This is a genomic window from Aquirufa sp. 5-AUSEE-100C1 (assembly GCF_054558655.1).
In genome coordinates this window covers 695,991-859,814 of the sequence record NZ_JBPXKO010000001.1, presented here as the reverse complement: position 1 = coordinate 859,814, position 163,824 = coordinate 695,991, and the positions used below count along the sequence as shown (strand labels likewise).

Genomic DNA, 163,824 nt, shown 5'->3' with positions numbered 1-163,824 from the left:
GATTTGAACTGTAGAGACGCGATACATCGCGTCTTTTTTATTTGAATTAGACGCAAGGTATTGCGTCTCTACAAATTGTAGGTTTTCAAATTCGTTGGTAGAAAGGTGGATTTGAACTGTAGAGACGCGATACATCGCGTCTTTTTTATTTGAATTAGACGCAAGGTATTGCGTCTCTACAAATTGTAGGTTTTCAAATTCGTTGGTAGAAAGGTGGATTTGAACTGTAGAGACGAGAAACATCGCGTCTTTTTGTTTGAGTTAGACGCAAGGTATTGCGTCTCTACAAATTGTAGGTTTTCAAATTCGTTGGTAGAAAGGTGGATTTGAACTGTAGAGACGCGATACTTCGCGTCTTTTTAATTTGAATTAGACGAAAGGTATTGCGTCTCTACAACATACTTAATCAAAAAATCGCCTATTTTAACATATTGGAACGACTAGTGACTAGCGACTTACAGCTCCGTGTCATGTGGCCCCGCCGGGAATCGAACCCGGATCTAGCGTTTAGGAAACGCCTATTCTATCCGTTGAACTACAGCGCCAAAATATGTTTGTAAAGATACAAAACCCCAAGAACTTATTTGTCGGATTATTTTTTAGGAAAAGTTGTGATTTTACAACTTATGCGAATATGCATTCTAATAAATTTGCCATTGAATTCAATGTCAAATTGGATTTAGAACACGGAGTCAGAAAAAGCCTTGAATTCTTAATTCGAGGTTTTTTTGTTTTTAAGCAGTTTCGAAAGGTAGGTTGTTTCGATGTTTAGAAAAGAGGCTAGGTATTTATTCTTGACTCTGGTCAATAAATAAGGGTATTTTTTTTCAATATACTCAATACGTTCGCAAGCTGTCAAAGTCCTCAAAAATTCACACTGATTCTCAAATTCACACAGATTATGGAATAATTCATGAACGGAGAAGAGCGCAAAACTTGTTGATTTTTCAATCAAAAAATTATATGTTTTTCGATCAGTTCCATACACTACGCAATCTTCCAAGGCCTCAAAATTTTCACGGGATGGGTTACCGTAATGAAAGCTATTCGCATTGCTTAAAAAATCACCTTCTTTAGCAAACCATGTCGTAATTTCCTTATTTTCTATTGTCCTGAAAATTCGAATCAGCCCTTTTTCAACATAGTATAATTTATCACATTGTTCCCCTTCTTGTAGTAGAAATTCCCCTTTCTTGATTTTTTTCGAAAAAGATAATTCGATGATCCAGTCGATAAATTGATTTGATTTTCCCAGTTTGAAATATTCACTGGATAAAAATTTTTCTCCAACTTTCATGATGGGTATATAGATGCTTTTTATTCCTAGCAGCAAAACCAGGATTTGGTTAACAATGACCAAATATATTATTTTTCTGGGTCATACCCATCATTGTAACCCATTAAGTGATTGGTATCCAACCAATTTGGGAAAATTTGAAAGTGTTTTTCCTTAATGATTTCCATCACCATCTCCCGTAATTCAGCCAAATTTGATCGTTGTTCAGCTGATATAAAAACGGTTTTAGGCGTATTAGTTTGCCAGTGCGATTGCTTCAGGAATCGAGTCACGCGCTCCATTTTGGTTAGTTCGGGCTCACCATTCTCATCCACGGCAGCGCCTTCGAAGAATACATCTTCTACCTTGTATAAATCAATCTTATTAAATACGAGGATTGTGGGTTTATCGCCCGCACCCATCTCATTCAAAATACCCTGAACCACTTCGATTTGCTCCTCAAAATTGGGGTGTGAGATATCCACTACGTGCAATAAGACATCCGCCTCGCGCACCTCATCCAACGTCGATTTAAATGATTCGATCAGTAGGGTAGGTAGCTTACGAATAAATCCTACCGTATCCGTTAATAAGAAGGGAATTCCATCCCAAACGACTTTTCTAACCGTAGAATCGACCGTGGCAAACAATTTGTTTTCAGCAAATACATCCGCTTTAGCCAGTTTGGTCATCAAGGTCGATTTACCTACGTTGGTATATCCCACTAAAGAAACACGCACCATACGATCCCGGTGTTTTCGCTGCGTGTACGATTGCTTATCAATCGCCGCCAATTTATCCTTTAAGAAGGCAATTCGGTCATTGGCAATACGTCGGTCGGTCTCCAATTCCTTTTCACCTGGACCACGCATCCCCACACCCCCACGTTGCTTGGAAAGGTGAGACCACATACGGGTCAAACGGGGTAGCATATATTGATATTGCGCCAGTTCCACTTGCGTACGAGCCTGAACCGTCTGTGCTCTTTGCGCGAAAATGTTCAGGATTAATAAACTGCGGTCCAATACCTTGATTTCTTTTCCTAGGAGGGAAATCGTTAATTCAATGTTTCGAACTTGTGAAGGACTTAAATCATCATCAAATATCATGATGTCCACATCTTTGGCAATCACATAGGCGATGATATCATCCAATTTTCCCTTACCCACATAGGTACGGTTATCAGGTTTGGCTAAGTTTTGGGTAAAGCTCGCCAAAGTCACCACCCCAGATGTGGATGCTAAAAACGCTAACTCTGCCAAATATTCCGCGGTTTGCGTCGCATTTTGCTTCTGCGATGTCACAGCCACGAGTACCGCGGTTTCCTGTTCTACTCCTGTACTAAATCCGTTTTCCTCCTTCATATTTGATGCTAAAAAAAGCCTTCCTGTTAAGAAAGGCTTTTTTGGCGAATATAGTTCCAATTATAAACTTTGAATCAATTTTTGGTTCAAGGTTACGTAATCTTCATTCTTTCCTTCTTTCGCTAAAGCCATCGATTTTTCAGCACTTGCTTTCGCGCTTGCCTTATCGCCACTCTTTGCTTGAATCTTTGCCTGCAAGTGTAAAATCCAATAGGCATTTGGATTAGCCTCAACTGCCTTTCCAACCCACTCCAAGGCTTTCTTCAAATCACGACCTGTCTCGAAGTAGTACGATGCTGCCTCGAAATAAGGACGAGAATCTACTGTCATCGCTTTCTCAATCGAAGCCGCAATCTTCGCATCAATTTCCGTTTCTACCGGAATAGATACCGATGCCTTTTCCCAAGATAAAACCATATCCATCTTGTTGGCAATTACATTCGCGAAGTGAATCGTGAATGACTCGACCGACTGTGGTAATGCTGTCGCAGCTAATTTAACTTTTAACACATCTTCCTCCGGCTTGTAGTTAAACACTCCATTGGTTCCCTTGTTGAAGAGAATCTCCCAGGAGAATTGTGAGGGGATAGTCAATAGCTGGTAAGTACCCGCTTTCAACGCTTGACCTGCAATCTTTACGTCTTCACCAAATGTTATGGTCGTTGGAGAATTAGCTCCTGTACGCCAAACTTTTCCGAAAGGAACCACATCTCCAAAGATCTTACGGCCTTTGATAACCGGACGCGAATATTTTACCTCAACGAATGACAATGAAAAGTCCTGTTTGATGCTTTGTGCAGGACTAGGTGCAGGTGTTTTAATGCCTTGGGCGAAAGCACCTGTCGAAATAACCCATAAAACGATCAACAATACTTTTTTCATGATTAAGCGGATAATGCTTCTGCTCCTCCTACGATCTCAAGGATCTCCTTCGTAATAGCAGCTTGGCGTGAACGGTTATACTCTAATTTCAATGCCTTGATTAACTCACCCGCATTATCTGTCGCCTTATCCATCGCCGTCATACGTGCACCATGCTCAGAGGCATTGGATTCTAATAAGGCACGGAAAACAGATAATTTCACTGACTTTGGAATCAATTCATTAATGATTTGCTCCTCAGATGGTTCAAAGATGTAATCTACATTGGATGCATTCGCAGCCGAATCAGTACTTTCCTGTAAAGGAAGCAATTGCTCCGTGCGAATGATTTGCGTCGCCACGTTTTTAAACTCGTTGAAAATCAATTCCACCACATCGTATTTACCAGCTGCGAAATCAGCTAAGATTTCATCACCCACCACACGAACTTTGTTGAAATTCAAACCCGCGAAGATTTCTGTATGCGCTGTATTCAATTTGTACCCACGACGACCTAAGTATTCAGCTCCTTTTTTGCCAAGAGTTAACACTTCAACCTTACCAGCTGCATGCAGATCGGCATATTTTTCTTGAATCAATGCTATGGTTGCTTTACCAATGTTCGCATTGAATGCACCACAAAGACCACGATCTGAAGTGACCACCAAGATTAACACATTGTTCACCGGACGAACCTGGGTGAAAACGTTCTCTTGACCCGCTTCTGTTTTGGCAGAAACCGTTGCAATCATCTCAGCGAGTTTCTTCGCATAAGGACGCATTTGTGTGATGGCGTCCGTGGCACGACGCAATTTTGCCGCCGAAACCATTTTCATGGCCTTGGTGATTTGCTGCGTCGAGTTTACGGATACAATTCTATTTCTTACTTCTTTTAAGGAAGCCATACAAATCTAATTTTTATACTGCGTATTTAGCTGCTACTTCATTACCCACACGCTTCAATGTCGCTGTTAGGGTATCATCAAATTTACCTTGACCCAAAGCGTCTAATGTCGCTTTTTCTGTCGCACGTAATACCTGAATGAAATCTTGCTCGAACTCACGAACCTTGTCAACGGGTACTTTATCCAAGTTACCTGTCGTTGCCAAATAAATCATCGCTACTTGATCTTCCACACGTTGCGGAGCAAACTGAGGTTGCTTCAACATCTCCAAGTTACGACGACCACGTTCAATCGTTAATTTCGTCGAGGCATCTAAATCAGAACCAAACTTCGCGAAAGCTTCTAACTCACGGAATTGTGCTTGATCCAATTTCAATGTACCAGCTACTTTCTTCATCGACTTGATTTGCGCGTTACCACCCACACGTGATACCGAAATACCTACGTTGATCGCTGGACGAATACCCGCATTGAATAAGTTGGTCTCCAAGAAGATCTGACCATCCGTAATCGAAATTACGTTGGTTGGAATATACGCCGAAACGTCACCCGCTTGTGTTTCAATAATTGGAAGGGCCGTTAAGCTACCGCCACCTTTCACGATGCCTTTGATTGACTCTGGCAAGTCGTTCATGTTACGCGCGATTTCGTCCGAGTTGTTGATCTTCGCCGCACGCTCCAATAAACGGGAGTGTAAGTAGAATACGTCACCTGGGTACGCCTCACGTCCTGGTGGACGACGTAACAACAAGGAAACTTCACGGTAAGCTACCGCTTGTTTTGATAAGTCATCATACACAACTAAGGCTGGACGACCTGTATCACGGAAGAATTCACCGATCGCAGCACCTGTAAACGGAGCGTAGAATTGCATTGGAGCAGGATCTGCAGCCGTCGCCGAAACGATTACCGTGTAATCCATCGCACCTGCTTTGCGTAATGTTTGCTCAACTTGCTTCACGGTCGAAGCTTTTTGACCAATCGCTACATAAATACAGAATACAGGCTCTCCCTTATCGTAGAATTCTTTTTGATTAATGATTGTATCGATACAAACTGCTGTTTTACCAGTTTGACGGTCACCGATTACCAACTCACGTTGGCCACGACCTACCGGAATCATCGCATCAATCGCCTTGATACCTGATTGCAAAGGTTCGGTTACCGGTTGACGGAAAATTACTCCCGGAGCCTTACGCTCCAATGGCATTTCGTACAAAGTACCAGCAATAGGGCCATTTCCATCGATTGGCTCACCAAGCGTGTTTACCACACGACCTAAAATTCCATCACCCACTTTAACCGAGGCAATTAAATTGGTACGCTTAACGGTATCACCTTCTTTGATTTGGCTAGAGTCACCTAAAAGTACAGCTCCTACGTTGTCTTCCTCCAAGTTCAATGCCAAGGCTTTTAAACCGTTTTCGAAAACGATCAACTCACCTGCTTGTACATTGGATAATCCATAAATACGAGCCACACCATCACCCACTTGGAGTACAGTGCCTATTTCTTCTAATTCTGCTTGAGTTTTCGCTTGAGATAATTGTTCTCTCAAAATTGCCGAAACCTCATCTGGTCTTACTGATGCCATACTAAAGTTTTATGAAGAGTTTAATTTTTTACTAGATAATTTCGGGTGCAAAATTAGTCATGAAATTTGAATATTCCCATAACTTTATCAAAAAATGACCTTAATCATAAGACTTTTTTTAGATTCTTATTTGTTGGGATAATTTCACTCTGTTAAATGCCGTTAAAATTGTTGAGTGAGCCGACATTTTCGTGTATCTTCGAAACTTTATTAGTATTAAAACGACAACTATGCAATTGACTTTCTTTCGTGCTGCGCTCTTAGCCAGTCTATCATTTATGTCTTTGGTGACTTATGCTCAAACAAATTCAAAGGCTAAGCCCAAAACCAAACCTAAGTTGACTATTTCGGTTACGAAAGTCCCTGTCAAGGAATTTAATTCAACCATTGATTCTGTTTCCTATGCAGTTGGTGTTTTGGTTGCCCAAAATTTCAAATCGCAAAAGGTAAGCCTTAATCCAGAAATGGTCGCGAAAGGATTCGCATCCGTGACTTCGGGAGGTACTTTGTTGATCAATGAGCAAGAATGCCAAAGCGTTATGAATAATTTCATGATGAAAAACCAACAAGCTCAAATGGCTGAGCAGGCTAAACAATATGAACCGAATCGAATTGCCGGAGAAAAGTTCTTAGCAGACAATAAAAAGAAAGATTCCGTGATTACCACCGCTTCCGGCTTGCAGTACAAAGTAATCAAGATGGGAGATGGTCCTAAGCCAACAGCGGCTGATAAAGTTAAAACGCATTACCATGGAACTTTAATCGATGGAACCATCTTCGATTCGTCAGTACAACGTGGCGAACCTGTTTCATTTCCCGTATCAGGCGTAATTCCTGGTTGGGTTGAGGCGCTTCAATTAATGCCTGTAGGGTCGAAATTTAAATTATTCATTCCTCAAGAACTTGCATACGGAATTCGCGGGGGTGGTCAAACAATCAAGCCATATTCAGCGTTGATTTTTGAAGTTGAATTGTTAGCTATCGAAAAAGAATAAATATGAAAAGGATACTTCCGATCTTAATTCCACTTTCACTTTTGGTCGCGGTTTTTCTTCATGGAAAAACACAAGGGAAACTTGAGGTGGCTACGTACCAACAAGGTGAATTACAGCCATCTGAGACACAAAAGAAAGTGGAGCGTTTGGTGTTTGGTATCTTAAGCAATTACCATTATCGGAAAGTGCCTGTCAATGATTCCTTGTCTTCAAAAATTTTTGATGCCTATCTGAAAGATTTGGATCCCAATAAAGTGTATTTTTTGGCTTCAGACATTGAGGAAATTGAGAAATATCGATTTACGATTGATGAGCAATTGAATCTGGGGGACTTGACATCCGCATTTCAGATCTACAATTTATATCAAAAACGATTGATGGAACGCTTTGCCTATGTGGAGAAAATCATCAAGCAGCCGATGGATTTCAGCATCGATGAAAGCTATCAACCGGATCGTGAAAAAGCGCCTTGGGCTAAATCGACCGCAGAACTCGATGACTATTGGCGCAAGGATGTGAAACGTCAATTGTTGGACTGGAAGATCGGGGGTAAAGCAGATACGACCGCAACGCGTGAGTTAAGCGATCGTTACAAGCGTTCCGCAAAATACATGGCTCGTACCCGAGCAGAAGATGTTTTTCAATTGTTCATGAATGCCTACACGGAAAGTATTGACCCACATACGTCTTACATGATTCCGAAAACCGCTCAGGAATTCAACAAGGACATGGCGCAGAGTTTTGAGGGGATTGGTGCTACGCTTCGTTTGGAGGGTGATTATGTGACGATTCAAGATTTGGTTCCTGGCGGTCCTGCCTTCCGTTCCAAACAAATTAACCCGAAAGATCGAATTGTCGGCGTAGCGCAAGGGGATGATGGAGCCTTCGTCGATGTAATCGGTTGGTTTACGGATGATGCGGTTAAGTTGATCCGTGGCCCGAAAGGCACCGTGGTTCGCTTAAAGATTTTAGCAGGTTCGGGTGTGACGGGTTCGCCAACATCCGAAGTACGCATCGTTCGGGAGAAAATCAAACTGGAAGAGCAAACAGCCAAAAAAGAAGTATTGCAATTCAAACAAGGTCCTAACACCTTTAAGCTTGGGTTAATTACCATCCCGATGTTCTATCGTGATTTCGAAGGGGCTCGCAAGCGTGAGGCTGATTTCAAGTCAACTTCGGCCGATGTACGTAAGTTTTTGAATGAGTTTAAGCAGGAGGGAATCGATGGTCTCGTGATTGATCTTCGCAATAACGGAGGCGGTTCACTAACTGAAGCAGTCGAACTAACGGGTTTATTCATTCCGAAAGGTCCCGTGGTACAACGGAAACAATCAGATGGTAAGATTTCCCAGGAAGTAGACCGTGACCCAGTTCAAGTCTATGACGGTCCCATGGCCATCATGATTAACCGTTTCTCTGCATCGGCTTCCGAGATTTTTGCCGCTGCGATTCAAGACTATAAACGTGGAATTATCGTTGGAGAACAGTCTTATGGAAAAGGAACGGTACAGTCTGTGATTGATTTAGATAATTACATGGATGAGAAAGATCCCGCAGGCCAGTTGAAAATTACCTTGGAGAAATTCTACCGTGTGAATGGTTCATCGACACAGCATAAGGGCGTGAGTCCAGATTTTGCCTTACCATCTGCCTTCTCTGCTGAAGAGTATGGCGAAAGTTCTCAGCCATCGGCTTTGCCTTGGGATATGATTCCGACGACTTCATTTACCCCGACAAACAATATTGTAGGGCCAACGATGAGTCAATTGAAGTCGGCATTTCAAACTCGATTAAAAACCAAGCCAGATTTGATTAAACTGAAGCAGGATTTTGAGCGATGGAAAAAAATCAAGGAGCAAAATTCCATTTCCTTGAATATGGAGAAGCGCAAGAAGGAATTAGATGATCAAAAGAAAAAACCGGATGAATCGCAAGCGGTCATGGATGCTTTAGGAGCTAGCGAAGAATCAGAAACGGATAAGGCAAAGAAGGAAAAATCGGGCGATAAGCATGCGAAAGATGCCTATCTAAAAGAAACCCAACAAATTTTGTCGGATTGGATTTCAGCAGGTGCGCGCAAAATTGCCAAGGTTCAATGATCGATTTGTCTCAAATCCTCGAAAATGCCAAGCCCCTCGTTCGCGAGACAGGGCAGTGGATTCAATCCATGGTCAATACCATTGGGGAGTCGGATATACAGTACAAGGGGACCAATGATCTGGTGTCTTTTGTAGACCAACAAGCGGAATCCCGTTTAAAGGAAGGCCTTTCTCGTATTTTTCCAGAAGCCGGTTTTGTGGCGGAAGAGAGTGCCTCGGATTACAGTGAGGTAGGAGATGGCTATTATTGGGTAATAGATCCCTTGGATGGAACAACCAATTTCTTGCATCGTTTGCCTATTTATGCTGTTTCGGTCGGTTTGATTTATAAGAAACAAGCCATTTTAGGCTTGATTTATGAACCCAACCGGGATGAGTTATTTTATGCGGCAAAAGGGAAGGGGGCTTATTTGAATGAGCGTCGGATACAGGTTTCTCAACAAGCCTCAATGAGTAAGAGTTTATTAGCGACAGGTTTTCCTTATTATGATTTTTCTTACCAAGACCGATACTTGGCTTTATTGAAGGAATTAATGCGGACCTCCCATGGCTTACGTCGGATGGGTGCTGCGGCGATTGACTTAGCTTACACGGCCTGTGGGCGATTTGAGGGATTTTTTGAGGCAAATTTAAAGCCTTGGGATGTAGCTGCTGGAAAGATCATCATCGAGGAAGCTGGTGGTCGGGTTACCAATTTCAAAGGTGGAGAAGATGTCATCTTTGAAGGAGAAATTATCGGGGCAGGTCCAATTTTTGATGAATTTTTAGGAACTTTACAAGCCCAATGGTTTGTTGACTAGACATGGAACAAATAATCATCTTCTTGGTGTTTGCTGCGGCGATCTTTTACCTAGGTCGTTTAGTTTATCGTCAATTCTGGGGCAGTTCAGCTGGTCAATGCGCCAAGGGCTGCGGAACCTGTGCGGCAAGTTCACTCGATAAAATCGAATCCATTGAAAGATAAGGAAAGCGGTAAAATCATTGATTTACAGATTATTCGACGGATTTATGGCTTCATTAAGCCTTATCAAATTCGCTTTTGGTTTCTCGTTTTTTTGATTCTATGCATGGCGAGCGTTTCGCCCATTATTCCCTTATTAATTCGTTTTACTCTAGATAATTATGTGAATGTGGATCAGATTCAGGATTTGCTTCGCATGTTCTTTATTATGATTGCCGTACTGTTAACCCAAACAGGTTTGCAATTTTCAACGAGTTACATGGCGGGTTATTTGGGTCAAACTGTCATCCGAGATATTCGTGTTCAACTCTACACCAAGATTGTTGATTTGAAATTAGCCTTTTTTGATGCGACGCCGATTGGGCGTTTGGTGACGCGAACAGTTTCAGATATCGAAACCTTGAACGACGTCTTTTCGGAGGGTTTGGCGTCTATTGCAGGTGATTTATTGCAACTGTTTTTGATTATTGGGGTCATGTTTTACACCGACTGGCGTTTAAGTTTGGTGATTATTGCCACGGTTCCTTTCATGGTTTTTTCTACCTATGTGTTTAAGGAATACATCAAAAAATCATTTAATGAGGTACGTCTTGCGGTGGCGAATTTGAATTCATTTGTGCAAGAGCATATTTCGGGTATGATGATTGTTCAATTGTTTCATGCCGAAAAGCGTGAGTTGGCCAAGTTCAATCAGATTAACCAAGAACATCGGGATGCCAATATTCGGGGTATTCTGGCCTATTCAGTTTATTTTCCCGTGGCGGATGTGATTTCAGCCGTGGCATCCGGTTTGGTAGTTTGGATGGCATCGACGTACATTTTGAAAGAGGAAATTACGGTGGGTACATTGACGGCCTTTGTGATGTTTATTAATTTATTCTTTCGCCCTATCCGTATGTTGGCCGATCGATTTAATACCCTTCAGATGGGTATCGTGTCTACCGAGCGAATTTTGACCTTACTGGATTCAACGGATTACATTCAAAATAATGGAACGCTTTTGGCGGATGAACTCCAAGGGGACATCGAGTTTGATCAAGTTAGTTTTGCCTATAACGAGCCCGAATGGGTGGTCAAGCAGGTGAAGTTTAAGGTAGCAGCAGGGAAGACTTTGGCTATCGTAGGTGCCACGGGCGCTGGGAAATCTTCCATTATCGGGCTGTTAAGCCGTATGTATGATTGCCAAAAAGGGGAGATTCGAATCGATGGAATCGCCTTGCCAGATTATGAGATTCATAGCCTGCGTAAGCATATCGGAGTTGTTTTGCAGGATGTATTTCTGTTTAGCGCCTCCATTGCTTATAATATACATTTGGGAGATAGCTCCATTTCTCAAGATAAAATCGAGGAGGCAGCTAAAGCGGTGGGTGTGCACGACTTTATCATGTCTTTGCCGGGTGGCTATGATTATGAAGTAATGGAGCGCGGGGCAACATTGAGTGTGGGCCAGCGGCAATTGATTTCATTTGTTCGTGCCATGGTACACGACCCCAAAATCATTATTTTGGATGAAGCAACTTCTTCGGTCGACTCGGAATCAGAGGCCATGATTCAGCAGGCTATCGCAACCTTAATGAAGGGTAGGACGGCGGTTGTGATTGCCCACCGTTTATCAACTATTCGAAATGCACATCAAATTTTGGTGATGGATAAAGGGGAAATAAAGGAACGAGGCACGCATGGGGCTTTGTTGAAGAAGGATGGCTTGTATGCTCAATTGTATCATTTACAATTTAGTCGCAATTAATCCGTATATTTGGGGCTTATGAAATTGAAAAATTATTTATTAGTTGGTTTTATTGCTCTACTCGGATTGAGTTCGTGCGGTAAGTTTGAGAAGTTCCGTAAGAGTGCGAGTTTGCCTATGAAATACAAGGCAGCTGTTGATTATTACAAAAAGAAGGATTTTGATAAGGCGGGTATCTTGTTTGATGAGATTTTACCTTTAATGAAGGGCGATTCTACGCAAGAAATGGCCACCTATTATCAAGCCTATTGTGATTTTAATCTGGGTAATTATACCTTGGCCAATGCTCATTTTAAGAAGTTTTACGAGGTTTTTTCTCGGAGTGAATATGCAGAGGAGGCGATATACATGTCGGCCTTCTCCCTTTACAAAGACTCCCCCAATTTCAATTTAGATCAGACGGGAACCTTAACGGCTATCAATGAATTACAGAGTTATCTGAATAATTATCCGGATACGAAGTTCAAGGAAGAATGTTCAAACATGATTAAGGAGCTTCGTCGTAAATTGGAGCGCAAGGCCTACGAGAAAGCTAAATTGTATCACAAAACATCGCCATTTAATATTGCTTCATTGAAATCTTCGGTGATTGAGATTACCAATTTTCAGCGCGATTTCCCGGATTCGGATTACAATGAAGAAATGGCCTATCTAAAGGTTTTGGCTCAATTCGATTTGGCGAATAGTACGATTGAATCGAAACAAAAAGAACGTTTTTCGGATGCATCTAAATTTTATTTGGAGCTTGTCGATAAATATCCGAACAGTTCCTACTTGAAGGATGCGGAGAAAATGTACGAAAAGAGTAACAAAGAAGTGGAACGTATCGCCAAACTGGAGGCAGAGCAAAAAGCCTTACTCGAGAAAGAGAAGTCGAATACGGGTAAATTGACCACGAGTCCTCAGTAGTATATTTCAGAAAATTAACTTACTTTTGCAATCTTAATTTAAAAATCAAAGAGATGTCTAAGATCCAAACCAATCCATCGATCATTACGCGTGATGTAGATAAAATTGCTGCCAAGACAGGTAATACATATGAGTCTATTTCCATTATTGGACAACGTGCTCGTCAGATTTCAAGCAAGATGAAAGAGGAATTATCAGGTAAATTATCTGAGTTTGCTTCTTCTGTAGATAATTTAGAGGAGATTTTCGAAAACCGTGAGCAGATCGAAATTTCTAAGTATTACGAGCGTATGCCAAAGCCAAGTGCAATTGCTATTGATGAATTTTTGGCTGATAAAGTTGATTTCAGATCTCGTACAGAGGGAACAGACGAAAACTAAACTTTTTTCGTTTGATTTCATATGAAATCTCTTCGCATCGTATTATTCGCGATTTTATGTCTCAGTTCTTGGGTGCTAAAAGCCCAAGAACTACAGGCAACCGTCACCATCAATACCGAGCAATTGCAGCTCGATCAGCAGCGAGGTAGCTCGCAAATTTACACCGAACTTCAGCGTACACTTCAAGATTTTTTGTCCAACCGCCGTTGGTCGAATGATAATTTCGCACCTGAAGAAAAAATCAAAGTCAACATCAATCTATTGCTTACTAAAGCAAGCTCCCAAGGCGATTTTGAGGCGAATGCGCGCGTTCAGGTTTTACGTCCCGTTTTTGGGACATCCTATGAAACGATTATCCTCAACATGGTCGATAAAAGTTTCAATTTTAAATACCAATTAGGAAATCCGATTACCTATAATGACAATAGTTTCATTGATAATATTAGCTCATTAATGGCCTATTACGCCTATTTGAGCTTGGCCTATCATTATGATTCGATGGGATTACGGGGCGGAGAACTTTTTGTGCAACGATTAAGTAATCTCACCAATTTAGCACAAAATTCAGGTAGTGGCTGGGGGACTGTCAACGATATTCGCTCTCGATTTGCGATTGCGGAAAACTTGATGAACCAACAGCTTCAAGCGATGCGCGATGTGACCTATAATTACCATCGATTGTACCTAGATACCTTTAAGGATAAACCCGATGAGGCACGTAAAGGTATTTTGGACTTATTAACTCAGATTCGACAAATCAATCAGATTCGTCCAGGGGCTGCTTGTATTCGCGTTTTCTTTGACGCGAAAGGGGATGAGATTTTTACGATCTTGGATGAGGCGGAGGCGTCTGATCGCCAACAAGCCTTTGCCTACTTAAGTTTGCTTGATCCGATTCGTACGGAGACCTATCGAAAGCTAATTCGGTAAATTATCAGTTTTTTGGGGGACTAATCCCATAGAACCCTTTACCTTTGGCAATCCTCCCCGGTTTGCCAAAGGTAGGTTAGGACTTCGGCTTTAATTCAAAAATCATCACCGTTTCCGTTTTATCCGATACCTTGAATCGGTTATCGATGCGATGGCCTACTATCCAAGCAACGGAACCTTTGCTCAACATCAATAAGGTAGATTTTTTAAGATTCAATGCCACTTTCTTATCGGTTAAAAAATCCGAAATTAATTTTTTGGAATTCATTCCCAAGGGGCAAAACCAGTCGCCTTCCTGTGTTTTACGAATTTCTAATGGAAACGTAAGACTATCCGCATCCAGACAGGCGATGCTAGCGTCCGTGGGAACTTTAAAATCTTCTGTCTTTTCCTCTACATAGATATTCAATTCCTGATTTCCCAAATCGATTAGCTCATCTTCTTCCTGTACGAGTATCGGCTTGTATTCCGATTGATCCTTGGGGCTGATGACCCACTGCTGGCGATCAATATTCAGCGTAAAAAGTGGCGATTCATAAATTTTCCCGACTTTATCATTCGGAAGATTTATAATTTGGGTGATTTGATCTCCATTGAATGCAAGACTTTGGAGCCAACGCTGCTGCATGACTTTTTCTTTGGCGCTCGAAGGGTTTAGCTGTACGAACAGATTATTCGCGGTATCATTTGTGATATTTGCCTCCTGCCACATCCCATATTCTTCCTGAATCCATGCCTCGATATCACGAATTCGTTCACTCGTTTGGGCTAAGGTATCCTCGAAAGCGGCATTCATTTCCTGGAACTTGGGTACGATTTCATGACGAATGAAATTGCGCTGGTATTTCGTTGATTCGTTGGAGGAATCTTCCCGCCAAGCCAAATGTTTCTCTACAACAAAATCGAATATTTGTTCTTGATTGGCAAATAACATCGGACGAATCAGATGCCCATTCTTCAAGGGAATGCCATGGAATCCCGCTAATCCGCTTCCTCGTGTCATATTAATCAAGACCGTTTCGGCGCTATCCATTTGATGGTGTGCGGTAGCGACATACTGATAGTCGAATTCCTGTCGAATCTCTTCGAACCAATTGTAACGTAGTAAACGTGCCGCCATTTGCGTAGAAATTTTCTCTTTTTCCGCAAAGGCTTTCGTATCAAATACGATGCTGTGGTAGGGAGCTTTTAATGTTTTGGCTAGTTTTTTGACGAATACTTCATCCGCCAAAGATTCCTCTCCGCGCAAACTGAAATTGACATGAGCTACCCCAAAGTTGAATTTGGCCAAGGAGAAAAGTTTTGCCAAAACCACCGAGTCTATACCACCGCTTACCGCGATGAGGATTTTATCTTCCGCTTGAAATAAATTCTCTTTTTGGACAAATTGGATGAAATCTTCCAGCATAAAATTGGTAAATTGCGCGTTCAATTGAAGATGCGAAATTAACGATTCGCAATGAACATGCGGCAAAAATACGGATTATTCCTTTTTTTCTTTTTCCTGCTTCCCAGCTGTTTGCTCGCGCAAAGCCAGTTGGAGGTCATCCGTGCCGATAGCCTTAATGGAATCCAGCAAGAGTTAATCATGCGTAAAACCTTAATGGGGCATGTCTTTTTGCGCCAGGGAACCACAACCCTTGCTTGTGATCAGGCGGTTTTAAACAGCACGACGAATAACGTGGAAGCCTATGGACATGTGAAAATCATTCAGGCAGACACGGTAACGATCACGGGTGATACTGCGATCTATATGGGGGATAGTCGGAAGGCTTATATTTCCGGCAAAGTCAAATTAGATGATCATACCATTGTTTTGTCGACGAGCAAATTGGATTACGATTTGAATTCGAGAATGGCTATTTATCATTCAGGGGCCAAGATTGTCGATAAGAAATCGACGTTGTCAAGTAAAGAAGGTTTTTACAATACGGTTACTAAAAACTTTTTATTCAAGGAAAAAGTGCGTGTACTGGATAAAGAGGGGGGGCGCTTGCAAGCGGATTCGCTCAAGTATAATACAGCCTCTAAAGAGGCATTTTTCATCTGTCCCACGGAAATTATTACGAAAAAAGACACGGTGCTTACCTCGGCAGGTTTTTACAATACACAAACGAAGGTGTCTAATTTTACGGGTCGGTCAACGGCCAAAACGGACGAGTATATTCTTTCTGCAGATACGCTATTTTATGACAGTCCCACGCAAATTGGCGTTGCTCGCGGACGTGTCGAATTTTTGAGTCAAAAGCAAAAGGTCATTTTAAGCGGAGATCATGGTCGCTATGCCGGAAAGACGGGAATTACGCGTGTCTATGGGCATGCCCTCATGCGGAATATCGGAGAAAAGGATACGCTGTATTTAACGGCAGATACCTTGGTTTCCGTGCAAAATAAAGTGGACTCAACACGAAAGCTCTTTGCCTATCACAAGGTGTTGATTTACAAATCCGACTTTTCGGGGAAATGCGATTCCTTGGGCTATGATACCCGCGATTCGGTCATTCATTTTTATCAAAAGCCAATTCTTTGGACGAATGAGTCTCAGTTGCAAGCAGATTCGATTTCGATGTATATGACGAATCAAAAGATGCGCGAAATGCGCTTGAGGGGACATTCTTTTGTGATTTCGAAGGATTCTGTTGAGCATTATAATCAAATTAAAGGCCGGAAAATGTGGGTCTTTTTTGCCGATGATTCTCGATTAAAAAAGGTTCAAGTGGATGGAAACGGGGAAAGTGTCTATTATGTCGTCGATGATAAAAAAGTAACCACCGGATTGAATCGCGTGGAATGCAGTCGGATGAATATTTTCTTCCTAGAAAATAAAGTCAATAAAATTTCGTTTATCACGAAACCGGAAGCCAAATTTGTTCCGCCCAAGGAATGGAAGGAAGAACTTGAGTTTCTCGATGGATTTAACTGGAGGACCAAAGAAAAAATAATCTTACCCATGCTTATGGAAAGAGTTAATGTCGCTCCCACTGTTAAAAAACCTTAAAATTGGCCTTTTTGTCACGAATTTAGGCCGTTTTGCCGATTGCCCAATACCATCTTTGCGCAAAAGAATTACCTTTGGGTATTCGACAAAATTATGATTCGATTTGTATCTCATTTATTGTTTATAGTGCTCTTGGGAGGAATTATTTTTCCAAGTTATCTATTGGCACAAACCGAATCGAAGTCGAAATCCCGCATCCTTGTTCAAAAGACTCCTCAGAAAGCGAACCTACCTATTCTTTTATCCAAACGTGTTTTTCGGGTAGATCCGTCCTTACATGCGAACCTTGACTTAAAGCAAAATTCCTATTTAAGTCAATGGATGAAATCGAATTATGCGAAGACAGCGAGCACATCAACGACAGCACCTTCTGTTGAGCGTAGATTGCTTGAGGAAAATACCAATTCCGACAAGTACCTTTTTTATAACGATCGCATTCAAGTATCTCATTTTTATCCTAACCCAGCTACTGATTTTGTAGATATCGATTATCAGGTTTCTGGAAATCAGGACCTTCGGATCGTTTTCTACAATGTGCTCGGAGAGCAAGTGAAAGAGATATCCTTAGATCGTGACCAACGAAGCATTCGGGTTTCCATGCGCGATTTTTCGAATGGAATGTATTTGTATCAATTACTGATCGATGGCCGTTCTGTTTCTACTAAAAAATTAATCGTTCGTAAAGGGGTATAAAAAAACCTGGATGTTTGGCACCCAGGTTTAATGATTATTCGAACCCAATCGTTCTTTTGTAGAGACGCGATACTTCGCGTCTATTTTATTTTTTGAGACGCGAGGTGTCGCGTCTCTATATTTTTGGTTAAGACGCGAGGTGTCGCGTCTCTATATTTTTGGTTAAGACGCGAGGTGTCGCGTCTCTATATTTTTGGTTAAGACGCGAGGTGTCGCGTCTCTACATTTTTTTTTAAGACGCGAGGTGTTGCGCCAGTACATTATTGATTCGCAATCGTGCGTTTGATGAACGCGGTCAAATCCGCACCGGTCAATAAATTCTGAGACAACAATGCCAAATCCGAAATTTGCTTCGCTAAGGCTTTTTGTTCCTCTTCTGATGTCAAACTTGCGAGTTTATTGATTAGGGGATGGTTCGCATTGACGGTGATGTTATAGGTCGTCGGCATCGAGCCAAACATGCCCATTCCTCCACCATTCTTCGCCATCTCACTCATGCGGCGCATAAATTCATTCTGCGTCACGATTGCCGGTAATTCATCGGGTGACATGGCCTCTACGGCTACGACCTTTTGTTTGTCATTCAAGGTTTCCTCGAAAACCTTTTTGACACTTTCTTTTTGTTCATCACTCAAGACCGCTTCTAAATTAATCCCTGTATCAATTAATTTATCGATGCGATCCGCATCCACGCGCTTCCATTGGGTTTTTTCCAATTTCGCTTCCATCGCTTGGATGAAGTGACTGTCAATTAATGAATCCAGTCGCAAGACTGAATATCCTTTTTGTTGGGCGGATTGAATAAAGGCATCTTGTTGCTGCTCATCGGTGGTATACAAATAAACTTTGTTGCCATCTTTATCCGTTTGAGCGGCTTGAACCTCTTCAGCATATTCATCTAACGTGAAATACTTTCCGTTGGTATCTTGTACCAAACAAAAATCTTTGGCACGTTCCATGAATTTCTCATCGGAGATCATTCCATATTTGATGAACAAACCGATATTCGCAAATTTCTCTTCAAAGGCCGGACGATCTGCTTTGTATAATTCAGCGAGTTTATCAGCCACTTTTTTCGTGATGTAGCTGTTGATCTTTTTGACATTCGAATCTGCCTGAAGGAAAGAACGAGACACATTCAATGGAATATCTGGCGAATCGATGACACCATGTAAAAGCATCAAGAATTCGGGTACAATGTCTTTGACTTCGTCGGTGATGAATACCTGCCGACTGTACAACTGAATTTTTTCACGTTGCAACTGCATTTCGTTCTTGACTTTCGGGAAGTATAAAATACCGGTTAAGTTGAACGGGTAGTCCACATTCAAGTGAATCCAGAACAAGGGCTTTTCTTGCATGGGATACAATTCGTCGTAGAATTGTAGGTAATCATCATCGGTTAAATCCGATGGGGATTTCGTCCAAATCGGATTGGGGTTGTTGATGATTTTTTCCTGGAATTCAATAGGCATGGGCAAGAATTTGCCATATTTCTCCAAGATGGATTTCAAACGGTATTCCTCCAAGAATTCTTCTGAATCTTCCGCGATGTGTAGAATGATGTCGGTTCCACGCGTTTCTTTTTCCGCAGAACTGATCGAATATTCCGTCGATCCGTCACAAATCCAGCGGGCTGCTTCCGCACCCTCTTGGTAGGATTTAGAGATGATTTCTACTTCTTTGGAAACCATAAAAGCAGAATAAAATCCCAAGCCAAAATGACCGATAATGCCTTTGTCTTCGCCCTGATCTTTGTATTTCTCAACGAACTCAGTGGCTCCCGAGAACGCGATTTGGTTGATGTATTTTTTAATTTCTTCGGCCGTCATACCAATTCCATTATCCGAAATGGTGATGGTCTTTTTGTCTTTGTCGAAACTTACTTGCACTTTCAATTCACCCAATTCGCCATTGAATTCGCCAATCGAACTCAAGCGTTTAATTTTTTGGGTGGCGTCTACCGCATTGGATACCAACTCACGAAGGAAAATCTCGTGGTCCGAATAGAGAAATTTTTTGATAATCGGAAAAATGTTCTCAGTGTGAATGGAGATGTTACCTGTTTCTTTCATGTTTAATTGAGATTAAAAATCATAAATTTGGAATCCGATCATTCAAATATTAGTCCAAAACCGTCCGGAATGTCATATTGTCAGTTTATCACATGCGAAAAATAATCCTTTTTCTACTTTGGAGTCTTCCCATTCTTGCGCAGCAGGAATCGCTTCGCATGATGTATCCATTTTTGCCGATGGGTATTAATCCGGCATTGGCAGGGCAGAAAGGGGTGGCTTCCATCACAGGGATTTACCGGAAGAAGCCGCTGTTTCAGCCAGGTTTGAGTACGACGGCCTCATCGCAGCAATACTTTAGTTTTGATATGCCCGTTTCTCAGGAAAAAGGAGGGATTGGTTTTTTGGCTTATAACACGGATCAATCCTATGCCTTGCCGACGGGAGGAATTTCGGCCAATTTGGGAATAGCAGCCGTAGGCGCTAAAGCCTTTGAATGGGGAAGGGGTCATCGATTGAGGCTGGGAGCTCAAGTGGGTCTAAGTCAGTACCCCATCATCGGTAAAAGTGGAAGCAGTGTTTTTGGGATACATTATGGGTATGGTTTTATCTATGAAAAAGGAGATTTTTACGTGGGTCTCAGTGCTCCTGCTAATTCCTTTGAGTCGAGTTATGGATCTTTGAAGCCTCCTAAATACCTCCTGCTAAACTATTTATTTCACATTGATCAAAATGCATTGAAGCTCGGAACTGTGATTCGCCAAATTGACAAGGACGTGGCAATTGATTATTCTGCTGTATTCTGGTTAAAGGAAAAAGTAGGTGTAGGTGTCTGGTATCAAGCAACCGGTTCTGAGCTGGGATCGAAAGCACTGATTGGAAGTGTCGAGGCCGCTTTAGGTAAGAATTTCCGTGTCGGTTACGGCTATGACCTATTAGGTGAATCGACAAGCTATTATCCCAGCGGTTTTGGGTCGACGAGCACGACGGAGCGTGCGGGTTTTCATCAATTATTCATACGTTATGAAGTTGATTTGGGGAATGGGAAGATCGCGCAATTTCGACCTTAGGTAATTCCTGTATTTTTTTGATTTTGAAGGGATATAATTGGAATAAATAAAGATTTTTTTGTGCGCTGAATAAATAGGATTTTTTCCAAAGAAATTTGTGCTCTTATATGGTATAAAATCCGCCAAATTGTTGGGTTTTATTGCTGAGAGTGTATTAAATTGCGAGGATTTTTTTTGCAAGTAGTATTATTACCTAAACCAAAACAATAACGTTTGAAACTTTTCTAGTTGATCGCTAGAATTTTACATTATGGATCCATTTTCCTACGTTGCCAATGCAGATACACAAGTCATCGCCGACTTGTATGAAGCGTACAAACAAGACCCCAATTCCGTAGATAGCTCTTGGAGAGATTTCTTCAAGGGATTTGATTTTTCACAAACCTGGTTAGAGGGTGCTCCCGTGGGTGCCGGTTCAGCTGATTCCTCCCATGTTCAGAAGGAAATGGCTGTGATTTCATTAATCAAAGCATTTCGTTCTCGTGGACATTTGTTGTCGAAAACTAACCCAGTTCGTGAGCGCAAAGATCGTCAGCCTCGTTTAGGCTTAACAGATTATGCCTTATCGGATGCCGATTTAGGTACGGTATTCCAAGCTGGAGTTTTCTTGGGTATTGGACCAGCAACTTTACGTCAAATTCAGGATGCCTTGCATAAAATCTATGCCGGAACAATTGGATTTGAGTATTCGTATATTCGGGAGGTTACGACCAAAGAATGGTTGCGTAATAAAATTGAAAAAGAAGCTTTGGCATTCAATCCTTCGATTGAAAAGAAAAAGCATATCCTTCAGAAATTAAACGAGGCAGTTGTTTTCGAGAATTTCTTAGGGACAAAATATTTAGGTCAAAAGCGTTTCGGTCTTGAAGGTGGTGAGTCGACCATCGCGGGATTGGATGCGATTATTAACACATCAGCTGATTTAGGTGTGAAGGAAGCCATGATTGGTATGGCACACCGGGGTCGTTTGAATGTATTGGCCAACATCATGCACAAGTCTTACGAAGCAATCTTCGATGGTTTCGAAGGAAATGTGCCGGATGAAATACATGGGGATGGTGACGTGAAATATCACTTAGGCTATTCTTCGAAACACGTTTCACCGAACGGAAGTGAAATTTCCTTGAAATTAGCTCCCAATCCATCGCACTTAGAGGCGGTAAATCCGTTGGTGGAAGGTTTTTGTCGGGCAACCGCAGATGCGCACTACGCAGGTGATTCCTCGAAGGTATTGCCTATTTTAATTCATGGAGATGCCGCTGTCGCAGGACAAGGTATCGTTTATGAAGTTACGCAAATGGCGAAGTTAAAGGGTTACTCGACCGGAGGAACGATCCACTTTGTCATTAATAACCAAGTTGGTTTTACGACCGATTTCGAGGATGCGCGTTCGGCGATTTATTGTACTGATGTTGCAAAGATTATCGATGCGCCCGTATTCCACGTGAATGGAGATGATCCAGAAGCGGTAGTATTCGTATCTCGTATCGCGGCAGAGTTCCGCCAGGAATTTGGTCGGGATGTGTTTGTTGATATGGTTTGCTACCGTCGGAATGGCCACAACGAGTCGGATGAGCCACGTTTTACGCAGCCGACACTTTATGCAAACATTACCAATCACCCCAACCCGCGCGAAATCTACACGCAAAAGTTAATCAAGCAGGGAGAAATCGAAGCGAAATTGGCCGAGCAAATGGATGCGGAATTCAAGGCGGAATTGCAAGCTCGTTTGGATTTGGTGAAGCAAAAAGTTCGTCCTCCGTATATCCCATTGAAATTGGATAATGCGTGGTCGGAGCTTCGTTATTCCAACGAGAAAGATTTCGACAAGTCGCCAAAGACTGCTATTTCTCAGGCAGTAGTAGACCAAGTAGCGAAAGCGATTACGACACTTCCAAAAGGTTTCGTGGCCTTGAAGCAAATTGAAAAGGTGATTGCTGACCGTAAGGTATATTTTGAAAAAGGCGAATTAAACTGGGCTACCGCTGAGTTATTGGCTTATGGTTCCTTATTAGTGGAAGGCAAAGCCGTTCGTTTATCGGGACAGGACGTGCAACGTGGTACGTTCTCACACCGTCATGCGGTATTGCACGAAGCAAATACAAACGAAAATTACAGTTCATTAAATCATATTTCAGATAAGCAGGAGCAAGCTCAGATTTACAATTCCTTGTTGTCGGAATACGGCGTTTTGGGTTATGAATTTGGTTATGCCTTAGCGAATCCGAATGCCTTAGTGATTTGGGAAGCACAATTTGGTGATTTTGCCAATGGTGCACAGACCATGATCGACCAGTTTGTTTCATCACACGAATCGAAGTGGGGGACACAAAATGGCTTGGTGATGTTATTGCCACACGGTTATGAGGGACAAGGTCCGGAGCACTCGAATGCGCGTCCGGAGCGTTTCTTGCAGTTGGCCGCGGAGAATAATATGGTGATTGCCAACTTGACAACACCTGCTAATATTTTCCATGCATTGCGTCGTCAGTTGACTTGGGAATTCCGTAAGCCACTCGTTGTGATGTCACCGAAGTCGATCTTCCGTCACCCCAAAGTGGTTTCGAAATTAGACGCCTTTACAAAGGGTTCATTTCAGGAGGTTATTGGGGATGATTATGCGGATAAGGCGAAAGTGAAACGCGTATTGATTTGTTCAGGGAAAGTATATTTTGATTTGTTGGATCGTCAGGAGAAGGATAAGCGCAAGGACGTGGCGATTATTCGTTTGGAGCAATTGCATCCATTCCCAACCAAACAGGTGGAAGCTGAATTGGCGAAATACAAATCAGCCGAGATTTTCTACGTGCAAGAAGAGCCGGAAAACATGGGCTATTGGTCATATGTGATTCGTGAGTTCGGATGGGCACGTTTCAGTAAATTAGTAGCACGTAAGAAATCGGCTTCACCGGCGACAGGATTCTTAAAGGTGCATGGCGAGGAGCAGGCAGCATTGATAAACAGAGCATTTGAATAATCGAATATTATGGCTATAGAAATGAAAGTGCCCGCGGTGGGCGAGTCGATCACGGAAGTAACGGTTGCTACTTGGAACAAGAAAGAAGGCGATCACGTGAAATTGGATGAGGTTTTATGCGAACTCGAGTCGGATAAAGCAACATTTGAATTGCCAGCTGAGGCTGAAGGTATTTTGCACATTGTGGCAAAAGAAGGTGATGTCTTGCCGATTGGTGCAGTCATTTGCACGATTGACGCGGGCGGTGCGTCGGCATCCGTTACCGTGGCAGATGCCGCTCCGGCAGCTACTCCAGCAACAGCAGCAGCTCCGGCACCGGCAGCTGGACCAACGTCCGTATTGGAGGTTAAGGTTCCTGCGGTAGGTGAGTCTATCTCGGAAGTGACGGTATCTGTTTGGAATAAGAAAACAGGAGATGTTGTTTCCTTGGATGAGGTTCTTTGTGAATTAGAATCCGATAAAGCAACGTTTGAATTGCCTGCCGAATCTGCAGGTGTCTTGGAAGTGATTGCGCAACCAGGTTCTGTTGTGCCGATTGGAGGTTTGTTGGCCAAAATCACCGTAGGTGGTTCGGTGGCGGCAGTGCCTGCGGCAGCTCCTGCACCGACAGCGGCTCCAACAGCAGCACCAGCAGCGGATGCTAATTATGCGGCGGGTCATCCTTCTCCAGCGGCAGCAAAAATATTAGATGAAAAAGGAATCGCGGCAGCCTCGGTTGCGGGTTCAGGCGTAGGTGGCCGTATCACGAAGGAAGATGCGTTGGCTGCTTCGAAACCAGCTGCAGCACCTGCGGCATCAGCTCCGGCGGCCGCTCCAGCAGCCGCACAAGGAGGTACACGTCGTGAGAAGATGAGTTCATTGCGTAAGACAGTGGCACGTCGTTTAGTGGCGGTGAAAAATGAGACTGCGATGTTGACGACCTTTAATGAGGTTGACATGAAGCCGGTGATGGATTTACGTGGTAAGTACAAAGATAAGTTTAAGGAGAAGCATGGCGTGGGCTTAGGCTTTATGTCCTTCTTTACGAAAGCGGTTTGTGTTGCTTTGAAAGAATTCCCGTCGGTGAATGCAAAGATTGATGGAGACGAAATCGTATTCCATGATTATTGCGATATTTCGATTGCGGTTTCTGCACCAAAAGGCTTGGTGGTACCTGTGATTCGCTCAGCTGAGAATTTATCATTGGCCGGAATTGAATCGGAAGTAGTTCGTTTAGCAGGAAGAGCTCGTGAGAATAAATTGAGTTTGGAAGAGATGAGTGGCGGAACATTTACGATCACCAACGGTGGGGTATTTGGTTCAATGCTTTCAACACCGATTATCAATGCACCTCAGGTTGCGATTCTAGGTATGCACAATATCGTAGAGCGTCCTGTGGTTGTGGATGGTCAAATTGTTGTACGTCCAATCATGTATTTGGCCTTATCGTATGATCACCGCATCATTGATGGCCGTGAGTCGGTAAGTTTCTTAGTTCGCATCAAGCAGCTATTAGAGGATCCAGCTCGTTTATTATTAGACATTTAATTAACAGAATAGGCCTTGCGGGGCCTATTCGCTTTCAATCGCCTTATGCAAGAATTTGATGTTGTCGTAATTGGTTCGGGTCCTGGAGGATATGTTTCGGCTATCCGTTCGGCTCAATTGGGTTTCAAAGTAGCCATCGTGGAGAAATATGCCGTGATGGGTGGAACATGTTTGAATGTGGGATGTATTCCTTCCAAAGCGTTGTTGGACTCTTCGGAGCATTTTCACAATGCGGTGCATAGTTTCCAAGAACATGGTATTGATATCGCTAAGCCCAAAGTAAATTTGGAACAAATGATCAAGCGTAAAGCGGGGGTTGTTTCAAATTTAAATGCGGGAATCGCGTATTTGATGAAGAAAAACAAGATCACGACCTTTCATGGTTTAGGTTCGTTTGATTCTGCCAAAACGGTGAAGATTACGAAGGAAGATGGTTCTTCGGAGGTGATTTCAGGTAAGAATATTGTCATCGCGACGGGATCTAAACCGACAGTTCTTCCGTTCATTCCTGTCGATAAAGAGCGTATCATTACCTCGACGGAGGCCTTGAAGATGAAGGAAGTTCCGAAGCATTTGATCGTGATTGGTGCGGGGGTAATCGGAGCAGAATTGGGATCGGTGTATGCGCGTCTAGGTTCGAAAGTATCGTTTGTGGAATTTGCGGATAGCATGATCCCAACGATGGATAAGACGATGGGCAAGGAATTGCAAAAGTGCATTGCCAAATTAGGCGCTGATTTTTACTTGTCACACAAGGTGACGGGTGCATCTGTGAAAGGCAAAGAAGTGACAGTTAAAGCACAGGATGCCTCAGGTAAAGACGTTGAGATTAAAGGCGATTATTGCTTGGTGTGTATTGGTCGTCGACCATACACCGATGGCTTGAACTTGGCCGCAGCTGGTCTGACTGCCGATGAACGCGGTCGGATCGCAGTTGATGAGCATACGCTACAAACGTCAGTTCCGGGCATTTATGCGATTGGTGACGTGGTTCGTGGAGCGATGTTGGCACACAAAGCGGAAGAAGAAGGAACATTAGTGGCTGAAGTAATTGCGGGTCAAAAGCCGCATATCAATTATAATTTGATTCCGGGTGTTGTTTATACCTGGCCAGAGGTTGCTTCGGTAGGTAAGACGGAGCAAGAATTGAAGGCTGCCGGTATTGCTTACAAGGAAGGTTCATTCCCGTTCAAGGCCTTGGGTCGTGCGATTGCATCGACCGATGTGGATGGAGTGGCGAAGGTTTTAGCCGATGCGACGACGGATGAGATTTTGGGAGTTCATATCATCGGTGCCCGTGCGGCGGATATGATTGCGGAAGCAGTCGTGGCGATGGAATACCGTGCGTCTGCCGAAGATGTGGCGCGTATGTCACATGCGCACCCGACGTACACAGAAGCGATGAAAGAGGCTTGTTTGGCGGCGACGGCGAAACGGTCGATACACAGTTAAAAACTAAGAACGAAGAGTTAACGTTTAAGAAGTATTTTGAATATAGATAGTGCTCGCTGATGCGGGCACTATTTTTTGTTTTGTAGAGACGCGATACTTCGCGTCTTTTTTGTAAGGGGGGGGGAAGACGCGAGGTATCGCGTCTCTACAGAGTTCCTTGACCACTTAACTCTTAACTCTTAGCTCTTAATTCTATTCTACCTTTAACGCCTCCAAATCAATCGTCTTCGCCCGTGTATAGAATCGCCACGAAAGAAGTATCGATGAACAAACCAAACTGGCTGTTAATCCCATCCAGATTCCGATGGCACCTAAGTTTAAGTTGAATCCGAGGAAATAAGATACCGGAATTCCAACGCCCCAATAGGAGATGACCGTTATGGCTGTCGGAAGTTTATAATCTTGTAATCCACGCAATAGCCCCAAGGAAACGGCTTGAATCCCATCAAATAACTGGAATATCGCGCCCCAAACCACCAGGGTCACGGCTATTGCGATAACGGGTACTTCTTGCGTGTATCCACGAACTAAATATTCCCGACCAAAGAAAAAGACCAATGCGCAAATTCCCATGAATAGAATAGACAAGAGAAGCGCCGCATGCCCGGAACGAACAATCTCATGTCGATTACGTTCACCGATCGCCGTTCCCACATTGATTCCTCCAGCTACCGCAATGCCCGTCGCCATCATGTAGGTGATGGATGCCATGTTAATCGCTACGATATGTGCCGCCTGTGCCGTCACTGAAATCCAGCCCATCATCACCACGGCCATGCCAAAGGTCGCAATCTCAAAGAATCCCTGCATACCCGAAGGAATTCCGATGCGCAAAATGTTTTTCTCCAAGACATTCTTTTCAACATGGACATGTCCTTTTTGTAAATAAGGCTTAAACTCATCCCGGGTAAAGACATAGATGGCTAACGTCCCCGCCATAAATAACCTCGACAAGAGCGTCGAAATTCCTGAGCCAAATAAACCTAAAGCAGGGAAACCCCATAAGCCATTGATTAAGATATGGTTACCGCATACATTCAACAATAGGGCAATGATGGTGATGGTCATACCCACCGTGGTCCGCTGGAGCCCATCCATGAAACTTTTCAAGGCGATAAACCAGAATATGGGCAAAACCGAAAGGGAAATCAAACTTAAGAAGGGAAGGGTCAAAGCCTTATTGGCCTGGGTTTGTCCGAATAAATCATAATTCAAGCCGACAATCCCCGTGATCAGAATCGTCACGACTCCTAATAGCGTAGCCACACGCAAATTGGCTCGCAAAAGGTTTCCACATTCCGTCTTGTCGCCTTCCGCGACGGCCTTGGAAATCATGGGTGATACAATTTGAATGCAGATAATGCCTACGATTGCGATGGTAAAAAAGATGGAACCCGCCATGCCCGAAGCACCGAGGCTTTCCGCGGCGCCGGTCGACATTTGGCCTACCTGAATCGTATCGGCTAACCCCATCAACATAACGCCCAATTCGCCCACCACGATGGGTAAGGCCAATTGGACCGTCTGTTTAATCTTGGAAAATAATGACATCTTAAATACGTACGATTTCGGCACCGATCGCGTTTAAGCGCGTATCGATGTTTTGGTATCCACGGTCGATCTGCTCAATGTTGTCGATGATGGATGTACCATTCGCCGACATCGCCGCGATCAACAAGGAAACTCCCGCACGAATATCGGGTGAGGACATGCGAATGCCTTTCAAGGTTTGCTTACGATCAAAACCAACCACCGTGGCACGGTGTGGATCACATAAAATGATTTGTGCACCCATTTCGATCAAACGATCTACGAAGAATAAACGGGATTCAAACATTTTTTGGTGAATCAATACCGTTCCTTTTGCTTGAATAGCCGTCACCAAGATGATCGATAACAAGTCAGGCGTAAATCCTGGCCATGGATGATCTGAAATGGTCAACATCGAGCCATCGATGAAGTTTTCCAATTCATAATGCTCTTGTGACGGAATGTAAATATCATCTCCACGGAATTCCATTTGAATACCCAATTTCTTGAATACATCCGGAATAATTCCTAACTGAGGGATTTGGCAGTTTTTAATCGTGATTTCCGACTGCGTCATCACGGCCATGCCAATGAATGAACCAATCTCAATCATATCAGGTAGCATTGTATGCTCCGTTCCGTGCAGTACTTCTACACCTTCAATAACAAGTAAGTTGGACCCAATGCCTGAGATTTTCGCTCCCATGCGGTTCAACATCTTACTCAATTGCTGCAAATAAGGTTCACAAGCCGCATTGTAAATGGTTGTTGTCCCTTTTGCCAAAACCGCTGCCATCAAGATATTAGCCGTTCCCGTTACAGATGCCTCATCCAATAACATGTAGGCACCTTGCAATTGCGAAGCATCTACCTCATAAATTCCACCATCTTCCGCAGAGTAATTGAATTTGGCACCTAACTTCATAAACCCAAAGAAGTGGGTATCTAAACGACGACGACCAATCTTGTCACCTCCCGGTGAAGGAATACGCCCCTTCTTAAAACGAGCCAAGGTTGGTCCTAATAACATCACTGAACCGCGAAGTGCAGCTGCTTTTTTCTTATAGGTTTCAGATTCCAAGTAATCGATGTTTACTTGAGAGGCATCAAACTCAATACTCGTCTCGGATAAACGACGCATGCTTACGCCCATATCGCCCAACAAATCGATGAGTTGGTTGACATCACGGATATTCGGAATGTTGTGAATCGTGACAGGTTCAGCTGTCAGAACCACCGCACACAAAATTTGTAATGCTTCGTTTTTTGCTCCTTGTGGAGTAATTTCTCCTTTCATCCGGCGGCCACCGGTAACCTTAAATGATGCCATAAATCTTACTTATTTTTACGGTAATTGTTATTACGATTGTTGTTGTTATTTCTGAAGTTTTTCCGGTAATTATTGTTCCGGTTATTGTTGTTATTGTTCGGGTATTCCGGAGCATTGTATGCGTTTCTTGCATTATTCGCCACTTTGGCATGACCTAAAGTCTCTTGCGATAACTCGTCTACGATGCTGCCTAATAGGTTCTCCGACATATCCTTAATGTTCTGCCAAATCACCGAATCATCCACCGAATCCTTGTTCCAGGTTACGTAAAATCCTTTCATCAAGCGGGCGATGTAGGCCACCAAGATTTTCTTATCCTCCACCTTTTCTTCCGCGATGGCACGAAGAATTAATAGCTCTACGTTCCGTCCATAATGCTTGAATTTCAAGTGATGCTGGTTGTAGGCCACTTTGCGGGGTGCTTTACCCACCGACTCCGGAGAGGGAGGCGGGTAGGGACCTTGTACGTCTAATTCGAAATTTGACATAATGTACAAGTCATCCCAAAGCTTTTTGGAATAATCTTGTGTATTGTCTTTCATGTTGGGATGAATTTGTTTCATCAAATCCACCATGATAAAGGCATATTTAGTCCGTTGTTCGCGGTCGGCGATGGTCATAATGTAATTGACCAATTTTTGTACACTCGATCCGTATTCTTTCATATTAATTGGATAATGTTAACCAAACCCAAAGGTGTGGCAAGGCAATCAGGCAGAAAACAAATACTGCCCAAATTGACATAATTAACACAGCTCCTGCTGCATAATCTTTCACTTGTTTCGCTAATGGGTGATGTTCCGGCGATACCAAATCGGTTAAGCGTTCCATCCCTGAATTGATCAACTCCGCCACCCAAACACAGGCAACGGCCAAGCTGATCCATATCCATTCCTCCGTGACAAAATCTAATTTCAAACCCACATAAATCACGAGGGCTGTTGCCGCTAGGTGTATTTTGGCATTGCGTTCCGACTTGATGAGATGAAAAATCCCGTCAATGGCATGCCCAATACTTTGATTTAGTTGTTTGAAAATCATTAAAATTCCGCTGATTTAGGGGTTCTTGGGAAAGGAATCACATCACGGATGTTACTCATACCCGTAACGAACAAGACTAAACGCTCAAATCCTAATCCAAAGCCTGCATGTGGCGCAGAACCGAATTTTCTTGTTTCTAAATACCACCAAATGGACTCTTCCTCGATGCCTACTTCTTTGGTACGCTGCAATAATTTTTCATAATCATCCTCACGCTGAGATCCGCCAATAATCTCTCCAATGCCCGGGAATAAAACATCCATCGCACGAACGGTCTTGCCATCCTCGTCAAGTTTCATATAGAAAGCCTTGATGTCTTTCGGGTAATTGGTCAAGATAACCGGCTTTTTGAAGTGCTTCTCTACTAACCAACGCTCGTGTTCCGATTGCAAGTCGATGCCCCACTCAACCGGATATTGGAATTTACCTTGTTTGTGGGTCTTGGATTGCAAAAGGATGTTGATTGCCTCTGTATACGTGATGCGCTCGAAATTATTTTCCGTGACAAAACGTAGTTTTTCGGTCAAGGTCAATTCCGATTGCTCTTCTTTTTTCTTGTTTTTCTCCTCGTCCAATAAACGCTTTTCCAAGAAGGCAATATCGTCTGCACAATGCTCTAAGGCATATTTAATGCAGTATTTGGTAAAGTCTTCCGCCAAATTCATGTTATCCTCTAATTCGTAGAAGGCAACCTCTGGTTCAATCATCCAGAACTCCGCCAAGTGACGTGTCGTGTTTGAATTCTCCGCACGGAAAGTAGGTCCAAATGTATACACCTTCGATAAGGCCATCGCACCCAATTCACCTTCCAGTTGGCCCGAAACCGTCAAATTCGTTTCCTTGCCAAAGAAATCTTCTTTGTAATCTACCTTGCCCTCGTCGGTCATGGGTGGATTTGTAGCCGGTAAAGTTGTTACACGGAACATCTCACCCGCACCTTCCGCATCAGAACCTGTGATGATCGGGGTGTGTAAATAGAAGAATTGGTTAGTATTGAAATAGGAGTGAACCGCAAATGCCAAGGCATGACGTACACGTAAAATAGCCGAGAATGTATTCGTCCGTGGACGTAAATGCGCGATTTCACGCAAGAACTCCAAGGAGTGTTTTTTCGGCTGTAATGGATATTTTTCCGGATCTGCGACCCCGTAAACTTCAATTGATTCAACTTGTAATTCCACGGATTGACCTTGTCCCTGAGAAGGAATCAAGGTTCCTTTCATGGCGATACAAGCTCCTGTGGTAACTAATTTTAATGTTTCCTCGGAAACAGCCCCATCGGATACGACACCTTGGATGTTGTGAATGGTTGAACCATCGTTCAAGGCAATGAAAGCGACATTGGCAGAAACACGTTTGGTGCGAACCCAACCTTTGATGACAAGGTTTTGATTAGACGGAGATAAGGAAAGGATTTCTTTAATTTGCATAAATGATTCTCAAAAGCCCTGAAATACGGGCAATAACCCTCAAAATTACCACAAAAAAACCGAATTTTTTCAATTATTTTTGTAATTAAATTTCCAAGCAAGATGCAGGGTTTATCCATCAAATTATCGCAACAGCAACGGCTTTCTCCGCAGCAAATTCAGCTGATTAAGTTGTTACAAATTCCGACTGCGGAATTGGCTGCGCGCATCGAAGCGGAGTTGGAAGAAAATCCGGCCTTGGAGGAGGGAATCTCCGAAGAGCGTTTGGAGGAGATGGGGGATCGTGAGACGGTAGATGATTTAGCGAATGATGAATTGGCGATCGACGATTATTTGCAGGATGATTATGCCGGGTATAAGATGGCGGGGGATTCTTACGATCCGAATGAGGAAATGCGGGATCGTCCGATGCCCACTGTCCCAAGTGCGGAGGAATTTCTATTGATGCAGATTGGGTTTGTGATTAGCAACGAGCGGGAACGCATCATCGCGGAGCAACTGATTGGTTCCTTGGAGGATGATGGGTATTTACGACGGAATATTGAGAGTATCGTCAATGACTTAGCCTTTACGGTGGGATTTGAAACGGATTACCAGGAAGTGGAATCGGTCTTACTAAAAGTGCAGCAATTGGACCCTGCGGGTATTGGTGCACGGGATTTACAGGAATGTTTGTCTTTGCAATTACATCGCAAACATTTGGTCGATGATGAGATTCTACAAATTGCGATTCGATTGATCGATCAATATTTTGATGAATTCTCCAAGAAGCATTATGCTGCCTTGCAGCAGAAACTCGGTGTGGATGAGACCCAATTAAAACAAGCCATCAAGGTGATTACCCATCTCAATCCCAAACCCGGTGGTTCGGATGCGGGGGAGGTGGCTCCCTTTCTTCAGCCCGATTTTATTGTTTCGCAAACAGAGGGCAAATTAGATATCAAACTTAATGGAAAGAATGCACCCGAATTGCGAGTGAGTAAATCTTTCCAAGAGATGTTGCAGACCTATTCGAAAGGGGATAAGCAGCAAAAAGATGTGAAGGAGGCTGTAACCTTTATTAAGCATAAATTGGATTCGGCGTCTTGGTTTATTCAGGCGATCCAACAGCGTCAGGGGACCTTGATGAAAACGATGGAATGCATTGTGGCCAAGCAAATGGATTTTTTCTTGACCGGGGATGACGCCAAATTACGCCCCCTTCGGATGAAGGAAATTGCCGATGTCATTGAAATGGATATTTCAACCGTTTCCCGTGTCGTTTCGGCTAAATCCGTCCAAACGGATTTTGGAATGTACCCCTTGAAGTATTTCTTCACGGAGGGAATTACGCATGAGTCGGGCGAGGATTTCTCTACCCGCGAGGTGAAAAATATCTTACGCGAGTTAATCGAAAATGAACCCGCAGCACATGCTTATTCGGATGAGGAATTGGAGGGTTTATTAGCTGAAAAAGGATTTGTTGTGAAGCGTCGGACGGTGGCTAAATACCGGGAGCAATTGGGGATTCCGGTCGCCCGACTTCGCCGGAAAATGGAATAATCCGTTTAGCCCCGTGTAGCATTTTTGTGATTTAATGTTACCTTGGAATCCCTTAACCTATTTACCATGAAAAAATTATTGATGCTAGGCATGTTCTTGCCGAGTTTTGCTTTTGCACAGGAAATCAAAGTACCTGCCGGTTTTCAAGTTTCTGAAATCGCCAAAGAATTGGGTGCGACACGACATTTAACGGTATCCAAGCAGGGGCATGTGTATGCCAAATTATCCAAATTAAAGGATGGGAATGGTATCGTTCAATTGAAAGATGCGAACCAAGACGGCGTGTTTGAAGACCAAAAATGGTTTGGGAATTATCCGGGAACGGGAATTATGATTGACCAAAACTTTTTCTACGCCGCTTCGAACAAAGGCGTTTTCCGCTATGCCTTGGATGCGAACGGAGAAATTGCGGATATCAATAAACCCGAAACCATCGTGGATGGTTTGCCGGATCACGGTCGGGATAATGCCAAACCCTTCGTGTTTGATCGGGATAAGAAACATATCTACGTGACCATCGGTTCATGGAATGATCCTTGTCGGGTCCCCGGAACCGGCCAAGGCATGAATCCATGCGCCATTTTGGATTCAGCTGGGGGTGTGTGGCAATTTGATGCGAATAAATTGAATCAGCGTTTTCAAGATGGTTTGCGTTATGCGACGGGTTTGAAGAATGCAGTGGGGATTACGTGGAACCAACAAACCAATAGTCTATTCGCGATGGCGCATGGACGTGGGCAATTCCATGATTTCTATCCGCAGTATTACACACCTCAGCAGTCGCAGGAGCTACCAGCTGAGGCGATGTATGAATTCAAAAAGGCTGGCGATGATGCCGGTTGGCCTTATATTTACTACGACCACAAGCAAAACAAAAAGATTGTCGCACCGGAATATGGAGGGGATGGCAAGAAAACAGGTGGGGAGAAAGCTTTAGATCCAGTGGTTGCTTTCCCGGCGCACATGGGACCGAATGATATCCTTTTTTATAGCGGGAATCAATTTCCAGCGAAATACAAGCATGGTGCGTTTATTGCCTTTCATGGCCAGTCGGCGGAATTAAAGAAAGGTTACTTGGTTGCATTTGTTCCCTTTAAGAATGGGAAACCGAGCGGCAAGTGGGAGATCTTTGCGGATAATTTTGCGGGAACGGATTTGGCGAAGCCGACCGGTCCGATCCAACATCGCCCGTGTGGATTAGCGGAAGGACCCGATGGTTCCTTGTATGTGAGCGATGATTTGGGAGGAAGTATCTACCGAATTCAGTATAAAAAATAAAAGCAAGTGCTTGTTTTCGATGGCTTTAGCGCAACGAAAGGCCTTTGTGGGATATTTTTTTTCAACGGAAAGTTTCCATTTTTAAAAAGTATTTCTACCTTTGCAATCCCGAAAGGGCAATGGTTGCGTAGCTCAACTGGATAGAGCATCTCACTACGGATGAGAAGGTTTGGGGTTCGAATCCCTACGCGACCACTGAAACAAAAGCATTTATCAGTCTCTGGTAAATGCTTTTTTTATTTCTTCTGCTCACAGTAAAAACGAAAAATCGATTTGAAAAGATTTACATTATATTTGATTGGACTTTAGTCTTGATTTTTAAGCGGCTGAGATTTTAATTTATAGGTGTATGAAATTTTGGAATAAATCCATTTTTCGGTGGCAATTAATAGCTTTTTTGGGAATTAGCGCCTTCGTTGGTTTTTCGTTACATACACATTTAGACGAGTTTATCCTTTTTGTCGATTTGGCTTATCGGAATCCCAACTATTTTCTCAATCAATTTCCGAATGGTTATCAGGCCTTTGTCAAACATTTTCCGCTGGGATTGGAGGCAAATTTGCCTTACGCATATTTGGGTAATGTGCAGCGCTTTCTTTTTTTACCATTTTATCTCCTCTTACCACTTGAATTAGCGAAACTCCTTTATTCGTTCACTTCGTTATTGGTTATCTATTATTTGATGATTGATACCTTCAAATTAAAAGGGTATCAGATTTGGATGCTGATTTTGTTTTTGCCGATGTATGTTACTGTCTTGCATGATAGTGGACCTGTGAATGTGGGGATCATTAGCTTTTTTCTTTCCAAACGTTTCGTAGAACGAATTTTTTCAGATATCAGCAAATGGGAAAGATTAATGTTCGGAGCTTTATTGGCCCTGCTTTGGTCTATTTCGTTTTTTGACAAGCAGTTTTATTTGTACCTGTTCCCGGGAGTCATTTTGTTTTCGCTAGCAAATATTCGTTGGGCCAATTTATTGAATTACCGAGTATGGGGTTTCATTTTGCCGGTCTTTGTTTTTTTGGTTTTTGTCGTCTTTTATTTGAAGGGTGAAACTCAAATAAAAGAGTATGAAGCGGGTCATCTTGTCTCGCGTATTGTCCCCACAAAATCTTTGTTGGGCGGCTCACCGGACGTAATTCTTTTACTTAAATTTATTCGGCATTTTCCCGATACGGTGCATTTATGGCCTAGTTTAGATGCGCTATTCCAAGAGCGTTTAATGACTTTTGCGACCTACCTGAATAGTTTCGACTTCAGTTTCTATTTAATTAGAAATTTGAATGTAAAGGAGTTTAAATTTATTACGCTTGGTTCGAATTTTTCAATAAGTACTTGGTTGTTTTTCTTAGCGCTAATTTCACTGTTTTGTAGTTATGTACTGAAAGTGATAAAGCGAGGAATAAAGCAGATAGAATTTAAAACCATCTTCTTTTTTCTTTCTTTTCTAACGCTATCATTTACGTTTATAATCCTAGGTAAAGTAAGGTCTCCTCATCATTTTATTTATTTGTGGATTCCATTATTTGGCTTTGTTTTTGATAATGGATATCGATTAGACCGAAGCTTACTTTTTTTAGTCTATTATTCATTCAATGTGATTTTAGGAGCCTATAATTTGGTTTTTAGTGGTCCTGAAGAACATATCGTGGATGATTATCAGTCGATCGTTTCTTATACGCGAAGGGACGATCCCTCCTTTCAGATCATCAATTTCGATAGTTGGAGTCATTCGTTTACGCGTGTATTAGATAATCCCAATAACCATTTAGTCACTTGGATTGATCTTCGAGATGAGCGTCAGTTAAACCAATTAATTCACCTTTCGGATTCGCTTCACCGACCGATCATTGAAGTCTCCCATCGATTGGATTGGGGGTATAAGGATAAACCTTTGTCGGTAAATGAGCGAATGAATTTTTTCAAACAAAAGGGATTTAAGGTGAAGCAAATAAATCGATCAACGAATATCCCTATTTTCATCATTCAACGCTAAACTAAATATCCTTTACTAATTTTATCTGAAAGGATATATGCTTCCTTTCTTGTGAATCCACGGTCTAATGGTAAATTTGTTTAAATTATAGATGCATGACTTCGATTACGGCCGTTATTTTAACGTTTAATGAAGAAAAACACATCGCTCGTTGCTTAGAAAGCTTAGGGGGTGTTTGTGATCGCATCTGTATTATTGACTCCAATTCGACGGATCGAACAGTTGAAATCGCGCAAGCGATGGGAGCAGAGATCTTTGTCCATGCTTGGGAAAATAATTATGCCAAGCAATTAAATTGGGGAATTCAGGCAGCGAATATTCAATCGCCCTGGACTCTTCGCATGGATGCGGATGAATATTTAAGTACGGAATTACAGGCGGAGATCAAACAATCCCTAGCCGCTATTTCACCAAAGATTTCAGGTATTGAATTTACTCGCAAAGTCTATTTTAAGGAGAAATGGATTCGTTTTGGAGGTTTTTACCCCATCCATTTGCTGCGTTTGTGGCGAAGTGGGATGGGCGAGTGCGAGCAAAGACTTATGGATGAGCACATCGTCTTACGTGAAGGAGCTACGATTCGATTTAAGGGGGATTTGATCGATGAAAATTTAAATTCTATCCATTGGTGGGTGTTAAAGCATAATAATTATGCCCGTCGCGAGGCTGCAGATGCTTTAAATCAAAAATATCAATTTGCCTTTACGACCGACCTGAGTGCCACAGGTTCCGGACAGGCTCACATCAAACGAATTGCCAAAAATAGCTTTTATAATCGTATGCCCTTGGGAATTCGTGCGATTTTGTATTTTATCTTTCGATTTGTTTTTCAGTTAGGCTTCTTAGATCATCCCAAAGTTTGGATTTTTCATTTTATGCAAGGGCTTTGGTATCGATTATTGGTCGATATCAATATTTATGAAGCTGAAAAAGAGGCTGCTCATGACCCTGAGCGATTAAAATCCATGATCGTGGAGAAATGGAAGATTGAATTATAGGATGAGACAGAAAGAACATTTATTGCATGTTTGTTCCTATTCCTATGAATCAGGTGGCCCCGCGAGTGTTATTTTAAATCATTCACAATTTCAAGTTGCCTCAGGTCTAGATGTTTCCATAGCAAGTTCAATGGAAGTGCATCATCACCCATACCCAACGGCGCCAGGCGTTCATCTGCATGTTTTCCGACCAAGTTTTTGGTCTCGGTTCTTGTCCGAATTTTCTTGGTCCTTGTTCTTTTGGTTTATTAAAAACCGAAACAAATACGATTACATTCACATTCATGGACTTTGGTATTTTGGCTCGATTCTTCCTTTTTTAGTTCCGAGTAGGGCGAAAAAAATCGTTACAGTACACGGTTTTCTTGACACCTATGCCTTCCAACGTTCCGCTTGGAAAAAGAGATTGTTGTGGAATTTAATCCAAAAACGTTATTTGCGCTCGGCGGATATGATTCATGTGATTAGTCGGGAAGAGGAACATATTCTCCTCCAATTATTTCCTGACCTTCGTTCAAAAATTGTTTTTATCCCCAATGGAATTTTGGATCCCATGGCGAGTGCAATCGAAGAACCAAGTGCAGAATTTGTGAATCGCATCCAAGGGATTCAACGTAATGGTTCGTTCGTATATTTGTTTTTGAGTCGGATCAATCGAAAAAAAGGCATCGATATCTTAGTGGATGCGTTCGAGCAATTAAGTAAGAAGCATGGAGAAAAGGTTCAATTAATTATTGCGGGACCGGTAGATGATTATTCCATTGCGCTACAGGAGCGCATGGCGAAGTATCCCTTAACGAATATTCATCTATTTGATGTCGTGACTGGGGCCAATAAGGCCTTTTTGCTCAATGAAGTTGATGCGTTTGTATTGCCCAGTTACTCCGAGGGATTTTCGATTGCGGCCTTGGAAGCATTGGCTTATTCCAAGCCTGCCATACTTAGTACGCGTGTTGGATTTGCAACCGAATTAATCTCAGCAAATGCGGCGTTGATTTGCGAGCCAGAATTGAATTCGTTGTATGCTGGATTGTCTCGAATATATTTAGAGGAGGATTATCGAAATCAATTAGGTTCGAATGCGCGCCGATTATTTTTGGATCACTACCAAATCAAACAGGTAGCTCAAGACTTTTTGATTGCGATGAAGCAAATTTAATTTAGTATCATTGCGTAATTCAATTCTCAACATGCGCATAATCAAGTACTTAATTCCTTTTTTGTTGTTTGCTGGGGCATTAATTTCCTATCAATCAAGTGGTTTATCTTGTTGGCTAAGCATCCTCTTTAGTTTCGCCTTTGTTCCCTTGGCTGAACTACTGCTTCCGGCCAATCAAGAAAATTTATCGGAAGATGATGAATTGAAGGCAAAGCAAAATAAGGCCTATGATGTAGTCTTGTATGTTGCGTTTGTATTGCAGTTGGTATGCTTGTATGTTTTTCTGGATAACATTGCGGATCCGACGATTTCAACGATTGATCGCGTGGGTCGGATATTGACTTGCGGGCTATTAGCAGGAATTTTTGGAATCAATTTAGCGCATGAGTTGGGGCACCGTGTGAAGGTTTACGAGCAAAATATGGCCAAGTTGTTGCTTTCTACCAGTCTTTACATGCATTTTTTCATTGAGCACAATAAGGGTCATCATACGCATGTAAGTACGCCAGAGGATCCGAGCACGGCAAAATACCAACAATCGCTTTATGCTTTTTTCTTGCAGACCATCCCAGGTACATATCGGAGTGCTTGGAAAATCATGCTTCAAGAATTGAAGAAGCAGGGGAAAGGGTTTTGGAGTCTTTCGAATGAAATGTTGCTCTACACCCTTTTTCAAATAGGTCTTTTGGTAGCGATCTATTTATATTTTGGTTCGGATACTTGCCTTTATTTTGTTCTGACTGCTATGATTGGCATGTTGTTGTTGGAAGCCGTCAATTACATTGAACATTATGGTTTAATGCGTGAACATAAAGAAACCGGTCGATTTGGCCGCGTTATGCCTGTGCATTCATGGAATAGCAACCACCTGTTGGGACGAATTTTACTGTTTGAATTAAGTCGGCACAGTGACCATCATTATTCCGCCTCACGTAAATATCAAATCTTACGTCATCATGAGGGAGCTCCTCAAATGCCGACTGGTTATCCGGGAATGTTAATTTTGGCACTGATTCCCCCACTGTTTTTTTCGGTAATGGATCGCCAAATGAGATTTTATGGGGTTTTGCCTAAAAAGAACGAACCGCTTTTACAAAGCATTTAAAATCCTTGAAATAGGATGCTTGTAGGCCAGTTTGGAGGTTGTGAGTCCACGCATTTTGCTTATCTATTTCCGTGGACGTCCAATACCACGAGGATTGAAAAATACTTCCCCCGCCAACTTTCTTGAGGTTTAACTTGGGGTGAATTAATTCAAATTCCTCCCGCGTAGGTAGGCGCCAATCTGAAAATCCCTCGACTTGAAGTGAATCGCAGGCTTTGATCGCTTCGTTGTAATCTAATTTTCCGAGATTTTGTATCGATGCGATAAGGCCGTGTCCATTTTTTTCATAAATCACATATCCTCCCATTTTAATGGGAGGTAGCTTCTTGCTTGGATTTTGTGCCAATGATTGAAATGCACAAAAACAAAGAAGGCTGAATATGAATAAGTTACGAATAGTCATAGGAGCTTACATCTTTACTAATAAATTCAAAATTAGGTAAAATAAATATCAGAGGAAATTTATTTGCACTTTTATCGTTTAAAATGCGGGATAATTTTGAAATAAAATTTGTATTATTGTAATAACCCTACAAGTACACTTTGTGTAGATGAAAAAACGATTCTTTTTATTTAGTTATTTAGTTGTTGCCGTGTTCTTTGTTAAGCCTTTCATTATTCATGGGCAGCAAACGACTAAAATTACTGACCCTTACGAGCATTTCCGTCGAGCAAAATCTTTTTTTGATGCGAATAACTTTACTGCGGCACAGGAGGAATTTCGTTTTTACTTGAAACATTTACAATCGCAGCCAGAATTACTGATCTCAGAGCGCACCACAGTGGAATACTACATCGCAATCTGTTCGATTTTTTCCATGCGTCCAGAGGCGGAAGTACAGGCTGTTAAATTTATTGCAGATCATCCGGAAAGCCCCTACACAGCTAAGTTAGTGACTGAAATTGGCGTGTTTTATTATGAGACGGGTGACTGGGCGAGGGCGATTAAATATCTGAGTAATTCTTCGCAAACTAATTTAGAGCACAAATATTACCTAGCCGTCTCTTACTACAAATCGAATCAGTACAAAGAGGCCTTGAATTTGTTTAATCTATTAAAGTTAGAATCTGAAGAAGAGTTTGCCCTTCCTGCTGCTTATTACTCTGGGGTGATGCATTTTCGGGAAGGTAAATATGAGACTGCGATTGAGGATTTTAAAATAGCTGTCGCAGATCCCAAGTATGCTACTGAAGCACCTGTTTGGATTAGTTCTGCCTACATGAAAATGAATCGTTACGCTGATTTAGTGACCTATGTAGAGCCTATATTACGCGATTCGACATACAAGCAATCTTCTGGAAACTTGGCTTCGATTATAGCAGAACTGCAATTTCAAAAGCAGGATTATGGAAGTGCTGCGAAAAGTTATGCGGTTGTATTTGAAAAGTCAGCGTCCCTGATGAATCGAGAACGCACCTATAAATATGCTTTCTCGCTGTACAAATCAAAGCAATATGAGGAAGCGCTTAAGTTCCTAGCCAAACCCAGTCGGCTGAAAGATTCGCTCGATCAAGAAATTGCGAAAACGCGCGCCTTAATTCTTATCGATCAAGCACAATGGGATTCGGCACTCCAAGCTTTGAAAGAGGTAGCTGCCATGCCATTTAATCCTGAACTTGCCGAGGAAGCGGTTCTTATGTCATTTAACCTATTACAACGGAATCAAAAATGGTCTGAACTTTTAAAGGAAATTAAAGACTACCAAAAGCGTAACCCTCAAAATAAGCATGCAGAGGTCCTTGTTTCTTATGCCCTCGAGGCATTGAATAAACAGAATAGCTTAAGTTCGATCGAGGATTTTATGCTCAATTTTCCGGTAGGAAAAGTGAAGTTTCAAGAGCTTTATCAAAGAACCTGTTACGCAATCGCGACATTGGCTTTCGATAAACATGATGACCGAAAGGCGATTACTTATTTTAAAAAATCGCTTGACTTTCCGGTGAATCGTGAAATGGCCTGGTATGCGCGTTATGCTCAAGCAGAAATGTTTGCCCGTAATAATCGTAATTCGGATGCCATCAAATTGTATATTCCTTTGTTGGCAGAAACCTCACTTCCAACCGGTTCGAAAGAACTAAGTCAGCGTATTCGTTTAAGTTTGACATATTCCTTCGCCTACATTACTTACTATGATCGTTCTTTGCAATATTTTGAAGAATATGTGGCGAATAAGCCTAGCGGGCAGCGTAGTGTCGATGATTTGCGTAATTTGGCAGAGATCTCCATTGCCAATGGGAATTTAGAAGGAGGGATGAAATTGTTTGATGAAGCAATCGCTCAGAACTCTCCCCAAACCAGCACAATAATTGATCGAAAAGCGGCGATCTATTACAATCTTCGCAAATTCAAGGAAGCCGCTGAAGTTTATCAAGCCTACCTAGCTAAATTTCCCAGTGATATCCAGTCGGATGCCGTATTTTACCGCTTGAATGAGGCAAAAAACCGCCAACAAAGTGAAGAACAATATGCGCAGGTAATAAAAAATACGGTTCAATTTTTGCAACAGAAGTCCCCGACAAATCCCTATTTTGCGCCGGTGCTACTTCTACGTGCCCAAGCCTACGAAAACACGAATCAATGGTTTTTAGCCATGGATGATTATGTTACGATTGTTCGCAAGTACACGACCGATTCATCGGCCAAAGAGGCCATTATCGGGGCAAATGAACTCTTAAAAAAGGCAGGCCGCTACGCTGAAGTACTTGAATTACAGCGTATTTATGCGACCCAGCATGGGGATGACCCAACCTTAGCAGATCAATGGTATGATATCTGCGCAGAAATGTTCCGTCAAGGTAAATACAAATTACTGGTTCCTGAATTGGTTCGATTCACGCAAGAATATCCAAGCTATCAGCAATCGGATGAATTGAATTACATGCTAGGTGTTTCCACCTACCATACGAAAGATTTAAACAATGCGGTGATTTATTTAAAACGGAGCCAACAAGGCGTATCCTTTGCAAATCGATCACAATATATGTTGGCGCTCGTTTACGAAGAACAAAAACATCTCGATTTAGCTGTTAATCAATTAGTTGACCTGAAAGCTAATATCAACTATCAAGATACCTTAACACGTGAAGTTCAAGATAAACTAAAACAAATTTATAGGCAGCAGGGTAAATTTGAAGCTTTGGCCAAACTTTGGGCTGATGTGGATGAAGCCGATTCAACTCGAAAGAGTCAATGGGCGTTTGATATTGGTCAATATGCCCTGGATGCTCAAGAATTTACCATAGCTAATCAATGGTTTGAAAAGGCTATCGCCCTCAATCTGGACGAAGTAGGCGGTCGGGCATCTCTTGCCATTGCGAAAATAAAAGCTTTGCAGAAAGATTGGAAAGCATCCAATGCATGGATTGTGGGGCAGTTTGTGCAAGCGGAATCGCGCTATTATCATTTGCCGGATTCGATTGTAGGGCTGGCTTATCTGCAAATGGCAGACAATTTTGTGCAATTAAAAAATCTGGTGCAGGCCAAAGCGATATTGCAGAGTGTGTTAAACAGCTCATCCGATGATGCGGTGAAGGTGTTAGCCAAGAAAAAAATGGACGAAATTCAATAAATGAAGCAACGAATTATTCTTTTTCTGGGTCTTGTAAGCTTGCCAGCAATGTTATTTGCGCAAGAATCTCGAATCGAACGTTCCGTCATCACGATTCCTAATACGACCCGTGCGGTAATGAATTTGAAGGTCACCGATCGTGCCTATTTACCCATGAAGTCATTTGGAAATTCGTTGGTTAATGTGCCCGACATTAAATTACGCGAATCAAATTGGCCCTTGGATTCGCTCCCTAAAATTCAGCCTCCTGCCGCGCAAGATATGCGCGCCAATGAAACCAACAAAACGGCCTATGGCGACAAATATTCAAATGCCGTAGAATTTGGTCTAGGTAACTACGGGCATACGTTATTTAATTTTGATGTTGGTCAAAGTAAGAAAGAAAATAAGTTTTTTGGTATGCATGTTCATCATGATGCCAATCAATTTGGGCCCGTAAAATCTGAATATTCCGCTCGAAGCGAAAATCAAATACGATTCGAAAATCGTTCCTTAGGAAAGGTTAATTATTGGGAAAGTACGTTGGGCTACCAACAACAGACGAATAACTTTTATGGTCTTTCTGAAATACCTACATTTCTTAAACAGTCCGATATCGAAGTAACCTATCGCCGATTTAATGCAGAAGGTAAAGTAAGTAGTGCCAAACAAGGGGGGAATACGGAATATTTGTTTCTTGTATCAGGAGACCAACTGCGGAACTCGTCTGATTTGTCAGAAACTGTGATCAGGGCGAAGGCCATATATGGATACAAGTTATCCGAGCATCTAAGATTTAAATTGGTTGGAGATTATATTTTTTCAGAATATAAGCCCAATTCGACTTTGCAAAAGTGGAATAGAAACTTACAACGGATAAATCCGCATTTGGCTTATAAAAGCTCTCGAGTAAGTTTAAATGCAGGTTTTCTCTATGCAACCGAATTTGATAATCCCTTGGTTGAAAAGACGAGTGTATTCCCTATGTTGCAAATGGATTTTGGGGCGTCAGACTACATCCATTTATTTGGTGGAATCGGTGGAGATGTACAATTTAATTCTTTGCAGTCTTTTCTTAATCAAAATCCATGGATGCGTATTCCAAGCCAACTGAAAAATACCAATCAAGTGGGCCATGTTTACGGTGGAATTAAAGGAATCGGCGAAAATAAAAAGATTGATTTTGAGGTGAAATATGATTACGCGGAATATTCTGATTTACCTTTCTTGATTAATGCGGTCGGGGCAAACAATAAATTTGATGTTCAATACCGAGGTGGATTAGAAAAAATCCAAGTAAGCAATTTTACGGGGAATTTGAATTTGAATTTCTCCTCGCAGTTTACGTCGAGCTTTAAATTCAATCACGTGATTCACCAGCAGTTAGGTGTCCAATTCCATGCCCCTCACGTTCCTTCGACGACCTTGTCGTGGACTAATTCCTGGCGCCTTTCTCCCAAAATCGTCATTTCACCGGATGTCTATTGGATGAAATCTTTATTTGCCCTAGAACCTGTCAAAAATCAGTTAATTCAGTTGGACGATATTTTGGATGTGAATTTTAAAATAAATTATTTTATCAAACGAAATATGAATCTGGGTTTATCAGGAAATAACCTGTTGGGAAAAAACTACCAACGCTATTACCAATACCAAGTTCAAGGATTAAACGCAACCCTTTCTTTTGCTTATTCTTTCTAACATGAAATACTTTTCAGTTCTTTTATTTGCTTGCCTATTGTGGTCTTGTGGATCTTCCGAAAAATCTGTAGATGTGTCACCTACGCAAATTCTAGATGAAGTATTAGCCTGTGGAGATTTGAAAGGTTTAACAGCTAAATATGGCCCAAGCAACGTAGTGGTAGACACGAATTGGGTCATGGGCGATGATACCCTGCAAGGTTCAATCATATTCCCTAATTCGACGAAACAAGTTTACGTATATTACCGAGAGGGACAAATTGTCGATGTGACGATTCATGGAGAAGCATCGGAATGGAAAACCAATTCAGGTTTGTACCTCGGCCTTCCCTTAAAGGAGGTTCAGAAACTAAATGGTAAGAATTTTACCTTATCGGGATTTAATTGGGCCCATGGGGGTGAAGTTGTTTCTTGGGAGGGTGGGAAATTAGCCAATGTGCATTTAGCGACATTTAGTAATTCGAAGAATCAACACGAAAGACTTTCGGATGCAGAATACGCGCAGATTTCAGGCCAAACGGAATTTGATGTACGTCATGAGGCAATTCAGAAACTCAATCCGGCCTTGGATATGATTTCCTTGATTAAGCCTTTCATTCCGAATAAAGAGGAAGGGAAATCAATTAGCAAGCGTATCTCTGCGAGTCAAATTCCGCCGACGAAATAATTGTCAGGACTTTAGTTTTGGATTGTTTTGGTGACGCTCCGCATCACGGATTGATTTCTTTTCCAGATTTTTATTCAGTGCTTCGGTCAGATTCACGCCTGTTTGATTCGCCAAACAGATCAACACGAAAAGTACATCCGCCATCTCATCGCCTAAATCCTTTTGTTTGTCGGATTCCTTTTCGGATTGTTCCCCATACCGACGGGCTATGATGCGTGCCACTTCACCTACTTCTTCAGTCAACATGGCCATGTTGGTGAGTTCGCTGAAATAACGAACGCCTACTGTCTTAATCCATTGATCTACTTGTGCTTGCGCCTCGTCTAATGTCATATTTAAGGATTTTTAGAATCGATGATAATGGTGACTGGACCGTCATTGCATAAACTTACCTGCATGTCCGCCCCAAAGACCCCCGTTTGAATCGGAGCTCCCAACACATTAGAAAGCTTTTGAATCATTTGCTCATACAAAGGGATGGCTTGCTCAGGTCGAGCTGCCGACATATAACTGGGTCGGTTTCCTTTGCGGGTATCGGCGTGTAGCGTAAATTGACTCACTAGTAAAATTTGTCCACCCACTTGCTCAAGCGAATAATTCATTTTCCCTTCTTCATCCGAAAAGATGCGTAAGCCATGAATTTTGCCTACTAAATAATCAACATCCGTAACGGTATCGTCTACACGTATCCCCAAAAGGACCACAAATCCTCGTTCTATAGCGGCATGCAATTGACCATCAATATGCAATTGGGCCGACGAAGTGCGTTGGATGACTGCAATCATTTCTTACAGCAAGAAATAAACAATTAGGAAATAGACTCCATAGCCCAAGATATCATTTGTTGTGGTGATGAAAGGCCCGGAAGCCACAGCTGGATTGATTTTTAACTGATTCAGCACCAGTGGCGTAACGGTACCCATCAGGGAGGCCAACATAACCACGGCAAATAAAGAAAGGGATACGGTGAATGAAAGCATGGTTTCCCCACTCGCTACGAGCATCGAGCAACCAAATGCAAAAATTGCTGCGATCAAAGCATTGATCAATGCCACAACAAATACCTTTTGAAGACGCTTCCATAATGTAGTGTCCAAGCCACTCTTATCTGCCAAAGATTGCACGATCAATGAAGATGATTGGATTCCCACGTTTCCTCCAGTTGATCCAATCAAAGGAATAAACGCTGAAATGGCGGGTAAAATAGCGATCGTATCGTCGAAACGATCGATGATTTTAGCAGCTAAAAAACTGCCGACCATCCCACCGATCAACCAAGGTAAACGCGAACGCACCAAGAGCCAAACGGAGTCATCTTCTTCTACATCCTCTGAGATACCGGCCATCACCTGAATATCTTCTTGGGCAGACTCTGTGATGAAATCGACCACGTCGTCAATCGTAATACGACCCAATAAACGTCCTTGAATATTCACGACTGGAATAGCTTCCAAATCGTATTTCTGCATCAAATCGGCTACTTCCTCTCCCGAACGATACGTTTGAACCGATACAATCTCATCGGCCTCATAAACGTCCTGAATCTTGGATCCTCGTTTCGCCAAAATGATTTTTTTCAAGGAAACCGTACCTAATAAAATGCCATCATCATCAACCACATACACGGAATAAACCTTCTCCACATCTTCGGCTTGTCGGCGAATCTCCTCCACACATTCCGTCACCGTCTGACTTACATTGATTTTAATCAACTCCTTCTGCATCAAACCTCCCGCACAATCCTCATCATAATGCATTAAGTCGATGATGAAGCGAGCCTGCTCACGGTCTTTGAGGAGTGCGATCACTTCCTCGCGTATACGAACGGGTTGTTCGTTCAAGATATCCACCGCATCATCGGAATCGACAATGTTGATGTATTCAGAAATCTCTTTGGAGGTAAAATTCTTTAAGAATTTTTTGCGGTCGTCACTATCTAATGTTGAAATAATTTCCGCCGCAATTTTTGTGTCAAGAAGTTGGACTAAATACTTTGCTTCCTCCCCATTCAATTCGTACAAGATGGAGGTGATATCTGCAGGGAATAGATCTTCGATTTTGGCAATAATCTCATCCTTCGCCTGATCCGTGATCAGCTGGCGAATTTCCTCAAGGAACTCCTTTGTGAGCTCAAACGGAAGGTGCTGTACGTTGATTTCTTCCATGGATGAGTGAATTAGATTGATTCGCAATTACGGAAATTTTGCCCAAAAAGTGGTCAAGCCCGTATTAAATTCTTATGCGCCTTGGTAACCATTGGCCTCCCAAAGCAAGGTCAATTCCGTGAATTCCGCCACGCCCAATTGTTCGGCACGTTTTGTCAACAGCGGATGATCGGGCAATTGCATCGCACGAAGCGCGTTTCGCAAGGTTTTTCTTCGTTGGTTGAAGGCCATTTTGACCAACATCTTAAAATGCTTCGGGTCACAGGCTAATTTCTTATCGAAATTTCGGACCAAACGAATTACCCCGGAATTCACTTTGGGTGGCGGGGTAAACACTTCCGGCCCTAAACTGAATAGATACTCAATATCATAAAAGGCCTGAAGCAAGACGCTCAAAATCCCATAATCTTTATTGCCGGGTTTAGCCGCCAAGCGAACAGCTACTTCCTTCTGTAACATTCCCACGACTTCGACACATTGGTCTTTGTATTCCAAAATCCGAAAAAAGATCTGTGTGGAAATGAAATAGGGGAAGTTTCCCACGATGGCGAATTTCTCCTCACCAAAAATATTTTCTAATGGATACCGCAAAAAGTCCCCATCGATCAATCGTGGACCCGTAAACTCCAAATAGTGTTTGCGCAAATAGGCCACTGATTCCTGATCGATTTCAATCAAATAGGTCTCGTATTCCTTTTTCTTGACCAGAAATTGTGTCAGTACCCCCATGCCTGGACCAATTTCCAATACTTTTTGGTAGTTGGCATGATCCTGCAAACCATCCACGATGCGTTGAGCCGCGTCTAAATCGTTCAAAAAATGTTGGCCTAAATTCTTCTTTGCTCTTACTTGCACGGCTTCTTGGGGCTTATGAGTACGCAAAATTACGCCCTTTTTTGTACATTTAAGCAAAATTCGCGAATTAAGCCATGGCTGTTTGGGCAAACAAGACAAAGGATGATCTCATCAAGGAAATTCAAGAGCTGAAAAAGCAATTGGATGTCCTTGAAATCAATGATGATATCGCCTCCGAAGCAACGTCCAAAGAGAACTTAATCAAAACCCTTTCCGGGCTGAAGTTATTCGGCATCATCATGGCGCTCGATGGAACCATCGTTTTTGCTAATTCCTTTACACACCAATTACTCGATTATCAAAACGGGGAGTTAAACGGGAAAGATTTCTTCAGTACTCTATTGCCCGAAGGAGAAACGGATGACCGTCGGGATTCCTTCCAAAAGGCCATCGCCGCCGGCGGACTTTTCGAAGACCGCGAACGTAATTACATCACAAAGTCCGGTTCCATGAAATGGGTAGAGGTCGCCTCGACCATCGTGCAAGAATCTGATCAAACCCGATATTTAAGTATCATTGGGGAAGATATCACGGAGCGCAAGAAGGTTTCGGAAGCTTTAAGTCGGTCCAATGCCCAATTGCAGGATTTGATTAATAATACGACCGACCTGATTCAAATCACGGGCGTGTCGGGCCGTTTCCTATTTGTGAATAAAGCTTGGCTGGAAACGATGGGTTACACCGAAGAGGAAGCCCGTGATCTGAAAATTCAAGACGTTCTGCACCCCGAATTCGCGCATCAAACCCAAGAACAGTTTGATAAATTAAGTAAGGGGGAGGAGCTGCCGGAATTTACTGCTGTCTTTCGGCGGAAAGATGGCCGTCGACTCTATGTTTCGGGCTCTGCGACATGTCGCTTTGAACGAGGTGCACCTACCGCTTATCGCTGTATTTTACATAACTCGACCGCAAAAGTGCGTGCTGAGCGTGCCAATAAATTATTCTCTTCCATTGCGCAGGTGGCCATTAATTCCACCAATTTGGATGATTTGTATATCAATATCCACAAGCAACTCGGCGAGGTTATCGATGTGAAGAATTTCTTCATAGCCCAGTATGACCCCGGAAAGAGCTACTTGTATTTTCCGTATTACATCGATGAATACTTCGACTCCCGCGTTCATTTCACCAAGCGTAAACTCGGAAATGGCCTTACGGAATATGCGATTATGGCGAATAAGCCTCTAATCCTTCATGATGACGATATTCATCAATTGGCCCAAGAAAGGAAAATCTACCTCTATGGTGTTGTACCCAAAGTTATGCTTTGCGTGCCCTTGCGTATAGGTGATCGCGTTACAGGTATCATTGGGGTGAAGTCTTATGAGCGTGCCAACAAATATGAAAATCGAGATTTGGAATTGCTCGACTTTATCTCGAGCCAAGTCGCTGTCGCCATTGCGCGCAAGCAGGCTGAAGAGGCATTGGCCCATGAAACCGCTCGATTAAATGCTATTTTCGAAGGAAGTTCCCACTTAATGTGGTCGGTGAATAAGCGATTGATGCTCACGAGTTTCAATCACGAATATGCGGATTTATTGGAGCAGCAATTGCGAATCAAACCCCAATTGAATTTCAGTACGGAGAGTATGGGTTTCCAACTGGTCGCGCCCAATGAGCGTAGACCCTTGGAAGAGAAATATAAACTTGCCTTCCGTGGCCAAAAACAACATTTTGAACTTGAGCTCGCCACGAAACAAGGCGAACAAAAATGGTTGGAGATTTATTTGAATCCCATCCAATCCAATGGCATGATTGCGGAGGTTTCGGGTATCGCCCGAGACATCACGGATTTAAAGAAATACCAAGCCGAATTGGTAGAGGCACGGGAACAGGCCGAACATTCTCTAAAGGTGAAGGAGCAGTTTTTGGCAAATATGTCCCATGAGATTCGTACACCCATGAACGGGGTAATCGGAATGGTGGATTTGCTATGTGATTCGCCATTGAATGAGGACCAACAAGATTATTTGCAAACCATACGGAAATCATCCGAGACCCTCTTACATATCCTAAATGACATTTTGGATCTCGCCAAAATCGAGGCAGGTAAGATGGTCTTGCATCCGGCCGACATTGTCTTTGAGGATTTATTGGATCGATTGATGGCTTTATTTACTCCAATTGCCCATCAAAAGGGGAATAAGGTGAGTTACCATCTTGATGCCAAGGTGCCTAAAGTTGTGGTAGCCGATGAGACCCGTTTGCTCCAAATCCTATCGAATTTAACCTCAAACGCCCTGAAGTTTACGGAAAATGGTTCCGTGAGCATCTCGGTTGCTCCGGTTAAAATAGCTGATCATAAGGTTGAGCTGATGGTTCGGGTGACCGATACAGGAATTGGTATCAGTCCGGAGAATTTGAAGAAATTATTTAATGCCTTCCAGCAATTGGACAACTCTACCTCGAAGAATTACGGCGGTACGGGATTAGGTCTCGCGATTTCTCGTGAGTTTACTAAGATGATGGATGGGGAAATAGGAGTAGAATCTGAGGAAGGCAAAGGAAGTACGTTTTGGTTTACGGTACATTTAGCGATCGGGGATGAATCCAAAGCGTCCAGCATCAAACGTGCGGATAATTTTGATATCGCCGGGACTTTGAAAGAAGTGCATGCACGTATTTTATTGGTGGATGATAACATGACCAACCGTAAAGTAGCCTCTCAAATACTCCTTAAAGCAGGTTGTGTTGTAGAAACGGCTACCAGTGGTCAGGAAGCCATCGATCGTTTGAATCAGGATACGAATTTTGATTTGGTCTTAATGGACATCCAAATGCCTGAAATGGATGGGATGGAAACTACGCGCCGACTAAAAAAATCGATTTCGAATTTGCCACCTATTGTTGCCATGACGGCCTATGCCATGAAGGAGGATCGGGAGCGATTCCTCGCGGTGGGTATGGATGATTATTTAGCCAAACCGATTCGAGCCCAGCAGCTTATTCAAATGGTGGGCAAATGGGTTCATGAAGGTCATGCTCCAGATGGTGTCATAATTGATCAATCTTTTGAGGTGGTCGACGAAGAAGTTCTTAAATCCTTATCGGATGCCGTCGGTGGGGATCCTGTGTTTGTGGAGGGAATGCTAACCGAGTTCATCGCTGAAGCCGAAGAACAGATCGAAGCCGCTGAAAAGGCATATGCACAAAACGATTGCAAGGGTATACAATCCGAGTTACACACCTTAAAGGGAAATTCAGGCACCTTGGGAGCTGCCCAGGTACATCGTATCTGTCAGCTTATAGAAGCCAAGGCCAAGCTATGTGAGTTCAGTCAATTCCCTAAAGAAATCATCGAGCTAAAATCCGCACTCGCGGAATTTAAGCGCGCAATTCAAGACAGATTCGCCTAATACGTGCCATATTGGCCGATTTTTTTGAAAATCTTCAAGCATCTTCGTGCCATTTTTTCCGTAATCCATGGGTGGTCGGGCATTTGATAGAAGCATGCCCAAATATCAACCACATGAATCCAAATAATTACACAGCACAGGCGGGCAATATCATCCAACAAGCCATGGGGATTGCGCAGGAGCGGGGCCAACAAGCTATCGAAACGGGGCATTTATTGTTGGCGATTCTTAAAGATGAAACGCAGACTTCTGCATATTTATTGAAGAAATTAGGGGTGTCGGCGAGTCAGATACAAAATGCTTTGACGCCCATTTTAAACACCTATCCAAAGGTATCCGGAGATCAAGCATACGCGAGCAATACCTTGCAGCAGGCTTTTACGCGTGCCGACAAATGGAAGGCGGAATTAGGGGACTCCTATGTGAGCGTGGAGGTATTATTCTTGTCTTTATTGGATGGGAACGATGCCGTTTCCGATGCCTTGAAAAAGCTCGGATTAACAACGAAAAATTTTAAGCAAGCTATCATTGAACTTAGAGGAAACAGAAAAGTGAACGATCCACATGCAGAAGGTACTTACCAGTCTTTGGAAAAATACGGTAAGAATTTAAATGAATTAGCGAAGGCGGGAAAAATTGATCCCGTGATTGGACGTGACGAAGAAATTCGTCGGGTCTTACAGATTTTGTCCCGTCGGACCAAAAACAACCCAATTCTCTTAGGGGAGCCAGGTGTGGGTAAAACCGCAATCGTAGAAGGTTTAGCCCAACGAATCGTGTCGGGCGACGTGCCGGAAAACCTGAAGTCCAAAATCGTAATGTCCTTGGACATGGGTCTTTTGGTGGCGGGTGCCAAATACAAAGGGGAATTCGAGGAGCGTTTGAAGGCAGTCATCAAAGAGGTGACGGATTCCGATGGAGAGATTGTGTTGTTCATCGATGAGATTCATACCTTGATCGGTGCAGGAGGTGGTGGAGAGGGAGCTATGGATGCTGCCAATTTACTGAAGCCGGCTTTGGCGCGTGGTGAATTGCATGCGATTGGAGCCACCACGTTAAAAGAGTATCAAAAATACATCGAGAAGGATAAAGCTTTGGAGCGTCGTTTCCAGTCGGTCATCGTCGATGAACCCGATGTGGCGGATGCGATTTCCATCTTACGAGGTATCAAGGATAAATATGAATTACATCATGGAGTGCGGATTCAAGACGATGCCGTGATTGCGGCCGTGGAGTTGTCGAATCGCTACATTTCAGATCGTTTCTTGCCGGATAAGGCCATCGACTTGATGGACGAGGCAGCGGCTAAAATGCGTTTGGAAATAGATTCGGTGCCTGAGGCGATTGATGATATCCAACGGAAGATTATGTCCTTGGAGATTGAGCGTGAAGCGATTCGTCGGGAAAATAACAAGGAGAAGGAATCCATCTTAAACCGGGAACTGGCAGATTTGTCGGAGAAACGCGATGCCTTAAAAGGACAATGGCAAGCGGAGAAGAGTGTTCTTGATAACATTCGTGCGGAAAAAGAGAAGATTGATAAGTTGAAGTTGGAAGCCGATCAAGCGGAGCGTCAAGGGGACTACGGCAAAGTAGCAGAAATTCGTTACGGTCGTTTGGTCGAATCCGAGCAGAAATTAAAGGACTTACAGGCGAATTCGCAGGGGGCAAATGGCATGTTGCAGGAGGAGGTGACTGCCGAAAATGTGGCTGAGGTTGTAGCGAAATGGACGGGCATTCCAGTGAGCAAAATGTTGCAGACGGAGATTGATAAGTTGTTGCACTTGGAAGATGAGTTGCACAAGCGCGTGGCTGGACAGGATCAGGCGATTGAATTGGTTTCGGATGCGGTTCGCCGTTCTCGTGCAGGATTGCAGGATCCCCGTCGGCCGATTGGTTCATTCATTTTCTTAGGAACAACCGGGGTAGGAAAAACGGAATTAGCGAAGTCGTTGGCCGCGTATTTATTCAATGATGAAAATGCGATTGTTCGCATTGATATGTCGGAGTACCAAGAACGTCACGCCGTCTCACGATTGGTAGGAGCGCCTCCGGGCTATGTGGGTTATGATGAGGGAGGTCAATTGACGGAAGCGGTTCGCCGGAAGCCTTATTCAGTGGTGTTGTTGGATGAGATTGAAAAGGCTCATCCGGACGTTTGGAATATCTTGTTGCAGGTACTGGATGAGGGGCGTTTGACTGACAATAAGGGAAGGACGGCGAACTTCAAGAATACGATTATCATCATGACTTCGAATATCGGATCACATTTGATTCAGGAGAAGTTAGGCCAAATGGAGGGATGGAATAATGCCATTCTCTTGGAGGAGGCGAAGGAAGAAGTTTTAGCCTTGTTGAAGCAGCAAGTTCGGCCTGAGTTTTTGAACCGTGTGGATGAGCTTGTCTTATTTGAGCCATTGACTGAGGAACATGCGCGGAAGATTTTGGGTATTCAGTTTAAGGAGATCCAACATCGTTTGGCGGAACAGCATATTACGATTGAGGCCACTGAGGAGGCATTAGCCAAACTTGCCAAGGATGGTTTTGATCCCCTATATGGCGGTCGGCCGATGAAACGTGTTCTCCAACGGTTCGTATTAAACGAATTATCGAAGTCCATTTTATCCGGCAAGATACAGAAGGAATCTGCGGTGCTGATGGATGTGGATAAGGAGGGTAATCTGACCTTTGAGAATGTGGAGGTAGAGATTTAGGATAGACCCCAGGCTGAAGCCTGGGGTTTTTACTTTTTGTAGAGACGCGATACTTCGCGTCTACTTTTTTGTAGAGACGCGATACTTCGCGTCTAATTTTATATAGAGACGCGATACTTCGCGTCTAATTTTATATAGAGACGCGATACTTCGCGTCTACATGATATAATCAAGGCGTTTCTGTTTTTAAAAAAGACGCGAAGTATCGCGTCTCTACATTAATTGAAATTCTGCCAACAAACCGGACGGGTGAATCGATAAATCGCTTCCGTCCCGACGGAGGTGCTTCGTGCATCCGACGTAGCCGGGAAGGGACCGCCATGTACCATGGCTGGAGAAACCTCGACACCCGTAGGGAACCCATTTAATAGAATACGTCCAACCTTCTGCGAAACCTCATCGATTAATTCAGCTAATTCAGCGAGTTCGCTAGATTCCGCTTGAATGGTTGCCGTTAATTGTCCGGGCAACTGTTCCGTGAAGGAAATCATATCATTTAAATCCTTGCAAACGACGGCGAGTGTACTCGGGCCAAATACTTCTTCTAAAACTTCGGGATGCGCCAGAGCCTCTTTGGAGCTAGTTTGAAATAGACTCGGTGAAGGCTGGTCGGCAGATGTTAGTTTATTAACCGCAGGATGGTGATTCAGCGCATTCCAACCGTGATCAAAGGCTTGTTTGATGCCTGCTGTCAGGAAGGTGCCCAAGGGCATCGCGTCCAATTTTTGTGCTAAGCCGTTTAGAAATGCTTGGTCTTTTTCTAACAAGATTAGGAGGCCGGGGTTTGTACAAAATTGACCAACCCCTAAACAGATGGATTGGCTGAAAGCATCTGCGAGAGCATCGCCTTGCGCTTGAATTCGTTGGCTGAATAGATAGACGGGGTTAATGGAACCCATTTCCGCATAAACGGGGATGGGTACTTCTCGGCGTACAGCTAAATCGTAAATTGCTTTACCACCACGATACGAACCTGTGAAGGCCACGGCTTTTGTTAAAGGGTGAGTGACTAAATATCCACCAATTTCATGGCTTTGTGCATGCAATAGCGAAAATACGCCATCGGGCATCCCCGTTTTTTGGGCGGCTTTTTGAATGGCTTGACCTACTAAATCACAGGTGTTTGGATGAGCGGGATGGGCTTTGAAGACCACGGGACATCCGGCAGCCAAAGCAGATAGGGTATCTCCACCGGCCACGGAAAAGGCTAGCGGGAAGTTACTTGCCCCAAAAACAACGGATGCGCCTAAGGGAATTTGCTGTTGGACCAATCGTGGCTTAGGTAGCGGTTGGCGCTCCGGCATCGCCTCATCGATGATTTCGCGCTTCCAAGCAGGATTGGAGATCAAATTAGCGAAGGCTTGAATTTGTCCGATGGTGCGTCCCCGTTCTCCGGTGATGCGCGCTTCAGGTAGGCCAGACTCGGCACATGCGGTTTGAATGAGCAGATCGCCAATGGCTAAAATCTCCTCTGCGATGGCGTTTAAGAACGCTGCGCGTTGAGTGTCACTTAATTTACGGTACGTTTTAAAGGCTGCTATGGCTTTGCTTAAGGCCTCGTCAGCCTCGCCAACAGTCGCTTCTGTGAAAACTTGTGGGAGGGGTTCAGCGCTTGCAGCGTTAATCCCTTGAAAAGTACGATGTCCTTCGGTCTTTGTGCTAAATCCGATAATTTGTTTTCCAGTTAAGTTCATGCTTGTACGGTTTGGATAAGCGTTCCGATGGGTTCGATTTGTATGTGTATTTCGTCGTGGGCTTGTAAGGTGAAGGGTGGATCGGGTACGATACACGTTCCGGTCATCAGGTAGGCACCTTGTGGGAAGGACATTTCGCGGGTCAGGTATTCGGCGAGTTCCGTGTGGGTTCTTTTCATCTGCGAGATCTGCGTCGCGCCTTGGAAAACTTCTTGTTGGTCCCTATAAATCCGCATCGAAATACCTGTTTCGGGAGCTAAGGCTTGGTCAGTTACCAAAAGACAAGGGCCGATGCCAGCGGAGGCGTCGTATACTTTGGCTTGTGGCAGATAGAGTGGATTTTCGCCCTCGATGTCGCGAGAACTCATGTCGTTTCCGATGAGGTATCCAGCGATTTGATGGTGTTTATTAATGAAAAGGGTTAGTTCGGGTTCAGGAACATTCCAGGCGGAATCCTTGCGGATTCGCACGAGACCTTGGTGTCCGACTGCGCGTAATTTATTGCCTTTGTAGAAAATTTCGGGTCTTTGGGCATCATACACCTTGTCGTAAAAGGTGTCACCGCCGGATTCCTTGGATTCTTCCATCCGGGCTACTTTGCTACGCAAATAGGTTACCCCTGCGGCCCAAATTTCTTGGGAATCGATCGGGGTAATTGTTTTACCCAGTTTGGTTGAGTAATCCTGTTTTTGGCAGAAATTGAATAGATTAGCTTGATTGATGAAATCATCCCAAGGCAGGTTGATGACATTTGTCGAGGAGGCTTGGCTATTCTCAATTTGAATTCCGCCTTCAACACGGTAGATTTTATAAAAATTCATAGGTTTAGTTTTTGGCATCGATATGCGAAAAACAAATCTAATGAATCGAGGGCGAAGGGGAAAGGGAGTAGGATTATAAATTTGAGAATAAAAGATCCTCGTCGATCAATGGCCAATGTATACCAAGACCCGAGGGGCTGATTTGAAACGTATTTCGTTCTTTTTCTGAGGCGTAAAGTAGTTTAGGCGAAATCTCATGTAAGGCATGGCTTGTGCATTGCCTATTGATAGTAATTACCAGAAAGTTTCCTTCAAATTCAATTTGTTGAATATGCGATTGATTTGATTTCATTTTCCTTTATTGATAATAATTGAAATGTAAATTCCACGAGGAAATAATCAACGAAAGATTATTTAAGATAATTTCTTCAAATTCTCTTTTCAGACTTGGAGTCTAATTAAATGAATTTGCATAGGAAATCATATTCGATTTTTGATTAATCCAATATGTTATCTCAGTTTCTCCTTCGATGCCATGAATAGTCATGGTTTCATATCCTCATTGGAGTTCAAAAAAAACACGCCATCCTTTGTTTCGAAGTATTGTGGGCATTTAGAAAAGATATGCCCGAATTTGAGAAGTAAATTTGACATACTAATCTAAAAAACTGATAAATAGATCACTTTGTCAATTTATTGATATTAATAGGATTCCAAGGCTTTATCAAAGGCTTGCTGCACTTCTGATGCAATTCGTCGGGGAAAACTGACCTGGTACCAACAATCATTATTCACCTTCTGCGCTATGATTTGAATGGTGTATTTTTTAATGACCTTCATGACCTCATTCATCTGCGGGTAATTGAAGCGAAGTTCAAGTTCGATCATCGGTTCGATTTCGATGATGTTCGATTCGGCCAAAGCGGCGAGACTCGCTTCTTTGTAGGCGTGAATCAATCCCGGGACGCCCAATAAGGTGCCTCCAAAATATCGGACAACCGCTACAAGCGTATAATGTAGATTGGCCGACAAAATCGTATTCAGAATGGGCTTGCCAGCCGAACCGGACGGTTCGCCATCATCATTAGAACGAGCCTCTTCGGGGCTAAATCCAAGTCGATAAGCATAGCATACATGACGTGCCTTTGGATGTAATTCCTTCAAGGAATTTATCTGTTCCTTGATATTATCGAGATCTTTCACGGGAAATACATATCCGATGAATTTACTTCCTTTATCTTTGTAGAGTCCCTCGGCGGGTTTTGAGATGGAAAGGTAGGAATCGGGAATGGACATGCACGTTTGAAAAATTAAATTTATGCATAACAATCATTTTTTCCTACGAATTCTTGCGCGGGAGCTTCGTCAAATTTTGACGTATGCGCGTCTCAAGCAGTGTTTTTCGCAGGAGAAGGATGAATTGGTCATTGGATTTGAGCGTCAAAACGGCTTGGATTTTTGGATCAAATGCAGCTTTGGCTCCCAATTTTCGAGCATGCAATTCCCCTCCGAGTTTCATCGTGCGGGTCGGAATTCGGTGGATTTATTTTCGGATTTGTTGTTACACGAAGTACAGGATGTTCGCGTTTTCGATAATGAAAGAGCCATTGGATTATATTTTTTAGGTGAGCAGGTCTTGGTGTTGAAGATGTTTGGGAATCGCTCCAATGTGATTTTGTTTCAAGCCGGGGAACATCGCGCGCAGTTTCAAAAGCGTTTGGGAAAGGATTTTGATATTCAGTTGGACCTTCTAGACCGTCAGATTGATCAAAGCGAAGCGGCATTCATCGAAGCGGATGGGGATTGGATGGCCTTATATCCGACGCTGGGAAAGGAGGGAGCTGCTTACTTGTTGGCACAAGGTTATGAAAATCAGTCCTTAAAGGGTAAATGGGCTTTGCTTCAGTCAACCATAGATTCCTTGGAATCTCCTACGTTTTCTATTTTGGAAACGCCGAAGGGGATTGCCTTGAGTTTGTTTCCGCCTACTGCGGGACTCTTGTACCAAACAGAAGATATATTCGATGCGCTGAATCAATTTTATTCGCTGCATTATTCGGTCGGGGAGTTCCGAAGGGAAAAAGCCCAACTCATCGAAACATTGACCAAGTTGCGAATCAAGGCGGTTCATTATTTGGAAAGTTTGGAGAAGCAACAGGTAAAGCGTGATTCCTCCTTGGCTTATGAAGAAATGGGCAATATCTTGATGGCCTATTTGCATTTGATTCCGGAAGGGGCCAAATCGGTCGAGTTGGAAGATTTTTACCACGGTGGTAGAGTGACGATTAAATTAAATCCACAATTATCGGGCCCTGAGAACGCGGAGAATTATTACCGAAAGGCGAAAAATTTTTCCAAGGAAATCGCGCAATGGGAGTCGACCGTCGCACGAAAAAAAGCAGAGATCGAGGAGCTATCCATTCAATTGCAGGGAGTCGAGAAAGCGCAGGTTCGTAAAGAATTGAAGCCTTTTCTGCAGTATTTACAGGTTCAAAATGCGGGGAAAACCGCTTCTGAGGATTTGCCATTTAAGCAGTTCACTTATGCGGGATGGACGATTTGGGTAGGTAAAAATGCGAAGAACAATGATTTGTTGACCTTGAAATATGCCAAGAAATTCGATATTTGGTTACATGCTCGGGATGTATCAGGTTCCCATGTGATTATTCGAAATCCTAATCAAAAGACGGTTCCCAAGCAGGTGATTGAGAAGGCCGCGGAATTGGCGGCACATTTTTCGAAGCGGGCTACGGAATCCCTTTGTCCGGTGATCGTTACGGCAAAAAAGTATGTTCGAAAGACGAAGGATTTATTGCCTGGTCAGGTCATTGTGGATCGGGAGGAAGAGGTTGTGTTGGTTCGGCCGACCTATTGGGAATAGTATAATTCCGCTAAATCCTTTTCTTTTCTCGGGGAATCCCCTATTTTCGTAGCTGATTACCCAAAAACTAAACCCTCATTTTATGCAAGCACACAGTTTACAGCTGCTCGACTACCTAGTCTTTTTGTTTTATTTTATCGTTGTTTCCGGCTATGGCTATTGGATTTACAACAAGAAAAAATCGAAAATCGCTGATTCAAACGATTTCTTTTTAGCCGAAGGTTCATTAACCTGGTGGGCAATTGGTTCCTCGTTGATTGCATCCAATATTTCTGCCGAACAGTTTATTGGAACCTCAGGGGACGGTTTTCAGATGGGTTTGGCGATTGCTACCTACGAATGGATGGCCGCAGCAACCTTGTTAATTGTGGCGATCTTCTTCATGCCAATCTATTTGAAGAACAAGATCTTTACGATGCCACAGTTTTTGAATCGACGTTATAACTCGACGGTGAGTTTAATTATGGCCGTATTTTGGTTGTTATTATACATAGCGGTCAACTTAACTTCTATTTTATATTTAGGAGCCTTGGCAGTTTCAACGATTTCAGGACTTGACTTCACGATGTGTATGATTGCGATGTCGGTATTTGCCATTGTCATTACATTGGGAGGTATGAAAGTAATTGGTTACACGGATGTGATTCAAGTTGTTTTCTTGGTTTTAGGAGGTTTGGTTACGTCTTATTTAGCCTTGAATTTAGTTTCAACTCGTTTTGGTGGCGAAGGTGTCATGAATGGATTGAATCATTTGATGACCAAAGCGCCTGATCATTTTCATATGATCTTTAGCAAAGACAATGCGAATTATCCTTCGCTACCAGGTTTAGCGGTATTAATTGGGGGTATGTGGATTGTCAACTTAAACTATTGGGGATGTAATCAATACATCACACAGCGTGCATTGGGGGCAGATTTGCCGACGGCGCGAAATGGTATTTTGTTTGCCGCATTCTTGAAAATGATGATGCCAATTATCGTGGTTTTGCCAGGTATTGCAGCTTATTTGTTGTGGAAAGATGGGATGTTTCAAGCGGAAATGATGAAGGATGGTGTATTGAGTAAGGATAATGCCTATCCAGTATTATTGAATTTATTGCCCGTAGGTTTAAAGGGTTTATCTTTTGCAGCGTTAACTGCGGCGGTAGTAGCTTCTATGGCGGGAAAAGCGAATTCAATTTCGACGATCTTTACCTTGGATATTTATAAGAACTACATTAACCCAAATGCGTCTGAAAAGCAATTAGTATCCATTGGTCGTTTGGCAGTGGTTGCGGCGACGGTTATTGCCGTATTAATCGCACCATTTATGGGTATTGATAAGAAGGGTGGATTCCAGTTTATCCAGGAATATACTGGGTATTTCTCACCGGGTATCTTCGCCTTGTTTATCATGGGATTTTTCTGGAAGCGTACAACATCCAAGGCAGCATTATTTGCTTTGTTGGGCGGTGTAACTTTCTCTGTTGTCTCCAAATACATTCCTACTTGGACAGGTGTAACGGATTGTTTATTCTACACTTCCTTCCAAGATGCAGACGGTATGTATGTTATTCCGTTCATTGATCGTATGGGATGGGTATTTACCTTCTGTATTACATCGATGGTTGTTATCTCATTGCTAGATCCAGAATCCAAGAACAATCCAAAAGGTTTGGAAATTGATGCCACGATGTTCAAGCTTCAGCCTTCGTTTATCGCAGGTTCTGTGGTGATCGTGATGATGTTATTGATGTTGTATACCTATTTCTGGTAATTTAGAACTAAGAGTTAAGAACTAAGAGTTTTTTATCATTAACTTTTGTTTAATTGAGCCCCGAGATTTTTTCTTGGGGCTTTTTTTGTAAAAAAAATGCCCGAGGTGTATCCCACGGGCATCTTAACTCTCAACTCTTAACTCTTAGTTCTCAGTTCTTAGCTCTCACCTATTGCGCCCCCTTAATAATCGAATCCACCACACTCGGATCCAATAGGGTAGAGGTGTCTCCTAAGCTACTAAATTCGCCTTCTGCGACCTTGCGTAAAATGCGTCGCATGATTTTGCCTGAGCGTGTTTTCGGAAGTCCTGTGACAAATTGAATCTTATCGGGTTTGGCAATAGGTCCAATGATCCGTGCGACGGTTGCCGCGATGTCTTTGCGGGTAAGTTCATCGTCGATCGTCGGGTGTTCACAAATGACATAGGCATAGATTCCTTGTCCCTTCACATCATGTGGAAAACCGACCACTGCTGATTCGATGACTCCGGTATGCATATTGATGGCATTTTCGACCTCCGCGGTTCCGATGCGATGGCCCGAGATGTTCATGACGTCATCGACCCGACCGGTAATTCGGTAGTATCCGTCCTCATCCCGCATACAGCCATCGCCCGTGAAATAGAGACCCGGGTAGGTGGAGAAATAGGTTGTCTTGCAACGCTCATGATCTCCGTAAGTCGTACGGATGATGGAAGGCCATGGATATTTAATACATAAGTTTCCATTGACACCATTGCCTTCGATTTCCTTGCCGTTTTCATCCACCAAAATCGGTTGGACACCTGGAAGGGGTAAGGTCGCGAAGGCGGGCTTTAAGGGGGTGATTCCCGCGATCGGAGAGATCATTAATCCGCCCGTTTCCGTTTGCCACCAAGTATCCACAATGGGACAATTACCTTGTCCGATTTTTTCGTGATACCATTGCCAAGCTTCTTCGTTGATTGGCTCACCCACGGATCCTAAAACACGCAAAGAACTCAAATCTTTTCCAGCTAAATATTCATCTCCAAAGCCCATTAGAGAGCGAATCGCCGTTGGGGCTGTATAGAATATATTGACTTGGTGTCGTTTGATGATGTCCCAGAACCGTCCAGCATCCGGATAGGTAGGAACTCCCTCAAAAAGCACCGATTTTGCTCCATTCAATAATGGGCCATAGACTAAATAGGAGTGACCTGTGATCCAACCGATGTCTGCAGTACAGAAGAATACATCACCTGGATTGTATTGAAATACATTAGCAAAGGTATAGGCCGTATAGACCATGTAGCCCCCACACGTGTGTACAACACCTTTGGGTTTACCTGTTGACCCCGAAGTATACAAAATGAATAAGGGATCCTCGGCATTCATGGCCTCTGGAGCACAATCTGCGGAAGCTTGCGCTTCTTCCTCTTCCCACCAGAGGTCACGGCCCTTCAACATCGCAATCGGGGTCTTCGTACGTGTTTTGACAATGACTGTTTCTACACAAGGACAAGAAATTAATGCATCATCCACGGTTTCTTTCATGGGAATGGTTTTATTCCCGCGTACTGCACCGTCTGTTGTGATGACCAATTTGCATTGCGAATCATTGATGCGATCGGTAATCGATTGTGCCGAAAAGCCTCCAAAAACAACCGAGTGAATGGCGCCAATTCGCGCGCAGGCTAACACCGCAATGGCTAATTCGGGAATCATGGGCATGTAGATACAAACCCGATCACCTTTTGATACGCCTTGCGATTTTAAAACATTGGCAAATTTACAAACCCGTTCATGAAGCTGGCGATAGGTCAAGGTAATCGCCTCATCACCCGGTTCGTTGGGTTCATAAATAATGGCAGCCTGATCGGGGATAGTTTTTAAATGACGATCGATTGCATTGGCAGTGATATTCATTTGGCCATCTTCGAACCATTTGACCGAATAATCCTCAAAACTCCAATCAAGGACTTTGGTAAAGGGTTTAATCCAATCAAATTCATGGGCGATATTTGCCCAGAATTGTTCGGGGTGATTTACACTTTCAGCGTAGGCTTCATGGTATTGTGCTAAGGATGTAATTCTCATGGGTATGTAGGTTAGTTTTTTAGTTTCTCGTATAATTCCTGTACTTTTTTGACCATATCTCTGTTGGAAAATGGCTTAGGGATGTATAAATCAGCCCCCATTTGATATCCTTTTTCAATGTCGGAATCTGCAATTTTGGCTGAAATAAATACTACTGCTGGTTGGTATTCGGCCCGTAACGTTTTCGCTTTTTGGCAAACGCCATAACCATCCACTTTTGGCATCATGATATCCAAAATAATCACTTCGGGTAATTCTTTTTCGATAAGTTGGATGGCCTCTTCACCATCGCGTGCTACGAAAACTTGATGACCTTCTTTTCGCATGAGAAAGTCAAGTGACATCAGGATGGCAGGTTCATCATCGGCAATTAATATTCGCATCTTAGGCTGTTTTATGAATGGGTAATTTAATGATAAATTTGGCACCATGACCCAATGAACTTTCTAATTGGATCGTTCCATGGTGCATTTCAATAATTTTTTTCGAAATGGAGAGGCCAAGACCTGAACTATCAATTTTTCGATTGGGGTTATCAACTTGTTTAAACTTTTCGAAAATTTGATCGTGGTATTTGGGGTCAATTCCAATGCCGTTGTCTTCCACGGCTAGGAATAAGTGTGTTGCATTTTCAAATAAGCGAACTTGAATCACTCCTTTCTCAGGCTCAATGTTTTTGATGGCGTTAGAAAGTAAATTGATAATTACTTGAACTAGTTTTTCAAAATCGCCTTCTATTTGCCGATTGGTTCTTTTTTGGCTAAGATCAACGGAAATTTGAACGAGGTTTTGTTTCGCGATTGCTGTAAAATTTAGCATAGCCTTTTCAATGACGTCGGCTGGGTCAATTGGACGCATGTTGAAATTCGCTTTTCCGGCGGCCAGTTTTTCAAGATCCAATACTTGGTTAACCAAACGACTTAATCGGTCTGATTCCTGAATAATTGTTTCTAAAAATGCCTTTCTTTCATCATTGCTAATATCTTCGTGGTCAACCATGATTTCCGATAGCGAACGAATGGATGTAATCGGTGAACGGATTTCATGGGTAACAGTTGTCAAAAAATCGTTCTTTTGGGCGTCAATTTTCACTAATTCTGCATTCGTCTCTTGTAAATCTTTCGACTTCTGTAATAATCGTATTACTTCAGACATGCTTATTTGTTCCTCTTTCGAGATGGATGCGATGATGAGGCGAGCCGATGTGGAACCAACGAATCCTGCTAGAATTTTTTCGGTTTGAGTTACAAGGATTGGGTCGGCGTAAACATCTTGCAATGAAATATTATTTGCCATTGCAATTTGCTTGATTTTTTGTTCCGTATTGATTTTTCCAATGAAACCATGCAAGGCTAATTTTAGATCTCTTAATCGGGCTTTTCCTCGCCAAATGGTTGAGTTTTCGATGTTTTGGGAATATTCAAACACATCGACAAACAAGTAGGATTGATTGGCTTCTTTTCCACTCTGTTCACTCATGATGGACACGCCATAGAGAATTAATAGATTAAAGGAAATGGACCAATAAGCTGCATTTGAAATAGGATTGAGTCCTTCGATTCGAAATGTATCGGTAGATATTCCTAGGCTTGGTAGGAATAGTAAAGCCGCGCTGATGATAAATCCGACGAAAATTCCTGCTAATGCACCTTGCCGACTTGCTTTTTTCCAATATATCCCGAGTAAGGTTGCTGGGGCAAATTGGGCTACGATGACGAAGGATGTCATTCCTACGGATACCAAGTTGACCAAATTTTCGGTTTCGCGGTAATGTATATAGCCTAGTACCATGATGAGGACAATCATGATCCGACGAATATTTTGGTTGATGTGTCCCAAATTTGTTTGATTTTCACTAATGAAACCTTTTCGTTGTAGGAGAAGTGGCATTATTAGGTTATTGCTGATCATGGAACTAATGGCCATCGTTTCCATAATAACCATGCCAGTTGCTGCAGAAAATCCTCCGATATATACGATAAAGGCTAATACGTTCGATTTGAAATGTAAAGGCAGTCCTAACACATATAAGTCGGGATTCATTCCGTCGGCCTGCAAAATAGCATAGCCAGCTATTCCAAGCGGTATGACGAATAAATTAATCAGCAGCATGTACATTGGAAAGATCCATGAAGCTTGCTTCAGGTTTTCTTCATCATTGATTTCAACAACCGCTACATGAAAAACCCGTGGAAGGAATAAGAAGGCTACGCCACAAAGGATGAACTGTATGAACCAATTACCATATCCTCCGTTTGTTTCAATGCGTGGCAATTGGATATTAGCTAGCTGTGGATCGGCTTGCCAGCCTTGGTATAATTGGACAGCAATGTAAATCCCCACGGCGATGAAGGCGATCAATTTGATGATTGATTCGATGGCGATGGTGAAAATCATGCCTTCGTGTTTTTCCGATGAGTCGAATTTTCTAGGGCCTAATACGAGGATGAAAAGGGTTAAGGCAATAAACAGGACAAAGGAAGGATCTAAGTAAAAGGTGTTATTGGGTGCGGAGTGGGTAATTAAATCAAAACTTTGTGCGATGGCTTTGATTTGCAGACCGATGTAGGGGATACCAGCGAATAAGGAAATCAATGTTACCCCTAAACCGATTCTGCTGTCTTTACCATATCGTGTTGAAATGAAATCGGCAATATTGGTAATGTTGTGAATCTTCGCGATGCGAATGATTTTTCGTACGATACCCCACGCGAGAATCATAATCAATGTGGGTCCTAAATATACGCTTAGGAAGCTGAGGCCACTGCTTGTTATTTGGCCTACCGAACCATAAAATGTCCAAGCAGAGCAATAAATTGCTAGCGATAATGCATAAATGAGTGGGTTGTTGATCAAGCTTTTGTTCTGCGCTTTTTTCTTTTCAGCCCAAAAAGCTAAAGAGAAAAGTATGCCCAGATAAGCAATTGATAAGAAGGCTATTTCCCAAACGCCCATGTGTTACTTTGATTTACGATTCAATATGATTCCTGTGCAGATGATGGCACCTAACCAAACAGCTAGGAAGTAAAGGTAAATAACGGGAATCCCTAGAAAGCTCATAGGGGAATCAAAAAACCGAAGAATCGGGAAGTTTAATAATCCGATAAATACGATGGCCACTAAAATTAAGCGATTATTCCGCATCTGATCTAAATAACAAGCGCCTATCCACTCCACTGAGTAGGATAGGGCGCCTGTCCGTCTGTTGATTACACGTTGTCAAACTCTCCTGTCATGGAATAGTATCCAAAAACAGACATTCCAATGGAAATAAGTGGAGCCAGTACGCAGGTATAGATAATAGCTGGTACTAAATCATTACCTCCTTTTTCCCACAAGGGAAGCGCTTGGAAATAGACTAAATAGATGCCTGCTGCCACACCTAGTGCGATCCAAACAAGGCCTAAAATTTTCTTAATTGCATTCATGTTGAGAATTCTTTATAGGTTATTAGGCGTGTTTTTTGTCGCCTTTGATGTAAATAATACCAATTACTACGCAAACACTAACCAAGGCGATTGGGTAATTTAATCCTTCTAAGTAAGGTTTCGCTATCGTAGCCACTTGGCCAGCTTCTTCTGCCGCTTTATTTGTGTCTTTTGCCGTTGTAACCAAGAACGTAGCAATTGCTGGCATTAAACCTCCAAAGATACCATTCCCAATGTGGTAAGGTAATGACATGGATGTATAACGAATTTTCGTTGGGAAAAGCTCTACTAAGAAAGCTGCAATTGGACCATATGCCATCGTTACAAATGAAATCAATAAAAATACCATGCCAATTAAAGTCCATTTGTCTGAATCGTTAATTGTGATGGTTTCTTTGATTTCAGCTTTTGGAGCCTCCGCAGTTTTATCAGCAAGTACGACAAGTTTACTTACCTTCTTATAAGTGGCTCCATCCGTGTAGGTACGCGTCGTTGTCGTCGTAATCAGTGAATCAACCGCAGATTTTGCATTTAATGCACGCGTTTCTTCGATTTTTTCAGATCCAGCTACTACTTCTTTGTTTTTTACATTGACAGTTTCATACATCTTATCAAAGATGGGACGGTAAGCGAATACGGCAATGGCCATACCTGCCAACATGATTCCTTTGCGGCCAATTTTATCCGATAGCGCACCAAAGAAAATAAATAGCGGTGTACCTAATAACAAACCAATTACTAAAATGGTATTCGTTTGAATATCATCCAGGTTGCAAATCTTCAATAAGAAAGTTTGCGCATAAAATTGACCTGTGTACCAAACTAAACCTTGTCCCATGGTAGCACCGAATAGCGCTAATAACACAAACTTCAAGTTTAGTTTATTTCCAAAGGATTCTTTTAATGGATTTGTTGAAGTAGTACCTTCTTTCTTTGCTTTTTCAAACATGGGTGATTCTTCCATGTTCCGACGAATTAAGAAAGAAATACCAACCATCACAATGGATAGTAAGAAAGGGACACGCCAGCCATATTCATCAAAAGCTTCTTTGCTCATCGCAGAGCGCGTTAACATAATTACTCCGAGTGAAATAACTAAACCCACCGTAGCTGTCGTCTGGATCCATGAAGTGAAGAATCCACGACGCTCAGCTGGTGAATGTTCCGCCACGTAGGTAGCTGCACCCCCATACTCACCACCTAAGGCTAAACCTTGCAATAAACGTAATGTTAATACGATGAATGGAGCCCAACCGCCAATCGTGGCATAAGAAGGAACCAAACCGATAGCGAAAGTCGCACCACCCATTAACATCAATGTAACCATAAATGTGTACTTACGCCCGATTAAATCACCCAAGCGACCAAATACCAAGGCACCAAAAGGACGAACCACAAACCCTGCGGCAAAAGTTGCCAAGGTATTTAAGAAGGCGGCCGTTGGATTGTCTGTTGGGAAAAATTTAGTTGATAATACGGTTGCTAATGAACCGAAAATGTAAAAGTCATACCACTCGATGAGTGTCCCGACTGACGAGGCACTAATAATATAGGCCAGGCTTTGTTTTTTTTGTGACATAGTTTTTTGATTAAAATGGTTTAAAAGATAGAATTATAAGTAGTTGGCAAATTGAATAATGAATTCTCCTTTGTAATCGCTGATATTATCCTTGCTTGAATAAATAGGGCGAGAGGAATATTGAAAAGTAATTTTGGAATTGTGTCCGTCTACATAGAAATTTGAGCCAATGTCAAAGTAACTACCTGAGGCCGGAAGGGCATCCAATTGTTTTAAGGTGTAGGCAATGAAAGGTTGAATACGTAATTTAGGACTATCTGAGGTTTTAGGCAACAATAATCCAGCTTGTGTGTACCAAATTGAACCTGTACCCATTAATGGACGGGCATTTCCAACTCCCGCTAGGGCTTTCGTACCCGTAAAGTTAGGGTCCAAAGTTCCTGGATTCATAATTCCCGTATTTCTTAAATAATTAGGCCCAAAATCATTTAAATAAAGTGCAGAATAAGCAGTAATCGCCATATTCTTCTTTTTGTCACCGACAGGCATATCCAAAAATGCATCCAATGCAAATGAATTAATTGCATGCTTTGATTTTAGGCCATTCCATTGACTCATTGTTCCTTCAGGCTCATTATAAAATCCAGCCCCCAGGTTAAAAACTTTTTTCGTTCCAACATAAGTACCTACCGTGTATGGAAGCAAGTTAGATTCTTGATCAAAGAATTGATACATCGCATAGCCTCCGGTGGATAGTTTACTGTCTCCATTGTTGTCGACCGCAATGGCATCTTTTGCATTTGTCGCATTAGTTGGTGACAGGTTGGTAGCAAATGGCTTGTTAATGCTCATTCGATAATCCAATTTTCCCAATTTCCCTTTAGCATATATACCATATAGTCTTGCAAATTGATCACTTGTTTCAATCAAGGGCCAGTTGAATATCGGTGCATCTACCGCTAAAAAGTTAAGGGTACTTGCTGATGTCATTCTTGAAATTCCATTGAAATAATGTAATCCGGCTCCGATTGATAAGGAATTAGGACTTTCCTTAGAGGGTAATTTGATTGCATATTCACTATACGCATCATGGAAAAACATTTGCGGCTTTTTGCCAGCACCATATCCCCCGGTGCCCGAACTTCCCGAGCCGCCACCCTGGATAAATGATTGATTATTTACTCCGAAATGTAAAACGACCATGTACCTCGGAGAAATTTGAGAATAAGCCAAAATCCGAATTCGTCGTGCCCCTATATCGAAGGTATTGTTGGTAGATTCGCCGTTAACTAAGGTACCCGGGTTATTCTCAATAGAGCGCGCCCAAATTTGATTCCAAAGTACAAAACGCATGTACTTGGATCCCTTTTCATTGAAATTGATTTTCAATCCCGTGCCATAATCTTGAGAACCCTGGGCATTTAGTCCAAAACTTCCAAGTAATAAAGCAAATAGAATAACAGAAGATGTTTTCATTAGAATATAAGTTTATAGGGTTTTATTTGCATTTTTTGGTTGAGCAAATATTTCTATTATTTTATGAAAACCTTTTATTTTCTATAGCAATGCTAATTAGGTATAGTTTTAGATGCTTTTTATGCGTGTCCATTGAATAACCATGAATTTATCACCTAATTCAGTGATAATCATGCCTTTGTTGTTTAGGTTGCCTGGGATAATCACGAACTCCGAGAGTTCTTTGTGGTTTAGGATACGATACGTGGGGGTGTAAAACTCTTGTTTTGGGATTTTGATCCGATATTTTTTTACCCAGTTCATGACAGAAACGTGGCTAATGCCCAATAGTCGCTCAATTTCTCGGTAGCTGACTCCTTCGATGTAAAGTTGAAGTGCTTTTATTACATAATAGCTGTCTATGCTTTTACCTAACTTGGCTACTGTGAAGTTGTATCCACATGATTTACATTTAAATCGCTGTTTCTCTTTGATAATCCCATTTTTTGCGATTTTGTAAGATGAACACTGCGGACAAGGTGTTGAGTTTGCCATGTATATCTATATTATTTTAGCAAAGCTATAGAAAATTACCAAAAATGTTAATTTTGTTAGAAAATATTTAATTTTGTTAACTAGGTTAGTTGAATTATGAAACAATTCAAAGAAACACAACGCTTTACGCAATGGTGGTTATGGCTCGTATTAGTAGGCTCCTGGGTAGTCCTGATGTATTCTTTAGGCACAGTCCAACCACAAACGACCATAGCTTATTTTATCTCTTTTGTCGTAGGAATGCTACTTCCAATCTTATTCTGGCAAATGCGTTTAATGACTCGAATCACTGAAGAGGGTATATATGTTCGATTTGTTCCCTTTCATTTTAAAGAACAATTTTATCCTTGGGAAAGTATCGAGTCGGCCCAAGTTCGTACCTACAGTCCCTTGATGGAATATGGCGGTTGGGGTATCAAATATGGCTTTAATGGACAAGGAAAGGTGTTTAATGTGGCCGGTGATCAAGGTTTGCAATTGGTTTTCAAGTCGGGAGAGAAGCTCCTGATTGGGACCCAAAAACCCACAGAAATACAGGATGCAGTCAAAATTTAAAAGTAGGGCCTGGTTCTTTATGCTAGGCTGCAATTTGCCTGAATCGCAATATGCCAAAATAAAGCCGTATCTTGCAGCATTATTATGAGGATGCTTGTTATTTCCAGTTATTACTCATAAGCACACATCTTCATAATTATATGACATTTCAAGAGTTACACCTCATTGAGCCGATCTTAAAGGCGCTCGGTGAGGAGGGTTATTCCAACCCAACACCTATTCAAGCGCAAGCTATTCCGATTGTATTAAAAGGTATCGACCTCCTGGGTTGCGCCCAAACCGGTACCGGGAAAACAGCTGCATTTACCTTGCCCATCATCCAATTAATGGATGCCAAGCAAACTTTTCAAAAACCTAAGAAAATTCGCGCCCTGATTGTTACGCCCACCCGGGAATTAGCGATTCAAATCGGGGAGAGCTTTAAGGCCTATGCACGCCATACCTCCTTAAATTACACAGTTATCTTTGGTGGCGTAGGCCAAAGTCCGCAGGTAGCCGCATTACGTTCCGGCGTCGATGTGGTCATTGCGACTCCCGGTCGTTTGTTGGACCTGATGAATCAGAAACACCTGTCCATCGCCAATGTCGAATATTTCGTCCTCGATGAGGCCGATCGTATGCTCGATATGGGTTTTATTCATGACGTTCGTAAGTTGTTAGTTGCCTTGCCGAAGCAAAGACAATCCTTGTTTTTCTCCGCGACCATGCCGCCTGAGATTGTTCAATTGGCCGCGTCTATTTTGCGTAATCCAGCCGAGGTTTCGGTGACGCCTGTTTCTTCGACCGTTGAGATTATCAATCAATCAGTCTATTTTGTTGATAAAAACAATAAGAATACCCTTCTATTGGATATTTTGGAAGATACCAAAATCAAGACTGCCCTTGTCTTTACACGGACCAAACATGGCGCCGATAAAGTTGTGAAGGTTTTGTTGAAAGCGGGAATCAAGGCTGAAGCCATTCACGGTAATAAGTCGCAAAATGCCCGTCAAACGGCCTTGAAAAATTTCACGGCCCAAACAACGCGCGTATTGGTCGCTACCGACATTGCTGCGCGTGGAATTGATGTGGATGATTTGGAATATGTGATTAATTTTGAATTGCCGAATATTCCCGAGACCTATGTCCACCGAATCGGACGGACAGGACGCGCGGGTGCCAATGGTACCGCGATTTCCTTCTGTGATATCGAGGAAAAGGCTTATTTGAAAGACATTGAGCGTTTAATCGGAAAGAAAGTCCCTGTCATTGAGGCGCATCGCTATCCCATGAAGGTTTTAACCATCGAGAAAAAGGCCAAACAAGGCCCTCCGAATCGCGGGAATAGACCTGCTGGTCCTGGCGCTGCCGCTAAACCTGCTGAAAATCCGCGTTCTTTCGACAAGGCAAAAGCTGGTCGGAAATGGTACGGTAAAAAGAATACGTATTAAGATGAAAAAAACACTTTTGGTCATTGCGGGTCCTACGGCTGTTGGCAAGACAGCTTTATGCGTCGAAATGGCCAAAAGTCTTTCTGCGGAAATCATCTCGGCCGATTCCCGGCAATTTTACCAAGAACTTCTTATTGGTACGGCAAAACCCAGTTTGGAAGAACAGGGTGGTGTGAAGCATCATTTCATTGATTCACATTCCATCCACGATTATTTCTCTCCAGGCGATTTTGAGCGGGAGGCTTTACATGTCCTTACGGAATTATTTAAAACCCAAGATGTTGTTATTCTGACCGGTGGTTCGGGTCTTTATTTGAAGGCTCTGATGGATGGTTTGGATGAAATGCCTGATGTGGATTTAGCTTTGCGAGGTCAACTCATGCAACGATTAACATTGGAAGGCTTGACTTCCATGTTTGAACAATTACAATCCTTGGACCCAGAGTATGCCCAACAAGTTGATTCGCAAAATCCACAACGCGTTGTTCGGGCATTGGAGGTATGCTTATCGACCGGCAAGACTTATACATCCTTTCGTAACCAACAAAAAGCAAATCGCCCCTTTGAAATGATTAAGATTTGTTTGGATCGTTCGAGGGAAGAGTTGTACGCGCGAATTGATGCGCGCATGGATGGGATGTTGGCCGCCGGATTGGTGAAAGAAGCCAAGGATAACGAGGCTTATCAAGATCGATATGCTTTAAAGACCTTGGGGTATAAAGAAGTCTATGGCTTTTTTCGAGGCGAATATGATGAGGCGGAGATGATTCGCTTGTTGAAGCGCAATTCGCGGCATTATGCCAAAAAACAATTGACCTGGTTTCGTCATCAAGACGATTTTGAATTCATTCATCCGGATCAGGCTGCTGAATTCATTCAAGGCAAACTTAAATAGGCTTCAAGCCCTCCTTCGACGTTCTGAGCACGGTAGCCTTTGGCGGAGAGGAGCCGACAAGCTATTTGGCTTTGCGTTCCGTTGTAACAAATAAGCGTATATAAAGTAGAGGGATTTAATTCCTGAATTCGGGATAGTAGATCATCGAGTGGAATATGGATGCCCCCTAAATCAAAATCCGCTCGTTCTCGGGACGTTCTAACGTCCAGCAGAGAAAGAGCGGATAGGTTTTCCTTGAAATCGTTCGCGGAAATGGATAACATCTTAATAGCCAGCAGCTTGCCAAGCGAGCATGCCGCCTACCAAGTTACGTACATTTGTGTATCCTTCTGATTCTAAGTAGGCTTGTGCACGGCCTGAACGGGCTCCTGACCGACAATGAACAATAATCTCAGCATCTTTATCTGCCTTAATTTCATCTAAACGGTCGGGCAATTCACCCAAAGGGATTAATTGAGCACCAATATTGAATTCGTCGAGTTCATATTCTTCACGTACGTCAAACAGATTTAGGTTTTCACCCTTGTCTATACGTTCTTTTAATTCTTCAATCGTAATATCCATAATTATTGATCTTCGCCACCCACAACCCAGAGGTCGATTAGGTCGCCTGGTTTAACACTTATTCCTTCGCAAGTCGCACAGGACTGCTTAAATACCGTCCCTGCGGGGAAGGTGTCATTCGCTTCGTAAGTAACTTTTCCCACTTTTAGCCCCATTCCGGCTAAAGCAATATTGACCTCATCCATTGGTTTTCCCACAAAATCAGGTAATTCCATTTCGACATCCGAAGTACCATTTCCGATGAATAGGTCCACTAAAGTCCCCTTAGGAATACTGGCACCCGCTTCGATTTTTCGGCCAAATGCCTGAACCTCAATGACTTCTTTGACACGCGGATCATTCACCTCGTGCACTATCCCTTTGCGTAAGCCAGCGATGTATAATTGTTGCTCGGCACTGCGAACCGAGAGTCCAACTAATGTTGGTAATTTAATGGTCGGAGGGGTCTCCGAATTAATCGTAATGTAAATTTTACGCCCTGATTTAACCAATGCATTCGGCAAAGGGTATTGCGATAAAATGGTTAAAGGAGGCTTATCAGCCGTATAGGTGCAATCTGCAATTTCATATTCCAAATCATTCGCATCAATCGCTTCCTCCATTTTCTCCATATTCATACCTTTTAAATTAGGAACCTGAATAGTCTCGCCATGATGTGTGCTCCATGGCAAATACACAAAGAAAAAGCCAAAGAATAACACAAGAAACAGCGAGATGACAATCGCGATGTGTGTGATGAGGTCCTTCTTGGATTGCGTGGGTATTTGAGCCATATATCGAAATACGAATTTAATGCAAGATAAGGAAAACTAATACGTTTGGCAAGGGGGGGGCAGTAATCAGTGGTCAGTAATCAGTGGTCAGTAATCAGTGGTCAGTAATCAGTGGTCAGTAGTCAGAAGTTCTCTCTATTTGAGTTAATATTTAAAATTGATTTTCATTCATAAAAAAAGAAATCCGAAGCTTAATAACCTTATGAGATTGCTCATCATAAGGGCCATTGCTTCGGACTCCTAATTTTAACTATGAAATCAAATTGATCACTAAATAATCACTGAAATCTGTTTACTGACCACTGATTACTGACTACGGACTACTGTCCACTAATACTTAAACACCTTATCTCCCGCCATCACCTCTTGCGTCTTCTCATCAAAAGTAACACGCTGTCCCGTGCGATATGCGGCATTCGACATGATGGTCGCAATTGAGTGCTGGTAACCTGCTTCAATCGGTGCATTTGGAGTTTTGCGCGAACGAACACATTCCATCCAGTTCTTCACGTGGTTGAATGTTAACGGATCGTTTCCTGTATTAGCATCCGACGCAACTTTTGCCCCTTCAATTTTCATCGTTGGAAGTAAATTGGCCTGCATGCCCATCGCTTTGGCTTCACGCTCTTGCAAACCGCCGTTTGGTGAAATCATGTTGGTATCCAAGTTTAATTCACCCCCATTTGAGTAGTAAATTTCTTTTGTACCACCTGCTCCGTTTGAGAAACGTGAGGTAAATTGTACTTGGAATCCTTTGTTTCCTTGACCATAATCGAACACAACGGTCATCGTATCCGCATTTTTACGTCCGTCATTCCATTGGTAGATACCTCCATTGGCTACCACGGAATTTGGATGCGATAATCCGGTAAACCAGTGTACTGTATCGATTTGGTGCGACATCCATTGGCCAGGAATTCCCGAAGAATATGGCCAGAATAAACGGTATTCTAAATATTTACGTGGATCAAATGTATCCGCAGGACGGTTCATCAAGAAACGCTTCCAATCGATATCTGATTCCTTCAAAATGCTTGTTAATTCCGGACGTCTCCAACGGCCCGGTTGGTTCACGTTCCACATCAATTCCACCATCTTGATATCCCCAAATTTTCCCGATTTGATGAATTCCTCCGCAGCCCAATAGTTTTCCCCTGAACGACGTTGTGAACCGATTTGTACGATTTTACCGGAATCTTTTACCGCTTTCAATACCGCGCGGTTATCTTCCATGGTTTCAGCCAATGGTTTCTCCGTATAAGTATCGCAACCCGCTTTCACCGCTTCGATGGTATGCAAGGCATGTTGGAAATCTGCTGTTGAAATAAACACGGCATCAATACCTTTCGCCGAATACAATTCCTCGTTATTGCGATAAGTTTGGATGGTTCCGCCCAATTGCTTCTCTAAAAATGCCTTTCCCTCTTCACGACGGCGGTTCCATAGGTCCGACAAAGCTACCATTTCAAAGTTCATCTCTTTTGCTAATGCCTTGAATGGAGGCACGTGGGATGCGCGGTGACGGTCTGAAAAACCTACGCAAGCCACACGAACACGGTCGTTTGCACCAATAATCTTACTGTAAGATTTTGCACTAAATGCCAGCGTACCTAATGTCGCTAATGCACCTTTTTGGATAAATGATCTTCTTTCCATTGTTAAATAGCTTATTTAATTTCTCTGATTTTGATGTTTTTGTAAAACACGGAATCCCCGTGCTCTTGGAATAAAATAGGTCCTTTGTCCTGCATTCCGAAGCCATCCCACTTGGCGTGCTTGCTGTGCGCAACTAAAACCTTGAAAATATTACTCTTACGCTCGTATTCGATTACTTTGAATCCGTTCAACCAATGTTGAACAATGTTGTTTGGATAGACGATGATACGTCCTTGATTCCATTCGCCGATCTTCCGTTGGAAACGCGGCTCCAATTTATTCGAAGGAATAATGTCATATAAACTTGCCAAGGTACGATTTCCTACCGTACCTAATTTCGCATCTGGGTGCTTCGCGTCATCCAATACTTGGTATTCCAAACCGATGGCCGACATCCCTGAGTCATACGTTTCATTGACAAAATACTTCACACCTGAATTCGCACCCTCAGTCAATTTGAAATCAAATGTTAATTCGAAAGCTCCAAATTGCTCATTTGTCAAGATATCGCCACCATTTCCAGATTCTTTACCTCCAGATGAATTGACATGCAGCGTACCATCCTCAACCGTCCAAACCGATGGCGGAGCCGTTGTTTTAAATGCTGAACGGAATCCTGTTAAATCTTTTCCATTAAACAATAATTTAAATCCTGCGGCTTTTTCTTGCTCAGATAAGGTATTCAACGTATAGTTTTCCACCACTGTTTTTCCGTCGATTGGACGTGGTTGCATGTCTTTGCCCGTTTGGATACGAATGTTTTTCCACATCACCTGCATCCCAGGTTTCATTTCGCCGTAAATCGCATGTACTTGGAAGGCAATAAATCCTTTGGCTGTCATATCATCCACCAAATAAGTCACAGGAACATCATTGATCCAGGTACGAATTGTGCTTCCAATTGCCTCAATGCGGTAATGATTCCAAACATCGCCTAATTTAAAGGCCTTTTTCGCTTCGGGTTTTAGTTCGTTTTGAGATAACCAACCGCGACGAGATTCGTCGTAGATACCACCCGACCAGCCACGAGCTGATGGATCGATTTCCGCTTGGTAACCATGTACCACACCATTGTTGTAGGTAGGGATAGATAAGCTACGGAATTGAATTCCGGAGTTCATTTTGTTGTCTACTTTCACGTCAACTTCCAAAATGAAATCGCCGTATTCCTCTTCCGTTGCCATGAAGGAATTTCCAGTATTTGGAACGGTCGTCCCGACCATCACACCATCTTTTACTTCATAAATAGCCTTTCCGCCCAATTGCTTAAATCCTTTGAAGGTTTTTCCATCAAATAAATTGGTCCATTTTTGTGCCTGTGTCGGCAAGGAAAAGCACAAGAGCGCGGCGCTCAAAGCAAATAGTAATTGTTTTTTCATAGTTCTAATTTATTGATTCCAAAAGGATGATCAACCTTGAAATTTACTCATTAATCTTGAATTAATTCTTTTTATGTGTGGGCCTGAATCAGGTCAAAAAATACTCATTCGTAAATAGGCGCGTTTTGCCACTATTCTATTACTTTTGTAGATTAAATTTTATGCCGATGCAAAAACAAACGAAAGCCATTCGTATTCAAGCCGATCGTTCACACAACCGCGAACATTCTGTACCCCTTTATTTAACGTCAAGCTTTACGTTTGAAGATGCCGAGGAGGGACGTGCGATTTTTGCGGAGGAAAAGGCAGGAAATATCTATTCACGTTACATGAATCCGAACGTGGATGAATTCGTGGCCAAAATGGTGATGTTGGAGAATGCGGAGGATGGGCTAGCCTTCTCAACTGGGATGGCAGCGATTTTTGCATCGATGGCTGGATTATTAAAAGCAGGCGATCATGTGGTAGCATCGAATGCTTTATTTGGGTCTTGCATTCAGATTTTGACGAAGATTACGGCTAAATGGGGAATTGAATGCACCTTTGTTCCCGGTGCTGATATCAAGGCATGGGAAGCAGCGATCCAACCTAATACCAAGTTTTTATTCTGTGAATCTCCATCAAACCCTGGTTTGGAGTTAATTGATTTACCTGCCTTAGCTGCCTTGAAGCAAGGAAAGGATATGGTTTTGGTGGTAGATAATTGTTTTGCTACACCGATCTTGCAAACGCCTTTAGATTTGGGCGCTGATTTAGTTATCCATTCGGCAACAAAATACATTGATGGACAGGGTCGCGTATTAGGTGGTGTCATTTGTGGCAAGAAAGTCTTTATGGATGAGATTCGCTTCTTTGCACGTCATACGGGACCATCGTTATCACCATTTAATGCCTGGGTTTTATCAAAGAGTTTAGAATTATTAGATCTTCGGATGCAGAAACATTCCGAAAATGCGATGGCTTTGGCCGAGGCATTGGATGGTCATGCAGCGCTGGTTCAAGTAAAATATCCATTCTTAAAATCCCATCCACAATATGAGTTGGCAAAACGCCAAATGAAATATGGTGGAGGTATCTTAACACTCGATATCAAAGGGGGCTTTGAAAAAGTAGTTGCGTTTAGTAAGCAATTGAAAATCGCCTCGATATCCCCGAATTTGGGAGATTCTCGTACGATCATTACACATCCTGCCTCGACGACACATTCTAAATTGCCGGCAGAAGAAAAGGCTGCTTTAGGAATTACAGATGGCCTCGTTCGCGTAGCTGTAGGTCTTGAATCCATTGAGGATTTAATGGCAGATTTCACCCAGGCTCTTAACGCTATTAACTAATGTTTATCGCGCTCCTCATCTGTCTGATTTTGTTGACGGTCAACGTCATCATCGGCGTGTATGTCGAGCGTAAGCTTTCCGCATTTATGCAGGACCGTCTCGGTCCCATGGAAGTGGGTAAATGGGGTTTGTTACAGGTTTTTGCCGACTTGATTAAACTCATTCAAAAAGAGGATATTGTGCCTGCTTTGGCGCAGAAACGCTTATTTCTATTAGCTCCTTGGATTATTTTCTTGTCGATTTTTGGGGCTTTTTCCGTGGTGCCCTTAAGTTCAGGAACCTGGTTACAAGGCTCTCAGACAGAGATGGGTATTATGCTTTTAATGGGTATCGTCTCCTTGGATACACTCGGTATTCTGCTGGCCGGATGGACCTCCAATAATAAATATGCACTCCTGGGGGCGATTCGCTCGGCAGCTCAGTTGGTATCCTTTGAGATTCCCCTGGGCTTGAGCATCCTTTGTGTCGTGATCATTTCGGGGAGTTTGAATTTACAGGATATTGCGGCCCAACAAGGCATTTTCTCGACTGAGGTGCAATACTTATTTGGAATTAAGTCCCTGGGGATTGAAGTGCAGGGAATTGGTGGAATATTGACTTGGAATATAGTGCGGATGCCTTTATTCTTTTTCCTATTTATCATTTATTTTATTGCCTCCTTAGCCGAAGCAAATCGTGCCCCTTTTGATATTCCCGAAGCGGAATCGGAATTAGTGGGTGGTTTTCATACGGAATATGCGGGTATGCGTTGGGCACTATTGTTTTTGTCGGAATATGGAATGATGCTCCTTGTTAGCTTGTTGGGCGTGATTCTATTCTGGGGTGCTTGGTATTCCCCTTTGCCGAATATCGCTACTCTTCGTTTAGCCGATTGGACCAATGGGACGACGGGAACTTTGGCAGCTACCTTATGGGGATTTGGCTGGATTATGGTAAAAACTTACCTGTTAATTGCTTTGCAGATGTGGGTGCGCTGGACCCTCCCCAGAGTCCGCGTTGACCAATTCATGTACCTTTGTTGGAAAGTGCTGATTCCCTTCACACTTCTTTTCGTCGCAATATCCGCTCTTTGGTCGCTACTCGGGTGAGAAAAGTCTGATATTCTTTGTATCATTGACATCTGTTTATTGTTGACTAATTAACTATGATTAAAAACCTTACGCGATGGGGGCTTTGTCTCTCCCTGTTTATCTCCTTTTGTACCTTTTCCCAAGAGCACCAGTTACCCGTTTTAAGTGGTAAGGTGATTGATGCCCAGTCCGGTGAGGTGATCGTAGGTGCTACCATTTCTGTCGATTTTAAGAAGTCGGGCGCCGTGACTGATGCGAATGGTTTATATAAGTTGTCACTTCCCTATGGAGAATATGTGTTGAAAGTTTCCTCGGTGGGATATAATCCCTACCGTACCAAGGTCTACATGCAGAGTAATCTGGAGATCAATGTGGAACTTAACAATGTAACCAAGCAGTTGGAGGAGGTAATTGTATCTGCATCGGCAGATAAGAAGGACATTCAAACGCCTTCATTGGGCGTTACCGTTTTAAGTCTAAAAGGCATCAAAAAGCTTCCTACGATGATGGGGGAGGTTGATGTGATTCGTAGTTTACAGACCTTGCCCGGTGTTTCATCCGTGGGTGAAGGTGCAAATGGCTTGAATATCCGTGGTTCCAATGTGGATCAAAACCTGATTTACATTGATGATACACCGATTTTCAATCCAACACATATGTTTGGATTGTTCTCGGTATTTGCTTCCGATGCGATTCGTGATTTGGAATTGTACAAGGGAGGTATTCCCTCACGTTTTGGGGGTAGAACGGCTTCGGTGATGGATATCAAGATGATTGAGCCCAGTACGGAGAAGTTTAAAATGCAGGGAGGAATTGGTTTGGTTTCCAACCGTGTTATGGCTGAAATTCCGGTTATCAAAGAGAAATTATCTGTTTTAGTGGCAGCGCGTTTATCTGCGAATGACTTTTTATTCAAAGCTGTAGCACCCCCAAATTTGAAAAACATTCGCGCGAATTTTACCGATATCGCCACCAAAGTTTACTATCGCCCAAATCAAAAAAATACGATTTCTTTGTCGGCCTATGTGAGTAATGATTTTTATCGAGTGGACTCACTCTTTAGTATTGAAAACGTTGTAGCCAAACAAACTTCTTTTGATTATGGCCATAAGAATGGTTCAGTGCATTGGAATCATTACTTTTCGCCGAAATTAAGCATGCTCGTGGCCGGTGCCTTATCCTATTACTCGACCAAGACTTATGCGCCAGACTCGGTAAATACCATCAATTTAAACTCCTCCATTTTATATCGGAATGGAACGATCAGTTTTGATTACCAACCTGTAGAGAAGCATAAATTTAATTTTGGTGCGACCCTAACTCGCTATGACATCAACCCAGGCGTTTTAAACGATGGGATTTCTTCCCGTGTGGCAACTGTGAAATTAGCTACAGAGCAATCCATTGAGTCGGCCATCTATTTGGACGATGAGTGGAAGATGAATGAAAAACTGACCATTCAAGCGGGTATTCGATATGCGAATTATTGGCGGATTGGAGCGGGAACCGTGAATGAATACGCTCCTGGCTTAATGCCGTCGCTGAATTCGATTGTTCGTAAAAAGGAATATGCGGATGGAGAGGTGATGGCGAGTTATGGGGGTTTTGAGCCTCGTTTGACTTTGAAATACTCGTTGGCAGAGAATGCGACGTTGAAATTTGGGTATAACCGCCAACAACAGTTCTTCCAATTGCTTTCGAACAATACGACTCCTTTGCCAACCTCCCGTTGGAAGACAGCGGATTCATTTATTAAGCCTCAGCAAAGTGATTTTGCTTCTTTAGGTTTCTTCAAGACCTTTAATGAAAACGTTTTTGAGATTTCCTTGGAATCGTATTACCGGAATGTTCGGAATACCTTGGATTTTGTCTCGGGAGCTAATTTGCAATTGAATCCCAATATTGAAACCCAATTGATTACGGGTAAATCAAAGGCGTATGGATTTGAATTAATGTTGCAAAAAAAGAAGGGGGAAAACTCGGGTTGGATTTCTTATACCTATGCGCGTGCTTTCAATCAGATGATTGGTGATTTCCCTGAAATTCAGGCGATTAACAATGGGAACTGGTTTGCGACGAATTATGACAAGCCACATTCATTTAATGCGATGTGGAATATTCAGCCCTCAACGCACCATAGTTTCTCCTTCACGTTTGTATATAATACCGGACGACCTTTTTCATCTCCATCGGGTAGTTATGAAATTGCGGGTAAGAAATATGCTGTTTTTGCAGAACGCAATAATGATCGCGTCAGGGATTATCATCGGTTAGATTTTTCTTGGACTGTGAATAATCCTTCGATGAAGCATAAGCGTTGGGAGGGAAGTTGGGTCTTTACGGTATATAACCTATACGGCCGCCAAAACCCTTACTCGGTCTTCTTTAAGTCGACCAAAAATGGCTTAAAAGCCTATGAGTTGAGCGTATTTGCTTCTCCATTTATCTCGATGACCTATAATTTTAAATTTTTATAAGAATGCCTTTTTCTAGACTAATCATATACCTTTTTGTTCTGTCGCTTTTTTCTTGCGTTCAGCCCATTGATAATTTTGTACAGAAAGATGCTACATCTTTTGTAACCATAGAAGCGGATATCGCTGATGATCCTGAGTTATGTAAAATTCGTTTGTCGAGTTCTGCCAATCGGATCATGTCAACCTTGCCTCAACCGATAACGAAGGCCGAGGTGTATATCATGGATGCCCAAGGACAAAAAACGTATTTCAAAGAAGTTGCTAAGCCTTTAGGTACCTATTTGCCCGCTGATAAGGGTTTTGCGGGTAAAGTTGGCGGCAGTTACAAATTGTTTATCAAGACCTTGGCTGGTCAGCAGTATGAGAGCTCGGTGGAGACGATGCGTGCCGTGCCTGAAATTGAAAATTCAATCGTGCGCTTTGAAGCTTTTGAGCAATATGCCAAAGTAGATCCTCGCCGTGCTGGATTTACCGTTTACCTGGACTTCAAGGATATGGCAAGTGAAGGAGATTATTACATGTGGAATTGGAAACACTATGAAAACGTGCAATTTTGTGCTACCTGTACGGATGGTGGACGATTTGACTTCGTGAAAACATTGGATTGCGTTATGCCTCGTTTTCCTAACAATAACATCTTAAACTACCGATGCAATGGAAATTGTTGGGATATCATTACCAATAATGACTTAAACGTATTTTCGGATGTGTTGACGAATGGGCAGCGTGTCGTGGGCCGACAAGTTGCTCGCCTCCCATTCGATGGCTATGGGGCTTATTATTTCCGATTGGAGCAACGTTCCATTACGAAGACGGTCTATAATTTCTATCAATCATTGATTTCATCCCAACAATCTACGGGTTCTTTGTTTGATGTGCCTGCAGAAACTCGTTTCAGTTTAAACATAAAATCCATAACAAATCCCAATGAACGCGTGTTAGGTATATTTAACGTGTTTTCGGTGCGTAAAAAAATCTTTAATATCGATCGTCGGAAAGATATTCCAGCGGGTTACTCACCGATCACATTCCCAATACCTGGCGAAACTTATGCATGTCCTCCGGGATCCGTAGGTTGTCAAGATTTGGCACCTTGTGTTGAGGGGCCAACACGGACAAAAATTACGCCAGAGGGTTGGGTCTTCTAATTAATTAGACCAAATTTGTGTTATGATTGGAGTTTTGTTAGTGAATTTGGGTACGCCGGATAATCCGAAGACCCCTGCAGTTCGTAAATACCTGCGTGAATTTTTAATGGATGGTCGGGTCATTGATATCCCTTACATCATTCGTAGTATTCTTGTTAACGGCATTATAGCCCCTTTCCGGGCCCCACAATCCGCCAAAATCTACCAAGAATTGTGGGAGGAGCGTGGCTCGCCCCTCAAGTTTTATGGGGAAGACGTGGCGAGAGATTTGCAGACTCAATTAGGCGATGCCTATTATGTTCGCTTGGCGATGCGCTATCAATCGCCGGACATGAAGACTGCACTGGCTGATATGCAATCCAAGAATCTCAAGAAACTCATCGTGATTCCTTTCTTTCCACAGTATGCATCCGCTACGACAGGCTCCGTGTATGAGCGTGTGATGGAATTGATGAAGGATTGGCAGGTCATGCCTGCACTTTCCATGGTGAGTTATTTCTATGATCATCCAGCATTTGCGAAGTATTTTGCCTCCAAAGCGGCGAACTACCAAAAGGATATCGATTTCGATTATTACTTATTCTCTTACCATGGTGTTCCTGAACGTCATATTCGCAAAGGGGATTACACTAAAAATACCTGTGTTTTCGGTACTTGTTGTGACAAAATTACCGAGAAAAACCACGGTTGTTACCGGGCGCAATGCCATGAAACTACACGGCGGATTGCCACTGAAATGGGCTTGAAGCCTGGTACTTATGGAACGGCGTTCCAAAGCCGCTTAGGTCGCGACCCTTGGTTACAACCCTATACGGATGATACCATCAAGAAATTAGTGGCTGAAGGCAAGAAGAAAATCTTGGCTTTCTCGCCCGCTTTTGTGGCAGATTGTTTAGAAACCACGATCGAGGTAGGAGAGGAGTACAAGGAATTATTTGAAGAAGCCGGTGGTGAACATTGGCAATTGGTAGAAAGTCTGAACAATTCGCCTGAATGGGTGGGTATATTGGAAGATCTCGTTAAAAAAGCATAAGATGTTGTATTTGGTATTGTCCGTTATTTTCTCCGTTTTACTCATGGTGAATTTTCGTGCACATGCGCGTTTTCAAGTCGATACGCGAATTGCGATTCTATTAAATTACCCTGTTTGTTTTTTTACGGCTTATTTTCACCAACCGTCCGCTATCCCATTTCAATGGCCTTCCACGATGGATACCGCCTTATTGATGGTCATGGGTGTCGGCTTTGTCATTACGTTCTTATTATCAGGCTTCTCAACTCAGCGGAATGGTATGGCGCCTACATCTTTGGCGAATAATATTTCCTTGGTAATCCCAGTGCTCATCAACTTATTTATTTTAAAAACGGGAGGTGATATTACCATTCCCATCGCAGCTGGACTTGTTTTTTCGTTCGCGGCAATTTATTTCTGCAGTCCCAAAGTAAATTTGGAATCCGGCTTCAAACCCGTGGTCTCTTTGTTGATCGCCGTATTTGTCGCCTATGGATTAACGAATACCTTGTTTGGTTACCTAAATAGTTATTTGACTGCACAAGTGGGAGGGACTTTGCCATTTATCATGATGTTGTTGATCGGTTCCATGGCCGGTGCGTTGATTGTTTTGATTTGGAACTCGATGAAGGGTAATTTGAATTGGAATCGGAATTCGGTGCTTGCTGCGATTCCATTAGGTTTACCTAATTTCTTTTCCTTTTACTTCCTATTGAAGGCCTTGGATGACTTCCAAAATAATGTCGCCGTGGTATTGACCATGTATAATCTCAGCGTCATACTTTTAAGCGCGATAAGTGCCTATCTAATATTCAAAGAGCAGATGACCAAACGTCAATGGTTGGGATTGTCTTTGGGGTGTTTGGGGATTGCGCTTTTAAATGGTCTGTAGAGACGCGATACTTCGCGTCTTTTTCGTTTTGTAGAGACGCGATACTTCGCGTCTAGAAATAGCAAAATCGACCTAAATCACTGATAATTCCGATTATTTTATAAAAAAAAGACGCGAAGTATCGCGTCTCTACAATCATTCTTACCTCTAACCTCTTACCTCTTACCTCTTACCTCTTACCTCCATTAGAGAACATTCGCCGTCTGTTCCTTGATCTTCTCCAACTCGTCCTTCATGTTCACGACAAGGCGTTGGATTTGTGAGTCATTGGCTTTGGAGCCGATGGTATTGATTTCCCGACCGATTTCTTGGGCCATGAAGTTTAATTTCTTACCATTTCCTTCCTCGAGGATATCGATGAAATAGCCTAAATGTGTTCCGAGGCGTACTTTTTCCTCGGAAATGTCGAATTTCTCAATGTAATAAACCACCTCTTGCTCAAAGCGATTTTGGTCGAAGTCTTCATTTAAACCTAATTCCAACAGCGATTTTTTCATCCGTTCACGAATACCCGGCATACGCACCAAATCCTGATTAGTTACCTGATCTAGACCTGATTTAATCGAGGCAATGTATTCCCGGAATTTATCCTCCACGATCTTACCCTCACGTGCCCTAAATTCCTTACACTCTTTTACCGCTTCTTGGATTGCATCATAAATCACTTGCCATAACGCTTCGATTTCTTCTTCGGATTCCTCTTTCGTATCCTGTGAGATACTTGCCGGCACATTTAAGGCCTGTAAATACAAGGCGCCTTCATCTACGTTTGTTACGCCTAAATCAGCAGCAACTCGCTTTAATTCGGCAAAGTAGCGCGCGATTTGTCCTTGCGGTAAAATACTTTGCTCGCCACCATCGTGATTCTTTTGAATTTGAACGCTCAATTCAATTTTCCCCCGCTCGAGTTGTTGGGTTAAGTAATTACGAATCTCAATTTCGCGTGCGGAAATGGATTTGGGGAGCCGACAAAATATATCCGTAAACTTGGAATTCAATGTCTTGACTTCCACACGTATTTGTAATTCTTGCGCCTCTTTTTGGGATTTCCCAAAACCGGTCATTGAATAAATCATGCCTCTTTTTTTGTTTGTTTAATCGTCAGACCAATGGCCAAAGCGATAAATGCGATTAATCCGATCGATGCGATTCCATCGACCTTTTGACCCATTTCAACAGAATAGGGTTCAAATTTAAATTCTACCGTATGTTTCCCTGCTGGTATCGCTAGTCCCCGCAACACATAATTGGCACGTGTATGATTGACTTCTTTACCATCCATGTAGGCCTTCCAGTCCTTGTTTCCTCGGTAATAGATTTCTGAAAAGACAGCGAATCCATTCTTGTCGGCGTTTGATTGATAAGTCAAATGATTCGGTTCGTATTTCTGTAATTGAATACTTGCCGTAGCGGAAGAATCCAAGCTTAAATTTCCAACAATCGACCGATCTTGCTCCTCTAAAATAACCTGCTTCGAAGGATCGATCTTCTCGATGCCATTCAACGCCTCATCCGCATTTTTTGCCCATTGTACGGAACTCACGAACCAAGCATTTCCCAAAGCCGCCAGATTCGTTTGTACGGCCGCTTGGCCCGCCGAATCCGCCACGATAATGTATTTGGTGTTCAACATGTTCAATACATTCATCTGTCCCGGATTACCCGCAAAGTACTTCTCAACTAATTCTTGGTAACGACGCAACTTGGCCGCATGGTAACCTCCTAAAGATTGATGATAATACGAGGTTGTCGCATCATTCATAAATGATACTGTCGAGTTTAATACGCGGAAAGTACCATGATCCGCTAAGATTTGTTGGTCCACCGCCGTCGGCTGAATCTGCTCATCCAAGGTACTCTTTGAGACAAATGCTTCCTTGCCAAAGTAACGCTTGGCTACGGGGGTCAAATCAAAAATTCCCAACAAAACAATGCCAATTACCCAAACGGATTTCTTAACCTTCGCCAAGCTCGCGCTATAGACCAAGGCAGCTCCGATCAAAATGATAATTAAACTGCGGAAGGCATCGGATTGGAATAATTCGATTCGGTCCAAACGTATGCTGCTCCAGATGGCAGTATTCATCATCGGGTCTTGTAATATCGCCGCGCCATCCTGTGCCCCCTTGAAATCAAAGAACAAATCAGGAACTAAACCAAAGACCAAACACATGCCACCACTTAATCCCAATGCGTACAATAAAGGCTTCTTTATCTCGGCTAAACTTGGTTTTTGTTTCGCCAACTGAATTAGTGCCATCAAGCCCAAACTCACCATGCCAAATTGTACAAAGGACAACACCATCGTAATCGCACGGAATTTATTGAACATAGGGATGTAGTCAAACCAAACGAAATTCAATGGAAAATTCTTGCCCCAAGCCATCGTTAGGAATAACAACGTGATGCCTAGAATCCACCATTTTTCGCCTGATTTCACGTAAAATGCCCCAAATAAGAATAGGAATATAATTAGTGCTCCTGCATAGGCTGGTCCCGCTGTATACGACTGCTCACCCCAATAGGTCGGACCTTTCTCCACAAAGCCCAACACCTGGTCCTCCGAGAATCCGGCATCCACCATCGTCTTGTAGGTATTTGATTTCGTTCCCCCTAAATCGCCTTGGGATGCTCCTCCTTTGAAATTTGGTATCAACAAGGTTCCTGTCTCCGAGATCCCATAGGACCAATCGAATGCGTAACCGCTGTCTAAACCATCGCCTCGTTTGGCATTGGCAGCTAATTCTGATTTTCCACGGGTTGTCTCTTTGGCATAATCGTAATTATTCCAAAGACGCATGCCGTGTGTTCCGATGGCAAGAATTAAACCGAGCCCCAGTAATAATCCGCGGCTATACCAATCCATCAAGGTTTTGTTTCGAAAACAATGGATGAGCATGTAGAGCTTATAGGCTCCGATAATGAAAAACAAATAATAAGTTATTTGAACGTGGTTGGCATATAATTCCAAGGCCATTGCCACAGCAAATACTGCAGCCCCAAGCCATTTCCGAATGCCCCAGCACATACGGATACCCGCTAATACCATCGGTGCATAGGCCAAGGCCAACACTTTCGATGTATGTCCTGCCGGAATAATCACCAAATTATAGGTCGCGAAAGCATAAAACACCGCACCCGCAAAACCCAAGAGGGGTGAGGCGCCCATTGCCCACAGGAATAAATACATTCCAAGGAGCTGAAGAAGGATTAAATTAACCGGCGTAGGAAATAGATTCGTAATGAAACTCCCAATATAGCTCGAGATACTGTAGGGGTAGGAGCCGGAAATTTGATAGGTTGGCATACCCCCAAACATCGAGTTGGTCCACCAAGCATCCGTTCCCGATGCTTTCTTAAATTGAATGCTCTCCTGCGCCGCCGCTTGAGCCTGCATAATATCATGTTGTATCAATACCTTTCCTTGCAACACCGGGCCGCAATAAATGAAGGAAATGACAATAAATCCGATAATCACCAGTCCATGTGGGACGAAGGAGCGCAAATCAATTTTCATAAATACCTATTGAATACTTACCAATTCCAATTCAAATGTTAAATCACGACCCGCCAATGGATGATTCGCATCCAAGGTTACATGTGATTCCGTCAAATCTGTAATTACTACTTCAACCACATGACCACCATCTTGGTGCATGCTCAACGAAGCGCCTAATTCCAATTCGATATGCGGAGGAATCTGTGCACGTTCAATCGTTACGGTGTTTTCAGGGGAATGCTCGCCATAGGCCTCCGCCGCTGGAATCACAATGGTTTTCTTCTCACCAATCGTCATTCCGGTTACGCCATCATCAAATCCCTTAATCACCATTCCAGATCCTAATTGGAATTCCAATGGCGTACGTCCTACCGATGAGTCGAAGATTGAACCATCATCGTGTTTTCCTGTGTAATGTACGGCTACTTTATCGCCTGTTTTTGCAATCGACATGTTGTTAAAATTAATCCCGTTAGCGCTTGCCTTCAGGCAGTATGAAAAAATTTTTCGTTTTAGACTTGACGCCTATCCTTCAAAGTTCCGTATTTTTTTTGCCTTTTCATAACCTATTGCGGGCGCTTTAAGCTATGGCAATAAATATTTAAATAGCCCAGAGATAAGGTATCTCCCAATTCTGCCGCATATTGAAAATCATAGCAGGCATCGGTGAAGTTTCCGGTGCTAATCAACTTCACTCCGCGGTTAAAATAACTCTCCGGATAATAGGGGTAAACCTCGATCGATTTCGAATAATCGGCAATAGCCCCTTTTTCATTGCCTAGTTTAGATTTGAAATAGGCGCGGTAGAAATAGTAATCAGCATGATTGTTTTCCAAACGAATCGCTCTTGTCAAATCAGCCACGGCACCCGTGTAGTTTTCTTGGAAGCCTCGACTAAGCCCTCTCGAAAAAAGTATCTGTGGATTTTTTGGGTATTTGGCATGCGCCAGCGTTAATAGTTCCGTCGCTTCATCGAATTTGCCTTCTTTGATTTTCGCTAAGCCCATGTTGTAGTCGATCATACAACCACTTAATAGAAAGCAAAAAAGAACGAATAAGTACCTCATTATTTGAATGTTACGATGGAAATACCCGCACCCCCACGGTCGGCATGCTCATCCTGCACCGACTTGATTTCACGGTAACGCTTTAATTGTTCTTTCACCAAATTCCGCAAAATGCCATCCCCTTTACCGTGTAATATTCGCACCTCAGGAACACCCAATAATAACGCATCGTTCATGTATTGATCCAGAATGACGTAAACTTCCTCACCGCGTTTGCCTCGTACATCCAGGGTCAGGGCAAAATGTGCCATTCGGTCATTGATATCGATACCACGCATGGCCGTTCGGGTTGACTTTTCTGCTTTAGGCGCTTTGACTTGCTCCAAACGATTTAGTTTAATTGTGGTGCGGATTCCGCCCAAGGCAACCACCGCGTCTTTACCCTTTAATTCCATGACTTCACCAATGGCACCCTCGCCATCCGCCTGCTTGATACTCACCCAAGAACCCACGCTGATAGGTCCTTGAATCGTTGTTTTTTGAGGTTTTTCAGCGGCTTTGGGCGCTTGAACCTGTAATTTCTTTTCGGTGAATTCGTTTAAACCTTTACGGATTTCTTTGGTGACTTCCTTTTCGGCCGACTTCTCTTTAATCTCCCGAATCGTTTGTTCGATTTTCTGATTGGCTTCTTTGACTAATTGTTTGGCTTCCGCTTTGGCAAGGTTTAGCAAGCGTTTCTGCTCCTCTTCTAAGTGGTTTTTTAGACTCGAATACTGTTCTTTGATACTTTCTGCTTGCGCTAATTGAAGCGCTAAGCTTGTGTTTTTGGCCTCCCAAATCTGCTTCTCCGTTTCCGTTTCCATCAACAACTTGTCGAAGTCCACCTGATTCTTCCCCAGTTTTTTCCGCGCATTCTCAATGATTTGATTCGGTAAGCCAATCTTTTGGGCAATTTCAAAGGCAAATGAACTTCCCGGTTTACCCATATCCAAAATGAACTGGGGCTCCAAATGCGTCGTATCGTAGCGCATCGCCGCATTAAACAATCCTTGCTTGCGATCCGCTAAACTCTTTAAATTTCCAAAGTGCGTATTGATGGCACCGTAGGCTCCTTTATCCGCTAATTTTTCTAAAATAGATTCCGCAATCGCTCCACCCAATGACGGCTCCGTTCCGGTACCAAATTCATCCACGAGTAATAAGGTTTTATCTTGCGCGTGCGCCAAAAAATGCCGCATATTACTCAAGTGAGAGGAATAGGTACTCAATTCGTTTTCCAAGTTTTGCTCATCGCCCATATCCAAAAAGATCTGATCGAAAAAGCCCATGGTGGATCCTTCGGTAACGGGTACTAAACAGCCCGATTGGAATAAATACTGCAATAATCCGATGGTTGATAAGGTAACCGATTTACCACCCGCATTCGGTCCAGACACGACCATGATGCGTTTTTGATCATCCAATTTGATGTCCAGGGCCTTGATTTTTTTACCAATCTTGGCCAACGATTCTTCCAAAATGGGATGGCGCGCGCCTTTCCATTCCACCCAAGGCGTGGATTTTACATGCGGTAATATAGCATCATGCTCGATCGCCCAAACGGCCTTCGCGCGAACAAAGTCGATGATTCCGAGCCATTGATACCAGGCGGTCAACATGGGTACCATTGGCCGCACTCGGTCGGACAATCGCGATAAAATCTGAATGATTTCGCGGCGTTCCGCCGATTCCAGGGATTTGATTTCGTTGTTTAAAACGAGCGCATCCGCGGGTTCTAAATACACCGTTTTTCCTGTGTCTGATTCGTCTTGCACGAATCCCTTAATCTTACGTTTATGCTCAGCTGCTAACGGAATGACCATCCGTCCATTACGCAGAGTCAAGGAGAAATCCTTACTCACCCAACCTTCTTTGTAGGCTTGCTGTATATAAGAATCTAACTTCTTTCGAAGGTTTTGTTCCTCGGCAAATCGCTTCCGACGCAAGTCGCTCAAAGCCGCCGATGCCGTTTCTTTGATTTGACCGTTGATGTCAAATACGCGGTCCAATTCTTGGATTATCGGGATGATTTGTCGGAAATTAAATCCTTGTTCCTCTTCCTTCTTGATATATGCCTGTGTAATCTTAATGATCTCGGGGTATTTTTCCGCATCGATTCCCGCAAAGAAGCGAATGACCTGATACAAAATATCCAAACCACGATGCCAATCGCGCCATTCTTCTGGGGCTAAATAATGCCCATCTAATGTTAAGGGCGCAAACCAAGGACGAAGATCAAAATAATCTTGTTGGGGCCATTCCCCACCATGCTCCGCCATGATTTGTTTCATCTCATGCACCTGTTCTACCCATTGCTTGACTACTGGGAAACGGGTAGAGAATTTCATTTTAGCGGCATATTCCGCCCCCATCGGGCTTAAGCAAGCCTCCTGAATGTGCTCCTTAATCTGATGGAAGCCTAGTTTTTCAGCGATGTTTTCCGGGTAATTCATAGCTGATAATGGGCTTTAATTTTATCAATAAGTGCATCATTGATTTTCCAATAACTCTCGGTCGTCCAACCCGCCACATGGGGGCTGAATAGGGTAGAAGGGTGAGAGGCGATTTGATCGAAGAGCTTTTTATCGACGTCCGACCAAGTGCTTAATTTTTCATTGGGCAGTACATCCAAAGCCAGACCTTGTAATTTTCCTGTGGATAATCCTTTGGCTAATGCATCCAAAGAACAAATTGAACCACGTGACGAATTAATCAAAACGAAGGGTTTGGCGAATTGAGCCAAGAAATTTTCATCGACCAGCTCTTTTGTCTCGTCGGTCAAGGGTATATGCAAACTTAAAATATCGGCCTCTTGAAAAATGCGTTCCATGCTACTCGTACAAGGCGCGTATTTATCGTATGCTAGGATATTCATGTCGAAACCTTGCAATTTCTTCGCTAGACTTTGACCCATGTTTCCATAGCCTATGATCCCTAATGTCTTCCCTTGTAATTCCCAACCCCGATTTCCCTCTCGATTCCAAATCCCTGCACGGACCTCGGCATCTGCCGTATTGATTTTTCTTGCCAGTGTAATCAGTTGCCCAATCACATGTTCTGCCACCGCATCGCGATTCCCTTCATTGGCACTAAAAACGGCAATCTGATTCGTCCGGCAGTATTCGAGGTCGATTAAATCGAGACCCGCACCTGCTCGTGCAATAAACTCTAAACTTGTGTTTGCTAATTCCTTGGCACCTAAGGGCATTTTGGAACGAAGCACCAATCCCTGATAGCCAGCGAGTGATACATCCTTTGGATAAATCGCAGATTGCTCATCAACCTCAAAACCGAGGGAACGTAATTCCTTGGCTAGCGAGGGATGAACTTCATCAATGATCAGGACTTTTTTCGCCATGGATTAAACGTGCATGCGGTTTTTGACCAAATCGATCGCTAAGAAGAAGGCGTGCAAGAATGAACTTGGGTCTGCTACATTTTTACCTGCGATATCATAGGCTGTTCCATGGTCCGGTGAAGTCCGAATGATCGGAAGTCCAGCCGTGAAATTTACCCCCGTTTCGAAGGCGATGTATTTGAATGGGATCAAGCCTTGGTCATGGTACATGCCCAAAACGCCATCAAACTCTTTGAATTGTGCCTTGCCGAAGAATCCATCAGCGGGATAGGGGCCGAAAACCAAAACGCCTTTTTTACGGTATTCCTCAATGACCGGTTGGATGATTTCCAATTCCTCCTGTCCCAACAACCCCGCCTCACCCGCATGTGGGTTGAGTCCCAAAACAGCAAGTTTTGGTTTCTCGATGGCAAAATCTTCCTTCAAACTCTGTAAGAAAACATCGATCTTATTCTTAATCAGTTCTTTCGTAAGGGCTTTGCTCACCTCTTGCAAAGGTAAATGACCGGTTGCTACGCCCATGCGGAAGCCTTCGCTGACCATCATCATGAGTGAATTTTTGGCCTCAAAACGTTCCGTTAAATATTCGGTATGTCCCGGGAATTTGAATTCCTCGGATTGTATATTGTGCTTATTGATGGGCGCAGTAACAAGCGCGGCTAATAGACCCTTGTCTAAATCCTGTGCCGCCCGATCCAAGCAAGCAAAAGCGGCTTTCCCTGCTTCAGGGGTTATTTTACCAGGTTCTATGATGGTGTTTGTGTCGTCCCAGCAGGATATAAGGGAAGTATGTCCTTCGGTTGCGTCTTCGATTTTGGCAATTGTTTTCACCGACCACTCTTGCAATTCCAATTGCTTGCGGTAAAACTGAATGACCTGTTGAGAACCATAGATGACTGGCGTACACCATTTTAAGATGCGCTGGCTGCCCAAGGCTTTTAAAATTACTTCCGGCCCAATGCCGTTGTAGTCTCCAAGGGTAATGCCAATAAATGGTTTCGATCCGCTCATATAAAATGGGTAAAATTTGGGATTGCAAGTTAAGAAATTTCACAGGAAGGCGTACGATATTTTTTTAACCGAAGTGATTTTGGTAACGAACCCAATAATAATTGTAAATTTTCAAGTTTTGCCAAATAAAATAGCTGTTAACACACGTTAATACCAATTAATTTATCATTTTTGTTATGATGCACTAAAATTATTCGCATGCCAAAATCATACGTTAAGAAAATCTCGAGTCTTCTCATCGCGAACCGCGGTGAAATTGCCATCCGTATCATGCGTGCCGCTTCTGAACTTGGTATCAGAACAGTAGCCGTTTATACTTTTGAGGATCGCTACTCCTTACACCGATATAAAGCGGATGAAGCTTATCAGATCGGAAAAGACAATGAGCCTTTGAAACCCTATTTGGATATCGAAGGACTTATCGCTTTGTGTAAGTCTAAGAAGATTGAGGCTATCCATCCAGGTTATGGTTTCTTATCCGAAAATGTAGGTTTGGCTCGACGTTGTCGGGAAGAAGGCATCGTATTCGTGGGACCATCTCCGGAGGCTATGGATGCCTTGGGCGATAAGGTTGCTGCGAAAGTTGCTGCCTTGAAAGCGAATGTTCCGATGATTCAGGATTCAAAAGGCGATATGTCGATTTTTGAAAATGCTTTGTCGGAAGCTCGTCGCATCACATTCCCTGTCATGGTAAAAGCGGCTGCCGGCGGTGGAGGACGTGGAATGCGTGTCGTACGGACGGAAGAGGAATTGGAAAAAGCGCATTCAGAAGCCAAGAATGAGGCGAAAAATGCGTTTGGGGATGATACGCTCTTTATCGAGAAATTCATTGATGACCCGAAACACATTGAGGTTCAGTTATTAGGTGACCAACATGGTAATTTGGTGCATTTATACGAAAGGGATTGTTCCGTTCAACGCCGTTTTCAAAAGGTTGTTGAGGTGGCGCCCTCTTTTGGTCTTAAAGAAGAAACCAAGCAAAAATTATATGCTTATGCTTTATCGATTGGTAAGGCGGTAAATTATTACAATGCGGGGACGGTGGAGTTCTTGGTCGACAAGGACGAAAACATTTACTTCATTGAGGTAAATCCACGTATTCAGGTAGAGCACACGATTACAGAAGAAGTTACTGGAATTGATATCGTGCGTACGCAGATTTTAGTGGCCCAAAATTATAAGTTGTCGGATCCTGGAATCTTTATTCAAAACCAGGAGGATATCCCGTTGAAAGGTTTTGCGATTCAGTGTCGGATTACCACGGAGGATCCATCCAATGGCTTTAAGCCGGATTTTGGAACGATTATTGCTTACCGTAATGCGGCAGGTTTTGGTATTCGTTTGGATGAGGGTTCTTCTTATCCTGGAGTAAAGATTTCACCGTATTTCGATTCGATGTTGGTGAAGGTATCTGCCAAAGGTCGTACACTTCGCGGTGCATCGGAGCGTTTGAATCGAGCTTTGTCGGAGTTCCGTATTCGTGGGGTAAAGACAAACATTCCATTCTTGCGCAATGTGATTTCTCATCCCGTTTTTCAAGAGGGTAAATGTACGGTTCCATTTATTGCGAATCATCCGGAGTTATTTAACATCAAGCCGACGCGCGATCGTTCGACGAAAGCTTTACGCTATTTGGGAGAAGTGATCGTGAATGGAAATCCAGATGTGAAGGTGAAGCCATCGGCCCCATTCCGTCCGGCTATCATTCCATCGGTTGACGAATTTGCGGAATTCCCACGCGGGCACAAGCAATTGTTGACGGAATTAGGACCTGAGCGATTTGCGAAACATATTCGCGATTCGAAGCAAGTCTTGTTCACGGATACAACTTTCCGGGATGGGCACCAATCGCTCTTGGCGACGCGTGTGCGAACGCAAGATATGGTGGCCGTGGCATCAGGTTTTGCAAAGACCTTCCCGAATTTATTCTCGATGGAGGTTTGGGGTGGAGCTACTTTTGACGTAGCGATGCGTTTCTTGCATGAATCCCCTTGGAAGCGTTTGGAGGCATTCCGCGAGGCGATGCCCAATATGCTTTTGCAGATGTTGTTCCGTGGTTCGAATGCCGTTGGCTACTCTGCTTATCCCGATAATTTGATAGAGAAGTTTGTCGAGAAATCTTCTGAGGCGGGTATCGATGTCTTTCGTATTTTCGATTCCTTGAACTGGATCGATGCGATGAAGGTTTCCATTAAGGCGGTGCGTGAACGTACGCCAGGCATCGCAGAAGCGGCCATTTGCTATACGGGTGATGTGTTTACGAATGAGAAATACAACCTGCAGTATTATTTGGATATGGCACGCCAATTAGAGGATGCGGGAGCTCACATGCTCTGTATCAAAGATATGGCGGGTTTGCTTCGTCCTTTCCAAGCAGAAAAATTAGTCATAGAATTAAAGAAGGCAGTTGCGATACCGATTCACCTGCATACGCATGATACGGCATCGGTTCAATCTGCGACCTATTTGAAGGCCATTGAAGCGGGTGTGGATGTAGTGGATGGCGCTTTAGCGGCCATGTCGGGTTTAACCTCGCAGCCGAATTTGAATTCATTGGTTGCCATGATGCAAGGACACCCGTATGATTCAGGCTTGAATTTAGATGCGATGAATGACTACTCAAATTATTGGGAAGCGGTTCGTGCAATGTATTTCCCATTTGAGTCGGAACTTAAGGCGGGAACTGCCGAGGTTTATAATAATGAGATTCCGGGTGGGCAGTATACCAACTTACGTGGTCAGGCCATTGCTTTGGGCGTAGGGGATAAATTTGAGCAATTGAAAGAAAATTATTCGGAGGCGAATAAGTTGTTTGGGGATATCGTGAAGGTGACGCCATCTTCGAAAGTAGTAGGGGATATGGCCATCTTTATGACAGCGAATAGCTTAACCGCGGAGGATGTGTATGCCAAAGGTTCTACCTTGTCATTCCCTGAATCGGTTAAGGATTTCTTTAAGGGAGGTTTAGGCCAACCGTATCAAGGCTTCCCGAAACAATTGCAAGAGATTGTGTTGAAGGGTGAAGCCGCTTACGAGGGTCGTCCGAATGATCATTTAGCTCCGATTGATTTTGATAAGGATTATGCTGCCTTTGTGGCGAAATTCCCGGATAATGAAGATGGGTTCTTTGACTATCTATCGTACAAAATGTATCCGAAGGTCTATGAAGATTTCTACAAGAATCAGGCCTTGTATGGTGATTTGTCGATGATGCCGACCCCTGCTTTCTTCTATGGTTTGAAGCAGGATGAGGAGATCATGATTACGATTGAGCCAGGTAAGACGATAATTGTGAAGTATTTGTATATGTCGGATCCGGATGAGTCGGGCCTACGAAATATTACTTTCGAATTAAATGGTCAGGCACGTCGTTTGAAGATTTTAGATAAGAATATCAAGGTAGAGCGGGCCCAACATGCGAAGGCGAAGGGCAAAGGCGATATTGGAGCCCCATTGCAGGGACGATTGAGTCGGATATTGGTAAAACCGGGGGAAGAGGTGAAGAAGAATGCGCCATTGTATGTGATTGAGGCGATGAAGATGGAGTCGATTGTTTCTGCACCGTTTGAGGGTATTATTGGTAATGTGGTATTGAATGAGGGAACGGTGGTTGAGCAAGAGGATTTGGTATTGACTTTGGAAGAGGCCAAATTACCAGAACCGGATGTGGAAGAGTACTTATTCGTTTATGGGACATTGCGTCGTGATTGTGGCAATGACTTACATCGTCTGATTGCGCGTAATTCGGATTATGTGGGCATGGCGACCTATCAAGGTCAGATGTACCAGGTGGCGGATTACCCGGGAATCATTCCGTCGGAGGATAAAAAAGATCAGGTAGTGGGTGAGTTGTACTTACTTTCGAACACGATCAAGTTATTGAATGTGTTGGATGAGTATGAGGAGTTTGATCCGGAGAGCTCAGCGAAGTCCTTGTTTGTTCGTGAGCATGTTGCCGTGAACCTCAAGGGCAAGGAGATAACATCCTATGCTTATCTTTATAACAAGAAGATAGATCCGAAAACGCGAATCGCGTCGGGAGATTATTTAAAGGGATAAATGATGAAGTATTTGCTTTTGTTCTTGTTGGTATCCAGCTCCTTGATGGGCCAAAATTTGTTATCAAAAGCACATGCACATAATGATTATGAACACGAAAGGCCTTTTTACGAGGCCATTTCGTTGGGCTTTGGTTCCATTGAAGTAGATGTTTATGCGGTAAATGGCCAATTGCTCGTTGCCCATGATGTGAAGGATTTAAAGGCTTCCAGAACCTTTCAAAACTTGTATTTAGACCCTGTAGTACGGGTATTGGAGTCGGGCAAAGCCGGTAATTTTCATCAATTATTGATTGATAGCAAGACCTCGGCCGACTCAACCATGCCGCTTTTGTTGAAAGCAATTGAGCCCTACAAATCCCTGATTTTAAAGCATCAATTTCGAATTGTCATCTCGGGTAATCGACCGGCGGTGTCGGATTATGTCAAATATCCGGAATGGATTAGCTTCGACGGTCGGTCAAATGAGACTGTCCCCTCTTTCTTAGCTTCCCACGTCGTCTTGGAGAGTGAAGCATTCTATAAGTTTGGTATTTGGAATGGAACAACGCCTATGGCACCTGCTTTGCGTACGAAAGTCAAGACGTATGTGGATAAGGTTCATGCAGCGGGTCGTGTGGTACGTTTGTGGGCGACACCTGAGAGTTTAATCGCATATCAAACCTTCTTGGATTTAGGCGTGGATTACATCGGGACGGATCAATTGGGGGCCTTGGCGGAGTATTTGAAGGCGGTTGACCGCCGTTAGTTATTAGCCCCAGACTTCAGTCTGGGGATCCCTTGGCTAAAGCCTAGGGTTATTATTTTGTTTGGTCATTAACTTTTTAATCTCTGATATTTTTTGTTGTTTTAGGGATAAAACCTATTTAAATACCTGACCTCCAACGACTAACGTCAAAGGTCTTAACTCTTACCTCTAACCTTTAACCTATTTTACCTATGTTGTCTCGCCGTCGATTCATTGCCCAAAATTCTTTATTGGCCTTAGCAGCCTTTTTACCCAATGCGAAGAAAAAGACTTATCGCTTGGGATATTCAGCCATCACTTGGGGTGGTAAAGACGAGCAGGCGATTGAGGAGCTTTCTGCTTTAGGATATACGGGAATTCAGTTACGAGCAAATACGTATGCCAAATACAAGGATAATCCTGCTGAGATCAAGGCTTTATTGGATGCGAAAAAGCTGTCTTTGGTGATGTTCTCGAGTGGAAATGTGGAAATAGATCCAGCAAAGATGGAGGCAAATGTGGCGATTCATGTGAATCATGCTCGATTTGTAAAGGCTTTGGGAGGTACGTCGATTCAGTTGACAAATAGCTTGAGAAAGAATAATGTTCCCCCCACTGCGGATGAATTGCAGCGTTTGGGTGCGGCGATGAATGAAATAGGTAAGCAGACGCAGGCGATTGGTATACAGGCAACCTATCATAATCACATGAATCAATATGGGGAGACGCCTGAGGAGGTAGATGCTTTGGTTCAAGCAATGGATCCGAAATATGTAGGTCTTTTATTAGATGTGGCGCATTATCATCAAGGTGGAGGCAAACCTGCGGAGGCGATTATCAAATACCAGAAGGTGCTTCACAGTTTGCACATCAAGGATGTGGAATGTCCGATCAAAGGGGATACCAATCCCAAATCCTATAAATTTGTGGAACTGGGGCAGGGGAATGTCGATTTAATGGCAGTCTTTGCTTCCTTGAATCGCATTAAATTTAGTGGTTGGGCGATTGTAGAATTGGATGGCGTGCCAGATAAGGCAAAGACGCCTATACAGTGTGCCCAAATCAGTAAAGATTTCTTACAGGGTAAAATTGCGTACCAATTTTAGTAAATTGCTGTTCTAATTAGAGAATATGTTGAAGAAAAAACGTGACGCGGCGATCGGATTTATTTTTGTAACGCTGTTGATAGATGTGATGGGTATTGGTATTATCGTTCCGATGATGCCGACGTTGATTCGAGGATTTACAGGTGGGGATTTGAGCACTGCATCACAATACTCGGGATGGTTAATGGCATCTTATGCGATCATGCAGTTTTTCTTTTCTCCGATTTTGGGTGGTTTGTCGGACCAATTCGGGCGGCGCCCTGTCATTTTAGCCTCATTGTTCGGTTTTTCGCTGGACTATTTGTTGTTGGCCAATGCTCCCAATATCACTTGGTTATTTGTAGGGCGTATTTTAGCTGGAATCACGGGTGCGAGTTTTACGACGGCGCAAGCCTATATCGCAGATGTTTCCACGGCTGAAAATCGAGCTAAAAACTTTGGTATGGTGGGTGCGGCCTTTGGTTTGGGATTCATTGTGGGGCCAGCCATTGGGGGAGCTTTGGGAAATATTAATGTTCACTTACCATTTTACGCATCAGCAGTATTGACTTTAGTGAATGCACTCTATGGATATTTTGTATTGCCTGAATCATTAAGTTTGGAGAATCGCAGACCCTTTGATTTGCGTCGTGCAAATCCATTTGGGTCCTTGAAACACATGTCGAAATATCATCCACTTGTCATTGGATTAATTGCAGGTTATTTCTGTATTCAATTAGCTAGTCAGGCACATCCAAGTACCTGGTCCTATTTTACGATGAAGGTGTTTAATTGGTCTCCTAAGGAGGTGGGTTATTCCTTAGCTTTTGTGGGTCTAATTGTTGCGGTGGTACAAGGAGGTTTAACGCGTGTCATTACGCCAAAAATAGGGGAGAGAAGAGCTATATCGTACGGATTATTGTTGTGGGCCAGCGGCTTCATGCTGTTTGCTTTCGCTTCCCAATCTTGGATGATGTATGCCTTTATGGTTCCTTTTGGATTAGGTGGTTTGGCGGGTCCCGCACTGCAAAGTTTGATTACTCAGCAAGTTGCTCCAAATGAGCAAGGCGAATTACAAGGAGGATTAACGAGTTTGCAGTCCATTACGACGATTTTGGGACCCCTCTTTGCTTCGAATTTGTTCGCATTTTTTACCACCGACCAACATAATTTCCCGGGTGCTGCATTTTTCGCTGCAGGGCTCGTGGGCTACCTATCTTGGGTAATTATCATGCGTTCCATACCCAAACAAAGCCTTTAATTAGATAATTGGTTGTTTTTCGTGTTTAATGGCGATACTAGCTATTGGGCTTTTTTCTACCTTTCGAAAAAATAAAAGATACATATGACAAAGAAATGGAGTGCTTTATTCTTGGGCTTATTGGTGTTTAGCTCAACGATTGTTTTCGGACAGACAACTGAAGAAGTATTAAGCAAACACCAAGCTGCCATGGGATCCCCTGAGAAGTGGTCTGCGGTTAAGAGTTTGGTGATGAAGACGAAATTTAATGTACAGGGAATGGACATTGAAAGCAAAACCTCCGTTTTAGTGGGTCAAGGATTTCGTACAGAAGTTGAGGTAATGGGAAATAAAATCATTACGGCAATTGATGGAGACAATGGTTGGATGTTACGCCCTGCCATGATGGGAGGAACGGGTTCACCGGAAAGTTTGCCAGCTGACCAAGTTAAAATGGCTTCTTCACAAAAGTATGTGGGTTCTACCTTGCTAATTGCTCAAAAAGAAGGTGCAAAGATCGAATTAGAGAGTAAGGAGAAGTTAGATGGTGCAGATGTCTATCTTTTGAAGGTAACAAAATCAAATGGCGAGGAATCACAAGTTTACGTGTCCGCATTAACTTATTTTATTGTAAAAACGTCCGGCAAGGTAAAGGCGAATGGCCAGGATATCGATACCGAAGTGAATTTCTCTAATTACAAGGCTGTAGAGGGTTTGTATTTTCCATTCACAATTGAAACTGCGAGTCCAATGGGCGGTATGATGACAGTCGAGACTTCTGCGGTCGAGTTGAACGCGAAATTAGACCCAAGCATCTTTGCTAAACCAGCAAAATAGGTATTTCTAATTTATCGGGAAGGGGGCATAAATTGCCCCTTTTTTATTGCTTAAGTATTTGTAATTTTGAGCTTATGAAGCAATTTTTTTGTGCAATTTGTGTTTGTTTGACTTTTTGGTCATGCCAACCAGAATCAAGTCTCGAGCCTAAAACCAAGACAGAAATTTTATTGCGGACGACTTGGATGATTCAAGAGGTAACAGCGAGTGGTTACCTAAATGGTACGGTATACCAACGGGGTCGAACAGCTGAAGGTTCTCAATATGATATGTCCAAAGTTCGCTTAACATTTAAGGCAGATGGTACCTGTACGGCGATTGATAATACGGGGAATAATACGGCGTCAGGGAAGTGGAAGCTGATCAATAATGACAGCCAGTTGCTGATTTCCGAAACAAATTACTTTGTGCTGGATGGCGTTGGAGATATAAATAGCTTACTAAAGTCTGAATTTATCTTTTCAGGATCTCGTACCTACCGTTCTACCTACGTTAATGCCACTGTTCGTATGATTCCTGCCTCTTAAGGCAAAAATGTATTGATGTGATTTCGAGCCATATAGATGGCTTTTTGAACATCCTCTTCAGAACCTTCAAAAGCTTTGTCTTCCACCTCAATGACAATCGGTCCGCGATAACGTACATCATGCAATGCGCTAATGAATTTTCCCCATTGAATATCTCCAAGTCCGGGTAATTTCGGAGAATGGTATTGCAACGGATTTGCCATGATACCTACTCGATTGAGCTTATCAGCATATACTTTCACATCCTTGAGATGAATGTGATGTAATTTATCAGCATAGTGATAAATAGGGTATAGGTAATCCATATGCTGCCAAACCATGTGGGATGGATCATAATTCAGGCCAAAGTTTTTAGAGGGAATGATGGAGAATAACTCATCCCAAATTTTTGGCGTAGTCATTAAATTTTTCCCGCCTGGCCATTCATCATCCGTGAAAAACATGGGACAATTTTCAATCCCAATTTTGATGTTGAGGGAATCGGCTAATGCGATAATTTCCGGCCAAACGTCCTTGAATTTATCGATATTGTAAGTGATGTTTTTGGTGTAATCGCGTCCAATGAATGTATTGACTACGGGAATTTCCAGTGCAGCGGCTGCTTTAATTACTTTCTTAATATGTTCGCGGTAAAAGCTTGCCTGCTCTTCGTTGGGATCCATCGGATTCGGATAATAACCCAATGCCGAAATTTTAACCGGATGCTGTTTTAGATAGGTTTTTAGATTCAATAGACCCAAGGAATCCAATTGGTCAACAGCAATATGACTGACACCTGCGTAGCGACGGGTGTCACTGTTTTGGGAAGGCCAGCACATCACTTCGACGCAAGCAAAGCGTGCACGATGTGCAAAATCCAATACTTGCTCTAAATTTAAATTAGGCAGAATCGCAGAAGCAAAACCAAGTTCTAACATCTTATTTCTTTTCTAGAAGGTAATAAATCGCAAAGGAAAATGAGGCAATCCATAGGCCCACGGCCTCTCGGGCTAATTCCTGATTCATGGTTTTCATAGCTAATCCATCTGTCATAAATCCTTCCCATGCAGTCATTTCAACCCACAATTGAATACCCGCCATGGTCGATAAAACAAATAAAACAGCTACTAATTCCTTATTGACAAATCCACGAAATGCTTGAAACGACACATAGGCTGTTGACCCGTAGATAGGTACCCACAAGATGGGGTCCGGATCATTCAATTGCCAGTAGGTAAAAAGTAAAAAGACAATCGTAAAAAATATTCCAATGATGGTAAGGGCTTGTTTCGTTTTCATCGATTTATGGACATAGGTTAGCAACAGCTTCTTTGGCTCCTGGGTATTTTAATTTTTTCGCTTGTTGGAGCGCAAAACAAGCTTTTTCTTGTTGGCCTACTTTAAAATAACTCAATCCCATCGCATAAAAAGCTTTCCCAAAATTGGGGTCAATCTTCACGCTAGCCTCAAAGTCCCGGTTGGCCTGTTCAAATTTTTCTTGTTGGAAATAAATATTCCCTCGATTGTACAAAGCATTAATCTCCTTGGGATTTTTATCGAGGCAAACACTGAAATCTTGTAATGCGGCTCCTGGATTTCCGAGGGCGGCTTGAATAATTCCACGCTGCAAATAACTCGCGCTTGAATCGGGTTGTAACTGAATGGCTTTTTCAGTAGGAGCGAGGGCTTCTTTCCAAAGTCCTTGTTCCATTTCGAGGGCTCCTAGATTCAATTGGGCCGTGTATAAGGAGGGTTTTAATTCAATCGCTTTCTGGTAATTGCTTCGCGCGTCTGTCCAGTTTTTCTCTTGAAAGGCAATGACTCCCTGTAGATTATAGGCTTCAGCTAATCCTGGATTAGCTTCTAAGGCTTTTTTGATAGCTTCCTTGGCTGAAACACTTTCCCCTTTTTTTAATCGGTTTTTCGCTTCTTCAAGCCAAGAATCGGCGCTGGAAGAGCAGGAGAGGAAGAATAAACAACAAGCAATAATGGGAAGAATTCGCATAGTCTTAATTTGAAATTAAAGTTAAGCGGTATTCGTAAAATATTGGCATATATTTTGAAAAAACCACAGATTTTGTCATCTTTGCATCGGCAAATTACCAGCTCCCGCTGAATCCTCCAGGTCGTGAAAGAAGCAAAGGTAGGTTGGTCGTAGCGGTGAATTTGCCATTTTTTTTTGCTCTTTTTTTTTTAATCCTTCCCTATGAAATTTTTTATCGACACGGCTAATCTAGCCCACATCAAAGAAGCACAAGATTTAGGCGTTTTGGACGGTGTTACAACGAATCCCTCACTGATGGCTAAAGAAGGCATCAGTGGAAAGGATAACGTTTTACGTCATTACAAAGCGATTTGTGATTTAGTGGATGGCGATGTTTCTGCCGAGGTTATCGCGACGGATTTCGAGGGTATGATTCGGGAAGGAGAAGAATTAGCTGAACTAGATGACAAAATTGTGGTTAAGATTCCGATGATTAAGGACGGAATTAAGGCGCTTAAGTATTTCTCATCACGTGGGATTAAGACCAATTGTACATTGGTTTTTTCTGCAGGACAAGCTCTTTTGGCTGCGAAGGCGGGTGCTACCTATGTTTCCCCTTTCATTGGCCGTTTAGACGATATTTCATTTGATGGAATGGATTTGATTGATCAAATCCGTGTCATTTACGATAACTATGAATTTGATACGCAGATTCTTGCGGCTTCCGTACGTCACCCAATTCACATTATTAAATGTGCCGAAATTGGAGCGGATGTCATGACAGGTCCATTGTCTGCGATGTTAGCTTTATTAAAACACCCACTGACGGATAGCGGTTTAGCCACCTTCTTAGCTGATCACGCAAAGTCTAACCAATAATTAACGATTATGTCTGTACTCGCTTTTGAAAATGTTCATATTTCTCATGAGGGAATCCCAACATTGACAGATGTTTCATTAACAGTTGGGGCAGGTGAATTTTATTACTTAATTGGTAAGTCAGGCTCAGGGAAAAGTACCTTCTTCAAATCCATATTTGGTGAATTAGCCATTGACTCAGGAAGTGCACAGGTAGCTGGCTATGATTTAATGAGCATCAAGAATAAAGAAATTCCTTTCTTACGTCGTAAGTTGGGTTTTGTTTTTCAAGATTTTCAATTGTTGACCGATCGCAATGTTGAGGCAAATTTAGCCTTTGTTTTGGAGGCAACCGGTCATCAAGATAAAGCGGAAATCAAATCTCGTATTGAAGAAGTTTTGGCACAAGTGGGTATGTCCAATGCCATTCACAAGCGTGTTCACAAACTTTCGGGTGGCGAACAACAGCGAATTGCGATTGCACGTGCATTGTTGAACAATCCCGTATTGATTTTGGCTGATGAACCTACTGGTCACCTCGATCCAGAGGTAAGTATGGAAATCTTGGAGCTGTTTAGACAATTGACCCTTCAAGGGACAGCTATCATCATGGCTAGTCACGACTACCATACGATTCAACGTGTTCCAGGAAAAATCTTGAAATGCGAAGGCGGTAAGATCGTTCCCGTAAGCTCTCTTTAATTACTTTCCTGTCAGATATGTTACTGGAATAATACATTCCTCCAGGCTTATACCGCCATGCTGAAACGTATTTCGGTAATGGTTGACGTATTGATTGTAGTTGTTTGGGTAGGCAAACATGTAATCCTCTTTGCTAAAAACATAAGATGTTGACACGTTTGGCTTAGGAAGAAATAATTGTTCTGGTTTCCGACACACCATCATTTTGCTCGAAGCATCCCAATTTAAATTCTTCCCTTGTTTATAGCGTAGGTTGGTGTTCGTATTTCGATCACCAATGATTTTAATCGGGTTTTGAACACGAATCATGCCATGGTCGGTGGTGATGATCACCCGTCCTTTTTTCTCTGCGATACGCTTTAAGAAATCGAATAGGGGTGAATGTTGGAACCAACTAGCTGTTAGGCTTCGGTAAGCCGATTCATCCGGTGCTAATTCCTTAATCATGGCCATATCGGTACGTGCATGTGAGAGCATATCAACAAAATTATAAACCACCACATTGAGTTGATTGGTCAATAATCGATTGAAATTATCCACCAATTGTTTTCCCTGATACTGATGAACAATCTTATGGTAAGAGGCCTTGGCATCGATGCGAAGGCGCTTTAATTGTTCATTGAGGTAAAACTCTTCATGTTGATTATAACCTTCTTCATCTTCTGAATCCCCTAAATCAAATACCCATTTATCCGGATAATTCTTCTGGATTTCCATGGGCATCATGCCGGCAAAAATGGAATTACGGGCATAGGCCGTTGTGGTAGGGAGAATCGAATAATAGGTTTTCTCATCCTCCACTTGGAAATAATCTTGAATGTAGTGTTCCAAGGTCTTCCATTGGTCGTAGCGTAAATTATCTACGAGAATAAAGAAAAGTGGGGATTTGTCATTGATGCGTGGGAAAACGTGTTTACGCATCATCAAATGGCTCAATATAGGTGTATCCACATCTGGTTTTTGCAACCAGGATTCATAGGAGTTCTCGATGAATTTACTGAAATGCACATTGGCTTCCGTTTTTTGGCTGATTAAAACCTCCGACATGGATTTGTTTTCCGTCTGGTCGATTTCCAATTCCCAATAGGTTAATTTCTTATAAATTTCCGCCCATTCTGCCGCGTTCAATCGATCCTGGTAACGCATCGAAAGCTCCCTGAATTCTTGTTGGTAACTTAAGTTCGTTTTCTCCTCCTCTAAACGTTTCTTATCGAAAATCCGCTTTACAGAAAGTAGTAATTGATTGGGATTCAAAGGTTTGATTAGGTAATCGGCAATTTTGGAGCCGATCGCATCTTCCATGAGTTCTTCCTCCTCTGATTTGGTAATCATGATAACAGGAAGATTAGGGCGTATTTGTTTGATCGCAATCAGGACCTCCAAACCTGTCATTCCGGGCATGTTTTCATCCAAGAACAAGACGTCGAATTTTTGTTTATTCACTAAATCCAGCGCATCGGCTCCCGAGTTCACGGCCGTGACTTGATAGCCTTTGTTTTCTAAGAAGAGGATATAGGGAGTTAATAAGTCAATCTCGTCGTCGGCCCACAGAATGGAATAGTTCATGCTTTTAAATTTATCTTTTAACCGAATCTTTGGGGAATTATTGCCTCGGAATCCTTAAAAAATGTTAATACCCAAAAGGTTTATTGCAGGTTAAATTTAACTAAATTTGTGCAGGCTTTCATTGCATTTATGTCAAATAATTCTCCCATCACCTTTTCGGATTCGGCGCACGAAAATCTTTTTGCCTTAGTTGAGCAAGGTAAAATGCCCGAGCCCTTTTTACGCGTAGGTATGCGAGGCGGTACATGCGGGGGAACCTATGTCTTGGGTTTTGATCAAAAAACCGAATTTGATGAGGAATATCTGATTCGTCAGATTCCTGTAGTGATTGATAAACGCCAATTATTATTTGTTTTAGGCACGGAGATTAGTTTTGAGCCAAGTGCCAATGGATTCTATTTACACAAACCAAATGCCATCTAATGAAGTTTGCAGCTATTGATATCGGTTCCAATGCCGCTCGTTTACAGATTTCCAGTGTCTTGGAGAACGAGGGGATGATCAGTTTTAAACGTGTAGAATACGTACGTTTTGCCCTCCGTTTGGGACATGATGTGTTTAGTGAAGGGGTCATTTCTCCGGAATCTGAGGTGCGGGTATTTAAGTTGCTGCATGCCTATAAACTGTTGATGGATTTGCATGAGGTGCAGGATTATGCCATCTGTGCGACTTCAGCTATGCGGGAGGCAGCGAATTCCGCGGAATTGGTGACGCGTATTCATAAAATCTTGGACATGAAAATCCAGATTATTGATGGTGGACGCGAGGCCGAGTTGATTAACGATGTCGTCGTAAAATCCTTGAATCCCAAGAAAAACTACCTTCATATAGATGTGGGTGGGGGTTCCACCGAATTAAACTTTTACCGAAATCAAGAAAAATTTGCCTCAAAATCCTTTAAAATTGGCTCTGTTCGTTTATTGGAAGGGAAAGAAAAAGAGGGAGATTGGGACAAAATGAAACGATGGATTTCTTTGCAAATGGAATCCATCAAAGGGCCTGTGCTTGCGGTGGGTACTGGTGGAAATATCAGTAAACTTTACAATTTATCTACGCAGGTTAGCGAGGATAAAACGATGGATTTAGCTGAATTAAAGCGTATTGCTAGCTTCATCAGTTCCTTTACCTACGAAGATCGAGTGAATAAACTTCGGCTAAATACCGACCGTGCCGATGTCATTGTTCCGGCTGCGTCTATTTATTTAACGGCCATGGAATTGGCGGGTTGTCAATCGATTTTTGTCCCTGATTTGGGATTGAAGGATGGTATTATTCAGTTATTGCATGAAAGAATGCAGCAACGTAAACGATCAATCAGCTAGGCGATACAAGACTCCCATGGATAGTATTTGGGAAAACTGCCAATTGGGATCTTGGTCATAATCTTTGAACAAGACTGCCTGTAGGTTTGTACTCACGTATTTGTTTACCTTCATCGTGAAATTTGCGTCCAAGCGATGTACAATGCCATTCGAATAACCCATACGGAAATAATCAACGAGCGCCGAATAACGTGCCTTCATATTGATATTTTGAAAGATATCCTTCTCGATATTCATTAAGTATTGGAATACGAATTGGTTACGGATATTATCACCTGGCTTCGCCAAACCATAAAGTCCTGCATTGGAAATACGTTCGTCAAATACAAAGGTTTGACGTAGACTACCCACACCGATTCGGGTGTAGAATGATTTATCCGGGTGGAATTCAAAACCCATGGATGAGGTTAAATAGGCCGGTGCAAAAATATTTGAGACCAATGAGTCCACAGGTTCACCCGCTTTATTCTTTTTGCCATATTCAAAACCCTGAAAAAACTGGGATGAGAAGTTGGTCGACCCATAAAAATCCCATTTCGGACTAATTCGATAACCCGCCTTGAACTCATAAAAGATTCGGTCGACGTTCTTCCGTAGGCTTTGTGTGCGGTTTTGTAGAAAACCTACTTGTAAGTTTAAATCACTATTTAATCGCCAGTTATTGTTGTTCACTTTGGCGGAATGGTTAAGGAACCATCCGATAGCAAATGTATTGGTACCTCCTCCTTTCCAGTTGTCGCTAAAACTCGACTGGTTGATATTTATCCCTGTATTAAAATCCTTTTTCCATTTAGCCGCTAAGCTATCCGCCACGACCTCGGAATACGAGGATAGGCTGACGCTAAGCAAGGCAAATAAAACAAGGATTTTTTTCAACATGGCACAAAGGTACGAAAAGGTTTTGTCCTATTTAGAGGGAATTGTCGGCTTTTGAAAACCAAATCTTGACGGTCGACTGGAATTTTTCACCCGGGGCCAAAATTCGGAGGCCATCCCCAGTGTTATACGCATCCGTATTGGCGGTCATCGGTTCGATTGCTAGGCAATTTTCTTTTTCCGGGGCAAAGACGACTAAGAAAGGGAAATCGATACTCGATTGCTCAATGGTTAATATTGATTGTCCACTTTCAAAAACGGTTTGATGCTTATCCATTGGCTTTAATCTAAACACGTTATCCAACGTCTCCTTGCCCAAATTAACGCCATGACTCGCATCGTAAGGTTCTTCTCGCAAGGGGATCATTTGACTGTCGGAATGAAATTTGCTCAACGAATCGAAACGAATGTTCCATTCGGTTAATTCTCCTTCAGGTAATTTGAAATAAGGGTGCCAACCGCAGGCAAAGGGCATGTTCCCTTCACCCGTATTTTTTGCCTCGAATTGCATATGAAAGACATTGTTTGCATCGAATTCATAGGTCAAAATAGTCTCAAAAGGGAAGGGGTAGGCCTTTTCCTCGGCTTGGTATTCAAAGTTAACAATGGCCTTAGGGCCTTCTGTTTGATAGCTAAATGGCTTTCGGGCCAGTAGTCCATGAATGGCATTTCCTAAATTTTCCTCGTTGATGGGTAGTTGATAATTGCGACCCTCAAAGGAATAATTCCCATTCCGAACGCGATTAACCCAAGGGCTCAATAAAGCACTCGGATGGTAGGGGTTGGTAGCCAGTGGGTATTGTGATGAAAAGGGTATTTTCATCACATCACCCGACCAGTTTAATTGGCTTAACATGCCTCCAACGGAGGGAATGATTTCGAAATAGGCCGATTGATCAGCGCTTTTAACCTGTATTATTTCCATATCGTTTTGTCTTCAATTCCCATTCCATACAAGGCGAAATCGTATTTCACGGGATCACTAGGGTCTAATTCTCTTAAAATATCAGTCAATTCCAAGGCCTTCTTCCAGTTGGTCGGCCCGGGTCCAATCAATTGCAAGCTCTCTGCGGTTCGAAGTGCATGTACATCGAGTGGACAAACTAATTGATGCGATTTAATCTGATTCCAAATTCCGAAGTCAACGCCCGCATCATCTTTTCTGACCATCCAACGTAAAAACATATTGATGCGTTTACATGCGGAATGTTTAGCGGGTGATGCAATGTGTTTTTGGGTCCGTTGAGGAGCAAATTCATCCGCAAAAAAATGTTGGTAGAATCGGTTAATCGCTTGCTCTACCGTACTTTCTTCGGCTTGATAAATCTTGGAGAAAGCGGACTCTAAACTTTCGTTCGTTGTAAAATGCCGCTTAAAAAATTGAATAAAGTATAAAGCATCCGTAGCATTGAATGTCCGGTGTTTAAAGCGTAAAAATCGCTTTAAGTCGATTTCTTGATGCTGCATGATGAATTGATAAGGATTTCCGTCCATTAAGTCGATCAATTCGTGGGCTTTGGAGATGATGGTTTTTCGCTGGCCCCAGGCCAACATAGCCACCCAGAACCCCATGATTTCAATATCCTGTTTTTGACTAAACAAATGCGGGATTTGAATGGGATCGTGTTCAATAAAACGCTTGTGATTGAAAAATTGGAATTTGGATTCCAATAAATGACTCACATGTGCTTCCATCAATTATTTTTTGTTTCCGAAGAATGCTAGTAGTCGGGAAGGTAAGGATAGCAGCCAAACCGACAAGGTGATCACTAAGGAGAATGCGGCAATAAAGGGGTAGGAGAGAATAAATAATACCTCAAATGCTATAGTTCCTGCCGTGATGGGTCTTTTTCGTTTAGCCATTATTTAACCAAGTAACTGATTTCAGCACGGATGCGCTTATCCACGGCATTTAAGCGTTCGAAGGCTTTCGGTGATAATTTGATAATCAATTTGCTATCTGAATTAGGTAAGCGACCAATAACCTTTACCCAAATATTTTGGCCATTGGCTAAATTTTTGACCAATACCAATGTCCCAATAGGCGCTGTTTTATGTAGTGCTAAATATTTTCCAGAATTATCAGGTACATCAATTAATTCAGCCATTCCCGTTTCGATCGTTTTGCGCATGCCATTGGCGTCTGTTGGCTCAGTGGGAGTCGACGGGGATTTGCTTTCCTCATTCCCTTTGGGAGGCAACAAGGAGGATTTATCAATGTTTACTGCTGCCGGAGCAGAGACAAAAAGTCGTTGACCCTCTTTTAAGACATCCGAGCTTAGATTATTCCATTTTCGGATTTCCGCCATGGTCACTTTATATAGGTTCGCTACAGTCAACAAGCTTTGTTTGGCGCTAACGATATGAATACCGGTGTTTTTAGGGGCCTCGACAGGTTCGGTAGCTTTTTCCACAGGTTTACTGACATTACCTAGGGTATTTGTGGATTCGTCCAAGTAGTGTAAAGGGATAAATACCAATTCCCCCGAGTTTACAGGAATGTTAATTTCAGGATTGACTTGCTTGAACTCGGTTAGTGATAAATTATAGCGTTTGAGGACGCTAAACAGCGTTTGTTTGGGGCCGATTTTATATACCAAAAAGGTTTTGTTGTTCTCCTTCTTTAAGCCGAGCGAATCCATGGGCAATGCCATAGCTTTTGCACAGAACATAAATAGGAGGCAAATACTTACGAGCGTGATTTTAAATGTCTGCATAAATGAGAAGTTCACGTTTTTCTTTTATAAAAATCAAGGCATTTCCAAAGCGCTGAAAGGTTTGATACCCCATAAGATTTCCTTCTGCGATGGTGTCTATAAACAAGGTCTGGAACTCAAAATCGCAAATTCGCAATTTGTTTTTCCAAGTGTTATCGTAAATATAATAAGAAAATATCAGCTTATCAGAGCCTTCCCAATAATCGATTCCTTTTCCAATTTTTTCGCCAAATTTTTTTTCAAATAAGGCGGCAAAGGGCATAAACTCTGGTTGGCTTTCCTCAAAGTGTTGTGGGGATTCGATGTTCCAGGCTGCTTGAATAGGCGTAATTTCGGAACAGAATTTACCTGAATTTAGATCAATGATCCCTTGAGCGCATTCTAAATATTCACCATGCAATGCTGTCCATTGGCTAAGATCAATCGAATAACGTAGGGTGCCTGAAGGAAAATGATAAGTATGTAGACTTTCGATTCCCGGGTTTTTACCTTGACGTAGCTTTAAAAAAACGCCTCCGTCTTTTAATCCCGTCAACCATTGCAGTGAATTACTTTCAATTTGGCTTGATTGATTCAGTTGGTAGGTCTTAAGATCGAGGTTATGCCAGGTGTTTTTATCCGCAGAACGCGTTTCAATCCATATTTTGGCGTCATCGGGAGTTCCCCAATATCCCATGCTCCAAATGGTTTCCGCGAATAGATGATTGAATATTTTTTGCATGGAGCAGGTATGGATTCGTCAATTATATGCAAATTTGATAAATTTTCACCACTTAAGTTCTATGACGATGCACGATAAAAAAGTGTTAGCCATCATTCCTGCTCGGTTCGCCTCTACGCGTTTTCCCGGTAAACCCTTGGTTGATCTCGGAGGAAAGCCGATGATTCAGCGGACTTATGAACGTGTTCGCTCTTTGGATGGTTGGTTCCGTGTCGTGATTGCGACGGACGATTTGAGAATTAAGGAGGTGGCAGAAGGCTTTGGGGCTGAGGTGATTATGACTCGGGAAGATCATATTTCAGGAACGGATCGTTGCGCCGAAGTACTTGAAATTATTGGTGAGGAAGTTGATTATGTTGTCAATATTCAAGGCGACGAACCCTTTATTGAGCCGGCCCAACTCCTCGAATTAGCAGAGGGATTTCAGACGAACGCGCCCATATTAACCTTGATTAAAAAGATTCAAAATCAAACCACCCTTTTTTCGGTCAATACGCCGAAGGTGGTTGTGAATTCGAAGGGGGAAGCGTTGTACTTTTCCCGACAAACCATTCCATACCTACGGGGAATAAAGGAAAGCGAATGGTTGACTCGTCATACCTTTTACAAGCACATTGGTTTATATGCGTATCGGGCAGACGTATTACGTCAATTGAGCCTATTGAAGCCCACCGCCCTCGAGCTTGCGGAATCCCTCGAACAATTACGCTGGTTGGAGAATGCTTACACGATTCAAACCATCGAAACCCAATACGAGACAGTCGGGATTGATAGCCCAGAGGATTTGGAAAAAATTGCAAAAATGGGCCTAATTTAAGCCTCGAATTACCTCCTGATTTAAGCCTTTTGTGGTATATTTGCAAGAATATGCAGAAGCCATCTATATACGAACAATTGCGCCAGCGGATTTTAGTCCTCGATGGTGCCATGGGTTCATTGATACAGGAATATAAATTATCGGATACCGATTACCGTGGGGAACGATTTAAGGATTTTCCTCACGAAGTAAAAGGTAATAATGACCTCTTATCCATCACCCGCCCGGATGTAATCAAAGAGATTCATGCCAAATATTTCGAAGCAGGCGCCGATATCGCAGAAACGAATACATTTTCGGGTACCTCCATTGCCATGGCGGATTACCACATGGAGGATTTAGTCTATGAATTAAATTTTGAATCGGCGAAAATCGCGAAGGAAGTAGCCGATGAATTTACGGCAAAAACACCTCATAAGCCGCGTTATGTGGCGGGTTCCATTGGGCCAACAAATCGTACGCTTTCCTTGTCACCCGACGTAAACGATCCGGGTTACCGGGCTGTTACTTTCGATGAATTGGTTGAGGCCTATACTGAACAAGTTCGTGGCTTAGTCGATGGGGGCTGCGATGTTTTATTGGTTGAAACGGTTTTTGATACCTTGAATGCCAAGGCTGCTCTGTTTGCTATTGATCAGTTTTTTAAATCAAATCCAAGCAAGCCTTATCTGCCGGTTATGGTATCGGGGACAATCACGGATGCATCGGGTCGGACGCTTTCGGGTCAGACGACTGAGGCCTTTTTGACGTCTATTTCGCATATGCCTTTGCTTTCGGTGGGGCTTAACTGTGCCTTAGGGGCTGATTTGATGCGTCCTTATGTAAAGACATTGAACGATAAATCCCCGTTTTATGTGTCGGCGCACCCCAATGCAGGGTTGCCGAACGAAATGGGGGAATACGATCAAAGTCCAGAGCAAATGGCCGTGGTCATTGAGGACTTTTTGCAAAACGGATTTATTAATATTATTGGTGGTTGTTGTGGAACGACTCCAGCGCATATCAAGGCCATTGCCGACATCGCTGTAAACTATCCGCCGCATCAAATCCCAGCCTCGCATCATTACCAGAAACTATCAGGTTTAGAGCCTTTGGAGATTACCGAATTGACGAATTTTGTCAATGTGGGGGAACGCTGTAACGTAACGGGTTCAAAGAAATTTGCCCGTTTAATTCGTGAAGAGAATTTTGAGGAAGCGATTGCGGTAGCACGCGAGCAAGTGGATGGAGGGGCTCAAATTTTGGATATTAACATGGATGAGGGGATGATTGACGGTGTCAAAATGATGCCACAATTCCTAAATTTATTGATGGCTGAACCCGATATTTCTCGCTTACCCATCATGATTGACTCTTCGAAATGGGAGGTGATCGAGGCAGGACTTAAATGTGTGCAGGGTAAATCAGTCGTTAATTCCATTTCGTTGAAAGAAGGCGAGGCGAAGTTCATTGAATTAGCTTCCAAAGTAAAGCAATATGGCGCATCCGTGGTTGTGATGGCCTTTGATGAGGAAGGTCAGGCGGATTCGTATGAGCGTCGGATTGAAATCTGTGAACGTGCCTATCGGATTTTAGTGGATGTCGTGGAATTTCCAGCGCAAGACATCATCTTCGACCCGAATATTTTAACGGTAGCAACCGGAATCGAAGAGCATAATAACTATGCGAATGACTTCATTAAGGCGACCAAATGGATCAAGGAAAACCTACCATTAGCGAAAGTATCTGGAGGAGTTTCCAATATTTCTTTCTCGTTCCGTGGCAATGAACCTGTTCGCGAAGCGATGCACACCGTGTTTTTATACCACGCCATCAAAGCGGGGATGGACATGGGTATCGTGAATGCGAGCCAATTAGGTGTTTATGACCAAATCGAACAACCTTTACGTGATTTGTGTGAAGATGTTCTATTAAACCGTCATCCGGATGCTACAGAGAAACTAGTGAATTTTGCCGAGACAGTTAAGTCGGTCGGTAAAGAAGCCGTTATCGATGACGCTTGGCGCTCCTTACCTGTCAATAAGCGTTTGGAACATGCCTTGATTAAGGGATTAACGGAGTTTATTGATGAGGATGTGGAGGAAGCTCGCCAGCTCGTTGAACGCCCCATTCAGGTCATCGAAGGGCCTTTGATGGACGGTATGAATGTGGTGGGGGATTTGTTTGGTGAGGGTAAAATGTTCTTGCCTCAGGTGGTGAAATCTGCCCGGGTCATGAAGAAAGCCGTGGCGTATTTACTGCCTTATATTGAAGCAGAGAAAGTAGGAGGAGAGAGTTCTTCTGCGGGTAAAATATTGTTGGCAACCGTGAAGGGCGACGTACATGATATTGGTAAAAATATCGTTGGCGTTGTTTTGGCTTGCAATAATTACGAGGTAATTGACATTGGCGTAATGGTTTCTTGCGAGAAGATTTTAGCCGCTGCCAAAGAACATAATGTGGACATTATCGGTCTTTCCGGTTTGATTACGCCATCCTTGGATGAGATGGTTTATGTGGCGAAGGAAATGGAGCGTCAAGGATTTACCATTCCTTTGTTAATCGGTGGGGCAACAACCTCTCGCATTCACACGGCTGTCAAGATAGATCCGCATTACAGCGGTCCGGTCATACACGTATTGGATGCCTCGCGTTCCGTTCCGGTGGCGGGTCGTTTGTTGCAAAGTGAATTGACCTCGCAAGAAATCTTTACGGAAATTAAGCAGGAATACGCGGATTTGCGGGTGTCTCATGCGGCGCGCCAACAAGAGAAAAATTATTTGTCATTGAGTCAAGCACGTCAAAAGCCATCAGGCATTGATTGGACAGGATTTAAGGCGACTAAGCCAAGTTTCTTGGGTGTGAAGTATTTCCAAGACTATGATTTAGCCGAGATTGCCGAATACATTGATTGGACTCCTTTCTTTTCGACATGGCAATTGTCGGGAAAATACCCTCGTATATTTGAAAACGAGACGATTGGGCAAGAGGCACGTAAATTGTTCAATGATGCGCAAGCCTTATTGAAGGAAATTATCGATAACAAATTATTAATCGCCAAGGCAGCCTTGGGCTTCTTCCCAGCGAATGGGTTTGGAGATGACATCATTTTGCATGACATCGTTGAGAAGGTGACGGATGTGCCGTGTGACAAGCATGGCGTACATACACACATTGATTACGAGGTATTTAAAAAGGATGAGACTTCTGATTCAAGTGCTTGGTTGCATCATTTGCGTCAACAGGGTCAAAAGGCTGCAAGTTTGCCAAACCGTTGTTTAAGTGATTTTGTTGCGCCATTGGAAACAGGGGAGACAGATTATGTGGGAGCCTTTGCGGTAACAACGGGGATTGGTATAGAGGTCTTGTTGGAGCGTTTTGAGAAACAACACGATGACTATAATTCCATCATGGTGAAAGCCTTGGCGGATCGTTTGGCAGAGGCCTTTGCGGAATTGATGCATGCACGCGTGCGCAAGGAATTCTGGGCTTACGCGGAAACGGAGTCCTTGAGTAATGAGGAATTAATTGCCGAAAAATACCAAGGAATCCGTCCGGCACCGGGTTATCCAGCATGTCCAGACCATACAGAGAAAAAGCGATTGTTTGAACTTTTAGATGCCGAGAAACAATTGGGAATCGAATTGACGGAAAGTTATGCGATGCACCCAGCTTCTTCCGTATCAGGATTTTATTTTTCGCATCCGGAGAGTACCTATTTTGGTTTAGGTAAAATTGCCAAAGACCAAGTGGTCGACTATGCAGCTCGTAAAGGGATGTCGGTGGAAGAAATTGAACGTTGGTTGAGTCCTGTCTTAACCTATGATGTGTAAGTGATATGACAAAGATTACGCAATATCTAGACGAATCGAAGGGGAAGACTTTGTTTTCCATCGAGATTATTCCTCCAATGAAGGGGCAGCATTTGGGCGAATTGGTTTCGCACATTGAGCCTTTAATGGAGTTTAATCCGCCATTTATTGAGGTGACCTATCACCGGGAAGAATACATCGAGAAATCGGTTGACGGTATTCTCAAGCGTATTCCTATTCGCAAACGCCCGGGAACCTTGGGGATTTGTGCGGCCATCATGCAGAAATTTAAGGTTGAGGCGGTTCCACACGTAATTTGCGGTGGATTTACGAAAGAGGAAACGGAAGACTTTCTTATCGACTTACATTATTTAGGGATTGAAAATGCGTTGGTATTGCGTGGAGATCAGGAAAAAGGGGAGGATCGTTTTGTTCCTAAACCAGGTGGACATGCCTATGCCAATGAATTGGTGGCGCAGGTTCATGCGATGAATCAAGGGATCTTATTGCATGAAGAAACAGAATCCTTACCGACCAATTTCTGTATCGGTGTCGCTGCCTATCCGGAGAAACATTTTGAAGCTGCTTCTTTAGACGAAGATTTACGCTATTTGAAGCAAAAAGTAGATGCGGGGGCGGATTACATCGTTACCCAAATGTTTTTTAATAACCAGCATTATTTTGATTTCGTCGATAAATGCCGGGCTATGGATATACATGTACCTATTATTCCCGGTTTGAAGCCATTGGCGACAGCTCGCCAACTGGATATTCTACCTGAAATTTTCCATTTGGAAATTCCAGAGGCTTTAGCATCCGAAGTGAAAAAGTGCTCAAATAATGCAGCTATTAAGCAAGTGGGCATTGAGTGGGCGGTCCAACAAGGCAAGGAATTGATGCAAGCGGGAGTGCCGGCTTTGCATTTTTATACGATGAGCAAGTCGGACAGCGTTCACGCCATTGCCTCGCATTTATTTTAGCGAACATTCTTCCAGTTTTCACCTTTCTTGATTCGCCCCACTTGGGTGGACGTAATCCCGAATTGCTTGGCGATCATCTTGGGTCTGCTTTTGCCGGACCGTATCAATTGCTTGATAATTTGAACTTTGCTCGCATTCAGCTTGTAATGTTTTGCAGTTTGAGGTTTCCTTTTGTTGATGATGGATGGGTTAGCCTTATTGTGTCTGGTTAATGCTTCCCGATTCACCCAGCGTAGGTTTTCGGCTCGGTTATTTAGTTTATCGTAGTCGAGGTGAATGACAAATTCCTGATCCAATGCGTTTTGAGGGCAGAAATGAGCGGCGACTAATTTGTGGACATAGAAATTCCGATGCTCTTTTTTGATGCGAATATTAAGGGATTGATAGCCTTGAATGCGGGAGCCCTGCAGGATTTTTTGATACTGATTGCGAATGCGTCCCCAGGAAGATATTTGGTAGATTTGCTCGGTCGGTAGATCGAGGGCAATCGTCGCCCAGCGTTCCATCCGGATGGTTGGAATTTTCATAAGATTTGGATTAGTGGTTGCAATTGTGAACGAATCTAACCTAAATTCGGCAGAATTTTAGCTAACATTGTATCAACAAACTGATAATATGCGAGTACTTGTTTATGGTGCCTCTACCAATCCCGATCGATATGCTTATATCGCCACGAATCTATTGTTGGAGAAAGGTCACGAAGTCCATTTGGTAGGAATCAAGAAAGGGGAGGTGAGTGGGATATCCATTCAGCAAAATCAACCCATGCTAACTGGTATTGATACGGTAACGCTGTATGTGGGGCCGCAACACCAACAAGATTTGTTGGCTTATTTACGACAATTAGAACCTAAACGCGTGATATTTAATCCAGGTACGGAGAACCCGGAATTAATGAAGACTTTAGCACTTGAAGGAGTTCAAGTGGAAGAGGCCTGTACACTCGTGATGCTGCATACAGGCCAATTTTAATTTAGATGGCTGTTAAGGTGAATTCGAATTCCTCCATAATTAAGTTCGCCAATAATTTCTTGCAAGCTTCCGTTACGATTTCATTCGCCGCTGCCTCAGAATCCGCCTCTAATTGCAAGGTGATGTGTTTACCAATGCGTACATCGGCAACTTGCGTGATGTTTAGGTTTTGTAAGCCAATACGAACTGCTTTTCCTTGAGGGTCAAGAATTTCTTTTTGTGGCATTACATTGATTTCTGCGATGAATTTCATTTTTGTTTAGTATTAAGTAACGAAAGAATACCCGACAAGGCAATATACGATATCACCAAGACAGGGAAAGCTGCAAATTTAAGCATTACTAGCATAGCAATGCAATAAATTAAGAATAAGTATCGACTTTGATTGCTGGTCCAGTCCCAAGATTTAAACTTGAACGCCATCAGTGGCAATTCGCTGACTAATAAATAGCTCATTAAAAGACTATAAATCAGTAATCCTTGGTAGTGAAGGATATACGGCGTAAATGTGGGTTGGTAATGTAAAATCAACGGCAATGAAGCGACCAATAAACCATTGGCTGGGGTTGGTACGCCAATAAATTGATCAGATTGTCTGGTATCAATGTTGAATTTGGCGAGTCGGTAGGCCGACATCAGTGCCAAGGAAAACACCAAGAAGGGTTTGTAAAATCCCAAAGGTCCTTGTGTACATTGCGCGCCGCAACTTTGTTCAACGAGATTTAATAAAATAAAACTAGGTAATACCCCAAAAGAGACAACATCGGCTAATGAATCTAATTCCTTACCCAAATCCGAATAGGCATGCAATAAACGGGCCAAGAATCCATCCAAGAAATCACAGACCAAAGAAACGAAAATGCAAAGAGAGGCATTAAATACATTGCCTTGCATGACAAAGTACAATCCCAAACATCCCGAAAGAAGATTGCCTAGTGTTAATAAATTAGGGATTTCTTTTTTCATGCCTTGACAAATGGATTTGAAACGCGCTCATCCGCTATGGTAGTCGGCCCACCATGTCCCGGGAAAACCGTAGTTTCCAAAGGAAGCGTATACAATTGCGTTTGAATGCTATGAATTAAGTCGGCGTGATTGCACAACGGAAAATCCGTCCGACCGATACTGCGTCTAAATAAAACGTCACCCCCAAATACCCAGCCCATGGCGGCCTCATAAAAAGCCACATGACCCGGTGCATGACCTGGGACAAACAAGACTTTAAAGTTCATTTCACCCACTGAAATTTGCTCATCATTTTCAAGCCAGCGATCTACTTCGGCAGCTTGGAAATGCGGGAAACCATACACCTGTGCACGATTAATGGCATCGTCTAGCAAGGGTTTATCCAAAGGATGTAAGCAAAAGGGTATCTGATAGGTTTGTTGGAAATAAGCTACACCCAAAACATGGTCGATGTGCGCATGCGTATTCAGAATGTATTGTAGCTTAATCTGGTTTGATTCGATGAAATCGTGAAGCTCCTTGCGTTCTTCGTAGGTATAGCAACCTGGATCGATGATAACGCCATTGCCTGCATCGTCCCACACCAAATAGGCGTTTTCTTGAAAGGGATTACAGGTAAAGGATTTTTGGTGAATCACGAAAATGAGTTTTGTTGCAAATTACGAATTTTATGAGCGACCCAATAGAAATAAGCAGGGTTTTTTGTGCAGGTCGGGCTTTTGTTCTGCCCATTGTTTCAAGCTTTTTGTTTGCGTGAAACCGCTGGGGTCTTGGATATTGCAACCGATACTCAATAATTGATGACCAGGTAATAATTGTATCAAATCGTCCAGGAGGCTGTTATTCCGGTAGGGAGTTTCAATAAAGAGTTGGGTTTCTCCCGTTTTCTCCACGTCTTTGTGTAGTTGGTCAATTTTCTTTGCCCTTGCAGATTTGTCGATGGGAATGTAGCCGTGGAAGCGAAACTGTTGGCCCGAAAATCCAGATGCCATTAAGGCTAATAGGATGGAAGAGGGGCCCACTAAAGGCAGAACCTCGATGCCTTTTTCCTGCGCGATGGCTACTGCCAATGCTCCAGGATCCGCAACGCCGGGGCAACCCGCCTCGGATATGACGCCAATTCTTTCAACATCCTTATATTTAGTCAAAAAGTCCGAAATCGTTTTGCGATCGGTATCCTTGTCCAAGATTTCAAAACTTAGCTCGTCAATTTGGATGCCTAGTTTTAGTTCGCTGATGAATCTACGCGCTGTGCGTACGTTTTCAACGAGGAAATGTTTGGTTTGCAAGACAGCTTGTCTGACCTCTTCAGGTAAAACATTGGCTGCCGTTTGCTCAGCAATGGGGCAAGGAATCAAAATCAGCTTCATAGAATTTCCTTTAGAACTTGAACAAAGGCTTCGGGTTGATCAGCTTGCACCCAGTGGCCCGCATGGGCAATTTCGATTAACTCGAAATTTGGAAATATTTCAGCGATGTATCGTTCATCTTCGGGTTGGATGTAATGGGAATTGGCGCCTTTAATGAAATAGGTCATGGTGTCGCATGCACTCTTTACGAAGAGTTCGTGACCCACGACATCGATGTTTTTGGTGATTACTTTTAAGTTGATGCGCCAAGCAAATTCTCCCTCAGAGTTGCGATAAAGGTTTTTTAACAGAAACTGACGTACCCCTTCGTTCTCCTCGAAACGCTTCATGTGTTCATTGGCGTCATTTCTACTTTGAATATTGGCTAGGTCTACCGAGTTCAAACCCGCTAAAATACTTGTGTGATGAACGGGGTAGAATTTCGGAGCGATGTCGACAATAATCAACTTCGATGCAATTCCTGGGTAGTTTAAGCCAAATTGCATGACCGTTTTTCCTCCCATGGAATGTCCGATAATCACGGGTTTTTTTAATCGATTATCGTCGATGAATTCCTTGAGGTCGGCCGCCATAACTTGGTAATCGAATTCGTCCGACCAGGGTGATTGACCATGGTTTCGTTGGTCAAGCAGGAATACGCGATTCGTTTCGGCAAATGCCTTCGCGATTCCTAACCAGTTGTCGGAGGTCCCAAAAATCCCATGCAATATGATGATGGGTGTTCCGGATTCACCTATGTTTCGCGCGAATAGTTTCATTAGGCTAAATAAATGGCTTTTTCTTGGGCTTCGATTAATTGACCAATGGGGCTTAATTCGAATCCATTGGCTTTGGCGAATTCCTCGAATTCGGATGTTTTTGTGGCTTCGACGGCAATGAGTAGGCCTCCTGAAGTTTGAGGGTCGGCACCAATGAAACGCTGGCGCTCATCGATATCTTCGCTTAAACGGTGTTCATAGCTCGCTAAGTTTCGAGACGTTCCACCTGGAAAGCATTTTTGGTCTAGATAGTGACCGATATTGGGTAACAAAGGTAATTTTTCAAAATTGATTAAGGCAGATAATTTTGATCCATCGGCCATCTCAACTAAATGACCAAATAGCCCGAAACCTGTAACATCCGTTAATGCCTTTACAAAAGGTAAAGGGCCTAACTTTGCTCCAAGGCTATTGAGGGTACTCATTTGTTTAACGGCGCGCGCAAGATCTTCTGGTGCAACGATGCCGCGTTTTTGGGCAGTTGAGAGAATGCCTACCCCCAAAGGTTTGGTTAAGTATAATTGACAACCTAGGGTTGCGGTATCATTTTGTTTGAGCTCCTCTTTTTTGACTTTACCTGTTACTGCTAGACCGAAAATCGGTTCCGGGGAATCGATGGAATGACCTCCTGCGAGCGGAATTCCGGCTTCGGCACATGCTGCCCGACCGCCTTCTAAAACTTGTGCGGCGATTTCAGGGGCGAGTTTATCGATGGGCCAACCCAAAATAGCGATGGCCATCAGTGGTGAACCACCCATGGCATAGATATCGGAAATGGCATTGGTCGCCGCAATTTTACCAAAATCAAAGGGGTCATCCACGATGGGCATAAAGAAGTCGGTCGTCGAAATAACGGCCTCTCCGTTTTGCCAATCATAAACCGCTGCATCGTCTCTGCTCTCATTACCGACTAAGAGGAGTGGGTGATTTTTCTTAGGTGTATCTGTTTTTAGAATACTGTCTAAGATTTTAGGAGAGATTTTGCATCCACAGCCAGCGCCGTGGGAGAAAGAGGTTAGTCGAATGGCTTCGTCGCTTGATTGCATAGTCTTGATATATGATGCAAAATTATTCTTTAAAAAGTTAAAAATTATCTTTCTGTTAAATTTAAAATCAATTTAGGACTAATCAAGGGGCTTCTGATCGATATAAGTAAATTAAATGTTTGTTTAGTTCTATATATCAGCCGATTACTTAGGATAAGTCATGAAATCCTTTGATTTATATTTTGGAGTATTTGATTTTTTAAGTTTATTTTGTGGTTTAATTCTTCAATTTCAATTATAACTAAATTCCAAATTTATGCAGAGAAGATTTATTACTCATTCTGTGTTATTGGGAGCATTTTTGATGCTTTTGATGGCATTACCCATTGGGCAAGTTTTTGCACAGGGTTCTACCACTTCCGCTTTGTCGGGTAGTGTTGTTGATGAAAAGGGTGAAGGCTTACCAGGTGCTACGGTAATTGCAATTCACGAGCCAACCGGTTCACGTTATGGTGCGTCTACACGTGCCGACGGTCGTTACAACATTGTTAACATGCGTGTGGGTGGTCCATACAAGGTTTCTGTAAGTTTTGTTGGTTACAAAGAAGCGGTACAGTCGGGCATTGTCTTGACTTTGGCTTCAGAGCTTCGTCAAAACTTCAAATTAGAGGTAAATCAATCTCAATTGGAAGAAGTTAAAGTTGTTGCATCCCGTACTTCTGTAATTAACTCAGGTCGTACCGGTGCTGCTACAACCGTTTCGAACTCTTCAATTACGACATTGCCTACGTTAAACCGTTCATTAGGTGATTTTGCTCGTTTAGATCCACGTGCGAATGGTTTGAATTTTGCAGGTCGTAATGCCTTGTATAACAACGTAACCGTAGATGGTGCGTTCTTTAACAATGCGTTTGCATTATCACCAACTATCGGTGGTCAAGCGGGAGCTTCACCGATTTCGGTCGATGCGATTGACCAATTCCAAGTATTAATTGCTCCGTATGACGTTCGCCAAGGTATGGCAACGGGTGCGAACATCAACGTTGTAACAAAATCAGGTACAAACAACTGGACGGGTTCAGGATACTATTTCGGAACCAACGAAGGATTGGTAGGAAATAAAATTGGTGATGCAACGAACCAATATGGTAAGTTTAACCGTGGTCAGTTTGGCGCCCGTGTAGGTGGTGCTATCATCAAGAATAAATTGTTTATCTTTGGATCATTTGAGCAAGAAGCTCAAACAGAGCCAGGATCCAACTTTGTAGCAACGCGAACAGGCACTGAGCCAAACCGCTCCATTGCCAAGGCAGAAGATTTGGATCGTTTAAAGCAATTCTTGTTAACGAAATTCAACTACGATCCAGGTGCATATGAGAACTATAACAAAGAGAAGTATTCTCAAAAAGCAAATGTTCGTTTAGATTGGAATATTTCTGATAAACATAAGTTAAATATTAAGTATAACTACCTACGTTCTTATGCTGATATTTCGCCATCAAGCTCGGGTTCTTTATCAGGTGGTCGTGCTCCATCGGCTACGGTTTTGCCTTTCCAAGGTTCATTGTACCGTATCAACAATAACTTAGATTCTTACATTGCTGAATTGAACTCAACTTTTTCGAATTCAATTTCTAATAACTTAACTGTTGGATACACGGCAATGCGCGACTTCCGTCAATCTCCAGTTAATAATACACCATTCCCTACAGTGGATATCGGAAATAATAACTTGAATGAGTTAACAACTTTCGGTTATGAGCCATTCTCGGCAAACAATCTATTGGATTCTGATATTTTTCAATTGTCTGATAACTTGACAATCTACAAAGGAAAGCATGTTTATACTTTAGGTATCGCCTATGAGACAAATGCTTTTAGAAATGGTTTTGCACCAAACTACTATGGTGGTTACCAATTCAAGTCAATCGATGATTTCATCAAGTCGGCTTCAGGTGATTTGACTGTAATTCCTGCACAATATCAACAACAATGGTCGAACTACGCTGAATTCCCATTTGCAGAAATGAAAGGAAGTACATTCTCTTTCTATGGTCAAGATGAAATTACGGCTGCTAAAGGTTTGAAATTGACTTTCGGTCTACGTGGAGATGCGACTTCATTCCCATCTTTTGATGAGCCGAAGTATACAAACACATATGTACCCTTATTGACTTTCCGTGATGGTGTCAAATTAGAGACTAACAAATTTCCAGGAACAACTGTTTTATGGTCTCCACGTTTTGGTTTCAACTGGGATGTGAAAGATGACAAGACAACTCAAGTTCGTGGAGGTTTAGGGGTATTCTCTGGACGTGTGCCTTACGTTTGGTTGTCTAACCAATTATCTAACAATGGGGTATTGTTCGGTTCTGAGCGTATTGTTAACCCAACAAATAGACCGTTTAATGCTGATGTAAATGCCTATCGTCCAGCTGTTGGTGGAACAATCAACCCAGTCGCTTATAACTTAGCTGTAACAGATCCGAACTTTAAATTCTCTCAAGTATTCCGTGGAAACTTGGCAGTAGATAAGCAATTTGGTGATGGTTGGATCGTTTCGTTAGAGGGAATCTATACAAAAGATATCAATGCAGTATATTTAGAGAACGTAAACTTGCCAAACTCAACAGTTAAGGCAGTTGGTTCGGATAACCGTGTAATTTTCTACACAGCATCAGCAGCTGGTATTCCAACCAATACGAAGAACAATCAAATTTATGGTTCTGCGAAAGGTTTGAACGCACCAGCGGCTGGAAACTCGGCGTCAGCACCTAATATCTCGGATGCAATCTTAATTAAGAATACGAATTTGGGCTATTCTTATGCATTGACTGCTACCGTTTCGAAATCTTTCGAAAATGGTTTATTTGCTTCCTTATCTTACACGAATTCGGATTCTCGTTCAGTAAACGATGGTGGTTCTATCGCACAATCACAATGGAGAGATCGTGTTGTATCGGGTGATCCAAATGAAAACGTAGCGTCTTATTCATCTTACATGCAAGCACATCGTATCAATGCGTATGGATCATACAAATTGAACTACTTGAATGATAAGGCATCGACTACATTTGGATTTACCTATTCAGTAGCGCCAGCTGGCCGTTTCTCATACACTTATTCAGGTGATATGAACGGTGATAACCAAACGGCTAATGACTTGATTTACATTCCACGTGGACAATCTGAAATCTTGTTGAAAGATTTGGGATCATATACAGCCGCACAACAATGGATTGACTTGGATAAATATATTTCTCAAGATAAATATTTGTCTTCTCGTCGTGGTCAATATGCTGAACGGAATGGAGCTGAATTGCCTTGGGCTGCTAATTTTGATTTCAAGGTTATCCAAGATTTCTACATCAATGTTGCTGGGAAGAAAAATACCTTACAATTTACATTAGATGTATTTAACTTCGGTAACTATGTGTCACCACAATGGGGCTTGAACCAATCTGCGCTTCGCGCCGGTTTATTGAGCTTTACGGGCAATGACGCGGCAACAGGTCGTCCTGTGTTCCAATTCCCCTACCGCTCTGGAACAACGCCGTTAGCGAATACATTCCAACGTTCTTTCGGACTTGGATCTCGTTGGCAAGCACAATTTGGTATCCGTTATATCTTCAACTAAGATTTAGGATTCTGAATAGTACAAAAAGGCTGCTCGAAAGAGCAGCCTTTTTTGTTTAATGTAGAGACGCGATACTTCGCGTCTATTTGTTTGGTTGTAGAGACGCCATACTTCGCGTCTTTTTTGTTTTCTGTAGAGACGCGATACCTCGCGTCTTTTTTGTTTTCTGTAGAGACGCGATACCTCGCGTCTTTTTTGTTTTCTGTAGAGACGCGATACCTCGCGTCTTTTTGTTTTCTGTAGAGACGCGATACCTCGCGTCTTTTTTGTTTTCTGTAGAGACGCGATACCTCGCGTCTTTTTGTTTGGTTTATAGACGAAATACTTCGCGTCTCTACATTGAGGATTTTCAGACGCGAGGTATCGCGTCTCTACATTGAGGATTTTCAGACGCGAGGTATCGCGTCTCTACATTGATGATTTTCAGACGCAAGGTATCGCGTCTCCACAATTTGGATTAATCAAATGTCACCTACGAGCGCACAAAAAAACCGGGTTTCCCCGGTCTTCATTAAAACTCTTTGTGATGCGCCATTCGGTGTAAATCCTCAGGGCTTAACGACTTAAAGTATTCATAAGTAATCTTTAAGCCTTCTGCGCGAGAAACTTTAGGTTCCCAGCCAAGGATTGATTTGGCTTTGCTAATATCGGGTTTACGTTGCTTCGGATCGTCCGTAGGCAATGGCAGTGAGATTAATTTTTGGCTTGTGCCGGTCAATTTAATGATCTCCTCACCAAATTCTTTAATCGTAATTTCATCGGGATTTCCAATGTTTACAGGGTGCGTATAATCGCTCAACAATAAGCGGTAAATTCCTTCGACTAAATCATCTACAAAACAGAATGCTCTTGTTTGTGAACCATCCCCAAACATCGTTAAGTCTTCTCCACGTAATGCTTGACCGATAAAGGCAGGTAATACGCGGCCGTCATTTAGACGCATGCGTGGCCCATAGGTATTGAAAATACGAACGATTCTAGTTTCCAAGCCATGATAGGTATGATAAGCCATGGTCATAGCCTCTTGGAAGCGTTTAGCCTCATCATAGACACCACGAGGACCTACTGGATTCACATTGCCCCAATACTCCTCGGGTTGTGGGTGAACCGTAGGGTCACCATATACTTCCGACGTAGAAGCTATTAAAACACGTGCATTTTTCACACGAGCTAAGCCTAAACAGTTATGGATACCCAATGAACCTACTTTCAAGGTTTGGATAGGAATTTTTAAATAGTCAATGGGAGAAGCAGGAGAGGCAAAATGAAGGATGTAATCCAATTCACCCGGTACATGAATAAACTTTGATACATCATGGTGATAGAATTCGAATTGTTCCAATTTGAACAAATGTTCAATATTCTTTAAATCCCCTGTAATCAAGTTATCCATCGCAATGACATGGTAACCCTCCTTGATAAAGCGATCACACAAATGAGATCCCAAAAAACCTGCACCTCCGGTAATTAATATTCTTTTCATATCTATTTTACAGCCTGTCGGCCAATTGAATAATACGTATACCCCAATTCCTCCATTTGAGGTAATTCATAAAGGTTCCGACCGTCAAAAATGACTTTGTTTTTAAGCAGGGTTTCCATGCGCTCAAAATCAGGTGTTCTGAACTGTGGCCATTCGGTCACAATTAATAAAGCATCCGCTCCATCAATCGCGTCGTATGGATTTTTGGAATATTCAACAACATCGCCAATTTGTTCCTTCACATTTTTCATAGCCTCTGGGTCATAAACACGTATTTTGCAACCCAGTGCCAATAAAGCCTCAATGTTGTACAATGCGGGCGCCTCACGAATATCATCCGTATACGGCTTAAATGCCAAGCCCCAAATACCGATTGTTTTACCGGCTAAATCATGGTTAAAATGCGACTGGATGTAAGGCATCAATTTCGTTTTTTGTAGCTCATTGACCCGCATCACGGAATCCAAAATATGAAATTGATACGCATTCTCCTCGGATGTTTTGGCTAATGCCTGAACGTCTTTGGGAAAGCATGAACCCCCATAACCAATACCCGCAAATAAGAAACGCTTGCCGATGCGTGAGTCAGTTCCGATGCCCCGACGAATATCATCCACATTCGCACCGACCTTCTCACACAAATTCGCAATCTCATTCATGAAGGTGATTTTTGTCGCTAAAAATGCATTGGCAGCATATTTAGTCATCTCAGCTGAACGCTCATCCATGAAAATGATGGGATTTCCTTGACGCACCAATGGCGCATATAACTTGCTCATTAATTCTTTTGCACGTTCCGACTGCGTTCCAATTACCACACGATCCGGTTTCATGAAATCCTCAACCGCCACACCCTCGCGTAAGAATTCTGGATTAGATACGACATCAAACGGAACCTTAGCAGCCTTTGAAATAGCTGCATGAACTAATTCTGAAGTACCTACCGGTACCGTACTTTTATCGATAATAACCGTATAATCTTGCAATAACGGACCGAGGTCATTCGCAACTTTGAGTATATATTTTAAGTCGGCCGAACCATCCTCACCCGGAGGCGTAGGTAAAGCTAGAAATATTACTTTAGCGCCAGCAATACCATCAACCAAAGAAGTAGTAAAATTCAAGCGTCCCTCGTTCACATTGCGGTGAAACATGTCTTCCAAGCCTGGCTCGTATATAGGGACAATCCCATCTTGCATCTGCTTGATTTTAGCCTCATTAATGTCGACACAGGTGACATGATTTCCCGTTTCTGCGAAACAAGTTCCTGTGACTAAGCCTACATATCCAGTTCCAACAACAGCAATTTTCATATAGCTTCTTTCTTGATTTAGTTCAAAAATTGACCTCTAAATTAGGTATAAATCTTCAAATAATATAATTAAACACTTACTTAGTTTGTATCACTCGGCCAATGCTGCCTGAAGGTTCCATGCAATTCAACCAGTTGGCAAGGGTAGGAGCAATGTCACTTATTTCTGTCCGTGTGCTGATTTCTTGCGGCTTTACTTTCCATCCATAAAATAACAAGGGTACGTGTGTATCATAGGCATATACCGTACTGTGTGAGGTTCCTGTTTTATAACCAATCAACCATTGCGGTTTTAACAACACCATAAAGTCGCCACTCCGTGCTGCATTGTATCCATTCTGAACGATGTTTTTGTAGTGCCCAATTAAATTGCTTTGTCCGATGGCCTCTAAATCAACTAACTCAGAAAATCCATCTTGCTTTTCCATGCTTTGACGTACAACTTGATATAATTGATCTCGTTTAATACCCCATTTTTGCATGTTGGCATGATTGAAATGTAGCTGGGAGTTATCCTCGCCAATTAATAAGTCAATATCACCAAATGCCTTACTTAAAGCTTTCTTTACATCCGCAACCGCTTTGATTCGATCAAAGATTCCGCCAGGCATTTTTTTGCTTTTCATGAAACCCGGAATTTCAGCTACCGCATGATCTGCGGTTAAAAATACCAACACCTGATCTTTGCCATATTGCTTGTCCAAATAACTTAAAAGATCAGCAATATCACGATCTAAACGTAAATACGTATCCTCTAATTCGATGGATTGTGGACCGAAACTATGTCCAACGTAATCCGTTGAAGAGAAACTAATGGCCATGAAATCGGTCGTACCTCGTTTACCTAATTGCTCCTCTTGCAAGGCTTTAATGGCGAAATCTTTCGTGAGCGTATTGCCATAAGGACTCGTACGAATTAATTCCAAAGGATTTCCCCCTTGTAAGCTATGAGGAAATACAGGGGCTGTTTCGCCCGCCATCTTGCTCTCAAATTCCATGTTATCTCCCGCACTCTGCGAGTAGGTTTGAATTGGATAGAGTGTATTCCAACCTTGTTTGGTGAATTTTAAAGCACGTTCTTCCGCATTAAACGACTGAACCCAACTTGGTAACTCCTTCATGTAAAATGTCGATGTTATCCAACGCCCTTCCTTCGAATCATACCAATAGGCCGCATCTGCCGTATGTCCACCCGGTAAAATGGCTCCTCGGTCTTTCAAGGCAATAGCAATGGTCTTGCTTTGGTAGTTTTGGGCCATTTTTAATTGATCGGTAATTGTACTTGTCCAAAGGTTTTTGGGAGACATAAAGCCTGTTTTTCCTGTCGTCCCAACGGTTGTAACCGTAGAATCATCCGTGCAATACACTTTCTTGCCCGATGCACGATCGATCCACTCATTACCTACGATACCGTGTATCGCAGGGACAGTTCCCGTATAAACGCTCGTGTGACCCGCTGCCGTTACGGTTGGGGCATAATTGTAATGATTATCTTGGCAATTTAATCCCTCGCGCATCATGCGTTTAAATCCATTTTCGCTGTAACGATTGGAAAATCGGTAGAGGTAGTCGTAGCGCATCTGGTCGACGACAATTCCAACGACCAGTTTCGGTTTACTGGGCTTATTTTGTGCCCAAAGCGATGTTCCAAGTAATAAAAAGCCAATGAGTAGTTTAGTTACTTTCATAATAGGAGGGGAATTCTGCTAATTGTAGCGTTTCTTGTTTGTTGGAGTCTATTTGATAAATGTAATTTTTTAGTCCGTTCGTCAAAACCATGTACTTCGCTTGGTTCTTCTTTTGGTATTGACTTGCTTGTTGGAAAGTAAGGGAAGTAATTTCCACATGGGGTGCTTTGCATTCGATCAACATGAATACTTGTCCATTGGAATCATATACTTGAATATCCGTCCGACGATTCAATTGATCTATCCGATGATTGCGTTCAATTTGAATGTTGGAAGCCGGGTAGTTCAAATGTTGCGTTAGGTAATTTAAACAATGCTGCCTAACCCATTCTTCAGGCGTCAATGCACGGTATTTTTTGGCAATCACATCATAAATAAAAAGTTTTCCATCCTTTTGCGTTATTTTGTATTCAAATTCAGGAAAGACACTAGGTAATTCAGAGGAAGCGAGCATAATTTTTGCCAAAAGCCAATCACTAAATTAATCTATTTGTTGATTAAATTCATTAACAAACGCACATATTCATGAAAACAAAAGAAGAGATTGTCTTAAATTGGTTGCCTCGTTACACAGGAACTCCACTCGAGGCTTTTGGTCAATACATCTTATTGACGAATTTTAAGAATTATGTGGAAATGTTTGCGGAAAAGTTCAATGTTGAAATCATTGGACAGGATCGTCCCATGCAAACAGCAACTGCCAACAACATCACGATTATCAATTTTGGAATGGGTTCTCCCATGGCTGCGACGGTCATGGATATACTTTCCGCAATCTCTCCCAAGGCGGTATTGTTTTTAGGTAAATGTGGAGGATTGAAAAAGAATTTACAATTAGGCGATTTAATCCTTCCAATTGCAGCCGTACGCGGAGAGGGGACCTCCGATGAATATTTGCCCAAAGAAGTTCCTGCCTTGCCTTCGTTCCGACTGCAAAGAGCTGTTTCTTCGATGATCAAGAAACATGAGTTGGATTATTGGACAGGATTAGTGTATACGACAAACCGACGAGTTTGGGAGCATGATGAGGCTTTCAAAACCTATCTTTCTGATATCCGTGCGATGGGTATTGATATGGAAACGGCTACGATCTTTACCGTAGGCTTCGTCAACAAGATTCCGCATGGCGCATTATTGCTCGTTTCCGATAATCCAATGACTCCTGATGGCGTGAAAACAGAAGCGTCCGACAAAAAAGTGACCACGAATTATGTGAATTCCCACCTACAAATTGGGATTGATTCGCTGATCGAATTAGCTGAATCGGGAGAATCCGTTAAACATCTGCGTTTCGAATAATTAATTGCATTGGTCGCGAATGACTTGGAAGGATTGGGTATATCCCAATTCTCCTGCCTTGCTTAAATCCATGCAGCCTGAATTATCGCTTAACGCAAGTTTGATAATGCCTCGAACGAAATAAGCCTCGGCATATTTCGGGTTTAACTTGATTGCATTGCTACAATCTTGAATCGCATTGCGTTGGTCCCCTAAATTTGATTTCGCCACACCCCGGAAGAAATAAGCTTCCGCATAGATGGGGTTTAAGGAAATCGCGCGGTTATAGTCTTCCATGGCTTGCTTGGAATCCCCTGATTTAGCTTTGGCAGACCCACGATTGAAATATACCTCCGCACGTTCTGTGGAGAATTCCGCGATCTTTAATTTGTCCTGAACGCCATTTCGTAGTTCATCCAAAAGTGCCTTTGTCATTTTACTGTCATAAACAATTTTTGCGGATTCATTATTCCCAATTTCCGCAGCTTTGGTATAATCCTCAACGGCACCACGTGGGTCACCTAATTTGGATTTAACAAAGCCTCGTCCATAGTAGGCTTCCGCTTTGTTTGGATCTAACTCAATTGCTTTGCTGAAATCCTCTAAAGCACCCTTCTCAGCACTTTCTCCTCGGAAATTTTCCAATTGAGTTTTGCAAAATCCCGATTGATACCAGTCTTCCGGATTGTCGGCCCCCAATTTAATCGCTTCGGCATAATCCTTCAAGGCCGCCTGGTAATCCGTTAATTTTAACTTAGCCAACGCACGGTTTGAGAAATAATTAGCACGTTTAGGGCTAATTTCAATCGCCTTATCAAAGTCCTCAATACTGCCTTTGTAATCAGCAATTTGGGCTTTTGCCTCTCCGCGTGCTGCTAAAGCTGGAGCATATTCTGCGTTTAACTCAAGTGATTTATTGAAATCTGATAATGCTCCTCGGTGATTAGCAAGTTTGGCTTTGGAGATTCCCCGACTGAAATAGGCGGTCGCCTCTAAAGGATTCAATCGAATTGCTTCGTTGTAGTCTTGAATGGCTACTTTATGATTGTCTTGTTTACTGTAGGATTGTCCTCGTGCAATAAAGGCCTCAAAATAAGTTGGCCTCAATTCAATCGCCTTATCGAAATCAAGTATCGCGCCACGAAAATCTTTTAAGTTGTATTTAGCAAAACCACGCCCATAAAAGGAGGTTGGATTGGGATTTGCTGCATTTTTTTCAATCTCTAAACTGAAATTCCGTAAAGCGTCTGCATAATTCCCCGTCTTATTTTGAGTCAAGCCAAGTTCTAAATAATTGGAGCTTTCTTGTCCAAATGTCGCATGAGAAAAAGTACTTAATGAGCCTACAAGAAGGAAAATGTAGAGATGCTTCATAGCTGAATAGGGTTATTGAATGATTTCGCTAATGCCAAATAACAAAATTAATAATAAAGTTCTTAATGCTGTCTTCTTTAAATAAGGATCTATTTCCGCTGGGGTCATGTTTGGATTTAATTCCCTTAGCATGATGATAATCGGATAATAACCCAAAAGAATTAACAGGTTGCTGGTGGTCGATGCGCCAACTTGATAAGCGATCAAATGGTAAGAGGCAAAGGGTAGAATCCCGATGAATAACAAAGCTTTTTGATAATAAAAGCCCAAGGTTTTTCCGATTCGAACGGGAATCGAATATTTGCCCGTTCGCTTGTCATTTTCTAAATCGCGAAGATTATTCAAATTTAAAACGGCCACCGATAGAAGTCCACAACCTGCTGCCGGCAGCGCAATGTGCCAGGGCAATGTTTTGGTTTGGAGAAAATAGGAGCCCATGGTTCCCACCAAACCAAAGAAGAGGAAAACAGATAAATCTCCCAACCCCATGTATCCATAAGGTCTATTCCCGACAGTATAGGCAATCGCTGCGGCGATGCACGCTACTCCCAGGCCAAGAAATTTCATCCAAATATCCCACGAAGCATCTTGAAGGCTGTAGGCTAATAACCCCACACCCATAAAAAAGGAAAGGGTCGCTGTAAGTACAACGACCTTTTTCATTTCTTCCCGATCTATTTTTCCAGTTTGAACAGCGCGTAAGGCTACTTTTCGATCTTGATTGTCGACTCCATTCATTGAATCGCCGAAGTCATTGGCGAAATTCGATAGGACCTGCAAGGCGACAGTTGTTAATATGGCTAATATGGCAATGATCCAATCGAATGTTCCCTGCGAATAGGCCAACATGTTTCCTAACATAATACTTGCTACTGCAAGTGGCAATGTTCTTGGCCTAGCCGCCTCAACCCATCTATTCATGTACTATTTTTTCAACGCAGCTTGAAATTCAGCGCTCGTAGGTTTGACACCTGAAGCAAAGAAATTCGCTAATTCACCTTTTTCGTTGATCACATATTTGCAGAAATTCCAAGATGGTTCTTTCTCGTTCCAACCGTTTTGTGATTTGTCGCTCAACCATTTGTAAAGATCACATTTTCCTTCCCCTTTAACCACTACTTTTTCCATCATTTGGAAGGAAACGCCGTAGTTTTTTTGGCAGAAAGACGCGATTTCGGAATTGGTCCCTGGCTCTTGCCCTCCAAATTCATTGGCAGGGAAGCCTAGGATAACAATCTCTGGATTCGCTTTGTGGAATGCCTCCCAGTCTGCGTATTGAGGGGTATAACCACATTTTGAAGCGGTATTCAAAACGACAATTTTCTTGCCTTTAAATTGACTAAAGTCGATTTCTTTTCCATCAATTCCCTTCATCTTGAAAGAGAAAAAATTCTTGTCGGCCACCTGCGTAACTTCTTCTGGGCGACTCAATGCAACTTTTTGTGTGAATGGCAATGCCAATGCTGTTAAAAGCGATCCGATTTTCATAAGGCTTACGATCATGATAATGATAATTAAGAGGATGATTATTTTGTTTTTGACTTTCACGTTACATACGTTCTGGTGCTACTATACCTAATAACGCCAGGGATGCCTTAATTGTTTTACCTGTTAAGGATGCTAAATTTAACCGAATGTTTCGGCTTTCCTCGTTTTCTTCGTTCAAAATACTTAATTCATTGTAAAATTTATTGAATTGCTTCGCTAAATCATAGGTGTATTGCGCAATAACGGATGGGGCATACTGCTCAGCAGCATCATTTAGCACATCCTTATACTTTCCTAGTAAATAGATTAACTCTTGTTCCGATTTAGCTAATGAATATTCCTTGGCAGAATCTATTTGCATAGTGATTCCCAAATCATTCGCTTTACGCGTCATGGAGCAAATTCTAGCGTGCGTATATTGAATAAACGGTCCTGTATTTCCTTGGAAATCAATGGATTCCTCTGGGTTAAACAACATGCGTTTCTTCGGATCTACCTTTAATAAGAAATATTTCAAAGCACCTAATCCCAATTGATTAAATAGCGCATTGGATTCCTCTGTACTAAATCCATCAATCTTTCCGAGTTCCATGGTTCGTGCCTGAGCAGTACCTACCATTTCGGCCATCAAATCATCCGCATCCACCACAGTTCCTTCGCGTGATTTCATCTTTCCGCTCGGCAAATCAACCATTCCATAGGATAGGTGATAATTTCCTTCGGAGAAGTCTTTGTCTAATTTTCTTAAAATATGGAACAATACCTCAAAGTGATAATCTTGCTCATTACCAACGACATACACGGAACGCTTCGCACCAAAATCCTCATATTTTAATTGGGCAGTTCCCATGTCTTGTGTGATGTAGACCGAGGTCCCATCCCGACGCAAGACTAATTTCTCATCCAAGCCCTCCGATGTCAAATCGATCCAAACGGATCCATCCTCCTTGCGAAAGAAGACACCTTGTACTAACCCTTCGTCGACAATCTTTTTCCCCAACAAATAAGTATTCGACTCACGGTAAATCTTATCGAAACTAACACCCATCTGTGCATAACTCTTCGAAAATCCATCGAATACCCAGGTGTTCATCTTTTCCCACAAGGCCATCACTTCTGGGTCATTTTGTTCCCAGGCCAATAACATCTCTTGTGCCTTGAGTAGGATAGGAGCTTGTTTTTTGGCTTCCTCCGCCTCTACGCCTTGTTGGACTAATGCGTCTATCTCAGCCTTATAGGCCTTATCAAAAGCCACATAATATTTCCCTACAAGGTGGTCGCCTTTTAGACCACTAGTTTCTGGCGTTTCTTGGTTACCGAATAATTGGTAGGCCAACATCGATTTACAGATATGGATACCCCGATCATTCACCAAGTTCGTTTTAATTACCTCGAATCCTGCAGCGGATAAAATTTGCGCTACCGAAAACCCCAAGAAATTATTCCGTAAGTGACCTAAGTGTAAGGGCTTGTTAGTATTGGGAGAAGAATATTCAATTAAAACTTTTTCGTTTTTAATAGCTAATTCAAAAGGATTTGAATCTCCGTTGATGCCCGCCAAAATCTCCACCCAAACATTCGCTTTTAAGCTTAAATTTAGAAAGCCTTGAACAACTTGGAATGCCGCGATGTTTGGATTATTTTCCACCATAAACGTTCCTAATTGTTGGGCAATTTGTGGCGGAGCCGCCGCCGCTTGCTTGGTGTAAGGAAAAACGACAAAGGTGAAGGTTCCTTCGAATTCCTTTTTTGTTTCCTGTAAAACGATTTCTTGCGCATCGATAGAAAAAAGACTTTTTAAGCCAGCTTGCAAGCTTTTTTGAATCGATTGTTGGATACTTAGCATGTTGAAATCAACGGGTTTAATGGGAAATAATGGCTGCAAAGGTAGCCAATTAAGGCCAAACATTGACTTACTGGGGGCATTTTTGACGAATTTAATCTTACCTTTGTGACCATGACGCCAAATCTATATCATGATGCCATTGCTTCGCTAAAATCGGGTGGAGTAATTCTTTATCCAAGTGATACCATTTGGGGCTTGGGTTGTGATGTTCGGATGGATGCAAGTATTGAAAAATTACTCCAAATTAAACAAAGACCCACTGAGAAGGGATTGATTGTTCTCATTTCAAAGATTGAACAATTAAGTGAATACGTGGAGGAAGTACCCGAGATTGCTTGGGATTTAGTGGAGTTTGCAGAAGATCCATTGACCGTGATTTATCCCAAAGGCAAAAATGTTAGTAGTCATTTACTAGGGCCTGATGGGAGTATTGCGATTCGTTTGGTGAAGGATGAGTTTTGTAAGGGCTTGATTTATCGTTACCAACGGGGGATTGTGTCAACCTCTGCAAATCTTTCGGGAGATGCGTCACCCATCAATTTTGAAACTGTGGCAGTGTCTATCAAGGAACAAGTTGATTACATCTTACAAAATCCCAACCCGAAAAAGGGGAGTGGTAAGCCGTCCAAGATTGTGAAATTAGGATTAGGTGGCGAATATGCATTGATACGAGGATAATGAAAACAGGGCAGGAAATCATTTCGGATGATATTTTTAAACGCATAGGTGCCGCGGCCGATCGGATTCAAATGGAATCCTATGTGGTTGGGGGATTTGTACGCGATCAATTATTGGGTCGTCCGTGTAAAGATATCGATGTTGTTTGCATTGGATCTGGCATTGCCCTTGCTGAGGAAGTTGCCCGGGAATTTGATTTACCTGACCATGCCGTTTCAGTCTTTAAGAATTTCGGTACGGCGATGTTAAAAGTGGACGACTGGGATCTTGAATTTGTGGGAGCTCGGAAGGAGTCTTACCAGCGCGATTCGCGCAAACCTTTGGTCATGGAAGGTAGCTTGGAGGATGATCAAAACCGACGGGATTTTACCATTAATGCCATGGCTGTTCAATTGAACCAAAGTAACTGGGGAAAATTGTTGGATCCTTTTCATGGAATCGCCGACCTAGAGGCCAAAATTATCCGAACGCCTTTGGAGCCAGGAATTACCTTTTCAGACGATCCACTGCGCATGATGCGCGCGGTTCGTTTTGCGAGTCAATTGGGTTTTGACATTTATCCAGAAACCTTTGATGCCTTGTTGAATGAAAAGTCACGTTTAGAGATTATTTCTTTTGAGCGAATTTCCGACGAATTGAACAAGATTATCCTCTGTAAAAAGCCTTCTTATGGTTTTCTACTTTTGGATGCATGTGGAATATTGCCCTTGATTTTTCCTGAATTTATGAAGTTAAAGGGGGTGGATACCGAGGATGGAAAAGGTCACAAGGATAATTTTTACCATACCTTACAGGTGTTGGATAACATTTCCCAACATACCGATGACCTCTGGTGGCGATGGGCTGCCATTTTGCATGACATTGCGAAGCCTCAGACGAAACGTTTTGTCAAAGGGAAAGGATGGACTTTTCATGGGCATGAGGAGATGGGCGCCCGTCAGGTACCTGCCATTTTTAAGCGCTTAAAGCTGCCTTTGAATGAAAAAATGAAATTGGTTCAGAAATTGGTCCGCCTTCATCTTCGTCCAATCGCACTCTCCAAAGAAGAAATTACCCATTCTGCTCTTCGCCGTTTGTTATTTGAAGCCGGTGATGAATTAGAGGCGCTCATGACGCTTTGCCGCGCTGACATCACCTCCAAAAACGGGGAAAAAGTCAAACGATACCTGCGTAATTTTGATTTGGTCGAAGAGAAATTGAAAGAGGTTGAGGCGAGTGATTCGATTCGTAATTTCCAACCGGTCATCACGGGCGAGATCATCATGCAGGTTTTTGATATTGGGCCCGGTAAGGAAATCGGACTGATTAAAATTGCGGTTCGAGAAGCTATTTTAGAGGGCAATATCCGTAATGACTTTGAGTCGGGTTGGGATTTAATGATTCAAGAAGGGGAGTCGCTTGGCTTAAAACCAGTCCTTAGTCTTCAAGATTTCTTAAAATCAATTTCTTGATTTTGATTATCAGTTTCTAACGTTTTTTTTTCTTTTTGCGAGGTTACATTTAGTGGTTAATTCTAGCCACATGAAACACGTTCGCCAAAACATTCGAAAGCTCCGATTAGATCGTGAGTTCTCCCAAGAGTATGTTGCGTTCAGTTTGCAAATGAGTCAAAGCTCTTATGCAAAAATGGAATCAGGTCAATCGAAAATCAGTATCGACCGACTCTACCTAATCGCTCATTTTTTCAAGGTGCCCGTCGAGGAGTTATTGAAAAACAAGCAGCCTTAATTGTGGGCTGCTTGTAAATCTTCTAGTTTTAACCGTATTTTTTCTGCGATTGAATCTATTGCCCGACTGAATAAATCGGGCAATATACTTTCGATTTCTTCGATACTTAGCGATTTATCAATGCTCATTTGGACGATTTTAAAATGCCCATCAATTTGCAAGCGAACGAGGTGATTCGCATCTGATATATCTTGAACTAATTGGTTGCGATAAGTGTCTAATCGGGATTTCAAGTCCATAAGGTTATTAGGTGACATTTTGGGATGGTTTATGGCGGGGCAAATGCGCCCCGCCGAGTTTATTTGAACAATTGAATCAGGTCTTTGATGACTCCAGTAGCCCAATCAAAACCTTCTTTAAAGCCACGTTTGAAATCATCAAACCAGCCACCGCCATCAATGTGCGCAAGTTCGCGCTCCGGTATTATTTGCCAGGGTTCATGTTGCTTTTCCATCTGACATCATAGTAAAATGGCAATGAATCCTCCGGTTATCACTACGGCTGCTACAACGACAGCGATACCTGATATAATACCCAATGTTTCCCAAAATCCTCCTCCATCGATTGCGATTAGATCCGAGTGTGTTAATTCTGGCATATCCCATTCTTGAATGGAATTCTCTCTGTTTTTCATATTGGTCAATTTAAGGGTTAGGTAATTTATTTAGGGGCTCGAGCTTTGAAATAAAATTAAGCTTGATTAGGCTTTTTCATTATTCAAAGAAGGGGTATGATATTCTAGGACCAACTAAAAAACTGATAAAAAAAAGGTCGCCTTTTTAGGGCGACCTTTCGTAATATAAATATGCCAACTCTTATAAACGAACGAATAATTGTTCTTTAGAATAACGAACTTTCGCAGCATTATTCATGTAGTCGTTGGCTGCATCGCGCTCGCCAACTGCCAACATTAATACGGAGTGTAAACCTTTGGCATTCAAGTCTAATAACTCATCCAATTTTCCAGGGATAAATCCTTCCATCGGCGTTGTGTCGATTTTTAATTCGGCTGCTGCAGCTAGGGCAGTACCCATTGCTAAATAAACTTGACGTGCTGCCCAACCTGCTTGAACCTCTTGAGGCAAGCGCAACATCGAACCAGCGATCGCACCACGGTAATCCGCTAAAGCTTCTACGGGTACATTGCGAGTTTCGGAAACTAATTGGATAAAAGCATCAATTTTTTCTTCAGTTACTTCATTCCAAGCTGCAAAAACTAAAACATGCGAAGCTTCCGTGATTTGCGGTTGGCCATAAGCAATAGGTTGAATTTGAGCGCGTAATTCAGGGTTTTCAATAACGAAAACTTGATAGGGTTGTAATCCAAAACCTGATGCAGAAAGGCGGATTGCATCTAAAAGGCTTTCAATTTTGTCGGCAGGAACTTTGTTTCCATTCATACGCTTGGTCGCGTAGCGCCAAGATAAATCGTTAATTAAAGACATGTTGTTGTTTATTAAAATTTAAAAAAATAAGCCGAGGTGTAAAATTTACACCTCGGCTCTTAGACGGATTAAATTATTCGCTAACTAATGAAACTACTAATTTGAAATCATCCATGATTGCTTTGTCTCCGATTGAATCAAAGAATTTCTTTGAACCGTATTGGATGTTGTAATCTGTACGATCAATTGTGATTGAAGCTTTCGCAGTTACTTTTCCTCCTTTAACTGAAATTTCAGCTGGGAATGAAATGGATTTGGTAATTCCTTTGATTGTCAAATTACCTGTAACTTGGTTACCAGCAATTTTCGTGATCACAAAAGAAGCTGTTGGGAATTTCTCAACCTCAAAGAAATCTCCTGAAGTAATGTGGCCAATAAACTTTTGGTTGTAACCTGGATCTGTAATATCCAATGCCTTGATTGTTTTCAAATCAATTGTGAAGTTTCCTCCAACCAATTTGTTTCCGTTTACATTAAGCGCACCAGAAGCTAATGCTACCGTTCCGTTGTGCTTACCCGTTACTTTTTCTGCATACCAAGCAATTGAGCTAGTAGCTGTGTTTACTTTAACTGCTTTAGGAGCAGCAAAAGAAGAGATGCTCATTACGAGCGCTGTCAAGATTAGGCTTACTTTTTTCATTTTATTTATTGTTTAATTGTTAGTAAATACACTTCTAAATTCATCGAGGATTTCATTGAGGGCTTGCAATTTATCCGGGTCAATTTTTTTAAAATTTTCACCCCATTTGTTTTGAACCAAATCAATTCGTTCCACTAATTCGATGCCGGCAGGTAAAATAATGACATCCACAGCTCTTCGATCTTGTGGGCACTCACGTCTTAAAACTAATTTCTTCTCCAAAAGTTTATCAACGAGTCGGGAAGCATTTGACATTTTATCCATCATGCGTTCCGTAATAGCCAGAACTGTCATTGGATTTCCTTTTTGGCCTTTCAAAATACGTAATACATTGTATTGTTGCACCGTAAGTCCAAAGGGTTTCAGAAGTTCATGCTGCCGCTGGGTCATCCAGTTTCCTGTGAATATGATGTTCACAATGGCTTTGCTCTCCTCTGATTGAAATTTACTTTGTTTTAGTTCCTCCGAAATTCCCATGACTGAAATTTGATGTAGCAAAATTAAATGTAATTACATTAAATGCAAATGTTTTTAAAATATTATTTTTTGACAAGCCATATAAAATGGTATTTTTGGGCATGCAAGATTCATTTAGCCTTCAATTTCCATTTATTCTCGCTTCGAATTCCCCGCGCCGGAAAGAGATTTTATCCCAAGCTGGATTTCAGTTTTCTGTTCTTCCTTCCGATGTGGATGAATCATTTCCATTGTCCATGCCCGCCCAAGAGGTGCCGGTCATGTTGGCAGAACGAAAAGCAAAAGCCCTTTGGGATTCTTGCCCGAATACGCTCATTCTTTCTGCAGATACCGTTGTGATTTTAGATGGTGAAATTTTGAATAAACCGGTTAATAAACCCGATGCGCTACAAATGCTGAAAAAGCTTTCCGGAAAAACGCATGAGGTTGTCACAGGAATCGCTTTGGCGAGTCCGCAAGGCATTGTATCGGTGGCAGATTCAGCGATGGTCAGTTTTCGTGAATTGGCCGACTGGGAAATGGAATGGTATGTACGCGGCGGGTCTTCGCTCGATAAAGCAGGGGCTTATGGCGTTCAGGATTTTATTGGTATGGCTGGAATCAAGGAACTGGATGGTTCATTTTATACCGTGATGGGCTTGCCTATTTATCAGGTCTACCAACTCCTTCAGCCATTTATCTTGGAATCCAAACAGATTCCCATGGGGATTTAGATCGAGAACGATTCTCCGCAACCGCAGGTACGGGTTGCATTGGGATTCTTGAATTGAAATCCTTTGCCGTTTAAGCCATCGGAGAAATCCAATTCAGTGCCGGCAAGATAAAGGATTGATTTCTTGTCAACCATCACCTTAACGCCTTTGTCTTCAAAGATCATATCACTCGCTTGTTGCTCCGATGCAAAATCCAATTGGTACATCAAGCCCGAGCATCCACCTCCTTCTACAGCAACACGTACGTTGAAATCTTCCGTTAAACCCTCGTTTTGACGGATTTCCTTAATGCGATTAGCAGCAATTTCTGAGATCGTAATCATGATTTTTCCTCTTTTGACAGCGCAAATATACGTAATAATTCAATAAATTTTCAAGTTATTTAGAGTGAATCTAAATAAAGTATGGTTTTGTAGGAACAAAGGTTTTAATTTTGTGGTTCAATAGCCTTTAACATCAACACGAGATATGTTATCAATTAAGAATTTACATGCGCGAATCGGAGAAAAGGAAATTCTTCGTGGAATTAATTTGGAAGTCAAAGCTGGGGAGGTTCATGCCATCATGGGGCCGAATGGCTCGGGTAAATCTACCTTAGCGTCCGTTTTGGCTGGTCGGGAAGATTATGACGTGACAGCGGGTAGCGTATCATTTTTCGGCAAAGACCTTTTGGATCTTGCTCCAGAGGAGCGTGCTGCAGAGGGTGTTTTCCTCGCTTTCCAATATCCGGTAGAGATTCCAGGTGTTTCGACGACCAACTTCATGAAGTCGGCCGTTAATGAAATTCGCAAATACCGCGGAGAGGAGCCTTTGGATGCCGTTCAATTCTTAAAGATGTTCAAGGAAAAGATGGCCTACGTAAATATTGATCAGTCATTATTGAGTCGTGCGCTAAACGAAGGTTTTTCGGGTGGTGAAAAGAAGCGGAACGAGATTTTCCAAATGGCTGTTTTAGAGCCAAAATTGGCTATTTTGGATGAAACAGATTCAGGATTAGATATCGATGCTTTGCGGATTGTAGCGGAGGGGGTTAATAAATTAAAGAGCCCCGATAACGCAACCATTGTTGTAACGCACTACCAACGTCTATTGGATTATATCGTTCCTGATTTTGTACATGTATTGTATAAAGGGCGTATCGTGAAATCAGGTACGAAGGAATTAGCATTGGAATTAGAAGAAAAAGGATACGATTGGATTATTTCCGCATTAGTTGACTAACACATGGCTACAGATACATTAGTGAATATTTCCCTCGGGAAAGAAAAACAAGCGGCCATGGATCGTTTTTTGGCCAAAGGATTTCCGACGAACAAATGGGAGGAGTGGAAATACGCTTCCTTAAAGTCTTTAAATGATGAGGATTGGAATTGGAATACATCGGAAGCACCTGCTTCTGTGTTACCTGTTTCCCTTGCATCGTCCTTACAATTGAAAAGCCTAAATGGCAAATTCTCTGTGGATGGAGTTTTGCCTTCGGGTGTTGAAATATTGGACTTTACCTCCTTTGCTCAGCAAAATCCTGCCTTTGTACAAGCTTGGTCGAATCGAAATCAGATTCTAGATCAAAATTCCATGTACGATTTAAACGATGCGTTGACTTCATCGCATCAAGTGATTTGGATCAAAGCAGGCCTAGAAATCGAAAAACCGATTTTACACCGGTACATTGCCGAGGTGAGTACTGCCTCAGCCGTGCAGAGTAAAATCTTGATTTACCTCGAAAAAGGAGCAAAATTGACTTGGGTGGATGATTTGTCAACCCATTCCAATTCAGACAAGGTTCTTTCCAATTACGTGCAGGAAATTTGGGTGGAGGAAGATGCGCACCTAACTTTTGTGAAGACCCAAGATTTTGCGTTGAAAACAACGCATATCGACCATACGTTTATTTTCCAACGGGCTAATAGTCAGGTTGATATGTTTACTTTCTCTATCAATGGAGGTTTTGTCCGCAATAATCTTCATTTCTATGTCGACGGCGAGAATGTTGTTTCGAATTTGAATGGTCTTTATGTGCCTGGAAACGACGAATTTATTGATTCCCATACGGTGGTCGATCATCGCCAACCGAATTCAGAATCTAACGAGTTGTATAAAGGGGTATTATTGGGTAATTCTACGGGAGTATTTAACGGTAAGATTTTTGTTCGTCCAGATGCTCAAAAAACGAATGCCTTTCAATCATGTAAAAATGTGTTGGCTTCAGACAAGGCTACCATGAACACGAAGCCTCAATTGGAAATTTGGGCGGATGATGTGAAATGTTCACATGGAACCACAACCGGTCAATTGAGTGATGAAGCCTTGTTCTACATGCGTTCCCGTGGTATTTCACAGGATGCGGCAAAAACATTATTGATGTTGGCCTTTGTCCAACAAGTCATTGATAAAGTTGAATTGAGCGATTTAAGAGAGTCTATTTCCAATCGAATTGTGACCAAAATCCAACAAGCTTTAGGCGTATAACCATGGCAAATACATTTGATTTAGCTAGTATTCGGAAGGATTTTCCCATTTTAGACCAGTCGGTCAATGGGGCTCCTTTGGTGTATTTTGATAATGCGGCGACTACGCAGAAGCCACAGCTTGTGATGGATGCGTTGCAACATTATTATACGAAAGATAACGCGAACATCCATCGTGGCTTGCATACCCTTGCTGAGCGTGCGACGACGGGTTATGAACTGACGCGTAAGAAATTGGCTGAATTCTTGCATGCGCCATCATCTGATCAAATTATTTTCACATCGGGCACCACCGCGGGAATAAATTTAGTGGCTCAAACCTTTGGAAGAGCTAATTTTAAAACCGGTGATGTGATTTTGGTGTCTAATTTAGAACATCATTCGAATATTGTCCCTTGGCAAATGATTGCCCAAGAAACCGGAGCGGTGGTTCAAGTCATTCCGGTCGATGATTTAGGTGTCTTGGACATCGCCGCCTATCAATTTTTGTTAAGCGAAAAGGTTAAATTGGTCGCTGTTAATCATGTTTCCAATGCGATTGGAACCATCAATCCCATCAAACAAATGATTGAATTAGCCCATCAAGTGGGGGCGAAGGTTCTTATTGATGGTGCCCAATCGGTTGCACATTTTGAGATTGATGTGCAAGAATATGACATGGATTTTCTGGCTTTTTCAGCTCATAAGTTATTTGGTCCTACGGGTGTAGGTGTACTTTATGGGAAAAGAGAATTATTAGAGGCCATGCCTCCTTACCAAGGTGGGGGAGAGATGATCAAGGAGGTGAGTTTTTCTGGGACTACCTACAATGAATTACCTTACAAATTTGAGGCAGGTACACCGAATATTGCGGATGTATATGCCTTTGGCTTTGCCTTGGATTATCTAAAGTCTTTGCCAAAGAATGCCGTTTGGGATCAGGAAAAAGCTTTGTTAGACTATGCCACGCAGCAATTATCCCAGATTGATGGTTTACGTATTGTCGGCGAAGCTCCTGAAAAAATTGCCGTAGTTAGTTTTGTCATCGACGGCGTGCATCCTCAAGATATCGGAGTATTGTTAGATAAATTTGGTGTTGCGATTCGTACAGGACATCATTGTGCGCAGCCTTTGATGGCGCGTTATGAATTAGTCGGAACTTGTCGGGCATCCTTCGCGTTCTATAACACGAAAGAAGAAATCGATTTATTTGTGAAGGCGCTTAAGCGTTGTATCATGATGTTGGCATAATATGAGCACGATCAACCAAACACAAGACGAGTTAATTGAGGAATTTGGCCTTTTCGAGGACTGGGCAGACAAATACGAATATTTAATTGACTTAGGAAAGAAATTGGCCCCGATGCCGGAGGAATTCAAGACGGAGGAGAATGTTATCAAAGGGTGCCAAAGTAAGGTTTGGTTACATGCGGAAAAGCAAGGAGATCAAATTTTATTCTTTGCCGATTCTGAAGCGATTATTGTGAAGGGGATGATAAGTATGTTGATTCGTGTTTTGTCGAATCATACGCCGGCAGAAATCATGCAGTCGGATTTATATTTTATTGATCAGATTGGGATGTCCCAACATTTGGCACAGACGCGATCGAATGGATTGGTGGCCATGGTCAAACAAATGAAGAACTACGCAGTTGTGTTTAATACCATAGCTTAAGTTAATAGGAAGATGACAGAAGTAGAATTAAAGGAAGCGGTCGTTAAGGCAATTAAAACGGTTTATGATCCGGAGATACCGGTAGACGTGTATGAGCTAGGCTTGATTTATGAAATCAAGATATTCCCAGTGAACAATGTCTATATTCTGATGACATTGACCTCTCCGTCTTGCCCGTCTGCGGAAAGTATTCCAGTTGATATCGAAAAAGCGGTTCGGGAGATTGAAGGAATCGCTGAGGTTTCTGTTGAATTGACTTTTGATCCGCCATATTCGCAAGATATGATGTCGGAAGTTGCCAAATTGGAACTTGGCTTTATGTAAACGTGTTTAGAAAATTAAATTAGAAATACTATGTACCCAGAACATTTAGTACATCCCATGCGGATGGATATCGTAGAAGGTGGTTTTCAAGAATTGAAATCTGCTTCTGAAGTGGAAGATACTATGGCGAAGCCTGGTACGACCTTGTTATTTATTAATTCAGTTTGTGGTTGCTCAGCATCCACAGCTCGTCCAGGTGTGAAGGCTGCCGTTTCGGCTTCGTCAAAAAAACCTTCGAATTTAGCAACGGTTTTTGCGGGCGTGGATCAAGAGGCTACGCAAAAGGCGCGTGAGTATACTTTGCCTTATCCTCCGTCATCACCATCTATTGCTTTGTTTAAGGATGGCGAATTAGTGCATTTTGTTGAGCGTCACCACATTGAGGGACGTTCGGCCGCTTTGATTGCCCAACATCTTGAAGGGGTTTTTGAAGAGTTTTGTTAATAAAAAAGGAGCCAATCGGCTCCTTTTTTTATTGCTTTAAATAGCCGTTCATGGAACGGCTATTTTTGTTTTACTGTTTAGGTGCACCACCCACAGCGCCTGATTCTGACGGAGCGCTTTTCGCTTTCTCGGCCATTTTCTTCGCTGCACCTTCGTAGTCACCTGCTTTGATGAAGGACATCTTCGTCAAGTCAATGGTCTTACGCGTGGCCTCTAAAATTTGCTCAGCAGTTAAATTCTTAACTTTAGTCTCTAACTCCTCAGACCATTTCAAATTACGGCCTAAGTATAAGTTTGAATTTAACGTTCCAACCAAGGCATTATCTTGTGAGCGAGTCACCTGCTTTGCTTGAATCCAAGATTTCTTTGCTTCATCAATTTCCTTTTGGGTGAAACCCTCCTTCAATACTTTCTCGATTTCCTCCTTGAAGGCAGCCTCTAACTTCGCGATGTTCTCAGGTGCATAAATCGCATAACCTAAAAATGCTCCGTTTTGATCTAATGGGCTAGCAGCAAATTGTGAACCAACGCCATACGAAAGACCTTCTTTCTGACGAATGCGATTCATCAAGCGAGAGCTTAAGCCGCTACCGCCGCCCAACATATAATTGCTTAATTCAAGCGCTGCATAGTTCGGATCCGAATCAGATATCTTCAACGGCTGGTAAGCCAAGAAGAACGCGTTCGCCTTATCTGGTGTCTCAATTGATTTCACTTGGCTACCATTTTCATGGAAGGTATCCGCAACACGCTTGTATGATTTTGGTGATTTCCAATCGGCTAATTCTGTTTTTACGAAATTCTTGATGGCTGTTTCATCAAAATCACCTACAGCAGAGAATGTCGCATTGGAAGCGCCATAGAAGCCTTTGTAGAAGGCTACAGCATCTTCTAATTTAGCTGCCGAGTAACGCGCAGTTTGCTCTTCCATCGTTGGTTGGTAACGAACATCATTCTTATCATAATGCCCTGTACGCCATTGACCCAACACATCCATTGCCTTCGCTTGAGGCTCTGATTTTTGGCTTTCGATTTGCGTTAAATTCTCTTGCTTTAATTTCTCAAATTCATCCGCTGGGAATGCCGGTTGCTTCAAGGCCTCTGCGACCAATTGCAAAGCTGGTAATAAATTATCTCGTGTCGTCTCAATGCTTACGTTGGCCTGACGAGCCTCTCCAGATATGGAAACACGAGCCTTTAACTTATCTAATTCATCTTGAAACTGTTGGCGTGTATGTTTCGCCGTTCCTTTGCTCAACATATCTGCTGCTAAATCCGCTGCCGTCGATTTTCCCAGTAAGGATTTCTCATCACCGAAACGCAATGTCAAACGTGCATACACCGAATTTCCACGTGTTTTCTTTGGAAGAAGAGCCAAAGAAACACCGGCAATTTTTTCCGTTTTTGTACGTGCATCAATGTTGCTTGGAGATGGATCAAATGCCTCTCCCTCAGCTACCGCCGCTTTTCCTTTGAAGTCTTTTAATACTTCTGAAGCTTCTTTTGCCTCAGGAATTTCTGCGCGTTCCGGTTTGTCGGTTGGGATGAAGATACCGGAGGTACGATTCGCCGACTTAAAATATTTCTCAGCTACACGTTGTACATCCGCAGCCGTTACTTTTTCCAATTGATTACGAGTAAGGAATAATAATCTCCAATCGCCTTGTGCGATGTATTCGGATAGACCTACCCCAACACGTTGTGCGTTATTTAAAAGTAATTCGATGTTCTTAATTCCTTTCGTCTTGATACGATCTACTTCTTCTTGCGTTGGTGCTTTTTTCGCAAACTGCTCGATGGTTTCAATCATGATGTTCTTAACCGAATCGATTGATTTGTTTTTCAATACTTCCGCACTGAAATAGACTAAACCAGGCTCTTTTAATTGGAACGCGAATCCAGATTGGCTGGATGCCTTTTTCGTATCGATTAAAGCTTTGTATAAACGGCCAGATGGAGCATCTGTTAATAGATCTACTAATACATCACATGCAATATAATCTGGGTGTAAACCCGATGGGATGTGGTATGCTAAACCTACTTGCTGAACATCGCCCACACGACGCAAAATGACTTCACGTTCGCCATCTTGAGTAGGTTCTGCCGTAAATGTTTTCGTTAATACGCGCTCCGGACGTGGAATAACCCCAAATTTTTCATTGATTAACTTCAATGTTTTGGTTGGGTCGAATTTTCCAGCCACTAACAAGACCGCATTATCTGGTTGGTAATATTTGCGATAGTATGCTTGTAGGTTTTCGATAGGCACTTTTTCGATATCAGAACGTGCACCAATGGTCGAGTTTCCATAATTATGCCACAAGAATGCGGTAGAAACGACGCGTTCCATCAAGATTGAACCCGGGTCATTTTCACCCATTTCAAATTCATTGCGAACGACGGTCATTTCCGTTTCTAATTCGCTTTTCGAGATGCGTGAATTGATCATACGATCGGCTTCCATATCCAATGCCCAATCTAAATTCTCATCCGTTGCCGCAAAAGTTTCAAAGTAGTTGGTACGATCTAACCAAGTCGTCCCGTTGAATTGAGCACCGTGATCGGAGATTTCTTTAGCAACTTCTTTGTGTTTCTCCTTGGTACCTTTGAATACCATGTGTTCTAAAAGGTGAGACATACCTGTTTCCCCATATCCCTCGTGGCGAGAACCCACTAAATAGGTAATGTTTACCGTAATTGTTTGTTTCGATGGATCAGGAAAGAGTAATACCTTTAAGCCATTGGCTAATTGATATTCGGTAATTCCTTCTGCTGAAGTGATTTTCTCTGGGATTGGGAGTGATTTGGCTTTTTGTTGGGCCGAAACACTACCACCTAGGCATAGGATTGCCAAACCCGTGATGAATAGTTTTTTCATGTATGATAAATTAGTTTGATGTACGAAAATAACAAAGCTTTTTGTCCTCTTGCCTCGTTTTGGATAAGTGGTAAAAAAACGAGATTAGAGGAAGAAAATTATTTTTTGTATTGTTGAATTAACTTAAAAATGGCCTTTTGTGTTTCCAAATTTGGGAAATAATCAAAAATGATTTCGTGCTTGTCGTAATCGAGCATTAATCCTGTCTCCAAAAAATGAAAGGCTTCTTTGAACTGCGCCGCTTTGATTAGAAAGATGGCAGATCGATAATATAATTCTGCCTCTTCAGGGAGTTCATCAATGGCCGACAACATGATGTCGGCAGATTTTTCATAATCCCCCAATTCAAAGTGCATCTGAGCCCATTTTACCCAAGTAGGGGCAAAAAACGAATCGAGTTCAATCGATTTTTGGAAAGCTTCATCGGCGGAAATATGATTCCCTAAATAGGCCTCTACATCCGCTAAACCGGTCCAATACAAGGGGTTGGACTCATTTAGTTTAATCGCCTTTTTTAAGAAATGTAATGATTCAAACCATTTGTCCAGTTCCGTTAGGCATACGGCAAGTCCGTAATAGCCTTCATCCCAAAGCGAGTCTATTTTAACGGCGTCCTTATAGAATATAAGTGCTTCGTTGAACTGTTTTTGGCGTTCCAGACTAGCACCCAGGCAACAATAGAGTTCGGGATTGGGTTCGTCATGCAGTAGGCACAGTCGATAGGCTTCCTCGGCTTTGGGATAATCCTGCATGTTCATGTAGGTATTTCCTAGGTTGAAGAGGGAAGAGGCAAACGTTGGCTCGATGGCCAATGAATACTCATACGCATCGATGGCTTTTTCGTATTTCTTTAATTTCGAGTAAGCAATTCCGAGATTATACCAAGCCGTGTAGGAAAAAGGGTCTTGGTCGATGAATTTCTGGTAATAGGGGATGCTCTCCTCGATTTTACCGATTTCATCTAGGGAATTAGCTAATTCTACTAATGCGTTTTCATTCTCGGGGTTATGTTCAAGCGCTTTCTTAAACATATCAACAGCCTCGCGAGGTTTGGTCCATGTTAGGTAACATAGGCCTAAACGAAAATAGATGTCATCTTTTTCCTCGGCATGTTCCAAGAGGTGTAAAAATATTTGCACGGCTTGTTCATGCTGCTTCATCTGGCTCAATAGGGAGCCTTTGACCATCAGTAAATCCAAGTCGGTAGGAAATAATAACATCGCATTCTCGATAATTTCCATCCCTTGTTCGGCTTGCTGCATTTCGCCCAAAATTTGTGCTTTCAGCGTAATTAATTCAAGCGTGTAGGGAAAATGTTCTAAGCCGATATTGCATGCTTTTAAGCCCTCATCGAATTTCCCTTGGATGAAATAATGTTCGGCAATTTGCTCCAAGGTGTCCAAATCAAAGAAGGAATTCTCCTCTTCATTGAGCATTTTTTCAAAGCGTTTGACCGAAGATTGGATATCTTCCTTGTGATCATCAAATTCTGGATCCAGCATGCAGGAAAAATTTTGGAATTGATTCTAAATTACGAATACTTTTTTATTAAACACCCTTTCGCCGTACTTTTGTTCAAAACGATTTTAGAATGACCAAGCCCCGCGCAATTATCGATTTAGGTACGAATACTTTTCAACTGTTGATTGCAGAACCTGATGCGTTAGGGAATCTGAAAACGATTCAGGAAATGCATACGGCTGTGGGTTTGGGAAAGGGTGCCATGGAGACAGGATTGCTGCAATTAGACGCTATGGCGAGAGCTTTGGAGGCCTTGGAACGATTTCTTTGGGAGTCGCAGAACAAAGGATGTGAATCCATCTTGGGTGTCGGGACGAGTGTCTTGCGAAATGCTCGAAATGCTTCTGCGTTCATAGAGGTAGTTGAAACGCAATTGGGGATTCCTATTCAGGTGATCTCGGGCATGCAGGAGGCGGAATATATTTTTCAGGGAATTGTTCATTCGATGCCCCAGCCCTGGAACGAAGTTTCAATGATCATGGATATCGGTGGTGGTAGTGTCGAATTTATTATTTTCCAAGGTCAAGAAATCTTGTTTAAAACCAGTTTGGAAGTGGGAGGACTCAAACTACAATCTATGTTTCAGGTAGATGGTGAATATAGTTTACAGATTGAGGACGAACTGGGAGAACATTTATTTGCTGAGTTAATCGATGTACAGGATGCTGTAGCACTGTTTCGGCCCCGGTATTTAATTGGCGCAGCAGGAGCTTTCGAGACTTTGGCTGATATTCAGTTGGCCCACGGGTATCTCAATCAAATTGAAAAGACGAATGAATTGAACCTGTCAGGCTTTTATTTATTAAAGGAAAAGATAGCTGGCATGAGTCTTGCTGCACGTCAAGAAATTCCAGGTATGAAGGCTTTTCGAGCGAGTATGATTCCATATGCCAACAGTCTTATAGCGCACATACTGGACCAAGGAATAATAGAATCATTTTGGATGTCGATGTATAGTTTAAAAGAAGGCTATTGGTTTAGTAGTCAAGAATAATTCAACAATTGCAGAGAATTATTTTGAAAAAGACAATATTTTTGGCCAACTTTAAGTTTATATTAAATCATTAAAATTTTCAACAAAGCTTTATGTCATCACTCCTAAATTTTATTCTTTTAGATACTGCTCAGGTCGAAGAATTCACGGTTTTAAGTTTATTGGAAAAAGGGGGATATGTCATGTATCCAATTCTGTTTTTATTTACAGCAGCCTTGTTCTTGTTTATAGAGCGTTATTTATACATCCGTAAGACATCTAGAATTGATGAAAATTTTCTTCACAATATCAATGAATTGTTGCTTGCGGGGAATATTCAGGGTGCTGTAACGTATTGCAAAAACTCGAAGTTTCCGATTGCGAATTTGTTAGAACGCGGTTTGGGGCGTTTGGGTTCTCCCATTCGTGATATTGAAGATGCGATTGAAAATAAAGCAAAGTTGGAAATTTATAACATGGAGAAGAATTTGGGTATTCTTAGTTCTATCGCTCGAATTGCTCCAATGTTTGGTTTCTTGGGAACGGTAACGGGTATGATTCGTACATTCCACAACATTTCGACATCGAACAAAATTGAGATTTCAACGATTGCATCGGGTATTTATGAGAAAATGGTGACCTCCGCATCTGGTTTGATTGTGGGTATCATTGCATATGTTATGTATACCTTATTGACAACGATGATTGATCGTTCGATTAACAAAATGGAGATTGTAGCGATGGATTTCATTGACTTGTTACACAAGCCAGCAAATAAAAAATAAATTATCCTATGAATTTTAGAAAGCGCGAACGAGAAGCATCGGAAGTAGAAACAGGCGCCCTAGCGGATATTCTATTTTTTCTTTTGATGTTCTTTTTAATGATATCTACCTTAGCATCACCTGATGCTATTCGCTTGTTGTTGCCCAAAGCAGATTCAACGAAAGTTACTCCTCCTGTGGTTGAGTCAATTCGTGTATCCGTGGATGCAAACAATAATTTCTTTATCGATGGAAATGCACAACCATTCGCTTTAGAGCAGGTGGATGGGCAATTGAAGGAAATCTTGAAGACGAAAAAAGCAAATTCTTTAATTATTTCGATTGATAAATCAAGATCGGTACAAGATTTAACAGATGTATATGATTTAGCGGCTAAGAATAACCTATCGATGGTTATGGCCGCCGAAAAGAAAAAGTAATATGGAAGGCTTTGTGATCATAGCCCTCAAGTCAATAGCCGTCTACGTGTTTATCGTGGCGGCTATTCGTCTTTTTGGGAAGAAGGAATTTGCGCAATTATCGGTTGTCGATCTGGTTTTCATCTTGTTGATTTCCAATTCTGTTCAGAATGCCATGGTTGGCTCTGATTCCTCCTTGCCAGGTGGACTAATTGCCGCTTTTGCTTTATTCTTGACGAACTATATTTTCAAACGACTTGAGCTACTTTTTCCTTCCTTTAAAAAAGTGGTAGAAGGGGAGCCTATTGTGTTGATATACGAAGGAAATGTCAATGATGCATCTTTGATTAAGACTTCATTGGATAGAGAGCAATTGCATGCCGCTGTTCGAGAGCATGGTGTATCCGATTTTAATCAAGTTGATTTGGCGGTTTTAGAACTTGATGGAACAATTTCTATTTTGTCGGATAATTATCAAAAAAAATCCAAAAGAAAACGGAAAGGCCATCGGCTTCTTGGGGGAAATACGGCTTAATCTACTATATTTGTAGAATTACTTAACTGTTTGTAGAGTTAAGGATCATTTCATTTTTCTTTTCTAATGGAAAAAATATTAAAATTCGGTGGTACCAGTTGTGGGAGCATTGCGAGTATCGAATCCGTTCTGGCCATTATCGAAGCCAATCATCAAGTAAAATCTTCTTTTGCCGTTGTTTTCTCTGCCATGAGTGGGGTAACCAATCATTTATTGGAAGCAGGAGCGACAGCAGCGTGTAATAAATCCTTGGAGGACTCCATCATTGAAGGGATTGAAGCGCGTCATTTTGAGGTAATACGTCATTTTATTCCTGTTACGGCTCAATCACAAGTCATTGCCCAGATTCGTACCCTGGTTAATGAATTGCGAGATGTTTTGAAAGGAATCCAATTAATTCATGAGATTTCGCCGAAAACATCTGATTTATTGGTGAGTTTCGGGGAGCGTTTGTCCACTGCCTTAATTTCAGCCATATTAACGCAGCGAGGTTTACCTGTTCGTTTTGTAGACGCCCGTGAGCTAGTTAAAACAACTAGTCAATTTGGCAAAGCAGAGGTTCGATTCAATGAGACGAATACCCTAATTCAATCTTATTTTGCTGCTCATCCGAATGAAATAGCTCTAATCACTGGATTTATAGGTTCCAATGATTTGGGAGAAACCACAACCCTGGGACGTGGAGGTTCGGATTACACTGCCTCTATTTTTGGTGCGGCATTATCGGTGAAAGAAATTGAAATTTGGACCGATGTGGATGGGATGATGACGGCTGACCCGCGCAAGGTTGCTGCTGCATTTACGATTCCATCCATTTCCTATGCAGAGGCGATGGAATTGACGCATTTTGGTGCTAAAGTGATTTATCCGCCTTCCTTACAGCCTGCCTTTGCCAAGAATATTCCCATTCGTGTTTTAAATACCTTCAATCGTGCATTTGAGGGGACTGTGGTTTCCAAGGTAGCTTCCACAAGTCCATACATTATCACGGGAATTAGTTCCATCGATGAATTAGCCTTGGTAAATGTTCAAGGTTCGGGAATGATCGGTGTCGCGGGTGTATCTGCTAAATTATTTACCGTTTTAGCGAAAGAAAAGATTTCGGTGGTGTTGATTTCGCAAGCTTCCTCGGAGCACTCGATTTGTTTTGCTATTGATCCACAAGTAGCATCGAAGGTTGACAAAATTTTAGCCAAAGAATTCGCTCAAGAAATCGCTGCAGGAGATATCGAAGGCATTGATATTCAGAAAGACTTATCGGTCATCGCTGTGGTTGGAGAGCGTATGCGCAAGCATACAGGGGTGAGTGGTCGATTATTCTCTGTTTTAGGTAAGAATGGAATCAATATTGTTGCTACTGCCCAAGGTTCGTCTGAATTAAATATATCGGTTGTCATCGAGAAAAAAGATTTGTCGAAGGCCTTGAATGTTATTCATGAGACTTTCTTTTTCTCGCAAATAAAAACGCTGAATCTTTATTTAGTCGGCGCAGGATTGATCGGTAAAACCTTATTAAATCAATTGGTTGGCCAAGAGCGTTATTTGGAAAAGTACAAAGGCCTACGCGTTAAATTAGTGGGTATTGCTAATTCACGTAAGCAATTGATTGACCCAGAAGGTATTTCGATTGAGTCTGCTTTGGAGCAATTGGATGCAAAGGGCTCTGCCGCATCGATCCATGAATTTGTAGGTCAAATTAAATCGTTAAACTTGCCGAATTCCATTTTTGCTGATTGTACGGCGAGTAAGGAGATTCATCAACAATACTTGGGCTTGTTTGAGGCCAATGTGTCGGTCGTGACTCCTAATAAAGTTGCTAATTCTGGTCCATATGAGCAATACGCGACTTTGCATCAAACAGCTTTGAGCAAAGGCGTTAAGTTTATGTATGAAACGAATGTGGGGGCGGGTTTGCCTGTTATTAATACATTACAAGGACTTATCGCTTCCGGTGACCGATTTGAAAAGATAGAAGGAATTCTTTCTGGAACGCTTTCATTCTTGTTTAATCAATTTGTTCCTGGAAAATCTTTCGCAGCTGTCTTACGTGAAGCGAAGGCCAAAGGCTATACTGAACCTGATCCCCGGGAAGATTTAAGTGGAATGGATGTGGCAAGAAAGATTTTGATATTGAGTCGGGAAATCGGCTTGAAATTAGAATTTGATGATATTACGATCGAAAAAATAATTCCACCGGCTTGTGAGGCAGCTCCGAGCGTGGATGCATTTTTCGAGGAACTAGATAAGGCAAATGCCTATTTTGAATCGCTCGTGAATGATGCCTATGCAGAGCAGAAGGTTTTACGCTACATTGCGAAATTAGAAGACCATAAAATCACGATTGGTTTGCGGGCTGTTGGGTCTGATCATCCTTTCTATCAAATGGATGGCGCCGACAATGTGATTGCGTTTACGACGAAGCGTTACCATGATCGTCCTTTAGTGATTAAAGGTCCGGGTGCAGGTGCCGAAGTGACCGCCTCGGGTGTTTTTGCGGATATTGTTTCAATCGGTAGTTACTTGTCTTAATATGGAAACGATACGCGTATACGCCCCGGCTACTGTAGCGAATGTTGCCTGTGGTTTTGATATCTTCGGTTTTGCCGTAAATCGTCCGGGTGATGAGGTTGTTTTGACTAGAAAATCAACTCCAGGAATTGTTATCAAGGAAATTACGGGTGATGAAGGACGTTTACCCAAAGAGGTATCAAAGAATACGGCAGGCATTGCCATTTTAAAATATTTGGAATTTATTGGTCAGCCGGATCAGGGTTTTGAGCTCTCTTTGCACAAAGATATGCCACTAGGTTCTGGATTGGGTTCCTCTGCGGCTTCTGCTGTGGCTGGCGTCTTTGCAGCCAATGAATTGATGGGCAAGCCCCTCAGCCAGAAGGATCTATTGCCTTTTGCGATGGAAGGGGAAAGGGTTGCCTGTGGATCGGCACATGCAGATAATGTTGGGCCAAGCCTATTGGGCGGTTTCGTCGTTATTCGTAGCTATGATCCCTTGGATATTATTCAATTACCTACGCCTGCTGATCTATATGCAAGTATCGTACATCCACAGATTGAGGTGAATACCAAAGATGCTCGACGTATTTTGGAACGTGAGATTACACTCGGCAAGACGATTACCCAAATGGGGAATGTGGCCGGCTTAGTTTCTGGATTATTGATGTCTGATTATTCGTTGATTGGTCGATCGCTGGTCGATGTCATCGTAGAGCCTGCTCGTTCCATCTTGATTCCCCAGTTTCAAGAGGTGAAAACTGCCGCGATGCAGGCGGGAGCATTGGGTTGTTCTATTTCGGGTTCGGGTCCTTCGCTATTTGCTTTGTCGAAAGGAGAGGATACTGCCAAGCAAGTCGCGGAAGCAATGTCAGCTGCCTTTGGGATCGTTGGAATTGGTTCGGAGGCTTATGTTTCGCAGATCAACCAGCAAGGCCCGATGATTCGTTAGGCTTTGGGATGAGCCTGTTTGTAGATTTCCTTTAATTTTTCCATGGAATTATGCGTATAGACCTGTGTCGCAGCTAAGTTCGCATGCCCTAATAATTCCTTGATGGCGTTTAAATCCGCACCGCGATTCAATAAATGTGTTGCATAACTATGCCTCAGTATATGCGGCGATTTTTTTTCCAAGGTACTCACTTCGCCTAAATATTTTTTGACTAGTCGCTGAATGAACATCGGATAGGCTGGTTCCCCCTTGTCGGTCAATATTAGCTGAGGATTTTGAAAGGGATTTAAGGATTGGTAGCGATGGATTAAATCGACCAACAGTTCAGGCATGGGAATCACGCGCTCTTTATTTCGTTTTCCGATCAGACGAAGTGTTTTCGCTGGTAGATTGATTTGTTGGTGCGTCAACTGCAATAACTCCGCTAAACGCATTCCTGTGCCATATAAGAGCATCAATACCAGTTGGTCACGTACTTCTTCGAATGTATTTTTTGGCTCCTCATGCAGGGCAACTAATTGCTCCATTTCGGATTCTCGTACGTAACTAGGAAGCGATTTAGCCGTTTTGACCATGCGTATGGTCATCATGGGATTGTCCTGAATGTCCCCTCTGCGTTGTAAATACTTATAAAAGGTTCGTAAAGTGGCTAATTTTCGATTGATGGACCGATTTTGAATTCCTTGGTTGGAGAGTTCCACGAGCCATAAGCGGATGTTTTGACTCTTAACAAGTAATGGGGATAGGTTATCTCGAAGTAAAAAATCAAGATATTGATTTAGGTCGATTTGATAGGAGCGAAGCGTGAGTGGGCTGAGCCGTCTTTCAACTTGGAGATGCTGCAAAAAAAAATTGACTACTTCGCGATTCATAGATCGAAAGTAGTCAATTCTAAGAAAAATCGAAACAAACTAGTTGTTGATATTTCCGTATGTCTTTTGCTTGTAAGCAGCGCGAATCAATTCCGTACGACGAGAGATTGATGGTTTTTCAAAAGCAGAGCGTCTACGTAATTCTTTTACTACACCTGTTTTTTCAAACTTCTTTTTAAAGCGCTTAAGAGCTTTATCAATTGACTCGTTCTCTTTGATCGAAATAATTAACATGTATTTTTTCCTTTTTGAATTAAAATGTCTGCAAAGATAAATTTATTTTTTTGAATGTGCAAATAGTCTTTTGGAATTTTATGAGTGAAAAATATCCTATTTTTGTACTTCATTTTAATTGAATTGTATGTCGGAGTTTTCACGGACAACTGTAACAGCAGCCTTGATTTATGCGAATGGTCCCATTCACATTGGTCATTTGGCCGGATGTTATTTGCCAGCAGATATTTATGTGCGTTATTTACGTTTAAAGAAACAGGATGTGATTTTTGTTTCGGGGACGGATGAGCATGGAGTGCCCATCACAATTAAGGCACAGAAAGAGGGGAAAACACCGCAGGAGGTAGTGGATTACTATTATACCAATATCAAATCTTCGTTTAAGCAATTTGGTATTTCTTTTGATATCTATGGACGTACCTCTGACCCAGTGCATCACAAGATGTCTCAAGATTTTTTCTTGCATTTATATAACAACGGTAAGTTTATTGAAGAGGTTACTGAGCAATATTATGACGAGGCGGCTGACCAATTTTTAGCAGATCGTTACATTACAGGCGAATGCCCTAAATGCCATCAGCCTGGGGCCTATGGGGATCAATGCGAGAAATGTGGTTCATCCTTGTCACCTACGGAACTAATTAATCCGAAGTCCTCGTTGAGCGGTGCATCACCTATTTTAAAAGAAACCAAGAACTGGTTTTTGCCATTGGATCATTGGCAGGGTGAACTCGAGAAATATGTGAATTCGCATCCTGAGTGGAAGTCGAATGTCAGCGGGCAAGTTAAGTCCTGGTTGCAAGATGGTTTACGTCCTCGTGCCATGACCCGCGATTTAAACTGGGGAGTTCCTATTCCCTTGCCCGATACGGACGGCAAAGTGCTATATGTGTGGTTTGATGCGCCCATCGGATATATTTCGATGACGAGCCAACTAACACCGGATTGGGAGAAGTATTGGAAGGCAAAGGATAGTCGGATCGTGCATTTTATCGGGAAGGACAACATTGTATTCCATTGTTTAATATTCCCGGCGATGTGCATGGCACATGGAGAGTTTCAAATAGCCGATCAAGTTCCCGCCAATGAATTCATGAATTTAGAGGGGGATAAGATTTCCACATCGCGTAATTGGGCAGTTTGGTTGCACGAATATTTACAGGATTTTCCGGGGAAACAGGATGTTTTACGATATGCTTTAACTGCATCGAGTCCTGAAACGAAGGATGCCGATTTTACTTGGGCTGATTTTCAAACGAAAAACAATTCCGAGCTCGTTGCCATTTTAGGGAATTTTGTCAATCGTGCTTTTGTATTGATCGAAAAGAATTTCGAAGGAATTGTCCCTGATAAAGCTGAAGGTACTGGCTTAGAAGAAGAGGTGAAGCGTTCTTTAGCGGATATTCCAGCTAAGTTAGAGGCAGCTTTGGCCCATTATAAATTCCGGGATGCCTTGGTGTTGGCGATGGAAATTGCACGTATCGGGAATAAATATTTAGCGGATGCGGAGCCTTGGAAGATTATCAAGGAAGATCGAGCAAAGGCAAGTACTGTCTTGAACTATGCGGTGCAGTTGGTTGCGCATGCATCGGTTGCTTTGGAACCATTTATTCCATTTACGGCGGCTAAATTGCGCTTAGCCTTAGGATTGCAGGAAGCTGATTGGTCGACAATCGGGAATTTTGAGTTGATAGCTGCGGGTAGTAAATTGGCTAATCCCGGATTATTATTTGAGAAGTTGGAGGATGATGTTATTCAGGCACAAGTAGATAAATTAAAACAAACCAAGGCTGAAATGGAATTGGCAAATAAGCAAGTAAGCCCGATTAAGGATACCATTGACTTTGATTCATTCACAAAGATGGATATTCGCGTGGGTCAAATCACTGCCGCAGAAAAGGTTGAAAAGAGTAAGAAGCTTTTGAAATTGGCTGTTCATGATGGTCAGAAGGAGCGCGTTATTTTAAGTGGGATTGCGGAGTATTTCGAGCCGGCGGATGTGGTTGGCCGACAAGTTTGTTTCCTGGCCAATTTGGCTCCTCGTAAGATTATGGGGCAGGAGAGTGAGGGAATGATCTTGATGGCAGAGGATGCCGATGGAAGTTTGGCATTTTTGCAGCCAAGCAAAGCAGTTTGGAATGGGGCATCGATTAGTTAACCGATTGAGCTTAAATAAAAATAAGGCCAGAAGAAACTTCTGGCCTTATTTGTTTAACCTCTAAACCTATTTAACTATGAAAATTTATACAAATATAGATGTTTTCTTTAAATAAT

General features: G+C 42.5%; 147 protein-coding genes and 2 tRNA genes. 70 read left to right on the top strand and 79 right to left on the bottom strand.

From position 1 onward, the window contains the following. From ACMH5P_RS03820 to atpA, 7 genes are all read right to left on the bottom strand, one after another. The coding region (locus ACMH5P_RS03820; RefSeq protein WP_459492985.1) for a hypothetical protein at positions 1-243 on the bottom strand (243 nt) is incomplete at its 3' end. A 230-nt stretch (positions 244-473) separates the two neighbouring features. Then, positions 474-545: transfer RNA gene (locus ACMH5P_RS03815), tRNA-Arg, on the bottom strand. Positions 546-712: 167 nt separating this feature from the next. After that, positions 713-1,297 carry a Crp/Fnr family transcriptional regulator gene (locus ACMH5P_RS03810; protein WP_459492984.1) on the bottom strand — a complete coding sequence of 195 codons (585 nt, stop codon included), beginning with the start codon at positions 1,295-1,297 and terminating at the stop codon, positions 713-715. A 68-nt stretch (positions 1,298-1,365) separates the two neighbouring features. Further along, on the bottom strand, positions 1,366-2,640 hold the full coding sequence (gene hflX / locus ACMH5P_RS03805; protein WP_459492983.1) for a GTPase HflX: 1,275 nt from the start codon (positions 2,638-2,640) through the stop codon (positions 1,366-1,368). A gap of 60 nt (positions 2,641-2,700) precedes the next feature. Beyond that, a complete protein-coding gene (locus ACMH5P_RS03800) occupies positions 2,701-3,522 on the bottom strand; it encodes a DUF2911 domain-containing protein (RefSeq protein WP_459492982.1) in 822 nt (273 codons plus the stop codon). 2 nt (positions 3,523-3,524) lie between these two features. Further along, complete coding sequence (atpG, locus tag ACMH5P_RS03795) at positions 3,525-4,406, bottom strand: ATP synthase F1 subunit gamma (RefSeq protein ID WP_459492981.1); 882 nt, start codon at positions 4,404-4,406, stop codon at positions 3,525-3,527. A 13-nt stretch (positions 4,407-4,419) separates the two neighbouring features. Beyond that, positions 4,420-6,000 carry a F0F1 ATP synthase subunit alpha gene (gene atpA, locus ACMH5P_RS03790; RefSeq protein ID WP_459492980.1) on the bottom strand — a complete coding sequence of 527 codons (1,581 nt, stop codon included), beginning with the start codon at positions 5,998-6,000 and terminating at the stop codon, positions 4,420-4,422. 230 nt (positions 6,001-6,230) lie between these two features. Between atpA and ACMH5P_RS03785 the strand changes: the two genes are divergently transcribed. The 8 genes from ACMH5P_RS03785 (at position 6,231) to porD (ending at position 14,021) form a co-directional block, all read left to right on the top strand. Then, complete coding sequence (locus tag ACMH5P_RS03785) at positions 6,231-6,995, top strand: FKBP-type peptidyl-prolyl cis-trans isomerase (RefSeq protein WP_459492979.1); 765 nt, start codon at positions 6,231-6,233, stop codon at positions 6,993-6,995. Between the two features lie 2 nt (positions 6,996-6,997). Then, positions 6,998-9,094, top strand: a complete 2,097-nt coding sequence (locus tag ACMH5P_RS03780) for a carboxy terminal-processing peptidase (protein WP_459492978.1) — start codon at positions 6,998-7,000, stop codon at positions 9,092-9,094. Then, positions 9,091-9,894: an inositol monophosphatase family protein gene (locus ACMH5P_RS03775; protein ID WP_459492977.1), complete on the top strand. Its 804-nt coding sequence runs from the start codon at positions 9,091-9,093 to the stop codon at positions 9,892-9,894. The genes ACMH5P_RS03780 and ACMH5P_RS03775 overlap by 4 nt, the downstream gene beginning before the upstream one ends. Before the next feature lie 2 nt (positions 9,895-9,896). After that, entirely contained in the window at positions 9,897-10,058 is a 162-nt protein-coding gene (locus tag ACMH5P_RS03770) for a FeoB-associated Cys-rich membrane protein (RefSeq protein ID WP_459492976.1), read from the top strand. Further along, a complete protein-coding gene (locus ACMH5P_RS03765) occupies positions 10,048-11,802 on the top strand; it encodes an ABC transporter ATP-binding protein (protein ID WP_459492975.1) in 1,755 nt (584 codons plus the stop codon). The genes ACMH5P_RS03770 and ACMH5P_RS03765 overlap by 11 nt, the downstream gene beginning before the upstream one ends. 18 nt (positions 11,803-11,820) lie before the next feature. Then, positions 11,821-12,711, top strand: a complete 891-nt coding sequence (locus tag ACMH5P_RS03760; RefSeq protein ID WP_459492974.1) for an outer membrane protein assembly factor BamD — start codon at positions 11,821-11,823, stop codon at positions 12,709-12,711. A gap of 62 nt (positions 12,712-12,773) precedes the next feature. After that, entirely contained in the window at positions 12,774-13,091 is a 318-nt protein-coding gene (locus tag ACMH5P_RS03755) for a DNA-directed RNA polymerase subunit omega (RefSeq protein ID WP_459492997.1), read from the top strand. 21 nt (positions 13,092-13,112) lie between these two features. Next, the gene (porD, locus tag ACMH5P_RS03750) at positions 13,113-14,021 is read left to right on the top strand and encodes a type IX secretion system protein PorD (protein WP_459492973.1); all 909 of its coding nucleotides are present in this window, start codon (positions 13,113-13,115) and stop codon (positions 14,019-14,021) included. Positions 14,022-14,097: 76 nt separating this feature from the next. Here the strand turns inward: porD and tilS are convergent, their stop codons facing one another. Further along, on the bottom strand, positions 14,098-15,429 hold the full coding sequence (gene tilS, locus ACMH5P_RS03745) for a tRNA lysidine(34) synthetase TilS (protein ID WP_459492972.1): 1,332 nt from the start codon (positions 15,427-15,429) through the stop codon (positions 14,098-14,100). Positions 15,430-15,486: 57 nt separating this feature from the next. Here tilS and ACMH5P_RS03740 point away from each other — a divergent pair, with 57 nt between their 5' ends. Both ACMH5P_RS03740 and ACMH5P_RS03735 read left to right on the top strand, forming a co-directional pair. Next, entirely contained in the window at positions 15,487-17,019 is a 1,533-nt protein-coding gene (locus ACMH5P_RS03740; protein ID WP_459492971.1) for an OstA-like protein, read from the top strand. A gap of 93 nt (positions 17,020-17,112) precedes the next feature. Then, on the top strand, positions 17,113-17,712 hold the full coding sequence (locus tag ACMH5P_RS03735; protein WP_459492970.1) for a T9SS type A sorting domain-containing protein: 600 nt from the start codon (positions 17,113-17,115) through the stop codon (positions 17,710-17,712). Positions 17,713-17,972: 260 nt separating this feature from the next. Here the strand turns inward: ACMH5P_RS03735 and htpG are convergent, their stop codons facing one another. Further along, complete coding sequence (htpG, locus tag ACMH5P_RS03730) at positions 17,973-19,787, bottom strand: molecular chaperone HtpG (RefSeq protein ID WP_459492969.1); 1,815 nt, start codon at positions 19,785-19,787, stop codon at positions 17,973-17,975. A 92-nt stretch (positions 19,788-19,879) separates the two neighbouring features. Here htpG and ACMH5P_RS03725 point away from each other — a divergent pair, with 92 nt between their 5' ends. The 4 genes from ACMH5P_RS03725 to lpdA all read left to right on the top strand — a co-directional run bounded on the left by ACMH5P_RS03725 (position 19,880) and on the right by lpdA (position 26,753). Then, complete coding sequence (locus ACMH5P_RS03725; protein WP_459492968.1) at positions 19,880-20,797, top strand: type IX secretion system membrane protein PorP/SprF; 918 nt, start codon at positions 19,880-19,882, stop codon at positions 20,795-20,797. Positions 20,798-21,047: 250 nt separating this feature from the next. After that, positions 21,048-23,774 (top strand): 2-oxoglutarate dehydrogenase E1 component, encoded by a 2,727-nt coding sequence (locus ACMH5P_RS03720; protein WP_459492967.1) that lies wholly within the window; start codon positions 21,048-21,050, stop codon positions 23,772-23,774. Between the two features lie 9 nt (positions 23,775-23,783). After that, on the top strand, positions 23,784-25,301 hold the full coding sequence (gene odhB, locus ACMH5P_RS03715; RefSeq protein ID WP_459492966.1) for a 2-oxoglutarate dehydrogenase complex dihydrolipoyllysine-residue succinyltransferase: 1,518 nt from the start codon (positions 23,784-23,786) through the stop codon (positions 25,299-25,301). A gap of 45 nt (positions 25,302-25,346) precedes the next feature. Continuing rightward, positions 25,347-26,753, top strand: coding sequence for a dihydrolipoyl dehydrogenase (gene lpdA, locus ACMH5P_RS03710; protein ID WP_459492965.1), 1,407 nt, complete (start codon positions 25,347-25,349; stop codon positions 26,751-26,753). A gap of 192 nt (positions 26,754-26,945) precedes the next feature. On the opposite strand, the gene ACMH5P_RS03705 is transcribed toward lpdA, so the two are convergent. Genes ACMH5P_RS03705 through asnS form a run of 5 tightly spaced genes read right to left on the bottom strand, consistent with a single transcriptional unit; the run spans position 26,946 to position 32,084 of the window. Then, entirely contained in the window at positions 26,946-28,304 is a 1,359-nt protein-coding gene (locus tag ACMH5P_RS03705) for an MATE family efflux transporter (protein ID WP_459492964.1), read from the bottom strand. 1 nt (position 28,305) lies between these two features. Further along, on the bottom strand, positions 28,306-29,613 hold the full coding sequence (gene murA, locus ACMH5P_RS03700; RefSeq protein ID WP_459492963.1) for a UDP-N-acetylglucosamine 1-carboxyvinyltransferase: 1,308 nt from the start codon (positions 29,611-29,613) through the stop codon (positions 28,306-28,308). Between the two features lie 5 nt (positions 29,614-29,618). Further along, the gene (locus tag ACMH5P_RS03695) at positions 29,619-30,278 is read right to left on the bottom strand and encodes a DUF4290 domain-containing protein (RefSeq protein ID WP_459492962.1); all 660 of its coding nucleotides are present in this window, start codon (positions 30,276-30,278) and stop codon (positions 29,619-29,621) included. A 1-nt stretch (position 30,279) separates the two neighbouring features. After that, positions 30,280-30,654 (bottom strand): diacylglycerol kinase family protein, encoded by a 375-nt coding sequence (locus ACMH5P_RS03690; protein WP_459492961.1) that lies wholly within the window; start codon positions 30,652-30,654, stop codon positions 30,280-30,282. After that, positions 30,654-32,084, bottom strand: a complete 1,431-nt coding sequence (gene asnS / locus ACMH5P_RS03685) for an asparagine--tRNA ligase (RefSeq protein ID WP_459492960.1) — start codon at positions 32,082-32,084, stop codon at positions 30,654-30,656. Before asnS ends, ACMH5P_RS03690 begins: the two co-directional genes overlap by 1 nt. A 102-nt stretch (positions 32,085-32,186) precedes the next feature. Between asnS and rpoN the strand changes: the two genes are divergently transcribed. The 7 genes from rpoN to ACMH5P_RS03650 all read left to right on the top strand — a co-directional run bounded on the left by rpoN (position 32,187) and on the right by ACMH5P_RS03650 (position 40,165). After that, the gene (gene rpoN, locus ACMH5P_RS03680) at positions 32,187-33,626 is read left to right on the top strand and encodes an RNA polymerase factor sigma-54 (RefSeq protein ID WP_459492959.1); all 1,440 of its coding nucleotides are present in this window, start codon (positions 32,187-32,189) and stop codon (positions 33,624-33,626) included. A 66-nt stretch (positions 33,627-33,692) separates the two neighbouring features. After that, positions 33,693-34,904, top strand: a complete 1,212-nt coding sequence (locus ACMH5P_RS03675) for a PQQ-dependent sugar dehydrogenase (protein ID WP_459492958.1) — start codon at positions 33,693-33,695, stop codon at positions 34,902-34,904. A gap of 121 nt (positions 34,905-35,025) precedes the next feature. Then, positions 35,026-35,099: transfer RNA gene (locus ACMH5P_RS03670), tRNA-Arg, on the top strand. 154 nt (positions 35,100-35,253) lie between these two features. Next, positions 35,254-36,903: a hypothetical protein gene (locus ACMH5P_RS03665; RefSeq protein ID WP_459492957.1), complete on the top strand. Its 1,650-nt coding sequence runs from the start codon at positions 35,254-35,256 to the stop codon at positions 36,901-36,903. A 95-nt stretch (positions 36,904-36,998) separates the two neighbouring features. Continuing rightward, positions 36,999-37,901, top strand: a complete 903-nt coding sequence (locus tag ACMH5P_RS03660; RefSeq protein WP_459492956.1) for a glycosyltransferase family 2 protein — start codon at positions 36,999-37,001, stop codon at positions 37,899-37,901. 1 nt (position 37,902) lies between these two features. Further along, positions 37,903-39,060 (top strand): glycosyltransferase, encoded by a 1,158-nt coding sequence (locus ACMH5P_RS03655; RefSeq protein ID WP_459492955.1) that lies wholly within the window; start codon positions 37,903-37,905, stop codon positions 39,058-39,060. Positions 39,061-39,091: 31 nt separating this feature from the next. After that, entirely contained in the window at positions 39,092-40,165 is a 1,074-nt protein-coding gene (locus ACMH5P_RS03650; protein WP_459492954.1) for an alkane 1-monooxygenase, read from the top strand. Here the strand turns inward: ACMH5P_RS03650 and ACMH5P_RS03645 are convergent. Continuing rightward, positions 40,131-40,568 carry an Lcl C-terminal domain-containing protein gene (locus tag ACMH5P_RS03645; protein ID WP_459492953.1) on the bottom strand — a complete coding sequence of 146 codons (438 nt, stop codon included), beginning with the start codon at positions 40,566-40,568 and terminating at the stop codon, positions 40,131-40,133. The two genes, ACMH5P_RS03650 and ACMH5P_RS03645, sit on opposite strands and share 35 nt — an antisense overlap. A 148-nt stretch (positions 40,569-40,716) precedes the next feature. On the opposite strand from ACMH5P_RS03645, the gene ACMH5P_RS03640 reads away from it, so the two are divergent. From ACMH5P_RS03640 to ACMH5P_RS03630, 3 genes are read left to right on the top strand one after another with little or no spacing between them, the layout of a single operon-like run. After that, positions 40,717-43,734 (top strand): tetratricopeptide repeat protein, encoded by a 3,018-nt coding sequence (locus tag ACMH5P_RS03640; RefSeq protein ID WP_459492952.1) that lies wholly within the window; start codon positions 40,717-40,719, stop codon positions 43,732-43,734. Beyond that, complete coding sequence (locus tag ACMH5P_RS03635; protein WP_459492951.1) at positions 43,735-45,414, top strand: TonB-dependent receptor; 1,680 nt, start codon at positions 43,735-43,737, stop codon at positions 45,412-45,414. A gap of 1 nt (position 45,415) precedes the next feature. Further along, complete coding sequence (locus tag ACMH5P_RS03630) at positions 45,416-46,081, top strand: hypothetical protein (protein WP_459492950.1); 666 nt, start codon at positions 45,416-45,418, stop codon at positions 46,079-46,081. Positions 46,082-46,084: 3 nt separating this feature from the next. Here ACMH5P_RS03630 and ACMH5P_RS03625 read toward each other — a convergent pair whose 3' ends face one another. The 4 genes from ACMH5P_RS03625 to rsmA all read right to left on the bottom strand — a co-directional run bounded on the left by ACMH5P_RS03625 (position 46,085) and on the right by rsmA (position 49,128). After that, positions 46,085-46,414, bottom strand: coding sequence for a nucleotide pyrophosphohydrolase (locus ACMH5P_RS03625; RefSeq protein WP_459492949.1), 330 nt, complete (start codon positions 46,412-46,414; stop codon positions 46,085-46,087). Between the two features lie 2 nt (positions 46,415-46,416). Then, complete coding sequence (gene dtd / locus ACMH5P_RS03620; RefSeq protein WP_459492948.1) at positions 46,417-46,866, bottom strand: D-aminoacyl-tRNA deacylase; 450 nt, start codon at positions 46,864-46,866, stop codon at positions 46,417-46,419. A 3-nt stretch (positions 46,867-46,869) separates the two neighbouring features. Then, on the bottom strand, positions 46,870-48,246 hold the full coding sequence (gene mgtE, locus ACMH5P_RS03615) for a magnesium transporter (protein WP_459492947.1): 1,377 nt from the start codon (positions 48,244-48,246) through the stop codon (positions 46,870-46,872). A 72-nt stretch (positions 48,247-48,318) separates the two neighbouring features. Then, positions 48,319-49,128, bottom strand: coding sequence for a 16S rRNA (adenine(1518)-N(6)/adenine(1519)-N(6))-dimethyltransferase RsmA (rsmA, locus tag ACMH5P_RS03610; RefSeq protein WP_459492946.1), 810 nt, complete (start codon positions 49,126-49,128; stop codon positions 48,319-48,321). Between the two features lie 47 nt (positions 49,129-49,175). Here rsmA and ACMH5P_RS03605 point away from each other — a divergent pair, with 47 nt between their 5' ends. Continuing rightward, on the top strand, positions 49,176-52,457 hold the full coding sequence (locus tag ACMH5P_RS03605; RefSeq protein WP_459492945.1) for a PAS domain S-box protein: 3,282 nt from the start codon (positions 49,176-49,178) through the stop codon (positions 52,455-52,457). 113 nt (positions 52,458-52,570) lie between these two features. Beyond that, positions 52,571-55,171 (top strand): ATP-dependent chaperone ClpB, encoded by a 2,601-nt coding sequence (gene clpB / locus ACMH5P_RS03600; protein WP_459492944.1) that lies wholly within the window; start codon positions 52,571-52,573, stop codon positions 55,169-55,171. 218 nt (positions 55,172-55,389) lie between these two features. Here clpB and ACMH5P_RS03595 read toward each other — a convergent pair whose 3' ends face one another. The 4 genes from ACMH5P_RS03595 to ACMH5P_RS03580 all read right to left on the bottom strand — a co-directional run bounded on the left by ACMH5P_RS03595 (position 55,390) and on the right by ACMH5P_RS03580 (position 58,922). Next, positions 55,390-56,865, bottom strand: coding sequence for an aldehyde dehydrogenase (NADP(+)) (locus ACMH5P_RS03595; RefSeq protein WP_459492943.1), 1,476 nt, complete (start codon positions 56,863-56,865; stop codon positions 55,390-55,392). Continuing rightward, on the bottom strand, positions 56,862-57,686 hold the full coding sequence (locus ACMH5P_RS03590; protein WP_459492942.1) for a fumarylacetoacetate hydrolase family protein: 825 nt from the start codon (positions 57,684-57,686) through the stop codon (positions 56,862-56,864). Before ACMH5P_RS03590 ends, ACMH5P_RS03595 begins: the two co-directional genes overlap by 4 nt. Before the next feature lie 73 nt (positions 57,687-57,759). Further along, positions 57,760-57,978: a DUF2442 domain-containing protein gene (locus ACMH5P_RS03585; RefSeq protein ID WP_459492941.1), complete on the bottom strand. Its 219-nt coding sequence runs from the start codon at positions 57,976-57,978 to the stop codon at positions 57,760-57,762. 350 nt (positions 57,979-58,328) lie between these two features. After that, a complete protein-coding gene (locus ACMH5P_RS03580) occupies positions 58,329-58,922 on the bottom strand; it encodes an IMPACT family protein (RefSeq protein WP_459492940.1) in 594 nt (197 codons plus the stop codon). A gap of 22 nt (positions 58,923-58,944) precedes the next feature. Here ACMH5P_RS03580 and ACMH5P_RS03575 point away from each other — a divergent pair, with 22 nt between their 5' ends. Together ACMH5P_RS03575 and ACMH5P_RS03570 are read left to right on the top strand one after the other, a co-directional pair. Continuing rightward, positions 58,945-60,507 (top strand): NFACT RNA binding domain-containing protein, encoded by a 1,563-nt coding sequence (locus ACMH5P_RS03575; protein WP_459492939.1) that lies wholly within the window; start codon positions 58,945-58,947, stop codon positions 60,505-60,507. A gap of 82 nt (positions 60,508-60,589) precedes the next feature. Beyond that, positions 60,590-62,263: a sodium/sugar symporter gene (locus tag ACMH5P_RS03570; protein WP_459492938.1), complete on the top strand. Its 1,674-nt coding sequence runs from the start codon at positions 60,590-60,592 to the stop codon at positions 62,261-62,263. A gap of 169 nt (positions 62,264-62,432) precedes the next feature. On the opposite strand, the gene acs is transcribed toward ACMH5P_RS03570, so the two are convergent. The 8 genes from acs to ACMH5P_RS03530 form a co-directional block, all read right to left on the bottom strand. Then, positions 62,433-64,322 (bottom strand): acetate--CoA ligase, encoded by a 1,890-nt coding sequence (gene acs, locus ACMH5P_RS03565; protein ID WP_459492937.1) that lies wholly within the window; start codon positions 64,320-64,322, stop codon positions 62,433-62,435. An 11-nt stretch (positions 64,323-64,333) separates the two neighbouring features. Then, positions 64,334-64,705, bottom strand: coding sequence for a response regulator transcription factor (locus ACMH5P_RS03560; RefSeq protein ID WP_459492936.1), 372 nt, complete (start codon positions 64,703-64,705; stop codon positions 64,334-64,336). A 1-nt stretch (position 64,706) separates the two neighbouring features. Next, positions 64,707-67,277 (bottom strand): sodium:solute symporter family transporter, encoded by a 2,571-nt coding sequence (locus tag ACMH5P_RS03555; RefSeq protein ID WP_459492935.1) that lies wholly within the window; start codon positions 67,275-67,277, stop codon positions 64,707-64,709. A gap of 3 nt (positions 67,278-67,280) precedes the next feature. Next, positions 67,281-67,466 (bottom strand): hypothetical protein, encoded by a 186-nt coding sequence (locus ACMH5P_RS03550; RefSeq protein WP_459492934.1) that lies wholly within the window; start codon positions 67,464-67,466, stop codon positions 67,281-67,283. A 65-nt stretch (positions 67,467-67,531) separates the two neighbouring features. Further along, the gene (locus ACMH5P_RS03545; protein WP_459492933.1) at positions 67,532-67,750 is read right to left on the bottom strand and encodes a DUF6814 family protein; all 219 of its coding nucleotides are present in this window, start codon (positions 67,748-67,750) and stop codon (positions 67,532-67,534) included. Between the two features lie 22 nt (positions 67,751-67,772). Then, positions 67,773-69,329, bottom strand: a complete 1,557-nt coding sequence (locus ACMH5P_RS03540; RefSeq protein WP_459492932.1) for an MFS transporter — start codon at positions 69,327-69,329, stop codon at positions 67,773-67,775. A 33-nt stretch (positions 69,330-69,362) separates the two neighbouring features. Continuing rightward, complete coding sequence (locus ACMH5P_RS03535; protein ID WP_459492931.1) at positions 69,363-70,745, bottom strand: porin; 1,383 nt, start codon at positions 70,743-70,745, stop codon at positions 69,363-69,365. A 108-nt stretch (positions 70,746-70,853) separates the two neighbouring features. Continuing rightward, positions 70,854-71,279: a transposase gene (locus tag ACMH5P_RS03530; protein WP_459492930.1), complete on the bottom strand. Its 426-nt coding sequence runs from the start codon at positions 71,277-71,279 to the stop codon at positions 70,854-70,856. Between the two features lie 96 nt (positions 71,280-71,375). Between ACMH5P_RS03530 and ACMH5P_RS03525 the strand changes: the two genes are divergently transcribed. From ACMH5P_RS03525 to miaA, 3 genes are all read left to right on the top strand, one after another. Beyond that, positions 71,376-71,834 carry a DUF6141 family protein gene (locus tag ACMH5P_RS03525; protein WP_459492929.1) on the top strand — a complete coding sequence of 153 codons (459 nt, stop codon included), beginning with the start codon at positions 71,376-71,378 and terminating at the stop codon, positions 71,832-71,834. A 140-nt stretch (positions 71,835-71,974) separates the two neighbouring features. Then, the gene (locus ACMH5P_RS03520) at positions 71,975-73,264 is read left to right on the top strand and encodes a DEAD/DEAH box helicase (RefSeq protein WP_459492928.1); all 1,290 of its coding nucleotides are present in this window, start codon (positions 71,975-71,977) and stop codon (positions 73,262-73,264) included. A gap of 1 nt (position 73,265) precedes the next feature. Then, positions 73,266-74,159 carry a tRNA (adenosine(37)-N6)-dimethylallyltransferase MiaA gene (gene miaA, locus ACMH5P_RS03515; RefSeq protein ID WP_459492927.1) on the top strand — a complete coding sequence of 298 codons (894 nt, stop codon included), beginning with the start codon at positions 73,266-73,268 and terminating at the stop codon, positions 74,157-74,159. Here the strand turns inward: miaA and ACMH5P_RS03510 are convergent. From ACMH5P_RS03510 to ACMH5P_RS03490, 5 genes are all read right to left on the bottom strand, one after another. Then, positions 74,141-74,422, bottom strand: a complete 282-nt coding sequence (locus ACMH5P_RS03510) for a rhodanese-like domain-containing protein (protein WP_459492926.1) — start codon at positions 74,420-74,422, stop codon at positions 74,141-74,143. The genes miaA and ACMH5P_RS03510 overlap by 19 nt on opposite strands. 1 nt (position 74,423) lies before the next feature. Next, a complete protein-coding gene (locus ACMH5P_RS03505) occupies positions 74,424-74,723 on the bottom strand; it encodes a rhodanese-like domain-containing protein (RefSeq protein WP_459492925.1) in 300 nt (99 codons plus the stop codon). A gap of 2 nt (positions 74,724-74,725) precedes the next feature. Continuing rightward, positions 74,726-75,496 carry a PASTA domain-containing protein gene (locus ACMH5P_RS03500; protein WP_459492924.1) on the bottom strand — a complete coding sequence of 257 codons (771 nt, stop codon included), beginning with the start codon at positions 75,494-75,496 and terminating at the stop codon, positions 74,726-74,728. A gap of 330 nt (positions 75,497-75,826) precedes the next feature. Continuing rightward, positions 75,827-77,152, bottom strand: a complete 1,326-nt coding sequence (locus ACMH5P_RS03495) for a Gfo/Idh/MocA family protein (protein WP_459492923.1) — start codon at positions 77,150-77,152, stop codon at positions 75,827-75,829. 11 nt (positions 77,153-77,163) lie between these two features. Next, positions 77,164-78,531, bottom strand: a complete 1,368-nt coding sequence (locus ACMH5P_RS03490; protein ID WP_459492922.1) for a 3-keto-disaccharide hydrolase — start codon at positions 78,529-78,531, stop codon at positions 77,164-77,166. Positions 78,532-78,698: 167 nt separating this feature from the next. On the opposite strand from ACMH5P_RS03490, the gene ACMH5P_RS03485 reads away from it, so the two are divergent. From ACMH5P_RS03485 to ACMH5P_RS03460, 6 genes are read left to right on the top strand one after another with little or no spacing between them, the layout of a single operon-like run. Next, on the top strand, positions 78,699-79,865 hold the full coding sequence (locus ACMH5P_RS03485) for a trans-sulfuration enzyme family protein (protein ID WP_459492921.1): 1,167 nt from the start codon (positions 78,699-78,701) through the stop codon (positions 79,863-79,865). Then, positions 79,865-80,953, top strand: a complete 1,089-nt coding sequence (locus ACMH5P_RS03480; RefSeq protein ID WP_459492920.1) for a complex I subunit 1/NuoH family protein — start codon at positions 79,865-79,867, stop codon at positions 80,951-80,953. Before ACMH5P_RS03485 ends, ACMH5P_RS03480 begins: the two co-directional genes overlap by 1 nt. A 56-nt stretch (positions 80,954-81,009) precedes the next feature. Continuing rightward, positions 81,010-83,412, top strand: a complete 2,403-nt coding sequence (locus ACMH5P_RS03475; RefSeq protein WP_459492919.1) for a TonB-dependent receptor — start codon at positions 81,010-81,012, stop codon at positions 83,410-83,412. A 2-nt stretch (positions 83,413-83,414) separates the two neighbouring features. Then, positions 83,415-84,560: a DUF4249 domain-containing protein gene (locus tag ACMH5P_RS03470; protein WP_459492918.1), complete on the top strand. Its 1,146-nt coding sequence runs from the start codon at positions 83,415-83,417 to the stop codon at positions 84,558-84,560. 22 nt (positions 84,561-84,582) lie between these two features. Beyond that, positions 84,583-85,593 (top strand): ferrochelatase, encoded by a 1,011-nt coding sequence (gene hemH / locus ACMH5P_RS03465; protein ID WP_459492917.1) that lies wholly within the window; start codon positions 84,583-84,585, stop codon positions 85,591-85,593. 1 nt (position 85,594) lies between these two features. Next, positions 85,595-86,464, top strand: coding sequence for an EamA family transporter (locus tag ACMH5P_RS03460; RefSeq protein ID WP_459492916.1), 870 nt, complete (start codon positions 85,595-85,597; stop codon positions 86,462-86,464). 185 nt (positions 86,465-86,649) lie between these two features. Here the strand turns inward: ACMH5P_RS03460 and ACMH5P_RS03455 are convergent, their stop codons facing one another. The 7 genes from ACMH5P_RS03455 to pdxA form a co-directional block, all read right to left on the bottom strand. Beyond that, a complete protein-coding gene (locus ACMH5P_RS03455; RefSeq protein WP_459492915.1) occupies positions 86,650-87,540 on the bottom strand; it encodes a YicC/YloC family endoribonuclease in 891 nt (296 codons plus the stop codon). Continuing rightward, complete coding sequence (locus tag ACMH5P_RS03450; protein ID WP_459492914.1) at positions 87,537-89,981, bottom strand: YfhO family protein; 2,445 nt, start codon at positions 89,979-89,981, stop codon at positions 87,537-87,539. Before ACMH5P_RS03450 ends, ACMH5P_RS03455 begins: the two co-directional genes overlap by 4 nt. Positions 89,982-89,987: 6 nt before the next feature. After that, entirely contained in the window at positions 89,988-90,416 is a 429-nt protein-coding gene (locus ACMH5P_RS03445; RefSeq protein ID WP_459492913.1) for an FKBP-type peptidyl-prolyl cis-trans isomerase, read from the bottom strand. A gap of 113 nt (positions 90,417-90,529) precedes the next feature. Further along, the gene (locus ACMH5P_RS03440) at positions 90,530-90,985 is read right to left on the bottom strand and encodes a tetratricopeptide repeat protein (RefSeq protein WP_459492912.1); all 456 of its coding nucleotides are present in this window, start codon (positions 90,983-90,985) and stop codon (positions 90,530-90,532) included. Positions 90,986-91,029: 44 nt separating this feature from the next. Then, positions 91,030-93,462: an endonuclease MutS2 gene (locus tag ACMH5P_RS03435; RefSeq protein ID WP_459492911.1), complete on the bottom strand. Its 2,433-nt coding sequence runs from the start codon at positions 93,460-93,462 to the stop codon at positions 91,030-91,032. Beyond that, the gene (locus tag ACMH5P_RS03430; protein ID WP_459492910.1) at positions 93,459-94,367 is read right to left on the bottom strand and encodes an NAD(P)-dependent oxidoreductase; all 909 of its coding nucleotides are present in this window, start codon (positions 94,365-94,367) and stop codon (positions 93,459-93,461) included. The genes ACMH5P_RS03435 and ACMH5P_RS03430 overlap by 4 nt, the downstream gene beginning before the upstream one ends. A 3-nt stretch (positions 94,368-94,370) precedes the next feature. Further along, complete coding sequence (gene pdxA, locus ACMH5P_RS03425) at positions 94,371-95,378, bottom strand: 4-hydroxythreonine-4-phosphate dehydrogenase PdxA (protein WP_459492909.1); 1,008 nt, start codon at positions 95,376-95,378, stop codon at positions 94,371-94,373. A 198-nt stretch (positions 95,379-95,576) separates the two neighbouring features. Here pdxA and ACMH5P_RS03420 point away from each other — a divergent pair, with 198 nt between their 5' ends. The 6 genes from ACMH5P_RS03420 to ACMH5P_RS03395 all read left to right on the top strand — a co-directional run bounded on the left by ACMH5P_RS03420 (position 95,577) and on the right by ACMH5P_RS03395 (position 103,852). Continuing rightward, positions 95,577-99,437 (top strand): pyruvate carboxylase, encoded by a 3,861-nt coding sequence (locus ACMH5P_RS03420; protein ID WP_459492908.1) that lies wholly within the window; start codon positions 95,577-95,579, stop codon positions 99,435-99,437. After that, a complete protein-coding gene (locus tag ACMH5P_RS03415; protein ID WP_459492907.1) occupies positions 99,438-100,184 on the top strand; it encodes a PI-PLC domain-containing protein in 747 nt (248 codons plus the stop codon). Between the two features lie 191 nt (positions 100,185-100,375). After that, positions 100,376-101,269 (top strand): sugar phosphate isomerase/epimerase family protein, encoded by an 894-nt coding sequence (locus tag ACMH5P_RS03410; RefSeq protein ID WP_459492906.1) that lies wholly within the window; start codon positions 100,376-100,378, stop codon positions 101,267-101,269. A gap of 25 nt (positions 101,270-101,294) precedes the next feature. Further along, on the top strand, positions 101,295-102,509 hold the full coding sequence (locus ACMH5P_RS03405) for a TCR/Tet family MFS transporter (protein WP_459492905.1): 1,215 nt from the start codon (positions 101,295-101,297) through the stop codon (positions 102,507-102,509). A gap of 84 nt (positions 102,510-102,593) precedes the next feature. Then, positions 102,594-103,325 (top strand): outer membrane lipoprotein-sorting protein, encoded by a 732-nt coding sequence (locus ACMH5P_RS03400; protein ID WP_459492904.1) that lies wholly within the window; start codon positions 102,594-102,596, stop codon positions 103,323-103,325. Positions 103,326-103,399: 74 nt separating this feature from the next. Next, positions 103,400-103,852 (top strand): hypothetical protein, encoded by a 453-nt coding sequence (locus tag ACMH5P_RS03395; protein WP_459492903.1) that lies wholly within the window; start codon positions 103,400-103,402, stop codon positions 103,850-103,852. Here ACMH5P_RS03395 and ACMH5P_RS03390 read toward each other — a convergent pair. From ACMH5P_RS03390 to ACMH5P_RS03380, 3 genes are read right to left on the bottom strand one after another with little or no spacing between them, the layout of a single operon-like run. Beyond that, positions 103,849-104,769 carry a sugar phosphate isomerase/epimerase family protein gene (locus tag ACMH5P_RS03390; protein WP_459492902.1) on the bottom strand — a complete coding sequence of 307 codons (921 nt, stop codon included), beginning with the start codon at positions 104,767-104,769 and terminating at the stop codon, positions 103,849-103,851. The genes ACMH5P_RS03395 and ACMH5P_RS03390 overlap by 4 nt on opposite strands. 1 nt (position 104,770) lies before the next feature. After that, entirely contained in the window at positions 104,771-105,130 is a 360-nt protein-coding gene (locus ACMH5P_RS03385) for a transmembrane 220 family protein (RefSeq protein WP_459492901.1), read from the bottom strand. 4 nt (positions 105,131-105,134) lie between these two features. Continuing rightward, positions 105,135-105,836: a tetratricopeptide repeat protein gene (locus tag ACMH5P_RS03380; protein ID WP_459492900.1), complete on the bottom strand. Its 702-nt coding sequence runs from the start codon at positions 105,834-105,836 to the stop codon at positions 105,135-105,137. A 201-nt stretch (positions 105,837-106,037) separates the two neighbouring features. On the opposite strand from ACMH5P_RS03380, the gene fsa reads away from it, so the two are divergent. Further along, entirely contained in the window at positions 106,038-106,694 is a 657-nt protein-coding gene (gene fsa, locus ACMH5P_RS03375; RefSeq protein WP_459492899.1) for a fructose-6-phosphate aldolase, read from the top strand. Positions 106,695-106,703: 9 nt separating this feature from the next. Next, positions 106,704-107,375: a cell division ATP-binding protein FtsE gene (locus tag ACMH5P_RS03370; RefSeq protein WP_459492898.1), complete on the top strand. Its 672-nt coding sequence runs from the start codon at positions 106,704-106,706 to the stop codon at positions 107,373-107,375. Here ACMH5P_RS03370 and porX read toward each other — a convergent pair whose 3' ends face one another. Then, on the bottom strand, positions 107,376-108,941 hold the full coding sequence (porX, locus tag ACMH5P_RS03365) for a T9SS response regulator signal transducer PorX (RefSeq protein ID WP_459492897.1): 1,566 nt from the start codon (positions 108,939-108,941) through the stop codon (positions 107,376-107,378). Positions 108,942-109,049: 108 nt separating this feature from the next. Between porX and ACMH5P_RS03360 the strand changes: the two genes are divergently transcribed. Next, a complete protein-coding gene (locus ACMH5P_RS03360) occupies positions 109,050-109,364 on the top strand; it encodes a HesB/IscA family protein (RefSeq protein ID WP_459492896.1) in 315 nt (104 codons plus the stop codon). Continuing rightward, positions 109,364-110,263, top strand: a complete 900-nt coding sequence (locus tag ACMH5P_RS03355) for a Ppx/GppA phosphatase family protein (RefSeq protein ID WP_459492895.1) — start codon at positions 109,364-109,366, stop codon at positions 110,261-110,263. The genes ACMH5P_RS03360 and ACMH5P_RS03355 overlap by 1 nt, the downstream gene beginning before the upstream one ends. On the opposite strand, the gene ACMH5P_RS03350 is transcribed toward ACMH5P_RS03355, so the two are convergent. The 6 genes from ACMH5P_RS03350 to ACMH5P_RS03325 are packed head-to-tail and all read right to left on the bottom strand — an operon-like array spanning position 110,252 to position 114,577. Further along, positions 110,252-111,142: a DUF3078 domain-containing protein gene (locus ACMH5P_RS03350; RefSeq protein ID WP_459492894.1), complete on the bottom strand. Its 891-nt coding sequence runs from the start codon at positions 111,140-111,142 to the stop codon at positions 110,252-110,254. The genes ACMH5P_RS03355 and ACMH5P_RS03350 overlap by 12 nt on opposite strands. A gap of 31 nt (positions 111,143-111,173) precedes the next feature. Further along, positions 111,174-112,064 carry an aldose epimerase family protein gene (locus tag ACMH5P_RS03345; protein WP_459492893.1) on the bottom strand — a complete coding sequence of 297 codons (891 nt, stop codon included), beginning with the start codon at positions 112,062-112,064 and terminating at the stop codon, positions 111,174-111,176. Beyond that, positions 112,055-112,834, bottom strand: a complete 780-nt coding sequence (locus ACMH5P_RS03340) for a TIGR02757 family protein (RefSeq protein ID WP_459492996.1) — start codon at positions 112,832-112,834, stop codon at positions 112,055-112,057. The genes ACMH5P_RS03345 and ACMH5P_RS03340 overlap by 10 nt, the downstream gene beginning before the upstream one ends. A 3-nt stretch (positions 112,835-112,837) precedes the next feature. Next, positions 112,838-113,002, bottom strand: a complete 165-nt coding sequence (locus tag ACMH5P_RS03335) for a hypothetical protein (RefSeq protein ID WP_459492892.1) — start codon at positions 113,000-113,002, stop codon at positions 112,838-112,840. Next, positions 113,002-113,856 (bottom strand): septal ring lytic transglycosylase RlpA family protein, encoded by an 855-nt coding sequence (locus tag ACMH5P_RS03330; RefSeq protein WP_459492891.1) that lies wholly within the window; start codon positions 113,854-113,856, stop codon positions 113,002-113,004. Before ACMH5P_RS03330 ends, ACMH5P_RS03335 begins: the two co-directional genes overlap by 1 nt. Further along, a complete protein-coding gene (locus ACMH5P_RS03325; RefSeq protein ID WP_459492890.1) occupies positions 113,843-114,577 on the bottom strand; it encodes a hypothetical protein in 735 nt (244 codons plus the stop codon). Before ACMH5P_RS03325 ends, ACMH5P_RS03330 begins: the two co-directional genes overlap by 14 nt. On the opposite strand from ACMH5P_RS03325, the gene kdsB reads away from it, so the two are divergent. The 3 genes from kdsB to metF are packed head-to-tail and all read left to right on the top strand — an operon-like array spanning position 114,576 to position 120,165. Beyond that, positions 114,576-115,394, top strand: coding sequence for a 3-deoxy-manno-octulosonate cytidylyltransferase (kdsB, locus tag ACMH5P_RS03320; RefSeq protein WP_459492889.1), 819 nt, complete (start codon positions 114,576-114,578; stop codon positions 115,392-115,394). The genes ACMH5P_RS03325 and kdsB overlap by 2 nt on opposite strands. A 50-nt stretch (positions 115,395-115,444) precedes the next feature. Next, positions 115,445-119,206, top strand: a complete 3,762-nt coding sequence (gene metH, locus ACMH5P_RS03315) for a methionine synthase (RefSeq protein ID WP_459492888.1) — start codon at positions 115,445-115,447, stop codon at positions 119,204-119,206. Between the two features lie 5 nt (positions 119,207-119,211). Next, complete coding sequence (metF, locus tag ACMH5P_RS03310; protein ID WP_459492887.1) at positions 119,212-120,165, top strand: methylenetetrahydrofolate reductase [NAD(P)H]; 954 nt, start codon at positions 119,212-119,214, stop codon at positions 120,163-120,165. Here metF and ACMH5P_RS03305 read toward each other — a convergent pair. Beyond that, the gene (locus ACMH5P_RS03305; RefSeq protein ID WP_459492886.1) at positions 120,162-120,692 is read right to left on the bottom strand and encodes an HNH endonuclease; all 531 of its coding nucleotides are present in this window, start codon (positions 120,690-120,692) and stop codon (positions 120,162-120,164) included. The genes metF and ACMH5P_RS03305 overlap by 4 nt on opposite strands. Before the next feature lie 88 nt (positions 120,693-120,780). Between ACMH5P_RS03305 and ACMH5P_RS03300 the strand changes: the two genes are divergently transcribed. Further along, a complete protein-coding gene (locus tag ACMH5P_RS03300) occupies positions 120,781-121,137 on the top strand; it encodes a CoA-binding protein (RefSeq protein WP_459492885.1) in 357 nt (118 codons plus the stop codon). 1 nt (position 121,138) lies between these two features. Here the strand turns inward: ACMH5P_RS03300 and purS are convergent, their stop codons facing one another. The 6 genes from purS to selD are packed head-to-tail and all read right to left on the bottom strand — an operon-like array spanning position 121,139 to position 125,277. Beyond that, entirely contained in the window at positions 121,139-121,390 is a 252-nt protein-coding gene (purS, locus tag ACMH5P_RS03295; RefSeq protein ID WP_459492884.1) for a phosphoribosylformylglycinamidine synthase subunit PurS, read from the bottom strand. Beyond that, positions 121,387-122,103: a CDP-diacylglycerol--serine O-phosphatidyltransferase gene (pssA, locus tag ACMH5P_RS03290; RefSeq protein WP_459492883.1), complete on the bottom strand. Its 717-nt coding sequence runs from the start codon at positions 122,101-122,103 to the stop codon at positions 121,387-121,389. Before pssA ends, purS begins: the two co-directional genes overlap by 4 nt. After that, the gene (locus tag ACMH5P_RS03285) at positions 122,100-122,741 is read right to left on the bottom strand and encodes an MBL fold metallo-hydrolase (protein ID WP_459492882.1); all 642 of its coding nucleotides are present in this window, start codon (positions 122,739-122,741) and stop codon (positions 122,100-122,102) included. The genes pssA and ACMH5P_RS03285 overlap by 4 nt, the downstream gene beginning before the upstream one ends. A 30-nt stretch (positions 122,742-122,771) precedes the next feature. After that, on the bottom strand, positions 122,772-123,473 hold the full coding sequence (locus tag ACMH5P_RS03280; RefSeq protein ID WP_459492881.1) for an SAM-dependent methyltransferase: 702 nt from the start codon (positions 123,471-123,473) through the stop codon (positions 122,772-122,774). Beyond that, entirely contained in the window at positions 123,470-124,231 is a 762-nt protein-coding gene (locus tag ACMH5P_RS03275) for an alpha/beta fold hydrolase (RefSeq protein ID WP_459492880.1), read from the bottom strand. The genes ACMH5P_RS03280 and ACMH5P_RS03275 overlap by 4 nt, the downstream gene beginning before the upstream one ends. Next, positions 124,231-125,277, bottom strand: a complete 1,047-nt coding sequence (gene selD, locus ACMH5P_RS03270) for a selenide, water dikinase SelD (RefSeq protein ID WP_459492879.1) — start codon at positions 125,275-125,277, stop codon at positions 124,231-124,233. The genes ACMH5P_RS03275 and selD overlap by 1 nt, the downstream gene beginning before the upstream one ends. 256 nt (positions 125,278-125,533) lie before the next feature. Here selD and ACMH5P_RS03265 point away from each other — a divergent pair, with 256 nt between their 5' ends. Beyond that, positions 125,534-128,854 carry a TonB-dependent receptor gene (locus ACMH5P_RS03265; RefSeq protein ID WP_459492878.1) on the top strand — a complete coding sequence of 1,107 codons (3,321 nt, stop codon included), beginning with the start codon at positions 125,534-125,536 and terminating at the stop codon, positions 128,852-128,854. 511 nt (positions 128,855-129,365) lie between these two features. Here ACMH5P_RS03265 and ACMH5P_RS03260 read toward each other — a convergent pair. From ACMH5P_RS03260 to ACMH5P_RS03245, 4 genes are all read right to left on the bottom strand, one after another. After that, complete coding sequence (locus ACMH5P_RS03260) at positions 129,366-130,337, bottom strand: UDP-glucuronic acid decarboxylase family protein (protein ID WP_459492877.1); 972 nt, start codon at positions 130,335-130,337, stop codon at positions 129,366-129,368. Positions 130,338-130,339: 2 nt separating this feature from the next. Beyond that, a complete protein-coding gene (locus ACMH5P_RS03255; RefSeq protein WP_459492876.1) occupies positions 130,340-131,650 on the bottom strand; it encodes a UDP-glucose dehydrogenase family protein in 1,311 nt (436 codons plus the stop codon). A 76-nt stretch (positions 131,651-131,726) separates the two neighbouring features. Beyond that, positions 131,727-133,337: an alkaline phosphatase PafA gene (gene pafA / locus ACMH5P_RS03250; protein WP_459492875.1), complete on the bottom strand. Its 1,611-nt coding sequence runs from the start codon at positions 133,335-133,337 to the stop codon at positions 131,727-131,729. Then, entirely contained in the window at positions 133,324-133,791 is a 468-nt protein-coding gene (locus ACMH5P_RS03245) for a type I restriction enzyme HsdR N-terminal domain-containing protein (RefSeq protein WP_459492874.1), read from the bottom strand. The genes pafA and ACMH5P_RS03245 overlap by 14 nt, the downstream gene beginning before the upstream one ends. Before the next feature lie 71 nt (positions 133,792-133,862). Here ACMH5P_RS03245 and ACMH5P_RS03240 point away from each other — a divergent pair, with 71 nt between their 5' ends. Beyond that, positions 133,863-134,636: an AMP nucleosidase gene (locus ACMH5P_RS03240; protein WP_459492873.1), complete on the top strand. Its 774-nt coding sequence runs from the start codon at positions 133,863-133,865 to the stop codon at positions 134,634-134,636. Here the strand turns inward: ACMH5P_RS03240 and ACMH5P_RS03235 are convergent, their stop codons facing one another. The 4 genes from ACMH5P_RS03235 to argS are packed head-to-tail and all read right to left on the bottom strand — an operon-like array spanning position 134,637 to position 139,323. Next, positions 134,637-135,989 carry a tetratricopeptide repeat protein gene (locus ACMH5P_RS03235; RefSeq protein WP_459492872.1) on the bottom strand — a complete coding sequence of 451 codons (1,353 nt, stop codon included), beginning with the start codon at positions 135,987-135,989 and terminating at the stop codon, positions 134,637-134,639. Between the two features lie 12 nt (positions 135,990-136,001). Next, positions 136,002-136,910: a 1,4-dihydroxy-2-naphthoate octaprenyltransferase gene (gene menA / locus ACMH5P_RS03230; RefSeq protein ID WP_459492871.1), complete on the bottom strand. Its 909-nt coding sequence runs from the start codon at positions 136,908-136,910 to the stop codon at positions 136,002-136,004. A gap of 3 nt (positions 136,911-136,913) precedes the next feature. After that, positions 136,914-137,492, bottom strand: coding sequence for a glutathione peroxidase (locus tag ACMH5P_RS03225; RefSeq protein WP_459492870.1), 579 nt, complete (start codon positions 137,490-137,492; stop codon positions 136,914-136,916). A 46-nt stretch (positions 137,493-137,538) separates the two neighbouring features. Further along, a complete protein-coding gene (gene argS / locus ACMH5P_RS03220; protein ID WP_459492995.1) occupies positions 137,539-139,323 on the bottom strand; it encodes an arginine--tRNA ligase in 1,785 nt (594 codons plus the stop codon). Between the two features lie 111 nt (positions 139,324-139,434). Here argS and ACMH5P_RS03215 point away from each other — a divergent pair, with 111 nt between their 5' ends. The 3 genes from ACMH5P_RS03215 (at position 139,435) to ACMH5P_RS03205 (ending at position 141,729) form a co-directional block, all read left to right on the top strand. Continuing rightward, positions 139,435-140,001 carry an L-threonylcarbamoyladenylate synthase gene (locus ACMH5P_RS03215; RefSeq protein WP_459492869.1) on the top strand — a complete coding sequence of 189 codons (567 nt, stop codon included), beginning with the start codon at positions 139,435-139,437 and terminating at the stop codon, positions 139,999-140,001. Continuing rightward, positions 140,001-141,452 carry a CCA tRNA nucleotidyltransferase gene (locus ACMH5P_RS03210; RefSeq protein WP_459492868.1) on the top strand — a complete coding sequence of 484 codons (1,452 nt, stop codon included), beginning with the start codon at positions 140,001-140,003 and terminating at the stop codon, positions 141,450-141,452. Before ACMH5P_RS03215 ends, ACMH5P_RS03210 begins: the two co-directional genes overlap by 1 nt. Positions 141,453-141,522: 70 nt before the next feature. Continuing rightward, positions 141,523-141,729: a helix-turn-helix domain-containing protein gene (locus tag ACMH5P_RS03205; protein ID WP_459492867.1), complete on the top strand. Its 207-nt coding sequence runs from the start codon at positions 141,523-141,525 to the stop codon at positions 141,727-141,729. Here the strand turns inward: ACMH5P_RS03205 and ACMH5P_RS03200 are convergent. The 6 genes from ACMH5P_RS03200 to ACMH5P_RS03175 form a co-directional block, all read right to left on the bottom strand. After that, positions 141,726-141,968 (bottom strand): hypothetical protein, encoded by a 243-nt coding sequence (locus ACMH5P_RS03200; RefSeq protein WP_459492866.1) that lies wholly within the window; start codon positions 141,966-141,968, stop codon positions 141,726-141,728. The genes ACMH5P_RS03205 and ACMH5P_RS03200 overlap by 4 nt on opposite strands. Positions 141,969-142,027: 59 nt before the next feature. Continuing rightward, positions 142,028-142,183: a hypothetical protein gene (locus tag ACMH5P_RS03195; protein ID WP_459492865.1), complete on the bottom strand. Its 156-nt coding sequence runs from the start codon at positions 142,181-142,183 to the stop codon at positions 142,028-142,030. A gap of 6 nt (positions 142,184-142,189) precedes the next feature. After that, positions 142,190-142,363 carry a hypothetical protein gene (locus ACMH5P_RS03190; protein ID WP_459492864.1) on the bottom strand — a complete coding sequence of 58 codons (174 nt, stop codon included), beginning with the start codon at positions 142,361-142,363 and terminating at the stop codon, positions 142,190-142,192. Positions 142,364-142,544: 181 nt separating this feature from the next. Next, positions 142,545-143,174, bottom strand: a complete 630-nt coding sequence (locus ACMH5P_RS03185) for an NAD(P)H-dependent oxidoreductase (protein WP_459492863.1) — start codon at positions 143,172-143,174, stop codon at positions 142,545-142,547. A gap of 73 nt (positions 143,175-143,247) precedes the next feature. Next, positions 143,248-143,814 carry a YceI family protein gene (locus ACMH5P_RS03180; protein ID WP_459492862.1) on the bottom strand — a complete coding sequence of 189 codons (567 nt, stop codon included), beginning with the start codon at positions 143,812-143,814 and terminating at the stop codon, positions 143,248-143,250. 12 nt (positions 143,815-143,826) lie between these two features. Further along, complete coding sequence (locus ACMH5P_RS03175; protein ID WP_459492861.1) at positions 143,827-144,312, bottom strand: MarR family winged helix-turn-helix transcriptional regulator; 486 nt, start codon at positions 144,310-144,312, stop codon at positions 143,827-143,829. Positions 144,313-144,392: 80 nt separating this feature from the next. Here ACMH5P_RS03175 and ACMH5P_RS03170 point away from each other — a divergent pair, with 80 nt between their 5' ends. Continuing rightward, positions 144,393-145,004 carry a Maf family protein gene (locus ACMH5P_RS03170; RefSeq protein ID WP_459492860.1) on the top strand — a complete coding sequence of 204 codons (612 nt, stop codon included), beginning with the start codon at positions 144,393-144,395 and terminating at the stop codon, positions 145,002-145,004. Here ACMH5P_RS03170 and ACMH5P_RS03165 read toward each other — a convergent pair. Continuing rightward, positions 145,001-145,327: a HesB/IscA family protein gene (locus ACMH5P_RS03165; RefSeq protein WP_459492859.1), complete on the bottom strand. Its 327-nt coding sequence runs from the start codon at positions 145,325-145,327 to the stop codon at positions 145,001-145,003. The two genes, ACMH5P_RS03170 and ACMH5P_RS03165, sit on opposite strands and share 4 nt — an antisense overlap. A gap of 145 nt (positions 145,328-145,472) precedes the next feature. Here ACMH5P_RS03165 and sufC point away from each other — a divergent pair, with 145 nt between their 5' ends. The 6 genes from sufC to ACMH5P_RS03135 are packed head-to-tail and all read left to right on the top strand — an operon-like array spanning position 145,473 to position 149,894. Further along, a complete protein-coding gene (sufC, locus tag ACMH5P_RS03160) occupies positions 145,473-146,225 on the top strand; it encodes a Fe-S cluster assembly ATPase SufC (RefSeq protein WP_459492858.1) in 753 nt (250 codons plus the stop codon). A 3-nt stretch (positions 146,226-146,228) separates the two neighbouring features. After that, the gene (gene sufD, locus ACMH5P_RS03155; RefSeq protein WP_459492857.1) at positions 146,229-147,473 is read left to right on the top strand and encodes a Fe-S cluster assembly protein SufD; all 1,245 of its coding nucleotides are present in this window, start codon (positions 146,229-146,231) and stop codon (positions 147,471-147,473) included. A 2-nt stretch (positions 147,474-147,475) separates the two neighbouring features. Next, the gene (locus tag ACMH5P_RS03150; RefSeq protein WP_459492856.1) at positions 147,476-148,702 is read left to right on the top strand and encodes a cysteine desulfurase; all 1,227 of its coding nucleotides are present in this window, start codon (positions 147,476-147,478) and stop codon (positions 148,700-148,702) included. A 1-nt stretch (position 148,703) separates the two neighbouring features. After that, the gene (locus tag ACMH5P_RS03145) at positions 148,704-149,126 is read left to right on the top strand and encodes a SufE family protein (RefSeq protein ID WP_459492855.1); all 423 of its coding nucleotides are present in this window, start codon (positions 148,704-148,706) and stop codon (positions 149,124-149,126) included. Positions 149,127-149,138: 12 nt separating this feature from the next. Beyond that, complete coding sequence (locus tag ACMH5P_RS03140) at positions 149,139-149,450, top strand: iron-sulfur cluster assembly protein (protein WP_459492854.1); 312 nt, start codon at positions 149,139-149,141, stop codon at positions 149,448-149,450. Positions 149,451-149,480: 30 nt separating this feature from the next. Then, complete coding sequence (locus ACMH5P_RS03135) at positions 149,481-149,894, top strand: BrxA/BrxB family bacilliredoxin (protein WP_459492853.1); 414 nt, start codon at positions 149,481-149,483, stop codon at positions 149,892-149,894. 70 nt (positions 149,895-149,964) lie between these two features. Here the strand turns inward: ACMH5P_RS03135 and ACMH5P_RS03130 are convergent, their stop codons facing one another. Both ACMH5P_RS03130 and ACMH5P_RS03125 read right to left on the bottom strand, forming a co-directional pair. After that, positions 149,965-152,772, bottom strand: a complete 2,808-nt coding sequence (locus ACMH5P_RS03130; RefSeq protein WP_459492852.1) for a M16 family metallopeptidase — start codon at positions 152,770-152,772, stop codon at positions 149,965-149,967. A 98-nt stretch (positions 152,773-152,870) separates the two neighbouring features. Beyond that, on the bottom strand, positions 152,871-154,274 hold the full coding sequence (locus ACMH5P_RS03125; RefSeq protein ID WP_459492851.1) for a tetratricopeptide repeat protein: 1,404 nt from the start codon (positions 154,272-154,274) through the stop codon (positions 152,871-152,873). An 89-nt stretch (positions 154,275-154,363) separates the two neighbouring features. Between ACMH5P_RS03125 and ACMH5P_RS03120 the strand changes: the two genes are divergently transcribed. The 6 genes from ACMH5P_RS03120 to ACMH5P_RS03095 all read left to right on the top strand — a co-directional run bounded on the left by ACMH5P_RS03120 (position 154,364) and on the right by ACMH5P_RS03095 (position 160,444). Next, on the top strand, positions 154,364-155,287 hold the full coding sequence (locus ACMH5P_RS03120; RefSeq protein ID WP_459492850.1) for a Ppx/GppA phosphatase family protein: 924 nt from the start codon (positions 154,364-154,366) through the stop codon (positions 155,285-155,287). 92 nt (positions 155,288-155,379) lie between these two features. Continuing rightward, the gene (locus tag ACMH5P_RS03115; protein WP_459492849.1) at positions 155,380-156,051 is read left to right on the top strand and encodes a MotA/TolQ/ExbB proton channel family protein; all 672 of its coding nucleotides are present in this window, start codon (positions 155,380-155,382) and stop codon (positions 156,049-156,051) included. 8 nt (positions 156,052-156,059) lie between these two features. Beyond that, on the top strand, positions 156,060-156,470 hold the full coding sequence (locus ACMH5P_RS03110) for an ExbD/TolR family protein (protein ID WP_459492848.1): 411 nt from the start codon (positions 156,060-156,062) through the stop codon (positions 156,468-156,470). Position 156,471: 1 nt separating this feature from the next. Then, positions 156,472-156,984, top strand: a complete 513-nt coding sequence (locus ACMH5P_RS03105) for a DUF421 domain-containing protein (RefSeq protein ID WP_459492847.1) — start codon at positions 156,472-156,474, stop codon at positions 156,982-156,984. A 66-nt stretch (positions 156,985-157,050) separates the two neighbouring features. Next, a complete protein-coding gene (thrA, locus tag ACMH5P_RS03100; RefSeq protein ID WP_459492846.1) occupies positions 157,051-159,513 on the top strand; it encodes a bifunctional aspartate kinase/homoserine dehydrogenase I in 2,463 nt (820 codons plus the stop codon). 1 nt (position 159,514) lies between these two features. Continuing rightward, the gene (locus tag ACMH5P_RS03095; RefSeq protein ID WP_459492845.1) at positions 159,515-160,444 is read left to right on the top strand and encodes a homoserine kinase; all 930 of its coding nucleotides are present in this window, start codon (positions 159,515-159,517) and stop codon (positions 160,442-160,444) included. Here ACMH5P_RS03095 and ACMH5P_RS03090 read toward each other — a convergent pair. Both ACMH5P_RS03090 and rpsU read right to left on the bottom strand, forming a co-directional pair. Continuing rightward, entirely contained in the window at positions 160,441-161,316 is an 876-nt protein-coding gene (locus tag ACMH5P_RS03090; RefSeq protein WP_459492844.1) for a tyrosine-type recombinase/integrase, read from the bottom strand. The two genes, ACMH5P_RS03095 and ACMH5P_RS03090, sit on opposite strands and share 4 nt — an antisense overlap. A gap of 39 nt (positions 161,317-161,355) precedes the next feature. After that, positions 161,356-161,550 carry a 30S ribosomal protein S21 gene (rpsU, locus tag ACMH5P_RS03085; RefSeq protein ID WP_459492843.1) on the bottom strand — a complete coding sequence of 65 codons (195 nt, stop codon included), beginning with the start codon at positions 161,548-161,550 and terminating at the stop codon, positions 161,356-161,358. A 127-nt stretch (positions 161,551-161,677) separates the two neighbouring features. Here rpsU and metG point away from each other — a divergent pair, with 127 nt between their 5' ends. Beyond that, positions 161,678-163,708 carry a methionine--tRNA ligase gene (gene metG / locus ACMH5P_RS03080; protein ID WP_459492842.1) on the top strand — a complete coding sequence of 677 codons (2,031 nt, stop codon included), beginning with the start codon at positions 161,678-161,680 and terminating at the stop codon, positions 163,706-163,708. Positions 163,709-163,824: the final 116 nt, after the last annotated feature.

Coding starts and splice junctions, on each gene's coding strand:
- ACMH5P_RS03810 (WP_459492984.1), bottom strand. CDS start 1,297: ATGAAAGTTGGAGAAAAATTTTTATCCAGTGAATATTTCAAACTGGGA.
- hflX (WP_459492983.1), bottom strand. CDS start 2,640: ATGAAGGAGGAAAACGGATTTAGTACAGGAGTAGAACAGGAAACCGCG.
- ACMH5P_RS03800 (WP_459492982.1), bottom strand. CDS start 3,522: ATGAAAAAAGTATTGTTGATCGTTTTATGGGTTATTTCGACAGGTGCT.
- atpG (WP_459492981.1), bottom strand. CDS start 4,406: ATGGCTTCCTTAAAAGAAGTAAGAAATAGAATTGTATCCGTAAACTCG.
- atpA (WP_459492980.1), bottom strand. CDS start 6,000: ATGGCATCAGTAAGACCAGATGAGGTTTCGGCAATTTTGAGAGAACAA.
- ACMH5P_RS03785 (WP_459492979.1), top strand. CDS start 6,231: ATGCAATTGACTTTCTTTCGTGCTGCGCTCTTAGCCAGTCTATCATTT.
- ACMH5P_RS03780 (WP_459492978.1), top strand. CDS start 6,998: ATGAAAAGGATACTTCCGATCTTAATTCCACTTTCACTTTTGGTCGCG.
- ACMH5P_RS03775 (WP_459492977.1), top strand. CDS start 9,091: ATGATCGATTTGTCTCAAATCCTCGAAAATGCCAAGCCCCTCGTTCGC.
- ACMH5P_RS03770 (WP_459492976.1), top strand. CDS start 9,897: ATGGAACAAATAATCATCTTCTTGGTGTTTGCTGCGGCGATCTTTTAC.
- ACMH5P_RS03760 (WP_459492974.1), top strand. CDS start 11,821: ATGAAATTGAAAAATTATTTATTAGTTGGTTTTATTGCTCTACTCGGA.
- porD (WP_459492973.1), top strand. CDS start 13,113: ATGAAATCTCTTCGCATCGTATTATTCGCGATTTTATGTCTCAGTTCT.
- tilS (WP_459492972.1), bottom strand. CDS start 15,429: ATGCTGGAAGATTTCATCCAATTTGTCCAAAAAGAGAATTTATTTCAA.
- ACMH5P_RS03740 (WP_459492971.1), top strand. CDS start 15,487: ATGCGGCAAAAATACGGATTATTCCTTTTTTTCTTTTTCCTGCTTCCC.
- ACMH5P_RS03735 (WP_459492970.1), top strand. CDS start 17,113: ATGATTCGATTTGTATCTCATTTATTGTTTATAGTGCTCTTGGGAGGA.
- htpG (WP_459492969.1), bottom strand. CDS start 19,787: ATGAAAGAAACAGGTAACATCTCCATTCACACTGAGAACATTTTTCCG.
- ACMH5P_RS03725 (WP_459492968.1), top strand. CDS start 19,880: ATGCGAAAAATAATCCTTTTTCTACTTTGGAGTCTTCCCATTCTTGCG.
- ACMH5P_RS03720 (WP_459492967.1), top strand. CDS start 21,048: ATGGATCCATTTTCCTACGTTGCCAATGCAGATACACAAGTCATCGCC.
- odhB (WP_459492966.1), top strand. CDS start 23,784: ATGGCTATAGAAATGAAAGTGCCCGCGGTGGGCGAGTCGATCACGGAA.
- lpdA (WP_459492965.1), top strand. CDS start 25,347: ATGCAAGAATTTGATGTTGTCGTAATTGGTTCGGGTCCTGGAGGATAT.
- ACMH5P_RS03705 (WP_459492964.1), bottom strand. CDS start 28,304: ATGTCATTATTTTCCAAGATTAAACAGACGGTCCAATTGGCCTTACCC.
- murA (WP_459492963.1), bottom strand. CDS start 29,613: ATGGCATCATTTAAGGTTACCGGTGGCCGCCGGATGAAAGGAGAAATT.
- ACMH5P_RS03695 (WP_459492962.1), bottom strand. CDS start 30,278: ATGAAAGAATACGGATCGAGTGTACAAAAATTGGTCAATTACATTATG.
- ACMH5P_RS03690 (WP_459492961.1), bottom strand. CDS start 30,654: ATGATTTTCAAACAACTAAATCAAAGTATTGGGCATGCCATTGACGGG.
- asnS (WP_459492960.1), bottom strand. CDS start 32,084: ATGCAAATTAAAGAAATCCTTTCCTTATCTCCGTCTAATCAAAACCTT.
- rpoN (WP_459492959.1), top strand. CDS start 32,187: ATGCAGGGTTTATCCATCAAATTATCGCAACAGCAACGGCTTTCTCCG.
- ACMH5P_RS03675 (WP_459492958.1), top strand. CDS start 33,693: ATGAAAAAATTATTGATGCTAGGCATGTTCTTGCCGAGTTTTGCTTTT.
- ACMH5P_RS03665 (WP_459492957.1), top strand. CDS start 35,254: ATGAAATTTTGGAATAAATCCATTTTTCGGTGGCAATTAATAGCTTTT.
- ACMH5P_RS03660 (WP_459492956.1), top strand. CDS start 36,999: ATGACTTCGATTACGGCCGTTATTTTAACGTTTAATGAAGAAAAACAC.
- ACMH5P_RS03655 (WP_459492955.1), top strand. CDS start 37,903: ATGAGACAGAAAGAACATTTATTGCATGTTTGTTCCTATTCCTATGAA.
- ACMH5P_RS03650 (WP_459492954.1), top strand. CDS start 39,092: ATGCGCATAATCAAGTACTTAATTCCTTTTTTGTTGTTTGCTGGGGCA.
- ACMH5P_RS03645 (WP_459492953.1), bottom strand. CDS start 40,568: ATGACTATTCGTAACTTATTCATATTCAGCCTTCTTTGTTTTTGTGCA.
- ACMH5P_RS03640 (WP_459492952.1), top strand. CDS start 40,717: ATGAAAAAACGATTCTTTTTATTTAGTTATTTAGTTGTTGCCGTGTTC.
- ACMH5P_RS03635 (WP_459492951.1), top strand. CDS start 43,735: ATGAAGCAACGAATTATTCTTTTTCTGGGTCTTGTAAGCTTGCCAGCA.
- ACMH5P_RS03630 (WP_459492950.1), top strand. CDS start 45,416: ATGAAATACTTTTCAGTTCTTTTATTTGCTTGCCTATTGTGGTCTTGT.
- ACMH5P_RS03625 (WP_459492949.1), bottom strand. CDS start 46,414: ATGACATTAGACGAGGCGCAAGCACAAGTAGATCAATGGATTAAGACA.
- dtd (WP_459492948.1), bottom strand. CDS start 46,866: ATGATTGCAGTCATCCAACGCACTTCGTCGGCCCAATTGCATATTGAT.
- mgtE (WP_459492947.1), bottom strand. CDS start 48,246: ATGGAAGAAATCAACGTACAGCACCTTCCGTTTGAGCTCACAAAGGAG.
- ACMH5P_RS03605 (WP_459492945.1), top strand. CDS start 49,176: ATGGCTGTTTGGGCAAACAAGACAAAGGATGATCTCATCAAGGAAATT.
- clpB (WP_459492944.1), top strand. CDS start 52,571: ATGAATCCAAATAATTACACAGCACAGGCGGGCAATATCATCCAACAA.
- ACMH5P_RS03595 (WP_459492943.1), bottom strand. CDS start 56,865: ATGAACTTAACTGGAAAACAAATTATCGGATTTAGCACAAAGACCGAA.
- ACMH5P_RS03590 (WP_459492942.1), bottom strand. CDS start 57,686: ATGAATTTTTATAAAATCTACCGTGTTGAAGGCGGAATTCAAATTGAG.
- ACMH5P_RS03585 (WP_459492941.1), bottom strand. CDS start 57,978: ATGAAATCAAATCAATCGCATATTCAACAAATTGAATTTGAAGGAAAC.
- ACMH5P_RS03580 (WP_459492940.1), bottom strand. CDS start 58,922: ATGTCCATTCCCGATTCCTACCTTTCCATCTCAAAACCCGCCGAGGGA.
- ACMH5P_RS03575 (WP_459492939.1), top strand. CDS start 58,945: ATGCATAACAATCATTTTTTCCTACGAATTCTTGCGCGGGAGCTTCGT.
- ACMH5P_RS03570 (WP_459492938.1), top strand. CDS start 60,590: ATGCAAGCACACAGTTTACAGCTGCTCGACTACCTAGTCTTTTTGTTT.
- acs (WP_459492937.1), bottom strand. CDS start 64,322: ATGAGAATTACATCCTTAGCACAATACCATGAAGCCTACGCTGAAAGT.
- ACMH5P_RS03560 (WP_459492936.1), bottom strand. CDS start 64,705: ATGCGAATATTAATTGCCGATGATGAACCTGCCATCCTGATGTCACTT.
- ACMH5P_RS03555 (WP_459492935.1), bottom strand. CDS start 67,277: ATGGGCGTTTGGGAAATAGCCTTCTTATCAATTGCTTATCTGGGCATA.
- ACMH5P_RS03550 (WP_459492934.1), bottom strand. CDS start 67,466: ATGCGGAATAATCGCTTAATTTTAGTGGCCATCGTATTTATCGGATTA.
- ACMH5P_RS03545 (WP_459492933.1), bottom strand. CDS start 67,750: ATGAATGCAATTAAGAAAATTTTAGGCCTTGTTTGGATCGCACTAGGT.
- ACMH5P_RS03540 (WP_459492932.1), bottom strand. CDS start 69,329: ATGTCACAAAAAAAACAAAGCCTGGCCTATATTATTAGTGCCTCGTCA.
- ACMH5P_RS03535 (WP_459492931.1), bottom strand. CDS start 70,745: ATGAAAACATCTTCTGTTATTCTATTTGCTTTATTACTTGGAAGTTTT.
- ACMH5P_RS03530 (WP_459492930.1), bottom strand. CDS start 71,279: ATGGCAAACTCAACACCTTGTCCGCAGTGTTCATCTTACAAAATCGCA.
- ACMH5P_RS03525 (WP_459492929.1), top strand. CDS start 71,376: ATGAAACAATTCAAAGAAACACAACGCTTTACGCAATGGTGGTTATGG.
- ACMH5P_RS03520 (WP_459492928.1), top strand. CDS start 71,975: ATGACATTTCAAGAGTTACACCTCATTGAGCCGATCTTAAAGGCGCTC.
- miaA (WP_459492927.1), top strand. CDS start 73,266: ATGAAAAAAACACTTTTGGTCATTGCGGGTCCTACGGCTGTTGGCAAG.
- ACMH5P_RS03510 (WP_459492926.1), bottom strand. CDS start 74,422: ATGTTATCCATTTCCGCGAACGATTTCAAGGAAAACCTATCCGCTCTT.
- ACMH5P_RS03505 (WP_459492925.1), bottom strand. CDS start 74,723: ATGGATATTACGATTGAAGAATTAAAAGAACGTATAGACAAGGGTGAA.
- ACMH5P_RS03500 (WP_459492924.1), bottom strand. CDS start 75,496: ATGGCTCAAATACCCACGCAATCCAAGAAGGACCTCATCACACACATC.
- ACMH5P_RS03495 (WP_459492923.1), bottom strand. CDS start 77,152: ATGGAAAGAAGATCATTTATCCAAAAAGGTGCATTAGCGACATTAGGT.
- ACMH5P_RS03490 (WP_459492922.1), bottom strand. CDS start 78,531: ATGAAAAAACAATTACTATTTGCTTTGAGCGCCGCGCTCTTGTGCTTT.
- ACMH5P_RS03485 (WP_459492921.1), top strand. CDS start 78,699: ATGCAAAAACAAACGAAAGCCATTCGTATTCAAGCCGATCGTTCACAC.
- ACMH5P_RS03480 (WP_459492920.1), top strand. CDS start 79,865: ATGTTTATCGCGCTCCTCATCTGTCTGATTTTGTTGACGGTCAACGTC.
- ACMH5P_RS03475 (WP_459492919.1), top strand. CDS start 81,010: ATGATTAAAAACCTTACGCGATGGGGGCTTTGTCTCTCCCTGTTTATC.
- ACMH5P_RS03470 (WP_459492918.1), top strand. CDS start 83,415: ATGCCTTTTTCTAGACTAATCATATACCTTTTTGTTCTGTCGCTTTTT.
- hemH (WP_459492917.1), top strand. CDS start 84,583: ATGATTGGAGTTTTGTTAGTGAATTTGGGTACGCCGGATAATCCGAAG.
- ACMH5P_RS03460 (WP_459492916.1), top strand. CDS start 85,595: ATGTTGTATTTGGTATTGTCCGTTATTTTCTCCGTTTTACTCATGGTG.
- ACMH5P_RS03455 (WP_459492915.1), bottom strand. CDS start 87,540: ATGATTTATTCAATGACCGGTTTTGGGAAATCCCAAAAAGAGGCGCAA.
- ACMH5P_RS03450 (WP_459492914.1), bottom strand. CDS start 89,981: ATGAAAATTGATTTGCGCTCCTTCGTCCCACATGGACTGGTGATTATC.
- ACMH5P_RS03445 (WP_459492913.1), bottom strand. CDS start 90,416: ATGTCGATTGCAAAAACAGGCGATAAAGTAGCCGTACATTACACAGGA.
- ACMH5P_RS03440 (WP_459492912.1), bottom strand. CDS start 90,985: ATGATCGACTACAACATGGGCTTAGCGAAAATCAAAGAAGGCAAATTC.
- ACMH5P_RS03435 (WP_459492911.1), bottom strand. CDS start 93,462: ATGAATTACCCGGAAAACATCGCTGAAAAACTAGGCTTCCATCAGATT.
- ACMH5P_RS03430 (WP_459492910.1), bottom strand. CDS start 94,367: ATGGCGAAAAAAGTCCTGATCATTGATGAAGTTCATCCCTCGCTAGCC.
- pdxA (WP_459492909.1), bottom strand. CDS start 95,378: ATGAGCGGATCGAAACCATTTATTGGCATTACCCTTGGAGACTACAAC.
- ACMH5P_RS03420 (WP_459492908.1), top strand. CDS start 95,577: ATGCCAAAATCATACGTTAAGAAAATCTCGAGTCTTCTCATCGCGAAC.
- ACMH5P_RS03415 (WP_459492907.1), top strand. CDS start 99,438: ATGATGAAGTATTTGCTTTTGTTCTTGTTGGTATCCAGCTCCTTGATG.
- ACMH5P_RS03410 (WP_459492906.1), top strand. CDS start 100,376: ATGTTGTCTCGCCGTCGATTCATTGCCCAAAATTCTTTATTGGCCTTA.
- ACMH5P_RS03405 (WP_459492905.1), top strand. CDS start 101,295: ATGTTGAAGAAAAAACGTGACGCGGCGATCGGATTTATTTTTGTAACG.
- ACMH5P_RS03400 (WP_459492904.1), top strand. CDS start 102,594: ATGACAAAGAAATGGAGTGCTTTATTCTTGGGCTTATTGGTGTTTAGC.
- ACMH5P_RS03395 (WP_459492903.1), top strand. CDS start 103,400: ATGAAGCAATTTTTTTGTGCAATTTGTGTTTGTTTGACTTTTTGGTCA.
- ACMH5P_RS03390 (WP_459492902.1), bottom strand. CDS start 104,769: ATGTTAGAACTTGGTTTTGCTTCTGCGATTCTGCCTAATTTAAATTTA.
- ACMH5P_RS03385 (WP_459492901.1), bottom strand. CDS start 105,130: ATGAAAACGAAACAAGCCCTTACCATCATTGGAATATTTTTTACGATT.
- ACMH5P_RS03380 (WP_459492900.1), bottom strand. CDS start 105,836: ATGCGAATTCTTCCCATTATTGCTTGTTGTTTATTCTTCCTCTCCTGC.
- fsa (WP_459492899.1), top strand. CDS start 106,038: ATGAAATTTTTTATCGACACGGCTAATCTAGCCCACATCAAAGAAGCA.
- ACMH5P_RS03370 (WP_459492898.1), top strand. CDS start 106,704: ATGTCTGTACTCGCTTTTGAAAATGTTCATATTTCTCATGAGGGAATC.
- porX (WP_459492897.1), bottom strand. CDS start 108,941: ATGAACTATTCCATTCTGTGGGCCGACGACGAGATTGACTTATTAACT.
- ACMH5P_RS03355 (WP_459492895.1), top strand. CDS start 109,364: ATGAAGTTTGCAGCTATTGATATCGGTTCCAATGCCGCTCGTTTACAG.
- ACMH5P_RS03350 (WP_459492894.1), bottom strand. CDS start 111,142: ATGTTGAAAAAAATCCTTGTTTTATTTGCCTTGCTTAGCGTCAGCCTA.
- ACMH5P_RS03345 (WP_459492893.1), bottom strand. CDS start 112,064: ATGGAAATAATACAGGTTAAAAGCGCTGATCAATCGGCCTATTTCGAA.
- ACMH5P_RS03340 (WP_459492996.1), bottom strand. CDS start 112,834: ATGGAAGCACATGTGAGTCATTTATTGGAATCCAAATTCCAATTTTTC.
- ACMH5P_RS03335 (WP_459492892.1), bottom strand. CDS start 113,002: ATGGCTAAACGAAAAAGACCCATCACGGCAGGAACTATAGCATTTGAG.
- ACMH5P_RS03330 (WP_459492891.1), bottom strand. CDS start 113,856: ATGCAGACATTTAAAATCACGCTCGTAAGTATTTGCCTCCTATTTATG.
- kdsB (WP_459492889.1), top strand. CDS start 114,576: ATGGAGCAGGTATGGATTCGTCAATTATATGCAAATTTGATAAATTTT.
- ACMH5P_RS03325 (WP_459492890.1), bottom strand. CDS start 114,577: ATGCAAAAAATATTCAATCATCTATTCGCGGAAACCATTTGGAGCATG.
- metH (WP_459492888.1), top strand. CDS start 115,445: ATGCAGAAGCCATCTATATACGAACAATTGCGCCAGCGGATTTTAGTC.
- metF (WP_459492887.1), top strand. CDS start 119,212: ATGACAAAGATTACGCAATATCTAGACGAATCGAAGGGGAAGACTTTG.
- ACMH5P_RS03305 (WP_459492886.1), bottom strand. CDS start 120,692: ATGAAAATTCCAACCATCCGGATGGAACGCTGGGCGACGATTGCCCTC.
- ACMH5P_RS03300 (WP_459492885.1), top strand. CDS start 120,781: ATGCGAGTACTTGTTTATGGTGCCTCTACCAATCCCGATCGATATGCT.
- purS (WP_459492884.1), bottom strand. CDS start 121,390: ATGAAATTCATCGCAGAAATCAATGTAATGCCACAAAAAGAAATTCTT.
- pssA (WP_459492883.1), bottom strand. CDS start 122,103: ATGAAAAAAGAAATCCCTAATTTATTAACACTAGGCAATCTTCTTTCG.
- ACMH5P_RS03280 (WP_459492881.1), bottom strand. CDS start 123,473: ATGAAGCTGATTTTGATTCCTTGCCCCATTGCTGAGCAAACGGCAGCC.
- ACMH5P_RS03275 (WP_459492880.1), bottom strand. CDS start 124,231: ATGAAACTATTCGCGCGAAACATAGGTGAATCCGGAACACCCATCATC.
- selD (WP_459492879.1), bottom strand. CDS start 125,277: ATGCAATCAAGCGACGAAGCCATTCGACTAACCTCTTTCTCCCACGGC.
- ACMH5P_RS03265 (WP_459492878.1), top strand. CDS start 125,534: ATGCAGAGAAGATTTATTACTCATTCTGTGTTATTGGGAGCATTTTTG.
- ACMH5P_RS03260 (WP_459492877.1), bottom strand. CDS start 130,337: ATGAAAAGAATATTAATTACCGGAGGTGCAGGTTTTTTGGGATCTCAT.
- ACMH5P_RS03255 (WP_459492876.1), bottom strand. CDS start 131,650: ATGAAAATTGCTGTTGTTGGAACTGGATATGTAGGCTTAGTCACAGGA.
- pafA (WP_459492875.1), bottom strand. CDS start 133,337: ATGAAAGTAACTAAACTACTCATTGGCTTTTTATTACTTGGAACATCG.
- ACMH5P_RS03245 (WP_459492874.1), bottom strand. CDS start 133,791: ATGCTCGCTTCCTCTGAATTACCTAGTGTCTTTCCTGAATTTGAATAC.
- ACMH5P_RS03240 (WP_459492873.1), top strand. CDS start 133,863: ATGAAAACAAAAGAAGAGATTGTCTTAAATTGGTTGCCTCGTTACACA.
- ACMH5P_RS03235 (WP_459492872.1), bottom strand. CDS start 135,989: ATGAAGCATCTCTACATTTTCCTTCTTGTAGGCTCATTAAGTACTTTT.
- menA (WP_459492871.1), bottom strand. CDS start 136,910: ATGAATAGATGGGTTGAGGCGGCTAGGCCAAGAACATTGCCACTTGCA.
- ACMH5P_RS03225 (WP_459492870.1), bottom strand. CDS start 137,492: ATGATCGTAAGCCTTATGAAAATCGGATCGCTTTTAACAGCATTGGCA.
- argS (WP_459492995.1), bottom strand. CDS start 139,323: ATGCTAAGTATCCAACAATCGATTCAAAAAAGCTTGCAAGCTGGCTTA.
- ACMH5P_RS03215 (WP_459492869.1), top strand. CDS start 139,435: ATGACGCCAAATCTATATCATGATGCCATTGCTTCGCTAAAATCGGGT.
- ACMH5P_RS03210 (WP_459492868.1), top strand. CDS start 140,001: ATGAAAACAGGGCAGGAAATCATTTCGGATGATATTTTTAAACGCATA.
- ACMH5P_RS03205 (WP_459492867.1), top strand. CDS start 141,523: ATGAAACACGTTCGCCAAAACATTCGAAAGCTCCGATTAGATCGTGAG.
- ACMH5P_RS03200 (WP_459492866.1), bottom strand. CDS start 141,968: ATGGACTTGAAATCCCGATTAGACACTTATCGCAACCAATTAGTTCAA.
- ACMH5P_RS03195 (WP_459492865.1), bottom strand. CDS start 142,183: ATGGAAAAGCAACATGAACCCTGGCAAATAATACCGGAGCGCGAACTT.
- ACMH5P_RS03190 (WP_459492864.1), bottom strand. CDS start 142,363: ATGAAAAACAGAGAGAATTCCATTCAAGAATGGGATATGCCAGAATTA.
- ACMH5P_RS03185 (WP_459492863.1), bottom strand. CDS start 143,174: ATGTCTTTAATTAACGATTTATCTTGGCGCTACGCGACCAAGCGTATG.
- ACMH5P_RS03180 (WP_459492862.1), bottom strand. CDS start 143,814: ATGAAAAAAGTAAGCCTAATCTTGACAGCGCTCGTAATGAGCATCTCT.
- ACMH5P_RS03170 (WP_459492860.1), top strand. CDS start 144,393: ATGCAAGATTCATTTAGCCTTCAATTTCCATTTATTCTCGCTTCGAAT.
- ACMH5P_RS03165 (WP_459492859.1), bottom strand. CDS start 145,327: ATGATTACGATCTCAGAAATTGCTGCTAATCGCATTAAGGAAATCCGT.
- sufC (WP_459492858.1), top strand. CDS start 145,473: ATGTTATCAATTAAGAATTTACATGCGCGAATCGGAGAAAAGGAAATT.
- sufD (WP_459492857.1), top strand. CDS start 146,229: ATGGCTACAGATACATTAGTGAATATTTCCCTCGGGAAAGAAAAACAA.
- ACMH5P_RS03150 (WP_459492856.1), top strand. CDS start 147,476: ATGGCAAATACATTTGATTTAGCTAGTATTCGGAAGGATTTTCCCATT.
- ACMH5P_RS03145 (WP_459492855.1), top strand. CDS start 148,704: ATGAGCACGATCAACCAAACACAAGACGAGTTAATTGAGGAATTTGGC.
- ACMH5P_RS03140 (WP_459492854.1), top strand. CDS start 149,139: ATGACAGAAGTAGAATTAAAGGAAGCGGTCGTTAAGGCAATTAAAACG.
- ACMH5P_RS03135 (WP_459492853.1), top strand. CDS start 149,481: ATGTACCCAGAACATTTAGTACATCCCATGCGGATGGATATCGTAGAA.
- ACMH5P_RS03130 (WP_459492852.1), bottom strand. CDS start 152,772: ATGAAAAAACTATTCATCACGGGTTTGGCAATCCTATGCCTAGGTGGT.
- ACMH5P_RS03125 (WP_459492851.1), bottom strand. CDS start 154,274: ATGCTGGATCCAGAATTTGATGATCACAAGGAAGATATCCAATCTTCG.
- ACMH5P_RS03120 (WP_459492850.1), top strand. CDS start 154,364: ATGACCAAGCCCCGCGCAATTATCGATTTAGGTACGAATACTTTTCAA.
- ACMH5P_RS03115 (WP_459492849.1), top strand. CDS start 155,380: ATGTCATCACTCCTAAATTTTATTCTTTTAGATACTGCTCAGGTCGAA.
- ACMH5P_RS03110 (WP_459492848.1), top strand. CDS start 156,060: ATGAATTTTAGAAAGCGCGAACGAGAAGCATCGGAAGTAGAAACAGGC.
- ACMH5P_RS03105 (WP_459492847.1), top strand. CDS start 156,472: ATGGAAGGCTTTGTGATCATAGCCCTCAAGTCAATAGCCGTCTACGTG.
- thrA (WP_459492846.1), top strand. CDS start 157,051: ATGGAAAAAATATTAAAATTCGGTGGTACCAGTTGTGGGAGCATTGCG.
- ACMH5P_RS03095 (WP_459492845.1), top strand. CDS start 159,515: ATGGAAACGATACGCGTATACGCCCCGGCTACTGTAGCGAATGTTGCC.
- ACMH5P_RS03090 (WP_459492844.1), bottom strand. CDS start 161,316: ATGAATCGCGAAGTAGTCAATTTTTTTTTGCAGCATCTCCAAGTTGAA.
- rpsU (WP_459492843.1), bottom strand. CDS start 161,550: ATGTTAATTATTTCGATCAAAGAGAACGAGTCAATTGATAAAGCTCTT.
- metG (WP_459492842.1), top strand. CDS start 161,678: ATGTCGGAGTTTTCACGGACAACTGTAACAGCAGCCTTGATTTATGCG.